The sequence below is a fragment of the Rhizobium sp. N122 genome (assembly GCF_002211295.1).
Lineage (GTDB): Bacteria > Pseudomonadota > Alphaproteobacteria > Rhizobiales > Rhizobiaceae > Rhizobium.
This window is the reverse complement of record NZ_LOKU01000006.1, coordinates 1-179,681: the sequence shown is the minus strand read 5'-3', so window position 1 is coordinate 179,681 and position 179,681 is coordinate 1. Positions and strand designations below refer to the sequence as shown.

Sequence of the window (179,681 nt, the reverse complement as noted above, 5' to 3'; positions counted from 1 at the left end):
AGCTGGAATCCACCAGTAAAGCCAGAGCGCGTTTTGCAACCCGCGGCATCGCCAGCAAAGGGGCGACGAGCGCTTGCATCGGCACCAACAACCATCCGGAGCGCGATGTCTCAGAGGGAGAATTTTCGGGCATTGCTTACCAGCGTCTCGCAGATCAACAGACAACCACCTTCTTGTCGCTTTCTGCAACGAGCGCAACTGAAATAATCGGAAATCAAGGTCTTCCGCACCGGCTTGTCCATCAGAAGTAGGTGGTTTAATGCCGTATTCCCTTGCGGCGGATTACCTTCTCCGCGGTCAGAAACAAGATGCGCATGTCGAAGCCGAATGAACGCCGCTTCAGATATTCGACGTCGAATTTCACCTTCTCCGGAACAGGCAACTCGTCGCGGCCGTTGATCTGCGCCCAACCCGTCAATCCGGGCAGAAGCTTGTCGACGCCGTGGGCCGTCCGCAACTCGATCAGATCATCCTGATTGTAGAGCGCCGGCCGTGGGCCAACGAAGCTCATCTTGCCCCCCAGAATACACCAGAGTTGCGGCAGTTCGTCGAGGCTCGATTTGCGCAGAAACGAGCCGATGGGTGTCAAGAACCGATCCGGATTGTCTAGCAGATGCGTGGCGACCGTGGGCGTGTCGACGCGCATGCTGCGGAATTTCGGCATCAGGAAGATCTGGTTGAAACGGCCGACACGTTTTGACCAATAAAGGATTGGTCCCGGCGAGGTAAGGCGGACGCAAAGAGCGACGATGAGGATTGGGACGAGCAGGATCGCGGACGCTATCAAAGCCAGAAAAACATCCACCGTCCGTTTCAAACCCATGCTTCGCTCTTCTATGCTTACCGGCGGTTTCGCCTTTGCGCCGTCGCCCTTGCCGTATCGTTAAAAAGCCTTTCGCGTCAACTGCGACACATCGTGATTCACCCGACATATTGGCTGCCCGGCCTCTATCTGCTTGGCGGCACGCCCTCGCCCATGAGAATTGGCCATGCGAGATCCGTCGATTTGGCAGCCGAATCCGTGATGGCTGGCTCCTGCCGCAAGCCAAGGCGGCGCCGGCAGCAATGATTTCGAACCCAGCCTGACTGAAAGCGCAATTTGCGGATTTCACCGTTCGATACCAGACGGCGACTATCCACAATCTCGCTTTCACTTCCACTCGTAGGACTTAAACGAGCGGTACGGCCGCTCCGCCACCAAGGCAGAAAGATCGTCGATCGTCGACAGATTCTGCAAAGCATCCGCCTCATCATTAAAACCGATAAACACCATCAGCATTGACCGAGCCACCGGTTGGCCCTTCTTGCGGTAGGAAAAATTGACAGCGCAGTGGGGGTATTGGGCGTCCACTGCGCGCGCAGAGGCGCTACCGCCTCCGGCGCGGTTATCAATCCCGCCGGCCAATGCCACGAACTGACCAAGAGCGAAAAACCGGTCGATTGCGGAAAAAGCCGTGGACTGCGATATCTGATGGTTGGACGAGGTTTCAGCCGAGCGGCCGTAATAGATGCTGTCCGTCAGCCCTTTGCGCCGTTTCGTCTCGTAGACGATGAGGCCGCCCGCCGCCACTAACTCCAGGCGAACGTTAAAAGTCTGAAATCGTTCACGATGCCTATCGAGTTCCGCAAACAAGATCCTCAGGTCGGCAATGTAGTCCGCGTATAGAGCAACGTTCATGGAGCCTCACCCGTGGATCTCATCTTAAGTTCGGGCTTCCTAACACACGCGCGTCGAACGCAACACGTCTTTCCAGGGTGGAAGCAGAGCGGTTATTCGCAAATTCACAGGCAAAACACCCGTTGCCATCGCTCGGAGATCATCGGTCTGGACCGCGGCCGCGGCTGTATCGAGATTTTTGACAAGGGCCTGCTCGTCACGCTGCGTGGTAGACTGGCTGGCTCGAGGTCGAGACCTGGATCAAGTTCGCCCGTTGCAAAGGGGCCCCTCTTCCGCCGCGTCCGCGGCCAAGGCAAGGATGTTGGTCCGGACGGCCTCAACGACCAAGAAGTAGCGCGCCTCGTCAAGAAGGTGCTGGCCGCGGTATCCGCGGCGACCTGTTCGCGGCATGCGCAGCCATCTAACACCATGATCTAAAAGCAGGAAGCTCCCAACCAGAAGTTATCTCCGCTTTCATTTCCGTCACATTTTGTTAACCATAAATGTTGCGCCGGCAGGCTGCCCAGCGAACCTTCATCCTGTCTTCCCTCTCACCGGAGAATTGCTGCGGGCAAGTGCCATCAACATCGGACCGATGGCGAATTCACCTCTCTCGGCGCGGCGTGTCAGATCGCGCAAATAACCGCCGGCGGAATTGATATGCCCTGCCCTTTCCAACACGCAGGCCATCACGGTGGCAGCGTTTTCAGCTCCCATGATCTCACAGGCCTCTTCATAGGCCGACGGACTGACGCCGAGCATCGAACGCACCGCAACAGCCGCGGCCATCAGTTCGCGCCATGTGCCGACCGAGCCCTGGGGCCCATAGGCTGCAATCTCAGGGCAGGCCTGCAGCACCAACCCCAGCGGGAAGGCTTTGAGCCCACCGTTGGCGGTGGAGGCGACCCGCGACCCGGAGACATGCTCGTTCCTCGCTTCATCTTTTTGCATCCGGCCTATCGGTTCGGCCCGACCTGGCGATCGATCCTCCGCCGTCGCGCCCTGCTTCGGTTCGAAGCTTGGTTCAAGTTCAGAGATGAAATGTGGGTTTGAATTCTGTATGTGCCGCTCAGAATGTTGGGCATTGCCGCTTTGATTGTGGGTTTTAATCTGCATTTCCAACTGATTGGCGATTTCCTCGCGCAGCAGTTCCAGCTCGTCGAGTGCGGCTGCGACCTGCCCGGCGGATGGCGACCTCGGCAACCGCTCGACGACATGGCGAAAATGCAGATGGATCGCATCCCAATCGCCAGCAGCCCCCTCCTCCAACGCCATCTCGATAAGCTTGGCGACGTCGCGTCGGCAAAGCGTCAGGCGCTCTCTGAGCCGCTGCAGGTGCAATCGTTCCGCAACCACCTCCGCCGCCAGCCGCTCGATTTCCTCCGCCCGGGCGAGCAACGGCGCGAGCGAGAACCCGAATGCTTCACGCAGCTCCCCACCCTGCTCCTTGCGGGCGTAGCGCTTGCCGTTCGGGCTATCCTTACGGATCAGCAATCCGGCCTCGATCAAGCTCGCCAGGTGCCGGCGGATGGTCTGCTCTGCCATTCCATGCGCCCGCAGGGAAAGCTGTGCATTGGACGGAAACACGACAAGCCCGTTATCTTCAGAGATTTCTCCCTTCGGATAAAAGCTCAGCAAGGCGTTCAGAATAGCCAGCGCCCTGTCGGTGACGCCAAGCAGCGGCCTGGCCTCGCACAGCGCACGATAGAGTTTCCACTTATCAATTGATTGGCCGGGCTCGATTTTCCGAGCCGCCGCCTGGCTTGCCAGCATGCCAAACGTCATCGGCCGCCGCCCGAAGGGCGTCGTCACACTTCCGCTTTCCATTGTCTTCGCCTTCTTCAAGGCAAAAGATCGCGGCTCACCAAATTCGGTGCCAAAGACTCTTGACTATGATTCGCGGAAATGTGATTCTCTGGGTGTCTAGATCAGAGAGGGCTTCCGCGACGGCAACGTTCGGGGGCCTTTTCTTTTGCTTATTGATCTCCGTTCTTTGTCAAATCCTGTGTCTTCTCGAACGCCTCGTAGAGACGATCCAGATTGCTGGCGATATAGGCTCCAAAGGCAGATGCCTTCTCAGCCTTCAGCGCGATGGTGAACTGTTTCCCGTCATCCTTGATCTTCGCCTTGACCGCTCCGTCCTTGCGCTGCCAGGCGTGGGCCGCGAGCTGAGGCGCTGCGATCGATGCCGCCGGTTGCTGCCGCCTATTGATGAAGGCAACCAGCATATCGAAGCGGGCATCCGGCTCCGCCGTCTCGAATTCCGCCGACCTGCTGAACTCGATCGCCTGGGCAGAGATGTTTTCGGTCTCGAATTTTACCGACAGGTCGTGCCAGCGGTCACGGCCGGTGGTCTTTGCCGCACCAATGGCGGCCAGGACTTCCGCTGGAATCCGCTTGGTGACGGACAGCATCTTGGAAACCGTCGTCTTGTCGGCGCTGAGCGCCGACATGATCGTTTCCCTATCGAAACCCAACGTGTCGAGCTTGTCGGCGAACATCGTCCTCTCGATGAAAGAGAGATCGGCGCGCGCCGAATTCTCCTGGCCCTGCGCGATGACATGGTCGCGATCGTCAAGTTTCTTGACGACGGCGCGGACAGGCCTGCCGAGTTCTTTGGCGGCGCGGGCGCGACGATGGCCGAAGGCGATCTGATACCGGCCATCCTTCTCCGGATGCGGGCGGACGAGGATTGGCGAATCCTGACCGCGCAGCCGGATGGCCTCGACCAATTCGCGAAACTGTTCGTCGGCATGCGCCAGCCGGTCCGTGACGAACGAATCTTCGATCAGCGCGGGGTCGAGATCAATCACCGTCTCGCCGGTCGCCAGCTTCTCCTCGATCGCTTTGGCCGCATCTGCCTTGGCGGCCAGCGCATCGATACTGCGCGTGACGGCTCCAAGAGCGCCGATCCCTTTATAGGTGATCTGCTGTTTCTCGTCCCTTTGGTGCGGCTCGTCCTCATTGTTTACCGCAGTAAACTTCTTGGAATCGTCCATCAGGCCCGAGAGGAGATTCTTACGCGCCATCAGCCAGCTCCTCGCCCCGGTTTACCGCAGTAAACTTCTCGGTCATTTCCGCCCCCAGGCCTTGTGAATGAGATCGCCGATCTCATTGTTGACGGCATCCATCGCCTCCATGGCGCGGTCATAGGTCGCGCGGGTGAACTGGCTCCGCTCGACCTCGTAAAGCGTCTGGTTGGTCATTGCCGCATCCGAGATCGCGACGCTGCGCAACATCGGATTGGTCAGCACATGGTTTTTGAACATCGAACGCATGAAGGCGACCATCTGCGTCTGCGGCCCGTCCTGCGGGTCATAGCGAGTGACCAGATAACGCAGCCAGTCGAGGTTCATGTTGCCGCCGGCGCCTTTCAGCGTATTCAGCACTTCGCCGAGCATCTGCAGAAACTGGCACATCGACATGACATCGAGCATCTGAGGATGCACGGTGATCAGAACCGCCGTTGCGCCGCAAATGGCGCTCATCGTCAAAAAGCCAAGCTGGGGAGGGCAGTCGATGACGACGACATCGTAGTCCTCGGCGACAGAGGACAGCGCCTCGTCCAGCCGCGCAAAGAAGACGCGCCCATAGTCGCCCGCCTTGCCCTGAGCAAGCACGCGCGGCGTATCATGCTCGAATTCCATCAGCTCGAGATTGCCCGGCACCAGATGCAGGTTCGGGAAATTCGTTGGCCGGATGATCTCTCGGAGCGGCCTCCGCTGATCGTCATAGCGAATGGCGGCGTAGAGCGTCTCGTTCTCGTTGACGTCGAATTCTGGCTGAAAGCCGTGGATAGCGGAGAGAGACGCCTGCGGGTCGAGGTCGACGGCAAGCACACGATGGCCGGTCAGGGCAAGGTGCTGGGCAAGATGCGCGGCACTTGTGGTCTTGCCGCTGCCGCCCTTGAAGTTGACGACGGCAACGACCTGGAGATGTTCGCCACCTTGGCGGTGACGCATATAATGCGTTCCGGCGCGGGCATTGTGCTCCAGGAAGGTGCGCATCTCTTCCATCTGCTCGGCCGTATAGGACCGGCGGCCCGACGGCGTGACCTGCGGAAGGGCGCCCTTGCCTTCCAGCGACAGATTGCGCAGATAGCCGCTGGTCACGCCGAGAAAACGCGCCGCTTCAGCCAGCTGAAATTCCCTGAGGCCCTTCAGCGCGCGCGGCGGAAACATTTCGAGTCGATGCTGCTTCAGCTTATCGGATAGCTCCTGCGCCTGACCAATGATCAACTGGTCTACATCGGAAATTGCTTTTTCTATCTGCGGTGCCATATTCATGGAAATCTCGAAAATGCGATTTAAAAGCCCTGCGAGCTTTGAAACCGCATTTAGCGCCGATTCTGGAGGGGTGGCAAGGCAAATAGGGTTAACAATACCCTACCGCTGGGTTGTCCAATCTTTTTCAAAGGCTTGGGGATGCACCGCCGGTGGCGGGCTCCCCGCAGCAATCGCGTCCGACGGGCCGAATCGAGACGGCATAGGCATCATAGCCGATCGCAATAAGCAGGAATCGATATATCGATGCGCGCCGCGCTCCGAGATCTTCAGTGCCGTGTGCCGAGCAGACTACTGTCCTGGCCGCTTTCGGGGGAAAGGGATACGCCGCTTCTGTCGAGATCCTGCAGCAGGGCGCCGAGCGCAAGGTCCAGGCAATAGGCAGAGAATTCGGCGTTCAGGTCTCTGGCATTCTCACGAGCATAGGCAACGAGCCTGGCGAGCGATACCAGCTCCTTGAGTTCTTCGTCACTTTTCGGCGCGATCGTTGCTTCGGCTGCGTCTTGCATCTTAAGAATTCTCCGGCTTCCCTTGCCGGCGGGTGCCGGCAGAGAAACAGTTTAATCCTCTTGAACGAAAGGCGCGCGTGACACAGGCGTGACAGGATCTTCCAAACGTCAGAAGCCGGCCCTGCGCAACGCTTCGCGATACTGTTCCTTCTGCCATTGCTCCTTGAAGGGGACGACCGAAAGCCATTTATCGACATCGAAATCCGGATAGATCGCGCGCACCTTGCGCATATAGATACGCGCGTTTTTCGCATCGCCGAGCATGGCCCAGCAGGCAGCCGAAAGCCGGTCGGCCGGTGTGCGATCGTCCATTATGGAGATCTGCTCCAGCGCCTCGGCATAATGGCCGAGGGCGAAATTCGCCCCCGCCGCCGTCCATAGATAGTCGGTCGGGCTCAGCGGGTTGAGCGAAATGGCTCGCTCGATCTTGGCCAGTGCATCGGCAGGGCGCGACGCATGGACGAGCGTATCGGCATAACTCGCAATGCCGTCGGCATAATGCGGGCTCAGCTCTTCCGCGAGCTTCAATGCCAGGACGCTTTCATCAAGGTCGCCGAGATAGAGCTTGGCAACGCCGAGTTCACGAAAGCCGGCCGCAAACGAAGGATCGGCGACGATCGCCCGGTTCGCATAGTCCTCCGCAAGCCCAAGCAATTGACTGTCGCCGCGTGCCGTCAGCAGCCACTCGACGAGAAACGTGCGCGACAATCCGCTGAGAGCGGGGGCGAAATGTGCGCTGTGTTGAAGCGCCTCACGGAAAGCCTTTCGGGAGCGGCGCACGTCGGGGAGGGCGAGCCGCTTCACATCCCGCAGACCGAGAAGGTAGCTGTGATAGGCGGCTGAATTACCCTCGAAGGAATCGCGCATGGTTTCATGCCGGCGGACCTGGCCGGCAAGCTCTCTGGCAATCTGCCGCGCGATGTCGCGCCGGTGGCTTATCAATTCGTATTTCTCGAGGCTGAAACGCTCGGCCCAGATGACCTCATCGCTGTCGGCATGGATCAGTTGGACAAAGAGCGCAGGGACGCCCGCGCTATTGGAAAGCCTCGTGTCGAGAACATATGAAATCGAATGGCGCTGGATCAGTTCCGCCTTGTCGGCATTGCCTGCGATGCGGGCGGCCGTATGGGGCGCCACCACCGAAACCGTATTCAGCGCGCAAAGGCCGATGGTCACGTCCTCGATCAGCGCCTCGGAAAGCATCGGCAAGGCACCGATCGCATCTGTCCCGCCCGGCGGCAGCAGCACCAGACGGGGCAGGGGCCCACGGGGTAGGGGACCAGGAACCCGGACGCCGCCGTCGGTGAGCGGCACCGCAAAGCTCTGTGGCGGTTGACCGCCGGCAAAAATCTTGCGGACCTCTCCCAGCGCCTGGACGTCAAGGCCGATATCGAATGCGCTTTCCAGCTCATGTCTGCTCGTCTCGAAAAGCCGGCGGGCTTTCTCCAGCTGTCCTTCGGACTCATAAGCCTCGAGGAGGATACGACGAATATTTTCGTCATCCGGTGCCTCGCGAAAAATCCTGAGCGCCGCCTCCTTGATCAGGCTCACATCCTCCTGCGACCGCGCCATCGGCAGCGCCGTCTTCAGCGCATCCACCAGGACTGCCATGTGCCGGTCGCGCTGGCCGGCGATCCATTGCCGCGTACTGGCGCTTTGGTCGCTGAGCCCAGCCAGGAAATCCTGGCGAAGGATGGCAACCAGCCGCTGCAGCTTTCCAAGGGTGCCTTCGCCTTCGGGGTTGGCAAATTCGAAGAGATCTCCAGAAAAGGCATCCGGCCTGACCCGCACACCGGTCGCCGTGAAGGCCAGAAGCTCGGCGCCGAGCTCGGTCTGACGCGTCTGAATGCGCGATATCGTCTTACGCAGGTTGGCCATGATGTCAGAATTGTCATGGCTGTCCCACAAGAACCGCGCCAGCGCCGAGCGCGGATATTCGCTCCCGGCCCCGTCCCGCAGATCACGATCCAGCAGATAACAAATCGCCAGCAGGCCTTTTTCCGGGAACGCCGCCGGTCGCCCTGCCGGGTCGATCAGTCGCAACTCGCCAAATGACTCGAGCCTGAGCTTCATGCGGATAGTGCCTGCCGGTATGCCTGACTATTCTCCGAGCGGAAGGGCGATATCCGCGACAGGGACACCCAATGTTACACCGCCGCTTTCCGCCTGCGCCATCGCCTTCACCAACTGGATGATCGTTTCACGGATATTCCGGTCGGCGATCTTCAGAAAGGCGCGGTTGAGTACCAAACCCTCTTTCGTTCGCAGGAATTCGGCGACCGGATCGGTATTTGCGGGCAGATCCAGACCTTGCAACGTCAACGGCTCGGAATTTTCCTGCTCGAAGAAGAAGCTCGGCGACGTGTGAAGCACGTCGGCGATTCGCTGCAGACGGCTCGCGCCGATTCGATTGATGCCCTTCTCGTATTTCTGAACCTGCTGAAAGGTCACGCCGATCTGCTCGGCAAGCCGTTCCTGGCTCATCCCGAGCAACTGCCGGCGCATTCTAATGCGCGCTCCGACATAGCCGTCTATTGCATTCGGTGTCTTGACATTCATCGCGTTTTTTCAGCCTCGATCGCATTTTCAATCAGCGCAGCTGTAGTATTCCCCGCCTCGGTTTTCCATGTTTGTTTTCACATCGCATACTATATATATGCTGATCGCAACCGAGTGTGGTAGGAAAACCCTTGTCCGGCAAGAGATGAAGCGAAGCAAAATTTAGCGGCAAAAGGGCAAATCGAACAAAAGCCGTACCGATCCGGATGGAACTGGGCTGTAATTGGCTCCCGCCTTACGCTAAATGCACATACGCGACCGCCGCTTGATCATCTTCCCCAGCCCCGATCGCCCGAAATCCATCGAACAAAGCGACGCGGCACGGCAACCATCCGGGCCGTCCAGGAGAAATGTCCATGGCAACCGTTGCCGAGCGCGCGCCCCGTTTCGAAAAGACAACAATGTCCATCCTGGTGGCGGTCAGCTTCTGCCACATGCTGAACGACATCATGCAGTCGCTGCTCGCCTCGCTCTATCCGCTATTCAAGGCGAACTACGATCTCAATTTCGTCCAGATCGGCCTCCTCACCATGACGTTCCAGGTCACGGCATCACTGCTGCAGCCGCTGGTCGGCATCGTCACCGACCGCTGGCCGATGCCCTATTCGCTGCCGGTCGGCATGGCGAGCACCTTTTGCGGCCTCATCCTGCTCGGCAATGCCGGCAGCTTCGCCCTGCTGCTCGTCGCCGCCAGCCTGATCGGATTCGGCTCGGCGGTCTTCCATCCGGAATCCTCGCGCGTCGCCCGTCTTGCCTCCGGCGGCCGCCACGGTTTCGCGCAGTCGTTTTTCCAGGTCGGCGGCAATGCCGGCCAGGCGATCGGCCCGCTGCTCGCCGCCTTCATCGTGCTGCCGCTCGGCCAGCACAGCGTGTCCTGGTTTGCCGCCATCGCCATGGTCGGCATGGTCGTGCTGAGCTGGGTCGGCAACTGGTATATCGGCCATCGTCGCCAGAACGCCAGCAGGCCGGCGGTGAGCCGGGCTCTGCCGCTGCCGCAGAACAGAGTCGTCTGGGCGCTGCTGATCCTCGTGCTGCTGACGGCGACGAAAAATGTCTACATGGCCAGCGTGTCGAGCTATTTCACCTTCTATGTCATCGACAAGTTTGCACTGAGCGTCCAGCAGGCACAATTGATGCTCTTCCTCTTTCTCGGCTCGGTCGCCGTCGGCACGTTCCTCGGCGGGCCGATCGGCGATCGCTTCGGCGCCCGTTTCGTCATCTGGTTCTCGATTCTCGGCGTCATTCCTTTCGCGCTTCTACTGCCTTATGCGAACCTGTTCTGGACGGGCGTGCTCAGCGTCGTCATCGGCCTGGTCTTCGCTTCGGCCTTTTCGGCAATCGTCGTCTTCGCACAGGAGCTGGTGCCCGGACGCGTCGGGCTGATTGCCGGCGTCTTTTTCGGTTTTGCCTTCGGGGCAGGGGGGCTTGGTGCGGCGCTGCTCGGCAGTTTCGCCGATACCCACGGCATCGACTTCGTCTACCGCATCTGCTCCTACCTGCCGCTACTCGGCCTGCTGACAATCTTCCTGCCGCGCATCCCGAACCCAAGAGCAGCCTGAGGCGATATCGTCCGCATGATGCGCCCCCTTCAGGCGAATGAATTTTTCTCCTCCTCATGGTGAAGAGAGATAGGCATCTCTTTAATCCACTATTTTTATAGATAATATCTATCCAATATTCGGTCGCGGTACGATATTGGAAGGAAATGGCATGTCTGCTTACAAACTGGTCGGCCTGGCGGGTAGCTTCAACCGACCCTCGAAGACCTTCACGCTGGTTGAAAACATTGCCGGCCTTGCCGGCGAGAAATACGGCTTCGACAACACCCTCTACGACCTGACCGATGTCGGCCCCTCGCTTGGGCAGGCGCTGCGCCGCGGCGATCTCGACAGCCGCGCCAGGGAAGTCATTGACGATATCGTCAATGCCGATCTGCTGGTCATCGGCGCGCCGACCTATAAGGGCAGCTATCCCGGCCTGTTCAAACATCTGATCGACCTGATCGACCCGCATGAGCTGCGCGCCAAGCCGATCATCATCACCGCGACAGGCGGCGGCGACCGGCATGCGCTGATGGTCGAGCATCAGCTGCGCCCGCTCTTCGGCTTCTTCATGTCGCACACGCTGCCGACGGCCGTTTACGCGGCCGATCGCGACTTCACCGACTACCGCGTATCATCCGAACCGCTTTCGAAGCGGATCGAGGAGGTTATCGGCGAGCTTTCGGCCTTCTTCCCCGGCCGCAATCGGGCTCTTATTGCTGCCGAGTAAAAGGTACCGCACAGGCTTGAAACGGCGCCTTCGAGGCGCCGTCTTCATTTTTAGAATATGCTTACAAGCTGCAATTAATCCATAAATTTGGTAGAAATTTATCCTGTCAATATCGACGGCTGGGCAAGAGTTTTCCCAACCCTTCCTCCACATCAAACTTTCCTTCGTCGCTCCTGATCCATGCATTTGCCAATATCCGCCTGCTCGGGGCGCGCTTGGCCTCATTTAGTCAGACGGGATATAACAATGACCAAGAACAAAAATCTTCACGGCTTCCACCTTTCGCGCCGCGCAGCTCTTGCCGCCGTCGCCGTTTCCGCTGTCACACTCTTTGCCTTTGCAGCACCTACTCCTTCCTTTGCCGAGGACAAGTCGATCAAGGTCGGCATTATGGCCGGCGAGGAGGAGGACATCTGGCGCGTGGTCGCAAGCGAGGCGGCCAAGAAAGGCCTCAAGATCGAAACGATCATCTTCAACGATTATACACAGCCGAATGAAGCGCTGGAGCGCGGCGAAGTTGACGCCAACGCTTTCCAGCACCAGCCCTATCTCGACAACCAGATCAAGCAGCACGGCTACCACATCACTCGCGTCGGTTACACCGGTGTCTGGCCGATCGGCCTCTACACCAAGAAATACAAATCCGTCGCGGAGATTCCGGAAGGCGCCGTCATCGGCGTGCCGAACGATCCCTCGAACGAAGGTCGGGCGCTACGCGTTCTCCAGAACGAAGGCCTGATCAAGCTGAAGGACGGCACCGGCATTCTCGCAACCGTCGCCGACGTCACCGACAATCCGAAGAAGATCGAAATCAAGGAACTCGACGCAGGCATTGTCGGCCGTTCGATCGACGATCTCGATGCCGGTGTCGTCAACACCGACTGGGCGCTGAAGAGCGGTCTTTCTCCGGCCGAACGCATTGCCCAGGAGCCGATCGCCGACAATCCGTATCGCAACTTCATCGCCGTCAAGGACGACAACAAGGATGCCGATTGGGTCAAGACGCTCGTCTCTTCCTATCAGAACGACACCGTCAAGGCCGAGTTCGACAAGGTCTACAAGGGGACGGGTCTCAGCGCCTATTGATCCGAAACAGGGCCGGGGTTAAGGCCTGCCGAGAGGCGGTCCGGGCGTTTTTGCTCGGGCCGCCTTCGGCATTTGTAAGGAAAAACACATGAATTCCTTTGTTTCCACCACAGCGGTACAGCCGCAAGGGACGGTGGCCGAAGAGGTGGTGAGACTGACCAATGTGAAGCGGCGGTTCGGAACCACGCCCGCGCTCGACGGTATTTCGCTGACCGTGAGGAGAGGCGAGATTCTCGGCATCATCGGCCGCAGCGGCGCCGGTAAATCAACACTGATCCGCTGCCTGAACGGACTGGAGCGCGCCGACAGCGGCGAGATCCTGATCGAAGGCCGCGATATCACGGCGCTTGCCGAACAGCAGTTGCAGCCGCTGCGCCGACGCATCGGCATGATCTTCCAGCACTTCAACCTGCTGTCGGCCAAATCAGTCGAAGACAATGTCGCGCTGCCGCTGAAGATCGAGGGCGTTGCCAAGGCCGAGCGCCTGAAGCGGGCGCATGAACTGCTCGAGCTCGTCGGCCTTGCCGATAAGGCGAAAGCCTATCCCGCATCGCTTTCCGGCGGCCAGAAGCAGCGCGTCGGCATCGCCCGCGCGCTTGCGGCGCGCCCGGCGCTGCTCCTGTCCGACGAGGCGACCTCGGCGCTCGACCCTGAGACGACCCGGTCGATCCTGGCATTGCTGAAGGACATCAACCGCAAGCTCGGCCTGACCATTCTGCTGATCACCCACGAGATGGAAGTGGTACGCGGCATCGCCGATCGCGTCGCGGTCATCGATGCCGGGCGGATCGTCGAGGAGGGCCAGGTCTGGTCGGTCTTTGCCGATCCGCAGGAAACGATCACAAGGAGTCTGCTCGGCGGCATCCGCCCGCTGCTTCCCGATCATATCGCCGGCCGGCTGTCGGCGACATCAGGCAGCGAGGCGATCCTCAGTGTCGATCTGGCCGGGCCTGAAGCGCAAGGCGCGCTGTTTGCCGAACTCTCGGCGGCGCTGCCACATTCCTTCCGCCTCGTCCATGGCGGCATCGACCATATCCAGAACCAGCCGGTTGCGCGGTTCTTCATCGCCGTTCCCGCACGCGACCCCGCGCTTGCCGGAAAGGTCGAACAATTTCTGACGGCCCGGTCCGCCCGGGTGGAGGTGCTTGGCTATGACACCGATCATGCTTGAACTGCTGATCCGCTCGCTTTGGGAGACGGTTCTGATGACCGTCGCCTCCGGCGTGATCTCCCTCGTCGCCGGCCTGCCGCTCGGTCTTGCCCTTGTCGCCACGGCACGCGGCGGCATCGCTGAAAATCTCTGGATCAACCGTGTGCTCGGCGCTGTTGTCAACGGCTTCCGCTCGGTGCCCTTCATCATCCTGCTGGTGGCGCTGATCCCGCTGACGCGGCTGATCGTCGGCACGGCGCTCGGCACCTGGGCGGCCATCGTGCCGCTCGCCATCGCAGCGACGCCCTATTATGCCCGCATCGCCGAAGTGTCGCTGCGCGAAGTCGACCGCGGGCTGATCGATGCCGTGCGCGCCATGGGCGGCAACCGCTGGACGATCATCCGCGAGGTGCTGGTGCCCGAAGCGCTGTCCGGCATCGTCGCCGGTTTCACCGTCACGCTGGTGACGTTGATCGGCGCCTCGGCGATGGCCGGCGCGATCGGTGCCGGCGGCCTCGGCGACCTCGCCATCCGCTATGGCTATCAGCGTTTCGAAACCAGCGTGATGATCGCGGTGGTGGCCGTCCTCATCGTCCTCGTCTGCGGCATCCAATGGTTTGGCGACCGGCTCGTCGCCAGGCTGGACCGGAGATAGGTCAGCGCCGGAACCTGGCGGCGGGATGAGCGGCGGGCAATCTGCCGGTTCCGCCGCCGAAAAGCTTCTGCCGTAACGGTCCTTCGGCATAGTCCGCCTTGAAGAGGCCGCGCTCCTGCAGCACCGGCACCACCAATTCGACGAAATCGCGCAAGCTCTCCGGCGCCACCGTCCGCGCGAGGTTGAAGCCGTCGATCCGGCCTTCTTCGATCCATGTCGCGAGACGGTCGGCGATCTGTTCCGGCGAGCCCACCATCGGCTTCATCCGGCTGCCGAGCACCATCTGGTCGACGATCTCCCGCTTCGTCACCGGTTTTGCCGCGTGCTTGGTGATTGCGGCAAGCGCTGATTGATTGGCGTTGGTCGAGTTCTGGTCGATGACGTCATCCAACCGGTATTTCGCCAGGTCGATGCCGATGGAGGCGGAGTAATGCGCAAGCGAAGCCTCGACGCTCGCATGGCGGCGATACTCCTCCAGCCTGTCCTGTGCTTGCCTCTCCGTCCGCCCGACGACAACGCTGATCAGGTTCAGGATCTTCAATGCGGCTCCGCCGCGGCCGAACCTCTCCGCCTTCGCCCGAAGCGCGTCGACAGTCGGCCGGGCCGCCCCGGGGTCGGGGCTGGCGATGAAGACACATTCGGCGTGGCGGGCGGCAAAGTCCTGGCCGCGGGCCGAAGCGCCGGCTTGGAAGAGCAGGGGCGTGCGCTGCGGCGAGGGCTCGCAAAGGTGAATGCCCTCCATCCGGTAATATTTGCCGTCATGATGGACGGCCCGCACTTTGGAGGGATCGGCATAGATGCCGCCCGCTTTGTCGCGAAAAACCGCATCGTCGTCCCAGCTGCCCTCCCAGAGCTTGTAGAGGATCTCGAGATAGTCCTCGGCCGCGTCGTAACGCGCATCATGCTCCGGCAGCCTGTCGAAGCCCATGTTGCGGGCGGCGCTGTCGAGATAACCGGTGACGATGTTCCAGCCGATCCGCCCCTTTGTCAGGTGATCGAGCGTCGACATGCGTCGCGCCAACAGGAAGGGTGGCTCGTAGGTGGTGTTGACGGTGACGCCAAAACCCAGATGTTTCGTGACATAGGCCATCGCCGAAATCGGGATCAGCGGGTCGTTGACCGGGATCTGCGCCGCCGTCTCTATCACCGGCGCAGGGCTATCCTTATAGACGTCATAGACGCCGACGATATCGGCCAGGAAGATGCCGTCGAGCTTGCCTTGCTCGGCTGTCCTGGCGAACTCCGTCCAGTAGTCGAGATCGGTATAGCGCATCGATTGATCGCGCGGATGCGTCCATAGGCCGTGGTTGATGTGCCCGACGCAATTCATGTCGAAGGCATAGATCTGCATTGTCTTCATGGGACGGCTCCTCAGCCGGGAATAAAAATCAAGGATTTGTATCGCACGGCGATCCTGTGAAATGGTAGGCTGCCGACGAAAAAGCCGGAGGAATCGCATGACGAAGAAGACATTGCCGGATTGGGCGGAGCTTGCGCAAAAGGAATTGCGCGCATCACCCGAGACGCTGACCTGGCAGACGCCTGAGGGTATCGCCGTCAAGCCGCTCTACACGGCAGAGGATCTTGAGGGCGCCACCCACCTCGGCTCGCTGCCGGGTTTTTCACCCTTCACCCGCGGACCACGGGCGACCATGTATGCCGGCCGGCCGTGGACGATCCGCCAATATGCCGGCTTCTCGACGGCGGAAGCGTCGAACGCCTTTTACCGGAAGAATTTGGCCGCCGGCCAGAAGGGCCTGTCCGTTGCCTTCGATCTGGCCACCCACCGCGGTTATGACAGCGACCATCCCCGCGTCGAAGGCGATGTCGGCAAGGCGGGTGTGGCCATCGACAGTGTCGAGGACATGAAAATCCTGTTCGACGGCATTCCGCTCGGCGACATGTCGGTGTCGATGACCATGAACGGCGCCGTCATCCCGATCCTCGCCTCCTTCATCGTCGCCGGTGAGGAACAGGGTGTTTCGAGATCCGACCTGTCGGGCACCATCCAGAACGACATCCTCAAGGAGTTCATGGTCCGCAACACCTATATCTATCCGCCCGAACCCTCGATGCGGATCGTTGCCGACATCATCGAATATACCGCAAGGGAGATGCCGAAATTCAACTCGATCTCGATCTCCGGCTATCACATGCAGGAGGCCGGCGCGACGCTGGTGCAGGAACTCGCCTTCACCCTGGCCGACGGCCGCGAATATGTCAGGGCGGCGATCGCCAAGGGCCTCAATGTCGACGAGTTCGCCGGAAGGCTCTCCTTTTTCTTCGCGATCGGAATGAACTTCTTCATGGAGGCGGCGAAACTGCGCGCCGCACGGCTGCTCTGGACCCGGATTATGGAGGAGTTCGAGCCGAAGAAGGCATCCTCGCTGATGCTGCGCACCCATTGCCAGACCTCCGGCGTCTCGCTGCAGGAGCAGGACCCCTATAACAACATCATCCGCACCGCCTTCGAGGCGATGTCGGCCGTGCTCGGCGGCACGCAGTCGCTGCACACCAATTCCTTCGACGAGGCGATCGCGCTGCCGACGGAGTTTTCCGCCCGCATCGCCCGCAACACCCAGCTGATCCTGAGCCACGAGACCGGTGTGACCAAGGTGGTCGATCCGCTTGCCGGCTCCTACTACGTCGAGAGCCTGACGCAGGAGCTTGCCGACAAGGTCTGGGCGCTGATCGAGGAGGTCGAGGCCCTTGGCGGCATGACGAAAGCCGTCAACGAGGGCCTGCCGAAGCGGCTGATCGAAGAAGCGGCCGCGCGCCGCCAGGCCGCCGTCGACAAGGGCGAAGAGGTCATCGTCGGCGTCAACCGCTACAGGCTCGACAATGAACAGCCGATCGACATTCTGGAGATCGACAACAGCGCGGTGCGCGCCGCACAGATCAAACGCATCGAGGAAACCAAGCGCCGCCGCGACGGCAACGGCGTGCGCGAAACGCTGACCGCTCTTGCGGAGACCGCGCGTAGCGGCCGCGGCAACCTGCTCGAAGCCGCCATAGAGGCGGCGCGAGCCCGGGCCACCGTCGGCGAAATATCGGACGCCATGCGCGCTGCCTTCGGCGACCATGCCGCAACACCCGAGGTCATCACGGGTGTCTACGGCGAGGCCTATAGTGACGAGCCGGAACTTGCCGTCCTCAAGGGGCGTATGACGTGGGTCACGGAAACGATGGGCCGCCGGCCGAAAATCATGGTCGCCAAGCTCGGCCAGGACGGGCACGACCGCGGCGCCAAGGTGATCGCCTCGGCCTTCGGCGATATCGGCTTCGATGTGCTCGCCGGCCCGCTGTTTCAGACGCCTGACGAGGCCGTTGAGATGGCGCTTGGCGAAAAGGTCAATGTCGTCGGCGTCTCGTCCTTAGCGGCAGGCCACAGGACACTGCTGCCGCAGTTGATCGACAGGCTGAGAGCGCAGGGCGGTGAAGATATCATCGTCGTCTGCGGCGGCGTCATCCCGCGGCAGGACTATGAGTTCCTGCACGAACACGGCGTTGCCGCCGTGTTCGGCCCAGGCACCAACGTCCTCGAGGCGGCAAACTCCGTCCTCGACCTGCTGGAGGGCAGGCGGCGGAATCAGTAGCTTAAGCACTTCAGGAAAGGTGCAAAAGCGGTTTTCCGCCGGAAATACGAAAAATCAAAAGGTTAGAGCAGCCCGCGCTTCGCCAGATTGTGCATCAGCGCCGAAATGCCGAAAGACCAGGGCGGGCATTCGGTGGAGAGGCGCACGGTGTTGACGAGGGCGCCGAGGCCAGCCGAGGAAATCTCGACGACATCGCCGATCTTGTGGGTAAATCCCTGCTTCGGCGCATCGCGGTCCTGCGTCGGCGCAAACAGCGTGCCGAGAAAGAGCATGAACCCGTCGGGATACTGATGATGGGCCCCCAGTGTCTGTTTGACCAGATCGGCCGGATCGCGGCTGATCTGGGACATCGAGCTCTTGCCGTTGAGCACGAAACCGTCCTCGCCGGTGACCTTCAGGTCGAGTTCGGCCCTGCGCACATCATCCAGCCCGTAGCCGGCGTCGAACAGGCGGATGAACGGGCCGATCGCGCAGGAGGCGTTGTTGTCCTTGGCTTTGCCGAGCAACAGCGCCGAGCGGCCCTCGACGTCACGCAGGTTGACGTCGTTACCGAGCGTCGCACCCTTGATCTCGCCGCGGCTGTTGACCGCGAGCACGATTTCCGGTTCGGGATTGTTCCAGGTCGAGATCGGATGCAGGCCGACATCCGCGCCCCAGCCAACGGAGGACAGCACCGGCGCCTTGGTGAAGACTTCCGCATCGGGGCCGATGCCGACTTCGAGATATTGCGACCACATGCCCTCGTCGATCAGCGCTTGCTTGACCTTGGCCGCCTCCGGCGAACCGGCCTTGAGATTGGTGAGGCTGCCGCCAATCAGCGTGCTGACGCGCTCACGGATAGAGGCGGCGCGCTCCGGATTGCCGGCCGCCTTTTCCTCGATGACCCGTTCGATCATCGATTGGGCGAAAGTGACGCCGCAGGCCTTGACCGCCTGCAGGTCGGCAGGCGCCAGCAGATAGGCGCGCGTTTCATGCGGCGCTCCGGTGCTGTTGGCGGCGATCTCTTCCAGCGAGCCGATCGCCTTGCCGCTTGCAGCGCGGACAAACCCGGCGGCATCCTCTCGCTCGAGCAGGGCACTCAGTGTCGGCGCGTCGCGCGAGGTAATGTCGACCAGCATCCCCTCGCGAAGCGTTACGATGCTCGGGCCCGCAGCCTCGGGGCTCCAGACGCGGCCGACAAAAAGACCAGCCGATGCAGCGGCATCGAGAAGGGGATGAGTCATGGTGATCCTCCGTCACAGGCAAGCGGGGCGTGTGCTTTGAAAATTTCCGAGATGGTGCCGCCCCAAACGGGCAGCGGCTGAAATCGACCACATTCGCGCATACGGGGCAAGAGATGCTGGAGAAAAAGACTTTCGTCCAATCGGATCGAATGAGCGGCGTGTTGGCAAGAAGGCGTCAGAACTCGGTAAATAACTATTTAGATACAAAATATCTGTTTAATTTCAGATGTTTACATATATAGACGCGCACTTTCAACCTCTGTCTCACCTTGACAGGAGGCAAGTTTCGTTATCTGTTTTGCCCGATATGAAGGATGCCGGCTTTCAGTCGGCACTCAAAAATCCCGGGAGGATATTGCAGCGATGTTGAGATTTGCCGTCGTCGGAATCGACCATGGGCATACGTTCGATCACGTGAAGGGATTGCTGGCCGCAGGCGGCGAATTCGTCGGCTATTGCCCGCAGACCTCGGTGCCGGCATTGCGCGAAGCCTTCGAAAAGACCTATCCCGACGCGCCGCAGATCGACCGGGAGAAGCTTTTCGACGATCCGTCGATCGACGTCATCTGCATTGCCGCGATCCCGCGCGACCGCGCCGGGCTTGCCATCCGCGCGATGAAAGCGGGCAAGGACGTGATGACCGACAAGCCGGGGGTCACGACCTTCGCCCAGCTTGAGGAGGTCAGGCGTACTGTCGCCGAGACCGGCAAGATCTTCTCGATCTGCTTTTCCGAGCGCCACTGCGTGCGCTCCGCCGTCAAGGCCGGCAAGCTCGTCGCCGAGGGCGCGATCGGCAAGGTGATCCAGACGCTCGGCGTCGGCCCGCATCGCCTCCAGCTGCCGACCAGGCCGGACTGGTTCTTCGATCCCGAAGCCTTCGGCGGCATCATCGTCGACATCGCCTCGCATCAGGTCGACCAGTTCCTGTTCTATACCGGCTCCACATCGGGCGAGGTCATCGCCAGCTCGATCGGCAATTTCGGCATGCCCGACAAACCCGCCTTCGAGGATTTCGGCGAAGTGCTGCTGCGCTCCGGCGGAGCGGCGGGCTATATCAGGGTCGACTGGTTCACGCCGGAGGCGTTGCCGACCTGGGGCGACGGTCGCCTCACCATCCTCGGCACCGAAGGCTATATCGAGCTGCGCAAATACATCGACATTGCCGGCCGGCCGGGCAAGGATCACCTCTTTCTCGTCAACGGCAAGGAGATGACCCATATCGATTGCAGCGGCGAAAAACTCGATTATTTCGACGCTTTCACCGCCGATGTCGGCAGCCGCACGCAGACGGCGATGACCCAGGATCACGTTTTCGAAGTCTGCCGCCTTTCGCTCGAAGCCCAGTCGAAAGCCGCGCGCATCGGCGCTCGCTGAGGAGGATATCATGACCAGGAAACTACGCGTCGGCGTCATCGGCGCAGGCATTGCCGCGCGGCATCTGGCCGGTTTCGGCTGGAACAAGGATCTCTTCGACGTCCCCGTGCTCTGCTCGCTCGATGAGGAGCGCGGCAGGGCGCTGTGCGAGGAATACGGCATTGGCGAATATACCCAGGATGTGGATTCGCTGTTTGCCCGCGACGACCTCGACATCATCGACATCTCGACGCCGCCAAGCTCGCATTTCGAGCTTTGCCGCAAGGGCATCGAATCCGGCAAGCATGTGATCTGCGAGAAGCCGCTCTTCGGCTCGATCGCCGAGGTCGACGAAATGGGCCGCATTCTCGCCCGCTTCCCCGGCAGGAAGCTGATGCCGATCTTCCAGTATCGCTACGGTTCCGGCCTGCAGAAACTCAAGCTGCTGATCGAAAGCGGCTTGGCCGGCAAGCCGTTCCTGACGACGATCGAGACCCATTGGTGGCGCGGCCCGGATTATTACGCCGTGCCATGGCGCGGCAAATGGGCGACAGAACTCGGCGGCGGCCTTCTCGGCCACGCGATCCACGCCCATGACATGCTGAATTATGTGCATGGCCCCTGCGCCGAGGTGTTTTCCTATGGTGCGACGCTGGTCAATCCGATCCAGGTCGAGGATACGGCGGCTCTTTCGGTGAAGATGCACAACGGCTCGCTGGCGACGCTGTCGATGACACTCGGCTCGCGCAAGGAGATTTCCCGTCTGCGCTTCTGCTTCAGCGATCTCGTCGCCGAAAGCATCCTCGAGCCCTATACGATGGGCCGCGATCCGTGGGTCTTCACCGCGGGAACCGAGGAGCATCAGGCGAAAATCGACGCGGCGCTTGCAGCCTATATACCCGGCGAGGATGGCTACACCCGTCAGTTCGAGCTCTTCCACAAGGCGATCGTCGAGGGCAAGGAGCCGCCGGTGACGCTGCAGGACGCCCGCAATTCGCTGGAGCTGGTGACCTCAGCCTATTTCTCGCAGCGCACCGGCCGGCCGACGCCGATGCCGATCGCCGCCGATCATCCACTCTACCGGTCCTGGCTTCCGGAAGAAGAACGGGGCTCGTCTGCGGGCTGAACGAGGGAGGGCGCTCCATGCTGAAATCCTTCGAGCATGTCGGCATGACGGTCAGCGACATGAACCGCACGGTCGATTTCTACTGCGGTCTGCTCGGCCTGCGCGTGCATCTGCGCAAGCTCATGGCCGACGGCGGGGAGATCGCCTTTCTCGATGCCGGCGGCGGCATGCTCGAAATCGTCGCGCCGGCGGGCGGTGCGGCAAGGGCGGCGGATGTACCGGAGGGTACGGCCGGCCTGCGTCATCTGACCTTCCTGTTCGACAGCGTCGACGAGACCTTCGCCCGGCTGGAAAAGGCCGGTGTCGAAATCAAGGAACGGCCGCGCCTGGCTGTTAACACCGAGGTGCTGCACAAGGTCGCCTTTCTGCGCGATCCCGACGGTATTCAGATCGAGCTTGCAGAGAAGCGGTAAGCCCTCAGCGCTGGCCGGGTCTGCCGATCGCCCTGGTTCGCGCGATCAGCCCCGTCAGGAGAAGCGCAACCAGCTGTTTGAACATCGTCGCCATTTTTCTCTCCTCACGCTCAGCTCGCCAATCTGGCGCTGATATAGCTCCGCCAGCCGCCGAGCGAGGTGATGTCTTCGGCGCCGTTCACCGCATGTGCCTCGCAGAGAAAACCGGAAACACTCGTGCCGTCGTCAAGCGCCACCTTTCCGATGCCGAGCGGCGCCGGGATCTTTTGGACAAAGCGCCCGAAGGCATCGGCCGGCAGTGCCCAGACCTCAACCTCCAGGCCGGCGCCCTTGTGGCCAGGTTCGCGGATGAGGCCTGGTTTCGGCGGCACCGTGTCCGGCAGCACGAAGAGACAGTATTCGCCTGATGTGTTGCAGGTCTTGACCAACCGGGCGCCGACGCCGGTCAATTCATGATTGAGCGGCATGCCGGTCAAATGCGCGCCGACGACGACAATCTCGACGAAGCCGTCATCGACGGCCGCAACGCGGCTTGCCTCAGGAATTGCCGCCTGCCGGTCGATGCCCATGCCGGCGGTGGCGGCGCGATGCAGCGCATCGGCAAGCGGCGCCAGCGCATCGTCGGTGAAAGCAGGCGCGATCACGGTAATGCCGCCCGGCAAGCCACTCTTTCCGAAGCCGGCCGGAACGGCAATCGCCGCGCAATCGAGCAGGTTGACAAAATTGGTGTAGCGGCCGAGACGGCCGTTGAGCACAACGGGATCGGCCAGCATGTCTGCGACCGTATAAGTGGTCGGCGCGGTCGGCAGCAGAAGCACGTCTGCCTTTTCCCATTCGGCCTCGGTTTTTCGGCGCAGTTCTTCCAGCCGATATCGGCCATTGAAGGCGTCGACCGCTGATTTGCCCCTGGCGCCCTCGATAATCCTCCGCACCGTCGGGTCGAAATCGGCCGCATTCGTGGCGAGGAAGTCCTCGACCGCCGCCAGGCGTTCGGCGACCCACGGCCCGTCGTAAAGGAGGGCGGCGGCCTCGCGGAAGGGTGCGTAGTCGAAAGCCACGATGGTCGCGCCGAGCGCTCTGGCCCGCTCGATCGCCTGGTCGTAAAGCGCCTCCACCTCCTTGTCGCCGAAGAATTCCCGTTCCGCGCCGGTCAGGACGCCGATGCGCAACCCCGACACCGGCAACTTCGCCGGCTTGGCTCGACGCGAGAAAGGATCGGCGGCGTCAAACCCCTCGGCAACCTTGCGGATCGCAATGCCGTCGCCGACGGTCGACGCGAAGATCGTGATGCAGTCGACACTCCTGCAGGCCGGAATGGCGCCGGTATTCGAGAGAAGCCCCGGCGTCGGCTTGATGCCGACCAGGTTGTTGAGCGCCGCCGGCACGCGGCCGGAGCCTGCCGTATCCGTGCCGAGTGCGAAGGCAGCGAGGCCGGAGGCAACCGTAACCGCTGATCCCGAGCTCGAGCCGCCGGATATATAGGCCGCATCGAAGACCGAACGTGGCGCCCCATAAGGCGAGCGCGTGCCATTGAGGCCGGTGGCGAACTGGTCGAGATTGGTCTTGCCTATGATGATGGCCCCGGCTGCCTTCAACCTTGCAACAACGGTGGAATCGAACTCCGGCCGATACTCATAGGCCGGGCATGCGGCAGTCGTCGGCAGGCCGGCGGCATCGATATTGTCCTTTACCGCGAAAGGCACGCCCCAGAGGGGCAGGCTGTTTGCTTCAGGCGCGCGCGCCATCAGAGCGTTGACGGCAGAGCGTAACTCTTCATCCGGCACCGGGCTAATGAATATTGCCGGATCTTTCGAAGCGGCCCGGCGGGCAATCACCTCTTCGATGATGTCGAGCGGCGTCAGGCCGGAGCGATAGGCCGCGCGAAGGCTTGAGAGATCGAGGATGGTCGGCAGCATGTCAGTATTCCTCCACGACGACGATAATATCGCCGGCTTTGACGTTTCTCCCCGGCCCGGCGCGCAGGTCGCGGACGCGGCCTGCCGCATGGGCGGTGACGTTGATTTCCATTTTCATCGATTCGATGATGGCAAGTGTGTCGCCGGCCGCAACCGGGGCGCCCGGCTCGACCAGCAATTTCCAGATATTGCCGGGCACGGCGCTGGCGACGCCGAAGCATCCGTCGGGAATATCTGCGTCCGGATTTTCGCTCGTGCCTTCATCGGCGACGAAGCTGTCGAGCCCGGCTTCCTTCCAGTGCTGGCGTTCGGCATCGAAGGCCGCCTGCTGGGTCGCCTTGAAGCGGCTGATGGATGCCGCATTCGCCTGCAGCTCCTTGTCGTAGGCGGCATAAGAGAACTCCGTCTCTTCGATCCTGACAGGATAGCCGCCATGCGGGAAGGCGGCGCGCGCCTCCGTCAGCTCTTGATTGCTGACCGGGAAGAAACGGATCTGGTCGAAGAAGTTCAGGAGCCAGGGCTTGCCCCTGGCGAAGGCCGGCGTTTCCCGCCAGGTGTTCCAGACCTGGATAGTGCGGCCGAAGAGCTGATAGCCGCCCGGTCCCTCCATGCCGTAGATGCACATATATGCGCCGCCGATGCCGACCGCGTTTTCCGGCGTCCAGGTGCGGGCGGGATTGTATTTGGTCGTGACGAGACGATGGCGCGGGTCGATCGGGGTCGCAACCGGAGCCCCGAGATAGACATCACCCAGTCCCAGGACGAAGTAGTTCGCATTGAAGACGATATCGCGGACGGCCTGTTCGTCGGGAAGACCGTTGATGCGGCGGATGAACTCGATGTTATCGGGGCACCAAGGCGCGTTTGGGCGGACGAGCTCCTGATACTTGCGCATGGCAAGGGCCGCGTCCGGATCGTTCCACGACAGCGGCAGATGCACGATCCGGCTCGGCACCTTGACATCCTGTGCCGCCGGAAGCGTCGTCTCGATCTCAGAGAGCAACCCGAGCAGGCGCCGGCGCGTCAGCTGCGTGCCGTCATAATGGATCTGCAGCGAACGGATGCCTGGCGTGAGATCGACGATACCAGGCAAGCGGGCATCGACGACGGCCTGCATCAGCAGATGAACCCGCAGTCGCAGCGCAATATCGAGCGTCATAGGCCCATATTCGACGAGCAGATTGTCGTCGCCCTGGCGGCGATAGGCGACCGAGACCGGGCCGTCATTGCTGACGCCGACGATCGGCGAACCCGTCTCCTCCGCAGTCCGCCACACCGCCGGGCCGGCGATCGGGTCTTGCGGCCGGGCCACCGCATGAAAACGGATCCGGTCGCCCGGCTTGAATTGCCCCATCTTCCATTGCTCGTCACGGGCGATCACCGCCGGGCAGACGAAACCGCCAAGGCTCGGACCGTCAGGCCCGAGAATGATCGGCATATCGCCGGTGAAATCGATCGCGCCGATCGCATAGGCATTATCGTGCAGGTTGGACGGGTGAAGTCCCGCCTCGCCACCGTCACGGCGTGCCCAAAGCGGGGCAGGGCCGATGAGGCGCACCCCGGTGCGGGCGCTGTTGAAATGCACTTCGTAAGCGGCGGAGAACAGCGTCTCGATATCACCATTCTGAAAGAAATCCGGTGCGCCATGCGGACCGTAGACGACACCGACATCCCATTCGCGGGACAAGGCCGCCGGCTCGGCTGCCGGCTTGGCCGGTTCCACCGGCGCCTGCCGGGCGAAATGCAGCACATGCCCCGTCTTCAGCGCACCGGTGGCATTGCCGCCGAACTGGCCAAGGCCGAAAGTCGCCCGCGAACCAAGCACGACCGGCGCGGCAAAACCGCCCGCAACGGCAAGATAGGCGCGCTGTCCGGGCCCTTCGATCGCACCCACCGACAGAACCTGACCAGCCCAGATCAGGACCGGCTCGTCGTGGGGAAGCCTGACCCCATCGCACGTCATCGCCATCCGCGCCCCGGCAAGGGCGATGGTCTGGTCGGCATAAAATCGCAGCGTCGGACCGGAAACCGTCAGTTCCAGCGCGGCCGTCTCATCGGCATTGCCAACCAGCCGGTTGGCATGGCGGAAGGAGCGCTCGTCCATCGGCCCGCTCGGCGGCACGCCGACATGCCACAGGCCGAGCCGGCCCGGCAGTTCCTGAATGCTCGATTGCGCACCGGGTGCGATAACCTCGACGATATCGGGAACGAAGGCGAAGTCGCGCAGCGCCGTCGTCGCCACCTTACCGCCGGCAAGCAGTTCGGAGGCGGCGATCGACCTGAGATAATCGAGATTGGTTTCGATGCCGGATATCGCTGTCGCGGCAAGCGCTGCCTTCAGCTTCTCGATCGCCGCCGGCCGATCCTCCGCCGCCACGATCAGCTTGGCAAGCATCGGATCGTAGAAGGGGGTCACCTCGGTTCCTGTCTCGATCCAGCCGTCGACACGGGCATCGTTGGGAAAGACGACCTCGGTCAGCAGGCCGGCGCTCGGGCGGAAATCGGCATGCGGCATCTCGGCATAGATGCGCATTTCGATCGCCGCACCCTTCGGCGTCAGGTCCCCAGCGCCCGAGAGCACGTCCTCGCCCGCCGCCTGCCGGATCATCCACTCGACGAGATCGATGCCGAAGACGGCTTCGGTGACGGGATGCTCGACCTGAAGTCGGGTGTTGACCTCGAGGAAATAGAATTCCTCGCGCTGGGGATCATAGATGAATTCGATGGTGCCGGCCGATTCATAGGAGACCGAAGCTCCCAAATCGACCGCCGCCTTATGCAGCCGTGCACGTGTTTCCGCCGACAGCCCGGGGGCCGGCGTTTCCTCGACGACCTTCTGATTTCGCCTCTGCAGCGAGCAGTCGCGCTCCCCGAGCGCGATCATTCTGCCCTTGCCGTCGCCGAAGACCTGCACCTCGACATGGCGTGCTTCGGCAACGAAACGCTCGATGTAGACACGCGCATCGCCGAAGCTGGCGCGCGCCGTCCGCTGTACGCTTTCGAAAGAGGCCTTGAGACCGGCCGCGTCGGCGCAGAGCTGCATGCCGATACCGCCGCCGCCGGCCGTGCTTTTCAGCATGACGGGATAACCGACGGTCTCGGCGGCCAAGTGCGCTTCCTCGACATTTCGCAGCAGATCGGTGCCGGGCAGCAGCGGCACGCCGCTTGCCCTCGCCAATTCACGCGCGGTATGCTTAAGGCCGAAAGCCGACAGATGCTCCGGCCGCGGGCCGATAAAGGCGATGCCTTCCGCGGCGAGCCGTTCGGCAAAGCCGATATTCTCCGAAAGGAAACCATAACCCGGATGCACGGCCTCGGCACCGGTCGCCTTGCAGGCGGCGATGACGGCATCCACGTTGAGATAGCTTTCTCCAGCAGGCGCCGGGCCGAGGCGCACGGCTTCGTCGGCGAGCAGCGCCGGCTTCGAGAAGCGATCGGCATCGGAATAGACGGCAACCGAGGCGATGCCCATCCTCCTCAATGTCCGGATCACCCGGACGGCGATTTCGCCGCGATTGGCGATGAGAACCTTGGCGAACATCGATCAGTCCTCGCCGTCCCAGATCAGCACCCGGATCGGTGTCGGATCGAAGCCGTTGCAGGGATTGTTGACCTGCGGGCAGTTGGAGATGACGCAGAGCACGTCCATTTCAGCCACCAGCTCGACATAGTCGCCGGGCGCGGAAATGCCGTCGACGATGGTCATTTCGCCATTCGGCTTGATCGGGACATTCATGAAGAAATTGATGTTCGGCACAATGTCGCGCTTGCTCATGCCGTGCCTGGTCACTTCGAGCACGAAATTGTCGCGGCAGGCATGCAGGTATTTCGTGCCGTGGCCGAAGCGCACCGTGTTGCTTTCGCAGGAGCAGGCGCCGGCGGAGGTATCATGGCGGCCGCAGCTGTCGGCCGTCATGACAAGCATGACGTTGCCCTCGTTCGAGACGATCTTCGTGCCGGCGCCGATATAGGCGCCGCCCTGCGCCCGCATCGTGTCCTGGTTGGAATAGCGCTCGGCAAAATCATCGGCGCGATAAAACAGCGTGTCGATCGCCTGCTGGCCGTAGCTGTCTTCGATGCGGATCGTCTGCCCCTTGCGCACGATGCCGGACCACGGCGCTTCGGCCGGGATGAAATGATCCTGCACGGCGTTTTCGAGGCTGCGTGAAGCTGAAGTCTTGATGAAATCGGTCATCGTCATCCCTCCTCAGGCCAGCATCGCGGCGTTGTTCTCGAAGCCGCGAAGGGCTTCGGCGGTCGCCGTGCGCGCGAGATCGTCGACGGCGGGCGCAGCTACACGAAAGCGCGTCACGGTCATCGGCTTCGGCGCATAGACCGGATCTGGATCGAGCGGATGCGGGCAATTGGAAAAGCCGACGATCATGTCCATTTCGGCGCGCAGTTCGGCATAATCGCCGCTGTTGGAAAGCTTGCCGCGCCAGTGGAAGCCACCGTCATCGTCGACGCGGACAGGAGCGAAGAGATTGAGAATCGCCGGGATATCACGCCTGGCGAGACCGAGCTTGCCGGCGACGAGTACGAGGTTGTCGCGGGTGTTGCGAGTTTTGACGCCAGGATATTTTACGGCGTTCGAGGCCGCTGTCGAGCCGCCCATCAGGCAGTCATGAGCACCGGAACTGTCCTCGATCAGCGAAAACATCACCCGGCCCATATCCGAGAAGATGACGCGTCCCTTGCCGAGGGCGGTCGTCCACTGAACCTTGACCGTGTCGACGAGATTGAGCCGCTCGCTCGTGTCAGCGGCGTTCCAGGCAACGAGCGCCACGGTCGATCCGCCTTCGCCCTGATCGATGCGGAGCGCCTCGCCGCGCTTCAGCGCGGTCGACCAATACCAACCGCCGGGAATGGTCTCCTGATGAATGATCGCGGCCGCATCGATGGCAGGGGCGGGCAGGGGGCTCGGGGCCGGCAGGGCCTTCGGCGCGAATTCCAGCCCCTTCTTCTGATGTTCCTCGTAACGCTGCCGGTTGGCTGATATTTCTTCGGGCGAACGTCTGACATGCATCATGGTTTTTCTCCTGACGGACTGGAAGCCGGGTCGTCCCGACGATGGCCCAGAGAAATGACCGGGCCGTCCCGGTCGGGGCTGAAGATGGACGGCGCACCGGCAAGCCGGGGCGGCCAGATGGAAATGTCCTTGGTGATGGTCGCGCCGTAACGCTCCTTCTCCTCCGGACGGTCACGCCGGCGCTCGAACGCGACGACGCGCGTCGCCAGCGTGAAGGCCTCGCGCATGTCGTGCGTCACCATGAGGACGGTCATCTGCGTTTCGTGCCAGAGCCGTTTCATCAAGGCATGGATTTCGGCGCGAATGCCGGGGTCGAGCGCCCCGAATGGCTCGTCGAGCAACAGCACTTTCGGCTTCATGATGAGCGCCTGCGCCAGCGCCAGGCGCTGCTGCATGCCACCGGAAAGCTGCGCGGGGTATTTGTCCTCGGCGCCGGCAAGGCCGACTTCGCCGATCAATCGCCGCGCCTCGTCGACCGCACTGCGGCGGGTAGCGCCGAAAAGCTTTGCCTTGTAGCGCGCCGTGGAAAATTCACGGCCGAGCAGCACATTGCCGAGCACGGTCAGATGCGGGAAGACGGAGTAGCGTTGGAAAACGACGCCGCGATCCGGCCCCGGCTCAAGCGGCAGCGCTTCGCCATCCAGCCGTATGGCACCCCGCGTCGGTCGTTCCTGGCCAAGCAGCATGCGCAGGAAGGTCGTCTTGCCGCAGCCGGACGGACCGACAAGCGCGACGAAGGCGCGCGAGGCGACGGTCAGCGACACGTTCTCAAGCACGATCTGGTCGCCATATTCCTTCCAGACCCTTTCGATCACCAGCTCGCTCATGCCTGCTTCTCCAGTTCCGACCAGGGGAAGAGAGCGATGCGGATTCGATCGAGGATGTAATTCACGACCACGGCGAGCAGCGTGATCCAGACGACATAGGGAAAGATCACGTCCATGGAGAGGTAGCGGCGCACGAGGAAGATGCGGTAGCCGAGGCCGGAATCCGACGAGATCGCCTCGGCCGCGATCAGGAACAGCCAGGCGGGGCCGAGTTGAAGCCGGAGACAGGTGATCAGCCGCGGCAGGATTTGCGGCAGCACGACGCGAAGGCCGATCTGCCAGGAAGAACCGCCCAGCGTTTCAGCCTTGACGATCTGTTCGCGCGGCAGCTCCAGCGCCTTCAGCGCCAGGTCGCGGATCATCGTCGGGGCAACGCCGATGGCGATGAGCGCGATCTTGGAGGCTTCCCCAAGCCCCATGACGATGAAGAGGATCGGCAGCAGCGCCAGCGGCGGCACCATGGAGATGACGGCGACGAAAGGAGAGAGCAGCGCCCTGAGATACGGCAGCATGCCGATCAGCATGCCGATGACGAGGGCAGTGACGGTGGAGATGCCGAGACCGGCAAACAGCCGCACTAGGCTCGCCGCCGTATCAGACCAGAGCAAGTATTCGCCGGTGCGCGGATCGGCGACGAAGACCAGGCGATTGATCGCATCGGCAAAATCTGCGAAGCCCGGCAACAACTTGTCATTGGCGTTTTCCGCCAGTCGCGCCGCCGAGCCGAAAGCATAGGCGACGATCAGCAGCACGAAGGGCAGCAGCGTCAAGGCAAGCTGCGCACCCCGGCTCGGCCTCGTGTTGATCCAACGCATGAGAGAACTCCGCTGATGAAGGATGGCGGCGTTGGACAAGCCACGCCGCTGCTCGAAGGTTGCTCAGAGCGATGCGTCGGCGGCCGCCTTCATATAAGTCTCGGTAAAGCGCAGCTTGATGTTGCCGTTGTCGCCGAGAACCTTGCCATCCGGCATTTCGATGCCGATCACATCAGCGGACGGCGCGCCGCTGCCGAGCAGACCCTTTTCGAACAGGAAGGTGCGGACGAGATCCATCGTCTTCGGCAGGCTGCCCGACGCGGTAAAAGCAACCGCATCGGCCGGCTTGGCAAACAGCTTAGTGGCGGCAAGCTGGGATTCGAAGCCCTTGAGATCGGTGCCCGATGCCTGGCCCATCGCCTCGCGCGCAGCCTTGCCGTCGGCGCTGTCTGATGTCAGCAGCGCTGCCGTCTCATACCAGATGCCGGCAAGCGCCTTGCCGAAATTCGGGTTGTCCTTCAGCACGCCGGTGTTGGCGACCATCAGGTCGATGATTTCGCCCGGCACCTGTGAACTGTCGAACACTTTCTTGGCCGTGGGATCTTCGAGGATGGTCGAGACCAGCGGATTCCAGGTGACGACAGCCGTTACGTCAGCCGTCTTGTAGGCAGCGACCATGTCGGCATCGGAGGTGTTGACCACTTTGACGTCGCGCTCGGTCATCTTGGTGCTTTCGAGCGCCCGGGCCAGCAGATAGTGCGAGACGGAGAATTCGACGAGATTGACGTTCTGGCCCTTGATGTCGGCAAGGCTCGCCTTGTCTTTCAGGATGACCGCGTCATTGCCGTTCGAAAAGTCGCCGACGATCACGGCTGTGGTATCGACGCCGCCGGCGGCCGGGATCGACAGTCCGTCCATATTGGTGAGAGTCACGGCATCGAAGGCACCGGCCGTATACTGGTTCATCGATTCGACGTAGTCGTTGAACTGGGTGACCTCGATCTTGATGCCGTATTTGTCAGCCCATTTCTTGACGATGCCGTGATCGGCGGCATAGCCCCAGGGCATCCAACCGACATAGATCGACCAGGCAACCTTGAAATCGGTCTTCTGTTCAGCTTTTGCGATGGAGCCGAGGCCCAGCGCCAAGGATGCCGTCAGTGCGGTGATGGAAAGAAGCTTCGAAAAAGTCTGCATTGAAATTCCCCTTTTGCTTTTCATCAAAAGGGATCGGCAAAGAACCATCGTGCCGCCAATCCCTTGGCTTACGAGGTCTCCCGGGTTTTTATCCCGCCGTGCACCCGGCAGGATGTCTCCCCTGCCGGTGGCAGCTCTCGGACCAGTCACGCCTTGTGACGCCGGAACCCTAGCCACCAACTCTGCAAATATCGAAGCAAGCGGCGTGCCAGGTTCCAAATCATTGATTTCACTGGAGGCATCATGGCGCCGCCCGTGGCGCCATCGCATGGCGCATGCACTTGCGCAAAAAATGTGCGCAGCCTGCCGTCACCATAGGCTGTTTTTTTGCTCGGAAGAAGGAGGAGCGCGCGCAGCGAACCTGAAACGTTGCTACGCTTCAGTTCCGGAAGGCACCGGCGGGCACCGTCGTCACCAGCCGGATATCGCGGCGGAAGTCCGATGGCGACATGCCGGCGATGTGGCGGAAGGATTTGTTGAAGGCGCTGATCGAGCCGAAGCCGCTGTCCATTGCCACCGTCAGCACATTGGCGCCTTCGCTCATCAGCATCGCCTGGGCGCGCGACAGCCTGAGCAGCGTCACATATTTGCTGAGCGTCATGCCGGTCGATCGCTTGAACAGGTTCATCGCATATTTCGGATGCAGGTCGGCGGCACGGGCGATATCGACCGAATCGATGTCGTGCAGGAAATTTGCGGCAATGAAATCGCACATGCGCGCAACGCTGCGCGAGGAATTCGGATGCGGCTGATCGCCTTCCAGGCTGGCGACCGTCTTCGACGTCGTCATCGAATAGGGTTCGAGCGCGATGCGCTCGATGCGCAGCAGCAATTCGTCGACCGCGTGCTGGGCCTTGGCGGAATCGCCTGATTTGGAATAGCGGAACCAGCGGGCGAAATTCTCGTTGTCGGCGGCATCGGTCGCCGAGGTCAGCAGCGTCTCGCCCTTCATCAGCCGGCTGGAAATGCTGATCGGCAGACGCAGCCGGAAGAAATAAATGAGCGGCAGATGGGCGCCGGCATAGAGCGAATCATCCGAGGATTCGTCCATCTGATGCGGCTGGCCACCCCAGAAGAGACACATTTCGCCGGCGTTCAGCCGAAATTCGTGGTCGCTCATCCGATAATGGACAGTGCCGCGCATGACGAAGTTGACCTCAACCTGCGCATGCCAGTGCGGCATGGCCATGACGAGCGGATGGTCATGAAACATCTGCAGCGCCGTAGGCGAACCCTCGATGCTGCTTGCGCCGGGCTGATAGATTGCACTCGTGCCGACCTTACTTTCCGCCAAATCCATATTCCCTTTTTAGGAGACAGCCGCTCCCTTGCAGTTAGTCTAACCGCGTTCGTGAAAGATCGGCAATTGAAAAGGGAGGATTTTCAATGCGCTTCAAACTTCTCGCTGCGACCGCAGCTGTCGCACTGCTTGCTTCCGGCTCCGCATTCGCTGAGTCGGCCAATCTCACTATCTGGAGCTGGAATGTCGCCGCATCGGCCTTGAAGTCCACGCTTCCGGGCTTCAACAAACAGTTTCCCGATATCAACATCACCGTCGAGGACCTCGGCAACAGCCAGGTCTTCGACAAGACGCTGGCTGCCTGCGCCGCCGGCGGCGACGGCCTGCCTGACATCGTCAGCATCGAAAATTTCGAGGCTGAAATCTTCTGGAGCCGTTTCCCGGATTGCTTCGCCAATTTGAAGGAGCTCGGCTACACCCCCGAGATCCAGGCGAAATTCCCTGACTTCAAGCGCACCGAGCTCGAAGTCGGCGACGTCGCCTATGCCATGCCGTGGGATTCCGGTCCTGTCGCCGTCTTTTACCGCCGCGACATGTACGAAAAGGCCGGTGTCGATCCGAGCACCATCAGCACCTGGGACGATTTCATTGCTGCGGGCAAGAAGATTTCCGCCGCCAATCCCGGCGTCGTCATGGCCCAGGCCGACTTCAACGGCGACAGCGAATGGTTTCGCATGATCGCCAATGAACAGGGCTGCGGTTATTACTCGACCGACGGCCAGAATATCACCATCAACCAGCCGGCCTGCGTCGCCTCGCTGCAGAAGGTGAAGGAAATGAAGGATGCCGGCACGCTGACGGCAGCCAACTGGGATGAAAAGATCCAGGCCAATACCGCCGGCAAGGCCGCGAGCCAGCTCTATGGCGGCTGGTATGAAGGCACCGTGCGCTCGACCTCCCCCGATCTCAAGGGCAAGTGGGGCGTCTACAGGATGCCGAGCCTGACGGCCGACGGCCCGCATGCGGCCAATCTCGGCGGTTCGTCGCTCGCCATTTCGGCAACCTCGGCAAACAAGGAAGCCGCCTGGAAATTCGTCAACTACGCCCTCGGCACCAATGAAGGCCAGATCACCATGCTGAAGGAATTCGGCCTGGTGCCGTCGCTGCTCTCGGCCGAGAAGGACCCCTTCATCAGCGAACCGCAGCCCTATTGGGGCGGCCAGAAGGTCTGGGCCGATATCCTGGCGACGCTGCCGAAGATCGTGCCGAGCCGCGGTACCGCTTTCCAGAGCGATGCCGAAGCCATCTTCAAGGCAACGCAGACCAAGTTCTTCGCCGGCGGTTATCCGGACGCGAAGGCAGCCCTCGACGACGCCGCCAAGCAGATCGCTTCGGCGACCGGGCTTCCCGTGGCGCAATGAATGACGATGCCGGGCGCTTCAGGCGCCCGGCATTCTCCCGCCTTGCAAGGCGGCCGGTCATTCGTTCGTGAGGAGAAGGCTCGATGCCGTTCAGAACCCGGAGCGCCTATGCGTTCCTTGCCCCCTATTTGCTGGTCTTTGCCACTTTCTGGGTCTGGCCCATCATCAATTCGTTCCTGATTTCCTTTCAGAACACCCGCATCAATCCGTGGAAATACAGTTTCCAGGCCAATTGGGGCCGGCTTTTCTACGACCCGGCCTTTTACAACGCTCTTTATAACACGCTGATCATCCTGGTGATCCAGGTGCCGGTCATGATCGCGCTTGCGACCGTCATGGCCGTGATGCTCAATTCGCCGCTCTTGAAAGCGCGTCCGCTTTTCCGTTTCGCCTTCTTCGCGCCCGTCGTCGTCGGCGAGGTCGCCTATGCAGCGGTATTCCGGCTGATGTTCAGCCTCGATTTCGGCATCATCAACAAGCTGATCTCCGCCGTCGGCCTGAGCCCGGTTTCCTGGTTCGACAATGCCAATGCCGCCATGGCGGTGATCATCCTCGCCGTCACATGGCGCTGGGCCGGTTATAACGCCATCATCATCCTTGCCGGCCTGCAGTCGATTCCCGACGATGTCTATGAGGCAGCGACCCTCGACCGGGTGAGCAAGGTACAGCAGTTCTTCCACATCACCCTGCCGCTCCTGAAACCGATCATCCTGTTCTGCGTGGTGCTCTCGGTGATCGGCACCATGCAGCTCTTCACCGAGCCCTTCCTCATTACCAATCGCGGCGGCCCCGGCGGCGGCACCGAGACCCTCGGTCTGCTGCTCTACCGCCAAGGCTTTACCTCGCTGAACTTCGGCTATGCCTCGGCGATCGCCTACACGATGGCTTCCCTTGCCGTGGTGATCTCGCTTCTCAATCTCTGGGTCGGGAGGGATCCGAAATGAAATCCAGGTCGCAATCCCTTCTCATGCGCCAGATCGCGCTGCACGCCGCATTGGCGCCGCTTGCGATAATCTGGCTGTTTCCGCTCTGGATGATGTTCGTCTTCTCCACCATGCCCGACAACGGCATTTTCAGCCCCGACATCGTGCTCTGGCCGTCGACCAACTTCATCGCGAATTTCAAGAACCTGCAGGCCGATACCGATTTCATCGGCGCCATGACGATCTCCGTCGGCGTCGCGATCATCTATACTTTCCTGTCGGTGATGCTGACCTCGATGGCGGGTTGGGCGCTGGCGCGCTACCGTTTCGTCGGCCGCTCCATCGTCATCGCCATCATCCTCGGCACGATCACGCTGCCCTTCTCGGTGGTCGTCATCCCGCAATTCATCATGGTGGCGCGCGAGTTCCGGCTGGCCAATACATGGGTGGCGCTGATCGTGCCGCCGCTGTTCAATTCGCTCGGCGTGCTGTTCATGCGGCAATCCTTTTCGATGATGCCGGGCGAGTTGTTCGATGCGGCCCGTGTCGAAGGCGTCAAGGAATGGCAGATCTTCCTGCGCATCGCCTTGCCGCTGGCGCGCCCGACCATGGCGGCGCTGGCGATCATTCTCTTCCTCGCCTCTTGGAACAACTATCTCTGGCCGCTGCTCATCAATTCCAAACCGGGAATGATGACGGCGCCGGTGGCATTGGGAACGCTGATCGGCCTCACCAAGGTTTCCTGGGGCGGCATCATGGCCGGAGCGGTGCTGCTGACGGCGCCGATCCTCGTCGTCTTCGTGGCTCTCCAGCGCCATTTCATCGCCGGCATTGCGGCCGGCGCAATCAAGTAAACGGGAGGCTGCATGGCAGAGCTTTCACTCAGCAATATCGTCAAGCGCTTCGGCGGCTTCGAGATCATCCACGGCGCCGATCTCGAGGTGAAGGACGGCGAATTCGTCGTCTTCGTCGGTCCCTCCGGCTGCGGCAAGTCCACGCTGCTCAGGATGATCGCCGGTCTCGAGGACATCACCGCAGGCGAGCTTCGGATCGGCGGCAGGGTCGTCAACGACGTCGAGCCGGCCGATCGCGGCATCGCCATGGTCTTCCAGTCCTATGCGCTCTATCCGCACCTCACCGTCGAGGAGAATTTGAGCTTCGGCCTGCGGATGAACGGCAACCCGAAGGCCGATACCGAGCGGCGCGTGCGCCACGTCGCCGAGATCCTGCAGATCACCGAGCTGATGAAGCGGCGGCCGAAGCAGCTTTCCGGCGGCCAGCGCCAGCGCGTCGCAATCGGCCGCGCCATCGTGCGCGAACCCGAGGTCTTCCTCTTCGACGAGCCCTTGTCAAACCTCGACGCGGAACTGCGCGTGCAGATGCGCGTCGAAATCTCCAGGCTGCACAAACAGCTCGGCACCACGATGATCTACGTCACCCACGACCAGACCGAGGCGATGACGCTCGCCGACCGGATCGTCGTGCTGCGCGCCGGCAATATCGAGCAGATCGGCGCCCCACTCGACCTCTATGACGACCCCGCCAACCAGTTCGTCGCCGGCTTCGTCGGCTCGCCGAAGATGAATTTCCTCAAGTCCGTGGTGGTCGAGACGCAGCCGGGCAGGGCGGTGATCGCGCTGGAAAGCGACGCCAATATGCGCCTGCCGCTGCCCGTCGCCGCTCCGATCGAGACAGGTGCGAAGGTGACGCTCGGCATTCGTCCCGAACATTTTGTCGATGCCGGCATGGGTGACGCTGATCTTACCGTCGCCATCGACGTCGCCGAGCATCTCGGCAACACCAGCTACATCTATGCCGCCATCGGCAGCGAGCAGCTGATCATCGAGCGGCCGGAATCGCGCACCGCCGGCAATCGCGAGACGCTGACCGTCGGCCTTCCCGCACGCCACACATTCCTTTTCGACGGCGCCGGCAAACGGCTTCGCTAAACCCCTCCCAAGGCAGAAAGACGAAAGAGGCTTCCATGACTTCCGATCAACCGATCCGCTGGGGCATCATCGGCCCCGGCACCATCGCCCGCACCTTTGCAGACGGCGTCGCCCATTCGCGCACCGGCAAACTGGTGGCGATCGCCACCCGCAATCCTTCCAAGCCGGGACTGGCAGAAAACTTCCCCGGCGCCCGCATCGTCAACGGCTACGAGGCGCTGCTTTCGGACCCCGAGGTTGATGCGGTCTATATTTCGGTGCCCCATACCGGCCATGCCGAATGGGCGATCAAGGCCGCGCGCGCCGGCAAGCATATCCTTGTGGAAAAACCGATCGCGCTTTCGGCCTATGATGCCGAAGCCGTTTATTACGAGGCCAAGAAGGCCGGCGTCTTTGCTGGCGAAGCCTTCATGTACCGCGTGCATCCGCAGACGGAGAAGCTGGTCGAGATCATCAAGAGCGGCGTCATCGGTACCATCCGCATCATTCGCTCGAGCTTCGGCTTCAATATGGGCAGCTACAGGCCGGAGCACCGGCTGTTCGCCAACGATACAGCCGGCGGCGGCATTCTCGATGTCGGCGGCTATCCGGTCTCGATGGCGCGGCTGATCGCGGGCGCGGCGGAAGGCAAAGCTTTCCTCGAACCGGAAAAGGTCTCCGGCGTCGCTCATCTCGGCGAAAGCGGCGTCGATGAATGGGCTTCGGCCGTGCTCAAATTCCCGAACGAGATCATCGCCGAAGTCTCCTGCTCGATCATGGCGCAGCAGGACAACGTGCTGCGCATCATCGGGTCCGAAGGCCGGATCGAAGTCGCCGACTTCTGGTTCGCCTCCGGCCATAAGGGCGGCATCGGCAAGATCGAGATCTTCAAGGGCGGCAAGCAGGAAACAGCCGAGATCAAGGAAGATCGCTGGCTCTATTCCTTCGAAGCCGATGCGGCGGGCTATGCCATCCGCGCCGGCAGAACCGAATTCAGCGCCCCCGGCATGAGCTGGGCGGATTCGATCGGAAACCTGCGCGTGCTCGACCAATGGCGCGCCTCGGTCGGCCTCGAATACGGCGTCGAGAAGGCGGCGAAGCGCACGGCCAACATTGCCGGCGGCGCGGTCACGCGCGGCAACAGCATTCCGCAGCGCCAGATCCCCGGCATTTCCAAGCCGGCCTCGGTAGTGACGCTCGGCTTCGAGTTCTTCCCGAACTTCGCCGCCGCCTCGCTGACGCTCGACGCCTTCTACGAGGCCGGCGGCAATGCCTTCGACACGGCCTATGTCTATGGCGCGGGCAAGACGGAGGCAATCTTCGGCGACTGGCACACGAGCCGCAGGGTGCCGCGCGAGGAGATCGTGCTGATCGGCAAGGGCGCGCATTCGCCGCTCTGCTATCCCGATATGATCGCAAAGCAGCTCGACCAGTCGCTCGCCCGGTTGAAGACCGACTATGTCGACATCTATTTCATGCACCGCGACAATACCGACGTGCCCGTCGGCGAGTTCGTCGATGCCATGGATGCCGAGGTCAAACGCGGACGCATTCGCGGCATCTTCGGCGGCTCGAACTGGACACGCGCACGTTTCGACGAGGCGATCGCCTATACAGAGAAAACCGGCAAGGCGGCGCCGGCAGCACTTTCCAACAATTTCTCGCTTGCCGAGATGCTCGATCCGATCTGGGCCGGCTGCGTCGCCGCCTCCGATGACGACTGGAAGAAATGGCTGAACGAGAAACAGATCCCGAACTTCGCCTGGTCGAGCCAGGGCCGCGGCTTCTTCACCGACCGCGCCGGCCGCGACAAGCGGGATGACGAGGAGATCGTGCGGGTCTGGTATTCCGAGCGCAATTTCGGCCGCCGCGACCGCGCCATCGAACTGGCCAACAAGCTCGGCCGCAACCCGATCCACATCGCGCTCGCCTATGTGATCGCCCAGCCCTTCCCCGTCATCCCGCTGATTGGGCCGCGCACCGTTGCCGAGCTGGAGGACAGCCTGTCGGCGCTGGACATCCGGCTGACGGCCGATCAGGTGAAGTGGCTGGAAGGCTGATAGAAAGGGGGCGCGGGCTCGAACCGCGCCCCTCTTGATTTACTTCAGCCCTTCGGACGCCTTCTTTCGGGCTGCGTCGTCCATCAGCTCGTACCACATGGCGTTGAGGACAGCGAAGGCGGCGGCCAGCGGCAGGCCGAGGATCCATGCGAAATACCACATCGTTTCATCTCCCTCAGTAGGCGTGGCTGTTCTTGTCGGTGACGGATTTCTCGTCGACCTTGCCCCACAGAACCTTGTAGACCCAGGCCGTGTAGGCGAAGATGATCGGCAGGAAGATTGCCGACACCACCAGCATGATGAACAGCGTCATATGGCTGGAGGATGCATCCCAGACCGTCAGGCTCGATCGCGGATCGAGCGAGGAGGGCAGGATGAACGGGAACATCGAGAGACCGACCGTCGAGATGATGCCGAGGATCGCGACCGTGCTGAAGAGCAGTGTCATCACCTCGCGCCTTGCCCGCATCGCAATGAAAGCCAGTGCGGCGCCGGCAAAGCCGAGAACGGGTGCGGCGATCATCCAGGAATGGGCGGCGTAATTGGCCAGCCATGCGCTCTTTTCGATCACCACCGTTTTCAGCAGGGGATTGGAAGGCCCGATCGGGCTGATATCGCTGGTGATGCGGTAGCCGCCGACACCGACCCACAGGAAGAGGCCGCCGAGGGCAAACAGCACGATGGTAACAAGGGCGGCGATGCTGCCATAGCTTCTGGCCCGCTCGGCAACCGGCCCGCCCGCCTTCAGCACCAGCCAGGCCGCACCGTGCATCGTCAGCATGGCGACGGAGAGCAGGCCGCAAAGCAGTGCAAAGGGATTGAGCAGGGCGAAGAACGAGCCTTCGTAGAAGATCCGCATATCGTCGGCAAAGCGGAAGGGCACGCCCTGCAGCACGTTGCCGACGGCAACGCCGAAGATCAGCGACGGCACGAAGCCGCCGATGAAGAGCGCCCAGTCCCAGCCGTTGCGCCAGCGGGCGCTTTCCCGTTTCGACCGGTATTTGAAGCCGACCGGGCGCAGGATGAGCGCGAAAAGGATCGCGAACATCGCCAGGTAGAAGCCCGAGAAGGAGACCGCATAGAGCGGCGGCCAGGCGGCGAAGATGGCGCCGCCGCCGAGGATCAGCCAGACCTGGTTGCCTTCCCAGGTGGCGCCGATCGTGTTGATCACCACGCGCCGTTCCGTATCGGTCCCGGCGACGAAGGGCAGAAGCGTGCCGACGCCGAGATCGAAGCCGCCTGTCGTCGCAAAGGCGATCAGCAACACGCCGAGCAGCACCCACCAGATGAGGCGCAGCGTTTCATAATCGAGGAGTTCGTGAAGGATCATGGCTGGTCACTCCGCTGCTGGGACGAGGGTTTCGGAAATCAGCACCGCTTCCGGCTCGTCATCCGGCTCCGGCCCTTGTTTGATCGCCTTGATCATCAGGCCCATCTCGATGACGATCAGCACCGTGTAGAGCGCGGCAAAACCGATGATGGTCAGCAGTACGGTGCCGGCGCCGAGGCTGGAGACGGCTGCCGCCGTCGGCAGCACGCCTTCGATCACCCAGGGCTGGCGGCCGAACTCGGCGACGACCCAGCCGAGCTCGATCGCGACAAAGGGCAGGGGGATCGCCAGCACCGCAATCCTCAGCAGCAGCGGGTACTTGTCGAGATGGCGCCGGGCCGACAGCCAGAAGAAGGTTGATGTCAGCAGAATGAAGAAGATGCCGAGACCGACCATGATGCGGAAGGACCAGAAGAGTGTCGGCACATGCGGGATGGTATCGCGCGCCGCCTGGACGATCTGCGCATCAGTCGCCTGGCGCGGATCGTCGACATAGCGCTTCAGCAGAAGGGCGTAGCCGAGATCATGGCCGAGATCCTCGAAGGAGCTGCGCACCTCCTGCGCCACCTGATCCTGCGCCCGGGCTGAGCGGATTTGCATCAGCGCGTCATAAGCCCTGATGCCGTCGCGGATGCGGACCTCGGCCTGCTGTTCGAGCTTGTCGATGCCGGGGATCTCTGTCGTTAGCGACCGCGTGCCGATCAGGCCCATGACCCAGGGGATATGGACGGCGAAATGCGTCTCGCGCGCCTCCTGATCCGGGAAGCCGAAAGCGGTGAAGGCGGCCGGCGCCGGCTCGGTCTTCCACATGCCTTCGATCGCGGCGAGCTTCATCTTCTGGTTTTCGGTTGCGAGATAGCCACTCTCGTCGCCGAGCACGACGACCGAAAGCGCCGAGGCGAGGCCGAAGGAGGCCGCGACCGTCATCGAGCGCTTGGCAAGCTCGATGTGCCGGCCCTTCAACAGATACCAGGCCGAGACGCCGAGCACGAAGATCGAGGCGCAGACATAACCGGCCGACACCGTATGGACGAATTTCGCCTGGGCGACCGGGTTGAAGACGACGTCGAAGAAGCTTGTGATCTCCATGCGCATCGTCTGCGGATTGAGCGCCGATCCCACCGGGTTCTGCATCCAGCCATTGGCGATGAGAATCCAGAGTGCGGAGAAATTCGAGCCGAGCGCCACCGCCCAGGTGGCGACGAGATGGCCGACCTTCGACAGCTTGTCCCAGCCGAAGAAGAACAGACCGACGAAGGTCGCTTCCAGGAAAAAGGCCATCAGGCCTTCGATCGCCAGCGGCGCGCCGAAAATGTCGCCGACATAATAGCTGTAATAGCTCCAGTTCATGCCGAACTGGAATTCCATGACGATGCCGGTGGCGACGCCGATGACGAAATTGATGCCGAACAGCGTCCCCCAGAATTTCGTCATCTGCCGCCAGATCTGGCGGCCGGTCATGACGTAGACGGTTTCCATAATCGCGAGCAGCACGGACAGGCCGAGCGTCAACGGCACGAACAGGAAGTGGTAAAGCGCCGTCAGCGCGAATTGAAAGCGCGATAGCGCAACGATATCTAGTTCCATTGTCTTTCTCCCACGGTCCCACGGGGTACGGAGCATTCCCAAGCGCCGGGTGGCGGTTGAGGGCATGCGGCTTTCGCTCAATCCGGCCGAAGCCGGTCGAGCGCCTTTTCGAACGCCGCCTCTCCGCGGCGCGAAACTTCTGTGATACGGCCGCCTTCGATGACGGCGATGCGGTCTGCGATGGCAGCTTCGCGGCGGATATGGGTGGCGATGGCCAATGCGCGGCCGTCTGCCATTGCCGACAGGCGGCCGAGCACGTCGCGGGCGGTGGCGCCGTCGAGGCCCTCCGTCGGCTCGTCGAGCAGCCAGAGCGGCGTGTCGCGCAGGAAGAGTCGGGCAAGCGCCAGCCGCCGCGACTGACCGCCGGAAAGGCCGAGACCGCCTTCGCCGAGCGGCGTATCGATCCCCCGCGGCATGGCCTCGACATCGGCAAGCAGACCGGCGGCAGCCAGCGCTTCGCGAAGACGCGCTTCGCTGGCATCCGGGTTGGCAAGGGTGAGATTGCCGCGCAGGCTGTCCTCGAAGAGTTCCGTCCGCTGGGTCAGCAAGGTCGCCCTTGTCGTCGCAACACGCCCCGCGCTCGCCGGCAGTTCGCCGGAAAGCAGGGCGAGCAGGCTCGACTTGCCGGCGCCGCTGCCGCCGACCACGGCCAGCCGCTCGCCTGGCCGGAGCGTCAGGTCGATGCCTTGGAGCGCCAGCACGGCGGAATTTTCATGGAAGGCGGAGACATCCGTCAGCGAAAAAGCATATCCCGGCAGCGCTGCCGCCAATGGCTCCGATGCCCGCGCGGCGGCAAGCCGCGGCGCGACCCGCTTTGCCGCAAGCAGCGTCCGCCCAAGTTCCAGTGCACCGCGGCGCAGTGCCGCGAAGGGTTCGGTCGCCGCGAAGGCGACCAGCAGGCCGAGGGCTGCCACAGGAGCGGTAATCGCCTTCGTCTCCGCAAGAGCGGCGACGGCAAGCAGCGATGCCGTCAACAGCAGGGTGGAGACCAGGCCGAAGCCGAAGGTCAGGCCGGTCTCGACGCGGTTCAACCGATCGTCGGCGCCGCCGGTGTAATGGTCTGCCGCAGCGATGGCCTGCCTTTGAGCCGCAAGCCGGCCGGCCATCAGCAGGTCGGTCTGGCCGGCGACGAGATCGATCGTCCGCGACCGCAGCGCCTCGATGCCATGGGCGCGCCGGCGGGCATATTTGCGCGCCACCCGGGCGGCGATCAAGGGCAGGCCGAGGCCGGCACCAATGAGAAAGAGACCAACGAACAGGCCGAACAGGGGATGGATGAGCCCCAGCACGAGGCTTGCCGCAAAGGTGGCGCCGATCGCTACCGCGGCCGGTACAAGGATCCGGAGATAGAGGGAGTCGAGCGCATCGATGTCGGCCGTCAGCCGGAAGAGCAGTCGTGCCGGACGATGCAGGAGCATGCGCGCCGCGCCCGGTTCGGCGAAGCCGCGAAACAGTCTTTCGCGAAGAGCCGCGAGAACGCTGAGCGTCGCATCATGGGTCGCAAGCCTTTCCCCGTAGCGTGCCACTGTCCGGACGATGGCAAGCAGACGGATGCCCGCCGAAGGCGCAAAGACGTCGAAGGTGATGGCAACGGAGGCGGATAGGCCGGCAAGCGCGGTGCCGGTGATGAACCAGCCGGACAGGCCGAGCAGGGCGATGCCCGCCGTGACTGTGGCCGCCGAAAGTGCGGCGCCGAGCAGCAGCGCGCGCCGGCGCTCCGCAAAAAACAGACGCAGGATCGGCTTGAGGTCTGCAGCGAACGTGCTCATTCGGCGGCCTCCCGGATCATGATATCGGCATCGATGCGGATGCTGCGATGCATGCGCGCGGCCAGAAGCGGATCGTGGGTGGCCACGATCAACGTGCGCGCCCTCGCAAGCGAAAGCAGGCTCTCGGTCACTTCGGCGGCAGTGGCGGCATCGAGATGCGCGGTCGGCTCGTCGGCGAGGATGATCCTCAGATGGGGATTGCAGGCCGCCCGCGCGATCGCCAGCCGCAACGCCTCGCCGCCGGAAAGCCCGATTCCGCCTTCGCCGAGCGGCCGGTCGCCATAGGCCTCGGCCACCTTTCCGAGTCTCGCGACATCCAGTGCGTCGGCCACATCGCCGCGCAGCACGCCGGGTCTGCCGAGCGCGATATTCCCCGTTATGGTGCCGGCAAAAATATGCGGCTTCTGACCGATCCACGCCATGCCGTCCCGCAGGTTGGCGGCAGTCTCATCCGCGAGCTCGACGCCGCCAATGACGATATGGCCGCCGGTAGAGGGCGCCAGCCCCGCCATCAGCGATAGGAGCGTCGATTTGCCGGAACCGCTGACGCCAAGAAGCGCCAGATGTTCCCCGGCAGCGATATCGAGGTTGACACCGTCGTGGATCAACAGTTCGTCGGCGCCGTAGCGGAAGGCGAGATTTTCAAGGCGGATAGCCGGCGCTTCGGCGGCGGCAAGCACCGCTGGCGCGATTTCGGCTGTTCCTCGAATGGACAGGCCGCCGCCTCCAGCCAGAGCATCCAGCGCTTTCATCGCTGCTTCGCCGGCCGCCCGATCGTGCCAGACGGCCGATAGCTCGCGCAATGGCTCGAAGAAGGCCGGCGCCAGCAGCAGGATGAACAGTCCCTCGGTCAGGTCGAGCCGGCCTGCCCAGGTGCCGAAGCGGATCTCGCCGAGCAGGCTGAAACCGACATAGACGGCGATCATCGCCACGCCGAGCGCGGCGAAAAGTTCGAGCACGGCCGAGGAGAGAAAGGCAATCTTCAGCACCGCCATGGTGCGCGCACGCAGCGATTCCGCCTCGCGGCGAAGCCTGAGCGCGGTGGCCTCCACCGCGTCGAGCGCGCGGATCGTCGCCAGTCCGCGCAGCCGATCGAGCAGGAAGCCGTTGAGGCCGCCGGTGGCAACAAGCTGCTTTTCGCTGGCCGTCTGGGCGCGCCAGCCGATCAACGCCATGAAGATCGGGATCAGCGGCGCGGCAAACAGCAGCACCAGCGCGGCGACCCACGAAACCGGAAGGATGACGGCAAGAATGATCAGCGGCACAAGGCTCGCCTTCACCCGCGCCGGCTGGAAGCGGGCGAGATAGGGCACGATGAGCTCGGCCTGCTCGCCGATGACGCTCGCGGCTTTGCCGGAGGCCGACCGGCGACGATCGATCGGCGATGACAGGGAAAGGGCAGCCGCCGCGACCTGCCGCCTGCGGCTGAGTTCGGCGCGCGCGGCACGAAAGGCGAGGCGGCCGCCGGCCGCGTCGAGACCGCTTCTTGCCAATCCGAGGGCGAGGATACCGAGAGCCGGCCAAAGAACGTCGCGCAATCCGCCGCCATCGGCAATGCGGCCGACCGAGAGGGCGAGCAAGCCGGCCTGCGGGATCCAGATGGCGGCGGCCAGCGCCTGCAGCATCGCCGCCTTGCGCAGCCCGGCCTTCGCCGCGTCACCGCGGGGCAAAACGGCATCGCCATCCGGCGGTCGCGTCTCTGGTCTGTCTGTCGCGTCGAAGAAAGCAGTGCCCATGGCGCTAACTCTTGTTCGCTGGATTCGGCCGGCGGCTGCGGCCGAGCGAAACGACCCGGTCCTTGGCCTCCAGAAGCTTTGTGACTTTCGCGCCCAGCGAGAGTAGCGTTGCGAGCCTTTCGGTTTCAAGTTGTTTTACGTCTTCATACCAATGTGTCAGTTGCTCGATCAGCGTGTGCATTTCGCTCATGCGCTGCTGCGCATGGCGTTCGGCCTCGCTGGCGGGGCGCTGCATCAGGATTTCGCGCAGAACCGACAGCGTCGGATCGACTTCGCGCTTCTTCCGTTCCTCGGCAAGCGTCCTCAAGATCAGCCAGACATCATCAGGCGTGGTGAAGAAATCGCGACGATCATCCGGCTTGTGTTTGAGAAGGACGAGATTCCAGGCCTGCAATTCCCGCAGGCTCATCGAAACATTGGAGCGCGAGATGTTGAGGGACTCGGCGATCTCCTCGGCGCAAAGCGGCGACGGCGAGACGAATAGCAGGGCATAGATCTGGCCGACCGTGCGGTTTATTCCCCAGCGGGAGCCCATTTCTCCGAAGTGGAGAACGAAGGACTGGACGAGAGGCGGAAGGTTCATCGTTGTTTCCGTTGCGTCTGTGATTTCAGAAATTTCTGAAATTACTATACTCACTGCTACACCTCGCCGACAATCGGCAAGGCGACCCTGCGTCAATTTGGATGTCCGTTCGTCGAACTCGCATCAGATATAACCCGACTCAACATCGCTGGATTTGATCTGGATCAATTCCGCCGCACTTTGCGGCCGTGACGCGAAAACGCCCGGCAATGCGTTACCGGGCGTTCCAATTGAACTGCGATGATGGATGCGACCGCCGCCGCTGGCGGGCGGGCGGAATGCGTCGGCTTAGATCACGCCGGCCAGGATGCCGACACCTGCTATGGCGGCAACACTGCCGGCCGCGCGCGTCACGAAGGCGCCCTGACGTTCGCCGGCACGGCCGATGATATAGCCGAGACCGAGGCCGGCTGCATGGAGAAACGCGGTCGCGATCATGAAACCGGCAGCATAAGCGGCACCGCCGGCATCCTCCGGCATCTCCGCCCCGTGGGCATGCCCGTGAAAGATTGCGAAAAGGCCGACGACACCCATCGCAAGGGCGATCGGGGCTTTGACGTCGAGCGCAACAATCGCGCCGAGGACGACGATGGAAAGCGCAATGCCGGCTTCAACGAAAGGAACATTGACGCCGGCAACGCCGAGAGCACCACCGAGCGCCATCACCAGAACGAAGGTCGTCGGCACCAGCCAGGTGGCGCGGCCGCCGAGCTGAAATGCGAAAACGCCGACCATCACCATGGCGAGGATATGATCGAGGCCGGAAACGGGATGACTGAAGCCGTGCACAAAGCCGGAGGTCTGGCCAACACCGGTATGCGCGTAGGCGACGGCTGGAAGCGCAGCGGCAGCCAAGGCAAGCAGTCCGCTCTTGAGTGCTGATTTCATGGTTCATTTCCTCGTGAGTTTTTGAAATCCGGTCGCCGAACACAGGCCCGGGTCCAAGTCGCGCGCATCACGCTAGTTCAAAGATTTCGCGCCGTCAACGAAAATGCCGTGAAATATCAAGCCGATTCAATTGCTTATCTGATAGGCAGATGCCGCTTTCGATAGCGCCACCCAACCCTCGCCGAGCACCTTCGCGCATGAAACAGTTTCTTCCGCGCGCTGGAAAGAGCCAGGCGCAACGGCTATCAATCCAACCGAGGCGGCGCATCGCCGCGATGGAGGAGATGCCCATGATGAAGACCGAACGGCCGCTGGCGATCAGCGCGCCCGAGCCGCGCACGCTCGATCTGATCTTCAGCGATCCGGCGCGCGCCGAACTGCATGCGAAATACGAAATCGTCGAGGCCGATCCCGACAATATCGCCGGCCTCGGCGACGAGGTTCTCGGCAGGACGCATTATATCATCGGCCAGCCGCCGCTTTCGGCGGAAACGCTGGCCAGGATGCCGGCCCTGCGCTCGATCCTCAACGTCGAAAGCAATCTGATGAACAACATGCCCTATGACGTGCTCTTTGAGCGCGGCATTCATGTCGTGACGACGGGCCAGGTCTTCGCCGAACCGGTCGCCGAAATCGGTCTCGGTTTCGCGCTGGCCCTGGCGCGTGGCATCGTCGATGCGGACGTTGCCTTTCGCCAAGGCACCGAACTCTGGGGCGGGGAGGGCAATGCGAGTGCCCGGCTGATCGCCGGTTCCGAGATCGGCATCGTCGGTTTCGGCGATCTCGGCAAGGCGCTGCGCCGGCTGCTGTCCGGCTTCAGGGCGCGCATCAGAGTGTTCGATCCCTGGCTGCCCCGCTCGATCCTCGAGGAAAACGGCGTCGAGCCGGCGAGCCTGGAGGATGTGCTGACGAAGAGCGATTTCGTCTTCGTCGTCGCTGCCGTCACCAGTGAAAACAAGGGATTTCTGGGCACGGAGGCCTTCGCCGGCATGCGCCGCGGCGCGGCCTTCATCCTGCTCAGCCGCGCCGACGTCGTCGATTTCGAAGCGCTGATGGCTGCCGTCGCGTCTGGTCATATCGTCGCAGCAAGCGACGTCTATCCTGAGGAGCCGCTGCCGGCCGACCACCCGGTGCGGAGCCTGAAAGGCTTCATCCACTCGGCGCATCGGGCCGGCGCGCTCGACAGCGCCTTCAAGAAAATGGGCGACATGGTGCTCGAGGATATGGACCTGATGGATCGCGGCCTGCCGCCGATGCGCTGCAAGCGGGCGGAACGTGAAACGGTTTCGCGCATGCGCTCCAAACCGGTGGCGGTGAATTAAGCCGGCAGACGCGCGCCACCTCAGGCGGCGCGCTGCTCGCTTCCCTGGATCGCCGCCAGCTTCCAGTCGGCGCCGGGCTTGCGCACGAAGGTCCAGACCTCGGTGCTTTCGCTCGGGCGGCGGTCGTCGCCGGAAACGACGCGGCCGCTGTCGCGTTCGACCATGGCATCGATCGAGGAGTAGCGCATGGCGAGCGTCGCATATTCCTGGCCGTCTTCGCGCCAGGCCTCGGCAATGTCGCCCTGCAGCAGCTTGACCTCGGAGACCCGGTTGCGCACGCCGTTGCTGGCGTTTTCGCCGAGTTCCTCGGCAAGATAAGACATCGCCTCGGGCGTCGTCAGCCGGCGCAACGTGGCGTAATCCTCGGCACCGTAAGCGGTCTGAACGTCGGTCAGCAATTCCTCGAACTGATCGAGATCGGCCTGCGCCAGTCCGATCTCGTCGCTCGGCCGGTTGCCGCGCGAGGAGGAAGCTGAACCGGAACCGATCGCCGGGATCTGGAAGGAGGAGTTGTTGGCGGGCGACATGCTATAGGACCGGCTGAAGGAGCCGCTTTGGCCACCGGCGCCGTAGGAGGGCTGGCGGCGGTTGGCGAAATAACGCATGGCCAGCATAACGGCGCCGCCGATCAGCGCGATCTGCAGCAGCATGCCGAGGAAGCCGAAGCCGCCGCCGAAACCGTGACCGAGCAACATGCCGAGCAGGCCGCCGGCAATCAGGCCGCCGATCATCGAACGGCCGAAGCCGCCGAAAAGACCGGGGCGCTGGGCGCCGAAGGGCTGCTGCGCGGTCGCTGGCGCCGTGGTCTGCGGACGCGGCGTCATCGACCGTTCGATCGGCGCGGCGGGGGCCGGCGCGGTTTGGGTGACAGGCGGCGCCTGGAAGGTGCGGGTACCGCGGCTTCCGAAACCGCTGCTGCCGGCCCGGCGCGCTTCTGCATCGCCAAGGGAAGCAAAAATTGTAGCGCTCGTGAGAACGGCAATCGCCGCGAACTTGGCAAAACGCGAAATGGCACTCGGCATTCCTGATCTCCTGTCATGCGCAGTCACGGCATGTCGTGATAGGATATAGGTACTCTTTCGCAGGTTTGAAGTTCTTTCGCCGCTTACTGACAGACATCGACCCAGCTGGCGCCGGTCAGCTCGGCCAGCCGTCCAGTTTCGATGCGCACCGCCGAATTCGTCGAGCCGGCGGCCGGCACGACTTCATCGAAGCGTTTCAGCGAGATATCGCAATAGATAGGCAGCGGCGACGGCAGACCGAAGGGGCAGACGCCGCCGACCGGATGGCTGGTGACCGCCACCACCTCTTCGGCGTCGAGCATGCGTCCCTTGGCGCCGAACGTATCCTTGAATTTGCGATTGTCGAGCCTTGCGGTGCCGCCGGCAACGACCAGCATCATCTGCTCGCCGACGCGCAGGCAGATCGTCTTGGCGATCTGGGCGGGCTCGACGCCATGAGCCTCGGCGGCAAGGGCCACCGTTGAGGAGCTCCCGGCGGTTTCGATGATGTCGATATCGGGTGCATGCACACGGAGGAAGGCGCGGACGGATTCTAGGCTCATGATGCCATGCTAGACCAGCAACCGCGCGATTTGAAGCACAAAAGCCACCCGCCGAAAACCGCCGCTTGCAAGTCTGACAGACATCGTCATAATAATTTTGCACACGTGCTCAATTTTGTCATTCGGCCGTTACATCAAACCCCTAGAGCGGACATTGTCACGTTTTCGTGGGGTTTCGGAGCGGCCATCATCAGCAGTGCTGACCCGCCAAGAGGCTTCACACTGCTCTTCTAGGGAGACGAAGAAGATGACCATTTTGCCGACACTGAAATCCCTCACCATTGCCGCCGCCATCCTGGCTTCGAGCTCTGCAATTGCGCTTGCCAAGGACGTTCACATCAGCGTCTGGGCCGGCGGCACCGGCCCGAACGACGTCTATCGCCTCGACGCCATCGAGATCGCCGCCCAGCAACTGCAGCGCGAAGCCGCCCTCAAGGGCGAAGACCTGAAGATCACCGTCGAGAAGAAGCCCTATTCCGCCTGGGAGGACTTCAAGCAGGCGCTGACCCTTGCCGCCGAGGCCAAGACCGCCCCGAACATCGTCGTCAGCGGCCACGAAGACATCGCGCCCTGGTCGCAGGCAGGCCTCATCGTCCCGATCGAGGATTATGTCGATCTCGACTCCTGGCCGCTCAGCGACATCTATGAAAACCTGCTGCAGATCGCCTCTTACAACAGCACCGTCTACGGCATTCCGCAGGATGCCGAATCCCGCCCGATGTTCTTCTGGAAGCCTTATATGAAGGCGATCGGCTACAGCGACGCCGATCTCGATGCGCTGCCGCAGAGTGTCCAAGACGGCAAGTACACCATGAAGAACCTGCTCGAAGACGCCAAGAAGATGCAGGACAAGGGCCTGGTCCAGCCCGGCTACGGCTTCTATCCGCGCACCAGCAACGGCCCCGACTACTGGCAGTTCTACACCTCGTTCGGCGGCACGATGGAAGAAGACGGCAAGCTCGTTTTCGACAAGGCGGCGATGACCCGCACCTATCAGTTCTTCGCCGATGCCGTTAAATCAGGCGTCACCAAGAAGAACCACATCGGCATGCCTGGTGATCAGTGGTGGAAGGAAGTCGCCACCGGCAAGGCCGGCATCTGGGATGGCGGCACCTGGCACTATGCCCGTCTCGTCAACCAGGAAGGCCTCAAGGATTTCTTCGGCAACGTGATCTTCACGCTGATCCCCGCAGGCGAAGGCGGCAAGGCCAACACGCTGACCCATCCGCTCGTCTACCTCCTGACCGCAGGTCACGATCAGGAAGACACCGAGATCGCCGCCCAACTGGTCAAGATCGCCTCCGAGCCGCGCACCAACGCGCTGCATGCGGTCAAATCCGCCCATCTCGGCATCTCCAAATCGGAATCCACCGTCGATTTCTACTCGGCCGACCGCTGGACCCGCGAAGCCACCGAGCGCCTGCTGCCGCATGCCAATGCGATGCCGAACAATTCCGATTTCGGCAAATATTGGAACATCATGTGGAAGAACCTCGAAGCGTCCTGGACCGGCGCCAAGACCGTCGACGCCGCCGTCGGCGATGCCGAGAGCGAGCTGAAAAGCACGCTCGGCGACAAGATCGTCATTCGCTGAAACACGCCTACGGGTGGCGGCAAACCCCGCCGCCCGGTCGGTTCCGCGAGGAGGCCTTCCATGAAATCGTCCAGAACGCTCGGACTGGTGATGATCGCCCCTGCGGCGGTCATGATCGTGCTGTTCTTCCTGATGCCGGTGGTTCTGACGGCGGTCTTTTCGATGACCAATATGACGACGGCGACCGGCATTTCCGGCGGCGTCTACCAGATTGCGCCCAACTCCCTGATCGCGCTGAAATCGGCGATGCCGGAGATCACCACCGAAATGGCCGAACCGCGCTACACCATCGACGAGGCAGGCCTGAAGGCCGTCGAGGGACTCGGGCTGGCGCCGGGGATTGCCGCCGAATTGCGCGCCAAACATACCGGCGCAGTCTTCCCGGCACGCCGCGATGTCGAGCGAATGATCAAGGATCTGGCCGAGCGGCCGTCGACACGTGAGGTCAAGCAGATCTCCGAACAGTTCAACCGCTCCGTCCTCAACACCCGCTTCGACAGCAAGGGGCAGCTGTTTTCGGCGCTGGACGGTCTGGGTTTCCAGCTGACGCCGGAGCAGAAGGAAATCGTCGCCAAGACCACCTATACCGGCTGGACCTGGACATCAGACAATTTCTCGCGCATGGCCAGGTCTCCCGACATGGCGCGTGTGCTTTTCAACACCGTGCTCTATGTCGCGCTGGTGCTGACCCTCTTCAACGTCGGTTATGCCCTGCTGCTCGCCATCTTGACGCATTATATGCCGCCGACGCCTGCCTCGATCTTTCGCGGCATCTGGCTCCTGCCGCGCATCACGCCCGTGGTCATTTACGTCCTGCTGTGGAAATGGCTTGCCTGGGACAGCGGCTTCATCTCTATCCTGATGGGCAAATTCGGCTACCCCCCGAAGAACTACCTGCTCGATACCGCCTATAATGCCTGGTTCTTCGTCGTGCTGATCAACGGCTTCATCGGCGCCTCGATGGGCATGCTGGTGTTTTCCTCGGCGATGAAGGCCATTCCGAAGAGCCAGTTCTATGCAAGCGAGGTCGACGGCGCCTCGCGCTGGCAGCAGATCCGCTACATCATCCTGCCGCAGATGCGCTGGCCGATCCTTTTCGTCACCTGCTACCAGACGCTGTCGCTGCTTGCCTCCTTCAATGAAATCCTGCTCGCCACCAATGGCGGACCGGGCAACGCGACCGAGGTCTGGGCGCTCTCCGCCTATCACACCGCGCTCAGGAATTATGCGGGCAACCTCGAATACGGGTTGGGCGCGGCCATGGCGCTGGTGCTCGTCGTCATCGGCGTGGTGCTGTCGCTCCTTTATCTGCGCGTCTTCAACTACGGCACGCTTGTCGCCAAGCCCCTGATCGAGGACTGACCATGGCCGAACAATCGCAGCCCTCGGCAAACTATCGCAGCTGGCCCGTCATCACGGCGCTGACCATCGTCAGCCTGCCGCTGCTCCTGATGTATCTTTACCTCTTCCTCGACACCGTGACGGTGAAACAGCCGGATGCGCTGCTGCCCTCCGGCTTGACGCTCAATCACTGGCGCTTCCTGTGGCAGACGACGCCCGGTAAGGCGAACATCTGGCATGTGACGCTCAACACGCTGCTGTTTTCGGCCTGCACCACCAGCCTGGTGCTCATCGTCTCGTCAATGGCCGGCTACGTGCTGTCACGGCTCAACGTGCCGGCGCGCGGCTTCTTCCTTGCCGGCGTCATGGTGCTGCATGCCTTCCCGTCGGTGACGCTGATCATCGCTATCTTCATCGTGCTGCAGATGATCGGCCTCTACAATTCGCTGATCGGCGTCATTCTGGTGAAGGCGGCGATCGACCTGCCGCTCGGCATCTGGCTGATGAAGGGTTTCTACGACACCGTGCCCTGGGAAATCGAAATGGCCGGCGTCGTCGACGGCGCCTCGCGTTTCCGCGTCTGGCGCAGCCTCGTGCTGCCGCAGGTCAAGCCAGGCATCATGGCGCTCGCGCTGTTTTCCTTCCTCGCCGGCTGGGGCGAGTTCATCCTGCCGCAGGTGCTGGCGCCGGGCAACGACGTGCAGGTGCTGTCGGTCTATCTCGCGGGTTTCCTGTTCGACGACAACAATTACGATTTCAATATGTTCAAGGCGGTCGGCCTGTTCTATCTCGTTCCGGTGCTGATTGCCTACGCGCTCTTCAACAAATATCTCATGAACATCTACGGCGGCGGGAGCAAAGGCTGATGCGCATCCTCCTCGACAATTTCTCGAAGAGCTTCGGCTCCACCAAGGTCATCGAAAACATGCAGCTCGAAGTCGGCGACGGCGAGATGCTGGCGCTGCTCGGCCCTTCCGGCTGCGGCAAATCGACAACACTTTTTGCGGTCTGCGGCATTCACCGGCCGACCAGCGGGCGCATCCTCTTCGGCGACCGCGACGTCACCGACCTGCCGAGCCAGGCCCGCAATGTCGGCGTCGTCTTCCAGTCCTATGCGCTCTATCCGCATATGACGGTCGGCGAAAACATCGGTTTTCCCCTGAAGGTGAAGGGCGTGCCTGCCTCAGACATCCGCAAGGAGGTCGAGCGCATTTCCGCACTTGTCCATATCGACAATCTCATCGAACGGCGGCCGGCGCAGCTTTCCGGCGGCCAGCAGCAGCGCGTGGCGCTGGCGCGCGCCCTGATCCGCAAGCCGGATGTGCTGCTGCTCGACGAACCGCTCGCCAATCTCGATGCCAAGCTGCGCCTCGAAATGCGCTCGGAAATCCGCCGCCTGCAGCGCGAGACCGGCATCACCGCCATTCTCGTCACCCATGACCAGGTTGAGGCGATGAGCATGTGCGACCGCATCGCCATCATGAAGGAAGGCGAGATCGTCCAGATCGCCACGCCGGCCGAAATGTACAATGATCCGAAGACCGCCTTCGTCGCCGGTTTCCTCGGCAATCCGCCGATCACCTTCCTGCGCGGCGTCGTCGACAAGGGCGCCTTTAGAATCCCGGAAAGCGAAATCCGCGTGCCTTTGCCTGATACCGTCGGTGCCGCCGAGGGTACAAAGCTGATGCTCGGCGTCCGGCCGGAGCATTTCACCCCGGCAGGCGACGTCACCGTGTCCGGCAAGGTCACCTTCGCCGAAACGCAAGGGCGCGAGAACCTCTACGACGTGGCTCTGGCCGGCGGGCCGCTGCTGCGCTCGATCCAGCCGGTGCGTAACGATATCCATGTCGGCGACGATGTCCGCTGGGCGATCGACAGCCGTGGCGTTTTCGTCTTCGACGAAAATGGCAGGAGGCTCTGATGGCCCGCGATTTCCAGGCATTTTTCGAGCGTTACGGCTGGCCGACGGCCAGGGGCCGGCTTCCCTTCTGCATCGGCCATCGCGGCGCCAGCGGCCACGAGCGCGAAAACACGATCGCCGCTTTCCTCCGTGCTGCCGAACTCGGCGCCGAGATGTGGGAGCTTGACACGCAGCTGACCCGCGACGGCGTGGTCGTGGTCTCGCATGACGATCATCTCGAGCGCGTCTTCGGCATCGACCGCCGCATTTCCGACATGACGGCCGCCGAACTTGCCGCCCTTGACGGTGTCGACGTGCCGCCTTTTTCGGAGGTCGCCGCTCTCGGCCGCGAGACCGGCACCGGTCTCTATGTCGAGCTCAAGGCGCCCGGAACCGGCGTGCTCTGCTGGCGCCATCTTGCCGAGATGAACCAGCGTTTTGCCTGCCTCGGCTCCTTCGACACGGCGCAGGTGCGTGAACTCCGCGACGCCGGCTGCGACTTCCCGCTTTCGGTGCTGATCCGTGTCGGTCATGATCCGCATGCGCTGGGTGACGAGGCCGGCGCCGATATATTGCATCTCTGCTGGGAAAGGGCAGGCGAGCGGCCGCAGGATCTGGTAACCGAGGGCTTGATGCGGCGCGCCTTCGAGGCGGGCCGCGAGATCGTGCTCTGGCACGAGGAGCGGCGGAGCATTCTCGACGACATCATGAAGCTTCCGGTCCTCGGCATCTGCACGGATCTTCCGGATCTGATGCGACCGTCGACAGAGAGGGAAAAGGCAGTTGGCAGACAGGGATAAGGGACCACGCAAGGTAACCTCCTTCGACGTGGCGCGTGTGGCCGGCGTGTCGCGCGCCGCCGTGTCGCGCGCCTTCACGCCGGATGCCAGCGTCTCGCCGAAGACGCGCGAGAAGGTGTTCCAGGCCGCCAAGGATCTCGGCTACCGGGTGAACTATCTTGCCAGAAGCCTTACCAACAAACGTTCCGATCTCGTCGGCGTCGTTGCCGCCGGCCTCGACAACCCGTTCCGAACGCTGCAGATCGAGAACCTGGCGAGAGCGCTGATCGCCCGCAATTTCCGCCCCATCCTGCTGCCGACCTCGCAGGAGGCGGATACCTCGACGGTCATCGGCCAGCTGCTGCACTATGCCGTCTCCGGCGTCATCGTTACGTCGGACGCGCCGCCGACCGAGATCTGCGAGCAATGCGCGGCCGAAGGCGTGCCGATCGTATTGATCAACAAGGGCAACGATATCCCTTTCGTCGACCGCATCATCTCCGACGACCGCATGGCCGGCTATCTCGCCGCCGCCCACCTGATCGACAGCGGCGCGCGAAAGCCCGCGGTGATGGCCTCTCCCGCCATATCCTATACGGCGCGCCGGCGCAGCGAGGCCTTCATCGCGCGCTGCAAGCAGTTGGGCGTTGAGGCGCAGCTGCTGCAGATCAGGATCAACGACTACAAGAGCGGCTACGATGCGGCCGGCGAGCTTGCCGTATCCGGCATCGACGGCTTGTTCTGCGCCAATGATTACATGGCCTGCGGCGTGGTCGACCGGGTCATGCAGGGCCGCAGCCGCGACGATGCGCCGCCGCTCCCCATTATCGGCCACGACGACATTCCCCAGGCAGCCTGGACGGCCTACGACCTCACGACCATCCGCCAACCCTGCGACATCCAGGCCGAACAGACGGTCGACCTGCTGATGAGCCGAATTGCTGAACCGGACCTGACGGCGCGCGTCGAATTCACGCCGGTGACACTGATACGAAGAAGGACTGCCTGATGAATTCCGCATTCGATGCCGCCGCCATCCGCACCCGGGCGGAGGTCGCAATCTCAGTCGCCCTCGAGACCGGACGGGAAGCGGCCCGGTTCCGGCGCAGCTCGAAACCCGGCACGCTGGCCGTCGAGAACAAGGGATTGCAGGATTTCGTCACCATCGCCGACAGGCAGGCCGAACAGGCGATCCGCGACGGGCTGCTCTCACATTTTCCGGGCGATACGTTCATGGGCGAAGAGAGTGGCGGGCGATCGGGCGAGGGCGGCACCTGGGTCGTCGATCCGATCGACGGCACGACCAACTATATCAGGGGCTTCCGGCATTGGGCCGTCTCGATCGCCTTCGTCGCCGGCGGCAGGATCGAGATCGGCGTGGTCTACGATGCCACCGAGGACAAGGTCTTTCACGCCGTCCGCGGCGGCGGCGCCTTCAAGGACGGGCTGCCGATCCATGCGGCCGCAACCACCGACCCGGCCAATGCGCTGGTCATTCTCGGCCATTCCCGCAAGACCAGCTTCGACGACCATCTGGCGCTCTCCAAGCGGCTCCACGAACGCGGCATGGACTACCGCCGCACAGGCGCGGCGGCGATCGACCTCGTTCGCGTCGCGGAGGGCGCGGCCGATCTCTACTACGAACGCCATCTCAATGCCTGGGACATGCTCGCCGGCGCGCTGATCGCCGAAGAGGCCGGCGCCAGGGTGGCGATGCCTGATGTCGACAGGCTGCTTGCCAATGGCGGGCCGGTCATCGCCCACTCGCCGGAGCTCGCCGGCGAATTCGCCTTCATCCTCGACATCGAGGGACTATAGTGTAAGTTGCACCAAGGCGTGCCGCGCTACGCAACAACGCGATTGCGACCGGACTTTTTCGCCGTGTAGAGGTTCTGGTCGGCGATCGCTAAAATCTCGCTCGGAGAATTGGCAGACAGCGTGCCGGCAACGCCGATGCTGATCGTGACGCGCAGCCCGTTGCAGATCTCCGACCAGTCCCATTGCTCGACGGCCGCACGCAGTCTTTCGCAGACATCGGCAGCCCCTCGAGGAGAGCCGGCCAGCAGGACGACGAACTCCTCGCCGCCGAAGCGGATCGCCTGGTCGGTAATCCTGAGCTGGTTGCGCAGAATCGTCCCGATGGCGCTCAGAACCTGGTCGCCGATCATGTGAGAGAAGTTGTCGTTGACCGATTTGAAGTGATCGACGTCAAGCATGGCGATGGAATAGGGACGCTTCTCGGACGTCAGTTCCTTGAAGCGGCTGTCGAGATATTTGCGGTTATAGAGCCCGGTCAGCGCGTCCAGATAGACGGCACTGGCAAGGATATCGGTTTCCTCCTGCAGTTTCTGATAGGAGGCCTCCAGCGTATCGGCGCGCTTTGACTCGGTTTCGGCAACTTCCTTGAGCCGCTTGGTTTCATAGTAGATTTCGGCCAGGCGTGCGCGCTGCTGGGTCCTCTCGGCGCTGTTCTGCAAATATGCCTGGTGGTATTTCTTATGCGCCTCCAGCGCCAGATCGAACTGTCCCAGCCCTTCATGCGCCTGCGACAGGTAAAAATAGATCTGAATGTAGGAATCGAAACTGCCACCCTCGCTGATCAATGCCATTGCCTCGAGCAGCAGCGACCGGGCTTCTTCGAATTTTCCGTAACTATTGTAGATCTGGCCCAGGGTGTAGAGATATTGCTGCCTGTCCCTGACATAGCTGTTTTCCTGAAACAGCTGGTAGCGCTCCATGCACTGGAGCGCCTTCTCATGCTCGCCGAGGTGACTGTAATAATCGGCATTGTTGCCGAGGCAGATGCGCGCCGCCCAGCTGTCGCCGATCTCGATTGCCAGATCCAGCGCCTCATCGGTCAGCTCAAGCGCTCTCGTCAGCAGCCGGCGTCCTTCTTCCGTCTGGCCGAGCGCTTGCGCAATATATCCGCCTTCCGAATGGGCGCCGCCGAGATTGACGAGCCACCAGCATTCATAGGTCTTGTCGCCGATCGACCTGGCGAGCTCGACAGAGCGCTCGCTCATCAGGATGGCCCGGTCCGGCTGCTTGTTGTACCAGAAGATAATGCCGATGACGTTGGTGGCGAGGCTTTGCGCTTTCGGGTCTGCGGTCCTGTCGGCGAGATCCAGCGCGCGGGTGGCCTCTTCGATCGCTTCCTCAGGCAGGCCCAATTCCAGCAGCAGCCATCCGAAATAAGCCCGGGCGTAGGCTTCCTCATTCGGCTCCCCGGTCGATTTCCAGAAGTCAACCGCCCGGCGGACATGTGTCAGCCCGAGTTCGGCCTTGCCGGTTTGAAAACAGTACCAGGCAATGTCGGTATCGCATTGAGCGGCGAGCCGATCGTCGCCCCGCGCCCTGGCATCGGCAAGAATTTCGCCGGCCAGCGCGAGTGCCTCGATCGAACGGCCCGTGCACCCGAGGTGCCATGCTTCCTGTAAGCTGGAATTTGCTTGTTGAGTAATTGCTACAGTATTAACAACTTGCATATCGGACACCAACGTTTGACTGTCGGATGGGGATAACATCACAAGTTTAAAATGGTGCAAATTGTGCAAGACATGCGACAGGCCCTGAAATAATGCAGGTCGCCCGGAAGCGTGGCACGGCTCCGGGGTAACGAAATGCATGAAAACAAAGAACTAAAACGCGTCGGAAGCCGCCTATACCTTTCGGAATCAGGCGCCGACGCCCGCGGTTAATCAGCCATGCGCCGATCCCAGGCGCGTTCGGTCGCCGGCGCCTCGTCGGTGGTGACCTGATCCGGCTTCAGGGCCATCAGCGCCTGGAAGTTTCGCCATTCCTCGTCGCTGAAACCGGCCTCGGGATCCTTGAGGGTAAACGTCCAGGCATCGACGCGCTTGCCTTCGTCCTGGCAGAGCGCGATCATGTCGAGACCTCCCTTGGCAGCCTCAAGGATCAGCGGCCAGTGGAGATAGATCGTGTCCGGTTCGGTCGGGCCGCGCAGGTCGGCGCGCAATGCGAGCTCGACGGCCTTCCAGCCGCTCGCCTGCCCGATGCCGTAGAGCTTGTCTGTGGGATCGATGCCGCGCAGGAGATGCGGCAGCTTCTCCTTGACGGCGACGATGAGGTCGAGACTGCCGGCGCTGACGATCACAGAGGCGGCGATATCGCGGAAATGCGCGGCAAGGTGCGCGATGCCCTTCGCGCCGATCGCCTCATAATCGTCCTTCATGTCGAACTGCAGCAAGGCGGCAGGATGCGTCGATTGCATCATGGCGGCGAGATCCTCGCTAAGGATCAGCGGCCGGTCGCCCTCCTTCATCCTGATATCGCCGAGGTCGCCGAGGCTCTTTTCGGCGATCGGCCCATGTCCCGTCGTTTCTCCGTCGAGCTCCTCATCGTGCAGCACGACGAAACCGCCATCGGCGCGCACCCGCATATCGAGTTCCATCGAGGCGCCGGCTGCAAAACCCTCCGCCATCACGTCGGCCGAGAACAGCGGATCGGCAAACCGCTTGCGCAGCCGGTGCCATTTCAGGCGGGTGCGATGCCCCTCATGCGAAATCTCCAGGCCCCGCGCGTCCAGCAATCTCGTCATCTTCATCCAATCTCCGCGATGCTACTCTCCTGCCTTGACGAGCGGTGATTATCAAGGCCGAAGACGGGCTATCATCGGAGGTGCGACATTCTCGTCAGGCCGAGTCAGGCTGGCGGTTTGGCGGCCGGCCGCGTCTCACGTCGATATCAGCGTCAGTCCCGGAACGCGGGTGATCAGGCTGCGATCCTCTTCCATGACGAATTCCAGATTGTGCCGCGCGAGGCGCGCATGTTCCCGCGTCAGCGCCTCGGCGCGCGTGCCTTCACGCATCTCGATCGCCGCAACGATGTCGCGGTGCTGACGCTGCGCATGCACCAGCGACAGGCGGAAGGCGAGCACATCCTCCTGCTTTTCCAGAAAGGCGCTCGGCGAGGCGAATGGCAGCTGTGCCGCCCGTTCCACCTCGCGCCGCATCGTCTCGCTGCCGGCAAGACCGGCGAGCATGGAATGGAATTCCGCATTAAGCTCGACATACTGGGCAAACAGCATGTCCTCCGGTCGATCGCGAAAGCATTTGTCGAGCTCGAGGATCAGTCCCCTGATCGCCTTGAGCTTGGCCGGCGTGACGCCGCGTTCGGCGGCGAGACGCGCCGCCGTGCCTTCAAGCACGCCACGCAACTCGATGGCGTCGAAAACATCCGCCGTGGTGAAACCGCGCACGGCATAACCGCCGGAGGGGATCTGCTCGAGCAGGCCTTCCTGTTCGAGACGGGCAAGGGCCGCGCGCAGCGGTGTGCGCGAAATGCCGAGCTTTTCGGCGAGCCAGACCTCCGACAGACGCTCGCCCGGCGAGACACCGCCGCCGAGCACGAGGTCCCGCACGCCGAGAAGGCCTTTCAAGGCCTGGCTGTCGCGCTTGCGATCCACGCTTCCCTTTTCCGCGGCCATCTCTCATCCCTATTCCGGCGCTGGGCCGTCACGCGTCGCGGACGAAATTCCGCCCTCCAAATGGAGTACGATATGTATACCGTCTCGTGTCAAGCGCTTATATCATAAGCGTCTACATATCAATATATAACTGAAAAGTTATCTATATAGTCATGATTAGAGAATTTTCCGCGATATCTGTTATGCCACTTGCTGACAGCGTAATTTTCAGCCTATCTCTGTATACAGGATGGACACAGAAGGTCCGTGCAGGATGAGGAGAGAAGCTTGTGACAATTGCGCCGCAAAGCGAGATCAGGGAGAAGGCACCTCTTGCCGACCTTCTTTCGCATTATTCCATCGAGGTGACGTCGCGCGACCTCTCGTCGCTGCAGAGCATGACCGCGACCCTGCGTCCGGGCTCGGAGGTCTTCATCGCCCATCTTCCAAAGGAGGATATCGGGCTTCTGGTCAGGGCCGCGGCGGGTTTGAGAGACGCCGGCTTCGTGCCGGTTCCCCATATCGTCGCCCGCAATATCCGCAACCGCCTGGAACTTGACACCATGCTCGCCCGGCTGTCCGAGGAGGCCGGCGTCCGCCACGCGCTCGTCCTCGGCGGCGATCGGGACGATGCCGCCGGGGCCTTCGGCTCCGCGCTGGACCTGATCGAAACCGGGCTCTTCCAGACATATGGCGTCGGCCGCATCGCCATCGCCTGCTACCCGGAAGGGCATCCGCGGATCGCCGGCGCCGTGCTCGACACCGCGCTGACCGCAAAGGTCGATGCGGCTGCCCGTGCCGGGCTCGATGTGTTATTGGTGAGCCAGTTCCTGTTCGATCCGCAGCCGCTCCTCAGCTTTGCGCGGCGGCTGCGCGATCGGGGCGTGGCGGCGCCGCTCAGGGTCGGCATCGCCGGACCGGCCGGCCGCACGAAGCTTCTCAAATACGCGCTTCGCTGCGGCGTCGGCGCATCCTTGCGGGCGCTGCGCGAAAGAAGCGAGATCGCCCGCAACATGCTTTCGGGTGAAACGCCGGAAGAGCTGCTGATCGATATCGCCGCAGCGCAGGCCGCCGAACCGGACCTCGGCATCGGCGGCGCGCATTTCTTCACCTTCGGCGATCCGGCCCAATCCATCCGCTGGGCAGAGCAGCAGGCAGCCTCTGACTGAAACCGGCCGCAAGGCCTCGACCATCATCTTCGTTCAATGGGAGGAATATCATGACGAAACAGAGCCTGGAGCAGAAGCTGAGCGCCGCCGGCAACACGGTGAACATGCTCCGCAATTCGCCGATCGGCGCCTATATCTATCCCGTCGTGCCGCCGGAATTCAGCAACTGGCGCGACGAGCAGCGCGCCTGGCGCGAAACCGCCGTGCTCTTTGACCAGTCGCATCATATGGCCGAACTGATGATCGAGGGGCCGGATGCGCTGAAGCTCATCTCCTATCTGGGCATCAACAGTTTCGCCAATTTCCCGGTCAACCGCGCCAAGCAGTTCGTGCCGGTCAGCCATAGCGGCCATGTCATCGGCGATGTCATTCTCTTCCATCTGGCCGAAAACCAGTACCTGATCGTCGGCCGCGCGCCGACGATCAACTGGGTCGAATTCCACGGGCGGACCGGCGGCTACGACGTGAGGCTCGACCGCGACGACCGTTCGCCGTCGCGACCGGGCGGCAAACCGGTCGTGCGCCGGCGCTACCGCTACCAAATACAGGGGCCGAACGCCTGGAAGATCCTCGAAAAGGTCAATGGCGGGCCGCTCGCCGACGTCAAGTTCTTCAATATGGACACGATGAACATCGGCGGGCGCCGTGTGCGCACGCTGCGCCACGGCATGTCGGGCGCTCCTGGCCTGGAGATTTTCGGGCCCTATGAAGAAGGGGACGAGATCCGCAACGTCATCCTGGAAGCCGGTGAGGAATTTGGCCTGCGCCAGGTCGGCGCCCGTGCCTATGCGACAAACACGCTGGAATCCGGCTGGATTCCCTCGCCGCTGCCGGCAGTTTATACCGACGAGCGCATGAAACCCTTCCGCGAATGGCTGGGCGCCGATAGCTATGAAGCAACCGGCTCGATCGGCGGCAGCTTCGTCTCCGACAACATCGAAGATTATTACCTGACCCCATACGAACTCGGCTACGGCCCGTTCGTCAAATTCGATCACGACTTCATCGGCCGCGCCGCGCTGGAAAAGATCGCCGACACGCCGCATCGCAAGAAGGTGACATTCGCCTGGAACCAGGACGATGTCGCCAAAGTCTTCCAATCGCTGTTCGACCCTTCAAGCGATAACTATAAATATATCGACCTGCCGCTGTCGAACTACGCCTCATCGAGCTACGACCAGGTGATGAAGAGCGGCAGGACGATCGGCCTGTCGATGTTTTCAGGCTACAGCCACAACGAACGCACCATGCTTTCGCTCGGCACGGTCGACCCGGGCGTGCAGGTCGGCGACGTGCTGACCCTCGTTTGGGGCGAACCGGATGGCGGAACCCGGAAGACCACCGTCGAACGTCACAAGCAGCTCGAGATCCGGGTCAAGGTCGCGCCGGTCCCTTACGCGCGTGACGCCCGCGAGGCCTATGCCGACAGCTGGCGTACCCGGCAGACGGCGTAATCCAAGGCCGGACCGCCTGGCCATCCACGCCGGGCGGTCCCCTGCCGCCTTGCCGGTTCCGACCGCATTCTCTCAGCGGCTGTAAACCACGGATACCGCCTCCGCAGCAGCGGCGATATCTGAGGGATGACCGGCCTGCCTGAGAGCCGCGCCATAGGCCACGACATTCGAGAGCGCCGCCTGGAACGAGGCGCGCGGGCCTGTGTGGTTCAGCCGCACGAGGCCGGCCGGCGTGGTTCCCACACCTTCGGTCAACTCCACTCCCAGCCGTCCGGCGGCTGCGATCAGCGCAGCCGGCGCCAAGCCCTCCGGCACCGGCACCGCGGTCACCAGGTTCGAGGCCTTTGCTGCCGAAACCCAGGCCGAAGCGCCGAGCGCGGCTAGCCCCGCCCGTGTCGCCGATGCAGCCAGCGCATGGCGGGTAACGACATTCTCCAGGCCTTCGGCCTCGATGCGGTCGAGTGCGGCCTCCAGCGCGAAGAATTCCAAGGGCGCCGGTGTTCCCGGCAGAGCCCGCCGGCCACCATCGACCCATGTTCTGAGGTCGGCCAGCGACAGGATTGAATCGCGCGGGGCGCCGTCGCTCAGGATCAGATCCCAGGCGCGAGGGCTGAGCGAAAGCGCCGACACGCCGGCCGGTCCGCCGAGCGCCTTCTGCGGGCCGATCACTGCGATGTCGATGCCGAGATGCTCGACGTCGAGCCGATGGCCGCCGACCGAGGCGACCGCATCGACGACAGTGACGATGCCGCGGGTGCGCGCCAGCGCCAGGATCTCCGGCAGCGGGTTCAGAATGCCGCTCGCCGATTCCGCGTGAACCACAGCCAGCACATCGATCTCGGAACCGGCCTCGAGCGCCCAGGCGACTGCTTCGATCTCGATCGGCAGGCCGGGTTCGGCAACGATATCCTGGACCGCTGCACCACCCCGCCGCAGCCATTGCCCGAACCAGCCGCCATAGGGACTGGTGACGATGTTGAGGGCGGAAAGGCCGGGGCGCGCAAGGCTGACCGCGACGGCTTCGAGCGCCACTACCGCCTCGGCCTGCACCAGCACGACGTCGCTGCGGCTGCGCAAGATGCTGCCGATCCTGTCGGCGAGGACGGCATAGCGCTCCGCAGGATAGGAGGGCACGCCGTGCAGGGGATTCCAACCAAGATCGGACATGGGCTTCTCCTTCAGGACGGATCGATCACCAGACGAGGGACGGCGGCAACAAGCGCGCGGGCGGCCTCGGATTGCGGCGCTGCAACGACTGTCGCCGCCGGACCGGTCTCGACGATTCGGCCACCATCCATGACGGCGATGCGGTGGGAGACGGCGCGGACCACGGCAAGATCGTGCGAAATGAACAGACAGGCAATGCCCTGTTGCTTCTGCAGATCGACCAGAAGTTCGAGGATCCGGCCGCGCACGGTGACGTCGAGCGCCGAGACCGCCTCGTCGAGCACCAGCAGCGACGGCCTTGTCGCGATCGCCCGGGCAATCGCCACGCGCTGACGCTGGCCGCCGGAAAGCGCGCGGACCGGCCGGGTGGCGTGATCGGCGGTGAGGCCCACACGTTCGAGAAGCATTGCGATCTCGCCGGCACGCCGGTCTTTCGACACCATGCCGTGGATGCGCAAGGGATCGTCGAGCACCGACCCGACATTCGCCAGCGGGTTGAAGGCGGCCAGCGGATCCTGGAACACCATCTGCAGGCGCGCGCGCCTGCGGCGCAGGGCAGCACCTTTCAGCGTCAGCCAATCCTCTCCCTCGAAACGGATCGCACCGGCATCACAGGAGAGAAGCCGCAGCAGGATGCGCGACAATGTCGATTTTCCGCTGCCGGAGGCACCGACCAGACCGAGCGTTTCGCCAGCTGCGATCGCCAGCGACACATTGTCCAGGGCGACAACCCGGCGGCCCGACGACGAAAAGCCTTTCGAAATGTTTTCGATGGAAAGCAGCGGGCTCACGGCGCTACCTCCGAAATCAGCGGTAGTGTCGCCAGGTCGCGATGGCTGGCAATGAGGGCCGCGGTATAGCTGCTTTCGGGCGCCGAAACCACCGAACGGACGGGACCGGCCTCGACGAGGCGTGCATCGCGGAAAACGGCGATCCGGTCGACAAAGGCGGAAGCGAGCGCGATATCGTGGGTGATGAACAGCAGCGTCATGCCGTCCTCGCGCACCAGCCCGTCGAGCAGGCGGACGATCTCGGCCTGGACGACAACATCGAGGGCGCTGGTCGCCTCGTCGGCGATCAACAGCGCGGGTCTTGCAGCGATGGCCGCGGCTATCGCCACGCGCTGGCGCTGGCCGCCGGAAAGCTGATGCGGAAAGGCCCGCATTGCCTTGCCGGGCTGCGGTATGCGCACCCGTTCGAGCAATTCTTCGGCTCTGAGAAAGGCCTGTTTCCAGCTGACACCGAGATGACGCCTGGCGCCTTCGGCAATCTGCTCGCCGATCGTCAGGACGGGATTGAGGCTCGTGCCGGGATCCTGGAAGACGAAACCGAAATCGCGCCCCGGGCGGGGCGGGTGGCCGAGGGCGGGCCAGACCATCTCGCCGGCGACTTCCGTTCCCTCGGGCAGCAGGCCGGTGAGCGCGCGGGCAAGCGTGCTCTTGCCGGAGCCGCTTTCGCCGATGACTGCCAATCTTTCGCCGACGGCGATATCGAGATCGATACCGTCGAGCGCGGCAGCAGCATTGTTTTTGCCGCGCCCATAGGTGACCGAAAGCTGCCGGACGCTGCAGAAGATGCCGCTCATGCCGCCCTCCCGCCGTCATTGCCAAGCGCCTTGCCAAGACCTTCGCTGAACAGATGGACGCCGAGCACGGTCACGGCAAGTGCTGCGCCCGGGATGACGGAGAGATAGGCAGCCGAGCGCAGCACACTGCGGCCCTCGGCGATCATCGAACCCCAGGTGGCGATATTCGGATTGCCGAGGCCAAGGAAGGACAGCGCGGCCTCGGTCAGGATCGCGCTGGCGACGATGGTGGCGGAAAGCGCCAGCACCGGCGGCAGCGCATTCGGCAGGATTTCCCGGAAGGCGATCTCCGCGGGATGCATGCCGATCACCCTTGCCGAGGCGACGTAATCCTGTTCGCGAATGGAAAGCACCTGCGCCCGTGTCAGCCGCGCCGGATCGGCCCAGGCGCCGAGCGCGATGGCAAGCACGACGATCGGGGTCGACACCCCGATGCTGCTGACGAAGGCGAGGGCAAGCAGGAAGGCCGGCACGATCTGGAAGGCGTCGACCACCCGCATCAGCGCCTCATCGACGATCCCGCCGGCAAAACCGGCGGCCATGCCGACACAGACGCCGAGGATCATCGCCGAAAAGGCCGCCGCAAGGCCGACGGCAAGCGAGGTGCGCGCGCCATATAGGAGGCCGGCGAGCACGTCGCGGCCCAGCCGGTCGGTGCCGAGCGGAAAGGCCGGATCGGTGAAGGGCGGCAGCAGCGCCCGCCCGGCGATCCTGAGTGGATCGCCGGGCGAGACGATGGGGGCAAGCAGCCCGAACAGAAGCAGGATGACAAGGATCGCAAGCCCGATCACTCCTTCCGGTGTGCTGAGGATGCGCCGGAGACGGCTCATGCACCACCCTCCGAAGCGCCGATGCGCGGGTCGAGCCCAGCATAGACGAGATCAACGAGGAAATTGACCGCAATGACAAGCACGGCGCTGGTGAGGATGATCCCCATCAACAGCGGCGCGTCGCGGCCGTTGACCGCTTCTTGCGCCAGGCGCCCGAAGCCGGGGACCGCAAAGACACTCTCGATCACCACGCTGCCGCCGAGCATGGCCGCCGATTGCAGCCCGAGCATGGTGACGAGTGGCAGCAGCGCATTGCGCGCGACATGGCGCAGCACGATGCGGCTGCGCGACAGGCCTTTGGCGCGGGCAAAGAGGACGAAATCGAGTCTCCACACCTGTCCCATGCCGGCGCGCATCACCCGCAGGAACAGAGCGAGATAGATCAGGGCGAGCGCACCAACCGGCAGAACCAGATGGTCTGATATGTCGAGCGCGCGGGAAAAACCGGTTTTTCCTGAAGCGATCGTCTCGATGCCGGCGATCGGAAACCAGCGCAGCTTGACCGAAAAGGCGATGCTGAGGACGAGGCCGAGCCAGAAGCTCGGGATGGCGTAGACGATCAGCGAACCGATCGACAGCGTCCGGTCGCGCACGGACCCCGGCCGCGCGCCCGCCAGGATGCCGAGCGCCGAGCCGAAGCCGAAGGACAGCGCCGTAGCGCTGCCCATTAACAGCAGCGTGTTGGGCAGGCGCTCGGCGATAAGCGCGCCGACGGGCCGGTCGAAGGCGACCGACCAGCCGAGATCGAGCCGCGCCAGCGAGGAGAGATAAAGCCAGAGGCGCGCCAGCATGGAGTGGTCGAGACCGTAGCTCTCACGCAGCGACTGCCTGAGCGCCGCATCGCCGCCGCCGATCGAGCCGAGATAGGCATCGACGGCATCGCCCGAGGCGGATTCGAGCAGGAAAAAGGTGAAGATCACCACGATCAGCAGCACCGGAAGGCTGCTGATCGCCCTGCGCCGCAGGAGGAGGATTGCACGTTTCACGCCGGACAGGGCCTCTGGAAGAGAATTGCCGCCGATCCTATCACGATTGCAAGGCGGTATCGCCCCAGTTCGAGACGGCCCAGCGCGGATTGTCCGAGACGTTGAGCACCGTGTCGCGGGCGACGGTGATGAAGCCCCATTCCGCGACGTTGATCAGCGGCAGATCGGCGACGACGAGCTGTTGGAACTTGCGATAAAGATCGGTGCGCGCCGCCGTATCGACGGTCTCGGAGGCCTGCTTGATGATCTTGTCGAGCTCCGGATTGGCGTAACCGCCCTGGTTGGAGAAGGGCACGCCATCCGGTGTGCCGGACTGAACGAGAATGGTGGTGGAGATCGCCGGATCGCCGCGGAAGACCGGCGGGCCGACGGCAAGGTCGAAATCGTGATCCGTATAAACCGCCTTCAGGTGCGCGGCCGCATCGGCATTGACGATCTCCGCATCGATGCCGATCACGGCGAGCGCCTGGCGAAGGTAATCGCCGAACTGCCGGGTCTCGTTGAAATAGGGCGCGGGGCGAAGCTTCAGCTTAAAGCGGTTGCCGTCCGCTCCTTGTTTGTACCCCGCCTTGTCGAGAATATCGTTGGCGGCGGCCGGACTAAAATCATAGGTCGCGACATCGGATGTATAGAATTCCGGCGCATTCTTCGGCACCGGGCCTGTGGCGGCGCCGGCATAGCCGAGAAATATCGTGTCGACCACGAATTTCTTGTCGATCGCCTGCGCAATCGCCTGGCGGACCCTGAGGTCGGCGAGCTCCTTGCGGCGATGATTGATCTCGACGACAAGCTGATAAGTCAAGGCCTCGTAACCTTTCGAAATCACCTTGATGCCGTCGACCTTGGAGATGCGGTCGAGATCGGCCAGCGGCACGGCCGAGAAGGCGGCAAGCTGGATTTCGTCGGCTTCGAGTGCAGCACCCGCCGAGGCGCGGTCGGGCAGCACGCGGAAGACGATCTCGTCGAGCTTCGGCTGGTCCTTGTCCCAATAATTCTCGTTGCGCGTCAGCCGGTAATATTCGCCGGGCTTGTATTCGGCGAATTTGAACGGGCCGGTGCCGACGAGTTTGTTGTTGGCCGGATTGGCGGCGATGTCGGAACCGTCGAAGATGTGCTTGGCGACGACGCTGGTGACGACGGGCAGGGCGTTGCGGATCAGCTGGAACGGCGTCGGCTTGGAGAAGCGGAAGATGGCGGTGTAATCGTCAGGCGTATCGACGGCTTCGAGATTGGCGAAGACCAGGCGGCCGAGATTCTGCAGCGGCTTCCAGATGTTGAGGGCGGAGAAGGCGACATCGACCGAGGTGAACGGCTTGCCGTCGTGCCAGGTGACGCCGTCGCGCAGCTTGAAGGTGACGGAAAGGCCGTCGGCCGAGCCTTCCCAGGAGGTGGCAAGCCGCGGCGCAAGCCCGTCCTTGCCGTCGAACGAGGCTTCGGCCAGCGGTTCGATCACCTTGCTGGCGATGAAGAAGACGCCGTTCGAAGCGACGATGGCAGGATTGAGGTTCTTCGGCTCGGAATCGGCCGCAACGATCAGCCGGCCACCGGCGGGCGCGGCCTGCGCCAGCGCCTGACGGGCCAGCGCCGTCGAAGCCAGCAGCAGGGCAGTGCCCTTCATCAGCGTGCGCCGCGAGATAGATGGTACGGTCATGACCCCTCCTGATCGATCGAATTGCGAGCGCCCCTATTCAGGGCGAAACGCCAATAGTCATAGAAGTTAAATTCGAAATGGCAGAGCTCTGCGAGACATTTTTTGTCACCCAGTCATTATTTGCTCAGCCGTTTGCGGCAAGGCGTTTTGGCTCGCTAAAGAGATCGCGATAGGCGGCACCCGGATGCGGAGCGACGAGCCGCGGTCCTGCTCCCCCGAGCTTTTCCCGCAGCGTGCCCTTGGCATATTCACTCTTGTAGACGCCGCGCTTCTGCAATTCCGGCACCAGCAGATCCACAGCATCCTCGAAACTCTCGGGCGTCACGGCATAAGCGAGGTTGAAGCCGTCGACATCGGTATCCTCGATCCATTCCTGCATCAGATCGGCGACGGTCTGCGGCGAGCCGACGAAAACCGGGCCGAAACCGCCGACACCAACCCAGTCGGCCATTTCACGCACCGTCCATTCCTTGGTCGGATCGATGGTCGTGAAGGTTTCGACGGCCGATTGCACCGCATTGGTATGACGGTGACGCAGCACCTCGTCCGGCCCGAACTGGCCGAAATCGATGCCGGTCCAGCCGGAGATCAGGGTCAGCGCGCCCTCGAAGGAGGCGTATTTGCGGTATTCGTTGAACTTGCGCTGCGCCTCGGCATCGGTCTCGCCGAGGATGACGGTCTGCAGGTTGAAGGCGAGGATTTCGCGCGGGTTGCGGCCGACGCGCTCGGCCGCCTCGCGGACATTGGCGACATAGCGTTTCAGCACCGCCTTCGACGGCGACGCCACGAAGATGCATTCGGCATGGGCGCCGGCGAAATCCTTGCCGCGGCTGGAGGCGCCCGCTTGGTAGAGCACCGGGGTGCGCTGCGGCGAGGGTTCGCTCAGATGAATGCCGGGCACGCTGAAATGCCGGCCGGAATGGCCGATCGGGTGGACCTTGTCGGGATGGGTGAAGATGCCGGCTTCCCGGTCGCGGACAACGGCGCCGTCCTCCCAGCTGCCCTCCCACAGCTTGTAGCAGACCTCGAGATATTCCTCGGCGAGATCGTAGCGATCGTCATGCCTGGTCTGGGCGGGCTGACCGATATTGAGCGCGCCGCTGTTGAGATAGGAGGTGACGATATTCCAGCCGACGCGCCCCTTTGTGAGATGGTCGAGCGTGGAGATGCGGCGGGCGAAGGTGTAAGGATGCTCGAAGGAGAGCGAGGCCGTCAGGCCGAAGCCGAGATGCTCGGTGGCGTAGGCCATGGTCGGGATGAGCTGAAGCGGATCGTTGACCGGCACCTGCGCCGAATGGCGAAGGGCCGCATCGACATTGCCGTTCAGCACGTCGTAGACGCCGAGCACGTCGGCGATGAACAGGCCGTCGAACTTGCCGCGCTCCAGCGTCTTTGCCAGATGCACCCAATAATCGAGATCCTTGTAGGTCCAGGACTTGTCGCGCGGATGGCGCCAGAGCCCCGGCGACTGGTGTCCGACGCAATTCATGTCGAAGGCGTTCAGCCTGATTTGGCGGGTCATGTCTTTCTTCCTTGGAATTTACGGATTGCTGCGGCCGAGGCCGTAGGTCAGCGCCAGGGCGCCGACGAGCACGGCGCCCTTGACGAAATCCTGGGTGTAATAGGGAGCGTTCAGCATGGTGAGGCCGTTGAGCAGGACGCCGACGAAGACGGCGCCGGCAATCGTACCGAGCACGTTCGGGCGCCGCAGGTTGAGAACCGCAAAACCGATCAGCGCGGCGGCCACCGAATCCATCAGCAACGAGCCGCCGGAGGAAATGTCGCCGCGGCCGACGCGGGCGGCGATGACGATGCCGCCGAGCGAGGCGAGCGTGCCTGAAATGACATAGGCGAGCGTCTTCAGCCTGACGGTCGAGGCCCCGGCGAGCCGGGTGGCGGCTTCGTTGCCGCCGGTTGCAAACAGCAGCCGGCCGATACGGGTGCGTTCGGTGAGAACGAAGAGCAGAACGGCGACCGTCGCCATCAGCACGACGGCGACGGGCAGGGTGCCGAGGATGCTGTAGCGGCCGATCAGCAGGAAGGCCGGATCGTAGGCGCCGGTCGCCTTCGAACCATCCGGCAAGGTCAGGCCTGATGAAATCGACCGGCCGGCCGTGGGGATCAGCTGCAGGCCGGAGAGCAGAAACATCATCGCCAGCGTCGCCAGCAGATCCGGCACCTTCAGGCGGACGATCAGCAGCGCGTTGACGAGGCCGACCAGGGCGCCGAAGGCGAGCACCAGCGGCACCGTCGCATAGGCGTCGAGACCCCAGACGATCATCGCATAACTCGCGGCCATCACGCTCGATGCGGCAACGGCGCCGATCGACAGGTCGAAACCGCCGACGGCGAGCGTAACGGTGACGCCGGCGCCGAGAATGGCGACGACCGATACTGCCTGCAGGATGCTCATCAGATTGGCGATGGTGATGAAGGCGGGCTCGGCGATGGTGAAGCCGACGATCAGCAGCGCCAGCAGGATGAACACCGCGCCCGCCCGCAGGAAAGCGCCAAGGGCCGCAAGCCGATGGCGGTCGGCGCCCGGCAGGATGCCGGTGTGCGGCAGAGTTTCGTCATCGATTGTCGTCATGCGGACATTCCATGGATTTCGGGATGAAGGGCGAGCCCGCCTGCAGCGGGGCTCAGCACGTGGCGGTCGATGACGAGGATGCGGTCGGCCACCTCATAGGCCTCCTCCGGATCGGAGGTGGCGATCAGCGTCGCCCGGTCTGTGCGGGCGCGGATGGCCTGGATGATATCGCGGCGCGCGCCGACATCGACGCCCTGGAAGGGTTCGTCGAGCAGCAGCAACCGGCTCGGCTCCGCCTCCCAGCGGGCGATCACCGCCTTCTGCTGGTTGCCGCCGGAGAGCGACCAGACAGAGGCAAGCGGGCTTGCCGCCTTGATGCCGAGACGGGAGATCGCCTGTTCGGCCTCGCGCCGTTCGCGGCCGCCGGCAAGAAAACCATGCGGATACCATTTGGAAAGATGCGGCAGGCTGATCGTCGCCGCCAGCGAATGGCCCGGCCAGGCCGGCGGCATCAACGAGGACCGGTGACGGTCTTCCGCTGCCATGGCAACACCTGCCGCGATCGCTTCGGCCGGACTTTTCGGCCGGTAGGGCCGGCCGTCGAGATACATCGCGCCACCCTTAAGCGCCGTCACGCCGAAGATCGCCTGGAGCAGCCGGCTCTTGCCGGCGCCGAGCACGCCGGTCACCGCCACCACCTCGCCCTCATGCAGCGACAGATCGAAAGGCGCGCCCGCCGGCAACAGACTGGCATCGCGCATTTCGAAAATCACAGAGCCGGTCGCGGGCCGAGCATGCGGCCGCGCCGCATCGAGCCTGCGGCCGATCATCGTCTCGATGGCGCTCGAAAAATCGATCGGCCGGGTGAAAGTGCCGACGACGCGGCCGCCGCGCATCACCAGCGCGCGGTCGGCGATCGCTTCAAGATCGGCGGTGCGATGCGAGATATAGAGGATCGCCAGCCCGCGGCTGCGAAGCCTAAAGAGAATATCGAAGAGCCGGCGGCTCTCTTCCCCGGAAAGGCTCGCCGTCGGCTCGTCGAGAATGAGGAGATCGGCGCGGTCGCCAAGGGCGCGAGCGATCGCCACCAATTGCCGGTCGGCGCTGGCTAGTTCGCCGAAATCGCGATCGAGCGGCAGGGTGAAGCCGGTGGCATCGAGCATTGCCTGCGCGGCACGGCGAATGCCGGCGCGGGAGACGAAGAAGGGCGTGCTGCGGTCGGCGAAACAGTTGAGCAGCAGGGCATCGGCGACGGTCAGGCCGGCCGCACCGACCAGATCCGTCGACTGATGCACGGTGACGACGCCGGCCCTTGCCGCTTCGGCCGGGCTCTGCGGCGCGAAGGGGCGGCCATCGAGACAGATGGTGCCGCCATCGGCCGTCAGCACGCCGGACAGGATCTTGACCAGCGTCGATTTGCCCGCGCCGTTTGCGCCCATCAGCGCCACGATTTCACCGCGCGCGATCACAAGATCGGCGCCGGCAAGCGCCCGCGTGGAGCCGAAACTGCGGCTTATGTTTTCAACGTGAAGAAGCGGCATCGACAAGATCCGGGACTACATTTGTCTCGGAAGTGTGCCTCGTTCGGACGGTCGAATTCCAGGCACGCATTTCCCCGGCAGCCACCGCCCCGGAAACAAAGAATCTCCCGCAACCCGCAAAATCGGATCATTTAATCTACTAAAAACATAGAGATTATATCTAATAACTTGACGCGTCGCGGGGGCCGCCTGTCAGACGACGCCGCTTATTGTTAAAAGGAACGCGACGATGAAATCCCTCGCACGGCTCGCACTGTCCGCCGCCGTCATTCCGTTCATTTTCATTCAGGGTGCACAGGCCGACGGCCTTTCCGGCGCTCCGGCTCCCTTCGACAAGGGTGGGGTCAAGGTGGCGCTGATCAGCTACATCTCGGCCGGTGATTTCTTTCAGGCCTATCAGGCGGGCGCGGAGGCCCAGGCCAAGGCTCTGGATATCGACCTGCGCGTTTTCCCCGGACGTCAGGATGCCGCCGAACAGCGCGAGCAGATTCTGCAGGCGATCAATCTCGGCGTCTCCGGCATCGTCATCGACCACGGCCTGCCGGAATCGCTCGGCGACGTGGTGCAGCAGGCGCTCGACAAGGGCATCAAGGTCGTGGCCTTCGACGTCAACCTGAACAACCCGAAAATCCCGCAGGTGGAGCAGAGCGATCACGAGCTTGCCTCACTGGCGCTCGACCAGGTGGTGAAGGACAACGGCAAGAGTTTTAACGCCGGCTACGTCTATGTCGCGGGCTTTGCGCCGCTCGACCGCCGCAACGAGGTTTGGGACAAGTTCAAATCGGAGAATGTCGGCGTCGTCGAAAAGGCCCGCTTCGGCAATGTCAGCGACACCACCGCGACCTCGACCGCTGACCAGGCGAAGGCCGCGCTGACTGCCAATCCGGATATTTCGGTGGTCTTCGCCCCCTATGACGAATTCGCCCGCGGCGTGAAGCTCGCCGCCAACGACCTCGGCATATCAAGCAAGCTCAAGATCTATTCGGCCGACGTTTCCACGGCCGATATCCAGGAAATCACCGAGGAAGGCAGCCCTTGGGTTGCGACCGTCGCCACCAACCCGGCGGTGGTCGGCGCAGTCTCCATCCGCGCCGCCGCCCTCGAAATCGCCGGCCAGACGGTTCCTCACCAGATCACCGTGAAGCCGACGCTGCTGACCCAGGAGAGCCTGCGCGCGGCTGGCGTCAAAACGATCGAAGATCTGGCTGAGAAAATCCCGGCCTTCAGCACCAGCGATGCGGCGACCGCCAGCTGGATTCCCGACAAGCTGTTCTGAGGCTCTTTTACTCGATCCTTCCGGCGGGAGCGTGCGGCTCGCGCCGGATCATCTTTTAAAGAATGGAGTTCCGCCCATGAGCCAGTCCAATGTCATCTTCGCCGCGAGCCGCAACCCAACGCGGCAAGACCTCTTTGCCCGTGCCGAGACCATCTCGGCCGAGCTTTCCCAGCGCGCGGCCGAGCTCGACCGCGACGGCCGCCCGCCGCTCGCCGAGATCGTCAAGCTGAAGAATGCCGGGCTGCTCAATGCGCTGCATCCCAAAGAAATCGGCGGCGGCGGCCTCGATTGGGTCGACGGGCTGCGGCTGGTGCGCATCCTCGCCCGGGGCGAGAGCTCGATCGGCCAGTTGCTCGGCTATCACTTCGTCAACAGCCAGTACATCTACTGGGCGCTCGATCCGGCGCGTGCCCATGTGCTGGGCAGTGAAACGGTGGCGAAGAACCTCTATTGGGGTGCGGCCGTCAATCCCCGCGATCCCGGCCTGGTGCTGACGCGCCGCGGCAACGGCTATGTGCTGAACGGACGCAAATCCTTTTCCACGGCGGCGCGGGTTTCCGACTACATCAATGCCAATGCGGCGCTCGACGACAAGATCGCCGGCTTCGCCGTGCCGACCAATCGCCCGGGCTACGTTGCCAATGACGACTGGGACAATATCGGCCAGCGCCTCTCCGACAGCGGCAGCGTCGAGTTCCACGATTTCCCGGTCTACGAGGAGGATTTCGTCGGCGCGCCCGCAGCAGCCGATGTGCCGTCGCCGGTGCTGTCGACCTTCAACACGCCGTTCATCCAGCTGGTCTTCGTCAATTTTTATCTCGGCACCGCCGAAGGCGCGCTGCAGGCGGCCGTCGATTATGTCCGCACCACGACCCGGCCGTGGATTACGTCAGGTGTCGAGCGGGCAGCCGACGATCCCTATATCCTCGAACGCGTCGGCGAATTCACCGCGGCGCTGAAGGCCTCGGCGGCGCTTGCCGACAGCGCGGCAGCCGCCGTGCAAGCCGGTCTCGACCGCGGCCGCGACGTGACGGCGCGCGAGCGCGGCGAGGCGGCGGCGGAAGCCTATGCCGCCAAGGTCCATGCCACCCATGTGTCGCTCGACATCACCGCGCGTGTCTTCGAACTGACGGGCGCCCGCTCGACGGCGGACAAATACCGCTTCGACCGCTTCTGGCGCAATGTCCGCACCCACACGCTGCACGATCCGGTCTTCTACAAGGCGAGGGAAGTCGGTGAATTCGTGCTGAACGACCGGATACCGGAGGTCAGCCTCTACAGCTGAGGCGCGCGCCGACGGCCGAAAAGCAAAATCCCACCGCCGGCGCCGGCGGTGGGATTTTCATTTGTAACGAGGCGAAAACTCAGAGCGCGCCGTTCTTCGGCGGCGTCACACCGTTCAGATGGTAATTGCCGACGACGTGATATTTCCAGCGCACCGGATCGTGCAGCGTATGGGTGCGGGCATTGCGCCAGTGACGGTCGAGATTGAGACCAACCTGCACGGACGAGGTTCCGGCAAGCTCGAAGAGCGTGTTCGAAGCCTCAAGCGCCACTTCTGTGGTCAGCACCTTGGCGGCGGCGACCGCAAGCGTTGCCTCGATCACCTTCTGCTCCGTCGTCTCGACCTGCGCGGCATCGACTTTGTGGCCGGCACGCTCGACAAGGGCGGTCGCGGCTTCGAGCCGGATGGCGATCTGGCCGACCTTGGCGATCGTCAGCGGGTCGTCGGAGGCGCGGTCGAGACCGCTATCCATCCACGGGCGCGATTTCGTCCTGACGAAATCAAGCGTTTCGGCGAAAGCCGCGCGCGCAATGCCGAGATCGATGCCGGCATGGATGATCTGGCCGACGGACCCAATCGTTGTCGGCCGCTCGAAACCCTTGTGATGGAAGACGACGGAATCGGCGCTGACATAGACATTGTCGAGAACAGTCGTGCCGCTGCCGGTGGTGCGCTGGCCGAAACCGTCCCAGTCATCGACGATCTCGACACCTTCGGTGCCCTTCGGCACGAAGGCCATGGTCAGCCGCTCCTCCGCATCGAGGGCGAAGACAGTGATCCAGTCGGCGAAGAGCACGCCTGTGGAATAGAACTTGCGCCCGTTGATCCGGTAGCCCGGGCCGTCGCGGGTGATGCGCGTGTTGTAATGGCCTACCGTCTTGGTGCCGCGCTCGGAAAGCGCATTGCCGAAACGGTCGCCGGCAAGCACTCGACTGAAGAAGTAGCGCTGCTGCTCCTCGCTACCGTCGGTGCGGAGCGCCTCGAGAATATAGAAATGGTTCTGCGGGATCTGGCCGATCGAACCGTCCGCCTGCGACAGGATCGCGGTGATTTCGGCAAGCACCGCGTTCGAAACGTCGAGCCCGCCATATTGCGCCGGCACGGTGATCGCCAGCAGGCCCGACTGAGCGAGCAGGTCGAGCTCGGCAAAAGGCAGGATCCGATCGGCGTCGCGCTCGGGAGCGCGCGCGGCAAATTGCGCCGCCAGCCTTCGGGCGGTTTCAACCGCCTCCTCATCGCTGCCGATACGGTCGGCCACCGGCCGGATCTGATCTGCTTGCCTCAGCACGGTATTCATCGATGTCTCCAATTCTGACGGTCCTATCGGTGAAAGAAATCGAGCGCCGAGATAAGAGTACAAATTCTATAGATGTGATGGAAAATAAAAAGTGTTTGCTTATCGGCCTCCGACCACCGCGGTTAGGGTTTTGGTTCAACCTCCGCGCAGCGACGCCCGAGGGACGATGAAATTCCCGCCTTCGAAAATTCTGCAAATGGAGAAGATTGAGGTGTTTGAGAAGCGTCCGATGCTCCCGCGTCGCGCGCCAGCTTAATCGAGCGATGCGAGATCACGCCTGCCATGAAGGACGCGCACGATATTGACGGTTTGGACCGGTCCTTCGTCCGTGTCCGGAACGGTCTCATAGAGCATAACAAACGGCGCTTCGACCAACATGCGCGCGCCCGGCCGGATTTCCGGTCGGCGCCTGCCAATACGCGGCTGTTCGATCAACAGCTTCGCCTTCCGCTCGAAGCTATCGAAAAGCCGCTCGGCTGCCTGCGGCTGTTCCAGACCGACCTGAACATACATGTCACGAATGTCGGCCAGGGCCTGGGGCAACCAAACGAGATCAACGGGCATTGTTCAGGGCAGCACTTAGTTCCTGACGAGCCTCCTCGCGAAGCCTGTCGAAATCGACCCGCACAGGGTCGCCGCTAGCCTTGCCTTCGTCCCAAAGTTCCCGCAAGCGTTTAGCATCAGCCTGGCGGGCTTCCCATTTGGCCTCCCAGTCGCGAACTGCTTCGCGCACGATTTCGCTTGTGGTGGCATAGGCGCCAGTCTTGACCGCGTCGCGAAGCAGGGCCGCCTGATGCGTGGTAACGGCCACGCTTACTTTCTCGACATTCGGCATTTCTCACATCCTGGATCTGATAGTGGTAAAGTTTACTACCGTCTAAACACTTTGCCAAGCACCACTTCGATTAATCGCCGAAGTTGCCGTTCCAGTGGTCGCCGGTCGAGGAGGGGAGGGGATGGTTCCCTGGAGGCAAGCCGGCAGCGCTCAAACCATGGCCCCAACGTGAAAGGCGTCGCTTTCCCCCGGTATCAACTCAAGCGGCCAGATGATGTTTCGTGCGCCATCAGGATAGAACGCGCGATAGGCCGGCACATGGGCGAGAAGCGTCTGGCCGAGCGCGACGCCGAGATCATAGAGCGAGATACGGAAGCAACTGAGCGAAGGGTTTAGGAACCGTGCGCGCGGGGCATCGCGGAAGCCGATCACGGCAAGGTCCCGCCCGGGCAAGACGCCCGATTCCATCAGGCGGCGGTAGAGGCCGATCGCCATCAGTTCGTAGATCAGGATCACCGCCGTCGGCCGCTCCTCGAGCAGAAGCAGTTCATGCGCCGCCTGATAGCCGCCCTGTTCGCTCGATTTGACGCGGATGACGAGTGACGGATCGAAGGCGATACCGTGCCGCGCGAGCGCGCCGCGATAGCTCTCGAGAAAGACATAGCCGAGGTTGACCTCGCTCGACGGCGCCGTGATCGCGATCCGGCGGTGGCCGCGCGCGACCAGCCGTTCAACGGCACGCTCGGCCACGCCTTCGAAATCGAGATCGATCCAGGGGAAATTGCCGGGGGAAAGGCTGCGGCCAACCGCAACGAAGGGGATCTTTGCCCGCGACAGAAGATCGATGCGCCGGTCGATACGCTGCATATTCGAGATGATCATCGCATCGACGATCCGGCGCGCCACGATCCTCTTCAGATATTCGTGCGGATCCTCGTCGCTCGGGCAGGGCAGCATGATCAGGTCGAGCTTGTGGCGGGCAAAGACGCTCTGCAACCCGCTGGTGACGCCGAGAAAGAAGTTGTCGGCATTTTCGACCGCCTCCGCGCTGGACTCGATCATCAGCCCGATGACCTTCGTCTCTCCCTGCCTCAGGCTCCGGCCCGACTGGTTGGCGACGTAGCCCAACTCCTCGGCCGCCGCCAGCACGCGCCGCCGCGTTTGCTCGTTGACATCGGGCTTGCCGTTCAGCGCCCGGGAAACCGTACCGATCGAAATATCCAGGTGTTCGGCAAGCTGGCGAATCCCTTTCATCGGCTGCGTTTCCTTCCCATGCATAATTTCGCATTTGGCGTCTCTTGACATCGCAAAATGTTTCCGCCAACATTCGTAAACGTTTACGGAGTGCGTGTCACGAGGAGAGTTGGCGCCATTCCCTGGAGGAAATCGTGAAATTCAGTGCCATTCTGTGCGGGTGCGGAGCTATGTCCAAAGGTTGGTTGCGGGCCATCGCGTCCAACCCTGATCTCGCCGACTCCATCACCATTGTCGGCCTCGTCGACCTCAATCGCGAGACGGCGGAACAGCTCGCCGGGGAGTTCGGCCTTAACGACGCCGTCATCGGTTCGGATCTCTCCGAGGTCATCGCGGCCACCAAGGCCGATCTGGTCTTCGACATTGTCATTCCGGCCGCCCGTTACGATGTCGTTTCGACGGCGCTGAAGGCCGGCTGCCATGTGCTCAGCGAAAAGCCGATGGCCGCCTCGCTTGCCGAAGGGGCCGCTCTGATCGATCTCGCCGCTGAAAGCGGCCGCATCCACGCCGTCATTCAGAACCGCCGTTTCATCTCGGGCATCCGGCGCCTGCGCCGTTTCGTCGGCAGCGGCGCGATCGGCGAACTCACCGGCATCCATTGCGACTTTTTCCTCGCGCCGCATTTCGGCGGCTTCCGTGAAGAAATGGACAATGTCCTACTGCTCGACATGGCGATCCACACCTTCGATGCCGCCCGTTACGTCGCCGACCGGAAACCGCTCGCCGTCTATTGCGTCGAGCGCAATCCGAAGGGGTCATGGTATCGGCACGGCGCTTCGGCCAATGCCATCTTCGAATTTTCCGGCGATATCGTCTTCACCTATCGCGGCTCCTGGTGCGCCGAAGGCGAGCGCACCAGTTGGGAAAGCCAGTGGCGTCTCGTCGGCTCGAAGGGCATGCTCACCTGGGACGGTGAGGAGAATTTCAAGGCGACCGTCGCCGGCGAGGAGCCGGGCCTGTTGCGCGGCTCGGCCGCCGTAAACGTTCCCGGTCCGGAGCACGACGCGGAAACCCACGGCCATGCCAGCGTCATTGCCGATTTCATCGCGGCGATCCGCACCGGCAAGCAGCCTGAAACGGTTAATTCCGACAATATCAGAAGCCTCGCCATGGTCTTCGGCGCCATTGAAAGCGCCAAGACCGGCAAGCGCATCGAAATTTCAGCATAGGAAGCGTGACGTGAGCAACCCTGCAAAATCCATTCGCATCGGCACCATGGTCAGCGGCAACAAGGGCGATGCCGCCACGCGCATCGGCGCGATTGCCGACATGGGCTTCGAAAGCTTCGAACCCTTCTTCTGGCAGACCACCAAGGGGCAGAACCTCGCCGAACTCGGCAAGCGCTGCCTCGAGGCGATCGGCGACCGCGACATCACCATCTCGACGCTCGGCATGTTCGGCAATCCGCTGGAAGAGAGCGCCATCGACCTGGAAACGCTGCAGGGCTGGAAGGACTGCATCGACAATGCCCATCATTTCGGTGCGACCTGCGTCGCCGGCTTCACCGGCCGCATCCGCGGCAAACCGCTGACCGACAGTTTACCCCGCTACAAGCACGTCTGGAGCGAGCTTGCCAAGCGTGCCGCCGACAAGGGCATCAGGATCGCCTTCGAGAATTGCGCCATGGACGGCAACTGGCAAAGCGGTGACTGGAACATCGCCCATAATCCGGACGCCTGGGAGCTGATCTTCAACGAGACGCCGGATGATCATATCGGGCTGGAATGGGAACCGTGCCATCAGATGGTTTATCTGATCGACCCCATGCCGCAGATCCGCAAATGGGCGCACAAATTCTTCCACGTCCACGGCAAGGACGCGACCATCCGCTGGGAGGTCATCAAGGAGCACGGCATCTTCGGCAAGGAGAAATTCGTCTTCATGCGCACGCCGGGTTTCGGCGACAGCAACTGGACCGACATCATTTCCGAGCTGCGCCTTGCCGGCTGGTCCGGCTCGATCGACATCGAAGGCTGGCACGACCCGGTTTATCGCGACGAACTCGAAATGACCGGCCAGGTCTATGCGCTGAACCACCTCAAGCATGCCCGGGGCGGCGAATTCGTTGTCGATCCGGTCTGATGATATCGTTTCCGGCAAGGAGGAATTGCCGGACACGGGGATAACCACAAAGGAGGAGAACCATGGCTATCCGCAAATATGCAATTCTCGGCGCTCTGGCGCTTGCAGGCGTTTCACTCTTCGGCCTTTCGGCCAAGGCCGAGGACGTCACGCTGACGCTCTGGTCGCTGGATAAGGACACCCAGCCGGCGCCGAACCTCGTCAAGGAATTCAACGCCCAGAATAACGGCATCAAGATCGAATATCGACTGATCCAGTTCGACGATGTCGTCACCGAGGCCATGCGCGCCTACGCCACCGGCCAGGCGCCCGATATCATTGCCGTCGACAATCCGGAGCATGCGATGTTCTCGTCGCGCGGCGCCTTCCTCGACCTCACCGACATGATCGCCAAGTCGAGCGTGATCAAGCCGGATAATTATTTCCCCGGCCCGCTGAAATCGGTCGAATGGGACGGCAAATATTACGGCGTGCCGAAGGCGACGAACACGATCGCGCTCTACTACAACAAGGACATGTTCAAGGCGAAGGGCCTCGATCCGGCGAAGCCGCCGCAGACCTGGGACGAACTGGTCGAGGACGCGCGCAAGCTGACCGACCCCGCCAAGAACGTCTACGGCCTCGCTTTCTCGGCCAAGGCCAACGAGGAGGGCACCTTCCAGTTCCTTCCCTGGGCGCAGATGGGCGGCGGCAGCTATGAGCACATCAATGCCGACGGCGCGGTGAAGGCGCTCGGGATCTGGAAGACGATCATGGACGAGAAGCTCGCGTCTCCCGATACGCTGACGCGCGGCCAGTGGGATTCCACCGGCACCTTCAACTCCGGCAATGCGGCCATGGCGATCTCCGGTCCCTGGGAGCTCGACCGCATGACCCAGGAAGCGAAATTCGACTGGGGCGTCACCCTGCTTCCGGTTCCCAAGGAAGGGGCCGAACGCTCCTCGGCCATGGGCGACTTCAACTGGGCGATCTTCGCCAGCAGCAAACATCCGGCCGAAGCCTTCAAGGCGCTCGAATATTTCGCCTCGCAGGACGACAAGATGTTCAAGAACTTCGGCCAGCTTCCGGCCCGTTCCGACATCACCATTCCCGAGACCGGCCAGCCGCTGAAGGACGCCGCCCTCAAGGTCTTCCTCGAACAGCTGAAATACGCCAAGCCGCGCGGCCCCCACCCGCAATGGCCGAAGATCTCCAAGGCGATCCAGGATGCCATCCAGGCGGCGCTGACCGGCCAGATGAGCCCGAAGGACGCGCTCGACCAAGCCGCGGATAAGATCAAGGCTGTGCTTGGGTGAGGAGCGGTTCGGCGCAGCCGAAGCAATCGATCCAGTCAATCGATTGCAGCGACGAACGCCCGAAGCGGAAGCGCAGGGCTGGGGGTGCCACTTGCTCCCCCTTCTCCCCAGCGGGGAGAAGATGCCCAACGGGCAGATGAGGGGGTGAGGAGCGAAGCGACGAGCGTTCTGAACGCAAGTGAAGAACAGCAGACGCCGAGCCTGTCGCCCCCTCCGACCCTTCGGGCCACCTTCTCCCCACTGGGGAGAACTACCCACCGATGGCGCAACGACCATCAACCATTTCCTCCCGGCAGGGGCCGTCTTCCGCGTCATGCGCCAGGCGGCCCCGATCGGAGCATCGGAGGACGCATGAAGAGGATCCTGATGAGCGTCAGGGACGGCCGCGGTTTCGATATCGTGCTCGTCGCTTTCCCGCTCGGCTTTCTGTTCCTGATGGCGGGTCTGCCGCTCATCTACAATGTGGTGATGAGTTTCCAGGAGGTCGACATGTTCAGCCTCGGAACCTTTTCGCGTCCTTTTGTCGGCTTCAAGAATTATACCGACCTCTTCGCGCAGCCGGAAACGCTGCCGATCCTCGTGAACACCGTCATCTTCGTCACCGGCTCGATCGCCGGCCAGTTCCTGATCGGTTTCGGCCTGGCGCTGTTCTTCTGGGTCAATTTTCCCGGCGCCTCCTGGATGCGCGGCCTGTTCCTCGTCTCCTGGGTGATGCCCGGCCTCGTCGTCGGCGCCATCTGGAACTGGATTCTCTCAGGCGATTTCGGCGTCCTGAATTTTATCCTCAGGGAAAGCGGCATCATCTCCGGCAATATCTTCTGGCGCTCCGATCCGCATTATTCGCTTTATGCCGTGATCATCGCCAATATCTGGCTCGGCACCTCGTTCAACATGATCCTGCTGTCCGTTGGCCTCGCCGGCATTCCCGCCGATCTCTACGAAGCGGCCGAACTCGACGGCGCCAATGTCTGGCAGCGCTTCTGGACGATCACGCTGCCGATGATGCGCTCGACGATCGGCGCCATCATCGCGCTCGGCCTGATCTTCACCCTGCAGCAGTTCGATCTCTTCGCCGCCATCACCTCGGGCGGGCCGAACAATTCATCGAACGTCACCCAATATTGGGCCTGGGACCTTTCCTTCCGCCAATATGATTTCGCCAAGGGCGCGACGATCTCCGTCATCATGATCGTCTTCGTGATGTTCGCCTCCGTCGTCTATGTCAGGTCCACACGGCACGAGGTGCGCGGATGACGACGACCAATCGCGACCGGCTGATGCTGGCAATATCGATCGTCATGGCGGCGATCTATCTCTTCCCGCTCTATTGGATGTACATCACCGCACTGAAAAGCGGCTCGGAGATGTTCGCCACGCCGCCGAGCTTCTGGCCGGCAGCACCCCAATGGGGCACCTACACCTATGTCTGGGAAAGCCGCGACATGGGCCGCTACCTCTGGAATTCGCTGGTCATCGCTCTCGGCTCCATGGCGCTGATCACCGTGCTCGGCGTCGGCTGCGCCTATGTGCTGGCCAGATACCGCAATGTCTGGGTGGATATCGGCCTGTTCCTGATCCTGATGCTGCAGGTCCTGCCGGCATCGCTGATGATCACGCCGATCTTCGTCGGCTTCTCGCAGATCGGCATGCTGTCCACGCCACGGCTCGCCGTCATCATTGCGGTCGCGGCCAAGAGCATGCCCTTCTTCGTCATCCTGGTGCGCGCCACCTTCATGAGCGTTCCCCAGGAACTGGAGGAGGCGGCCCTCGTCGACGGCAATTCGCGCGTCGGCGCCTTCTTCAACATCGTGCTGCCGCTTGCCCGCAACGGTATCCTCGTCAGCGCCATCCTGATCTTCATGCAGGCCTTCGGCGAATTCGTCTATTCGAAGTCGATGATCCAGGCAGTCGACCTTCAGCCGGCGAGCGTCGGTCTCAATTCCTTCATGGGGCCGAACACCAACGAGTGGAACAACATCATGGCCTACGCCACGATGTATGTGACGCCGATCCTCGCCATCTTCGTTCTCTTGCAGCGCCGCATCGTATCCGGCCTCACCTCTGGAGCCCTCAAATGACCACACAGATCGAGCTCAGAGGCGTCAATAAATATTACGGCGCCTTCCACGCCCTGAAGAACATCGACCTGTCGATCGCCAAGGGTACTTTCGTCGCGCTCGTCGGCCCGTCGGGCTGCGGCAAGTCCACGCTGCTGCGCTCGCTTGCCGGCCTCGAAAGCATCTCGACCGGCGATCTCAGGATCGCCGGCGAGCTGATGAATGGCGTGCCGCCGCGCAAGCGCGACGTCGCCATGGTCTTCCAGTCCTATGCGCTCTATCCGCACATGACGGTCGAGGAGAACCTGACCTACAGCCTGCGCATCCGCGGCATCGCCAAGGCGGAAGCCAAGAAGGCGGCCGAGGAGGTGGCGGCGACCACAGGTCTTTCGCATCTCCTAAAGCGCTACCCGCGCGAACTGTCCGGTGGCCAGCGCCAGCGCGTCGCCATGAGCCGCGCCATCATCCGCCATCCCAAGGCCTTTCTGTTCGACGAGCCGCTCTCCAACCTCGATGCGGCGCTGCGCGTCCATATGCGCAAGGAAATCCGGTCGCTGCACGACCGGCTGAACGCGACTTTCGTCTACGTCACGCACGATCAGGTCGAAGCGATGACGATGGCCGACCATGTGGTGGTGATGCGCGACGGCATCATCGAGCAGCAGGGCGCGCCGCTCGATCTCTACGACCGGCCGGCGAACCGGTTCGTGGCGGGCTTCATCGGCTCGCCTGCGATGAATTTTATTCCGGCGATCGTCGCGGAAGACGGCAAGAGCCTGATCCTGGATTTCGGCGCCGTGAAGCAGACACTTGCGATCAACCGCGCGATCGAGCCTGGACGGAAGCTCATCGCGGGTGTCCGGCCTGAACACATCGAGGTTGTCGCTCCCGGGCATGGCAGCTTCGACGTCCCGATCGCCTTCGTCGAATCCACCGGCTCGTCGACCTTCATCGTCGCCGAGACGCAGCCGGAACTGACGATCGTCGAGACCCGCCGCGACAGGGTCAAGGCAGGAGACAGGATCGGACTCTCGATCGACCCGGCACAGGTCCATCTCTTCGATGCGTCGACGGATCGCCTGATATGACAACCGGTGGACAGCGACGGCAGGCGGCTTCATAAAACCTGCGAAGGGAATGGTTTCGCACGAGTCACTCCGTCACATCTGCAGCATCCGGATCTTCTCATGACATCCTCCCCGATTTCAGTGCGTCTTTCGCCGACCGCATCGCCTCGCCTCGTCGTGCTTGCCGAAACGCTCGTCAAGGCCGGCGAAACTGCCCGCAGCTCGCTGCGGCGGCGAACCTCTCAGGAAATGCTGGCCAAGGCGCCGCGCGATTATCAAACCGAGATCGATGTCGCGGTCGAACGGATCATCGTCGACGAGATGATCAAGGCCTTCCCGGATTACGCCATCCAGGGCGAGGAAGCCGTCGGCAACCGCACGGCCGGACCGGACACGCCGATCATCTATATCGACCCGATCGACGGCACCACCAACTACGCCTGGGGCCTCCCGCATTTCGGCATGACGATCGCGATCGCCGAGGGCGGCCGGCTGGTCGCCGGCGTCGTCTATGACGCCATGCAGGACGAGCTGTTCAGCGCCGAGCGCGGCGGCGGCGCCTATCTCGACGGCGAGCGCATCCGCTGCGCCGATGTCGGCGACATCGAGAACGTGCTCATCGGCGCCGGCCTGCCGATCCCCGGCCAGCTCAAGGCGGTGGCGGAAGAGACCTATTTCGACGCCATCAAGCGGCTGATGGCAAACACTGCGGGTGTGCGCCGCCTCGGCTCGGCAGCGCTGTCTATCGCCTATGTCGCCTGCGGCCGGCTGGATGGTTTCTTCGAGGACGGGCTTTCGATCCATGATTTCGGCGCCTCGGCGCTGATGGTCGAGGAGGCGGGCGGCATCGTCACCCGTTTTTCCGGCGCCACCGTCGACGGGAAGGGCGATATCCTTGCCGCCAGCAAGGTGCTGCACCCCTGGCTCAAGGAAGGCTTCCGTATCAAAGCCTGATTGAAGTGGTTAGCGCGGATTGGCCTGAATCGTTCGAGGGGGCGGTCAATTTCGTTCCAGAGGTAGTCGCCGATGAGCGCGATATAAACCAATGGCAGCGGTGCGACCTGGGACACAAGCCCGCCGCCCTGCCTCCTCTGCGTTCCGGCCGCAAGCGGCGCGGGGTCGATCGCGCCACGGCCAACGCCGAGCCAGAAGGGGCGTCTCCCCCTGTCAATCCCAGTCAGCTCGCCGGATTGCGCGCCGTGACGATCCACGCCGCGCCGTCGATCATAACCGACCGCTCACCGGGGCAGCCCGCGAAGGCGGCACGAACCGCGGCCGAGGCGCGGGCGCGGATGTCGTCGGGCTGATCAGCGAGCGCGCGCGACAGCGGGCCGACCTCGAGTGTCATCTCCACCGCGTCGTCGATCGCCGCGTCCCGCGTCCCACCCTCGCCGAACGGGATGGAGGCATCGAATGGCGCGATAGCGATATCGGTGAAGCCGGCCGCCGTCAGGATACGCGCCACCCGCCCGCGATCGCCGAACGAGAACGGGCCGGGCGCTTCGGGATCGGGCGGCGCGGTCGGCGGGAGGATGCCCTTGATCGCGCCCATCGGCAAGCGCACCCAATCGTTCTCGGCCATGCCGCGCCAGCAGACGAAAGCGACCCGCGCGCCCGGCTTGAGCGCACGGCGCATATGAGCGAACGCCCCTGTCGGATCGTCAAAGAACATCACCCCGAAGCGCGAGAACAGGATGTCGAACGCGCCCTCGGGCAACTCGGTACTGCTGGCGTCTGCCACCTGGAACAGGACCGGCGTGTCCTGCGGCGCTAACGCGCGCGCTCGGTCGATCAGCGGTTCAGATATGTCCACGCCGAGCACTTTGCCCCCCGCACCGACGCGGGCGGCCAGATCCAGACTCGACGCCCCCGCGCCGCAACCGACGTCCAGCACGCGCTCGCTTGTCGCGGGCGCGGCGGCTTCGATCGCGGCCTTGCCGAACACCGCCAGCATGGCATCGAGCCGGGCTTGGTAAGCGACCCAGCGCTCCCCGCTTTGGCCATTCCAGTCGGCGACCTGATAAACATTTTTCTCTGCCATATCCTGTTCTGATCCGTTCTTAACGAGGTTATCCGCCCGCGTGGTCGCTGCCACCGTGCGCGGCGATGAACATGGCGACGGCCGACCGGCAATAGGATTCGATTTCGTTGTCGTCCTCTGCTCTCGCCTGATCGAAGCGTGCAGTAATCAGGAGATCGGATCCTTTGAAAAGCGCGCCAAACAAGCGGGCGGACTGGAGAGGATCGGGCACGTGCAGAACCGCCTTCGCGTGCAACTGACGCAATAGGGCCTCGATCTGGGCGATGACATGGGCGGGGCCGGCTTCGTAATAGAGCTTGCTTAACGACTTTTGATTCGTTTTGTCGGCCATGACCATGGCTTCGACACTGCGGACGTCCGGGCTCAACAGCGTGCGAAGCAGGGATGATCCCACCGCCATGAGCTGCTCTTCGGCCGAACCGTCGACGCCTTCAAAAAGGGCCTGTGGTGCAAACTGATGGCAGCGGTCCGCGATGGCCGCGCTGAACAGCGCCTCCTTGCTCTCGAAGTGCCGATAGATGCTGAGCTTGGATATCTTCGCTCGCTGGGTGACCTTGTCCAAGGTCGTCGCTTGAAAACCCAATTCCACAAAGAGTTCGTATGCTGCGTCGACTATCGTTTGGCCAAGCGCCTCGTTGGCCGGCCGGCCGCGCCGACCTCGACTATTTTCGGTCACGACCATTAGGATCCTTGACAGTATCGTTATTCATGTTTTACGATACCACACAGTATCAAAAACATGCAAGTCAAAGAGTGGATTTTATCCTGTCCTGCGAATCAAGTTTCCCCTGGCCGCCCGGCGATATCGAATGCGGCATTGTGCCGACGGCCAAAACAGTGATGGGCGACTTTCTCGCCGATGCCGAAGCCCTGCGCGCTGCCCGTCTCGATTGCGTATCGCTGGACGAATTGCCCCCAGCCCCAGCCCACCCCCTCCATCAAAAACACGGAGCTTATCACCATGGATGACGTCATCATCATCGGCGGCAGCTTTGCCGGTCTCGCCGCCGCGCTGCAACTCGGCCGTGCCCGCCGCAAGGCCACCGTTCTCGATACCGGCCTGCCGCGCAATCGTTTCGCCGGCCACTCGCATGGTCTGCTCGGCCACGATCACAAGCCGCCGCTTGATATTCTGGCCGAGGCGCGGCAGCAACTGACGCGTTATCCCACGGTCAAGCTGCTCAATGCCCGAGCCGACAGCATCTCCGGCGCCATCGACAATTTCTCCGTTCTCACTGGCGATGGCGAAAGCCTTGGGGCGCGCCGCGTGATCCTGAGCTATGGCGTCGCCGACCAGATGCCTGATGTTCCGGGCTTTGCCGAAAGCTGGGGCACGTCCATCGTGCCCTGCCCCTATTGCGATGGCTTTGAAGTCGCCGACCAGCATTGGGGCCTCGTCTGGTCCGGCCCGCAGTCGCACACTTATGTCAGGCTGTACCAGCACTGGACCGACACGTTGACGGTCTTCGCCGATGGTCACGACATTGCACCCGATATCCGCGCCGATCTGGCGCGCCGCAACATACCTGTCGTTGATGGCCGGATCGCTGAAATCTCCCATCACCGGGGCCATATCACCACCGTTAATCTCGAGAGCGGCCGCAATGCCGGGGTCGACATCCTGTTCGCGCATCCTCGCAACAAACCGTCCGCAAGCCTGCATGAATCACTGGGCCTCGCCACGGTCAATACGCCCTTCGGCATCGCCCTCAAAGTCGACGAGCGCCGCGAAACCAGCATGCCGGGCATCTACGCTGCCGGCGACCTCGCAAACCCAGCCATGAACTCGGTCACCACGGCAATATCGCAGGGCGCGACGGCAGGTATCTCCGCCCAGCAGTCGATGCTGGCTTGAGAGCGCAGATTCCCTTCTCCGGTTGCCGCCGGCAATCATGTTCAGAATCTGGTCGATGCGCAGCAGGCCCATCCTTTCGCCGCCGTCTGGGCGGCGAAGCCAGCCTCGAATACGATGCGAAATACGGCGAACGGCGTCCGAGGCCAGGGTATCGTTATTCCGGACGAGTTGCTTTCTCAGGTCGCACCGCTTCCATGGGCCTATATCGCGCCCATCGACGACTATCTCAGGCTGATCCGCGCGAACCGCTTCAATCCAAACAACTTCAATTCCCTTAGCGGGTATTATTGTAGAAATGCCCACGGAGCCCCGACCTCATCTTCCCTTGGGGACGATGGCAAGGCCGCGTCTCATTGCGCCGTATGGAAATCGGCGGCGCGAGATACTATCTCTGGGCAAACAAGGAGACATCCAATGACCGAAGAACGTGCAGTGCTCGCCGGCGGCTGCTTCTGGGGCATGCAGGACCTGGTCCGCCGATTGAACGGTGTGATTTCGACCCGCGTCGGCTATACCGGCGGCGACGTGCCGAATGCGACCTACCGCAACCACGGGACCCATGCCGAAGCCATCGAGATCATCTTCGATCCGGCCAAGACCAGCTATCGCGACATCCTCGAATTCTTCTTCCAGATCCACGATCCGAGCACGCGCAACCGCCAGGGCAACGACGTCGGCACGAGCTATCGCTCGGCGATCTTCTATACCAGCCCCGAGCAGGAGCGTGTCGCCAAGGATACCATCGCCGATGTCGACGCATCGGGCCTGTGGCCCGGCAAGGTCGTCACCGAAGTCGTGCCGGTGAGCGATTTCTGGGAGGCCGAGCCCGAACACCAGGACTATCTGGAGCGCATCCCGAACGGCTACACCTGCCACTTCGTCCGGCCCGGCTGGAAGCTGCCGGTCCGTCAGAAGATCGCCTGAGCCATCAGGCCTCCATCGCCGCGCGGCTGGTTTGCAGAAGTGCGGCGATGAGGTTTGCCCGCGGCGACGAACGCGTCGCGACGATGCCGACCGTGCGCATGGCCGACGCACGCGGCAGGGGCAGCTTGACGATATCGAGCCCAGCCGGCCACGGCGGCGCCCAATCCGGCACGATCGAAATCCCGAGACCGCGATTGACTATCACCGCGATCGCCTCGAGCGCGTCGAGTTCGTAACGCTCGATTGGGCGAATGCCGATCTCGCGCAGATATTCGTCGGCTATATGGCCGCCCCATTGGTTGCGATCGTAGCGGATGAAGGGTTCGGTCCTCAGCAGCTTGAGCGGATCGGCCCCCTGGAAGCCTCGCGGCGCGATCAGCACGAGGGGTTCCTGGCGCAGCGTATTGAAGGTCAGCGTCTTCTGCATCGGAAATCGCGGTTCGATGATGAAGGCCGCATCCAGCGCGCCGTTCAGAACCTCGGTATAGAGATCCATCGAAGCGCCCGGCCGGATGAAGATCTCGATCAGCGGAAAATCCTGGGCAAGGCGGTGGAGAATGTCGGGAACAAGGCCCGTCAGAGCCGTGTTGATCGCGCCGAGCCGCATCTCGCCCGAGATCGTCGCGGTACCGGCCATCGCCTTCAGGTCGCGTGTATCGCGCACCAGGTCCCTGCAGCGTTCGAGAATGGCAAAACCCGCCTCGGTCGGCCGCATGACGCGGCCGGAGCGCACCAGCAGCCGCACCCCCAATTCGGCCTCCAACGCACGGATGCGCTGGGCGACGGCGGCCGGCGTCAGGTTCAGCCGCTGGGCGGCCTGCGCCAGCGAGTGCCGCTCGGCAACGACAATGAAAGTTTCGAGAAAACGCGTGTCCATCGATAGTTTTTCTATCTCCTGAACGAAGCTAAAGCGATATTTTATTTACAGTCCGATGCTCCGAAAGATGGCTCGACCATATGCGGAGACGAGCGAAATGGAATTGGGCCTCACGGACAAGACGGCTCTGGTGCTTGGCGCCGGCGGCGGACTGGGCAGTGCGATCGCCGCCAGGCTTGCGCGCGAAGGTGCCAGAATTGCCGCTGCGGATATCGATCTCGCCGCCGCGCAAATGACCGCAGCCGCGATCGAATCCGAAGGCGGCAAGGCGCTGGCGTTGCAATGGGACCTTGCCGATCTCGCCTCGATCGATGCGCATGTCACAGCAATCGAACGTGGCTTCGGACCGGTCGATATCCTCATCAACAATACCGGGGGCCCGCCGCCGACCACGGCCTCCGGCCAGGACGCTGATATCTGGAACCGGTATTTCCAGAGCATGGTGCTCTCCGTCATCTCGATAGCCGATCGTGTCCTGCCTGGGATGCGGGCGCGCAAATGGGGGCGCATTGTCACCTCGACCTCGTCGGGCGTGGTCGCGCCGATCCCCAATCTCGGCATCTCGAACGCACTGCGCCTGTCGCTGGTGGGATGGTCGAAAACCTTGGCGCGCGAGATTGGCCGCGACGGCATCACCGTCAACATCGTCCTGCCGGGCCGCATTGCCACCGGCCGCATCACCTTCCTCGATGAGCAGAAGGCCAAGCGCGAAAACCGATCCATCGATGACGTCATCGCTGAAAGTACCGGCGGCATTCCGCTCGGCCGTTATGGCCGGCCGGAAGAATACGGCAATGTCGTCGCCTTCCTGGCGAGCGAACCCGCCTCCTATCTCACCGGATCGGTGATCCGCGTCGACGGCGGCATGATCCAGAGCATCTGAACGAAACCCGATTGGAAACGATACCATGGCCCTCGACGCTCAAGCGATAGCAACCCTCAACACCGTCTCGACGGCGACCCTGACGACCGTTCTTCTGAAGAAGGGACTGCGGAACGTCTGGATTCGCGGCGCCGTTCCGTTGAAGCCCGGCCAGCCGCGCATCGTCGGCCCGGCCTTTACCCTGCGTTTCGTTCCAGCCCGTGAAGATCTGGCGACACCCGCCTCCTGGGCCTCGCCGATCTCGACACGTGCCGCAATCGAGGCGATGCCTGAAGGTTGCGTTGCGGTCGTCGATGCGATGGGTGTCACCGATGCCGGCATTTTCGGCGATATCCTCTGCGCCCGCATGCAGAAGCGCGGTGTCGCGGCCCTCGTCACCGACGGCGTCATGCGCGACGTCGCCGGTGTGCTCGACAGCCACCTGCCGGTCTGGTGCCGCGGCGTCGCAGCACCCCCTTCGGTCGCCGGCCTCACATTCGTCGCCTGGCAGCAGCCGATCGGCTGTGGCGGCGTCGCGGTCTTCCCCGATGACATCATCGTCGTCGACCAGGACGGCGCGGTGCTGATTCCAGCCGATCTGCTCGACACCGTGCTCGATGAAGCGCCGGAACAGGAGCGCATGGAAGCCTGGATCATGACCAGGATCGATGAAGGCGTGCCGCTGCCCGGCCTCTATCCGATGAACGCCGACACCAGGGCGCTCTATGAGGCTTCGAAGAAATAGGCCTCTGAATAAGACGGATTGAAGGGGGCTGCGGCTTCGCGACCCCTCAGTTTGTTGAAAGCCTCGTTCTTCACTCGGCGCCATCCTCGGCCTTGTGCCGAGGACCTGCTGAGCCGGCTGTAGATACTCGGGACAAGCCCGAGCAGGACGAAAGAGGAGTTGGCCGCCCTTTGTCAGCAGTCTGGCGGGTCGCAGCTTTGCTGCCCCATATTGCTGACTCCGATCCAAAGCCGCTCCCGTACGCCGGCAAGCCTCCGCCGCCTCTCAATAATGAGGCACGTAATCCCGACCGCCGTCGATCCGCGTCGGGCGCCCGTCCAGGAAAAGCTCGCCGATACGCGGCGCCGAGCGGGCGATGACCTTGCCGCGGCGGATTACCGCCAGCCGGTTCGGCTTCAGCCGCAACGCCTCCAGCGCGTCGCTTGCCTGGAGGATGACGAGGTCGGCATTGCATCCCTTCTCCAGGCCATAGGCGGCAATCCCCATCGTCCTGGCCGAATTGACGGTCAGCGCGTCGAAGATCCTCTTCTTGTCGTCAATACCGGCCATCTGCGCGACATGGATCGCCATGTGGCCGACCTCCAGCATGTCGCCCGATCCCATCGAATACCACGGATCCATGACGCAATCATGCCCGAAGGAGACATTCAGCCCGGCATCCATCAGCTCGCGGACCCGGGTCATGCCGCGGCGTTTCGGATAGGTATCGTGCCGGCCCTGCAGCATGATGTTGATCAGCGGATTGGGGATCACGTTGATCTCCGCTTCCGCCATCAGCGGGATGAGCTTGGAAACATAGTAATTGTCCATCGAATGCATCGAGGTCAGATGCGAGCCGGCGACACGTCCCTGCAGGCCGAAGCGGATGGTTTGCGCGGCCAGCATCTCGATGTGGCGCGAGAGCGGATCGTCGGTTTCATCGCAATGCATGTCCACCGGCAGACCGCGATCGGCGGCGATGCGGCAGAGCGCCTCGACTGACGCCGTGCCTTCGCCCATCGTCCGCTCGAAATGGGGGATGCCGCCGACGATATCAACGCCCATGTCGAGGGCGCGGTTGAGTGCATCGATCGCGCCCGGCGAGCGGTAATAACCGTCCTGGGGAAAGGCGACCAGTTGCAGATCGATATAGGGCGCGACCCTCTCGCGGACTTCGATCATCGCCTCGACGGTCACCAGTCTGGGATCACTCGTATCGACATGGCTGCGGATGAAAAGCAGGCCTTGCGTGACCGCGAGATCGCAATAGCGCAGCGCGCGGTCGACCAATTCCTCCTTGGTCACGATCGGGCGCAGCTCCCCCCAGAGCGCGATGCCCTCGAGCAGCGTACCCGACACGTTCATCCGCGGCAGGCCGAGCGATAGCGTGGCGTCCATGTGAAAATGCGGATCGACGAAAGGCGGGCTGGCCAGCCTGCCGGTTGCGTCGATTTCCTCCGGCGCCTGCGCCTGCAGATTGCGCTCGACGGCAGTGATCCTGTCGCCCTCGATGCCGATGTCGATGCCGGTTGAGCCATCGGGGAGATTTGCGTTTCTGACGATGAGATCGAACATCGGAACCTCGTTGGAAAAGGCGGTGTCACCGCTCGCCGCGACGATAGGGCTGCATCAGCGCCTGCGGGACGCGGGCGCGGCGGGCCATGATGGCAAGAGCGGCAATGGAAAGGATATAGGGCGTCATCAGGAAAAGCTGATAGGGCACGAGCCCGCTCAGCGCCGTTTGCAGCCGAAGCTGAAAGGCGTCGAAGAAGGCGAAGAGCAGCGCCCCGAACAGCGCGCGGCCCGGCCGCCAGAAGGCGAACACAACAAGCGCGATGCAGATCCAGCCGCGCCCCTGCACCATGGTCGGGAAAAAGCTGTTGAACGCCGACAATGTCAGGAAAGCGCCGCCCATTCCCATCAGCGCGCTGCCGATGATGACCGCGCCGTATCGCACCTTCATCGGATTGACGCCCTGGGCGTCGGCTGCATGCGGATTTTCACCGGTCATGCGGATTGCGAGCCCCACGGGAGTTCGGAAGATGATGTAGGCCATCAGCAGGGCGATAAGGATCGCAAGATAGGTCGGCGCCGTCTGCGTAAAGAAGGCCGGGCCGATGAACGGCAGCGTCGAGAGACCGGGGATGGCGATCGGCTGAAACGGCACGATGGTGGGCGGCGTATTGGCGAGCGGCACGATCAGCCGGAAGACATAATAGCTGAAACTGGAAGCAAAGAGCGTGACGCCAAGGCCGGAGACGTGCTGGGACAGGCCGAGCGTCACCGTCAGCGACGCATGCAGCAGGCCGAAGATGCCGCCGGCGACCGCGGCGATCAGCAGTCCGGTCCACAGATCGGCGCCGTGGTAGACGGAAAGCCAGCCGATCATCGCGCCGAAGGTCATGATGCCTTCGATGCCGAGATTGAGCACGCCGGCCCGTTCGCAGAGCAAAGCGCCGAGCGTGCCGAAAATCAGCGGCGTGGCGATCCGCAGGACTGCCGCCCAGAGCCCGGCGGAGGCGATGATATCGAACAGCTGCGTCATCGCCTTATCCTGTATTGGGTGAAGAACAATGCGATCAGCATCGTCAGCAGCGACAGCGCCACCGTGACGTCGGCAATATAGGTCGGGATGCCGAGACCCCGGCTCATGCCGTCGGCGCCGACGAACATCGTGGCCGTGAAAATGGCGGCGAAGACGACACCGAGCGGATTGAGATTGGCAAGCATCGCCACCACGATGCCGGCATAGCCGAAACCGGGCGACAGGTCGGTCGTGACGTAACCCTTGACGCCCATCACCTCGATCGCTCCCGCAAGCCCTGCAAGCCCACCGGAGAGACAGGCAACCTTCACCAGTGTTCTTCCGAGCGGCACACCAGCAAAAACCGCACCGGCAGGATTGAGGCCGGCGGCGCGCGACTGCATGCCAAACACGGTGCGGGACTGGATGAAGTGAACGACGATCGCCAGCACGATCGCGATCGCAAAACCGATATGCAGGCGCGAACGGGCGATCAGCTTCGGCAGCATGGCATGATCGCTGACGGATTGCGACTGCGGCCAGCCGAAGGCGAGCGGATCCTTGAGGACGCCGTCGATCAGCATCGAGACGAAAAGTACGGCGATGAAATTCATCAGCAGGCTGGTGACGACCTCATCGACGGAAAAGCGCAGTCTCAGCCACAGCGGGAGCAAAATCAGCACCATGCCGGCGATCGCACCGATCAGCAGCAGCAGCGGAATGAGAATGGGTGCCGGAAGAGTGCCGAGCAGTTTCGAGCTTGCCGCCGCAACGGCGATGGCGCCGAGATAGAACTGGCCCTCGGCGCCGATATTCCAGAGCCGCGCGCGAAAGGCGACGGCGGCGGCAAGTCCGGTCAGCATCAGCGGCGTCGCCCGCGTCAGTGTTTCCGTCGCCGAAAGCCGCGAGCCGAAGGCGCCGGTCAGGATGCGCCAATAGGCGTCCAGAACAGGCGCGCCGGCGATCGAGATCAAGATGCCGGCCAGCGCCAGTGCCGCCATGACGGCGATGACCGGTGTGGCGATCAGCAGGTAAAGCGGGCGGTGCTCGCGGCGCTCAAATCGCATGATCGGCCTCGCGCGTCTCTTGCCATTCCCCGGCCATCATCAGCCCCAGCCTGCGGGCGTCGGCGCCATCGGCATCAATGGGCGGCGACAGCCGGCCGCCGACGATTGCCTGTATGCGGTCTGCGAGCGCGATCACCTCGTCGAGATCCTCCGAGATCAGCAGCACCGCAGTCCCCTGCCGGCGGGCTTCGAGCAGGCGCGCATGCACGGCGGCAACCGCCCCTTCGTCGAGGCCGCGGGCAGGCTGGGCCGCAATCAGAATGCGCGGCCGGCGATAGAGGCTGCGCCCGAGAATGAGCTTTTGCATATTGCCGCCGGACAGCAGCCGCGTGCGGATCGCCGGACCCGCGCCGCGAACGTCGAAGCCGTCGATGATCTCGCGCGCGAAGGTTATGCCGGCCTTGCGGTTGACGAGGCCGTGGCGCGAAAAGGCCGGCGAGGCGATGCGCTCCAGCACGGCGTTTTCCCAGATCGCCATTTCGCCGATCACGCCCTCGTGGTTGCGGTCCTCGGGAATGCGGCCGATGCCGGCGTCGACAATATCGGCGACGCCAAGATTGCCGACCACTTCGCCGAACAGCCTGAGATCGCCGCTGCTGCGCGCCAGCGTGCCGGAAAGAAGATGCGCCAACGCCGCCTGGCCGTTGCCGGAAACGCCGATAATGCCGAGGATCTCTCCCTGGCGCAGCCGAAAGCTGATCGATTTCAGACGCTCGATACCGCCGGTTCGCACGGTCACGCCTGAAGCCTCGAGTGCAACGGCGCCGGGGGGCGACGGTTGGCGAACGGGCCGCGTTACGCGATGCCCGACCATCAGCTCGGCGAGTTCCGCCTTGCTGGTTTCCGATGCCCTGCGCTCGGCGACCATCCTGCCAGCGCGCAGCACGACGATGCGGTCTGCCGCCGCCATCACCTCGTCGAGCTTGTGCGAGATGAAGATCAGCGACAGGCCCTGGCGGGCCATTTCCTTCAGCGTCGTGAACAGCCGCCCGGCTTCGATGTTGGTCAGCACCGCCGTCGGCTCATCGAGGATCAGGATGCGGGCATCGTTGTAAAGCGCCTTGAGGATTTCCACTCTCTGCTGCTCGCCGACCGAAAGGTCGCCAAGACGGGCATCCGGATCGACTTGCAGGCCGAAGCGCTCCGAAATCGCCAGGAGTTTCTTGCGCGCCGCCGATGTTGCCGAGCGCCAGGACCAAAGGCCTTCCGTGCCGGTCATGACGTTTTCGAGAACGGTCAGATTGGGCGCGAGCGAGAAATGCTGATGCACCATGCCGACGCCGGCGCGGATCGCCGCGCGCGGCTTGCCCTGCGGCAGCTCGGCGCCGTCGATCAGAATTCGGCCGGCATCCGGCACATAGTGGCCGAAAAGCATGCTCATCAGCGTGGTCTTGCCCGCGCCGTTCTCGCCGAGCAGGGCGACGACCTCGCCCCTAACCAGCGTCATGGAAATATCGTCATTGGCGAGATTGGCGCCGAAGCGTTTGCTGACACTGACAATCTCGAGAACAGGCCCGGTCATGACGGCAACCCCGCCACCGGAAAACGGTGCTGCCATCGCCCCTCCGCCTCCAGGCGTGCCGCCAGCGACAGAAGCCTCGGCTCGTGACCCATCGGCATCATGAGCTGCACCGGCAGCGGCATGGCGTGCTCATCCTCTCCGAAAGGCAGCGTCAAAGCAGGAAAACCCGAAACATTGGCAAGGCAGGCAAGCGGCGCAAACGCGGTCATTCGCTCCAGATGCAGATCGGTGTCGGCATGATCGGACGGAAACGAGCCGATCGCAAGCGGCGCGGAGGCGAGCATCGGCATCAGGATGCAATCGACCGTATCGAACAGCCCCCAGACCGCATGGCTCACCAGAACTGCATCGTTCAGCGTATGCCAGAGCCTGGCGGCTGAAAGCGCCCGTCCGCGCATCGCAAAAGCCTGTGTGAGAGGCTCGGCCTTGCTTTCTTCAAGCGCTGCCGTCTCGATGAGGGCTGCGAGGTTGACGGAGACGATATCGGCAAAGGCACGGCTGCTGGCGGCGACGCTCCATTTGAAGTCGGCCCAGGCCAAGGGAACGATGGCGTGTCCGTCCTTCTCGAGCACGCGCGCGGCGTCCGCGACGGCTGCAAGGCGATCGCCCTCGGTCGGATGGGTCGGTCCTGTATCGGTCAACAGGCCGATCCGCAAACGGCCGGTGTCGAAATCGATGGGAGAGGGATCCGGAACAGGTCCGCGTGCATTGCCGCTCAGACTGCTGAATAGCAGTGCCGTATCCCGCACCGAGCGGCAGACCGCCAGTTCGCTCGCAATGCCCGCAAGGTGGTTGCCGAAAGATGGTCCGCCGGGGATGGCGCCGCGGGTCGGCTTCATTCCGACGAGACCGCAGCAGGCGGCGGGCACGCGGATCGAGCCGCCGGCATCGGTGGCATGGGCAATCGCCGCGATTCCGGCGGCAACCGCTGCCGCCGCACCGCCGGACGAGCCGCCGGCGGTGCGGGCCGGATCGAGCGGGTTGCGACACACAGGCCCGATTGCCGGTTCGCTGGCGAGCGAAAGGCCGAATTCCGGGCTCGTCGTCAGGCCGAACAGACAGAAGCCGGCCTGGCGGAACCGCGAAGCGAGATCGGAGTCGGCTCCGCCGCCCTTTCTCTCGAGGAGGCGGGAACCGGCCGTTACCGGCAGTCCGCGGAAGGGACCGCCAAGATCCTTCGCCAAGGTGGGTACGCCGGCAAAGGGCCGCGCCGAGAAATGCTCGGGCGCGCGCTGCCGCTCCCGGTCGCAGGCCTGCGCCGCGGCGAGACCCATGGCGCCGTCGAGATAGGCGATCGCGCCGAGCGGCTCACGCCGCGCGGCAGCCTCGAGGGAGATCTGCATCGCTTCTGCAGCGCTTAGACTGCCATGCCTGATCGCTGCCGCCAGTTCCGTCGCATCGCCCTGCATCAGCCGAACTACTTCGGCTCTTCCATCATCTTCGGAACTTCGAAGCTGCCGGCCTTGATCTCCGCCCGCTTGGCTTCCATCGCGGCCTCCGCCTCGGCAGGCGCAACACCCTTGACGAAGACGACATCGCTGCCGCCTTCCTTCATCAGACCGTAGGACGTGTAGTTCCTGCCGACCGGTTTGCCGGCAGCGACATCGGCGATCGCGGCATTGAGGATCGGGCGGAAATACCACATGGCGTTGGCAAACACCGTATCGGGATAGCGCGGCGTATAATCGACGAGCGAGCCGACTGACTTGATGCCGCGTTCCTTGGCAGCATCGGCCGTGCCGATGCGCTCGCCGAACAGGATATCGGCGCCGGCGTCGATCTGGGCGAGGCCGGCCTCGCGGGCCTTCGGCGGGTCGAAGAAGGTACCGATGAACGAGACCAGGTGCTTTGCGTCGGGATTGACAGCCTTGACGCCCGCGGCAAAGGCATTGATCAGCATGTTGACCTCGGGGATCGGAATGGCGCCGACCGAGCCGACGACGTTCGACTTGGTCATCTTGCCCGCAAGCATGCCGGCCAGATAGGCGCCGTCATGATTCCACGTGCCGAAAACGCCGAAATTGTCGCCGGCCTGCTCGCCGCTCGAGCCCAGCACGAAGGCGGTCTCGGGATAGTCGGCCGCGACCTGCCGGGCCTCCTTCTCCACCGCATAGGCTTCGCCGATGATCAGCTTGTTGCCCTGTTCGGCATATTCGCGCATGGCGCGCGGATAATCGGTGCCGGAGACACCTTCGGAAAAGACATATTCGATGACGCCTTCCTTGGCAGCGTCCTGAAGGGCCTTGTGAAGACAGGAATTCCAGGCGTTTTCAACCGGCGACGCATGAATGCCGGCAACTTTCAGCGGGGCGGCGGCCCTTGCGAGCGGGGCGAAGCTGCTCACTCCGAGCGCAATGCCCGATGCGATCATTGCCCGCCGTGAAATCAGGATGTCTTTGGTCATCGATTGCTCCCCTTTTTTTACCATCCGGTTCAAAAATCATAGTATCGCCTAAAAATGTGTCAAGGAGAGAGCGGGCTTAAAAATCAGGCTGATCAGCCCCTTGTGCTCGTTCATTGGACGCCGTTTTTTCGGCGTCGCGACTTGGCGCAAGGAACACGGCATGGCAGGCTGCATCCCCGATGCCACCGTGCTTCTCGGCTCAGATTTCCTCGCTTCAAGAAACGCGCTCTTGGCTTCGTGGCGAACGGGCTCCAGACCGGATCTGCAGGGCTTGGCGCGGCGGCATTGGCAGAGTATGCAGAAGGCTATCGGGCTGGGGAAACAAGAAAATGGGTGAAGAAGAGGACGCCTCGCGGCGGCCGATCGCGAGCCGGTCGTCGTCCTGGGCGATCGGCATGAGCGCATGGCTGGCGCGCACCGGTGTGACGCCGAACGGCATTTCGCTTTTTTCGATCCTGTTTGCCGGCATCGGCGCGGCGCTGATCCTGCTCACGACCCATCCGATCGCCATGATCGGCGCAGCGTTCTCGGTGCAGCTGCGGCTCGTCTGCAATCTGCTTGACGGCATGGTCGCGATCGAAGGCGGCAAGAAAACCAGAAGCGGGCCGATCTACAACGAGTTCCCCGACCGGATTGCCGACAGTCTGCTGCTCGTCGCGGCCGGTTATGCCTGCGGCTTTCCCTCGCTCGGCTGGCTGTCCGCGCTGCTTGCCGCACTCACCGCCTATATCAGGGTCTTCGGCGGATCGGTCGGCCTCGCCCAGGACTTCAGCGGCATCATGGCCAAGCAGCGCCGCATGGCGGTGCTGACGGCCGGCCTCGTTGCCCAGAGCATCGAGACGCTGGTGTCCGCCAGCCATTGGTCGCTGATCCTGAGCTCAGCCATCATCGCCGCCGGCAGCCTCGTCACCTGCATCACCCGTACGATAACGCTTTCCCATTCGCTGGAGAGACTATGACCGCGCTTGTCCGTCGCCTCCTTGTATTGTTCGTCCGTATCATGGTCGGCGCCCGAAGCGAGTGGCGGGGCTGCACGCCCGACACGCGCCGCCGCATCTATTTCGCCAATCACAACAGCCATGTCGATACGGTGGCCGTCATGGCCGCCCTGCCGTATCAGGTGCGGCGGCTGACCCATCCGGTTGCGGCGCGAGACTATTGGGGTACGAGCGCCTTTCGCCGTTTCATCGCGGAGAAGGGCCTTCGCGCCGTCCTGATCGACCGCAAGCCTCTGCCGGACAGCAACCCGCTGGAGCCGCTCGAGCGCCTGCTCGAGGAAGGGCGTTCGATCCTGATTTTTCCCGAGGGAACGAGAAGCTCTACCGATGAGATCGCCCCGTTCCGCAGCGGCATCTATCGCCTTGCCTGCCGCTTCCCCGATGTCGATCTTGTGCCGATCCATCTCGACAATCTGCAGCGCATCCTGCCCAAGGGAAGCATGCTGATCGTACCGATCACCTGCACGGCGCGCTTCGGCAAGCCGCTGCGCGTCGAACCGGGCGAAGGCAAGGACGCCTTCCTGGCCCGCGCCCGCGCCGCGATCATCGAGCTGGCAGACGGAGGGCGCACCGCATGACCAGCCTTTTTTCGATCGTCCTTGCCGCGATCCTCGGCCTGCTCGCCGTCGCCTCCACCATCGGTTTCATCCTGCAGCGGCGCGCGACCGAACCCGGTTCTGTCGCCACCGTCCAGAACCTCAATGCGCGCATCCGCTCCTGGTGGATCATGGTCGCGGTCTTCGGCGGCGCGATCCTGCTCGGCGATACCGCGGTGGTCATCCTGTTCGCATTCCTGTCCTTCATGGCGCTGCGCGAATTCTGGACGCTGACGCCATCACGGCGCGGCGATCACCTGGCACTGTTCCTGTCCTTCTTCGTCGTCCTGCCGCTGCACTATGTGCTGCTCGGAACGCTATGGTACGGCCTCTTTTCCATCTTCATCCCGGTCTATGCCTTCCTGATACTGCCGGCGGTGGCGACGCTGACCGGCGACGTCAACGAGTTCCTGGCGCGGACCGCGAGGGTGCAATGGGGACTGATGCTGACGGTTTATTCGATCAGCCATGCGCCCGCACTGCTGATGCTTGAGACCGGAACGCCGCCGGCGCTTCTTCTCGTCTACCTCGTCATCGTCGTGCAGCTCAGCGACGTCTTCCAGTACGTGTGGGGCAAGCTTCTCGGAAAACATCGTTTCTCGCCGAATATCAGCCCATCGAAGACCCTCGAAGGCCTGATCGGCGGCGGCGCCTCGGCCATCCTCGTCGGAACGCTGCTCTATCGCCTGACGCCGTTCTCACCCCTGCAGGCGGCTGCCGTCAGCACGGTTATCGTCGTCGCCGGCTTCTTCGGCGGCTTCGTGCTCTCGGCCATCAAGCGCGATCTCAACGCCAAGGACTGGGGTTATGTGATCGAGGGCCATGGCGGCGTGCTCGATCGTCTCGACTCCATCACCTTCGCCGCGCCGCTGTTCTTCCATATCGTCCGCTACTGGTTCACCGCCTGAGGTCAAGGCATGCGGCCGGCCGTTCCAAACCGGTCGATATCCTCGAGGCTCTCGAACAGCCGGCGCTGGACATCCCGCTCCTGCCTGCCGATGGCGGTTATCAGCCTCTCCATCGTTGCCCGCAGGCCGTGTAACTGGTCGACCAGGTCCATGACGACATCGACGCCGGCTTCGTTGACGCCCATATCGCCCATCAGGTCCAGGATGAGCCGGGCGCGCGCGACGTCGGCGTCGTGAAACTGCCGCCCTTCGTTCGACATCTCCGGGATCAGCCAGCCCTGTTCGATCCAGAGATCGAGCTGGACGACATCGATTTTCAAGCAAAGACGGAATTCGAGATCATCCATGATCAAGCCTCCATGTTCTTCCTCGGATCGTGTGGATGTGCCGTCGCCCATTCCTTCATCAGGGCTGTCAGCCGTTCGTCGGGATTGTCGGGCAGCACGATCTTCAGGGTGACATAGACGTCGCCGTGCCCGCCGCCGCGTGTGGCGACACCCTTGCCCTTGAGACGCAGGATCTTACCCGTATTCGAGTGCGGGGGCAGCGTCAGGTTGACCGGTCCCGACGGAGTCGGCACGCGGACCTTGCCGCCAAGCACCGCCTCGCCGAGCGAGATCGGCAGCTCCAGGCGGATGTCGTCGCCGTCGCGTGTGAAGAAGCGGTGGGGAGCCACGCGGATTTCGATGAGGGCATCACCCGGCGGCCCGCCGCCAATGCCCGGCTCGCCCTTGCCGCGCAGCCGCAAGGTCTGGCCGTCGCGGGTTCCGGGCGGGATCTGCACATCGAGCTGCGGCCCGTCCGGCAGCTTGATCTCGGTCCGGGTGCCGTTGACGGCCTCGAGAAAATCGACCTCCATGGAGAAACGCCGGTCCTGGCCCTGACTGCGCATCCTGCCGCCGCCGGCGCGGCGCGAAAAGAAATTGGCAAAGGAATTGTCGGCATCGGCGAAATCGGCAAAGCCGGAACTGTTGCGGTAGGGATCGCCGGGACCGCTCGCCGAGGCGTAGTCGCGGTAATAACTGCGCTGCGCCCGCTCGGCGCCCGTCATATCGATCTCGCCGCGGTCGAAGCGTCCGCGTTTTTCCGCATCGCTCAAGATCTCGTAGGCGGTCGAAATTTCCTTGAACCGTTCCTCGGCCTTTCTGTCGCCGGGGTTAAGGTCGGGGTGAAGTTTCTTGGCGAGCTTGCGGAATGCGCTTTGAATATCCTTCGGCGTCGCATCCCGTTTCACGCCCAGAAGCTCATAGGGATCCTGGCTCATGCATATCTCCGGTCAAGGCAGTCAATACTGCCGGTTGGCTTACCAGAGATATAGTCTCTCAAGCCGCCGGCGGGGAGGGGAGGCCGCATGCCGGTCTTCGAAGCCAACTAGAGCAGTGCTGTGTCTTCCGCTTGCGATTCCGAGCCGGAGTGCCTGCGATCGAAACGCCGATCGATGAGAACAGAGCATCCGGCGTGGCGCACGACCTTGTCGACGATCGAGGAGAAGATGTAGTCGGTGATATCGCGCGCATGCGATGACAGCAGAATAAGGTCGGCCGACGTCTCCCTGGCGACCGCGACGAGCAGGGAGGCGGCCGTGCCGACGCGAACCTCGATCGTCGCCGGAATCCCGAGCTCCTTGCAGAGCGCGGCGAGTTTCCTTTCCGCGTCGGCGATGGCAGTCGTTTCGAATTCCTCGGGAAGCTCCATCAGGTGACGGTGCGGGATATTTTCGATGACGTGCACGACGACGATGTTTCCGCCTTCCTCCACCAGCGCCGCCGCCCGGCGCAACAGGCGGTTTGCCGTTTGCCTGGAACCCATGCCGATGCCGCAGATGATCGTCCGATACATTGAGATCCATGTCCTGAGAATACAGTTAGCCGCCCCCACGATACTCGTATCGACGGTGTCTGCTTTGACCAAAATCAAACAGAAATGCGCAACGACCCATCGGCGCGGCGGAAACGCCCCCTCAAGACCAGAGGTCGCCGACTGTCGCAGTTGACGGCGGCCCGATCGGCCATAGCTCTCATGCATTGCCGTCATACCATTGAGGTTCACATGCCGGATTTTGCTATTATCGGAGCGGGCGCCATGGGAAGCGCTGTCGCCAAACGACTGATCGACCATGGCGCCACGGTGCTGACCTGTCTCGAAGGCCGTAGCGAGCAGACGATTGCACGGGCTGAGGCCGCCGACATGGTGCCGGTCGGCAGGCAGGATCTGGCGAAGGCCGCACTCGTCCTGTCGATCGTTCCGCCGGCGGAAGCGATCGGGGTTGCCGAGTTCGTCGCCGACATATCGTCGGGATTGCCGGCGCCGCCGCCTTTCATCGACCTCAACGCGATTGCGCCGAAAACCATGCAGGCATTGGCGGCACGGTTCGGCGGCACCACTGTGGAAGTGCTGGACGGCGCCATCATCGGCGGGCCGCCGGCTCCCGGCAAACCAGGTCCGACCCTCTATGTCAGCGGTGATAGCGCGGAGCAAAGCAGGCTGCTCGAAGATTACGGCCTCAAGGTCCGCAGGCTCGATGGGCCGCTCGGCGCGGCTTCGGCGCTGAAGATGTGCTATGCCGGCATCAACAAAGGGCTTTACAGGCCTCGGCGCGGCGATGCTGCTTGCCGCATCGCGCGCGGGTGCTGCCGAAAGCCTGAAGGCCGAACTCACTGGAAGTCTCCCCGATGTCGACCGCAAGCTGTCGAAATCCATTCCCGACATGTATCCGAAAGCCTATCGCTGGGTCGCCGAAATGCAGGAGATCGCCGATTTCCTGGGAGAGGATGATCCGGCTGCGACGGTTTTTCGGGGCATGGCTGACGTTTTCTCCAGGCTGGCCGACGACGTTGAAGGCGACCGTATGCTGGTCAGGCAGCTGAACGAGATCCTCGGCTCCACGGAAACCGCCGGTGCAATGGTCATGCCATAGTCTCTGTACTCTGCCGGCGCCCCACATCGGAGGCGCCGGCAACTGGTGTACGGCCGGTCCGAGCCGCGCCTAAATCTTTGCAAAATCCTCGACCTGCGCCCGAATCGCGACTTCGGTCGGCAACCGCTCCATCGAGCTTGCACCGTAAAAGCCGTTGCACCCCTTGCAGCGGGCGAGCACATAGGCGGCGTCCGCCGGCATGGCGATCGGGCCGCCATGGCAGAGCACGATGACGTCGTCGCGCACGGATCTGGCGGCATCCGTCCATGCGTTGATCTTCTCCACGCATCCGTCGAGCGTCAGCGCCGTTTCGGCGCCGATCGCGCCCCCCGTGGTCAAGCCGAGATGGCAGACGACGATATCGGCGCCGGCCCGGGTCATGGCAATGGCGTCCTCGGCACTGAAGACATAGGGCGTCGTCAGCATGTCCTTGGCGTTGGCGCGGGCGATGATATCGATCTCGAGATCGAAGCCCATGCCGGTTTCTTCGAGATTGGCGCGGAAGGTGCCATCGATCAGCCCGACGGTGGGAAAGTTCTGGATGCCGGCAAAACCCATCGCCTTCAACTCGTCGAGGAAGAAATCGGGCAGCATGAAGGGATCGGTGCCGTTGACGCCGGCCAGCACCGGCGTGTGGCGCACGACCGGCAGAACCTCGCGGCCCATCTCTTTGACGATTTCATTGGCATTGCCATAGGCGAGCAGGCCTGCCAGCGAGCCGCGCCCGGCCATGCGGTAACGACCGGAATTGTAGATCACGATCAGATCGATGCCGCCGGCCTCCTCGCTCTTGGCCGAAAGGCCGGTGCCGGCGCCGCCGCCGATGATCGGCCGGCCCTCGGAGATCTTGCGGCGAAGCTTGTTCAAAATGGCGTTTCTGTCGATACGGGTCAAAACTCTCTCCTGGAGGCATGGATGTCGTGGAAGTTGGCAACGAGTGCGGCGGCGAATTCCGGGCTGTTGATATGGGCGTCGATCTCGATGAGGCGTCTGTTTTCCGCATCGCGCCAGCCGCTGCGGATGGCTGAAAACAGTGCGGCATCGGCGTCCGGATCGTGGAAGGGCTGGCCGGCGGCATCGATGGCCGAAACGCCTTGAAGCGGCAGCAGGAAGCGGACCGGGCCTTGCATCCGGTTCAGTCGTTCGACGATAAAAGCGCCGATCCGGCTATTATCATCCGGCGTGGTGCGCATCAGCGTCACCTGCGCATTGTGGACGTGAAGCCTGCGGTCGCGGAAAGGCGCCGGCACGGTTTCGCGGGCGCCGAAATTCACCATGTCGACGGCGCCGACCGAGCCGACATAGGGCAGGCCGGTGCGGATGACGGCGCCGAAGCGATCTTCGGTCGCCGGAAATACGCCGCCGATCAGAAGATCGGCAACCTCCGTCGTCGTCACGTCGATCACGCCCTGCAGCAGACCGGAATCGACCAGTTTCTCCATCGACTGGCCGCCGACGCCGGTCGCATGAAAGACGTAGATTTCATGCGTTTCGCCGAGCAGCTGGCGCATCTCGGTGACGCAAGGCGTGGTGACACCGAACATGGTCATGCCGATGCCCGGCCGATCATCACGCGAAGCGGCGATCGGATTGCGGGCCATGCCGGCCGCCGCGTTCGCCGCATTGCCGATCACCCTGCGCGAGATCGCATTGAGGCCGGCGACATCGACGACCGAATACATCATTGTCAGATCGTTCGGTCCGACGTAGGGCGCGACATTGCCCGAGGCGACCGTCGAGACCATCAGTTTCGGCAGGCCGATCGGAAGCGCGCGCATCGCCTCGGTCACGAGCGCGGTGTTGCCGGTTCCGCCAAGGCCGAGGACGGCTCCGATGTCGCCGCGTGATCTCAGGAAGGCCGTCAGCGCCTTGGCCATGGCCGAGACCGCCGTTCCCCGATCGGTTTGCCCAAGCACGGCCGCCGCACCCTCGGGATGAAATTCAGCGACGTCGCGCGCCCGGATATCGGCGTCGGCATCCTCCCCAAGCGTGCCGACATCGACCAGCACGGCACCGGTGCCGGCCCGATGTACCACCTCCTTGGCGTAATTCAGCTCGGCGCCCTTGGTGTCGCAGGTGCCGACGATATAGACCTTTCCCATTGTTTCTCCTCCTCTTTCTAGTCTTCCCCTGTGCATTCCCGATAAAATTCCAAGTTTTTGTATTTTCCATATTGTATATTATTTCGCATATTGCATACTTAAATCACGATGACCAGACGGAAATGGAGACCATGAACGCACCGCGCCACCTCACCCTTCGCGAGCGCATCTACGAGGAAATCGTTCGGCTGATCGTCTCCGGCGAGCTGCCGAGCGGCGTCTCGATCGATGAAAGGGAATTGACCGAACGACTGCAGGTCAGCCGCACACCGTTCCGCGAGGCAATCGGCACGCTCGCCAAGGAAGGGCTGATCGAGATCAAGCCTTATCGCGGCTTCTTCGTGCGCAGCTTCACGCCGAAGGAGATCGATGACCTCTATAATCTGCGCAAGACGCTCGAATGTTTCGCGGTCGAACTCGCCGTTCCGCAGATGAGCGACCGGCACATCGCCGGCTTCGAGCGCATCCTGGACGAGGCGGTGGCGGCACTCCGCCGCGGCGACATGGAAACCTACGGCATTCGCGACAAGGAATTTCACGAGACCATCGCCGAGCTTTCCGGAAGTCTGCCGCTGATCGAAACACTGGCGCGGCTGGCGCTGCAGATCCAAATCTGCCGCTCGATCGCCAATGAGAGCCGCGATCTGGCCGAAAGGGCAGCCGAAGAGCGCGATCAGATCCTGCAGGCTTTCCGGGCGCGCGACATTGCCCGCGCCAAGGCGCTGATGCACGCGCATATCAGTGACGTCCAGCAGGCCGTGATGGCGCGATTCCAGAAGAGCTAGCCAAAGGACATGAAGGAGAGGGAGGTCTCCTTCAACAATCGAAAAACATGGGCCGAAAAACATGGGCCGAGGAGCGGCCCGGAGGAGGGACAATGCTGAAATTTCTTGCCCGCGGCACGGCACTGGCGGCGATGATCGCCGTAAGCTCACCGGCAGATGCCGAAACCCTGAAGATGTGGGGGCCGGAACAGATCACCGAACCGCTGGTCGCTCAGCTCTGGAACGGTATCAAGGCCGATTTCGAAAAGGCCAATCCCGGTGTGACCGTCGAATTCATGCCGCCGACCGGCACGATCAGCAACGGCGCGGTGCAGGCGGCGATCCAGTCGGATGCCGGTCCCGACGTGGTCCTCACCAACTCGGGCATCGGCCGCATCAGCGTCGTCAAGAACGCCAAGCAGGTCATGCCGCTCACCGAGCAATATGAAAAGCGCGGCTGGAAAGACCAGATCTACCCCTGGCTCTACGCCGAGCTGAAGGGCCAGTTCGGCGGCGAGATCTATGAGGTTCCCGATGGTCTCGACGCGCTTGGCATCTGGTACCACAAGGATCTTTTCGCGCAGGCCGGCTGGAAGATCCCGGCGAACTGGAGCGAATTCGAAGCGCTGATGAAATCGATCGAGGAGACCGGCCTGCAGCCTATCGCCATCGGTCCGCGCACAACAGGCAGCGCCGGTCACCTCTTCGGCAACCTGCTGCAATCGGCGAGCGGCAAAGAAGTGATCGGCAAGGCCTTGCGCCGCGAGATCGCCTGGGACGATCCCGCGGTCGCCGCCGGCGCCATCCGGCTGCAGAAGCTGGTCGAAGCCGGCGACATCAAGAAAGAGATGGCGGGCCTCGATCTCGACGGCGCCTCGCGCCTCTGGTTCAACAAACGCGCGGCCATGTTCGTCGCCGGCCCCTGGTTCACCGCCAATGCCCGCAAGGCAGGCTATGACCTCGCCAATGCCGGCTATGCGCCGATGCCTTCCGACATCAAGGGCGCGGCGATGCCGACCGGCGGCGTCGGCTGGAGCTGGCTGGTGCCCGTCAACTCCAAGCAGCCGGAACTCGCGATGAAATGGATCGACTTCATGCTGTCGGACGCGGTGATGAAGAAACGCGCCCAGGATCCGGCAAGCACGATGATCTATCCGCGCGAAATCCCCGGCGTCGAACCTCCGACGCCAGTGCTCAAGGATATCTTCGCGGCCGCGGCCGGCGGCGTGGGCTACAATCCGAGCGTCTATCTGCCGGGCACCGTGCTCGACACCTATTTCCAGGTCATCCAGGGCCTGATCTCCGGCCAGATCGGCGGCGAGGAAGGCATGAAGCAGATCCAGGCCAAAATGGCAGAGGCGAAATAGTGGTCATTCCAGAAACGCCCGGAAGCAAGGTCGTGGCTCCTCTCAGGGATGCACCTGCCGTGGCGGGACATACGGGCGGCCTGTCCGCCCGTATGTCCAAACGCCGGACGGCCAGGTCCGCCTCACCCGACGGCGATGCCGGCACCGCGTTCTGGCTGATGGCGCCGGCGCTCGGCCTCTATGCTGTCTTCACGCTGTTGCCGATCGCCGCCACATTCTGGCTGAGCTTCAACAGCTCGGCCGGGTTCAACACTTCCGCGAGCTTCATCGGCTTCGGCAATTATGCCAAGGCGGCGCATGACCCGATCGTCTGGAAGAGCCTGGTCCATACCTTCGTCTGGCTGGCCTATCACGTGGTGATGGCGGGCGGGCTCGGCCTGCTGCTGGCACTTGCCGTCAGCCGGCTCAGGATCACCCAGGTCTTCTTCCGCACCGCGTTCTTCCTGCCGCATCTGGTGTCGCTGGCCGTGGTCGGCGTCATCTGGGCCAATATCTACGATCCGTTTTTCGGCCTCATGAATACGGCGCTGACGCGGATCGGGCTTGGCGCCTTCACGCAGGGTTGGCTTTCCGATCCGGCGCTGGTGCTCTTTTCCGTCAATCTCGCAAGCTCCTGGCAGGGTTTCGGCCTCTACATGCTGCTCTTCATTGCCGGCCTGCAGAATATCGACCGGTCGCTCTACGATGCGGCTGAGGTGGACGGCGCCAACGGCTTCCAGAAGCTGATCCATGTGACGCTGCCGGGGCTTCGCGAGGTGACGACCTTCGTCGTTTCGCTGGCGATGATCAACGGCCTGAAAGGCTTCGCCACGGTTTTCGTCATGACCAATGGCGGGCCGTTCTACCAGAGCGAACTGGTCACCACCTATATTTACCGGCTTGCCTTCCAGTCCCAGGATCACGGACTTGCGGCAGTGCTCTGCATCCTGCTCAGCCTTCTGGCCATTGCCATCACCATCGTCTTCAACCGCTGGCGCGCGAGGCTTTCCCAATGAGTGTGCGCAATCGCGAATGGCCGGTGGCGCTGGCGCTGACCCCTGTTCTGATCCTGATCCTCGCCCCCTTCGCCTGGCTGCTGGTCTCGAGTTTCAAGACTGAGGCCGAGATCGGCCGGGCCGACCCCTTCACCTGGCCCGCCGACCTGATGTGGCGGAACTATCTGGACGCCTGGCAGATCGGCGGCTTCGGCGACCTCGTCGGCAACAGCATCATCAACCTTGTCGGCGTCGTCGTCCTATCGCTGATCACCTGCGCGCCGGCCGGTTATGCGCTCGCCAAGATCCGCTTTCCCGGCCGGGAATGGCTGTTCTACGCCTTCATCCTCGGCCTCACCGTGCCGGTCCAGGCGATCGTCATCCCGCTCTACCAGGTGCTCTTCGGGCTGAACCTCGTCAACACGCTGGCTGGTATCGTGCTGGTGCAGGTCAGCAACGGCATTCCCTTCGGCATCTTTCTCATGCGGAGCTTCTTCATCGGCGTGCCGGATGATCTGATCGAGGCCGCCAAGATCGACGGCGCATCGCATATCCAGATCCTCACCAAGGTCTTTCTGCCGATCTCGACGCCCGCCGTGCAGGCGCTCGTCATCATCAGCGCGCTCTCCACCTGGAACGATTTCTTCCTGCCGCTGATCGTGCTGATCAGCCCCGAGGTACAGACGCTGCCGCTCGGGTTGGTTCGTTTCGCCAGCACCTATGCTTCCGATTACCGCCTGGTCTTCTCGGGCACCGTCATTTCGTTCCTGCCGATCATTCTTCTCTACATCCTGATGCAGCGCCGCTTCACCGAGGGGCTGACGCAGGGAGCAATTAAGGGCTGACCATGTCGCATCACGTCCAGCGGGAAATCCGCTACAATTTCGAATTCGATCACCGTATCAAGGCCTGCTTCATCGGCGCCGGCGGCCATGCCTACCGCAATGTCTATCCGGCGCTGCGTTATGCCCCGGTCGAGCTTGCCGGCATCTGCGATCTCGATCTTTCCCGCGCCGAAAAATTCGCCAAGCTTTTCGGCGCCGGCAAAGCCTATACCGATCACCGTGATATGCTCGAACAGGAAAGACCGGAGCTGGTCTTTCTCGTCACCGCCTATCATCCCGACGGCCGGGTGCAGGCGACCGACCTGGCGCTCGACGCGCTGGCCGCAGGCGCGCATGTCTGGATGGAGAAGCCGACGGCGGCAAGCCTTGAGGATATCGAAAGGTTGCGGGCGGCAAGTGCCGCGGCCGGCCGCATGGTCATGACCGGGCTCAAGAAGACCTTCTTTCCGACGATCGAGAAACTCAAGGATCTGATCGGCTCGCCCGGTTTCGGCAGGCTGACTTCGATCAATGTCCGTTATCCCCAGAGCCTGCCGAAACCGGAAGAGCGCGACGATCTCGTCAGGATGCAGAGCTTCCTCGATCACATCTATCATCCCGGGGCGATCCTCAATTTCCTCGGCGGCGAGGTCGACCGCGCCAGTTATGAATGGGAAGCGCTGACCGGCGCCACCGTCACCAGCCTGCGCTTCCGCTCCGGCGCGATCGGCACGCTGCACCTGGCCGCCGGCCAATCCGGCGGCAGCATCTTCGAACGGGTCGAGATCATCGGCGAGGGCGCCAACGCCATCGTCGAAAACGGCAGCCGGCTGACTTATTTCCGCAAGGCGGACCTGCCGTCCTATGGCCGCGCCGCAAGCTTCATTCAGCCGGACGAGAATGCGGCGCTCACCTACGAGCCGGAGCATTCGCTCGGCCAGCTCTACAACAATAACCTCTTCTATCTCGGCTATGTGCCCGAGATCCTGCATCTGACCGATGCGATCCTTTCCGGCACATCGATCACCCGGGGCACGCTCGAAATCGCCCGAGAGATCATGAAACTTTTCGAATTCTACCGACGCACGGATGCCGGCGTCACCACCCATCTCTGACCCGGGAGACAGTCTTGAGCGAAACCGACATTATTTTCAGGAAAGCCGGCGGCGAATTCATGCCGACCACATGGGGCGAACTCAACTGGAAGATTACCGGCGACCGCACGCCCGGCACCGAGATGACCTTCGGCACCTGCCGCATTAATCCCGGCGAGCGCAACCAGCTGCACTCGCATCCCGATTGCGAGGAGATTCTCTACGTCGTTTCCGGCCTTTGTGAGCACAAGCTCGGCGACGCCCTTTACCGGCTCGAAGCCGGCGACGCGATCCGCATTCCCCGCAATGTCCGCCATTGGGCGCGCGCGCTTGGCACCGAACCGCTCTTCGCCCTGATCATGTTTTCCTCCGGCACCAGGACGGCGGTCAATCATGAAGGCGAAGGCGCGGCCTGAGCGTAGTCTGAGGAAAATATCATGGCGTCGATCGCGCTTCACAACATCCGCAAATCCTACGGCACTCTGCCTGTCATCCACGGCGTCGACGTCGATATCGACGATGGCGAATTCATCGTGCTGGTCGGCCCTTCCGGCTGCGGCAAGTCCACACTGCTGCGCATGATCGCCGGCCTCGAAACGATCTCGGAAGGCCGGCTTTCAATCGATGGCCGAATGGTCAACGAGCTGCCGTCGAAGGAACGGGACATCGCCATGGTGTTCCAGAGTTACGCGCTCTATCCGCATCTGACGGTGGCCGAAAATATGGGCTTCTCGCTGAAGCTGCGCGGCACGGCCCGGGACGAGATCGGCCGCCGCGTACAGTCCGCCGCCAGAATCCTGGCGCTCGAACCTTATCTCTATCGCCATCCGCGCCATCTCTCGGGTGGTCAGCGCCAGCGTGTCGCCATGGGCCGCGCCATCGTGCGCGATCCGAAAGTGTTTCTCTTCGACGAGCCGCTTTCCAATCTCGACGCCAAACTGCGGGTTGCCATGCGCGCCGAGATCAAGGAACTGCACCAGCGGCTGAAGATCACCACCGTCTATGTCACCCACGACCAGACCGAGGCGATGACCATGGCCGATCGCATCGTCGTGATGCGTGACGGCATCGTCGAGCAGATCGGAACGCCTTTGGAAATCTACGACCGCCCGGCGACCACCTTCGTCGCCGGTTTCATCGGCATGCCGGCGATGAACCTGCTCAAGGGCCGTATCCAGGCCGACGCCCCCTCGATCTTCCGCAGCGACAGCGGCGTCGCCATGCCGCTATCGCTGCGTCCCGGCACGGCCGATCCCGGCGAGGAACTGATCTACGGCATCAGGCCGGAACAGTTCGTCATCGCCGAGGAGGGCACACCGGCGAAGATCGTCGTCGTCGAGCCGACTGGGGCAGAGACACAGGTTGTCGCCCGGATCGGCGAAGAAAATGTCAATATGCTGTTTCGCGAGCGTATCGCGATAAAGCCCGGCGACACGATCCGCTTCACCTTGCGTGCGGCCGGCGAACATCTGTTTTCGGCCGCGACGGGCAGGCGCCTTTCCGAAGCGAGCGCCTGACGCTGTCGTTTTCTTCAGCTTTGCCAAGACTCTGACGATTGCGTGAAACAGCTCTGACACCTGTGACAAACCCTCATCGCCTCTGCTATGTCAGGAAAAATGCAGGCTGCCCAACGAGGCGCCGTGCTCGATCCGACCAATGCCCGGAGTTTGAAAGATGAGCGGTTCTTCCGATTATATCCCCCCGAAGGTCTGGACCTGGAACAAGGCGAATGGCGGCCAGTTCGCCAGCATCAATCGCCCGATCGCAGGGCCGACGCATGAGAAGGAGCTTCCGATCGGCCGTCATCCGCTGCAGCTTTATTCGCTCGGCACGCCGAACGGCCAGAAGGTCACCATCATGCTCGAGGAGTTGTTGGCGCTTGGCCATGGCGGTGCCGAGTACGACGCCTGGCTGATCAGGATCGGCGATGGCGACCAGTTCGGCAGCGGCTTCGTCGCTGTCAATCCCAACTCGAAAATCCCGGCGCTGATGGATCGCAGCGGCGAAACGCCGATCCGCGTCTTCGAATCCGGGGCCATCCTCACCTATCTCGCCGAAAAGTTCGGCGCCTTCCTGCCGATCGAGCCGGCGGCTCGCGCCGAATGCCTGTCATGGTTGTTCTGGCAGATGGGCAGCGCCCCCTATCTCGGCGGCGGCTTCGGCCATTTTTATGCCTATGCCCCGACGAAGATCGAATATGCCATCGACCGCTTCGCCATGGAGGTGAAGCGCCAGCTCGACGTGCTCGATCGCCGCCTCGCCGAAAGCGAATATCTGGCAGGCAGCGATTATACGATCGCCGACATTGCCGTCTGGCCGTGGTATGGCGGGTTGGTCAAGGGCTGGACCTACGGGGCAGCCGAGTTCCTGCAGGTCGAGGACTATAAGAGCGTGCTGCGCTGGGCCGACGCGATCTTCAGCCGTCCGGCGGTGCAGCGCGGCCGGATGGTCAACCGCCTCTCCGGCGACCCTTCGAGCCAGTTGCACGAGCGCCACGACGCCAGCGACTTCGACACCAGGACGCAGGACAAGCTCGCGGCCGCCGAGTAAGCAAGCGGCACGTGTCGCAGCCATAAACGATGCTCCGCCGCCTTTACGGCGACGGAGCATTTGCACGCTGCCGGAACTTAGTTCTTCACAGTATCCTCCAGGAAAAACCGGCCGAGCGGGTTCTGGTAGAAGTTCTCGATATTCTTGCGCGAGACGTTGATATAGGGGCTGTAATAAAGGTCGATCCAGTTGACGTCGTCCTTGGCCATCTTCTGCAGATCGACATACATCGCTTCGCGCTTCTTCGGGTCGAGCTCGAGACGGGCCTTGGCGACGAGCTCCTTCACCGCCTCGTTCTTGTAGTTGGTCGCATAATTGTTGTTGGAATCGTGGCCGAGCACGAAGGTGGTCTTCTGGTCCGGATCGAGAATGTCGTTGGTCCAGTAGTTGACCGAGACGTCATAGTCGCCGGCAACGATCATGTCCCATTCCTGGCTCGGATCGACCTTCTGCAGGTTGGCGGTGATGCCGGCCTTCTGCAGCTGCTGCTGCACCAGCACGGCCGTCTGTTCGTCGACTTCGTCGCCGGCGCGCACCAGATAATTCAGCGTCAGGTCGGAAGCGCCGGCCGCGGCCAGCAACTCCTTGGCCTTGGCGGGATCATAAGGTCGCTGCAGATTATCGGCGTAATAATAGAGAGCCCCCTTCGGAATGTAGGAATTGGCGACCGTGCCCTGGCCGAAGGTGACGGTATCGACGATTGCCTTCTTGTCGATCGCCAGATCCAGCGCCTGGCGGACTTCCTTCTTGCCGAGTGCGCCATGCGCATGGTTGATCAGCAGATGATCCTCACGGGTGGAAGCGTCGATATCGACGTTGAGGTTCGGGTCCTTCTTCAGTTCCTCGACGCGGGAAAAAGGCACGAAGATCGCCGCATCCAGTTCGCCGGCCTGGACATTCAGCATGCGGGTATTGTCGTCGGGCACCGAGATCCACTCGACGCCGTCGAGCTTGACGCGGTCGGCCTGCCAGAAATTCGGGTTCTTCTTCAGGATGACCCGGTCGCCGCGCCGCCATTCGTCGACGGTGAAGGCGCCAGATGCGATCGGCTTTTCGCCATAGGCGTCGGACCCGAGCGATTCCATGCCCTTCTTGGAGATGACGGAGGCATTCGGCAGCGCCAACGTCGACAGGAACGGCGCGGACGGATTCTTGAGCTTGATCGTCAGCGTATGCGCGTCGGTCGCGACCGCCGTGTCGATCACCTTGTAGGAATCGCTCCACAGCGAGGCGGCATCGTCGCGGATACGCAACAGGCTGTAGGCCGCATCCTCCGCCGTCAGCGGCGAACCGTCGGAAAATTTCGCGTCACGGATCTTGAGGGTGTAGGACAGCCCGTCATCCGAAGCGGTCCAGCTTTCGGCAAGGCCCGGCTCCAGCTTGGTGCCCGTCTTGTCGACGCGGATCAGCACGTCGTAGACGTTGGAGAACACCCAGTTGTCGATGTTCTGGGCTGTCTTGATCGGATCGAACGTCGTCGAATCCTCGCGGCGGCCGATGGTGAGCACACCGGCGGCCTCGGCATAGCTCGCGCTGAGCGTCAGGCCGGCGAGCAAGGCTGCGAGCCCGATTGATTTCCACCTGTTTGTCATGAATTCGTTCCCTTCGTTGTTATGGCATGCGTTTGATGGATTGGAGCGATTGCCGATCGTCCTTACCGCCGGCGTCTTGCAGCAGCGGCTTGTCAGGATCGATGTCGGGAATGGCGGCGATCAGCGACGCCGTATAGGCATGTCTCGGCCGCGCAAAGACCTCTTCGGATCGGCCTTGCTCGACGATCTCACCGCGATACATCACGACGACGCGTTCGCAGAGGTTGCGGACGATCGCCAGATCATGGGCGATGAAGATCAGCGTGAGGTTCATCTTCGCCGTCAGTTCACGGAAGAGCTCGACGATCTGCGCCTGGATGGTGACGTCGAGGGCGGCGACGCATTCGTCGGCGATGATCAGCTTCGGGTCGACGGCGAGCGCGCGGGCGATGCCGGCCCGCTGGCACTGGCCGCCGCTCATGCTGCGCGGTTTGCGGCCGGCGAATTCGCGGTCGAGGCCGACCAGATCGAGCAGTTCGCCGATCCTTGCCGGAATATCGGCCTTCGCCACCTTGCCCTGTACTTTCAGCACTTCGGCGAGCATCTGCCCGATCGTCAGCCGCGGATTGAGCGCATTGTAGGGATCCTGGAAGACCATCGCCGTCTCGCGCCTGAGTTTTGCGAGGCCGGCGCTTTTCTGCAGGGCGAGATCGACGCCGTCGAACGTGACGTGGCCGGAGGAAAGCCGCGTCAGGCCGAGCACGGCGCGGGCAAGCGTGCTCTTGCCGCTGCCGGATTCCCCGACAATGCCGACAGTCTCGCCGGGCATGATCTGCAGGCTGACGCCGGCCACGGCGCTGACCGTCCTGGCGCCGCCTTTGAACCGGCTGCCGCCGGCGCTAAAACGCACGTGGAGATCGTCGATTTCGAGCAATGGCCTCGCCGGCCGGCTGGCCTCGGCAATGTCCAGCGGCGGCGCTGATATCTCGCCCGGCAGGGAAGGGTGGCTGTTGATCAGGTTGATCGTATAGGGGTGCTGCGGCCGCGCCAGGATCGTCCGCTTCGGCCCCTCTTCGATGAGCTTGCCGCCGCGCAGCACGGCGATGCGGTCGCAGGTCTGGGCGACGATGCCGAGATCGTGAGTGATCAGAATGATCGACAGGCCGCGCCGGTCGCGAATCTCCAGCAATAGCCGCAGGATCTGCGCCTGGATGGTCACGTCGAGCGCCGTCGTCGGCTCGTCGGCGATCAGGATCTTCGGGTTGCAGGACAGCGCCACGCCGATCATCGCCCGCTGCCGCATGCCGCCGGAAAATTCGTGCGGATAGCTGTCGTACTGGCGCTTCGGATCGGGAAAGCCGACCTGCGCCAGGATCTCCGTTGCGGCAGCGCGGGCCTCGCGGGCACCGATGCCCTGGTGATAGCGGATGCCCTCGGCGATCTGATCGCCGATCCGCATCACCGGGTCGAGATGGCTGGTCGGGTTCTGGAAGATCATGCCGATCTCGCCGCCGCGCACCTGCAGCATCTCGCCGTCGCCGATCCGCATCAGGTCGCGCCCGTCGAGCAGCACGCTCCCGCTTTCGATCTTCAGCCGCGAGGAGGGCAGCAGGCGCACCAGCGACCGGCAGAACAGGCTTTTGCCCGAGCCGCTCTCGCCGACGAGACCGAGGATCTCGCCTTTGCCGAGATCGAGCGAGACCGCATCGAGCAGCGTGCGCGGCCCGGAATCGAGATGGGCGCGGACGGTGAGATCACGGACGGAGAGCACGGCGCCGCTCATTCATGCACCCCCAGCAATTCGCCGAAAGCATCCCCCAGCATGCTGAAGCCGAAGGCAAGGCAGACGATGGAGAGGCCGGGAAACAGCGTGATCCACCAGGCGGTGGTGATGAAACTCTGCCCTTCCGCGACCATGACGCCCCATTCGGCGATCGGCGGCTGAACGCCGAGGCCGAGATAGCTGACGGCGGCGCCGCTGAGCAGCACCAGCGTCGCATCGGACATCGAAAAGACGATCGAACCGGCGATCGCGTTCGGCAGCAGGTGGCGGAACATGATGCGCGAGCGGCTGAAGCCGAGACTGACGGCGGCAACGGCATAATCGCTGCTTTTCAGCACCAGCATCTGCGCCCGGATCAGCCGTGCATAGGAGACCCAGCCGACCAGCGCCATGGCGATGTAGAAGCTGCCGAGGCCGGGGCCGAGGATGGCGATGATTGACAGCATCAGCACGAGGAAGGGGAAGGCGAGAATGATATCGACGAGGCGCATGAACAGCGCATCGACGATGCCGCCGAAGAAGCCGGCGATCGTGCCCACGATCGTGCCGATCAGAAAGGGGAAGATGACGCCGATCAGTGCCATCTGCAGGTCGAGGCGCGCGCCCCAGATGACGCGGGAGAGAATATCGCGGCCGAAATTGTCGGTGCCGAACGGATGCAGCAAGGAAGGCGCCTGCAGGCGCACCTCGGCGTTCTGCAGGATCGGGTCGTAAGGCGCGATAACAGGCGCGGCGATCGCCAGCAGCACGAAGAACAGCAGCAGGCCGGCCCCGACGGCAAGCATCGGCCGCCGGCCGAAGAGCCGGCGCCAGGCGGGGGCAGGGGCGATCGCCTCGATGCTCATAGCGTCACCCTGGGATCGACGGTGACGGTGACGATGTCGGCGATAAAATTGATGAGCACGGTGGCGCAGGCAAAGACCATGGCGACGCCCTGGACCACCATGTAGTCGCGCGAAAAGATCGCCCTGACGAGCAGCTGCCCCATGCCGGGCAGCGCAAAGACGGTCTCGACCACGACGCTGCCGCCGATCAGCCAGCCGATATTGACGGCAAGCAGGTTGATCGTCGGCACCAGCGAATTCGGCAGCACATGCCGCCAGAAGACGATCCCCTCTGGCATGCCGCGGGCGCGCGCCGCGGTCGCCACATCCGATTTCAGCTGCTCGATCATCGCCGCCCGCAGGCTGCGCGTCAGCACGGTCGAGAGCGACAGGGCGACCGTCAGGCTCGGCAGCACCAGATGCGACAGCTTCTCGCCGATCGTCGCGCCATAGCCCGAAACCGGCAGCACGCCGAGTTCGACACTGAACAGGATGATCAGCATCAGCCCCAGCCAGAAGGGCGGGAAACCGATGCCGAGGGTCGAGACGATGCGCACCGCATGGTCCGGCGCCCGGCCGGCATTGCGCGCGGCGATCGCCGCCATCGGCACCGCGATCAGGACCGACAGCACGACGCTGGAGACGACGAGCGCCAGCGTCGGCTCGATGCGGGTGACGATCAGCTTCAGCACGTCGATCTTGTAGAGGATCGATTTGCCCATCTCGCCATTGGCGAGATTCTTGAGGAAATAGAGATATTGCAGCCACATCGGCTGATCGAGGCCGTATTGGGCGCGTATGCTGGCAAGGGCTGCCGGCGTCGCGCGCGTGCCGAGGATGTTGCGTGCAGGATCGCCGGGGATCAGCCGGACCAGAATGAACGTGATGACGCTGATGCCGAAAATGACCGGCAGGAACTGGAGCGGCCGCGTCAGAACGAATTTATAGCGATGCATGACGGCGATCGCCCCTCTGTCTTCCTCGGGTTTGAGCCGCTTTCATCTGCATCAGGCTGCCTTGTGCCGGGCGAGGAAACCGAGAAGCGCCGGATAATAGTCCTGCGGGTTCTCATAAAACGGCATGTGGCTGGCATTGGCAAATAGCTTGAGCTCGGCATTCGGCAGCGCAAGCTTCATCCTCAGCGCACAGGCCGGCGTCAGCTCGTCATGCTCTCCCGTCGTGATCAGCACCGGCAGCGTCAGCCGCGGCAGATCGGCGATGCGATTCCAGTCCTTGAGGTTGCCGGTATAGAGAAATTCGTTCGGCCCCTGCATGGTCGCATAGGGCGCCATGTTCCAATCGTCGAGCGAGCGGCGCACCGGCGCCGGCCATTCCGGCAGACGGCAGACATGGCGGTAGTTGAGAATGGTGACGGCAGCGAGATATTCCGGGTGATCGTAGGTCCCCTGCGCCTCGTGTTTCTGCATCATCGAAACGGTCTCGGGACCGAGCGCTGCACGCAGCCGTTCCAGTTCCGAGATCAGATGCGGCATGTCGGCGACGGTGTCCTCAAGGATCAGCGTCTTCAAATTCTCTGGATAGGTCAGTGCATAGTCGATCGCCAGCCACCCGCCCCAGGAGTGCCCGAGCATGTGGACCGTGCCGAGCCCCAGCGCCTTGCGCACGGTCTCCGTCTCCTCGACGTAACGCCCGATCGTCCAGAGCGAAAGATCGTCCGGCCGGTCGGAGGCGCCGGTGCCGAGCTGATCGAAAGCGACGACGCGATAGCCCTTGTCGACAAGACAGGAATGCGCCTCGCGCAGGTAATCGCAGGGCAGACCCGGTCCGCCGTTCAGGCAGAAAACCGTCTCGCTGCCGCTTCCGAAGCTGTAGGCAACGACGCGATAGCCATCGACATCGATCTCGAATCGCTCGTCCGGCTGTATTTCCCGCCACATTGATCGCTCCGGCAGAAGGTTTCACTTGCTCAATATTTGGGCGTGGTTAATTTTTTACCGCAAATCGCGTTCCGTGCCAGCTATAAGAAGTGATAGGGTCGGGCACCACGTCGAAACCGGAGCAGCCATGCTTGACGATATCGGAACGATCAGACGGCAGTTCACCGCGCATGAAACGCTGGACGGCCGGATCGACCAAGCCTTCGAGGCCATGCAGCGGATCGGCTTCGAGGCGCTGATCTACGACTATACGCCGGTGCCCTACGATCTCGACGGCGCGATCATGATACCGTCGCTGCTGAAGCTCAGGAACATCTCGGACGACATGCACGACTATTGGTTCGATCGCGGTTATTTCCGCATCGATCCGGTGCAGCAGGTGGCGCTGCGCACCTCGGCGCCGTTCTTCTGGAACTACGATACGAATGCCGACACGCCGATCAATCGCTTCATGAACGACGATACCGCGCCGGTGACGCGCTATCTGAGCGAACGCGACATGTCGACCGGCGTCACCGTGCCCGTTCACATGCCACGCGGCGACTATGCGACCGTCACCGGTATCCGCTTCGGTGGAAACAACGATTTCGAACGGCATGCATTGCGCTATATCGCCGACTTCAACCTGCTGGCCCATGTCTTCCACGAGACCGCCTATCCGCTTTTCGACATACGCGCAAAGAGCGTCGGCACGATTCGCCTGACCGAGCGGGAACGCGAATGTCTGCGCCATTCGGCGGAAGGCCATTCCGCCAAGGAAATTTCCCGCATCATCGGCCGTTCGGTGCCGACCGTCGTGATGCATCTGAACGCCGCGGCAAAGAAACTCGGCGCCCGCAACCGCACCCAGGCCGTGGTGCGCGCCACCCATTACCGCCTGCTCGAAGACCGGCCGACCCAGGCCTGGCCACCCTATAACTTGTGATAGCTGCCGTCACCACGACCGTCGCGTTATGGTCTCCGACTGACGAAAGATGGAGACGCCTGTGACCGAAGTCGCGACCACCGAAGCCTACCTGCCGTTTCGCGACTATCGCACCTGGTATCGCATCACCGGCTCGCTGGAGAGCGGCAAGCTGCCGCTCGTCGTCGCCCATGGCGGGCCTGGCTGCACGCATGATTATGTCGATTCCTTCAAGGATATCGCCGCCCTCGACGGCCGCCCGGTCATCCATTACGACCAGCTCGGCAACGGCAATTCCACCCGGCTTCCCGAAAAGGGCCCGAAGTTCTGGACGGTCGACCTCTTTCTCGAAGAGCTGAACGCGCTGCTTGCTCATCTCGGCATCCAGCATCGTTATGCCTTTCTCGGCCAGTCCTGGGGCGGCATGCTCGGCGCCGAACATGCGGTGCGCCGGCCGCAAGGCCTGAAGGCGCTCGTCATCGCCAATTCGCCGGCCAACATGCATACATGGGTTTCGGAAGCGAACCGGCTGAGGCGAGAACTGCCGAAAGAGGTGCAGGATACGTTGCTGCAGTACGAACAGGCGGGAAGCCTGACCGATCCGGATTATATCGCCGCTTCGCGCGTCTTTTATGACCGCCATGTCTGCCGGGTGGTGCCGTGGCCGCCGGAAGTGGCGCGGACCTTCGCGATCATGGACGAGGACAACACCGTCTACCGCAACATGAACGGACCGACCGAATTTCACGTCATCGGCACGATGAAGGACTGGACGATCGAGAACAGGCTCGACCGCATCGAAGCCCCGACGCTGCTGATCTCGGGAAAATACGACGAGGCGACACCCCTGGTGGTAAGGCCCTATCTCGAACGCGTCCCCGGCTGCGAATGGGTGCTGTTCGAAAATTCCAGCCATATGCCGCATGTCGAGGAAAAGCAGCTTTGCCTGGCCACCGTTTCCGGCTTTCTGTCGCGGCACGATTGAGAAAAGCGCTGCCGGTCGCGGCGACCGCCTATCGACGAACCAGCCATTTCTTGGCGACGCGGCAGGCCATCGTATAGGCCGGATCGAAGACGTTGCCGACATCGTAATGCACCACTTGGCCCAGCAGATGGCTTGCCGCCGTCCTGTCGAGGCCGTAATCCGAGGCCAGCCAAGTCAGCATTTCGCTGGTCGCATGTTGAAGCGCCTGATCGAGGGGACGGGCATTGCCGATGGTGAAGATGTCTTCCGCGGTTTCGCCGCGTGGCCAGACCAGCCCGGCCTTCTTTTCCACCGTCAGCCGCACGGTGACTTCAAATGTGGTCTCGATGCCGGTGCCGACGATCTCGCCATCCCCTTGCACGGCATGGCAGTCGCCGAGAAAGAACAGAGCGCCGGGAGCCGATACCGGGAAACGAACGGTCGAGCCGGGACCGAATAGCCGATAGTCCATGTTGCCGCCATATTCACCGCTGGTCGCGGTCGATATCGCCTGGCCGAGGCTGGGCGCCACGCCGAAACAGCCGATCATCGGGGCGAGCGGCAGAACGAAATTTTCCAGGCCTGCAACCGGCTCGGAAAGCCGGACGGTCAAGGCCTCGCGGTCGATCGCCCAGATGGCGATATCGCGCGGCGGCAGGTCACGCACCGTCTCGGGATCGACCACGTTGGCGGCGACGATGCTGCGGGTAAACCCCGTGTCCCTGGTCGGGATCATGCTGACGATCTCGACCTTCAGCGCATCCCCGGGCTCGGCACCTTCCACGAAGATCGGGCCGTTCATGGGATTGCCGCGGGGCGCCTGCCTGACGCCGTCCTTGTCATGCCCGGCGGCATCCAGCGTCTCCGTGACCACCGTGTCGCCACTGGCGATATGCAGCGCCGGCGGAAGCGAGCCGATAACATTGTGAAAGGTCGTCGGGATGAAGCGGTGCGTGGTCATGAGAATACAGCTCTCGCTCGTTTCGAATGCCATGAGGCCGCAGCGGGGCCGCCCGGCGGAGAGTCGCGACTAGATCAGAGATTATCTGCGAAGCCAACACGCCCGAGAGCATGTTATCTGATCTTGCCATTCCTCCTCCGAATACTATATGTAGGTAAGTACCTACATGGAGATGCGTTATGAACGTGACAAGTCTTTCCAGCCGCGAACTCAATCACGATGTGAGCAGGGCAAAGAAGGCGGCGCAAAATGGTCCGGTCATCATTACGGATCGTGGGAAGCCATCCCATGTGTTGATGACGTATGACGAATTCGAGCGTCTCACCGGCAAGCGCCGCAGCCTTATCGATGCTCTCTCCATGCCTGGTTTGTCGGATATCGACTTCGACCCGCCTCGTGTAGAGATCGCCCCGCGCGGGGTCGATCTATCCTGAAATATTTGCTGGATACCAATGTAGTTTCCGAATTGCGGAAGGTCGGAGACGGCAAGGCCGTTGCCAATGTCGTTGCCTGGGCCGGCGCGCAAGATACGCCGAGCTTATGCATCTCCGCCATCACCATCCTGGAACTGGAGCGTGGAATACTCGGCGTGCAGCGCCGCGATGCGGCGCAGGGCGCTCGCCTGCGTGCGTGGCTGGAAAATCAGGTGCGGCCGGCATTCGCCGGCCGTATCCTGTCGATCGACGACGCGATCGCCACACGCTGCGCGCATCTGCATATTCCGGATCGGCGCAACGAAGCCGATGCCCTGATTGCCGCAACCGCCTTGGTTCTCGGGTTGACCGTGGTTACGCGCAATGTCCGGGATTTCGAAGGCGCGGGCGTTGTCGTGCTGGATCCGTGGCAAGGTTGATGCCTTAGAACAGCATGATTTTAGGCCCGGTCGGCCTAAAATCTGAATCCTGTTCTCAATTAAGGAGTTAGAGCATGATGTCGTCCGAAAACCGCTCACACTTTTCGGCATCACGCTCTAGCGCCCGGTCATGGCAGCTGGTGGATGGTGACCTCAGGAACGACGTCCCGCGCGATCTCGCAGAGATGCCAGTGATGCGTGAGGTAGATGACCTGTCCGACATTCGCCATTGCGCCGAGCAGGCGGAAAACCTCTTCGGAGCGAGGATTGTCGAAGCTCTCCATAATGTCGTCGGCGACGAAGGGCACGGGCCGGCGAAGGGCTGCGAATTCCTCATAGCCTGCAAGGCGAAGCGCCAGATAGAGCTGGAACTGCGTGCCGGTCGACATCGCGTCCGCAAGCTTCGAGCCGCCGTCACGTGATACGCCGATCAGTATTTCCTTGTCCCGATCGGGCTGGGTCGTCAGGCCGGAATAGTTGCCCCCGGTGATCAGGTGAAAGGCTTCCGATGCGCGGTTCATCATCGAGCTGCGATGTTTTTCGCGATAAATGTGCAGCGCCTGTTCGGCCGCGAGCGTGCCGGCGCGCAGCGTCAGATGCCGCACCGCCAGTTCCTCTATTTCGAGGAAGATGGTTCGGCGCTTGGCCTCGATCCTAGCCACTGCGTCATCGCCGCCGACGGCCTCGAGCTTCTGCCGCGCCAACGACACGTCGGAATAGAGAAGCTTCGCCCGTTCGGTGAGATCTTCGATCCGCGCGGCAAGCTCCATCGCATCGCGCTCGACGGCATCGGCGTCGATTTCGGCAAGGCGTCGTTCGGCTTCGGAAAAGCTCGTCGCGCGCAATGCCTCGGTGATCTGGTGGCGCAGGGTGGAGGCCCGCTCCTCCAGCCGGTCCCGCTCCCGGGCCTGATTCAGGAATACCTCAACTGAGGCAAGCGAGTCCGTGCCGAAATAGCCGGTCAGTTCGTTCTTACGGGCGTTGTGAACGGCCAGGTCTTCTTCCAGCGCTCGTCGTTTCTCCAATTGTTTTTCGCGATCCGCCTGCCGGTCTGCCCGAAGCTGAGCCGCATGGCGGGCTGCCTCATGGCGTTGTGCGAGCGCATTGGCGGAGGCGAGCGTATCGGATGCCGCGCGGCTGAGGCCGCAATCTGCGAGAAGACCGGCAATATCGCCACGGAATTGCTCTTGGTCGCGCTCCATCGCGGCAACGCGGCTGGCGAGGTCATCCCGTTCCTTCAGGATGGCGGGCACCGTGCCAAGCGCGTTCAGCATGGCGCGGACGGCAGCCATCGAGCCGGCCTTGTCGGCAAACCAGGCTCGCGACAACGCCTCCGCCCATTCCCGGTCCCAGGCCGCCATGATGGCTTCCGCCTCCTGCTGGTCGCGCTCGCGCTCCCTGAGATCATGGCTGAGATCGCCGATTGCCTTCTCTTGCGCCTGCCGCGCCGCCCGCTCGGCTTTGGCGGCGGCGAGCATATCATTGGCGGCCTGCATCAGGCCGGCAACCGGCAGATCGTCGGCGTCACGATGGCCGGCATCCACAAGGCTCGCTGCAAGCGTCGCGGCATGGCTGTCCAGTTCACCGCGAAGCATGTCCGCCGCGTCTTCGGCCCGCTGTAGATCGTCCCAGGCAGCCAGCGCCGCGGCGCGTTTGATGCTCCATGCGTCGAGTGCTGCAATGCGCGCCGCAGCTTCGGCGTCATATTCGATTGCCTCGGGCAGCAGGCCACGGATGCGCTCGGCGAGCGCATCATGTTCGGCGCGCGCCTCGGCAAGCAATTCCTTTTGCCGTTCGACCGCCGCTGCCGTTACCGCTTCCGTCTGGCGGAGTTGCCGCAGATCCGCCAGCTCCTGCGCCCGCGACAGCCGGCCGGCGGACACCACGTCGTCCTGCCGCATCCGCTCCTCGAATGTCCGGGCCGTCGCCGCATCCAGGCTGGTGAGATGCGCCTGCCAGGCGGCATCGCGTTCATCGCGCAGCCTCACGGCCTCGGCATCATCGATCGAACCGCCAGCGACGAAGGCGGCGATCCGGGCTCTGATCAGCGTCTGTTCGGTGCCGAGATCGCGCAGCCGCGCCTCGTGATCCCCGATCCGCTTGTCGATAGCAGTCGCCTGGCCACGCCAGGCCTCGATCTGCCGAGGCTCCGCCGCGCTCGTCAATTGCAAGGCCGCGGCGTCGCCGGTCCAGGGTGCGAGTTGGGCGAAGTGGTGCGCCTGCACTCGCTTCGCCTGGACAAGGGAACGTTCTTCCATGGTCAGCCGCACGGCGAGATCGGACCCGGTCAGCCGGCCGAGGGCGGCCTCGATGCGGCCAAGCCGCGCGGGATCGAGCACTGCGGCTCCGTTTTGCGAGCCGTCTTCCTGGCCCAGTCTTTCGAGATTCTCTCGCGCCCGCACCAGCTCCCGACCCGCGGCAGCCAGTTTCGCCTCAACGCCGGAACGCCGCTCGATGAGGTCGCGGATGGTGCCGATCAGCGAGGCGGGCAGCAGCAGCGCCTCGGGCGTCGTATGGCCCGGCTGCTCGAGATCGGCGAGCAGCCGCACCAGCACGCCTTCCTGTTCGGCCAGCGCCAGCCGGCGTTTCGGCAGGTCGCTTTCAGCCGCGAGATAACGCGCCCGGCCCTGATCCAGCAGGTCCATATGCGCGGCGACCGCCAGTGCCTTGTCGTCGATCGCGATCGCCTCGATCTCGTCGGCAAGCTGCTGCAGCGTACGGTCGGCGGTTTCGACAAGCGCCTGCAGCCGCGTCTCGTCGCGGAAAAGCTGCGGCAGCAGGGTGAACCATTCGGATGGCGGCCGCGGCAGATCGCCCAGGCCGGCCGCATCAGTGTCCAGCCGCCGGAGTTCCAGTGCCGCGGGCAGGGCGCCGAGAAGGCGCGTCAGCTGCTGATGCCGAGCCTTGGCCTCGGCCAGTTCCAGCGTGGTCCCGGCATAGGCGGTCTCGGCCTGCTCGTGGGTCGATTTCAGGGCCGAATAGGTGGAGGCAAGCGTGTCGATGGCACTGCGCTCGGCCTTCAGCGCTTCGAGCGCGCGTTTGTGTTCCGCGAGCTTCGTGCTCGACGACCGCTTCTTGTAGATCACATTGGCTTCGTCGGCGGCCGTCACCAGCGAACGGCTGAGGCCCGCGAGGCCGGAGCTTGCCGAGAACAGCAACTCGCCGAGTTCGCCCTTGCTTTGTATGATGGCGTTGCCGCCTTCCTTGAGCGACTGGTCGTCGAGCGAGAACATGGTGCGATAGGCCTCGCGGCCGATGCCGCCGAGCGCGCCGGCGAGCAGCGCCTCGTTCACGGCTTGCCCCCGATCGTCGACGAGGCTGCCGGTCCGCAATTTGAGCCGCGCCAGTTCGTATTCCGCATCATCGAATTCCAGCCGCGCGCCGACCTTCATCGTGTTGTAGGGATGCAGGAAATTGTAGGTGCTGCGCTCGCCTATGCCGTAGAGCAGATCGAGATAGGCGGCAAAGGTGGTCGACTTGCCCGCTTCGTTTAGGCCGTAGACGATATGCAGGTCGGGCGAGCCCTGACGGGCCGGACCGAAATCGATCGAGTGGTCGGTGAATTTGCCATAGCGGGTGAGGTCGAGGCGGCGCAGGCGCATCAGCTTTCCCCCCGGTCCGCAGCCTTCATCCGGGCGGCGATGTCCTCGGCGCCGTTGGCAAGAAGGTTGTCGATGAAACGTTCGAAGCCCGCCTCGTCATGCCCGGCAAAGGCTCGGCTCTCGGCCGGCAGGTCGGCGAGCAGGTCCCGAACCATCTCCCTGATATCGTCGCGAAAGCCGCTGTGGGCGATCACTTCGTCCCGCATCAGCGCAGCCAGCCCCACGACGGGATCGGCTGCAGAGGCGTCTGCAAGGGTCGAGTGCGCTTCGAAGGCAAGCTCCAGCTTCTCGATCCAGGTCCGGCCGATGAGATCGCCGCGCTGCTCGGCTTCCGCCTGCATGAGGTCGATATCGCGGCGAAGCTGCCAGGAGAGCGGCGTGCGGCCGGAAAGCCGGAGGCGGGCGACGAGGTGCGGCGAGGCGGTACGGTCGCGCTGCGCTGCGAGCGCCGCTTCGATCGCCATGGCCGCATCGCGCCAATCATCGACGCCGGTGAGGTCGACATCGACGCGCTCGAACTGCGCGATGCTGGTGCGCCGCTCCTCGACCGTCACCGTCCGATCGTCGGCCACGGTCACCAGCGACACCGTCTTGACGCCCGACTCATTGATGTCACGGCCCTGCGGCATGCCAGGCATGATGATCGTCGCCGCGCCGGGATGCTGGCTGCGCTGGTGGAGATGGCCAAGCGCCCAGTAATCGAATCCCGAGGCATGAAGGTCGAGCACGTTGCAGGGCGCATAGACGTCGTGGCCGGCTGATCCGGCGAGGCTCGTATGCATGATGCCGATATTGACGGCACCCGCCACCGGCGGCTTGAATTTCGGCAGCAGCGGGTCCGGCGCATGGGGCTTGGCGAAGCTCATGCCGTGGATCGCCACCGACAGGCTGCCTTTCGTCGCCTCCACGGTTTCGGCGTGGCCGCCGAAGATCTTCACCGTATCGGGCATCACCAGCTCCCTGGCGATCTTCGACATCGCATCGTGATTGCCGCGGATCTTGAAGACGCAAATCCCCGCGCGATGCAGCCGCTCCATCTGGCTTGCCAGGAAGCGCGCCGTCTTCATCGAAGTCTGCTCGCCGTCATAGAGATCGCCGGCGATGACGAGCGCATCGACCTCTTCTTCAAGGCACAGATCGACGATCGCCACCAACGCCTGCCGGCTGGCGTCGCTCACGAGATCGGCCAGCTCGGCGTTGCGAAGCGCCAGCGACCGCAGGGGAGAATCGAGATGGAGATCGGCAGTGTGGACGAAACGATAAGCCATGAATGCAGAATCGTGTTGCGATAGGATGGTGTAACAGGTGCGGTCCGACCGATATTCGTGCGGTCGTTGTCACCTGGCCGTAAACATCGGAATATGGAGCACGCGTCCAAGAGGCGCGAGCGAAATGGGCCTGGCAAACCGACCCATCCACAGTCAATGTTGCGCGGCCAGCGCCGGTACCGCAGCCAATGCCCTGCTGTCTGAGCCGATCGGCGACCAGCATGAGGAGGTAGAGCAGGCAAGCTCTTGTTCCATAACAAGTCTTATGCCGTTTTGTTACGTTATAACTTACCATACAAGGCTGACAGCACGCTTATCGAGGATCGCCCTTTTCCTGGCCTCTCCCCGCGGCACGGAACTTGATGGTTTGCTGCAGCTTGAAACTCATTGTATTTGTCCTGTCGACAAGAGGAGTTTTTATGCCCGACATCGACCCCGGTTCTCTTCCCGAACGCAAACGCGGCTCCGGCGTGAAAATGGTCTACGACCTGCTGCGCGATGAGATACTCGACCTCAAGCTCGCCCCCGGCAGCCCGATCGACGAGGTGCAGTTGGCGGAGCGGTTCAAGATGTCGCGGACACCGATCCGCGAAGCGCTGGTGCGCCTCGCCGGTGACGGGCTGATAGAAACGCTGCCGAACCGCTCGACCATGGTGTCGAACATCGACTTTCTCAATCTCAGCACCTTCTTCGACGCCCTTGTTCTTATGTACCGGGTAACGACGCGGCTGGCGGCGCAGAACCATCGCCTCGAAGATCTGCCTGTTATCCGTGGCTTCCATCAGGACTATTCGGCGGCAATCGAAGCGCGCGACACGCTGGCGATGATCGCGACCAACGCCGCCTTACACGCCGCCATCGCCGAGGCCGGGCGCAACCCCTATTTCACCGGGCTTTTTCGCCGGCTGCTCGATGAAGGCCGGCGCATTCTCCGGCTTTATTACCAGTCCTACGACGAACGTTTCCCCCGGCAGTTCGTCGATGAACATGCCGAGATCATTGCCGCGATCGAGGCACGCGATGTCGAGGAGGCCGATCGTCTCGGCAAGGTTCACGCCGAACAGATCGTCGCCCAGGTGCAGAAGCTTTTCAGCCGCACCGGCAAGCTCGACATAGCGCTATAACAGATCTTGTATTTTTCTTGTCGACAAACAGAACGCAGGATGTTATCTCCATCCGCGAACAGGTCGGCGACCTTTGCCGATCCAGCCTCGCCTAGCGCTGAAGGAGATCGACATGAAGGCCACAATTTTTTCCGGCGTCATTCCCGCCCTGATGACGCCCTGCAAGGACGACCGGACGCCGGACTTCGACGCACTGGTGCGCAAGGGCAAGGAACTGATCGAAAAAGGCATGTCCGCCGTCGTCTATTGCGGCTCGATGGGGGACTGGCCGCTGCTGTCGGATGAACAGCGCATGCAGGGCGTAGAGCGTCTGGTCAAGGCCGGCATTCCGGTCATCGTCGGCACCGGCGCCGTCAACACCGCCTCTGCCGTCGCGCACGCCGCGCACGCTGAGAAGGTCGGTGCCCAGGGCCTTATGGTGATCCCACGCGTCCTGTCGCGCGGCACGGTCGTTGCCGCCCAGAAGAACCACTTCAAGGCGATCCTTTCGGCTGCCCCGAACCTGCCGGCCGTCATCTACAACAGCCCCTATTACGGCTTTGCCACCCGCGCCGATCTGTTCTTCGCGTTGCGCCAGGAGCACAAGAACCTCGTCGGCTTCAAGGAATTCGGCGGCGCGGCCGAAATGCGCTACGCGGCCGAAAACATCACCAGCCGCGACGATGACGTCTCGCTGATGATCGGCGTCGACACCTGCGTCTTCCACGGCTTCGTCAACTGCGGCGCCGTCGGCGCGATCACCGGCATCGGCTGCGTGCTGCCGAAGGAAGTCATCCACATGTGCAACCTCGCCCAGGCTGCGGCGGCCGGCGATCCGGATGCCCGCCAGCGTGCGCTGGAACTGGAATCGGCGCTTGCCGTGCTCTCCTCCTTCGACGAAGGCCCGGATCTCGTTCTCTATTTCAAGCACATGATGGTGCTGAAGGGCGACAAGGAATACACGCTGCACTTCAACGAGACGGATGTGCTCTCCGAAAGCCAGCGCGGCTATGTCGAAGCCCAGCTGAAGCTGTTTGACACCTGGTACGCAGGGTGGAGCAAGCTGCCGGGCGCCGTGCAGAGACATAAAGCCTCGGCATAATCCGTCGGTTCAAGCTGACGGCCCTCCTCGCGGAGGGCCTTTTTATTTGTAAACCGGCGGAAAAGATGCCGTCGTCACGAGATCGCGTCGAGACCTTTGTCGAGAAGACGATCAAGCAGCTCCAACTCGGCTGCCGACAGTAGGACGCCCTCCGTCTCGGACTTTCGGCGGGCGGCGAAGCGGCGCTGCGACGGCAAGCGGGCGCCGCTGCCGACGATCGCCTCGAAAAGCAGCTCGGCGCGGGCGAAGGGATCGCCGGGGCGGCTGGCGGCAAAGGCCTGCGGCGACATCGCGATGATGAGTTCGCCGTGGAACGGGGCAAGTGTCGTCGTGCCGAGATAGTCGAGCACCTCGGGACTGGTGAGATCGCCGATCATGATGCCGGCGAGGAGTTCGATCATCGTGCCGATCGCCGATCCCTTGTGTCCGCCGAAGGGCAGCATGGCGCCCGCAAGGGCGGCTTCCGGATCGGTCGTCGGATTGCCGTCGGCATCGATCGCCCAGCCTTCGGGAAGCTGCTTGCCGGCGCGGCGGTGGAGCTCGATTTCTCCGCGGGCGGCGACGGAGGTGGCAAAGTCGAAGACGTAGGGCGACGTGTCCCTGCGCGGCCAGCCGAAGGCGAAGGGGTTCGTGCCGAGCAGCGGCTTGTTGCCGCCGGCGGGCGCGACGGTCGCATAGCTCGGGCACATGACGAGGCCGGCAAGGCCCTCTTTGGTCACCGCCTCCACCTCAGGCCAGAGCGCGGAGAAGTGGCTGCAATCGTTGATGACGAGGGCGGCAATGCCGAGCCTGCGGGTGCGTTCGGCCAGCGCCGGCAGACCGAGTTCGAAGGCCGCATTGGCAAAGCCGCCATTGGCGTTGACCTTGACGATGGCGGACCCTTCGTTGAGATCCAGTCCCGGTACGGCGTCCGGCTTCACCTTGCCTGATTTGACGGTGCGCAGCGCACCCTCGATACGGTAGATGCCGTGCGATTTGCAGGCGTCGCGCTCACCGGCAACGATGACGCGGGCAAGCGCGCCGGCCTGCGCGCTGTTGAGGCCGGCCTTGCGGAAGATGGCTTCGACACGGCTATGCAGGTCGACAATCGTCAAGGTGGTCATCGTCATGCTGCGCTTCTCCTCGGTGAGGATTTATGTTTATCCTGCATACATATAGTATGCAGGATAAATCAACGTCTGCAATTCGCTCGATGGCAAATTTGCCAGGACACTCCCGCCTTTCCTGGCTATTGTAGCATCATGATTATTTCGCTGCCGGAGAACCTAAAGCACTTCGTCGATCAGCAGGTCGTCGAGCAAGGCTATGCCACCTGTAGCGAATACGTATGCGAGTTGATCCGCCGCGACAGAGATCGACAGCGTTTGCGCGACCTCCTGCTTGAGGGTGCTTCATCCGAGACGACCGCGCCAGTCGATGCCAACTATTTCGACAATTTGCGCGACCACGCGTTGAGACAAGGGTTCAGGTGACCGCAAGATCAGATTCCACCGAATTCCCTTGCGATGTTCCATCATGAGGAGCGCAGCAAGGCGCTGATCTCGGCGCGTGACGGCATGGCGGGGGCCGTTCCCGGCCGGGTTACGGCGATTGCAGCGGTCGCTGAGCCGAAACGGACGGCCTCGATCGGCGTTTGTCCTTCGGAAATCGCCGTCGCGAAACCGCCGAGAAAGGCGTCCCCCGCCCCTGTGGTGTCGATGACATTTCCTGCCGAGAATGCAGGAACGAATTGGCTCTGATCGACGGTGTGATAATACGCGCCGCGTCCGCCAAGGGTGATGACCGCCGCCCGCGCCCCTCGATCCAGCAGGGCGCGGCCCGCCGCACGGACCTGCTCATCGGTTGTGATCGCATGGCCCACCAATTCGGCGGCTTCCACCTCATTGGGCACGATGAAATCGCACAGGCCGTAGATTTCGTCCGGAATGGCCCGCGCCGGCGCGGGGTTGAAGATTGTCGTGACCCCTGCCCTTTTCGCCATCGAGAGACCGTGCACGGCGGCCTCGAGCGGCTGTTCGAGCTGCGTCATGAAAATCGAGGCGCTTTCGATCGCCGCCCGGTTCGCATCGACGTCTTCGATGCCGATCAGGCCCGCGGCACCCGGCACGACAATAATGGCATTGTCGCCGCTCACTTCGTCGACGAAGATGAAGGCGGCGCCGCTGGAAACACCATCCATCTTCATCACATTGGCTTTGACGCCCGCCTGCGAATAGGCCGCAAGGGCCATATCGCCGAACGGGTCGTTGCCGACCCGTGAGATGAAGGTCACCTTGCCGCCGGCCTTTGCTGCGGCGATTGCCTGGTTGGAGCCCTTGCCTCCCGGCCCGAGCGTGAAACCCGACCCCATCAGCGTCTCGGCAATATGGGGCAGGCGCTTTGCCTTATAGGCGGTGTCGGCAGCAAAAATGCCGAGGATGACGATCCCGTTTTTCTCGTTCATTGCACGGCCTCCGCCGCCGGAATGACGCCCTTGGTCAAAAGGAAACATCCATAGAAGCGCAGTTCCCCCGTTGCGATGACGCAATAGGCCTTTTTGGCGATGTCGTAGAAGGCCATGCGTTCGACCGGATACATCGGCGATGGCTTGCCCTCGGCGCGATCGACGATCGCCTGGACTTCCTGCTGAATCGGGGGAATTTCATCCGGCTTGCCGATCACCTCCATGCGGCCCACCGACGGCTGGATCGGCGTGTCCAGCGGCAAGACCGAAAGAATCGCATCGATTGCCTGCGGCGCGGGAATGTTTTCCATGGTCAGCAGCGTTCCCAGGCGAGTCTGCCGGGCAATCGAATCCGACGGAAAATTCATGTCTGAGATGACGAGATAATCGCCGTGTCCCATATTGCAAAGTGCTTGAAGAATGTCGCCGTTGAGTTCGGCCCGAATTCCCTTGAGCATCGATCTTCCATCCTTTTCTCGTTGCCGGAGCACCGGCCTGCTTCAATTCGTATGGCCGGCGCTTTCCGCCTTGGGCTGCGGGCATGGGCCGCTCGAACCGCGCACGATCAGCGATCCGTCGACCATTTCATCCTCCGCACCCGGCGGTTCCGCCAAGAGAAGTCCGACCGCGCGCCGGGCCAGCATGTCGGCCGGCTGACGTATGGTCGTCAGCCTGGGAACGACGAGATTGGCGAGCGAAATATCGTCGAACCCTGTCACCGACAGTTTGCGCGGCACGTCGATCTTCAGGTCGCGCGCTGTGCGCAGCGCGCCGATGGCCTGCTGATCGCTGGCAGCCGCAATCGCCGTCGGCCGGTCCTGTGGCGGGCGCGAAAGCAGGTCGCGGGCAATTCTTTCCCCGGACTCGTAGTCGAACCTGCCATAGGCAATTTCCAGTTCAACCGGTTCGCCGGTCTTGCCGAAGCCGGCCATACGGCCGACAAAGCCCTCCTTGCGCGTGCGCCCCGCCTCGGTGTCAACCGGCCCGGCAATATAGGCGATGCGGCGGTGCCCGAGCCCGTAGAGATGGTCGGCAATCAGCGCGGCCGCCTGCGCATGGTTGGTCGACACCAGGGGAAAGGTGCCGAAGCGCCGGTCCAGCGAGATGATCGGCACCGATGCCGGCAGCTGGAGGCCTGAACCGTCGCTCGAAGCCACGACGATGATGCCGCGCACCGACCGGTGGAGGAAGGCTGAAACATGGCTCTGCTCCGCCTCGCGGTCGTCATGCGAGCTTGCCAGCATCAGGCTGTGCGCACGCTCGAGCGCCGCACGCTCGACGCTTGCCGCAAGCTGCGCGAAGAACGGATTGGTGATGTCGGGAACGATGAGGCCGATGACGTCGGTTCTGCTGGTGCGCAGCGCTCTCGCGGTGACGTTCGGGCGGTAACCGAGCGCTGAAATAGCGTCATTGACCTTTTCCCGCAGCATGGGTTTGACCGCGGCTTCGCCCGACAGCACACGCGAAACGGTGCCGACAGAGACGCCTGCATATTCGGCAACATCCTTGACTGTCGGCATCTTTGACATTTTCGACATCCCGCAGCTACTTGACGGCGCCCGCGGTCATCCCGGCGATGATGTGCTTTTCCAGGACGACGCCGACGACAACAAGCGGCAGGATGCCGGCGGTGGAAAGGGCAGCCATCGACCACCAGTTGATGCCCTGGCTGCCTGTCTGGCTGGCAATCATAACCGGCAGCGTGTTGGTATTGGTGGAGGTCAGCAGTGCAGCGAAGAAATATTCGTTCCAGCAAAGGATCAGCGCCAACAGGAAGGCGGCCACCATGCCCGGCAGAACGAGCGGTACGATGATGCGGGCAAAGGCGCCCCAGATCGACAGGCCGTCGACCAGGGCTGCCTCCTCGAGCTCCACCGGGATCGTGGCGAACTGATCGCGCATGATCCAGACGACGATCGGCAGGACCATCAGCGTGTAGACGGCGATCATGCCGGCATAAGTGTCGAGCAGCGCCAGCTCCTTATAGAGAACCAGGAACGGCAGGGCGAGGACGACCGGCGGCATGATCAGCTGCGACAGGAAGAAAAACGAAATGTCGGAATTGCGCATATGGCCGAACTTGTATGAAAAGCGGCTGAGGCCGTAGGCGGCCAGCGATCCGAGCACGACCGCAAGCGCGGATGCGGTAACGGAGATGATGACGCTGTTCCAGAGCCGGCGCATAAATTCGTCGCGCACCGTCGATACCTGGGAGATCGTATCGGGAGAGAGCCCGAGCGAGCGCCAGCCGAGCCAGTTAGGCGTAAAGTTGAACCAGGGAACCAGATTGCCGCGCATGACATCGGCGGCTGTTTTGAACGAGGTCGAAACCGTCCAGAACAGCGGGAAGATGCAGACACACGCCCAGGTGACGAGCAGGCCGTAGACGGCCAGACGCATGGCCCACCAGCGAATGCGCTGAGCCCGCCCGTATTTTTCGAAATCGATGCGAACCATCAGAGCCTTCCTGTCATCCGCTTCACGATACGGTCTGCGATCTTCATCAGCCCCGTCATCCCGAAGACGATGATCACCAGATAGACGAGCGCGAGCAAGGTACCGTATCCGACATTCGACCGGTCGCGGTATTCACGATAGATGAAACTGGTAACGGAGTCGGTCGCGCCGCCGGGTCCTCCCGACGTCACCGTGATAATGATGTCGGCGAGCTTGAGCTTGAAGATCACGCGGATCATCACCGCCGTCACCGAAACCGGCAGCATGAGCGGGAAAGTGACCTTCCAGAAGCGCTGCCATTTGGTGGCTCCATCGACTTCGGCCGCCTCCAGCACCTCCCTGGACAAGCCCTGCAATCCGGCAAGCAGCATGATCATCATGAAGGGAATGAAGGTCCAGGCATCCATGATCATGATCGACAGCTTCGCCGTCAGCGGATCGCCGAAAAAGGAGGGATTTTCCCAGCCAAGCCAGCGGGCAAAGCGCGCGATCGGGCCGAAACGGGTCTCCAGCATCGACTTGCCGACCATCCAGCTCACCGCGACCGGCGACAGCATCAAAGGGATGAGGAAGGTTACCCGCCAGAATTTTCGGGCGATAATTTCCTGGTTGAGGAGCAGCGCCAGCCCGAAGGCGATTGCATATTCGACCACGATCGCCAGGCAGTAAAGGACCATGTTCAGCAGGGCATTGGCATAGAACGGATCGGCAATCATCCGGCGCACATTGTCGAGCCCATTGAAGCGCCGCCCGGTCGAGGAGGCTAGGTTCCAATCGGAAAAGCCGATCCAGAGCGCAAAGAGCAGCGGGAAGACCACCATCGACACGACGAAAAGCGCGGCCGGCAAAACAAAAAGCGCCTTCTTGCCCGGCTCGCCGTAGATGACGACGCGCGTGACGCAAAGAACAGCGGCCCAGAGAAAATAGGCATAAAGAACCGGCCGCCAGTTCGCAAAACCCCAACCGGTCCAGCCGAGTTCATGCGCCCCCTGCAAGACAAAGGATGTGATGAACCATATGGCGCTCAGCCACAGAGCCGTGCGGCCCCAGAAACGACGGCTCGCGGAAATGGAGCCGGCTTCGACCGTGTGCAGCAGGTCGCCTTCGACTGTCGACATGATTTTCCTCGCCCGGACAGAATGGGCGCCGGCGAACCGCTTCCGGTCCGCCGGCGTATTGGTGTCAAACGATCAGAGCCCGAGGCTCGCCCGATAGAGTTTCAGCTGGCTGTCGCGGCCGATCTGGTCGGTGATCTTTTCCCAGGCGGCCGCAATCGCATCCGCGGTCTCCTGCGCCGACTTGTACTGTCCGGCAAAGCCCTTTGCCAATTCGTCCTCGGCGACGGAATAATATTGGAAGATACCGGGAATGCGCGGTTCGATGGCGGCGTTCGGGTGGTTGTAGCTGTCCGCGTTCGAACCCAGATAGTCCTCGATATAGGCGCGGTCGTAACCTGCCTTTTCCCATTCGTCGTAGTTGAAGTTGGACTGGCGATAGGGCTGGAAACCGGAGGGATAGGCCGACGTCCACAAGGACAGATCCTTGCCGCCGAGATGGGCGGCGGCGGACCAGGCCGCCTTGCGCTTCTTCTCGTCGCCGGAGACCTGCTTGGTGACATAGATGCCCCAGCCGAGATAGGCCATGTTGGGCGCTTCGTTATACTTGTCTTCCCATTGCCCGGTCTTGCGGTTGTAGACCCGGTTGGAGCCGCGGTTGATACCGAAGCCGACCACATCGCCGACGACCGACGAGTCCGAGGTGCGCGCGCTGGAGCCGACATCGCCCCACCACATCAGCATGGCGCCGGTGCCCGCCAGGAACTGCGAGAAGGCCGTCGTGCCGGGGTCGGCATTGATCTGATCGGCCGGATAGGCCTTGGCCGCGATCAGATCCAGGACGTCCTGGATCGCCTGGACCCATGCGGGGTTATTGACCAGCGGCTTCATGTTTTCGGGATCGAACAGCCAGGCCGGATCGCCGGGATATTTGGCATAGGCCGTCGCGCGGTTCTCGATGAAGTAGAAGCCGAAACCACCCCAACCTTTCAGCGGGTCGAGATAGCCGTAGGCCGGCTGGCCGGTCAGGGGATCAGTCTTGCCGATCAGCGCCTTGGAGGCCGCGTTGACCTCCTGCCAGGTCTTCGGCGGCTCGGCCATGCCGCTGATGGAGCCCTCTCCGAAGTAATCCTTGCGATAGGCGAAGGTGTGGCAGTCGCCGTCGATCGTGACGCGATAGGTCTTGCCGCCCCAAGTGCCGACCGGCGGCTTCAGGTAACTCACCAGGTCGTCGGCCTCGATCTGCTTCGCAGCCCAGTCCGGCATCTCGTCCAGCAGCCCGCGTCCGGCAGTATCGCCTTCGAACGGAGCGCCCATTTCCAGAATGTCGAAATCGACCGTGCCGGTCGCGATCGACTGCTGAAGGCGGGCGTTGTAGTCGGCTTGCGCAAGGTCGATCCAGTTGATCTTGGCGCCGGTATAAGCCTCCCAGGGCTTCAGGAAGCCGCGGAACAGGAAGTTGTGCAGGTTTTGATTGTTGAGCCCCATGAAGGTCAGCTCGACACCGGCAAATTCGCCCTGCTTGACGTTGGCCTTGGTTGGGCCGAGGCAGAGTTCGCCGACCTTCTGCCAGTCCGCGTCCGTTGGCGAGCCCTTGCCGACGCCCGGTATCTGCAGGATCTGGGCGCGCAGATCATCGGCGGCGAACGCCATGCCGGGAATTCCGCCTACCGCGCCGGATAGACCGAGCAGAGCCGCAGCACTCGCCGTTCCGCGCAGGACGTCGCGGCGACTCGCCTGACGGCGCATCAATGCATCGTATATTTCGACTTTCATACTTTCCTCCTCCACGTTTTTGCGCTGCCGCCAGCCCATCTTTCCGGATTGGCTCCGGTCCGATTTTCGCACTGGTCTCGTGCAGAACTATCTGGTAAACAAAAAAATGAAACGTTTCATATTGATGTTCGAAACCGCTCCTCTCGGCCTCGCCAGCGAGAATTAGACGGCAAGCGGCAAAAGTCAACAAGAAATGAAACGTTTCATGGAGGAGGTCCGATAGTATCTTCGAGCAGCGGCAGAGCGCGGTTTCGCCAGGCCTCATGCCTTGGATATTGTCGAGAGATGCATATCTCCGGGGACTGCCGGGGGAGCTGGGAAAGCGAGTGGGAGGCATATGGCTGAGGTCAACATTTCAGAGGCGCGCAAGGCCTATGGCGCCGTAAATATCTTGCACGGTGTCGATATCGACATTCGCGACGGCGAGTTTGTGGTGCTCGTCGGCCCGTCCGGTTGCGGCAAATCGACATTGCTGCGCATGGTCGCGGGGCTCGAAAGCATCACCGGCGGCACCATCTCGATCGGCGGAAAGGTCGTCAACAATCTGCCGCCGAAGGATCGCGACATCGCCATGGTCTTTCAGAGCTATGCGCTCTATCCGCATAAAACCGTTGCCGAAAACATGGTCTTTGCGCTCCGTCTGCAGAAGCAGTCTGCCGATATCATCAAACAACGGCTGCAGGCGGCGGCCGAAACGCTTGACCTCGTGCCCTATCTCGACCGCTATCCGCGCCAGCTTTCGGGCGGCCAGCGCCAGCGCGTGGCGATGGGACGCGCGATCGTCCGATCGCCGCAGGTCTTCCTGTTCGACGAGCCCTTGTCGAACCTCGACGCCAAGCTGCGCGTGCAGATGCGCAAGGAGATCAAGGAACTGCACCAGCGGCTGAGAACCACGACGATCTATGTCACCCATGACCAGGTCGAAGCGATGACCATGGCCGACAAGATCGTGGTCATGCAGGGCGGCAAGGTCGAACAGATCGGCACGCCGCTGGAACTCTACGATCGTCCCCGAAATACATTCGTTGCGGCCTTTATCGGCTCACCGTCGATGAATCTGCTGAAGGGCCGCTACAAGGCCGATGGTGCGATCTTCGTCACCGAGACCGGCGACGAGATCGCGCTCGGCTTTAACCCGCAGGCGTCCGACGGGCAGGCCGTGCTTCTCGGCGTGCGGCCCGAGCACTTGTCGCTCAGCCCAAGCGGCCTCGACACGACCGTCAGCGTCACCGAACCCACCGGCCATGAGACGATGGTCTTCCTGCGCTACGGGTCCGGCGAGCTTGTCGCGGTGCTGTCCGACCGTCACGATTTTAAACCGGGGCAGGTCGCGACGATCGCCGCTCGGCCAGGAAAGCTTCATCTTTTCGATGCGGAATCCGGCAAGACATTGCGACCGGATTGAGCGGGCATCGCTTCAAAGGAGCCGCGAGGAGCGGGTCTGAAAGATCGCGACGGGCTTTAGCGGCGGCTCAGTTCAATTTCAGCTGCAAAATCAATTGTGCTGGAAGATCGTTGGCTATTGTCGACCCGTCGGTTTGGGCAAAGGCCATTTCGCCCTCCTGCCATGCATCATATTCCATGTCGATCCGTATCCCGCCGCGCTCAAGGACAGCCCAGGAGAAATCGAGGCCGCCACCCTTTCGGACGGACCAGCCGGCAGCCCCCAGCGTTTCGATGACCGCTCGCCAGCTTTCTTCCGATAGGCCGGAAAGACAAATCCGATCAGACATGCCCTCTTTCATCCCACAACGAGACAGGCTCCAAGTGGAATATCGGGGTCACGAGCCTCGAACCCATCCACCCGGATATGTAGGCCAATACAGCCCGAATCGCTACGCACTCGATTTGGAGTAGAGACCAAGGTTGTTGCCGACGGCGAATCCGCAACCCTGATAAAATTTCGACAAAGCACCGTCCCGCTGTGAGACCAACCAGACGCTGTTGCATCCTTCGGCCTTTGCTGTTTCGGAAACTGCCGACAGCAGCGCCGTCCCTATTCCCCGACCCTGCGCTTCAGGCAGCACCGAAAGCTCATCCAGATAGATGACCGGACCGGCATGGCGCCGCTGCCGTATGCCCAGCGCGATCCCCAGCACCTTGCCTCCGTCAATGGCCGCAAGGGCAATGGATTTGGGCGTTTCGAGCACGTTGTTTACATTTTCAATCGCCGCTTCAAGCGACCAATTCTCGTTCCACGGCGGTCCCGCATAGGCATTGACCAGCACACCGGCGGCGCCACTGAGATGTTCTCGCATAAGACGTTCAATCCGAAACGACATAATCCACCTGACGTTGAGTGAACTGACATTTGCCGCAGTTCGGCCAGTAACGCAACAGGCTCCGAGACGGGACGATATAAGCGGAACGACAAAGCTGTAAGCTTGACACGATCCGGGACGGCGCTTTACGACTATCGGCATTCACCAGGGGGGTCCCGGCAAGGGGCTGAGATACTGCTGGACAATCAGGCTTAGCCTGTTGTGGCGCAGTGACCCGTTGAACCTGATCCAGTTCATACTGGCGTAGGGACGGTGCAAGCGCTCGAAGGTTTCGGATTCACGCGTGGAATCTGTGCCGGCGTCTTTCCATCATTCCGGCTGATTGACTGGGTCTCCAACTTACAACTTGGAGCCTCAAACCATGACCATTGCCGCAAAAAACCTCACCCCGACCGTCACCACCGGCCCGCTGCCGGCTTCGCGGAAGATCCATGTTCCAGGAGATATCCACAGTGATATCCGGGTGCCGATGCGCGAAATCAGCGTCCATCCGACCGCCGGCGAGCCGCCTGTCGTCGTCTATGATTCCTCCGGCCCCTACACGATCGACGGCGCCGAGATCCGTATCGAGCAGGGTCTGCCCCCATTGCGCCGAGACTGGGTGCTGGCCCGCGGCGATGTCGAAGCCTATGACGGCCGCCATGTGCGCCCCGAAGATAACGGCTTCGTCAGCGGCGACCGGCTGACGCCGGAATTCCCGGGGCGGCGCCGGCCGCTGCGCGCCAAAGACGGGAAAGCCGTCACACAGCTTGCCTATGCACGGGCCGGCATCATCACGCCGGAGATGGAGTTCATCGCCATTCGCGAGAATCTCGGCCGCAAGGCCAAGGCGGAAGCGCTGGTGCGTGACGGCGAGAGCTTCGGCGCCGATATTCCCGATCATGTGACGCCGGAATTCGTCCGCCGGGAAGTGGGCGCCGGCCGGGCGATCATCCCCGCCAACATCAACCACCCCGAAAGCGAACCGATGATCATCGGCCGAAATTTTCTGGTGAAGATCAACGCCAATATCGGTAATTCCGCCGTCACCTCGTCGATGGCCGAAGAAGTCGAGAAGATGGTTTGGGCTGCCCGCTGGGGCGCCGATACGGTCATGGATCTTTCGACCGGCCGCAACATTCACAATATCCGCGAATGGATCATCCGCAATTCGCCGCTGCCGATCGGCACGGTGCCGCTTTATCAGGCGCTGGAAAAGGTCGGCGGCGTCGCCGAGGATCTCACCTGGGAAATCTATCGCGATACGCTGATCGAGCAGGCCGAACAGGGCGTCGACTATTTCACCATCCATGCCGGCGTGCGGCTGCATTACATCCCGCTCACCGTCAACCGCGTCACCGGCATCGTCTCGCGCGGCGGTTCGATTATGGCCAAGTGGTGCCTGCATCATCACCGTGAGAGCTTCCTCTACGAGCATTTCGAGGAGATCTGCGAGATTTGCCGGGCCTATGACGTCTCCTTCTCGCTCGGCGACGGCCTTCGCCCCGGCTCAATCGCCGATGCCAATGATGCAGCCCAATTTGCCGAACTCGAAACGCTCGGCGAGCTGACGAAAATCGCCTGGGCCAGGGATTGCCAGGTGATGATCGAGGGGCCCGGCCATGTGCCGATGCACAAGATCAAGGAAAATATGGACAAGCAGCTCGCCGTCTGCGGCGAGGCGCCCTTCTACACGCTGGGGCCGCTGACGACCGATATCGCCCCCGGCTACGACCACATCACCTCCGGCATCGGTGCGGCGATGATCGGCTGGTTCGGCACGGCCATGCTCTGCTACGTCACCCCGAAGGAGCATCTCGGCCTGCCTGACCGCAGCGACGTCAAGACCGGCGTCATCACCTACAAGATCGCCGCCCATGCCGCCGACCTTGCCAAGGGCCATCCCGCGGCGCGCCTTCGCGACGACGCGCTGTCGCGCGCACGTTTCGAATTCCGCTGGGAAGACCAGTTCAACCTCTCCCTCGACCCGGAGACGGCCCGCTCCTTCCACGATGAGACGCTTCCGAAGGAAGCGCACAAGGTGGCGCATTTCTGTTCGATGTGCGGCCCGAAATTCTGCTCGATGCGCATATCGCATGACATCCGCGCCGAAGCGCAGAAGGAGGGGCTGGACGCGATGGCGGCGAAATACCGGGAGGGCGGCGATCTCTATGTGCCGATCGAGACCTCCGCGCACGGGGCGGACTGACATGCGCGTGCTTGTCAAAGGGGCCGGCGTCGCCGGCCTCACCGTCGCCCGCGAGCTGCATGCCCGCGGTGCCGACGTCACGGTCTTCGACCCGCACCCGAACTTCGCTCATGCGGCTTCCTGGCTCGCCGGCGGCATGCTGGCGCCCTGGTGCGAGCGGGAAAGCGCCGATGAGGCGGTGCTGACGCGCGGCCTCGATTCCGCCGATCGCTGGGAAGCGATCCTGCCGGGCAGCACCGTCCGCAACGGCACGCTCGTCGTCGCCTCGACGCGCGACCATGGCGAGCTGAAGCGATTTGCCGGCCGCACGACCGGTTATCAATGGGTTGAGGAGAACGATATCGCCGCCCTTGAGCCCGCGCTCGCCAGCCGTTTCAGGCACGGCCTGTTCTTCCCACGCGAGGCGCATCTGGACCCGCGCCAGGCGCTGCGCGCGCTGAAAGAGCAACTGGCGGCAAACGGCGCCACCTTTACCGACGCAGCGCCGGACGACGACGATTTCTCCGATATCGTCGACTGCACAGGTGCTGCCCGCATCGGGCGAGAGCGCGATCTGCGCGGCGTCCGCGGCGAAATGCTCTATCTCCAGACCGAAGAGGTCACCCTCGCCCGGCCGGTCCGCCTGCTGCATCCGCGTTTTCCCGTCTATATCGTTCCCCGCGGCAACGGCCTTTTCATGATCGGCGCGACGATGATCGAGACCGATTCTGACGGCCCGATCACCGCACGTTCGCTGATGGAACTGCTGAACACGGCCTATGCGCTGCACCCGGCCTTTGCCGACGCCGCCGTCGTCGAAACCGGCGCCGGCATTCGCCCTGCCCTGCCCGACAATCTTCCGCGCGTGGTGCGGGAGGGGAAGATCGTCGTTTTCAACGGCCTCTATCGCCACGGTTTTCTGCTGGCGCCGACCATGGCGGCCGAAGCCGCGGATCTCGTTTTTTCCCAACAGCCGAAGCAAAGGAACACCCAATGCAACTGATCATCAATGGCGAAGCCCAGACGATCGCCGCCACAACGCTTTTGCAGCTTCTGGCCGCGCTCGACTACGAAGGCGACTGGCTGGCGACCGCCGTCAATGGCGAACTGGTCCATCGCGAGGATCGCGGCCAGCATATGCTGAACGATCATGACCGGATCGAAATCCTGACCCCGATGCAGGGAGGCTGAGCATGCTTGATCTTTACGGACGTCAAATCGCATCACGCCTTCTTCTCGGCACCGCCCGTTACCCCTCACCCGCCATCCTCGCCGAAGCCATCACGCGCTCTAAAACGGAGATCGTCACCGTATCGCTGCGCCGCGAAATGGCGGGCGGGCGCAATGGCGGCGCTTTCTTCGACATGATCCGAGCGCTCGGCGTTCACGTTCTTCCCAACACGGCCGGCTGCCACGGCGTCTCCGAGGCGGTGCTGACGGCAAAGATGGCCCGAGAAATCTTTCGAACCAACTGGATCAAGCTGGAGGTGATCGGCAATCACGACACGCTGCAGCCGGATGTTTTCGCGCTCGTGGAAGCGGCGCGCATCCTCACCGGCGAGGGTTTCGAGGTCTTTCCCTACACGACCGACGATCTGGTCGTCGCCGAGCGCCTCGTCGACGCCGGCTGCCGGGTGCTGATGCCCTGGTGCGCGCCGATCGGATCTGCGGCCGGCCCTCAAAACCTCGCCGCACTTCGATCGATGCGGGCGCATTTTGCAGACGTGCCGCTGATCGTGGATGCCGGCATTGGCCGGCCTTCGCATGCGGCCATCGTCATGGAGCTGGGTTTCGATGCCGTGCTGCTGAACACCGCGGTTGCCGGCGCCGGCGACCCGGCCGCGATGGCGGAGGCCTTTGCCAAGGCAATCGATGCCGGCAGGCAGGCGTTCGGCGCCGGCATGCTGGAGCCGCGCGACATGGCCGTGCCCTCGACACCGGTGATCGGAAAGGCGGTGTTTGCATGAAGGTCGATCGTTCCTGATTGCCGGCGACATCGCCCGGCATCGGAATTGCTCTCGACCTCAAAGGCTACCGGGCAACCCCGCCTGCAAGACCGGCTGCGATCAAACATTGTAAGTGTATCGGTTGAAATCGGCTGGCAGGCGAGTCCACGGGCTCGCCCGTGCGGCCCGTATTTATCGCTTTCCTTCGCCGACAATGCGGCAGAAACCGCGCCCAGCTGGCCCGCCTCAAAGGGCGTGCGACGCTTCCATGGCAATTTATTGCGTGTCTCAGCCCGACGCTTTCTTAGAGTGGCGGTCGATCGACAGGGAAAGCCATGACACCGTTGCAACTGAAGCTGAAACCAGAACGCCGCACGCTTGCCATTACCTGGGAAGGCGGCGACATCTCCCTTCTTCCTGCCTCTGAATTGCGCCGCCGCAGCCGCGCCGCCCAAGCGGTGCGGGCGTCCCTCGACGGGCGCGAGACAAGCTTCGACAATGTCACGGTGACGGGCATTGAGCCGATCGGCTCCTATGCCGTCAGGCTGGTTTTCTCGGACGGGCATGATCGGGGGATCTACCCCTGGCAATACCTGCGCGAAATCGCCGATTCATTGGCTTGAGGAATGATGCATGGATAATTTTGTAGAGGGCCTCTCCGAGGTCGCATGCGACGTGCTGGTGATCGGCGGCGGCACGGCCGGGCCGATGGCGGCGCTCAAGGCAAAACAGCGCAATCCCAACTTGAACGTCGTCCTGCTCGAGAAGGCCAACGTCAAGCGCTCGGGCGCGATCTCCATGGGCATGGACGGGCTGAACAATGCCGTCGTTCCAGGCTATGCGACGCCGGAGCAATACACCAAGGAAATCACCATCGCCAATGACGGCATCGTCGATCAGGCGCCGGTCTATAAATATGCCTCGCGATGCTACGAAATCATCGAGGAGCTGGACCGTTTTGGCATCCGCTTCCAGAAGAACGCCAATGGCGATTTCGACCTCAAGAAGGTGCACCACCTCGGCACCTATGTCCTGCCGATGCCGAATGGAGACACCGTCAAGAAGGCGCTCTATCGGCAGCTGCGCCGCGAGCGCATCCTCATCTCCAACCGCTATATGGCGACGCGGCTCCTGACGGCGAAGGACGGCAGGATTGCCGGGGCGATCGCCGTCAACACACGCTCGGGGGAGTTTCTCGTTCTGCGCGCCAAGACGGTGATTCTCTGCATGGGAGCGGCGGGACGGCTCGGCCTGCCGCACTCCGGCTATCTCTTCGGCACCTATGAGAACCCGACCAACTCAGGCGACGGTTATGCCATGGCCTATCATGCGGGTGCAGCACTCGCGAACCTCGAATGTTATCAGATCAATCCGCTGATCAAAGACTATAACGGCCCGGCCTGCGCCTATGTCGCCGGCCCCTTCGGCGCCTATACCGCCAACAGCGAAGGCAACCGCTTCATCGAAAGCGACTACTGGTCCGGTCAGATGATGCAGGAATTCTACAACGAGCTGCAGTCCGGCAAAGGGCCGGTCTTCCTGAAGCTCAATCACCTGCATCACGATACGGTCGGCGAGATCGAGCAGATCCTGCACAAGGTCGAGCGCCCCTCACGCGGACGCTTCCATGAGGCGCGCGGCACCGATTACCGCGAAAAGATGATCGAGATGCACATCTCCGAAATCGGCTTCTGTTCCGGCCACAGCGCCTCCGGGGTCTTCGTCGACGAATTCGCGCGCACGACGGTCGAAGGCCTCTATGCAGCGGGCGACATGGCGAATGTGCCGCATAACTATATGCTCGGCGCTTTCACCAACGGCGCCGTCGCGGGAGAGCATGCAGCCGACGTCGCCGCCGAGACCGAACTTCCCGACTATGATCGCGAATTCGTCGCACGCGAGCGCGAACGCGTGCTGGCGCCGACACGGCGCGACGACGGCATTCCGCCCAACCAGCTCGAATACAAGGCGCGCCGCCTGGTCAACGACTATCTGCAGCCGCCGAAGGTGACGGCCAAGATGCGGATCGGCCAGCAGCGGCTCAGCGAAGTCCGCGACGATCTTGAGACTGCGCTGGTCGCCCGCGACGCGCATGAACTGATGCGGGCGCTCGAAGTCTCGTCCATCCTCGATTGCGCCGAGATGGCCGCCCATGCCTCGCTGTTCCGCACCGAGAGCCGCTGGGGCCTGTACCACAACCGCGTCGACTATCCGGAGAAAGACGACGACAACTGGTTCTGCCACACGCTTCTCAGGAAGATCGACGGCCGGATGGTTTCGGAGAAGCGCAAGGTAGAGCCCTATGTCGTTCCGATCGAGACCGAGGAACGGACGGCCTACGACCGTCTGCGTGTTCAAAAGCAAGCCTGACAGGAAGATCCATGCCACTCGCCCTCTCCCCCAGCACAGTCCCGGTGACCGTCGACGATGCCAAATGCATCGCCGACAAGGGCTGCACGGTCTGTGTCGACGTCTGCCCGCTCGATGTGCTGCGCATCAGTGATCTGACCGGCAAGGCCTATATGAAGTTCGACGAATGCTGGTATTGCATGCCCTGCGAAACGGACTGCCCGACCGGCGCCGTCACCGTCAACATTCCTTACCTGTTGCGCTGATCATGAGTGTCTTTGAACCTTTCGAAGCCTTCGGCGACATCGACATCATCGCCGAACGCCTGCTGGATCCGGATGCCGCCATTCGCCGCCTTGCGGTGATCGAGCTTGCCGAAACCGCAAGCCCCGAGGCCTTGCCGCACCTGATCGACGCTGCCGCCGATGCAAGCGGCGAGGTCCGCCTTCAGGCAGCGATCGCCCTTGGCGAGTTCGATGGCGCCGGTGCTGCCGGCGGGCTGGCACGGCTGGTCGTCGACGACGAACCCTCCGTCGCGCAAGCCGCGGCAGATGGCCTGGCGGAGCTGAAGCATCCGGAGGCCGGCAGCAGCCTGCTGCCTCTGCTCGATCATGCCAGCGCCGTCGTGCGCGCGGCGGCGTTTCGTGGATTGAAGGGACTGCGGCTGCAGGACTCGCTCGGCCCCGCCCTGATTGCACTGCGCGACGCGGACGCGGCAGTGCGGGTGCAAGCTCTCGGCACGATCGCCTATCTCAAGCTCGACTCGACGATCCCGTCCCTGATTACGGCAACGCGCGACGAGGATGCCGACGTGCGCGCCGCAGCGGTCAATGCCCTAACCTTTACCGCGCAACCGGCTGCGGCCGAGGCGGTCGCGGCGGCTCTCAGCGATGCAAACTGGCAGGTTCGGGCGGCGGCAGCGGAATCGCTCGGCCGGATCGGCCACGGCTCGGCGGTCGAAGCGCTCGCCAGGGCGCTCTCCGACGATTATTGGCAGGTGCAGCAGAAATCGCTTGGCGCCCTCGGCAAGCTGAAGGCAAATGCCGCTCTGCCCCGGATCATGCCGCTGCTCGAAAGCGACATGCCCACCTTGCGCAAGGAGGCGGCGGCGGCGCTCGGCGAGATCGGCAACCCCGGCGCCCGGGACGCGCTTGCCGCACATGCCGACGATCCCGATCCCGATGTCCGCAAGACGGTGCGCTGGGCGCTTACCCGTCTGGGATAGGAAAAACCGGGCGGCGTCTTACGCGCCGCCCTTCGAGACCATCGCCATCAGCAGATGCGGCCGCTCGATGCGGATGTGCCGAGGCGTGACGGTCAGCAAGCCTTCTTTCTGAAAACGCTTCATCATCATCGTCACCCATTGCCGGGTGGAGCCGACCATGGCGGCGATCTGGTCGTGGGTCACCTTCGCATTGATGATGACGGCATGCCCGTCTCGCACGCCATGCAGCTTCCCGAGATTCATCAGAAACTGCGCCAGCCGCTCGATGACCGAGCGGGTGCCGAGCATCTGGGCCATGGCGGAATAGCTTTTGCCCTTCGACGCCAGGCCCTGGATAAGACAGAGCGCGAAATTGGGCATTTCGACGATCAGCTTGCGCAGAACGGAGCCGGGCAGAAACAGGATCTCACAATCGTCGAGCGCCTGGCCCGACCAGATATGCGTGCCGCCGCCGGTCATCTCAGGTCCGCCGATGAAATTGCCCGGTGTCCAGTAGGCCAGGGTGATCTCACGGCCTGATGGCGCCGAATAAAAGACGCGCACGGAGCCGCGCTCGATGATGAAGACGCCGCCATGCCGGTCGCCCTGGGTAAAGATCGTTTCGCCGGCTGAGAAGGTCAGCTGCCGCCCGTGACTGCGCAGGGTGGCCCACTCTTCGAGCTTCAGCGGATCGAGGAAATGCGACCCCTCGTCGAGCCCGTCGACCGTCTCGCTGAGAAACAATGACTGCGGGCCTGGCAGGATGACCTGCGGGGACAGCTCGGGGCCTGCGTCGCGCAATCCGCGCTTCGGCTCCGGCTTTGCGATTTCAAAATCCAAGCTCATTGTCGATCGCCTCTCTGGTGTCGAATGAGTGGATTAATAGATATAAAATCTATGGATTATAAAGAAATATAATTGCGTATTCCGCGCTGAAAAGGGTCGTTTATCGCCGCACCACCCGCATGCTTATCCAAACAGCCTGGCGATAACCCTCTGTAACTATTTGCTTAAGCATTACGATGCCCGCACCTGCCTTTACAGTCCTATGTCCGGCCAACGACTGGCGTTCCGGCAATGCAAATTAATTGCTTCCGCCGTCACAGGCCTCGCCACATAAATTTGCACGACTGGAATTCAACGATTTTCCCGCCGCGAGGCGACGGGCAACAGATGGGGTGGCACGATGCATTTTCGCTTAACTTTGGCAGCTGCAGCTTTGGCTGCGACCAGTTTCCTCGGCACGGCGCAGGCGGAAACCATTCGCGTCGCCATCGGAACGCAAGACACCACGATCAACACCGCCACCGGCGGCCTGTTGATCCGGGAACTCAACCTTCTCGAAAAATACCTGCCGCATGACGGCAAATACAAGGATGCCACCTACGACATCCAGTGGAAGAACTTTACCAGCGGCGCGCCGATCACCAACGAGCAGATCGCCGGCAAACTCGATTTCGGGGTGATGGCGGATTTCCCCGGCTCCTTCAACGGCCTCGCGCATCTGAAGGCGGGACGCAAGAGCCTGTTCATCTCTGTCCTCTCCGGCAGCGTCAAGGGAAGCGGCAACGGCATCGTCGTGCCGACGGATTCTCCGATCCAGTCGATCTCGGAACTGAAAGGCAAGACGATTTCGGTTCCCTTCGCCTCGACCTCACATGGTCTGCTGCTGCGGGCCATCAAAGCTCAGGGCTGGGATCCGGAAAAGGATGTCAACATCATCGCCCAGGCGCCAGAGGTCGCCGGTGGCGCGCTGAAGGCCAACCAGATCGAGGCGCATGCCGATTTCGTGCCCTTTGCCGAGCTTTACCCATGGCGGGGTTTCGCGCGAAAGATCTATGACGGCTCGCAGGCGAACGGCCCCACCTTCCACGGCGCGCTGGTCGATGCCGATTATGCCGAAAAATATCCCGAGATCGTCACCGCCTATCTGCGCGCCGCACTCGAAGCCGACCAGTTGATCGCCAAGGAGCCGGAGAAATACAGCGAACTGATTGCCAAGGTGACCGGCGTCGAGGCCGAGGTCGACTATCTCTTCCACGGTCCGCTCGGTCTCCAGACCCGTGACCTGACCTGGAAGCCGGAATACCGGCAGGCTGTCGGCACCGCGATCGAAACGCTGCAACATCTGAAAAAGGCCGATAGCGGGCTCGACGTCGACACATTCATCGACGACCGCTTCATCAAGGCCGCCTTCAAGGCCTCCGGTCTCGACTACGAGGCAAGCCTGAAGAACTATGATCAGCTTCCGCTCGACGCCAAGGACGCGGCCACCGGCGAGCCGATCAAGGATGCGAAGCGCGTCGCCGAGATCTGGGTCAAGGACGAGCCGCTCGTCCGCCACTACGCCACGGCGGAAAATGCCTTCAAGGCCTTGAAGGCGCTCGAAGGCGAAGGCAAGGCTATCCGCGTCTTCTATGCGCAGGATCGGGAGAGCGGCATCAAGCTGCTCGGCAATCAAGCCTGGTTCGTTCGCGACGAAAAGGGCGAGATCGGCGCCTTCCTGCTTAAGGAGAGCGCCGAGAGCTGGGCCAAGGCGCATGGCGGCGCCGTGCTCGATTTCGCCAGCGCCAAATCCTCCGTCGTGGCCAGCAACTGAGGCCGATAATGACGACGTGGACGCACCCTGACTACGGATCTTGGCTGCGCCGCGCGGGGTCCATCGCCATCTGCCTGCTCCTGTGGCAGATGGCCTCCACCCTGCGGCTCGATCTCGGCCTGGTCACCTTCCAAAACGTGCCTTCGCCGGTGGATGTGTTCGCCGCCGCCCTGGGCTTCCTCCAGTCGCCGAAACTCATCGCGCATGTCTCCAGCAGCCTCGAAAGGGTGTTTGCCGGATATGCGATCGCCGCCGTTGCCGGCATCGCCTGCGGCCTGATCATCGGCCAGTCGCGAAAGGTCGGAGATTTCCTGCTTGCGCCGCTCGAACTCCTGCGGCCGATCCCGGCCGTCGCCTGGATACCGCTTGCCGTGCTGATGTTTCCGTCGTCCGAGCTGTCGATGATCTTCATCACCTTCACCGGCGCCCTGTTTCCCATCCTGCTCAATACGGTCCACGGGGTCGAAGGCGTCGATCCGCGCCTGATCGCAGCCGCAAAGAGCCTCGGCAGCACCCGCCGCGCAATGCTGTTCGAGGTCATCCTTCCCGGCGCGGCGCCCAGCATCGTCACTGGCCTTGCCATCGGCATGGGCACCTCGTGGTTCTGTCTGGTGACCGCCGAAATGATCTCCGGCCAATTCGGCATCGGTTACTACACCTGGGAAGCCTATACCCTGCAGAACTACCCTGAGATCATCGTCGGCATGGCGGTGATCGGCGTGCTCGGCATGGGCAGCAGCACCTTGCTGCGTGCCTTGGGCAACGCGCTCATCCCCTGGCAGAAAAAGGAAGCGGCACGATGAACAGCCATCAGCGCCTGGTGCGATCGGAGACCGGCAGGATCGTTGCGGAGCAGGTCTCCATCCGCCTCGGCAAGGGAAAGGCCGCTTTCGAAGCCGTCTCGGATGTCAGCTTCTCCGTCGCGCCCGGCGAATTCGTCTGCCTGCTCGGCCCCTCCGGCTGCGGAAAATCGACGCTTCTCGGCGCGCTCGCCGGCCATATCGATATTGCCGGCGGCAGATTGGATGTCGATGGCACGCCGGTCAGCGGCCCGCACCCCGAACGCGGCATCGTCTTTCAGCACCACACCCTGTTTCCCTGGAAGAGCGCGCGCGACAATGTCGCCTTCGGACCGAAGATGCGCGGCGTCGGCAAGGAACAGCGCCGGCGCGAGGCGCAGAGGATGCTCGACCTCGTCGGCCTCAACGGTTTTGCCGATCGCTATCCGGCCCAGCTATCCGGCGGCATGCAGCAGCGGGTGGAAATCGCCCGAGTCCTGGTCAATCAGCCGCGGCTGCTGCTGATGGACGAACCCTTCGGCGCGCTCGACGCCCTGACGCGGCTGAAAATGCAGGAACTGCTGCTTGCCATATGGGAGCAGTTCCGCAAGACCGTCCTGTTCGTCACGCATGACATCGACGAGGCGCTGCTGCTCGCCGACCGGATCATCGTGATGAAGGCGCAGCCCGGCCGCATTCACGAAGAGATCACCGTCCCCTTCCCGCGGCCGCGCTCGACCGATATCGTCGCCTCGCCCGAGTTTTCGCATTTGAAGCGCCATTGCCTCGAACTGCTCCATGAAGACGGAGGCGCGGATACCCTACCTCGTCTGACGCCGCTCGGCCTTGGGCGGCGACGCTCGTAACCTTATGGATCGTTCGTCAGGTGCGCCTCATTTCGAGCTCTGGCGAATACGCGTATAAACTGCCGGAAGGATCCCCGCTCACAGGTAAGCGCGTGAAAAGAACACCGTCGTCGTCAGCAAGGCGACCGCAAGCGTTAGCACCCGGACGACCGATGCCGGCAGCCTTCGTCCGACATGCGCTCCGATCCACCCGCCGATAACGGCCCCGATCGTCATCGGAATGCACTCCTGCCATACGATTGCCCCGGCCAGTACGAAGACGACGACGGCGACCGCGTTTGCGGCGGTTACCATCACCATTCTTGTCGGATTCAGGCTCTTGATGTCCCCGCCCCCGAGCGCGCTCCATGCCGCAAGCATCATAAGGCCCACCGCGCCGCCAAAATAGCCGCCATAAAGACCGAGAAAGAATTGAACCGTTGCGAAGGCCAGAAAATTCGGACGTGCCTGCGTCCGGAGCTTTGCGCTGAGCCTCGGACCTGCAGCCAGCATCAATGTCGCCACCAGCAAGAGCCATGGCAGGATCCCATCGAAAATCCTGGATGGGGTCAAAAGCAATAACACGCTTCCCGCCACACCACCCACCACTGTCACGATAGCGATAGGCATGACATTGATGCCGCACACACTCCTGACCCCGTCACGGTAGACCCACGAGCTCGTCATACCGCCTGGAAACAAGGCCAAGGTGCTCGTCGCGTTTGCGGCAACCGACGGCACTCCGACCGATATCAGCGCCGGCAGGGATACGAACGACCCGCCACCGGCCAGCGCATTCATGCTGCCTGCCAACAAGCCAGCGAGGAAAAGAAGAATGATATCGTACATGTTCAGGTCGCTTTAGCCTGCAAATTTGATTTCCGCCGAGACGTTTGTCCGAGATGGCGACTGTAGACGGGTTGAGTGCGCTGACGCTTTACCGCGCTCTCGGTGACGCGGCAATCCTCGCCATTACCTCAGGAAACACGCGCTCTCGCCTCACGACTGTCCCAAATTAACCCATTATTTAGCAATCGCTTGCATGCGCGAGCCACCATGTTACCGTCGCCGACATCGTGGGGGCGCGTATGACAATTGAAGAGCTGATCGATTTGCAGGAAGCGGGCTCAAGGGCACGGGTACTCGGACTAAAGGCTCACGAGAACCCATACCTCGCGGCCCATCGATTGCCCACCGGTGATACCGGCGCTCTCGGGGATTGGCTTGCGCGTCACGACGCGTGGAAGTTTGGCTGGGAAGCCGAGGACGCCAGCCGCGAAGGCAGGATTGAAACGCACTTCAAGGCGTTGATCTCGATTCCCAAACGACGGGCATTCGACGCTTAACGCCCTTGACGGTGATCACAAGCTGCCGGCTCGATTTTCCTCCCTGGCGACGAAGAACAAGTGCGCGATCAGACGGACATTCGATTGCCGAGAACAAATTTGTATCGCTCGGGTCGGATGAAGAACTCCGACCCTTCGGCGCAGGCGACAGTCAACTGTCTCGGCGGAATTGTGCCTGTCCTGTCATCCCAACGCGGCTCAACTGGGGCTTTTCGGTAAAGGTTTAATTGGTTTATTCATCTGCCTTTGCGTGTTGAATGAGATGGTAGCCCGCGAACAAAGGATATCGCACGCCGCGGATTCAATATGAGCAGGAAGTCTCAAATCATTTGGTGGATTTTGGCGCTAGGCGTGTTAATCGGCCAAATCGACAAAGTATATGAAACCTATTTCAGCCCGTCGCCACTTTCGATGGCCGAATGGTTTGATTGGCTGATGTCATTTCCCGAATGCGCAGTTGTCTGCCTCTTTGCAGCAAGAATCCAGGTGGGATCGGTCGCCTGGTGGCGCATCTATTCGTTCATATATCCCATTTACGCGCTACTGGTTGTTTGTGTTTGCGTGCGTCTCTATCTTTTTCGGTATATCCCTGACGGCCATCCCATACCTTACGGTATCGCCTTGGCCATTGTCGTTTTGATGAAGCTCATGTCATTTCAGGCAATCTGGCAATACGCCCGCTGTAATAAAATGCATCGATACGCATCAGCGTGAGATCAGCCCGACAGATGAACATGTCCATTTTTGGCGCCGGTCTCTGTGTTTGAGTTCTTCGCCTGCGACCAACATGATGGGCTGCGATGGATACTAGCCGGCGATTGCCGTAACGACCGCTAAGCCGCTGTGTGAGCGTTGCGCCGCATGCAGCTGCTTGCCGGCTCGCCTTCCATCTGCTGTATATCCGGCTCCGGCACAGCGTCAGTAGCGACGAACGTCATGTAGCCGTCGACCGCGCCGTTCGATTGCCGAGAACAAATTTGTATCGCTCGGGTCGGATGAAGAACTCGGACCATTCGGCACAAGCGCCATGATCGAAATATGAGGTCCGTTCGAGCACGAGCAAAACCGCATTCGCGGCTGCGCCGATCAAGGATGAGATGCGGGGCGGCACTGCGCGCGCGCCGATGGCGATCTCTGCGGAGACAATATCGGCGCCGGCTTTGTCCTTGAGGAGCGCATAAGTCGGCCGTTGTTCGGCCGTTTTCAAATCCAGTTCCGACATGACGGCGGGCAGGAGGCTTCGACCCAAGGCAATGGGCTCGTCGTCCACCATGTGAAGACGCTCCAACAGCGCGCATTTTGCTCCGAACAACGAAACAAACGCCGGCGGCGTTTCAATCGTAGTCAGCTCGACGATCCGCATCGTGGCATCGAAGCCCTGCACTTTCAGCGACTCGTGGAAACTGCGCAGCGTATCGATCTGATGGCGGACCTGTTTGCCCGCCACAAAAGTCCCCTTGCCTTTCCTGCGCTCGATCAGTCCGTCCTTATCCAGTTGATCGAGCGCGAGGCGGACGGTGACGCGGCTGACGTCGAAGCGCACCATGATCTGCGATTCCGACGGCAACCGCCCGGAGGGCTCGAATGTTCCTTCAGCGATCTCGCGACGAAGGCGATCGGCGATCTGGAGATACATCGCCACCGGGTTGTTGCGTATCAGGCTCATTTCATTTCCATCGGGGTTAAAAAGACCACGGACTCTTGCAGCTTTGGAACAGCGTTCTCCTTTGCCGCCGGACAAGGGAAGGCCCCACGTTGATAACCTGTATTATAATGTATTAAAACTCAGGGCAATTCCAACCTCAGCTCGTTCGAACGCAATATGGCATTTGTTTCCCCAATTCGGCAGCATTCACCTGGCGCCACCTTCTCGGTGACTGGCATGGGTTTCGCCTATCCCGAAAGCCGACGCAGCATATTCGAAAAATTTTCGCTGGAAGCCCGTCCGGGAGAATTCGTCGCGATCCTCGGTCCGTCGGGCTGCGGCAAGTCGACACTGCTCAATCTTCTATCCGGTTTCCTGCGCCCACAATCGGGTCGTATCACCATAGACGGCGCGCCGGTTGCGCCGGAACATTCCGCACTCGGCTATGTCTTCCAGTCGCCCCACCTTTTCCCCTGGCTGAACGTGCTGGAAAATGTCCGCTTCGGCCTTCGTATGAATCGCAGGGGAACGCCGCAGGAGCAAAGGGCGATCGCCCTGCATTTTCTACGGCTTGTCGGCCTGGAAGAACAGGCGCAAGAGCCGCCGCACCGATTGTCGGGCGGCCAGCGTCAACGCGTAGCCCTTGCACGCTCGCTGGCGCTTGAGCCACGCCTTCTGCTCATGGACGAGCCTTTCGCAGCACTCGACGCCATGACGCGCTCAGCCCTCAACGACGAACTGCTCCGCATCTGGTCGAGCTTGGGCAAGACCGTGCTGTTCATCACGCATGACATCGACGAAGCGATCTATCTGGCGGACCGGGTCCTCGTTCTCGGCCTGCCTCCAACCGGCATCACGGCCGAAATGAAAATCGATTTGCCGCGCCCTCGCGACCAGCGAGGCACGCGCGCCAATCCCTTGTTTACAGAACTGCGCGAACGCCTCGCCGAGCAGATCGCCGTGGTCATGACCAGCAATCAACCCGCTACCTGAAGGGGACATCCGATGAAACGCATTCTACCTGCAGCCATTTTCGCACTCGCTGCTGCCTGGCCCGCCGCTTCGCAGGAATCCCGGCCGCTTCGTATCGGCTGGGTCCAGGCCATGGCAAACGCGCCGGCTCTCATCGCCGAAGAGAAAGGCTACTTTCGGGAAGAGGGTTTGAACGTCGAACTCAAGGGCTTTGGCGATGGCCCCGTCATTCAGCAGGCGGTAGGGGCAGGGGAAATCGACGTGGCCTATATCGGCGCCCCGCCCGTCTATCAATGGGCGGCGCGCGGGCTCGAAGCGAAGATCATCGCCAAGGTGAACTATGGTCAGGCAGCCTTGATCGCGAGGGCCGACGGCTCGATTCAGTCGCTCTCAGACCTCAGGGGCAAGAAGCTCGCCGGCGTCAGCAGAGGCAGCGGCATGGACGTGCTGCTGCGCGGCTTCGTCCTGAAGGAGACTGCCGGCCTCAATCCCGACGCCGACCTCCAACTATCGCAGATGCCGGTGGGCAATATGAACGCCGCCCTTGATACAGGGGTCGTGGATGCTGCCTTCTCGTGGGAGCCCTTCATCAGCCAGTCGGTGCTCCGCGGCACGGGCCGTGTCGTCTTCGACGTGAACGGCGCTCTTCCGGGCTATCCATGGTATGTCGTTGCAGCACCTTCAAAGACCCTGAAGGAGCGGCCGGACGATCTCGTCAAGCTGCTGCGGGCCAATGCCAAAGCCGTCGCCTTTCTGCGGGAGCATCCCGAGGAGGCCAATCGGATCATCGCACAGAGTTTCAAGCTGAAGCCCGTGAAGGCCGCGGACGGAACCGTCGTTCCGCCGGAAGCGATTGTCGCCGAGGCCAGGAAACGCCTCGGCTGGTCCGCAGAAATCGAGCCGTCCGACCGCGCCTTCATCCAGCGGCTCATCAATTACTCCGTCGATCTTGGCATCCTCAATAAACCGCTTGATGTCGACGACATCGTTGACGACAGTTTTGCCGCCAAAGCGGCCGCCCAGCGGTGAGATCCGATCGATGAAGACATTCACAGCGCGGCTGCGTTTTCCGCAGCCGTCCTGGCGCTGGGCAGCGCTTCCCTTCCTGCTTGCCGTGTGGTGCCTCGCAGCCAGCAGGGTCCCATCCTATGTGCTGCCACAGCCCTGGGAGGTGGCAGCAGAGGGACTGCGCTGGATCCAATCCGGCGAGCTCGGCCGCCAGTTTCTGGCGAGCTTGTTGCGTGAATTCGGCGGCTTCGGCGCGGCAATCCTGGCGGCCGTGCTCATCGGCGTGTCTGCCGGACTTTGGCGGCCGTTCCGTGAGTTCGTCCAGCCTCTGCTCGGCCTTTTCATGGCCATCCCTCCGATTGCCTGGGCGCCGCTCTCCCTGATTTTCTTCGGCCTCGGATATCTGTCGATCGCCGTGGTCATCTTCATCGCATCGGCTTTCCCGATGGCGGTGACAATCCAGGAAGGCGTGCTTTCGATCGGCGGCGGGGAGGTGCGCGCAGCCCGCATTCTCGGGGCCAAACGGTTTCAACTGCTGGCCCATGTGTATCTTCCTGCCTCCCTCCCCTTCCTGACCGCCGCATTGCGCATCGGTTTCGCCCAGGCGTGGCGGGCGCTCGTCGCCGCCGAGATGATCGGCGCCTCCCAAGGTATCGGCTGGATGGTCGCGATGGGCGGACAGGTCGGCAATTCGGCGCAGGTGCTTCTCGGCATCACGCTGATCGGACTCACAGCGTGGCTTATGGAGAGCCTCGTATTTCGACGGATAGAGCGCCGCTACGAAAGCTGGCGCGGACAATAACGGATTTCTCCCATGACAGAGACTTTGCAGCACAAGGCGTCTCGAGCCGCCGTGCATTCCCCAGCGGGCCTTGCCGACTATTTCGACACGCTACCCTTCCTCGGCCGTCTCACCTGTCAGCGACCGACGCTGATTGCCGGCGATTGGACCGAATTGGAACTCGTCTATGAGGTTGGCGCTGTCGGCCTTGCCGATGGCGCATGGCTGAAGCTCGCCTTCAAATTCTATTCCGACTGGGCGCTGTTCCAGACGACGGACCCGACGGGCGCCAACTACGTTTCCGCCGAATATCACGCCGGGCCGCTGGTCCCTGGGCAGAGCCCGGCGACAGTGCAGGCGCTGAAGGTACGCTTCGACCAGAAGGGACACGAGCGCCCCTTCCAGAAGGCCATCATCATCGATGTCGTCGATGGCTATATCAATCCCGGCGACAGGATCGTCATTCGACTCGGCGATCGGCGCCAGGGCGGCGCCGGTACGCGCGTGCAGACCTTCGTGGAAAAGGCGTTCCAATTCCGGCTGTTCATCGACCCGCTGGGCAGCTCGAAATTTGCCGAAGTGCCGGGCGACTGCAAACTCGAAATCCTGGCCGGCCAGCCCCACGCCCTTCAGATCATAGCGCCGCGCCTGGTTGGCCTTGATCAATCCTTCGACGCGATCGTACGCGTCGACGACATATGGGGAAACACCTGCCGCGACCGCAATCTGCGCGGCACGCTGGTGATCACCGCTCCAGACGCGACCCAACGCACGGAGCCGATCGCGCTCGCAGCAGCGGACTGGACATTCGCGCGGATTTCCGGCCTTTCCTTCACCGAAACCGGCGAGTGGAAACTGGAAGCACGGCTGGACGACGAACCCTTCGTCACCGCGGCCGTCGCGTATATGCAGAGTGAAGAAGAGGCCTTGCGTCCGCTCTATGCGGATCTGCACGTCCATTCCGACGACACCGTCGGCACCAACGACGCAACCTACAACCTCACCTATGGACGCGACATCGCCGGGCTTGACGTGGTGGGCTACACCGTCAACGACTTCAACATCACCGAAAAGAATTGGGACAAGGCCGTGGAGATTATCCATGGCCTCAACGAGCCGGGCCGCTTCGTCTGCTATCCTGGCACCGAATGGTGCGGCAACTCCGCAGCCGGCGGCGACCGCAATGTCGTCTTCCTACGCGACGGTAAACCCCGCTTCCCGTTTGACAAAGAGGGGCGGTCACTTCGCTCTTTCGAATGGAACGAGACGACGGCCGGAACCATCCGACCCGGCATCTGGCCTGTCGACCGGCTCCATGCCGCCTATGAGGATGATCCGGAGGGCCATTTGCTGATCCCGCATGTGGGTGGCCGGCGCTGCATTCTGGATTGGAACCATCCGGAGCTGGAACGGCTCATCGAGATTGGGTCCGCCTGGGGACAGTTCCACTGGCTCTACACCGAAGCGCTCGCGCGCGGATACAGGGTCGGCGCCTCGGCGGCGAGCGACGAGCATCAGGGCCGATGCGGCGGTGGTGCACCGGCAACCGGAACTTTCGGTTCGCGCGGCGGGCTGACCGGCGTCATCGCCGACCGCTTCGACCGGGCCGGCGTCGGCAGCGCACTCCGGGCGCGGCGCACCTTCGCAACCACCGGCGAACGCAGTTTTGCTGTTCTGTCCCAAGGACAGCATTTCATGGGCGAGGTATTCGATGCCGAACCCGAAAAGCCGCTCTCCTATCGCCTGCTCGGCCAGGCCGGCTGGGAGGAGATTCAACTTTATGACGGCGATCGCCTCGTGTGGAGACGCGATCTGCATGCGGAGACGGGCTTCAGCGAACGCAGCCTGCGCATCCGTTTCGGCGGCGCCCGCATCAAGGATCGCTACCGGGCAGCCTATTGGAGCGGCGCGGTCGCCGTGACCGGCGCGGCGCTTCTCGATGCGCGCGGAGTTGGCTTTGACCACCCCGAACAAAGCGTATGGCGCACCGGGCTCGGCACGCTCGGCTTTAGAACGGCAACACATGGCGATGTCGACGGGATCGAGCTGAAGCTTTCCGACCTGAACAACGCTCACATCACGATTGCCGCCGACCTTCATGGCTACAGCAAGATCGGCGACCCGCTCCAGCCGCCACCGCATTTGCATGCCCCCGAAGCACGGCTTGAGGTGAATGGGAAGGATCTCATTGCCAAGGGCTCGGTCACACTCGATCTGCCGGGCGTCGAGTTACGCCTGATCGTGGAAAGGGTTACGGACCAACCGCTGCCGAGAGATCTTGCGGGTGAAATATTGCTGCGCGACCTGACGCTCGATCCGGAACGCGAACATCCGTTGTTCTTAACGGCGCGCCAGCGGGACCAATCTCGAATTTGGACATCTCCGTTGTTCTTGACGCCTCGGTAGTTGAGGTTACCAGACGCGACGATCGACCCGCAACTTAGGCGGCGACTGTCTGCCGTTTCGACGGCTTGAAGGCGACGGGAGGAGCGAGAGCACCGATCTCAGAGGCCACCCACCGTCATTGAGCGCAATTGGCCGATATCGACGTGCCCAAGCTGTTTGCGAGGCGGGGATCTGTTGTCTCCAGCCAGCGCTCTGGCGAAAAATACGTCTTCGTCCGCACCTGCGAATCCGAAGTCGCCTTAAGGCCAAGGACAAAATTGAAGTTATTTCCGCTTCCGGCTTCGCGCGTGAAGCTAAGATAGGAGCCGAATCGTTCATATTCGACATTTCGAAGGTTTTGGATCGACACAAGCGCATCCTCGAAATCGGGCCAGCACGCCTGCTTCACAATGATCTCGAAAATGCGCAGGACGGCCGGGGCGAGACGCCCCTCTGCGTCCGTGGTCGGCCCGATGATTTTGGCGCGGATCTCGACGATATCGCCGATTTCATTTCCACGAACCTTGAGGAAGGTGGAGCTGAGGGGACGCAGCTCGTCCCGTTGGTAGATGCGCTGAAAATAACATTCATAGCTGCGATTGCGCATCGATGCGGCTTTCCAATCGCTCATCTCGATGTCGGCCTCTCGAAGAGCACCGCAAATATTCGCACCCGAGACGCGCCACATCCGCAGGAACTGACTTGCCAGTTCCGGCTTCGGGACCTCGATCAGCCGCAGCGGTATAGACATTGGCGGGAGAGGAGAAGGAGCCGCCGTGTCGGGGCCGACGGCTACGGGCGCTGATCGGGCAGCCTTGTTGAGAGCTCGATCTTCAATGAGCCCGACCGGATCTTCGCTGTGTTGGATTTCACGGTAAAAAACAACGATGCCTGCAAGAAGCAAAACGCCTATCAAAAGCACGGGCCAAAGCAGCCGGCGGCTGTTGCTCCGCAACAGGGAATTCCAGCGCCGACGCCGGATGTCGCGAGGAGGATCGACTGCTGATAAGCCTTTATCCACGGCGCGACCTCACAAGCAAAATCGGAGCGGATGCGAGTTCGAGCCCAATCAACCTCGATCCTGTTTGCCACCGGCCGATGTCGGTCGGCGTGCGAACCAAAGCCCTCGCTGGCCACTCCTGCTCCGGTGAGCAGCGGAAGTAAAGACGGTACAGTCTGTCCGACTCACCTTCGACACCGCGAGTGTGAGGTCGCCTGTGTGGGGCGTCAAGCAGCAACCCCGGTGGACGGCGGTCGTTCCCCCAAATCGCGCGGAAGAGCACCGGCTGCCTCCCAACACAATCACATCAGCTAGCGTCGCATGTCTGATCCGCACGAGCGATCATTGGGAATTCCAGATGAAAACCATGAAGCCGAAAGCGATCGCCATTGTCGTGGTGGCGGCGTAAAGCATGGTGAACCGGGCAGGACCGGCGGATGCTGCCAGTATCACGCGGCCAATTGCGTTTGCAGCCATGGCGCCCAGTACCGCGTGGACGACGATGTCCGAAGCCTGGAGGTCGGTCCGACGTAGCGCCGTCAACACTGCGACGTCGACGTCGAAGCTGCCGGAGATGATCGAGGCCAACAGGACCGCAGAATCCCCCAGGTATGCGACCAGCACTTTGCTCGCAGAAAGAGCCAGCACGTATATCGTCGCAAAAAGGAAAAGCGAGCGGACCTCGAAGGGATTGCGGGCCGAGACATCGACGGCGTCCCGCTTGTGTGCAGCCCTCGTCAAGAACACGGCCATGCAGGCGAAAACCACTGCCGCGACCGTTGCCACAGGCGCTATCTTCGGCAGGACTGCCGGACCAACAATCAAGGTCAGCCCAGCCACGCGCAGAATAGACACCGTGGCCGCCAAACACGCAGCTCCGGCAAGTCTGCGAACTTCCGCTCCGTCCTTGGCGGAACGAGCCAGCGTTAGCGTCACTGCCGTCGACGAAACCAAGGCGCCGGCGGCTGCCCCGATCAAAGTGCCCTTCCTCTCGCCGAACAGGCGTACGGTGATATAGCCTGCAAAAGAGATGGTCGCGGTCAAGACGGTGAAAAGCCATACTTCGAAGGGGTTCACCGTCAGTGCCCGACCGATATCGCGGTTTGGTAAAAGCGGAAGTATGACGGCCGTCATGACCGCAAGCATAAGAGCCGACCGCAGCTCGATCCAAGTCAATCGCCGGAGGAAGGCGTGAAGAATGTCGCGGCTAGCCAAGATGGCTGCAAGGGCAGTGCCGCCTGCCGCCGCGGCGACGGGATCGCCATCGACCGCCAGAGCGCCGAGTCCGAAAACGCATAGCGCGGCAATGACCGAGGTGACGCTGTAGTCTTCGTCGTCCCAGGCCTCCCGCAGCTTGAAGAGTCCGAAGACGGCGGCAAAACTCATAAAGCCGCAAGCCAGGAGCAGTGAGGACCCGGTCGCGTTGCCCAAGGCCGCCATTATACCTCCCAGCAATCCCGAGATGCCAAAGGTTCGGATGCCCCCGGTTCTGCTCCCTGCCGGAGAATCCCGCTCCCGCCAGCCCCGTTCCAGCCCGACCAGAAGACCAATGGACAGCGCCAATGCAAATCTTGCAACGACCATGGAATTCAAAAGGGGCCTCCCTGCTTCAGAGCAGCTGTGGGTCAGTCGGCACGCGCAATTCCGCCCGGACGGGTTGCAGACATCGTCGTCTGCGGTCCGACGTCAATTTGTTCTGGTTGCGCTCCGACCGGACACGGCCGTGACGGCGATGCCGTAGAAGACATGCGGAGACCCTTCGAGCATTGGAAGTTCGTGCGGTTTCATGGCACCGATTTCCCACCAGTCGGAATGCGCTTGAAGTAGCGACCAGGCGTGCAGTCTTTCGCTTCGCCACGCGTCGCTGTCGGGAAACTCTTGAAACCGCCCCTCGACGACGACGCTCGTCCACCCGTCACCGCTAAGGCGATGTTCGACGTGCAGACAGACCTTGTCATTCGCCCGCATCCAGTCGAGCTTCTTGCCCGGCATCGTGAAACTGTAGGCGACGCCATTGGAAAAAGCGAAGTAGATTGCCGCGACATAAGGCTGCCCGGCGTTGCAGCAGGCGAGATGGCCGAAGCGCGCGCCTTCGAGAAGGCGGTAGCACTCCGCCGGGGTAATTTCCGTCAGCGTCATGGGCATGGTGTGCTCTCCACTGCTAGAATGGTGCGATTATACAAGTTCTTCAGAGGCCTGCTTTGACCAAGCGCAATGCGAAGTTCGGCTCGTGATGCATCATGGCGGAGGCGTAACTCAGGAGGCCGGCATGAAACCGCAATTCCATCTCCCTTTGTCAACTTATCCCGACGCAAGCTCCTTCACCATCGTTGACAACGCGATCGACCTCGCCCGCCAGATTGGCGCCGACCTCCTCGCCAGTATCCCGCAGGTACGGGTCCCGCCGATCCACCCGCGGTTTCCAACGGTGGTCGATGTAGACTCATGGCGGGCGCAAGCGGAAGGCTATAGCCGCGACAGCGGAGCCTCGCTTCGAGAGCATATTGCCGACGCGGTCTCGCAAAGCAGCGTCGAGGTGAGAATTCACGGATTCGACGCCAGGGAGCCGTTCGTCTTCGAGAGCTTCGCGAAAATCGCCAGGAGCCACGACCTGTCGATCGTGGAGGCTTCGGAACTCTCTCGCCAGCTTTCGGAGACGCTGTTTGCTCGAGAGCGGCCGTCCACTGATCCTGTTTCCTGCCAGCCGCGTCTGCGGTCGCGTCGATACCATTGCAATCGCCTGGGACGGCAGCGCGACCGCGGCACGAGCGATCTCCTGCGCCCGGATATTCGCCGAACGGCTGACGAAGATGCAGGTCATCTCGGTGATCGACGACAAGCAGATCGACGAGGCGAACCGATCGCTGCTGATAGCCTCGCTGAGGCACTCCGGGTTTGAGGTAGAAGATGTATCGATCGAGGCCGGCGGGGGTTCCCCGGCGGCTGCCCTTCAAGCGGCCGCGCTCGAACGCAAGGCGGATCTCCTGGTAGCGGGCGCATTTGGCCACTCCCGGCTTCGCGAGTTTATCCTCGGCGGCGTCACTCGGGAATTCCTGTGCAAGGCTGACATGCCAGTCCTTCTGGCGCACTAGAAGGCGCGAGGGGCGTTGAGGATCACCGCCACCGGGGACGGGCGCGGGCATGAAGTCAGCCGGATCGAGGACTTGCGAGGGCGCTCGGGATCTCGTTCTGAGCCGACCGGATCCGTCGCGTCCTACGGTTCGCGTATTGCATTATCCAGCCCCCGCAGCAACGGATAGAGGAAATAGGAGATCACCGTGCGCTTGCCGACCTTGATTTCGGTGGACACGGTCATGCCGGGAAGCAGCCGCACAGGCATATCCGAAGCATTCAGCCTCGTATCGGCGAGCAGGACGCGAGCCTTGAAGAAGGGCGCGGCCGGCTGGCTGGGGGTGGCGGTCTGGTCCTGCTGGCCGGTCAGGAACGTGTCCTCGCTGATGGTGCGCACCGTGCCGGAGGCCGTGCCGTATTTCTGGAAAGGATAGGCGTCGAGCTTGATGCGCGCCTCCTTGCCGACGGCGACGCGGCCGATGTCGCGGGTGTTGATTGAAACTTCGGCTTCGAGCGGCACGTTGATCGGCACCAGGGTGACGATCGGTTCGGCTTCGCGCACCACCGATCCGATGGAGCGCTGAGCGAGGTCCAGCACGACGGCGTCGGCGGGTGCGGTCAGCGCCACCATGTTGCGGCGCAGCTCCATCTTTTTCAGCTCTTCGTCGGCCATGTCGCGCTGGCCGCGCAGTTCCACCAGTTGCTCCATCGCGGCGCGGCGGAAATCCTCGATGAAGGCCTGCCGGTCGGCCCTCAGCTTGGCATAGGAGTGGGCGGCCTCGTCGGCCTTGCCACGCACGGCAGTCAGGTCGGACTCGACGTCGAGGCGGGCGTCGCGCGAGCCGAGCAGCGTGATCAGCGAGCCGCTCTGCTTGTTATAGAGCCGCTCCCGCGCTGCCTCGATCTGCGAGAGCCCGTCGCGCCGGTCGTTGAGCACCGCCTCCTGGTTCTTGCTTGCCGCAAGAGCGGCCGATTGGCCGGCGATCTGCTGGTCGAAATTCTGCAGCTGCGCCACGTAGAAGGCCCGCCGCTGGCCGAAGAGCTGCGCCTGCAGCATCTGGTCGGGCGTATCTCCCGCCATCTTCGTATAATCGTCGCCGGCAAGCTCCGCCTCGATGCGCTTCACCTGGGCGTCGAGTGCGGAGAATTTCGCCTGTTGCTGGTCGACATCGGCCTGGCTGAAAGTGGCGTCGAGGGTCGCGAGTGTCTGCCCGGCATGCACCACCTCGCCGGCCTTCACCTCGATCGTGCGGATGATCGAGGTCTCCAGCGGCTGGACGACGATCGTCGGCTGGGTGGTGACGAGCTTGCCGGGCGCGATCACCACCTCATCGATCGAGGAGACCGAGGCCCAGGTGATCGCCGCGCCCAGCAGCGCCGTCACGCAGTAGAGCGTCATGCGCGCCACCCGCGGCGGGGCGCGTTCCTCGAGCTCGACGGCGTCGGACTGGAATTCCGCGATCGCCGGCGGCAGCGGCGGCCGGGCGGTCAGTTGCCTTCCCTTGCCGGAGGGGCCGTGGTCCGAGGGGCGTTTGTCTGCCGGAACCGGCAGGTTTTCACTGGATTTTCTGGCGTGCGCGTTCATGCGACCTGCCTCATTTGCTGGGCCCACAAGTGGCGATAGGTCATGCAGCGCGACACGAGTTGATCGTGCCGGCCGATATCGGCGACCTTGCCGCGATCGATAACGAGAATGGCATCGGCATCGACCAGCGTTGAAAGCCGGTGCGAAACGATGATGACGGTGCGGCCGGCGGCAATGCGGCTCAGATTCTCGCGAATGATCGCCTCGCTGTCGGGGTCGAGCGCGCTTGTCGCCTCGTCGAAGATCAGCAGCTTCGGATCGGTGATCAGCGCGCGGGCAATCGCCAGGCGCTGCTTCTGGCCGCCGGAGAGGTTGGCGGCATTTTCCTCCAGCATCGTATCGAAACCGCGCGGCAGCCGTTCGATGAACTCCTCGGCGCCGGCGATGCAGGCGACCTCCATGATCTCCTCGATGCTGGCATCGGGCTTGGCGGCGGCGATATTGTCGCGCACCGAGCCGCGGAACAGGAAATTGTCCTGCAGCACGACGCCGATGCTGGTTCTTAAGTGCACGAGGTCGATCTCGCGGCTGTCGTAACCATCCATGCGCACCAGCCCCTCCTGGCTTTGATAGAGCCCCTGGATGAGCCGCGTGATCGTCGTCTTGCCCGAGCCGCTCTTGCCGACCACGCCGAAGACACAGCCTGCAGGAATGGCGAAGGAGACATTGTCGAGCGCCGGCGCGGTGTCGGGGGCGTAGCGGAAGGTGACTTTGTCGAATTCGATGTGGCCCCGCAGATGCGGCCGGACACCGCGCCCGCGGCCCGCCTGCTCTGGCCGCTGGTTCATGATCTCGCCGAGCATGCGCACGGAGAGCGCCACTTCCTGATACTCATGCACCATGGTGACGATCTGCACGAGCGGTCCGGAGACGCGGCCGGCGAGCATGTTGAAGGCGACCAACGCGCCGATCGTCATCGTGCCCGAGAACACGTCGAGCGCGCCAAGCCCGATGATCGCGACACTCATCAGCTTCTCCAGCAGCCCGGTCATCGCCTGGGCGATGGTCGAAATCTTCTCGACCCGGAACCGCACCGAAATCGATTGCGCCGAATAGTCGTCCCACACCTTGCGCTGGCGCGGCTCCAGTGCCAGCGATTTGACGGTGCGCATACCGTGCACGGTTTCCACCAGCAATGCCTGCCGGTCTCCCTCCGCTTGGTAGAGTGCCTGCAGGCGGCGCTGGAACGGCCCGACGAGCATCATCACCACGAGGCCGACGAGCGCTGCGAAGCCGAGGACCACAAGCGTCAGCTTGACGCTGTAGAGAAGCAGGATCGGCACGAAGACGAAGAGCGAGACGCCGTCGAGAAGCGTCAGGAACAGCCGGCCCGTCAGGAATTCGCGGATACGCCCCGTCTGCTGCATGTGCTTGACGAGAACGCCGGCCGAGGCTTGCTCGAAGAGCGCGATCGGCAGGTTCAGCAGATGGCCGAAGGTGCGGGTCGCAACGCGGATGTCGATCCTGTTGGTGGCGTAGAGCAGCAGATAGCGGCGCAGGAAGCTGAAGGTTGCGTCGAAGACGAGCGCCACCGCAATGCCTGCCGTCAAAACCGTCAGCGTCGCATAACTCTGATGCACGAGCACCTTATCAATGACGAGCTGAAAGAACATCGGTGTCGTCAGCCCCAGGCCATAGAGCACGAAGGCGGCAAGTGCCACGTCGCGGAAGAAGCTGCGCTGTCGGATAATTTCGGGGATGAACCAGCGGAAGCCGAAGGGCCGGTCCTCATCCGACATGCGATAGTTGCGCTTGAGCAGCACCACCGATCCGAGCCAGGCCTTGGCGAATTGCTCTTCGCTCAGCATCATCGCTTCGGCGCGTGACGCCAGCGGATCGAGAACGCGAATTCTCTCATCCTCGCCGCTCCCGACAGCGTCGGCGATGACCACCCAATTGCCGTTCGAAAGTTCGGCAAGGACCGGGAAGGCTTCGCCGAGCTGAAACAGGGATCGCCAATCGAGTGTCAGATGCCGGGCTCTGAGACCGGCATCCTTGGCCATGCGCAGCAACTGCCGCACGGCAACGGGATCGTTGCCGACGGCATAGTCATGCTGCAAGCGCTCTGGCGCAAGATCGACGCCGTGATGACGCGCGACGAGCGCCAGACAGTGCAAGTTGGTATGCAGAAAACCACTCATGGCCCACCCGAAACCCAATACGAAACCGAGGCGATATTTGTTTTATCAGTTGAAGTTCGGCGAAGCGTTCGAAGCGCCGGCCGGCGTCGACTGGATATCGGCAGCGGCAGCCGCCGACATATCGCCGACCCGACGAACCGCACCTGCCTCGACCAGCCCGCCGAGCGCCTTCTGCATGAGATCGACCGCATTGGCGAAAGCATCGACAGGCATGATGATGCGCTGGCGGAAGACCGGCTTCGGGTTGTTGTTGGCGTCACGATCGGTTGCCGAAAGCGACATCAGGTCGATGCGCACGATCGTTCCGGTGATGGTGATTTCGCCGATGCCGTCTGCATAAAGTTCGTTGCTCATTGTTCTCTCCTCCGGTTGATGAATCAAAACGCCTTCGCTTAGGGCGCTTTACGTTCCTTAAGACGCTCTAACTATGTGAATGCGCAGGAATATGCCCGTGCCGCCAGGCCGGAAACGGATCGCGAATGCCGACGGCGGTCTGCGGGTCGAAACCCGTCTCCTCTCCGATCAGGCAATAACCGAGAGCGGCGCGGATCGCTTCCTCGTCGAAGCCGGAGCCGATGAAGACGAGCTCCTGGCGGCGGTCGCCCCAGACATCGTCCCAATGCCGGTCGATGAGCTGGCGGAACTGCGGAAAGCGCGGCCATTGTACCCGCGGCACCGAGGCCCACCAGTACCCCCTGGTCTCGATGCGGCACTGGGTGCCGGCAATCGACAGAAGGCCGATCTCATCGGGCCTCGTCGCCAGCCAGAAATGACCCTTTGCGCGGATGAGACCCGCCCATTTTCGGTCTAGGAAATCCTTGAGCCTCAGGGGGTGGAAGGGCCGGCGGCTGCGATAGACGAAGCTTCTTATGCCGTATTCCTCGGTCTCCGGCACATGATCGCCCCAGCCGAAGAGTTCCTTGTGCCAGAGCGGGTGGCGGGCGGCTTTCGCCTCGCTGAAGAGGCCGGTATCCAGGATCGTGCCAAGCGGCACCTGACCGAAGACCGCCTCGACGACTTGAGCCCCCGGATTGAGCGCCGCGACGACCCGGCGAACCTCGGCAAGGTCGGCGCAGGGCACGTCGCCTGCCTTGTTGATGATGATGACGTCGGAAAATTCGATCTGCTCGACGAGCAGTTCCACGAGCTTGCGCTCATCATGCCCGTCACGCCTTTCGCCACGATCGGCAAGAAACTCGGCGCTCTGGTAATCGGCGAGCAAGTTGACCGCATCGACGACGCAGACCATCGTGTCGAGACGCGCCACGTCGCAGAGGGCCGCCCCGCTCTCGTCGCGGAAGGAGAAGGTGGCTGCAACCGGGAGGGGCTCGGCAATGCCGGTGCCCTCGATCAGCAGATAATCGAAACGGCCGGCGGCTGCCAATCGCCGCACCTCGCTCAGGAGATCGTCGCGCAGGGTGCAGCAGATGCATCCATTGGTCAGCTCCACCAGCGTCTCGTCGGTGCGCGAGAGGTCTGCACTCCCCTCGCGCACGAGATCCGCATCGATGTTGACCTCACTCATATCGTTGACGATGACGGCAACCCGGCGGCCCTCCCGATTGCTCAGGACATGATTGAGGACAGTCGTCTTGCCGGCGCCGAGAAACCCGGCGAGAACAGTTACGGGCAATCTGTTGTCTGCACCCATCATCGAAACTCTCACTCTTTACAGCATGCTTGGCCTTACATCCTCGCGGGCTTTACGCCGCGAGCTGCGGTTTGAACGCCACGTCCACATAGTAGTTCGTGCTGTTATAGCTGGCTGTCGGGAACAACCCGCCCGCGCCATAGGCATAGACGCCGTTGCTGCCGCCGAGCGCCTTGAGATCGCCATTCGTCACGTCGCTGGCAAAGTAATTGCCGGTCGCCGAGTAATTGCCGTTGCTCGAGTAGGAAACGACGTAGGTCGTATCCGCCTGGATGGCGATCTGCTGGGTGAGTTGCGCGGTCTGCCAGCCGCTGGCAGTCTCATTGTTGAAGGTGACGCTGCCGAGCAGAGTGCCGGAGGCCGTCCACAGATAGCCGTTATGCGAGCCGGTATTGTCGGCCCCCTTGTAAAAGCGGATGCCGGTGATCCAGCCTGAGGTATCGGCCTGGAATTTCATGCCGAGATTGACCTGCTGGTTGTCGTTGACCGAGACGACCGAGGGCGTCGCGTTGGCGGCGAAGAGATTCTGCTCCGGTCCTGCCGACTGGCTGCCGTTGATGGTGAGCGCAACCTGCGCCGAGGCCGTGCCGCCCTTGCCGTCCGAAATCGCGTAGCTGAAGCTTGCCGGTCCCGAATAGCCCGCGGTTGGCGTAAACGTTGCCGTCTGGGCCTGGGCGTTCCAGGCGACCGAGCCGTTGACCGCGGCGCTGACGCCGGTGATGACAAGCGCATCGCCATCACCATCGGTATCGTTTGAGAGCAGTGCCGAGGCCTGGATGGTGATCGGCGTGCCGGTATTGGTCGAGAAGCCGCTGTCATTGGCGGCGACCGGAACCGCATTCTGCACGCCTTGCTGGTAGCGAACATCCACCCAGTAATTCGTGGCGTTGTAGGAGGAGGTCGGGAACAGGCTGCCTGTGCCATAGGCATAGACGCCGTTGCCGCCGCTGACCGAACTTGCCGGCGCCGTCAGCGCACCGCTCGTATGGTCCGTCGTGAAGTAGTTCGCCGTTGCCGAATAGAAGCCGTTCGAATGGTAGCTCGCCACATAGGTGGTGCCGGCCGTCACATTGATCGGTTGGGTAAAGGAAACCGTCTGCCAGCCGCTCGCCGTCTCGTTGATGAAGGTCGCCTGGCCCAGAAGCTGACCACTCGCGGTCCAGAGCGAGCCGACATGCGTGCCCGTATCCTGAGCGCTCCTGTAATAGGTGAGCCCGGTGATCTGACCGTTGGCGGAAGCGATGAACTTGACCCCGAGTTCGACCGAATTGGCGTCATTGGCGGCGGCAACCCCCGACGTATCTGCGCCGGTGAACAGACTCGACGTCGTGCCGCCGGGCGTGCCGACAGTGAGGCTGACCGTGGCCGACGCTGTTCCGCCAACCCCATCCGAGATCGAATAGGAGAAGCTTGCCGCCCCCGTATAACCCGCCGTCGGGGTGAAAGTGACTGATTTGGTCTGGCTGTTGAAGGTCACCGTTCCGTTGACCGCACCATTGACGCCGGTGATGTTGAGCGGATCGCCATCGGCGTCGGTGTCGTTTGCAAGCAGGCTGGCTGCGGCAATCGACAGCGCCGTGTCGGAATAGGTCGTGTAGCCATTGTCATTGGCTGCGACCGGCACCGCGTTGCCTGTCGACTGGTTGTAGACGACATCCACCCAGTAGTTCGACGACTGGTAGCTGGAGGTCGGGAATGCCGAGCCTCCGACCGTGTAGACGCCATTACTGCCGGCGAGCGCCGTCAGCGCCCCGTTGGTATGGGCTGACGTGAAATAGTTTGCCGTCGCCACATAGGAGCCTGTGGTGCTGTAGGAGGCGACATAGGTCGTGCCGGCCGCTATATGCACCGCATTGGCGAATGTCGCGGTCTGCCAGCCGTTGACCAATCCGCTGTCGGCGAAGGTGACGGTCGCGACCAGCGTCCCGTCCGCCGTCCACAGGGAGCCGGTATGCGGCCCGGCATCGCCGGCAGCCTTGTAATAACGGATGCCGGTAATCGTGCCGCTGGACGAAGCGACGAACTTCATACCGAGTTCCATCGCCTGGCCGTCGTTGAAACTTGCGCCAGCCGGCCCTTCGCTTGATGTAAACAGCGTTTCCCCTGTAGGCCCCGGATTCACGGTGAGGCTGACGCTGCCCTGATCCGTGCCGCCGCGCCCATCCGATAGCGTATAGGTGAAGCTTGCCGGCCCCGAATAATTATTGGTCGGCGTGAAAATGACGGTGCCGTTCTGCTTGTTGAGCGTCACCGTGCCGTTGACGGCATTGCCGACGGCCGAAATCGTCAACGCATCGCCATTGGGGTCCGTATCGTTTCCGACAAGCGAGGCGATCGAGATGGTGACCGTATCGTTGCCGGAGATAGTCAGCCCCGGATCGTCGGTCGCGACCGGCGCACTGTTGGGGCCGGCATCGAAGACCACGTCGACCCAGTAATTGGTGCCGGTGCCGGGGCTTTGGCCGGGGAAGGTCGCGGCAGTGGTGCCATAGGCGAAGACGCCGCCGCCATCGACGGCCTTCACCCCTCCGCTGGCATAGGTGCCGCCGGTGAAATAATTGCTCGTCAGCGAGTAGAAGCCGCTGCTGTGATAGGAGGCCACATAGGTCGTGCCGGCCGCAATCTGGATCGGGCTGGAGAACATCACCGTCTGCCAGCCGGAGAGCGATTCATTGACGGACAGGCCTGATGCCAGCAACGTTCCGTCGGCGCTCCAGAGGCTGACGGCATGGTCGCCGATATTGTAAAAGCCCTTGTAGAAGCGGATGCCCTGCACGAAGCCTGCCGTCGTCGTCTGGAAGCGCAGGCCGAGCTCGACGGAATCGCGATCGATCGCCACTTCGGTCGCGGGCTTGTCCGCCAGCGTCCAGAGGCCCTGCGTGCCCGGCAGGGTGACGGTGACCTGCTTGCCGGCCGCTGGCGCCTCCATGTTGACGCTGTCGTCGACGGCGCGCGACAGGATCGTATAGGTGCCGCTCGCCTGCACGACCCAGTTATAACTCCAGCTCTCACGGCCGGTCGCTTTGAACCAGTGCTGGCCGCCATCTGTGGAAACCTCAACGCCGGCAATGATGCCGCCGCCGAAATCCTGCGCCGTGCCGGTGATCGTCACATGCTGGCCTTCGAGGAAGCTTGCTCCGACGATCGGCGATGTGATCGACGAGGTCGGCTTCAGCGTGTCGGTCGATTGCGTCGCCAGGATCAGGCTCGCATCCAGCGTCGTCGGCTGGATACCCATATCCGCGAACATGTTGACCATCGCCTGCTGGACGTTGCGATCGGTCGAGGTCGTCGGGCCCTGATGGTTGTCGCTGAGTCCCCAGGACCAGAAGACCGTGCCGGCGCCGAAGACCAGCGCACCGCTTGCCGCCCGGTACATGGTGAGGCTGTGGGTGGCGACGGCCGAACCGATCGTCGCGCCATAATCGCGCAGATAAGTGTCGACCGAGATGGAGGAGAGCGACAGGTTGACGAGCCCATCCGGCCGGAAACCGTTTTCGACATCGGAATCCCATTCGTAGCCGAGCAGGTTTTGCACCAGATTGTAAGTGCCACCCTCCTCGGTCTGCGAGACGTCCGTGTTGCGCCAGAACCGCAGGTTGGAATAGTCATAGGGAATGGAGATCGTATCCTGGCGGTAGCTGTCCACCTGGAACATCGTGCCGGTCAGCGAATTTTCCGGCTCTTGACCGGGATCGGCATAGCGCGGATCGCGCCAGGTGCCGGTGCCGACGTTGCTCGGATCCGTGCTCGTGCCCCAGGTTTCCTTGTAGCAGACCATGGTGCGGTAGGCCTGGCCGCTGCCGTCGATGCTGCTTTCCCAGCGGACCTTCCAGTAGCACTCGTTGCCGCTCCAGAAGGCCAGATTGACACCGGCATCGCGGGCGGCCTCGACATTGGCGCGCTGTTCGGCGGACCAGTATTCGTCATGGCCGACGGAGAGATAGGCATCGTGGTTGAGCAGCAGCGTGCCGCTGCGCGCCGCATCGACGCCGGAAATATAGGAAACGTCGTAACCGTTCTGCTCCAGCCACGAGATGGCGGAGGATTCGACGCCGAAGATGTAATCGTGCGAGCCGCCGATCGGGCTGGTATTGGTGATGATCGGTCTATTATAGCTGACGGCCGAGGCGCGGCCGATGGCGGTCAGGCCGCAGCTGCAGTTCGGCGGCAGGTAGCCGATCATGTCGGCCGGATCGACGGGCACTTGGCCATAATAGAGGCTGGCGCCGCCCCAGGCGTTATAGGCCTGCCAGGTTGTGTCGGACGTCTGGAAGACGATATCGCTGGTCGAGGCATCGTCGCGCACGACGAAGGGAATGATACTGGCATCCTCGGTGCCATCCTCGCGCACCAGCTTGGCGAAATAGACGCCGGAGACGGCATCGGCAGGGATCCGCCAGCTGGCGGAAACCGACCAGTTGCCGCAATCGATGAGCCCGAGCGACATATCGACGATCGGATGCGGCTGGACCTGCGCCGTGGTTAGCGATTTCTCGATCGAGTCGACCTTGCGAGCCCCGTCCCCGCCATAATAGCCCATGCGATAGATATCGATGCGGTAATGGGTGGAATCCGTGGCGATCTTGAAATCGACGGTTTGGCCGATGTTGGTGCTGATTTCGGTGGCAAAGCCCTGGATGGTGCCGCCGCCGTCGCCCTCCAGACCCCATTCGCTAATCGGGTTGCCCTGCTTCAGGTTTTCGAGCGCGATCTTATTGGGTGTCACTGCTGCCGCTGCAGGCGCCGCCGGCGCCGCCAGTGCTGTCGGGGCCGCGGTCGTCTCAGCAGAAACGTCCTGGCTCGGTTCCACCGAGATGGATGCTATCGAGGCCTGAAGGCGCAACGAAGTTGTGGCTAGACTGCTGGGAGAGCTGACCGGCGCCGCCGTCTTGGCGCTGCCGGTATCGGCATCGCTGGTAACGCCCGTCAGCGCGGGGGCGGCAGGCAGCGTCGCAGCCTCCTCGGCCGGATCCGGGCCAAGCACGGTGCGTTGCAACGTGGAGGAAGGCGTCTGGAAGACCGACGCGACCGACGCCGTCTTCGTGGACGTGTCCTGCGCGCCGCCATCGGCAGCAGGCGCCGGCATCGCCGTCGACGGTGCCGGAGACGATTGCATGTCGCCTGAAGATATCAGGGAAGATGTGACCGTGGCGGTGAAGGAGGATTGGACGGTGGCGCTGCCCTGATTGGCAAAGTTCGGGGCACCATCGGTACTTCTCGACGACACGATCGTTGCGGAGGCAAGGACTGCGCTCCAGGCAGAGGGTGCACGACAGATACTCAACGCTCCACCAAATGTACTCAGATACTCACGATTACTCACATGAATTCTCCGCATCAGCGGCGTCCCCTTCCGCATCGGCCGGCCCTTCGACCGCTGTAGCAAGACGTTCATTCTGGCACCTTTGCTGAGGGAACGTACGACAGCAATCCGGGGTATGAGGGAGGTATCCCCTACGCCCATAGGATGACCCTCACCGCATACCGGCCGACCCCAAAAAACTGCCTACGACTCTGCCGAGGGGCTGACTCTGCTTGAAAGGGAATTTCGATTCCGTTTTATTTTGCGGGCCCGGCTGGTCGAGCCGGCCAACTCGAGCGCTGTCCTGCGTCGCCCCGTGCTACCAGGCCGGAAACGGATCTTCGAGAGTGGCCCAGTCGCGCGGATCGGCGCTGGCGAGGCATCCGTCCAGCGCGCGCCGCACACCTGTCTCGTCCATATCGACGCCGATAAAAACCAATTCCTGCCGACGGTCGCCCCAGGCGCTGTCCCAGCGGCTCTCGAGCTGCTGACGAAACGGCTGGTGGCTCGGCCAATCCTGCCGGGGCACGGCGGCCCACCAGAGCCCCATGGGCTCGCAGCGCCGTTGGATCCCGGCAGCCGACATCAGGCCCACATGACGCGGGCGCGTGGCAAGCCAGAAATGGCCCTTGGCGCGCAACACTCCCGGCCAGGGCTCGTCCAGGAATGCCCGAAACCGCATGGGATCGAAGGGACGCCTGGTGCGATAGACAAAGCTCGAAACCCCATATTCCTCCGTTTCCGGAACATGCTGATCCGGGCTGTACAATTCCTTGTGCCACAGGGGATGCGCAGCCGCCTTTGCTTCATCGAAGAGACCTGTATCGAGGACGGTTGGAAGCGAAATCTTACCGAAATCCGTCTCCACCTGGAGCGCATCCGGGTTGAGAGACGTTACGATCTTGCTCACCTCAGCGCGGACCTTTTCAGTCGCGTCCGAGATCTTGTTGATGACGACAACATCGGCAAACTCGATCTGATCCACCAGCAGGTCTATGAGTGTGCGCCGGTCCTCGCCGTCGCGCTGCAGGCCGCGGTCGGCAAGCAGGTCGGCACTGCTGTAGTCGGCTAACAGGTTTGCGGCGTCGACCACGGTGACCATCGTGTCGAGTCTGGCAAAATCGGCGAGCGAGACGCCGTTCTCGTCGCGGAAGGAAAAGGTCGCCGCAATGGGACGTGGCTCGGCGATGCCGGTGCCTTCAATCAACAGGTAGTCGTAGCGCTCCGCTTCGGCCAGCCGTCGCACTTCCGTCAGGAGGTCGTTTCGCAGGGTGCAGCATATGCAGCCGTTGCTGAGCTCGACCAGTGCCTCCGTCGTATGTGACAGGTTGCAATCGCCGTCGCGGATGAGACTGGCGTCGATGTTCACTTCGCTCATGTCGTTGACGATGACAGCGACCCGCAGGCCCTGACGGTTATTCAGGACGTGACTGAGGAGCGTCGTCTTGCCAGCCCCCAGGAAGCCTGCCAGCACTGTTACCGGGAGCCGTTCGATCCCGTTCATCTGCATTCCTTGAATAGAGGCGGTCGCAGCGCGCCGCGCCGCGCCCGGTAATTTCGTTGGATTTGCCTCATTCGAAACCGGTCCTTTACCTTCTCCTTTGCTCAGGCGACGAGCTGCGGCCGGAAGACCACGTCGGCATAATAGTTGGCTGAATTGTAGGTGCTGGTCGGGAAGAGACCCGTGGTGCCAGATCCCCCATAGGAATAGAGGCCATTGCCACTGGCTGTCGCCGTCAGCGGGCCGCTGGTGACCGCAGTGGCGAAGAAGCTGTCCGTTGCCACATAGGCGCCTGTGGTGTGATAGGAGGCGACGTAGGTTGTGTTGGCTGCGATGGTGACTGGTGTTGAGAAGTTCACGGTCTGCCAGCCGCTTCCGGTGGTGCCGGCGAATGTGGCGGTGG

General features: G+C 62.6%; 163 protein-coding genes, 3 pseudogenes and 2 riboswitches. Of the genes and pseudogenes, 79 read left to right on the top strand and 87 right to left on the bottom strand.

Going from position 1 to position 179,681, the window contains the following annotated elements; all coding sequences use genetic code 11:
- Window positions 1–251 (top strand): hypothetical protein (locus ATY75_RS34885; protein WP_210199549.1); only part of this gene is annotated, 251 nt, incomplete at its 5' end.
- A 5-nt stretch (window positions 252–256) separates the two neighbouring features.
- Here ATY75_RS34885 and ATY75_RS06585 read toward each other — a convergent pair.
- Both ATY75_RS06585 and ATY75_RS06580 read right to left on the bottom strand, forming a co-directional pair.
- On the bottom strand, window positions 257–823 hold the full coding sequence (locus ATY75_RS06585) for a sugar transferase (RefSeq protein WP_088936911.1): 567 nt from the start codon (window positions 821–823) through the stop codon (window positions 257–259).
- A 327-nt stretch (window positions 824–1,150) separates the two neighbouring features.
- Window positions 1,151–1,678, bottom strand: coding sequence for a hypothetical protein (locus tag ATY75_RS06580; protein ID WP_088936910.1), 528 nt, complete (start codon window positions 1,676–1,678; stop codon window positions 1,151–1,153).
- A gap of 129 nt (window positions 1,679–1,807) precedes the next feature.
- Between ATY75_RS06580 and ATY75_RS35005 the strand changes: the two are divergent.
- Window positions 1,808–2,058 (top strand): annotated as a pseudogene (locus ATY75_RS35005) (integrase); the annotation flags it as partial.
- A gap of 133 nt (window positions 2,059–2,191) precedes the next feature.
- Here ATY75_RS35005 and repC read toward each other — a convergent pair.
- The 6 genes from repC to ATY75_RS06545 all read right to left on the bottom strand — a co-directional run bounded on the left by repC (window position 2,192) and on the right by ATY75_RS06545 (window position 9,008).
- Window positions 2,192–3,484: a plasmid replication protein RepC gene (gene repC / locus ATY75_RS06570; protein WP_088936909.1), complete on the bottom strand. Its 1,293-nt coding sequence runs from the start codon at window positions 3,482–3,484 to the stop codon at window positions 2,192–2,194.
- Window positions 3,485–3,633: 149 nt separating this feature from the next.
- Entirely contained in the window at window positions 3,634–4,686 is a 1,053-nt protein-coding gene (gene repB / locus ATY75_RS06565) for a plasmid partitioning protein RepB (protein WP_064842257.1), read from the bottom strand.
- A 42-nt stretch (window positions 4,687–4,728) separates the two neighbouring features.
- The gene (repA, locus tag ATY75_RS06560; protein WP_088936908.1) at window positions 4,729–5,943 is read right to left on the bottom strand and encodes a plasmid partitioning protein RepA; all 1,215 of its coding nucleotides are present in this window, start codon (window positions 5,941–5,943) and stop codon (window positions 4,729–4,731) included.
- 266 nt (window positions 5,944–6,209) lie between these two features.
- On the bottom strand, window positions 6,210–6,449 hold the full coding sequence (locus tag ATY75_RS06555; protein ID WP_064842252.1) for a hypothetical protein: 240 nt from the start codon (window positions 6,447–6,449) through the stop codon (window positions 6,210–6,212).
- A gap of 108 nt (window positions 6,450–6,557) precedes the next feature.
- Complete coding sequence (locus tag ATY75_RS06550) at window positions 6,558–8,522, bottom strand: SARP family transcriptional regulator (protein WP_088936907.1); 1,965 nt, start codon at window positions 8,520–8,522, stop codon at window positions 6,558–6,560.
- A gap of 27 nt (window positions 8,523–8,549) precedes the next feature.
- Complete coding sequence (locus ATY75_RS06545; protein WP_088936906.1) at window positions 8,550–9,008, bottom strand: helix-turn-helix transcriptional regulator; 459 nt, start codon at window positions 9,006–9,008, stop codon at window positions 8,550–8,552.
- Between the two features lie 356 nt (window positions 9,009–9,364).
- Between ATY75_RS06545 and ATY75_RS06540 the strand changes: the two genes are divergently transcribed.
- From ATY75_RS06540 to ATY75_RS06520, 5 genes are all read left to right on the top strand, one after another.
- Entirely contained in the window at window positions 9,365–10,567 is a 1,203-nt protein-coding gene (locus ATY75_RS06540; RefSeq protein WP_088936905.1) for an MFS transporter, read from the top strand.
- A 151-nt stretch (window positions 10,568–10,718) separates the two neighbouring features.
- A complete protein-coding gene (gene msuE, locus ATY75_RS06535) occupies window positions 10,719–11,279 on the top strand; it encodes an FMN reductase (protein ID WP_088936904.1) in 561 nt (186 codons plus the stop codon).
- Window positions 11,280–11,525: 246 nt separating this feature from the next.
- Complete coding sequence (locus ATY75_RS06530) at window positions 11,526–12,365, top strand: MetQ/NlpA family lipoprotein (RefSeq protein WP_088936903.1); 840 nt, start codon at window positions 11,526–11,528, stop codon at window positions 12,363–12,365.
- An 88-nt stretch (window positions 12,366–12,453) separates the two neighbouring features.
- Entirely contained in the window at window positions 12,454–13,536 is a 1,083-nt protein-coding gene (locus ATY75_RS06525; protein ID WP_088936902.1) for a methionine ABC transporter ATP-binding protein, read from the top strand.
- Complete coding sequence (locus ATY75_RS06520; RefSeq protein ID WP_088936901.1) at window positions 13,517–14,170, top strand: methionine ABC transporter permease; 654 nt, start codon at window positions 13,517–13,519, stop codon at window positions 14,168–14,170. Before ATY75_RS06525 ends, ATY75_RS06520 begins: the two co-directional genes overlap by 20 nt.
- Before the next feature lies 1 nt (window position 14,171).
- On the opposite strand, the gene ATY75_RS06515 is transcribed toward ATY75_RS06520, so the two are convergent.
- Window positions 14,172–15,530, bottom strand: a complete 1,359-nt coding sequence (locus ATY75_RS06515) for an LLM class flavin-dependent oxidoreductase (protein WP_088936900.1) — start codon at window positions 15,528–15,530, stop codon at window positions 14,172–14,174.
- 97 nt (window positions 15,531–15,627) lie between these two features.
- Here ATY75_RS06515 and scpA point away from each other — a divergent pair, with 97 nt between their 5' ends.
- Window positions 15,628–17,766, top strand: coding sequence for a methylmalonyl-CoA mutase (gene scpA / locus ATY75_RS06510; protein ID WP_088936899.1), 2,139 nt, complete (start codon window positions 15,628–15,630; stop codon window positions 17,764–17,766).
- A 62-nt stretch (window positions 17,767–17,828) separates the two neighbouring features.
- Here scpA and ATY75_RS06505 read toward each other — a convergent pair whose 3' ends face one another.
- Entirely contained in the window at window positions 17,829–18,989 is a 1,161-nt protein-coding gene (locus ATY75_RS06505) for a fumarylacetoacetate hydrolase family protein (protein ID WP_088936898.1), read from the bottom strand.
- Window positions 18,990–19,352: 363 nt separating this feature from the next.
- Between ATY75_RS06505 and ATY75_RS06500 the strand changes: the two genes are divergently transcribed.
- The 3 genes from ATY75_RS06500 to ATY75_RS06490 are packed head-to-tail and all read left to right on the top strand — an operon-like array spanning window position 19,353 to window position 21,881.
- Window positions 19,353–20,363, top strand: a complete 1,011-nt coding sequence (locus tag ATY75_RS06500) for a Gfo/Idh/MocA family oxidoreductase (protein ID WP_088936897.1) — start codon at window positions 19,353–19,355, stop codon at window positions 20,361–20,363.
- Between the two features lie 10 nt (window positions 20,364–20,373).
- Window positions 20,374–21,468 (top strand): Gfo/Idh/MocA family oxidoreductase, encoded by a 1,095-nt coding sequence (locus tag ATY75_RS06495; RefSeq protein WP_088936896.1) that lies wholly within the window; start codon window positions 20,374–20,376, stop codon window positions 21,466–21,468.
- A gap of 17 nt (window positions 21,469–21,485) precedes the next feature.
- A complete protein-coding gene (locus tag ATY75_RS06490) occupies window positions 21,486–21,881 on the top strand; it encodes a VOC family protein (RefSeq protein ID WP_088936895.1) in 396 nt (131 codons plus the stop codon).
- A gap of 110 nt (window positions 21,882–21,991) precedes the next feature.
- Here ATY75_RS06490 and atzF read toward each other — a convergent pair whose 3' ends face one another.
- From atzF to ATY75_RS06450, 8 genes are all read right to left on the bottom strand, one after another.
- Window positions 21,992–23,797 carry an allophanate hydrolase gene (atzF, locus tag ATY75_RS06485; RefSeq protein WP_088936894.1) on the bottom strand — a complete coding sequence of 602 codons (1,806 nt, stop codon included), beginning with the start codon at window positions 23,795–23,797 and terminating at the stop codon, window positions 21,992–21,994.
- 1 nt (window position 23,798) lies between these two features.
- Complete coding sequence (gene uca, locus ATY75_RS06480; RefSeq protein ID WP_088936893.1) at window positions 23,799–27,338, bottom strand: urea carboxylase; 3,540 nt, start codon at window positions 27,336–27,338, stop codon at window positions 23,799–23,801.
- Between the two features lie 3 nt (window positions 27,339–27,341).
- The gene (locus ATY75_RS06475; protein ID WP_088936919.1) at window positions 27,342–27,992 is read right to left on the bottom strand and encodes an urea amidolyase associated protein UAAP2; all 651 of its coding nucleotides are present in this window, start codon (window positions 27,990–27,992) and stop codon (window positions 27,342–27,344) included.
- 12 nt (window positions 27,993–28,004) lie between these two features.
- Window positions 28,005–28,826: an urea amidolyase associated protein UAAP1 gene (locus ATY75_RS06470; RefSeq protein WP_088936892.1), complete on the bottom strand. Its 822-nt coding sequence runs from the start codon at window positions 28,824–28,826 to the stop codon at window positions 28,005–28,007.
- On the bottom strand, window positions 28,823–29,653 hold the full coding sequence (locus ATY75_RS06465; protein ID WP_088936891.1) for an ABC transporter ATP-binding protein: 831 nt from the start codon (window positions 29,651–29,653) through the stop codon (window positions 28,823–28,825). Before ATY75_RS06465 ends, ATY75_RS06470 begins: the two co-directional genes overlap by 4 nt.
- Window positions 29,650–30,468 carry an ABC transporter permease gene (locus ATY75_RS06460; RefSeq protein ID WP_088936890.1) on the bottom strand — a complete coding sequence of 273 codons (819 nt, stop codon included), beginning with the start codon at window positions 30,466–30,468 and terminating at the stop codon, window positions 29,650–29,652. The genes ATY75_RS06465 and ATY75_RS06460 overlap by 4 nt, the downstream gene beginning before the upstream one ends.
- 63 nt (window positions 30,469–30,531) lie before the next feature.
- The gene (locus ATY75_RS06455; protein WP_064842205.1) at window positions 30,532–31,605 is read right to left on the bottom strand and encodes a putative urea ABC transporter substrate-binding protein; all 1,074 of its coding nucleotides are present in this window, start codon (window positions 31,603–31,605) and stop codon (window positions 30,532–30,534) included.
- Between the two features lie 75 nt (window positions 31,606–31,680).
- A riboswitch (guanidine-I (ykkC/yxkD leader) is annotated at window positions 31,681–31,789 on the bottom strand.
- 195 nt (window positions 31,790–31,984) lie between these two features.
- Window positions 31,985–32,905: a helix-turn-helix domain-containing protein gene (locus ATY75_RS06450; RefSeq protein WP_064842202.1), complete on the bottom strand. Its 921-nt coding sequence runs from the start codon at window positions 32,903–32,905 to the stop codon at window positions 31,985–31,987.
- An 86-nt stretch (window positions 32,906–32,991) separates the two neighbouring features.
- Between ATY75_RS06450 and ATY75_RS06445 the strand changes: the two genes are divergently transcribed.
- From ATY75_RS06445 to ATY75_RS06425, 5 genes are all read left to right on the top strand, one after another.
- Window positions 32,992–34,266 (top strand): extracellular solute-binding protein, encoded by a 1,275-nt coding sequence (locus ATY75_RS06445; RefSeq protein ID WP_088936889.1) that lies wholly within the window; start codon window positions 32,992–32,994, stop codon window positions 34,264–34,266.
- An 83-nt stretch (window positions 34,267–34,349) separates the two neighbouring features.
- Entirely contained in the window at window positions 34,350–35,210 is an 861-nt protein-coding gene (locus ATY75_RS06440; RefSeq protein WP_088936888.1) for a sugar ABC transporter permease, read from the top strand.
- Window positions 35,207–36,043 carry a carbohydrate ABC transporter permease gene (locus ATY75_RS06435; protein ID WP_088936887.1) on the top strand — a complete coding sequence of 279 codons (837 nt, stop codon included), beginning with the start codon at window positions 35,207–35,209 and terminating at the stop codon, window positions 36,041–36,043. Before ATY75_RS06440 ends, ATY75_RS06435 begins: the two co-directional genes overlap by 4 nt.
- Window positions 36,044–36,055: 12 nt before the next feature.
- Window positions 36,056–37,138 (top strand): sn-glycerol-3-phosphate ABC transporter ATP-binding protein UgpC, encoded by a 1,083-nt coding sequence (ugpC, locus tag ATY75_RS06430; protein WP_088936886.1) that lies wholly within the window; start codon window positions 36,056–36,058, stop codon window positions 37,136–37,138.
- Between the two features lie 35 nt (window positions 37,139–37,173).
- Window positions 37,174–39,177, top strand: a complete 2,004-nt coding sequence (locus tag ATY75_RS06425; protein ID WP_088936885.1) for an aldo/keto reductase — start codon at window positions 37,174–37,176, stop codon at window positions 39,175–39,177.
- Window positions 39,178–39,216: 39 nt separating this feature from the next.
- Here ATY75_RS06425 and cydX read toward each other — a convergent pair whose 3' ends face one another.
- The 7 genes from cydX to ATY75_RS06390 form a co-directional block, all read right to left on the bottom strand.
- On the bottom strand, window positions 39,217–39,339 hold the full coding sequence (gene cydX, locus ATY75_RS06420; RefSeq protein WP_064842190.1) for a cytochrome bd-I oxidase subunit CydX: 123 nt from the start codon (window positions 39,337–39,339) through the stop codon (window positions 39,217–39,219).
- A gap of 13 nt (window positions 39,340–39,352) precedes the next feature.
- Window positions 39,353–40,507, bottom strand: coding sequence for a cytochrome d ubiquinol oxidase subunit II (gene cydB / locus ATY75_RS06415; RefSeq protein WP_088936884.1), 1,155 nt, complete (start codon window positions 40,505–40,507; stop codon window positions 39,353–39,355).
- 6 nt (window positions 40,508–40,513) lie between these two features.
- Window positions 40,514–42,094, bottom strand: coding sequence for a cytochrome ubiquinol oxidase subunit I (locus ATY75_RS06410; protein WP_088936883.1), 1,581 nt, complete (start codon window positions 42,092–42,094; stop codon window positions 40,514–40,516).
- A gap of 77 nt (window positions 42,095–42,171) precedes the next feature.
- Entirely contained in the window at window positions 42,172–43,863 is a 1,692-nt protein-coding gene (locus tag ATY75_RS06405; RefSeq protein ID WP_088936882.1) for an amino acid ABC transporter ATP-binding/permease protein, read from the bottom strand.
- Window positions 43,860–45,599 (bottom strand): thiol reductant ABC exporter subunit CydD, encoded by a 1,740-nt coding sequence (cydD, locus tag ATY75_RS06400; RefSeq protein WP_088936881.1) that lies wholly within the window; start codon window positions 45,597–45,599, stop codon window positions 43,860–43,862. The genes ATY75_RS06405 and cydD overlap by 4 nt, the downstream gene beginning before the upstream one ends.
- A 4-nt stretch (window positions 45,600–45,603) precedes the next feature.
- Window positions 45,604–46,182 carry a GbsR/MarR family transcriptional regulator gene (locus ATY75_RS06395; RefSeq protein WP_064842178.1) on the bottom strand — a complete coding sequence of 193 codons (579 nt, stop codon included), beginning with the start codon at window positions 46,180–46,182 and terminating at the stop codon, window positions 45,604–45,606.
- 288 nt (window positions 46,183–46,470) lie between these two features.
- Window positions 46,471–47,070: a HupE/UreJ family protein gene (locus tag ATY75_RS06390; RefSeq protein WP_088936880.1), complete on the bottom strand. Its 600-nt coding sequence runs from the start codon at window positions 47,068–47,070 to the stop codon at window positions 46,471–46,473.
- Between the two features lie 290 nt (window positions 47,071–47,360).
- Here ATY75_RS06390 and ATY75_RS06385 point away from each other — a divergent pair, with 290 nt between their 5' ends.
- The gene (locus ATY75_RS06385; RefSeq protein ID WP_088936879.1) at window positions 47,361–48,392 is read left to right on the top strand and encodes a hydroxyacid dehydrogenase; all 1,032 of its coding nucleotides are present in this window, start codon (window positions 47,361–47,363) and stop codon (window positions 48,390–48,392) included.
- Window positions 48,393–48,412: 20 nt separating this feature from the next.
- Here the strand turns inward: ATY75_RS06385 and ATY75_RS06380 are convergent, their stop codons facing one another.
- On the bottom strand, window positions 48,413–49,414 hold the full coding sequence (locus tag ATY75_RS06380; RefSeq protein ID WP_088936878.1) for a Tim44 domain-containing protein: 1,002 nt from the start codon (window positions 49,412–49,414) through the stop codon (window positions 48,413–48,415).
- An 83-nt stretch (window positions 49,415–49,497) separates the two neighbouring features.
- Window positions 49,498–49,956, bottom strand: a complete 459-nt coding sequence (locus ATY75_RS06375; protein ID WP_088936877.1) for a YbaK/EbsC family protein — start codon at window positions 49,954–49,956, stop codon at window positions 49,498–49,500.
- Between the two features lie 247 nt (window positions 49,957–50,203).
- Here ATY75_RS06375 and ATY75_RS06370 point away from each other — a divergent pair, with 247 nt between their 5' ends.
- Genes ATY75_RS06370 through ATY75_RS06340 form a run of 7 tightly spaced genes read left to right on the top strand, consistent with a single transcriptional unit; the run spans window position 50,204 to window position 57,388 of the window.
- Window positions 50,204–51,550, top strand: coding sequence for an extracellular solute-binding protein (locus ATY75_RS06370; RefSeq protein WP_088936876.1), 1,347 nt, complete (start codon window positions 50,204–50,206; stop codon window positions 51,548–51,550).
- A gap of 60 nt (window positions 51,551–51,610) precedes the next feature.
- Window positions 51,611–52,912 carry a sugar ABC transporter permease gene (locus tag ATY75_RS06365; RefSeq protein WP_088936875.1) on the top strand — a complete coding sequence of 434 codons (1,302 nt, stop codon included), beginning with the start codon at window positions 51,611–51,613 and terminating at the stop codon, window positions 52,910–52,912.
- Window positions 52,913–52,914: 2 nt separating this feature from the next.
- Window positions 52,915–53,757, top strand: coding sequence for a carbohydrate ABC transporter permease (locus tag ATY75_RS06360; protein ID WP_064842165.1), 843 nt, complete (start codon window positions 52,915–52,917; stop codon window positions 53,755–53,757).
- Window positions 53,757–54,812 (top strand): ABC transporter ATP-binding protein, encoded by a 1,056-nt coding sequence (locus tag ATY75_RS06355; RefSeq protein ID WP_088936874.1) that lies wholly within the window; start codon window positions 53,757–53,759, stop codon window positions 54,810–54,812. Before ATY75_RS06360 ends, ATY75_RS06355 begins: the two co-directional genes overlap by 1 nt.
- Window positions 54,812–55,591: a glycerophosphodiester phosphodiesterase gene (locus ATY75_RS06350; RefSeq protein WP_088936873.1), complete on the top strand. Its 780-nt coding sequence runs from the start codon at window positions 54,812–54,814 to the stop codon at window positions 55,589–55,591. Before ATY75_RS06355 ends, ATY75_RS06350 begins: the two co-directional genes overlap by 1 nt.
- On the top strand, window positions 55,575–56,579 hold the full coding sequence (locus ATY75_RS06345) for a LacI family DNA-binding transcriptional regulator (protein ID WP_088936872.1): 1,005 nt from the start codon (window positions 55,575–55,577) through the stop codon (window positions 56,577–56,579). The genes ATY75_RS06350 and ATY75_RS06345 overlap by 17 nt, the downstream gene beginning before the upstream one ends.
- On the top strand, window positions 56,579–57,388 hold the full coding sequence (locus ATY75_RS06340; protein ID WP_088936871.1) for an inositol monophosphatase family protein: 810 nt from the start codon (window positions 56,579–56,581) through the stop codon (window positions 57,386–57,388). Before ATY75_RS06345 ends, ATY75_RS06340 begins: the two co-directional genes overlap by 1 nt.
- Before the next feature lie 26 nt (window positions 57,389–57,414).
- Here the strand turns inward: ATY75_RS06340 and ATY75_RS06335 are convergent, their stop codons facing one another.
- From ATY75_RS06335 to ATY75_RS06325, 3 genes are all read right to left on the bottom strand, one after another.
- Window positions 57,415–59,055 (bottom strand): diguanylate cyclase, encoded by a 1,641-nt coding sequence (locus tag ATY75_RS06335; RefSeq protein WP_190241319.1) that lies wholly within the window; start codon window positions 59,053–59,055, stop codon window positions 57,415–57,417.
- A gap of 209 nt (window positions 59,056–59,264) precedes the next feature.
- Window positions 59,265–60,128, bottom strand: coding sequence for a glycerophosphodiester phosphodiesterase family protein (locus ATY75_RS06330; RefSeq protein ID WP_190241321.1), 864 nt, complete (start codon window positions 60,126–60,128; stop codon window positions 59,265–59,267).
- A 135-nt stretch (window positions 60,129–60,263) separates the two neighbouring features.
- Window positions 60,264–61,016: a GntR family transcriptional regulator gene (locus ATY75_RS06325; protein ID WP_088936868.1), complete on the bottom strand. Its 753-nt coding sequence runs from the start codon at window positions 61,014–61,016 to the stop codon at window positions 60,264–60,266.
- A 269-nt stretch (window positions 61,017–61,285) separates the two neighbouring features.
- Between ATY75_RS06325 and ATY75_RS06320 the strand changes: the two genes are divergently transcribed.
- Window positions 61,286–62,164, top strand: coding sequence for a methylenetetrahydrofolate reductase (locus ATY75_RS06320; protein ID WP_088936867.1), 879 nt, complete (start codon window positions 61,286–61,288; stop codon window positions 62,162–62,164).
- A gap of 50 nt (window positions 62,165–62,214) precedes the next feature.
- Window positions 62,215–63,618 carry an aminomethyltransferase family protein gene (locus ATY75_RS06315; RefSeq protein WP_088936866.1) on the top strand — a complete coding sequence of 468 codons (1,404 nt, stop codon included), beginning with the start codon at window positions 62,215–62,217 and terminating at the stop codon, window positions 63,616–63,618.
- A 72-nt stretch (window positions 63,619–63,690) separates the two neighbouring features.
- Here the strand turns inward: ATY75_RS06315 and ATY75_RS06310 are convergent, their stop codons facing one another.
- The 9 genes from ATY75_RS06310 to ATY75_RS06270 all read right to left on the bottom strand — a co-directional run bounded on the left by ATY75_RS06310 (window position 63,691) and on the right by ATY75_RS06270 (window position 73,908).
- On the bottom strand, window positions 63,691–64,785 hold the full coding sequence (locus ATY75_RS06310; protein ID WP_088936865.1) for an aminotransferase class V-fold PLP-dependent enzyme: 1,095 nt from the start codon (window positions 64,783–64,785) through the stop codon (window positions 63,691–63,693).
- 11 nt (window positions 64,786–64,796) lie between these two features.
- Window positions 64,797–65,576 carry an ATP-binding cassette domain-containing protein gene (locus ATY75_RS06305; protein WP_088936864.1) on the bottom strand — a complete coding sequence of 260 codons (780 nt, stop codon included), beginning with the start codon at window positions 65,574–65,576 and terminating at the stop codon, window positions 64,797–64,799.
- Window positions 65,573–66,370, bottom strand: a complete 798-nt coding sequence (locus ATY75_RS06300) for an ABC transporter ATP-binding protein (RefSeq protein ID WP_088936863.1) — start codon at window positions 66,368–66,370, stop codon at window positions 65,573–65,575. Before ATY75_RS06300 ends, ATY75_RS06305 begins: the two co-directional genes overlap by 4 nt.
- Window positions 66,367–67,200, bottom strand: coding sequence for an ABC transporter permease (locus ATY75_RS06295; RefSeq protein ID WP_088936862.1), 834 nt, complete (start codon window positions 67,198–67,200; stop codon window positions 66,367–66,369). The genes ATY75_RS06300 and ATY75_RS06295 overlap by 4 nt, the downstream gene beginning before the upstream one ends.
- On the bottom strand, window positions 67,197–68,186 hold the full coding sequence (locus ATY75_RS06290) for an ABC transporter permease (RefSeq protein WP_088936861.1): 990 nt from the start codon (window positions 68,184–68,186) through the stop codon (window positions 67,197–67,199). Before ATY75_RS06290 ends, ATY75_RS06295 begins: the two co-directional genes overlap by 4 nt.
- Window positions 68,187–68,226: 40 nt before the next feature.
- A complete protein-coding gene (locus ATY75_RS06285) occupies window positions 68,227–69,837 on the bottom strand; it encodes an ABC transporter substrate-binding protein (RefSeq protein WP_088936860.1) in 1,611 nt (536 codons plus the stop codon).
- A gap of 124 nt (window positions 69,838–69,961) precedes the next feature.
- Window positions 69,962–71,359: an LLM class flavin-dependent oxidoreductase gene (locus ATY75_RS06280; protein ID WP_088936859.1), complete on the bottom strand. Its 1,398-nt coding sequence runs from the start codon at window positions 71,357–71,359 to the stop codon at window positions 69,962–69,964.
- Between the two features lie 18 nt (window positions 71,360–71,377).
- Window positions 71,378–72,427 carry an ABC transporter permease gene (locus ATY75_RS06275; protein ID WP_088936858.1) on the bottom strand — a complete coding sequence of 350 codons (1,050 nt, stop codon included), beginning with the start codon at window positions 72,425–72,427 and terminating at the stop codon, window positions 71,378–71,380.
- Window positions 72,424–73,908, bottom strand: a complete 1,485-nt coding sequence (locus ATY75_RS06270) for a sugar ABC transporter ATP-binding protein (RefSeq protein WP_088936857.1) — start codon at window positions 73,906–73,908, stop codon at window positions 72,424–72,426. The genes ATY75_RS06275 and ATY75_RS06270 overlap by 4 nt, the downstream gene beginning before the upstream one ends.
- A 229-nt stretch (window positions 73,909–74,137) precedes the next feature.
- Here ATY75_RS06270 and ATY75_RS06265 point away from each other — a divergent pair, with 229 nt between their 5' ends.
- Window positions 74,138–75,184, top strand: a complete 1,047-nt coding sequence (locus ATY75_RS06265) for a substrate-binding domain-containing protein (protein ID WP_064842126.1) — start codon at window positions 74,138–74,140, stop codon at window positions 75,182–75,184.
- A gap of 76 nt (window positions 75,185–75,260) precedes the next feature.
- Window positions 75,261–76,469, top strand: coding sequence for an acyl-CoA dehydrogenase family protein (locus tag ATY75_RS06260; RefSeq protein ID WP_088936856.1), 1,209 nt, complete (start codon window positions 75,261–75,263; stop codon window positions 76,467–76,469).
- Between the two features lie 79 nt (window positions 76,470–76,548).
- Here ATY75_RS06260 and ATY75_RS06255 read toward each other — a convergent pair whose 3' ends face one another.
- The 4 genes from ATY75_RS06255 to ATY75_RS06240 form a co-directional block, all read right to left on the bottom strand.
- Window positions 76,549–77,766: an SfnB family sulfur acquisition oxidoreductase gene (locus ATY75_RS06255; protein ID WP_088936855.1), complete on the bottom strand. Its 1,218-nt coding sequence runs from the start codon at window positions 77,764–77,766 to the stop codon at window positions 76,549–76,551.
- A 252-nt stretch (window positions 77,767–78,018) separates the two neighbouring features.
- Window positions 78,019–78,330 carry a type II toxin-antitoxin system RelE/ParE family toxin gene (locus ATY75_RS06250; protein WP_088936854.1) on the bottom strand — a complete coding sequence of 104 codons (312 nt, stop codon included), beginning with the start codon at window positions 78,328–78,330 and terminating at the stop codon, window positions 78,019–78,021.
- Window positions 78,320–78,601 (bottom strand): type II toxin-antitoxin system ParD family antitoxin, encoded by a 282-nt coding sequence (locus ATY75_RS06245; protein ID WP_064842116.1) that lies wholly within the window; start codon window positions 78,599–78,601, stop codon window positions 78,320–78,322. Before ATY75_RS06245 ends, ATY75_RS06250 begins: the two co-directional genes overlap by 11 nt.
- A gap of 150 nt (window positions 78,602–78,751) precedes the next feature.
- Complete coding sequence (locus ATY75_RS06240; RefSeq protein ID WP_088936918.1) at window positions 78,752–79,795, bottom strand: substrate-binding domain-containing protein; 1,044 nt, start codon at window positions 79,793–79,795, stop codon at window positions 78,752–78,754.
- A gap of 134 nt (window positions 79,796–79,929) precedes the next feature.
- Between ATY75_RS06240 and ATY75_RS06235 the strand changes: the two genes are divergently transcribed.
- The 7 genes from ATY75_RS06235 (at window position 79,930) to ATY75_RS06205 (ending at window position 87,250) form a co-directional block, all read left to right on the top strand.
- On the top strand, window positions 79,930–80,964 hold the full coding sequence (locus tag ATY75_RS06235; protein ID WP_088936853.1) for a Gfo/Idh/MocA family oxidoreductase: 1,035 nt from the start codon (window positions 79,930–79,932) through the stop codon (window positions 80,962–80,964).
- A 10-nt stretch (window positions 80,965–80,974) separates the two neighbouring features.
- Window positions 80,975–81,877, top strand: coding sequence for a sugar phosphate isomerase/epimerase (locus tag ATY75_RS06230; RefSeq protein ID WP_088936852.1), 903 nt, complete (start codon window positions 80,975–80,977; stop codon window positions 81,875–81,877).
- 62 nt (window positions 81,878–81,939) lie between these two features.
- Window positions 81,940–83,172, top strand: a complete 1,233-nt coding sequence (locus tag ATY75_RS06225) for a sugar ABC transporter substrate-binding protein (RefSeq protein ID WP_088936851.1) — start codon at window positions 81,940–81,942, stop codon at window positions 83,170–83,172.
- A gap of 351 nt (window positions 83,173–83,523) precedes the next feature.
- Window positions 83,524–84,426: a sugar ABC transporter permease gene (locus ATY75_RS06220; RefSeq protein ID WP_088936850.1), complete on the top strand. Its 903-nt coding sequence runs from the start codon at window positions 83,524–83,526 to the stop codon at window positions 84,424–84,426.
- Window positions 84,423–85,250, top strand: coding sequence for a carbohydrate ABC transporter permease (locus tag ATY75_RS06215; protein ID WP_049731567.1), 828 nt, complete (start codon window positions 84,423–84,425; stop codon window positions 85,248–85,250). The genes ATY75_RS06220 and ATY75_RS06215 overlap by 4 nt, the downstream gene beginning before the upstream one ends.
- Window positions 85,247–86,317 (top strand): ABC transporter ATP-binding protein, encoded by a 1,071-nt coding sequence (locus tag ATY75_RS06210; RefSeq protein WP_088936849.1) that lies wholly within the window; start codon window positions 85,247–85,249, stop codon window positions 86,315–86,317. Before ATY75_RS06215 ends, ATY75_RS06210 begins: the two co-directional genes overlap by 4 nt.
- A 99-nt stretch (window positions 86,318–86,416) precedes the next feature.
- The gene (locus ATY75_RS06205; RefSeq protein WP_088936848.1) at window positions 86,417–87,250 is read left to right on the top strand and encodes an inositol monophosphatase family protein; all 834 of its coding nucleotides are present in this window, start codon (window positions 86,417–86,419) and stop codon (window positions 87,248–87,250) included.
- A gap of 223 nt (window positions 87,251–87,473) precedes the next feature.
- Here ATY75_RS06205 and ATY75_RS06200 read toward each other — a convergent pair whose 3' ends face one another.
- Window positions 87,474–88,337, bottom strand: a complete 864-nt coding sequence (locus ATY75_RS06200; protein ID WP_088936847.1) for a class I SAM-dependent methyltransferase — start codon at window positions 88,335–88,337, stop codon at window positions 87,474–87,476.
- Window positions 88,338–88,365: 28 nt separating this feature from the next.
- Window positions 88,366–89,013, bottom strand: a complete 648-nt coding sequence (locus ATY75_RS06195; RefSeq protein ID WP_088936917.1) for a TetR/AcrR family transcriptional regulator — start codon at window positions 89,011–89,013, stop codon at window positions 88,366–88,368.
- Window positions 89,014–89,045: 32 nt separating this feature from the next.
- On the opposite strand from ATY75_RS06195, the gene ATY75_RS34510 reads away from it, so the two are divergent.
- The 3 genes from ATY75_RS34510 (at window position 89,046) to msrA (ending at window position 91,116) form a co-directional block, all read left to right on the top strand.
- Complete coding sequence (locus tag ATY75_RS34510; RefSeq protein WP_190241318.1) at window positions 89,046–89,306, top strand: hypothetical protein; 261 nt, start codon at window positions 89,046–89,048, stop codon at window positions 89,304–89,306.
- Window positions 89,299–90,192 (top strand): NAD(P)/FAD-dependent oxidoreductase, encoded by an 894-nt coding sequence (locus tag ATY75_RS06185; RefSeq protein WP_088936845.1) that lies wholly within the window; start codon window positions 89,299–89,301, stop codon window positions 90,190–90,192. Before ATY75_RS34510 ends, ATY75_RS06185 begins: the two co-directional genes overlap by 8 nt.
- Window positions 90,193–90,606: 414 nt before the next feature.
- Complete coding sequence (gene msrA / locus ATY75_RS06180; RefSeq protein WP_071085385.1) at window positions 90,607–91,116, top strand: peptide-methionine (S)-S-oxide reductase MsrA; 510 nt, start codon at window positions 90,607–90,609, stop codon at window positions 91,114–91,116.
- 4 nt (window positions 91,117–91,120) lie between these two features.
- On the opposite strand, the gene ATY75_RS06175 is transcribed toward msrA, so the two are convergent.
- On the bottom strand, window positions 91,121–91,993 hold the full coding sequence (locus tag ATY75_RS06175) for a LysR family transcriptional regulator (protein ID WP_088936844.1): 873 nt from the start codon (window positions 91,991–91,993) through the stop codon (window positions 91,121–91,123).
- A gap of 97 nt (window positions 91,994–92,090) precedes the next feature.
- On the opposite strand from ATY75_RS06175, the gene ATY75_RS06170 reads away from it, so the two are divergent.
- Both ATY75_RS06170 and ATY75_RS06165 read left to right on the top strand, forming a co-directional pair.
- On the top strand, window positions 92,091–92,876 hold the full coding sequence (locus ATY75_RS06170; protein WP_088936843.1) for an SDR family oxidoreductase: 786 nt from the start codon (window positions 92,091–92,093) through the stop codon (window positions 92,874–92,876).
- Window positions 92,877–92,901: 25 nt separating this feature from the next.
- Window positions 92,902–93,600, top strand: a complete 699-nt coding sequence (locus ATY75_RS06165; protein WP_088936842.1) for a ribonuclease activity regulator RraA — start codon at window positions 92,902–92,904, stop codon at window positions 93,598–93,600.
- Between the two features lie 264 nt (window positions 93,601–93,864).
- Here ATY75_RS06165 and ATY75_RS06160 read toward each other — a convergent pair whose 3' ends face one another.
- From ATY75_RS06160 to ATY75_RS06135, 6 genes are read right to left on the bottom strand one after another with little or no spacing between them, the layout of a single operon-like run.
- Window positions 93,865–95,154 carry an amidohydrolase family protein gene (locus ATY75_RS06160; protein WP_088936841.1) on the bottom strand — a complete coding sequence of 430 codons (1,290 nt, stop codon included), beginning with the start codon at window positions 95,152–95,154 and terminating at the stop codon, window positions 93,865–93,867.
- A gap of 25 nt (window positions 95,155–95,179) precedes the next feature.
- Window positions 95,180–96,124 carry an ABC transporter permease gene (locus ATY75_RS06155; RefSeq protein ID WP_088936840.1) on the bottom strand — a complete coding sequence of 315 codons (945 nt, stop codon included), beginning with the start codon at window positions 96,122–96,124 and terminating at the stop codon, window positions 95,180–95,182.
- Window positions 96,121–97,170 (bottom strand): ABC transporter permease, encoded by a 1,050-nt coding sequence (locus tag ATY75_RS06150; RefSeq protein WP_088936839.1) that lies wholly within the window; start codon window positions 97,168–97,170, stop codon window positions 96,121–96,123. Before ATY75_RS06150 ends, ATY75_RS06155 begins: the two co-directional genes overlap by 4 nt.
- Complete coding sequence (locus ATY75_RS06145; RefSeq protein WP_088936916.1) at window positions 97,160–98,692, bottom strand: ABC transporter ATP-binding protein; 1,533 nt, start codon at window positions 98,690–98,692, stop codon at window positions 97,160–97,162. The genes ATY75_RS06150 and ATY75_RS06145 overlap by 11 nt, the downstream gene beginning before the upstream one ends.
- The gene (locus ATY75_RS06140; protein WP_088936838.1) at window positions 98,689–100,101 is read right to left on the bottom strand and encodes an amidase; all 1,413 of its coding nucleotides are present in this window, start codon (window positions 100,099–100,101) and stop codon (window positions 98,689–98,691) included. Before ATY75_RS06140 ends, ATY75_RS06145 begins: the two co-directional genes overlap by 4 nt.
- 8 nt (window positions 100,102–100,109) lie before the next feature.
- Window positions 100,110–101,096, bottom strand: a complete 987-nt coding sequence (locus ATY75_RS06135) for a BMP family protein (RefSeq protein ID WP_088936837.1) — start codon at window positions 101,094–101,096, stop codon at window positions 100,110–100,112.
- A gap of 329 nt (window positions 101,097–101,425) precedes the next feature.
- On the opposite strand from ATY75_RS06135, the gene ATY75_RS06125 reads away from it, so the two are divergent.
- From ATY75_RS06125 to ATY75_RS06115, 3 genes are read left to right on the top strand one after another with little or no spacing between them, the layout of a single operon-like run.
- Window positions 101,426–102,055, top strand: a complete 630-nt coding sequence (locus ATY75_RS06125) for a CDP-alcohol phosphatidyltransferase family protein (RefSeq protein ID WP_064842074.1) — start codon at window positions 101,426–101,428, stop codon at window positions 102,053–102,055.
- Window positions 102,052–102,672, top strand: a complete 621-nt coding sequence (locus tag ATY75_RS06120; protein ID WP_064842072.1) for a lysophospholipid acyltransferase family protein — start codon at window positions 102,052–102,054, stop codon at window positions 102,670–102,672. The genes ATY75_RS06125 and ATY75_RS06120 overlap by 4 nt, the downstream gene beginning before the upstream one ends.
- Window positions 102,669–103,598: a phosphatidate cytidylyltransferase gene (locus ATY75_RS06115; protein ID WP_064842070.1), complete on the top strand. Its 930-nt coding sequence runs from the start codon at window positions 102,669–102,671 to the stop codon at window positions 103,596–103,598. Before ATY75_RS06120 ends, ATY75_RS06115 begins: the two co-directional genes overlap by 4 nt.
- A 2-nt stretch (window positions 103,599–103,600) precedes the next feature.
- Here ATY75_RS06115 and ATY75_RS06110 read toward each other — a convergent pair whose 3' ends face one another.
- From ATY75_RS06110 to ATY75_RS06100, 3 genes are all read right to left on the bottom strand, one after another.
- Window positions 103,601–103,945, bottom strand: a complete 345-nt coding sequence (locus tag ATY75_RS06110; protein WP_088936836.1) for a chaperone modulator CbpM — start codon at window positions 103,943–103,945, stop codon at window positions 103,601–103,603.
- Window positions 103,946–103,947: 2 nt separating this feature from the next.
- Window positions 103,948–104,862, bottom strand: coding sequence for a J domain-containing protein (locus ATY75_RS06105; RefSeq protein WP_088936835.1), 915 nt, complete (start codon window positions 104,860–104,862; stop codon window positions 103,948–103,950).
- A 107-nt stretch (window positions 104,863–104,969) separates the two neighbouring features.
- Window positions 104,970–105,437, bottom strand: coding sequence for a universal stress protein (locus tag ATY75_RS06100; protein WP_064842064.1), 468 nt, complete (start codon window positions 105,435–105,437; stop codon window positions 104,970–104,972).
- A gap of 210 nt (window positions 105,438–105,647) precedes the next feature.
- Between ATY75_RS06100 and ATY75_RS06095 the strand changes: the two are divergent.
- Window positions 105,648–106,515 (top strand): annotated as a pseudogene (locus ATY75_RS06095) (DUF1932 domain-containing protein).
- Between the two features lie 69 nt (window positions 106,516–106,584).
- Here the strand turns inward: ATY75_RS06095 and ATY75_RS06090 are convergent.
- Together ATY75_RS06090 and ATY75_RS06085 are read right to left on the bottom strand one after the other, a co-directional pair.
- A complete protein-coding gene (locus ATY75_RS06090; RefSeq protein WP_064842059.1) occupies window positions 106,585–107,409 on the bottom strand; it encodes a phosphoenolpyruvate hydrolase family protein in 825 nt (274 codons plus the stop codon).
- Window positions 107,406–108,617 (bottom strand): Tm-1-like ATP-binding domain-containing protein, encoded by a 1,212-nt coding sequence (locus ATY75_RS06085; protein WP_088936834.1) that lies wholly within the window; start codon window positions 108,615–108,617, stop codon window positions 107,406–107,408. Before ATY75_RS06085 ends, ATY75_RS06090 begins: the two co-directional genes overlap by 4 nt.
- A gap of 131 nt (window positions 108,618–108,748) precedes the next feature.
- Here ATY75_RS06085 and ATY75_RS06080 point away from each other — a divergent pair, with 131 nt between their 5' ends.
- From ATY75_RS06080 to yghU, 8 genes are all read left to right on the top strand, one after another.
- On the top strand, window positions 108,749–109,402 hold the full coding sequence (locus tag ATY75_RS06080) for a GntR family transcriptional regulator (protein WP_088936833.1): 654 nt from the start codon (window positions 108,749–108,751) through the stop codon (window positions 109,400–109,402).
- 92 nt (window positions 109,403–109,494) lie between these two features.
- Window positions 109,495–110,748, top strand: coding sequence for an extracellular solute-binding protein (locus ATY75_RS06075; RefSeq protein ID WP_088936832.1), 1,254 nt, complete (start codon window positions 109,495–109,497; stop codon window positions 110,746–110,748).
- Between the two features lie 59 nt (window positions 110,749–110,807).
- A complete protein-coding gene (locus ATY75_RS06070) occupies window positions 110,808–111,743 on the top strand; it encodes a sugar ABC transporter permease (RefSeq protein WP_088936915.1) in 936 nt (311 codons plus the stop codon).
- Window positions 111,740–112,567 carry a carbohydrate ABC transporter permease gene (locus ATY75_RS06065; protein WP_088936831.1) on the top strand — a complete coding sequence of 276 codons (828 nt, stop codon included), beginning with the start codon at window positions 111,740–111,742 and terminating at the stop codon, window positions 112,565–112,567. Before ATY75_RS06070 ends, ATY75_RS06065 begins: the two co-directional genes overlap by 4 nt.
- 2 nt (window positions 112,568–112,569) lie before the next feature.
- Window positions 112,570–113,661, top strand: a complete 1,092-nt coding sequence (locus ATY75_RS06060) for a Gfo/Idh/MocA family oxidoreductase (protein ID WP_088936830.1) — start codon at window positions 112,570–112,572, stop codon at window positions 113,659–113,661.
- A gap of 14 nt (window positions 113,662–113,675) precedes the next feature.
- Complete coding sequence (locus tag ATY75_RS06055; RefSeq protein WP_088936829.1) at window positions 113,676–114,056, top strand: cupin domain-containing protein; 381 nt, start codon at window positions 113,676–113,678, stop codon at window positions 114,054–114,056.
- A gap of 21 nt (window positions 114,057–114,077) precedes the next feature.
- Window positions 114,078–115,157: a sn-glycerol-3-phosphate ABC transporter ATP-binding protein UgpC gene (gene ugpC, locus ATY75_RS06050; RefSeq protein WP_088936828.1), complete on the top strand. Its 1,080-nt coding sequence runs from the start codon at window positions 114,078–114,080 to the stop codon at window positions 115,155–115,157.
- A 157-nt stretch (window positions 115,158–115,314) separates the two neighbouring features.
- The gene (gene yghU / locus ATY75_RS06045) at window positions 115,315–116,190 is read left to right on the top strand and encodes a glutathione-dependent disulfide-bond oxidoreductase (protein ID WP_088936827.1); all 876 of its coding nucleotides are present in this window, start codon (window positions 115,315–115,317) and stop codon (window positions 116,188–116,190) included.
- Between the two features lie 77 nt (window positions 116,191–116,267).
- Here yghU and ATY75_RS06040 read toward each other — a convergent pair whose 3' ends face one another.
- From ATY75_RS06040 to ATY75_RS06020, 5 genes are read right to left on the bottom strand one after another with little or no spacing between them, the layout of a single operon-like run.
- A complete protein-coding gene (locus ATY75_RS06040) occupies window positions 116,268–117,782 on the bottom strand; it encodes an ABC transporter substrate-binding protein (protein WP_088936826.1) in 1,515 nt (504 codons plus the stop codon).
- Window positions 117,783–117,801: 19 nt separating this feature from the next.
- On the bottom strand, window positions 117,802–119,505 hold the full coding sequence (locus ATY75_RS06035; RefSeq protein WP_088936825.1) for an ABC transporter ATP-binding protein: 1,704 nt from the start codon (window positions 119,503–119,505) through the stop codon (window positions 117,802–117,804).
- Window positions 119,502–120,350 carry an ABC transporter permease gene (locus tag ATY75_RS06030; protein ID WP_088936824.1) on the bottom strand — a complete coding sequence of 283 codons (849 nt, stop codon included), beginning with the start codon at window positions 120,348–120,350 and terminating at the stop codon, window positions 119,502–119,504. The genes ATY75_RS06035 and ATY75_RS06030 overlap by 4 nt, the downstream gene beginning before the upstream one ends.
- On the bottom strand, window positions 120,347–121,285 hold the full coding sequence (locus tag ATY75_RS06025; RefSeq protein WP_064842030.1) for an ABC transporter permease: 939 nt from the start codon (window positions 121,283–121,285) through the stop codon (window positions 120,347–120,349). The genes ATY75_RS06030 and ATY75_RS06025 overlap by 4 nt, the downstream gene beginning before the upstream one ends.
- A 51-nt stretch (window positions 121,286–121,336) precedes the next feature.
- Window positions 121,337–122,227 (bottom strand): proline iminopeptidase-family hydrolase, encoded by an 891-nt coding sequence (locus tag ATY75_RS06020; RefSeq protein ID WP_088936823.1) that lies wholly within the window; start codon window positions 122,225–122,227, stop codon window positions 121,337–121,339.
- A 127-nt stretch (window positions 122,228–122,354) separates the two neighbouring features.
- On the opposite strand from ATY75_RS06020, the gene ATY75_RS06015 reads away from it, so the two are divergent.
- Window positions 122,355–123,152 carry a LuxR family transcriptional regulator gene (locus tag ATY75_RS06015; RefSeq protein ID WP_088936822.1) on the top strand — a complete coding sequence of 266 codons (798 nt, stop codon included), beginning with the start codon at window positions 122,355–122,357 and terminating at the stop codon, window positions 123,150–123,152.
- A 61-nt stretch (window positions 123,153–123,213) separates the two neighbouring features.
- A complete protein-coding gene (locus ATY75_RS06010) occupies window positions 123,214–124,116 on the top strand; it encodes a proline iminopeptidase-family hydrolase (RefSeq protein ID WP_088936914.1) in 903 nt (300 codons plus the stop codon).
- A gap of 28 nt (window positions 124,117–124,144) precedes the next feature.
- Here the strand turns inward: ATY75_RS06010 and ATY75_RS06005 are convergent, their stop codons facing one another.
- Window positions 124,145–125,056 (bottom strand): acetamidase/formamidase family protein, encoded by a 912-nt coding sequence (locus ATY75_RS06005; protein WP_088936821.1) that lies wholly within the window; start codon window positions 125,054–125,056, stop codon window positions 124,145–124,147.
- Window positions 125,057–125,235: 179 nt separating this feature from the next.
- Between ATY75_RS06005 and ATY75_RS06000 the strand changes: the two genes are divergently transcribed.
- Complete coding sequence (locus tag ATY75_RS06000) at window positions 125,236–125,490, top strand: type II toxin-antitoxin system Phd/YefM family antitoxin (RefSeq protein WP_064842023.1); 255 nt, start codon at window positions 125,236–125,238, stop codon at window positions 125,488–125,490.
- Window positions 125,487–125,909 (top strand): type II toxin-antitoxin system VapC family toxin, encoded by a 423-nt coding sequence (locus ATY75_RS05995; RefSeq protein WP_088936820.1) that lies wholly within the window; start codon window positions 125,487–125,489, stop codon window positions 125,907–125,909. The genes ATY75_RS06000 and ATY75_RS05995 overlap by 4 nt, the downstream gene beginning before the upstream one ends.
- Window positions 125,910–126,037: 128 nt before the next feature.
- Here ATY75_RS05995 and ATY75_RS05990 read toward each other — a convergent pair whose 3' ends face one another.
- Window positions 126,038–129,511, bottom strand: coding sequence for an AAA family ATPase (locus tag ATY75_RS05990; RefSeq protein ID WP_088936819.1), 3,474 nt, complete (start codon window positions 129,509–129,511; stop codon window positions 126,038–126,040).
- Entirely contained in the window at window positions 129,511–130,779 is a 1,269-nt protein-coding gene (locus ATY75_RS05985; RefSeq protein WP_088936818.1) for a DNA repair exonuclease, read from the bottom strand. The genes ATY75_RS05990 and ATY75_RS05985 overlap by 1 nt, the downstream gene beginning before the upstream one ends.
- Before the next feature lie 419 nt (window positions 130,780–131,198).
- Here ATY75_RS05985 and ATY75_RS05980 point away from each other — a divergent pair, with 419 nt between their 5' ends.
- Together ATY75_RS05980 and ATY75_RS05975 are read left to right on the top strand one after the other, a co-directional pair.
- Window positions 131,199–131,903, top strand: a complete 705-nt coding sequence (locus tag ATY75_RS05980) for a GntR family transcriptional regulator (RefSeq protein ID WP_088936817.1) — start codon at window positions 131,199–131,201, stop codon at window positions 131,901–131,903.
- Window positions 131,904–132,015: 112 nt separating this feature from the next.
- A complete protein-coding gene (locus ATY75_RS05975) occupies window positions 132,016–132,984 on the top strand; it encodes a dihydrodipicolinate synthase family protein (protein WP_088936816.1) in 969 nt (322 codons plus the stop codon).
- A 74-nt stretch (window positions 132,985–133,058) separates the two neighbouring features.
- On the opposite strand, the gene ATY75_RS05970 is transcribed toward ATY75_RS05975, so the two are convergent.
- On the bottom strand, window positions 133,059–134,093 hold the full coding sequence (locus tag ATY75_RS05970) for an Ldh family oxidoreductase (RefSeq protein ID WP_088936815.1): 1,035 nt from the start codon (window positions 134,091–134,093) through the stop codon (window positions 133,059–133,061).
- Window positions 134,094–134,225: 132 nt separating this feature from the next.
- On the opposite strand from ATY75_RS05970, the gene ATY75_RS05965 reads away from it, so the two are divergent.
- Complete coding sequence (locus ATY75_RS05965) at window positions 134,226–134,456, top strand: CopG family transcriptional regulator (RefSeq protein WP_088936814.1); 231 nt, start codon at window positions 134,226–134,228, stop codon at window positions 134,454–134,456.
- A 41-nt stretch (window positions 134,457–134,497) separates the two neighbouring features.
- On the opposite strand, the gene rbsK is transcribed toward ATY75_RS05965, so the two are convergent.
- The 6 genes from rbsK to ATY75_RS05935 form a co-directional block, all read right to left on the bottom strand.
- Window positions 134,498–135,427 (bottom strand): ribokinase, encoded by a 930-nt coding sequence (gene rbsK, locus ATY75_RS05960; protein WP_088936813.1) that lies wholly within the window; start codon window positions 135,425–135,427, stop codon window positions 134,498–134,500.
- Window positions 135,424–135,885, bottom strand: coding sequence for an RbsD/FucU domain-containing protein (locus ATY75_RS05955; protein WP_088936812.1), 462 nt, complete (start codon window positions 135,883–135,885; stop codon window positions 135,424–135,426). Before ATY75_RS05955 ends, rbsK begins: the two co-directional genes overlap by 4 nt.
- Window positions 135,886–135,927: 42 nt before the next feature.
- A complete protein-coding gene (locus ATY75_RS05950; protein WP_088936913.1) occupies window positions 135,928–136,956 on the bottom strand; it encodes a LacI family DNA-binding transcriptional regulator in 1,029 nt (342 codons plus the stop codon).
- Between the two features lie 16 nt (window positions 136,957–136,972).
- Complete coding sequence (locus tag ATY75_RS05945) at window positions 136,973–137,884, bottom strand: carbohydrate ABC transporter permease (RefSeq protein WP_088936811.1); 912 nt, start codon at window positions 137,882–137,884, stop codon at window positions 136,973–136,975.
- Window positions 137,884–139,002, bottom strand: coding sequence for a sugar ABC transporter permease (locus ATY75_RS05940; RefSeq protein ID WP_088936810.1), 1,119 nt, complete (start codon window positions 139,000–139,002; stop codon window positions 137,884–137,886). The genes ATY75_RS05945 and ATY75_RS05940 overlap by 1 nt, the downstream gene beginning before the upstream one ends.
- A 72-nt stretch (window positions 139,003–139,074) precedes the next feature.
- Complete coding sequence (locus ATY75_RS05935) at window positions 139,075–140,715, bottom strand: extracellular solute-binding protein (RefSeq protein ID WP_064842313.1); 1,641 nt, start codon at window positions 140,713–140,715, stop codon at window positions 139,075–139,077.
- A 337-nt stretch (window positions 140,716–141,052) separates the two neighbouring features.
- Between ATY75_RS05935 and ugpC (ATY75_RS05930) the strand changes: the two genes are divergently transcribed.
- Window positions 141,053–142,120: a sn-glycerol-3-phosphate ABC transporter ATP-binding protein UgpC gene (gene ugpC, locus ATY75_RS05930; RefSeq protein WP_088936809.1), complete on the top strand. Its 1,068-nt coding sequence runs from the start codon at window positions 141,053–141,055 to the stop codon at window positions 142,118–142,120.
- A 67-nt stretch (window positions 142,121–142,187) separates the two neighbouring features.
- On the opposite strand, the gene ATY75_RS05925 is transcribed toward ugpC (ATY75_RS05930), so the two are convergent.
- The gene (locus ATY75_RS05925; RefSeq protein ID WP_143535268.1) at window positions 142,188–142,460 is read right to left on the bottom strand and encodes a hypothetical protein; all 273 of its coding nucleotides are present in this window, start codon (window positions 142,458–142,460) and stop codon (window positions 142,188–142,190) included.
- A 90-nt stretch (window positions 142,461–142,550) separates the two neighbouring features.
- Window positions 142,551–142,997, bottom strand: a complete 447-nt coding sequence (locus tag ATY75_RS05920; RefSeq protein ID WP_088936807.1) for a GNAT family N-acetyltransferase — start codon at window positions 142,995–142,997, stop codon at window positions 142,551–142,553.
- A 136-nt stretch (window positions 142,998–143,133) separates the two neighbouring features.
- A riboswitch (TPP riboswitch) is annotated at window positions 143,134–143,265 on the top strand.
- A gap of 93 nt (window positions 143,266–143,358) precedes the next feature.
- Between ATY75_RS05920 and thiC the strand changes: the two genes are divergently transcribed.
- From thiC to ATY75_RS05880, 8 genes are all read left to right on the top strand, one after another.
- On the top strand, window positions 143,359–145,185 hold the full coding sequence (gene thiC / locus ATY75_RS05915) for a phosphomethylpyrimidine synthase ThiC (RefSeq protein WP_088936806.1): 1,827 nt from the start codon (window positions 143,359–143,361) through the stop codon (window positions 145,183–145,185).
- A 1-nt stretch (window position 145,186) separates the two neighbouring features.
- Entirely contained in the window at window positions 145,187–146,167 is a 981-nt protein-coding gene (gene thiO / locus ATY75_RS05910) for a glycine oxidase ThiO (RefSeq protein WP_088936805.1), read from the top strand.
- Window positions 146,158–146,355, top strand: coding sequence for a sulfur carrier protein ThiS (gene thiS / locus ATY75_RS05905; RefSeq protein ID WP_064841986.1), 198 nt, complete (start codon window positions 146,158–146,160; stop codon window positions 146,353–146,355). Before thiO ends, thiS begins: the two co-directional genes overlap by 10 nt.
- A gap of 2 nt (window positions 146,356–146,357) precedes the next feature.
- Window positions 146,358–147,131 (top strand): thiazole synthase, encoded by a 774-nt coding sequence (locus tag ATY75_RS05900; RefSeq protein ID WP_088936804.1) that lies wholly within the window; start codon window positions 146,358–146,360, stop codon window positions 147,129–147,131.
- A 314-nt stretch (window positions 147,132–147,445) separates the two neighbouring features.
- Window positions 147,446–147,733: a DUF971 domain-containing protein gene (locus ATY75_RS05895; protein ID WP_064841982.1), complete on the top strand. Its 288-nt coding sequence runs from the start codon at window positions 147,446–147,448 to the stop codon at window positions 147,731–147,733.
- A 10-nt stretch (window positions 147,734–147,743) separates the two neighbouring features.
- Window positions 147,744–149,480 carry a fumarate reductase/succinate dehydrogenase flavoprotein subunit gene (locus ATY75_RS05890; protein WP_088936803.1) on the top strand — a complete coding sequence of 579 codons (1,737 nt, stop codon included), beginning with the start codon at window positions 147,744–147,746 and terminating at the stop codon, window positions 149,478–149,480.
- A gap of 11 nt (window positions 149,481–149,491) precedes the next feature.
- Entirely contained in the window at window positions 149,492–149,725 is a 234-nt protein-coding gene (locus ATY75_RS05885) for a ferredoxin family protein (RefSeq protein WP_064841978.1), read from the top strand.
- Between the two features lie 2 nt (window positions 149,726–149,727).
- Window positions 149,728–150,684 (top strand): HEAT repeat domain-containing protein, encoded by a 957-nt coding sequence (locus ATY75_RS05880; RefSeq protein ID WP_088936802.1) that lies wholly within the window; start codon window positions 149,728–149,730, stop codon window positions 150,682–150,684.
- Between the two features lie 18 nt (window positions 150,685–150,702).
- Here the strand turns inward: ATY75_RS05880 and ATY75_RS05875 are convergent, their stop codons facing one another.
- The gene (locus ATY75_RS05875) at window positions 150,703–151,509 is read right to left on the bottom strand and encodes a Crp/Fnr family transcriptional regulator (protein WP_088936801.1); all 807 of its coding nucleotides are present in this window, start codon (window positions 151,507–151,509) and stop codon (window positions 150,703–150,705) included.
- Window positions 151,510–151,849: 340 nt separating this feature from the next.
- Between ATY75_RS05875 and ATY75_RS05870 the strand changes: the two genes are divergently transcribed.
- The 3 genes from ATY75_RS05870 to ATY75_RS05860 are packed head-to-tail and all read left to right on the top strand — an operon-like array spanning window position 151,850 to window position 154,907.
- Window positions 151,850–153,262, top strand: coding sequence for an ABC transporter substrate-binding protein (locus ATY75_RS05870; protein WP_088936800.1), 1,413 nt, complete (start codon window positions 151,850–151,852; stop codon window positions 153,260–153,262).
- An 8-nt stretch (window positions 153,263–153,270) separates the two neighbouring features.
- On the top strand, window positions 153,271–154,065 hold the full coding sequence (locus tag ATY75_RS05865) for an ABC transporter permease (protein WP_088936799.1): 795 nt from the start codon (window positions 153,271–153,273) through the stop codon (window positions 154,063–154,065).
- Window positions 154,062–154,907 (top strand): ABC transporter ATP-binding protein, encoded by an 846-nt coding sequence (locus ATY75_RS05860; protein ID WP_088936798.1) that lies wholly within the window; start codon window positions 154,062–154,064, stop codon window positions 154,905–154,907. Before ATY75_RS05865 ends, ATY75_RS05860 begins: the two co-directional genes overlap by 4 nt.
- A 78-nt stretch (window positions 154,908–154,985) precedes the next feature.
- Here the strand turns inward: ATY75_RS05860 and ATY75_RS05855 are convergent, their stop codons facing one another.
- The gene (locus ATY75_RS05855; protein ID WP_088936797.1) at window positions 154,986–155,735 is read right to left on the bottom strand and encodes a sulfite exporter TauE/SafE family protein; all 750 of its coding nucleotides are present in this window, start codon (window positions 155,733–155,735) and stop codon (window positions 154,986–154,988) included.
- A gap of 239 nt (window positions 155,736–155,974) precedes the next feature.
- On the opposite strand from ATY75_RS05855, the gene ATY75_RS05850 reads away from it, so the two are divergent.
- Together ATY75_RS05850 and ATY75_RS05845 are read left to right on the top strand one after the other, a co-directional pair.
- The gene (locus ATY75_RS05850; RefSeq protein ID WP_049732732.1) at window positions 155,975–156,232 is read left to right on the top strand and encodes a CrpP-related protein; all 258 of its coding nucleotides are present in this window, start codon (window positions 155,975–155,977) and stop codon (window positions 156,230–156,232) included.
- A 306-nt stretch (window positions 156,233–156,538) separates the two neighbouring features.
- A complete protein-coding gene (locus ATY75_RS05845; protein WP_088936796.1) occupies window positions 156,539–156,946 on the top strand; it encodes a hypothetical protein in 408 nt (135 codons plus the stop codon).
- Window positions 156,947–157,166: 220 nt separating this feature from the next.
- Here ATY75_RS05845 and ATY75_RS05840 read toward each other — a convergent pair whose 3' ends face one another.
- Entirely contained in the window at window positions 157,167–157,898 is a 732-nt protein-coding gene (locus ATY75_RS05840) for a GntR family transcriptional regulator (RefSeq protein WP_088936795.1), read from the bottom strand.
- Between the two features lie 216 nt (window positions 157,899–158,114).
- On the opposite strand from ATY75_RS05840, the gene ATY75_RS05835 reads away from it, so the two are divergent.
- Genes ATY75_RS05835 through ATY75_RS05820 form a run of 4 tightly spaced genes read left to right on the top strand, consistent with a single transcriptional unit; the run spans window position 158,115 to window position 163,044 of the window.
- Window positions 158,115–158,870: an ABC transporter ATP-binding protein gene (locus ATY75_RS05835; protein ID WP_088936794.1), complete on the top strand. Its 756-nt coding sequence runs from the start codon at window positions 158,115–158,117 to the stop codon at window positions 158,868–158,870.
- 12 nt (window positions 158,871–158,882) lie between these two features.
- Window positions 158,883–159,878, top strand: coding sequence for an ABC transporter substrate-binding protein (locus ATY75_RS05830; RefSeq protein WP_088936793.1), 996 nt, complete (start codon window positions 158,883–158,885; stop codon window positions 159,876–159,878).
- Between the two features lie 10 nt (window positions 159,879–159,888).
- A complete protein-coding gene (locus tag ATY75_RS05825) occupies window positions 159,889–160,659 on the top strand; it encodes an ABC transporter permease (RefSeq protein WP_088936792.1) in 771 nt (256 codons plus the stop codon).
- A gap of 12 nt (window positions 160,660–160,671) precedes the next feature.
- Window positions 160,672–163,044 carry a hypothetical protein gene (locus tag ATY75_RS05820; protein WP_088936791.1) on the top strand — a complete coding sequence of 791 codons (2,373 nt, stop codon included), beginning with the start codon at window positions 160,672–160,674 and terminating at the stop codon, window positions 163,042–163,044.
- A gap of 115 nt (window positions 163,045–163,159) precedes the next feature.
- Here the strand turns inward: ATY75_RS05820 and ATY75_RS05815 are convergent, their stop codons facing one another.
- From ATY75_RS05815 to ATY75_RS05805, 3 genes are all read right to left on the bottom strand, one after another.
- The gene (locus tag ATY75_RS05815; protein ID WP_143535269.1) at window positions 163,160–163,945 is read right to left on the bottom strand and encodes a DUF6030 family protein; all 786 of its coding nucleotides are present in this window, start codon (window positions 163,943–163,945) and stop codon (window positions 163,160–163,162) included.
- Between the two features lie 420 nt (window positions 163,946–164,365).
- Window positions 164,366–165,607, bottom strand: a complete 1,242-nt coding sequence (locus tag ATY75_RS05810) for an MgtC/SapB family protein (protein ID WP_088936790.1) — start codon at window positions 165,605–165,607, stop codon at window positions 164,366–164,368.
- A 102-nt stretch (window positions 165,608–165,709) separates the two neighbouring features.
- Window positions 165,710–166,168, bottom strand: coding sequence for a pyridoxamine 5'-phosphate oxidase family protein (locus tag ATY75_RS05805; protein ID WP_064841965.1), 459 nt, complete (start codon window positions 166,166–166,168; stop codon window positions 165,710–165,712).
- Between the two features lie 124 nt (window positions 166,169–166,292).
- On the opposite strand from ATY75_RS05805, the pseudogene ATY75_RS05800 reads away from it, so the two are divergent.
- A pseudogene (locus ATY75_RS05800) lies at window positions 166,293–167,115 on the top strand (universal stress protein).
- A 122-nt stretch (window positions 167,116–167,237) separates the two neighbouring features.
- Here ATY75_RS05800 and ATY75_RS05795 read toward each other — a convergent pair.
- The 5 genes from ATY75_RS05795 to ATY75_RS05775 all read right to left on the bottom strand — a co-directional run bounded on the left by ATY75_RS05795 (window position 167,238) and on the right by ATY75_RS05775 (window position 177,201).
- Window positions 167,238–168,680 carry an HlyD family type I secretion periplasmic adaptor subunit gene (locus ATY75_RS05795; protein WP_064841963.1) on the bottom strand — a complete coding sequence of 481 codons (1,443 nt, stop codon included), beginning with the start codon at window positions 168,678–168,680 and terminating at the stop codon, window positions 167,238–167,240.
- Window positions 168,677–170,821, bottom strand: coding sequence for a peptidase domain-containing ABC transporter (locus ATY75_RS05790; protein WP_088936912.1), 2,145 nt, complete (start codon window positions 170,819–170,821; stop codon window positions 168,677–168,679). The genes ATY75_RS05795 and ATY75_RS05790 overlap by 4 nt, the downstream gene beginning before the upstream one ends.
- A 45-nt stretch (window positions 170,822–170,866) precedes the next feature.
- Window positions 170,867–171,175 (bottom strand): hypothetical protein, encoded by a 309-nt coding sequence (locus ATY75_RS05785; protein ID WP_064841962.1) that lies wholly within the window; start codon window positions 171,173–171,175, stop codon window positions 170,867–170,869.
- A 67-nt stretch (window positions 171,176–171,242) separates the two neighbouring features.
- Window positions 171,243–172,475 (bottom strand): GTP-binding protein, encoded by a 1,233-nt coding sequence (locus ATY75_RS05780; protein ID WP_088936789.1) that lies wholly within the window; start codon window positions 172,473–172,475, stop codon window positions 171,243–171,245.
- 49 nt (window positions 172,476–172,524) lie between these two features.
- Window positions 172,525–177,201: a DUF4082 domain-containing protein gene (locus ATY75_RS05775; RefSeq protein ID WP_245317538.1), complete on the bottom strand. Its 4,677-nt coding sequence runs from the start codon at window positions 177,199–177,201 to the stop codon at window positions 172,525–172,527.
- A gap of 124 nt (window positions 177,202–177,325) precedes the next feature.
- Here ATY75_RS05775 and ATY75_RS35000 point away from each other — a divergent pair, with 124 nt between their 5' ends.
- The gene (locus ATY75_RS35000) at window positions 177,326–177,661 is read left to right on the top strand and encodes a hypothetical protein (RefSeq protein ID WP_245317537.1); all 336 of its coding nucleotides are present in this window, start codon (window positions 177,326–177,328) and stop codon (window positions 177,659–177,661) included.
- Window positions 177,662–178,096: 435 nt separating this feature from the next.
- Here the strand turns inward: ATY75_RS35000 and ATY75_RS05770 are convergent, their stop codons facing one another.
- Both ATY75_RS05770 and ATY75_RS05765 read right to left on the bottom strand, forming a co-directional pair.
- A complete protein-coding gene (locus ATY75_RS05770) occupies window positions 178,097–179,281 on the bottom strand; it encodes a GTP-binding protein (protein WP_064841959.1) in 1,185 nt (394 codons plus the stop codon).
- Between the two features lie 101 nt (window positions 179,282–179,382).
- A partial coding sequence (locus ATY75_RS05765) for a DUF4082 domain-containing protein (RefSeq protein WP_143535267.1) occupies window positions 179,383–179,681 on the bottom strand: 299 nt, incomplete at its 5' end.

Bases quoted from the DNA above. Each gene is read 5' to 3' on its own strand.
- ATY75_RS06585 (WP_088936911.1), bottom strand. From the start codon at position 823: ATGGGTTTGAAACGGACGGTGGATGTTTTTCTGGCTTTGATAGCGTCC.
- ATY75_RS06580 (WP_088936910.1), bottom strand. From the start codon at position 1,678: ATGAACGTTGCTCTATACGCGGACTACATTGCCGACCTGAGGATCTTG.
- repC (WP_088936909.1), bottom strand. From the start codon at position 3,484: ATGGAAAGCGGAAGTGTGACGACGCCCTTCGGGCGGCGGCCGATGACG.
- repB (WP_064842257.1), bottom strand. From the start codon at position 4,686: ATGGCGCGTAAGAATCTCCTCTCGGGCCTGATGGACGATTCCAAGAAG.
- repA (WP_088936908.1), bottom strand. From the start codon at position 5,943: ATGAATATGGCACCGCAGATAGAAAAAGCAATTTCCGATGTAGACCAG.
- ATY75_RS06555 (WP_064842252.1), bottom strand. From the start codon at position 6,449: ATGCAAGACGCAGCCGAAGCAACGATCGCGCCGAAAAGTGACGAAGAA.
- ATY75_RS06550 (WP_088936907.1), bottom strand. From the start codon at position 8,522: ATGAAGCTCAGGCTCGAGTCATTTGGCGAGTTGCGACTGATCGACCCG.
- ATY75_RS06545 (WP_088936906.1), bottom strand. From the start codon at position 9,008: ATGAATGTCAAGACACCGAATGCAATAGACGGCTATGTCGGAGCGCGC.
- ATY75_RS06540 (WP_088936905.1), top strand. From the start codon at position 9,365: ATGGCAACCGTTGCCGAGCGCGCGCCCCGTTTCGAAAAGACAACAATG.
- msuE (WP_088936904.1), top strand. From the start codon at position 10,719: ATGTCTGCTTACAAACTGGTCGGCCTGGCGGGTAGCTTCAACCGACCC.
- ATY75_RS06530 (WP_088936903.1), top strand. From the start codon at position 11,526: ATGACCAAGAACAAAAATCTTCACGGCTTCCACCTTTCGCGCCGCGCA.
- ATY75_RS06525 (WP_088936902.1), top strand. From the start codon at position 12,454: ATGAATTCCTTTGTTTCCACCACAGCGGTACAGCCGCAAGGGACGGTG.
- ATY75_RS06520 (WP_088936901.1), top strand. From the start codon at position 13,517: ATGACACCGATCATGCTTGAACTGCTGATCCGCTCGCTTTGGGAGACG.
- ATY75_RS06515 (WP_088936900.1), bottom strand. From the start codon at position 15,530: ATGAAGACAATGCAGATCTATGCCTTCGACATGAATTGCGTCGGGCAC.
- scpA (WP_088936899.1), top strand. From the start codon at position 15,628: ATGACGAAGAAGACATTGCCGGATTGGGCGGAGCTTGCGCAAAAGGAA.
- ATY75_RS06505 (WP_088936898.1), bottom strand. From the start codon at position 18,989: ATGACTCATCCCCTTCTCGATGCCGCTGCATCGGCTGGTCTTTTTGTC.
- ATY75_RS06500 (WP_088936897.1), top strand. From the start codon at position 19,353: ATGTTGAGATTTGCCGTCGTCGGAATCGACCATGGGCATACGTTCGAT.
- ATY75_RS06495 (WP_088936896.1), top strand. From the start codon at position 20,374: ATGACCAGGAAACTACGCGTCGGCGTCATCGGCGCAGGCATTGCCGCG.
- ATY75_RS06490 (WP_088936895.1), top strand. From the start codon at position 21,486: ATGCTGAAATCCTTCGAGCATGTCGGCATGACGGTCAGCGACATGAAC.
- atzF (WP_088936894.1), bottom strand. From the start codon at position 23,797: ATGCTGCCGACCATCCTCGATCTCTCAAGCCTTCGCGCGGCCTATCGC.
- uca (WP_088936893.1), bottom strand. From the start codon at position 27,338: ATGTTCGCCAAGGTTCTCATCGCCAATCGCGGCGAAATCGCCGTCCGG.
- ATY75_RS06475 (WP_088936919.1), bottom strand. From the start codon at position 27,992: ATGACCGATTTCATCAAGACTTCAGCTTCACGCAGCCTCGAAAACGCC.
- ATY75_RS06470 (WP_088936892.1), bottom strand. From the start codon at position 28,826: ATGATGCATGTCAGACGTTCGCCCGAAGAAATATCAGCCAACCGGCAG.
- ATY75_RS06465 (WP_088936891.1), bottom strand. From the start codon at position 29,653: ATGAGCGAGCTGGTGATCGAAAGGGTCTGGAAGGAATATGGCGACCAG.
- ATY75_RS06460 (WP_088936890.1), bottom strand. From the start codon at position 30,468: ATGCGTTGGATCAACACGAGGCCGAGCCGGGGTGCGCAGCTTGCCTTG.
- ATY75_RS06455 (WP_064842205.1), bottom strand. From the start codon at position 31,605: ATGCAGACTTTTTCGAAGCTTCTTTCCATCACCGCACTGACGGCATCC.
- ATY75_RS06450 (WP_064842202.1), bottom strand. From the start codon at position 32,905: ATGGATTTGGCGGAAAGTAAGGTCGGCACGAGTGCAATCTATCAGCCC.
- ATY75_RS06445 (WP_088936889.1), top strand. From the start codon at position 32,992: ATGCGCTTCAAACTTCTCGCTGCGACCGCAGCTGTCGCACTGCTTGCT.
- ATY75_RS06440 (WP_088936888.1), top strand. From the start codon at position 34,350: ATGCCGTTCAGAACCCGGAGCGCCTATGCGTTCCTTGCCCCCTATTTG.
- ATY75_RS06435 (WP_088936887.1), top strand. From the start codon at position 35,207: ATGAAATCCAGGTCGCAATCCCTTCTCATGCGCCAGATCGCGCTGCAC.
- ugpC (WP_088936886.1), top strand. From the start codon at position 36,056: ATGGCAGAGCTTTCACTCAGCAATATCGTCAAGCGCTTCGGCGGCTTC.
- ATY75_RS06425 (WP_088936885.1), top strand. From the start codon at position 37,174: ATGACTTCCGATCAACCGATCCGCTGGGGCATCATCGGCCCCGGCACC.
- cydX (WP_064842190.1), bottom strand. From the start codon at position 39,339: ATGTGGTATTTCGCATGGATCCTCGGCCTGCCGCTGGCCGCCGCCTTC.
- cydB (WP_088936884.1), bottom strand. From the start codon at position 40,507: ATGATCCTTCACGAACTCCTCGATTATGAAACGCTGCGCCTCATCTGG.
- ATY75_RS06410 (WP_088936883.1), bottom strand. From the start codon at position 42,094: ATGGAACTAGATATCGTTGCGCTATCGCGCTTTCAATTCGCGCTGACG.
- ATY75_RS06405 (WP_088936882.1), bottom strand. From the start codon at position 43,863: ATGAGCACGTTCGCTGCAGACCTCAAGCCGATCCTGCGTCTGTTTTTT.
- cydD (WP_088936881.1), bottom strand. From the start codon at position 45,599: ATGGGCACTGCTTTCTTCGACGCGACAGACAGACCAGAGACGCGACCG.
- ATY75_RS06395 (WP_064842178.1), bottom strand. From the start codon at position 46,182: ATGAACCTTCCGCCTCTCGTCCAGTCCTTCGTTCTCCACTTCGGAGAA.
- ATY75_RS06390 (WP_088936880.1), bottom strand. From the start codon at position 47,070: ATGAAATCAGCACTCAAGAGCGGACTGCTTGCCTTGGCTGCCGCTGCG.
- ATY75_RS06385 (WP_088936879.1), top strand. From the start codon at position 47,361: ATGATGAAGACCGAACGGCCGCTGGCGATCAGCGCGCCCGAGCCGCGC.
- ATY75_RS06380 (WP_088936878.1), bottom strand. From the start codon at position 49,414: ATGCCGAGTGCCATTTCGCGTTTTGCCAAGTTCGCGGCGATTGCCGTT.
- ATY75_RS06375 (WP_088936877.1), bottom strand. From the start codon at position 49,956: ATGAGCCTAGAATCCGTCCGCGCCTTCCTCCGTGTGCATGCACCCGAT.
- ATY75_RS06370 (WP_088936876.1), top strand. From the start codon at position 50,204: ATGACCATTTTGCCGACACTGAAATCCCTCACCATTGCCGCCGCCATC.
- ATY75_RS06365 (WP_088936875.1), top strand. From the start codon at position 51,611: ATGAAATCGTCCAGAACGCTCGGACTGGTGATGATCGCCCCTGCGGCG.
- ATY75_RS06360 (WP_064842165.1), top strand. From the start codon at position 52,915: ATGGCCGAACAATCGCAGCCCTCGGCAAACTATCGCAGCTGGCCCGTC.
- ATY75_RS06355 (WP_088936874.1), top strand. From the start codon at position 53,757: ATGCGCATCCTCCTCGACAATTTCTCGAAGAGCTTCGGCTCCACCAAG.
- ATY75_RS06350 (WP_088936873.1), top strand. From the start codon at position 54,812: ATGGCCCGCGATTTCCAGGCATTTTTCGAGCGTTACGGCTGGCCGACG.
- ATY75_RS06340 (WP_088936871.1), top strand. From the start codon at position 56,579: ATGAATTCCGCATTCGATGCCGCCGCCATCCGCACCCGGGCGGAGGTC.
- ATY75_RS06335 (WP_190241319.1), bottom strand. From the start codon at position 59,055: ATGCAAGTTGTTAATACTGTAGCAATTACTCAACAAGCAAATTCCAGC.
- ATY75_RS06330 (WP_190241321.1), bottom strand. From the start codon at position 60,128: ATGACGAGATTGCTGGACGCGCGGGGCCTGGAGATTTCGCATGAGGGG.
- ATY75_RS06325 (WP_088936868.1), bottom strand. From the start codon at position 61,016: ATGGCCGCGGAAAAGGGAAGCGTGGATCGCAAGCGCGACAGCCAGGCC.
- ATY75_RS06315 (WP_088936866.1), top strand. From the start codon at position 62,215: ATGACGAAACAGAGCCTGGAGCAGAAGCTGAGCGCCGCCGGCAACACG.
- ATY75_RS06310 (WP_088936865.1), bottom strand. From the start codon at position 64,785: ATGTCCGATCTTGGTTGGAATCCCCTGCACGGCGTGCCCTCCTATCCT.
- ATY75_RS06300 (WP_088936863.1), bottom strand. From the start codon at position 66,370: ATGAGCGGCATCTTCTGCAGCGTCCGGCAGCTTTCGGTCACCTATGGG.
- ATY75_RS06295 (WP_088936862.1), bottom strand. From the start codon at position 67,200: ATGAGCCGTCTCCGGCGCATCCTCAGCACACCGGAAGGAGTGATCGGG.
- ATY75_RS06285 (WP_088936860.1), bottom strand. From the start codon at position 69,837: ATGACCGTACCATCTATCTCGCGGCGCACGCTGATGAAGGGCACTGCC.
- ATY75_RS06280 (WP_088936859.1), bottom strand. From the start codon at position 71,359: ATGACCCGCCAAATCAGGCTGAACGCCTTCGACATGAATTGCGTCGGA.
- ATY75_RS06275 (WP_088936858.1), bottom strand. From the start codon at position 72,427: ATGACGACAATCGATGACGAAACTCTGCCGCACACCGGCATCCTGCCG.
- ATY75_RS06270 (WP_088936857.1), bottom strand. From the start codon at position 73,908: ATGCCGCTTCTTCACGTTGAAAACATAAGCCGCAGTTTCGGCTCCACG.
- ATY75_RS06265 (WP_064842126.1), top strand. From the start codon at position 74,138: ATGAAATCCCTCGCACGGCTCGCACTGTCCGCCGCCGTCATTCCGTTC.
- ATY75_RS06260 (WP_088936856.1), top strand. From the start codon at position 75,261: ATGAGCCAGTCCAATGTCATCTTCGCCGCGAGCCGCAACCCAACGCGG.
- ATY75_RS06255 (WP_088936855.1), bottom strand. From the start codon at position 77,766: ATGAATACCGTGCTGAGGCAAGCAGATCAGATCCGGCCGGTGGCCGAC.
- ATY75_RS06250 (WP_088936854.1), bottom strand. From the start codon at position 78,330: ATGCCCGTTGATCTCGTTTGGTTGCCCCAGGCCCTGGCCGACATTCGT.
- ATY75_RS06245 (WP_064842116.1), bottom strand. From the start codon at position 78,601: ATGCCGAATGTCGAGAAAGTAAGCGTGGCCGTTACCACGCATCAGGCG.
- ATY75_RS06240 (WP_088936918.1), bottom strand. From the start codon at position 79,795: ATGAAAGGGATTCGCCAGCTTGCCGAACACCTGGATATTTCGATCGGT.
- ATY75_RS06225 (WP_088936851.1), top strand. From the start codon at position 81,940: ATGGCTATCCGCAAATATGCAATTCTCGGCGCTCTGGCGCTTGCAGGC.
- ATY75_RS06220 (WP_088936850.1), top strand. From the start codon at position 83,524: ATGAAGAGGATCCTGATGAGCGTCAGGGACGGCCGCGGTTTCGATATC.
- ATY75_RS06215 (WP_049731567.1), top strand. From the start codon at position 84,423: ATGACGACGACCAATCGCGACCGGCTGATGCTGGCAATATCGATCGTC.
- ATY75_RS06210 (WP_088936849.1), top strand. From the start codon at position 85,247: ATGACCACACAGATCGAGCTCAGAGGCGTCAATAAATATTACGGCGCC.
- ATY75_RS06205 (WP_088936848.1), top strand. From the start codon at position 86,417: ATGACATCCTCCCCGATTTCAGTGCGTCTTTCGCCGACCGCATCGCCT.
- ATY75_RS06200 (WP_088936847.1), bottom strand. From the start codon at position 88,337: ATGGCAGAGAAAAATGTTTATCAGGTCGCCGACTGGAATGGCCAAAGC.
- ATY75_RS34510 (WP_190241318.1), top strand. From the start codon at position 89,046: ATGTTTTACGATACCACACAGTATCAAAAACATGCAAGTCAAAGAGTG.
- ATY75_RS06185 (WP_088936845.1), top strand. From the start codon at position 89,299: ATGGATGACGTCATCATCATCGGCGGCAGCTTTGCCGGTCTCGCCGCC.
- msrA (WP_071085385.1), top strand. From the start codon at position 90,607: ATGACCGAAGAACGTGCAGTGCTCGCCGGCGGCTGCTTCTGGGGCATG.
- ATY75_RS06175 (WP_088936844.1), bottom strand. From the start codon at position 91,993: ATGGACACGCGTTTTCTCGAAACTTTCATTGTCGTTGCCGAGCGGCAC.
- ATY75_RS06170 (WP_088936843.1), top strand. From the start codon at position 92,091: ATGGAATTGGGCCTCACGGACAAGACGGCTCTGGTGCTTGGCGCCGGC.
- ATY75_RS06165 (WP_088936842.1), top strand. From the start codon at position 92,902: ATGGCCCTCGACGCTCAAGCGATAGCAACCCTCAACACCGTCTCGACG.
- ATY75_RS06160 (WP_088936841.1), bottom strand. From the start codon at position 95,154: ATGTTCGATCTCATCGTCAGAAACGCAAATCTCCCCGATGGCTCAACC.
- ATY75_RS06155 (WP_088936840.1), bottom strand. From the start codon at position 96,124: ATGACGCAGCTGTTCGATATCATCGCCTCCGCCGGGCTCTGGGCGGCA.
- ATY75_RS06150 (WP_088936839.1), bottom strand. From the start codon at position 97,170: ATGCGATTTGAGCGCCGCGAGCACCGCCCGCTTTACCTGCTGATCGCC.
- ATY75_RS06145 (WP_088936916.1), bottom strand. From the start codon at position 98,692: ATGACCGGGCCTGTTCTCGAGATTGTCAGTGTCAGCAAACGCTTCGGC.
- ATY75_RS06140 (WP_088936838.1), bottom strand. From the start codon at position 100,101: ATGCAGGGCGATGCGACGGAACTGGCGGCAGCGATCAGGCATGGCAGT.
- ATY75_RS06135 (WP_088936837.1), bottom strand. From the start codon at position 101,096: ATGACCAAAGACATCCTGATTTCACGGCGGGCAATGATCGCATCGGGC.
- ATY75_RS06125 (WP_064842074.1), top strand. From the start codon at position 101,426: ATGGGTGAAGAAGAGGACGCCTCGCGGCGGCCGATCGCGAGCCGGTCG.
- ATY75_RS06120 (WP_064842072.1), top strand. From the start codon at position 102,052: ATGACCGCGCTTGTCCGTCGCCTCCTTGTATTGTTCGTCCGTATCATG.
- ATY75_RS06115 (WP_064842070.1), top strand. From the start codon at position 102,669: ATGACCAGCCTTTTTTCGATCGTCCTTGCCGCGATCCTCGGCCTGCTC.
- ATY75_RS06110 (WP_088936836.1), bottom strand. From the start codon at position 103,945: ATGGATGATCTCGAATTCCGTCTTTGCTTGAAAATCGATGTCGTCCAG.
- ATY75_RS06105 (WP_088936835.1), bottom strand. From the start codon at position 104,862: ATGAGCCAGGATCCCTATGAGCTTCTGGGCGTGAAACGGGATGCGACG.
- ATY75_RS06100 (WP_064842064.1), bottom strand. From the start codon at position 105,437: ATGTATCGGACGATCATCTGCGGCATCGGCATGGGTTCCAGGCAAACG.
- ATY75_RS06085 (WP_088936834.1), bottom strand. From the start codon at position 108,617: ATGGGAAAGGTCTATATCGTCGGCACCTGCGACACCAAGGGCGCCGAG.
- ATY75_RS06080 (WP_088936833.1), top strand. From the start codon at position 108,749: ATGAACGCACCGCGCCACCTCACCCTTCGCGAGCGCATCTACGAGGAA.
- ATY75_RS06075 (WP_088936832.1), top strand. From the start codon at position 109,495: ATGCTGAAATTTCTTGCCCGCGGCACGGCACTGGCGGCGATGATCGCC.
- ATY75_RS06065 (WP_088936831.1), top strand. From the start codon at position 111,740: ATGAGTGTGCGCAATCGCGAATGGCCGGTGGCGCTGGCGCTGACCCCT.
- ATY75_RS06060 (WP_088936830.1), top strand. From the start codon at position 112,570: ATGTCGCATCACGTCCAGCGGGAAATCCGCTACAATTTCGAATTCGAT.
- ugpC (WP_088936828.1), top strand. From the start codon at position 114,078: ATGGCGTCGATCGCGCTTCACAACATCCGCAAATCCTACGGCACTCTG.
- yghU (WP_088936827.1), top strand. From the start codon at position 115,315: ATGAGCGGTTCTTCCGATTATATCCCCCCGAAGGTCTGGACCTGGAAC.
- ATY75_RS06040 (WP_088936826.1), bottom strand. From the start codon at position 117,782: ATGACAAACAGGTGGAAATCAATCGGGCTCGCAGCCTTGCTCGCCGGC.
- ATY75_RS06035 (WP_088936825.1), bottom strand. From the start codon at position 119,505: ATGAGCGGCGCCGTGCTCTCCGTCCGTGATCTCACCGTCCGCGCCCAT.
- ATY75_RS06030 (WP_088936824.1), bottom strand. From the start codon at position 120,350: ATGAGCATCGAGGCGATCGCCCCTGCCCCCGCCTGGCGCCGGCTCTTC.
- ATY75_RS06025 (WP_064842030.1), bottom strand. From the start codon at position 121,285: ATGCATCGCTATAAATTCGTTCTGACGCGGCCGCTCCAGTTCCTGCCG.
- ATY75_RS06020 (WP_088936823.1), bottom strand. From the start codon at position 122,227: ATGTGGCGGGAAATACAGCCGGACGAGCGATTCGAGATCGATGTCGAT.
- ATY75_RS06015 (WP_088936822.1), top strand. From the start codon at position 122,355: ATGCTTGACGATATCGGAACGATCAGACGGCAGTTCACCGCGCATGAA.
- ATY75_RS06005 (WP_088936821.1), bottom strand. From the start codon at position 125,056: ATGACCACGCACCGCTTCATCCCGACGACCTTTCACAATGTTATCGGC.
- ATY75_RS06000 (WP_064842023.1), top strand. From the start codon at position 125,236: ATGAACGTGACAAGTCTTTCCAGCCGCGAACTCAATCACGATGTGAGC.
- ATY75_RS05990 (WP_088936819.1), bottom strand. From the start codon at position 129,511: ATGCGCCTGCGCCGCCTCGACCTCACCCGCTATGGCAAATTCACCGAC.
- ATY75_RS05985 (WP_088936818.1), bottom strand. From the start codon at position 130,779: ATGGCTTATCGTTTCGTCCACACTGCCGATCTCCATCTCGATTCTCCC.
- ATY75_RS05980 (WP_088936817.1), top strand. From the start codon at position 131,199: ATGCCCGACATCGACCCCGGTTCTCTTCCCGAACGCAAACGCGGCTCC.
- ATY75_RS05975 (WP_088936816.1), top strand. From the start codon at position 132,016: ATGAAGGCCACAATTTTTTCCGGCGTCATTCCCGCCCTGATGACGCCC.
- ATY75_RS05970 (WP_088936815.1), bottom strand. From the start codon at position 134,093: ATGACGATGACCACCTTGACGATTGTCGACCTGCATAGCCGTGTCGAA.
- ATY75_RS05965 (WP_088936814.1), top strand. From the start codon at position 134,226: ATGATTATTTCGCTGCCGGAGAACCTAAAGCACTTCGTCGATCAGCAG.
- rbsK (WP_088936813.1), bottom strand. From the start codon at position 135,427: ATGAACGAGAAAAACGGGATCGTCATCCTCGGCATTTTTGCTGCCGAC.
- ATY75_RS05955 (WP_088936812.1), bottom strand. From the start codon at position 135,885: ATGCTCAAGGGAATTCGGGCCGAACTCAACGGCGACATTCTTCAAGCA.
- ATY75_RS05950 (WP_088936913.1), bottom strand. From the start codon at position 136,956: ATGTCAAAGATGCCGACAGTCAAGGATGTTGCCGAATATGCAGGCGTC.
- ATY75_RS05945 (WP_088936811.1), bottom strand. From the start codon at position 137,884: ATGGTTCGCATCGATTTCGAAAAATACGGGCGGGCTCAGCGCATTCGC.
- ATY75_RS05940 (WP_088936810.1), bottom strand. From the start codon at position 139,002: ATGTCGACAGTCGAAGGCGACCTGCTGCACACGGTCGAAGCCGGCTCC.
- ATY75_RS05935 (WP_064842313.1), bottom strand. From the start codon at position 140,715: ATGAAAGTCGAAATATACGATGCATTGATGCGCCGTCAGGCGAGTCGC.
- ugpC (WP_088936809.1), top strand. From the start codon at position 141,053: ATGGCTGAGGTCAACATTTCAGAGGCGCGCAAGGCCTATGGCGCCGTA.
- ATY75_RS05925 (WP_143535268.1), bottom strand. From the start codon at position 142,460: ATGAAAGAGGGCATGTCTGATCGGATTTGTCTTTCCGGCCTATCGGAA.
- ATY75_RS05920 (WP_088936807.1), bottom strand. From the start codon at position 142,997: ATGTCGTTTCGGATTGAACGTCTTATGCGAGAACATCTCAGTGGCGCC.
- thiC (WP_088936806.1), top strand. From the start codon at position 143,359: ATGACCATTGCCGCAAAAAACCTCACCCCGACCGTCACCACCGGCCCG.
- thiO (WP_088936805.1), top strand. From the start codon at position 145,187: ATGCGCGTGCTTGTCAAAGGGGCCGGCGTCGCCGGCCTCACCGTCGCC.
- thiS (WP_064841986.1), top strand. From the start codon at position 146,158: ATGCAACTGATCATCAATGGCGAAGCCCAGACGATCGCCGCCACAACG.
- ATY75_RS05900 (WP_088936804.1), top strand. From the start codon at position 146,358: ATGCTTGATCTTTACGGACGTCAAATCGCATCACGCCTTCTTCTCGGC.
- ATY75_RS05895 (WP_064841982.1), top strand. From the start codon at position 147,446: ATGACACCGTTGCAACTGAAGCTGAAACCAGAACGCCGCACGCTTGCC.
- ATY75_RS05890 (WP_088936803.1), top strand. From the start codon at position 147,744: ATGGATAATTTTGTAGAGGGCCTCTCCGAGGTCGCATGCGACGTGCTG.
- ATY75_RS05885 (WP_064841978.1), top strand. From the start codon at position 149,492: ATGCCACTCGCCCTCTCCCCCAGCACAGTCCCGGTGACCGTCGACGAT.
- ATY75_RS05880 (WP_088936802.1), top strand. From the start codon at position 149,728: ATGAGTGTCTTTGAACCTTTCGAAGCCTTCGGCGACATCGACATCATC.
- ATY75_RS05875 (WP_088936801.1), bottom strand. From the start codon at position 151,509: ATGAGCTTGGATTTTGAAATCGCAAAGCCGGAGCCGAAGCGCGGATTG.
- ATY75_RS05870 (WP_088936800.1), top strand. From the start codon at position 151,850: ATGCATTTTCGCTTAACTTTGGCAGCTGCAGCTTTGGCTGCGACCAGT.
- ATY75_RS05865 (WP_088936799.1), top strand. From the start codon at position 153,271: ATGACGACGTGGACGCACCCTGACTACGGATCTTGGCTGCGCCGCGCG.
- ATY75_RS05860 (WP_088936798.1), top strand. From the start codon at position 154,062: ATGAACAGCCATCAGCGCCTGGTGCGATCGGAGACCGGCAGGATCGTT.
- ATY75_RS05855 (WP_088936797.1), bottom strand. From the start codon at position 155,735: ATGTACGATATCATTCTTCTTTTCCTCGCTGGCTTGTTGGCAGGCAGC.
- ATY75_RS05850 (WP_049732732.1), top strand. From the start codon at position 155,975: ATGACAATTGAAGAGCTGATCGATTTGCAGGAAGCGGGCTCAAGGGCA.
- ATY75_RS05845 (WP_088936796.1), top strand. From the start codon at position 156,539: ATGAGCAGGAAGTCTCAAATCATTTGGTGGATTTTGGCGCTAGGCGTG.
- ATY75_RS05840 (WP_088936795.1), bottom strand. From the start codon at position 157,898: ATGAGCCTGATACGCAACAACCCGGTGGCGATGTATCTCCAGATCGCC.
- ATY75_RS05835 (WP_088936794.1), top strand. From the start codon at position 158,115: ATGGGTTTCGCCTATCCCGAAAGCCGACGCAGCATATTCGAAAAATTT.
- ATY75_RS05830 (WP_088936793.1), top strand. From the start codon at position 158,883: ATGAAACGCATTCTACCTGCAGCCATTTTCGCACTCGCTGCTGCCTGG.
- ATY75_RS05825 (WP_088936792.1), top strand. From the start codon at position 159,889: ATGAAGACATTCACAGCGCGGCTGCGTTTTCCGCAGCCGTCCTGGCGC.
- ATY75_RS05820 (WP_088936791.1), top strand. From the start codon at position 160,672: ATGACAGAGACTTTGCAGCACAAGGCGTCTCGAGCCGCCGTGCATTCC.
- ATY75_RS05810 (WP_088936790.1), bottom strand. From the start codon at position 165,607: ATGGTCGTTGCAAGATTTGCATTGGCGCTGTCCATTGGTCTTCTGGTC.
- ATY75_RS05805 (WP_064841965.1), bottom strand. From the start codon at position 166,168: ATGCCCATGACGCTGACGGAAATTACCCCGGCGGAGTGCTACCGCCTT.
- ATY75_RS05795 (WP_064841963.1), bottom strand. From the start codon at position 168,680: ATGAACGCGCACGCCAGAAAATCCAGTGAAAACCTGCCGGTTCCGGCA.
- ATY75_RS05790 (WP_088936912.1), bottom strand. From the start codon at position 170,821: ATGAGTGGTTTTCTGCATACCAACTTGCACTGTCTGGCGCTCGTCGCG.
- ATY75_RS05785 (WP_064841962.1), bottom strand. From the start codon at position 171,175: ATGAGCAACGAACTTTATGCAGACGGCATCGGCGAAATCACCATCACC.
- ATY75_RS05780 (WP_088936789.1), bottom strand. From the start codon at position 172,475: ATGATGGGTGCAGACAACAGATTGCCCGTAACTGTTCTCGCCGGGTTT.
- ATY75_RS05770 (WP_064841959.1), bottom strand. From the start codon at position 179,281: ATGAACGGGATCGAACGGCTCCCGGTAACAGTGCTGGCAGGCTTCCTG.